The organism is Sphingobacteriales bacterium (assembly GCA_016706405.1).
Classification (GTDB): Bacteria; Bacteroidota; Bacteroidia; order Chitinophagales; family UBA2359; genus BJ6.
Genome location: JADJJT010000003.1, coordinates 1 through 230,686, shown reverse-complemented (window position 1 = coordinate 230,686; position 230,686 = coordinate 1). Strand labels below are relative to the sequence as shown.

Here is a 230,686-nt window from a genome sequence, read left to right as displayed (position 1 = left end):
CCATTTAAGGTGCGCAAAGATGTCATAAGATATTCGTTGAAGCGTTGGTTAGTGGTTAGTTCTTCAACTTCGGCTACGGGTAATTGCCCCAACTCAATAGTTTTAATGTATTGTGGGTTATGGGCTATATTCCACTGTCGGGTAAGGCCGTTAAACGAGTGCGCCGAGGGGCCTATGCCTAAATAGGGTTTGCCCTGCCAATAACTGCTGTTGTGTTTCGCTTCGAAGCCCGGAAGCGCTAAATTAGATATTTCGTAGTGTGTAAATCCGTTTTGTGTAAGCGTTTGGCTTAGCATCACAAATTGTTTGGCGGCTTGCTCGTCGTTTGGTGGATTTACTTTGCCTTTTTGGATAAAATGGTACAATGCAGTGCGTGGCTCAACGGTAAGGCAATAGGCCGAGACATGAGGCACTTGCAATGCTATGGTTTGATTTAAATTTTGCTGCCACAAGGTTTGGTTGAGGGTAGGAGTGCCATAAATAAGATCGATACTAAGATTGGTGATGTCGGCATCTTGCGCACGGCGTACGCCATCAAGGGCTTGTTGGGCGTTGTGGGCGCGGTTCATAAACAGCAAATCGGCTTCATGAAAAGATTGAATGCCAATACTTAGCCGATTGATGGGTAATTGCCGCAGCATCCGGATATAATTTTTATCCAAATCATCCGGATTAGCTTCAAGGGTAATTTCGGTGTTATTTGCAAAGTTAAAATGTGTTTCGAGGGTCTTAAAAATTTGAGTCAACTCAATTTCGCTTAATAAGGAAGGGGTGCCTCCGCCAAAGTAAATGCTTTGAATAGAATTGTTATTTTCCGGCAGATAGGTTTGGCGCAAGGCAATTTCGCGGCATAAGGCAGCTACCATTTGCGCTTTGTATTTTAACGAGGTGCTAAAATGAAAATCGCAGTAATGACATGCTTGTTTGCAAAACGGTATATGGATGTAAATGCCTGACACGAAATAAATTATATAATTTGCCTTTATTATACTTTAAACACGGGAGATGTTTACTTGGGTATTTATTTTTCCGGATACTTTAAATAAGTTGGTTTTTCCACCCTATTTCATCAAGTATGATTTTTCGTTGTTAAATTAAATTCTTGTCTTACTTTTCATTTTCTCAACTGCATTTAGGGCATTCGAAAGGTCTTCAATAAGGGGTTCGGGGTCTTCGAGGCCAATGTATAGGCGCACAAAATTATAAGGTAAATTAGTGCGGCCATAATTTTCGCTTTCGTAAAGGCAGCATATCGGAAAAGCCAGCGACTCGTAGCCTCCCCACGAACACGCCAGCAGAAAATATTGTAAATTATTGCAAAAAGTTTCCATTTGTGCCAGCGAATCGGCTTTTATGGTAAATGATAAAAGTCCACCTGCGCCCCGCATTTGCTGTTTTGCCAATTTATATTGTGCCGATTGCTGGTAAAACGGGTAATTTATACTTTCTACAAGCGGATGTTGTGCTAAAAAAGCGACTACTTGTTGTGTGGTATTTTCTACCCGCTCCATCCGGATGGGCAAGGTGCGCAAGCCCCGCAGCAGTAGCCATGCGTCATTGGGCGAAATGATACTCCCAAGCGTCATAAATTCGTTTTCAAAAATTTTGCGAATGGTTTGGGCTTTGCCGCAAATTACACCTGCCACCACGTCGCTGTGTCCGCCAATATATTTGCTGGCCGAATGTACTACCATGTCAATTCCGAAACTAATTGGATTTTGGAAAATTGGCGAGGCGTAGCTGTTGCCAATAATAGTGGTAAGCTGGTGTTTTTTGGCAAACGAAGCTACTTCACTCAAATCTTGCAATTCAAAAGTCATAGAGTTTGGACTTTCTAAAAAAACAAGTTTGGTATTGCTTTGCAGGGCGTTTTTGTAATTAGAAATTGTTTCTCCGTCAATAAATGTGGTTGTAACGCCAAAGCGTGGCAACAAATTGTTTAGCAAATTAAACGTCCAGCTATAAGGTTTGGCAACACAAATTACGTGGTCGTTTGCTTTGAGTTGCGAAATAACTGCCATAGCAATAGCAGCGCTGCCGCTGCCGGTTATCAGGGCATCTTCGGCTTGTTCTAAGGCAGCAATTTTTTTGCGCAAAATAGCCACGGTAGGGTTGCAGCCACGTGTGTAAAAGGGTGTGTTTAACTCATCTTTTAGTGCTAAGCGAAGTTGAGCTATATTGGGGTAGGCAAAATTGCTGCTTTGAAAAATTGGAGGCGATACTGCGTGTAAATACTGTTCACGTTCTTCGCCTAACTGATTAATAATGTGCGATAAATCCATTTTTAAGATACGTGTATTTTAACTACAAAGGTAATAAGTATATTGACATATCTTAGGGTAGTTTTTGCTTTTGATCACATAATGATTGTTTGAAGTATGATTTCTTTGAAGTGAAACTTTTTATTATCCGGAATATTATTGCTTGAATAAATACTTTAAGTGATTAACGAGCAAAAATCATACAAACAACTAATAATCAATTATTTACACAAATTAATCTTGCCTTTATTATTTTGCATTAGCTAATTATGCTTAACTGCATACTAAAAAGCACAACCAATGGCAATCTCGACCATTTCGGCATTGCCATAGTGAGTTTTTAAATAAATGCCGCCGTACAAATTATTTTTCTGACGCGGTTGGTGTGTTTTGGGCAGTCTGTTTTTTGCATGGTATTGTAAACCAAGTTTGTTGAATAAAGTTTCGCGTTTAAAAAATACATCGTAAACGTAAAAACCTGTTACGGCGACGATACCCATGTTGCCAAATATTAACTCGTAGGCGGCGTATGGGGCTACTTTAACAGCCGATTTCCATTGCGGGGCTGGCCATGCCGCTTGAAAAACCGCATAATGGTAAATTCCGGTATAGTAACTACTTTCAACACCCACCATAATTTGCCCTTTGGCTGTTAAACGTTTTTGCAGGTAGGGGGCAAACATCCAAACACTAAATTTGGGGCCACCCGGCACCGCCCCCGATGTAAAACCATGCCCAAATCGCACGCCTAACTGCCATCTTCGCAAGGGGCGTTTAAGGAACGGTATCTTGTAGGCCTGTTTAATCGAGTCTGTAACATCAATTGGAGTGCTTGTGCTTTGCGTGGGTTGCCATAGGTAAAAACGCAAGCCCAAACCTGCTGAGGGTAAATTAATACCCAAGTTAGGAGACGAAGTGCGCCCATTTGAACTGTGGGAAAAACTAAAATGCCCCAAAACTGACCATTTTTGCCCTAAACGCCACTCAAGCGAAGTACCAATTAAAGTATAATTATTAATATGGCTGCCAATAACATTATTTGTTGGATTATTAGCTATGTCAAATTTTTTAGTTATATAGTTAAGACCTGCCCCAAACCTGAATTGCCAATTCAAATGTTTATTTTTTATAATTGAAAAATGTAAGGCAGGAAGCAAACCTACCGCAGTCCCAAATATATTGCCATTGCCGTACTTTGTATATGCTGCCGTAACGCTCCACTCCGGATACCCCCAAAGGGCATGCCAAAGGCGGCCTTTTGCCGGCGATGTGCGATGGGCAAAACTTAGCGCGTAAACGGTCGAATTTTCGGTAATATTAGGCTTAAATTTCCAAGTATGTTTTATAATGCGGCCTATATGTAAATTAGGTTCAATACTGTTATTGAAATCCGGCATTGCCCATGATGACTGTTGTGCCTTGCCAATATTAAATAGTAAGCACAAGAGGCTAATACAAAAGATGTACTTCCAATTTTTTCCGGAAATATTAAAGGGCAAAATAAGCCTCTTAAAGTAACGTTTTTTAGTTAAAGGGCAGGTAAGTTTAATTAAAATTGCCGTTATAAAACCTATCATACAGGGGCAAATATATAACTTATTTGCTGGTAAACACGCCAAATTTAGGGTGTATGTAGTACTTTTGCCAGCGTTATGAATAATTTGCCAATTTTGTTAGACGCACAGTATATGGGTAGTATTGGTTATTATGCACGTTTAATAACACACCCAAGCATTTTTATTGAAAAGTACGAGCATTTTGTAAAATCGTCTTTCCGAAACCGGGCCTACATTGCCACACCTAACGGAGTTTTAACTTTAAGCATTCCGATTGAAGGAGGCAAAAATATCCGGATGGCTATGCACGAAGTAAAAATATCAAATGCGTACAACTGGCAGCGATTGCATTGGCAAAGTTTAATTGCTGCTTATCGTTCTTCTCCTTTTTTTGAGTATTACGAAGATGCACTCTATCCGTTTTATCATAAACCTTATCAATATTTATTTGATTTTAATTTGGCTTTAACACGGCAAATCGTTCAATTATTAAAGGTTGATAAAATTTTACAAGTTACCGATAGTTACCAAAAAAATTACCCCGCCCACCTTATGGCCGATTTTAGGGCAGTTTACCACCCCTCTGAAAGCAAAAGCCATCCCGATGCAAATTATACGCCACCTGTTTATTCGCAGGTGTTTGAGCCTCAAACTGGCTTTTTACCCAATGTAAGTATTCTAGATTTGTTGTTTGCCGAGGGTAGGCATAGTTTGCAAATATTACAACAGGCAATTGTTTAACGTAGCTGTTGCTACCGCTATTTAACTTCGATGGTGGTGGGGGGTGCGTCTTGGCCTACTTCTAATTTGCGGCGTGGGGTAGCGGGCTGCGGAGTTGCGACAGGCTTTTTAGGGCTAATTTTTATGGAGTTCATGTTTTTCTTTTGACCTTTCGGCGTTTTGGTCGTCTCTTGCTGCAAATCGGTGGGCTTTACATCGGCAATAATGAGGTCGTATATTAATATAGAATTGGCCGGAATTGCACCTTTGGGTGTATTGCCATAAGCCAAATGCGAGGGTACAATTAGCCGGGCTTTAGCACCTTTATTTAATAGTTGTAACCCTTCTTGTAGCCCTTTAATTTGTTTTATCACTACATAATCTTCCGGAGCTAAAAGCGAGCTAACTTTTTTGCCAGTTAACAGGGTTATATTATAGGTCATGCTAACTTTGTCGGCTAACTTTATGCGTTCACCTTTGCCGTCTTGGTATATTTTGTAAAACAAACCCGAACTGGTTTGTTTCATTTCACTTTTGTTGTCTTTTAAAAATTTTGTAATTCGTTCTTCATCCTTTATCCGTTGTTCACTTACAAGTTTGTTTTTTTGTTCGTTCAAATCGGCCTTCGAAAAGGCATCAATCAAAGTAATATGGTAGGTAAATTTTTCGCCTTTTTGAACATAGGCGGGCAATTTTTCGCCAAAAAGGGTATCAACGGGAATAGTGAAGCTGGCACTATCGCCAATACTCATTTGGCTTAACCCCTCGTTGAGTGTTCCTTGAAACAAATTGTGGTTAAAATTAAAGCGCATCGGGCTGTCCGTGTACGAGTTGCTGATAATTGAGTCTCGAGCATTTACGCCTTGCATGTGTAATACAATATAGTCGCCATAAACGGCTTTACGGCCACCTTTTTGGGTATGTATTTTGTACGATACGCCGAGGCTGCTGGCTTTAACCATTTCTTTTAAAAAAGGTTTCTTGATTTTACCTTCTTTGTCGCTTGTATTTTGGCATCCGGATAAAGAAAATAACAAAATAAGTGTCAATATAGTAAAACTTACAGCTAATATGCTAAAATAGCGTTTCATACTTCGATAAAAATAAAAATAATTTTCCCTCTATCAACAAGTGTAATCTTGCTTTTTAGAAAAGTTAATGTTGATGTTTGCATGTTTGCTGCCACAAAGGTACAATTTTGTAATAGACTAACCAAGCCCCACCTGCGCAGTCCCATCTACACAGCACGTTATTGTACTTAGGTGGCGAAGTTGAACCTAAATTTGGCAAACAAAGTAATTTGTTGTAATTTTGTACTTGCATTTTTATATTTAATTCCTTTATGTCTAACAAACAATATATATCTAATAAAGATGAAAGTGTAACGATGTTTGCCAATCCTTTGTTAAACAAGCTGTCGAGGGTGCATTTTACCGTGCCACTTATTTTGTTTTTGCCTGTAATTGGTTGGCTGCTTTATCAATCTGTAATCGTTGCGCAGCACAGTTTAACACAAATACTATTGCTTTTTCCAGCCGGTATTTTCGTTTGGTCGTTTGTTGAATATACTATCCATAGGTTTGTGTTTCATTACCATCCTACCAGTAATTGGGGAAAACGCTTGCATTTTATTTGCCATGGTGTTCACCACGACTATCCAAACGACTCGTGGCGGTTAGTAATGCCGCCCGTATTAAGCATTCCGCTGGCAAGTTTTTTTTATCTTTTATTCAGGTATTTATTTACTGCAATTTATCCCGATGCAACCTATTATCACCCTTTTATGGCTGGTTTTTTATTGGGTTATTTGGCCTACGATATGGGGCATTATGCCATGCACCATTTAAATTTACCGTATGCCTGGTTTAAAGCTTTGCGCAAACACCATCTGGTACATCATTTTCACGACCCCGACCGCGGTTATGGCGTTAGCTCGCCGTTTTGGGATGTGCTTTTTGGCACCAACACACTCGATAAGAGAAGGTAATTAAAATTTACTTTTTTACCCTTAACTTAACCGATAACTGTTATACAAGTTTATGAAAATTTTAATTGTAGAAGACGACACCGCGCTGCAAAATGCCATGGTAACATATCTGTCGCGCGAGTCGTTTGTTTGTGATTCGGCTTTTGACTTTACCGGAGGTCTCGAAAAAATTACTGCCAATAACTATGAGTGCATTTTAGTGGACATAGGTTTGCCCTTTGGCAGCGGCATGAGTTTGGTGCAAGAAGCCCAAAAAATGCAACTCCGCTCGGGTGTAATAATTATATCGGCAAAAGACTCGGTGGACGATAAGGTTGCCGGCCTAAATTACGGTGCAGACGATTATTTGGTGAAACCTTTTAGCCTGTCTGAGTTGAATGCCCGCATTAAAGCCGTTTTGCGCCGAAAACAATTTGAAGGACAAAAAAATGTGGTTGAGGGTGAAATAAGCATAAACACAGATAGACACGAAGTTACGGTTTTTAACGAAATACTAACTTTAACTCCTACCGAATACAAACTATTGTTGTACCTAATTGCCAATAAAAACCGGGTTATTAGCAAAAACGCTTTGGCCGAACATGTTTGGGACGGAATTTTAAACGATGAACTTTTTGACTCGTTATACACGCATATTAAAAATTTGCGCCGAAAATTAATTCAAAAGGGTTCTGCCGATTATATTAAAACAGTATATGGCATTGGTTACAAATTTAAAACTGACTAAATAATTAATTGGATACTGAAGCTGTGTTTCCGGATTTTTTCCGGAAATTATTCGGTTTTTAATCTAAAATCAAATTTAAAAATTAAACATTGATATAACAAGGAAAGCCTTATATTTGCCCTTAAGTTCGTTTAAAATAGTTAATAAATATGACTTATACCGTTCAGGCAGGCGATACCTTGTATAAAATTGCCATAAAATTTAGCTGCACCATTGACGCACTTAAAAAAGCTAATAATTTACTAACCGATGCCCTTGCGTTGGGGCAAATACTTAAAATACCCGGAAGCAACTCTAACGGCGGAAACCCGTCTAACTACACCATTTATATTGTAAAACCTGGCGACACCTTGTATAAAATCGCCACCGAACATAAAACTAGTGTAGAAACTATAAAATCGTTAAATAATTTATTAACCAACACCCTTTCGGTTGGCCAGCAATTAAAACTGCCCGGAGGTGGGAACAATTCCTCAGGAAACCAAGGCGGCAACAACAACACTGGCGGCGGTGCCGATGCACCCAAAACTACTATTTATACGGTAAAACAAGGCGACACCCTATTCAAAATTGCCCAACTTTTTAATATTACTGTCGATGTTTTGCGGAGTTTAAATAATTTAACAAGTAATGCCTTGACAATTGGCCAACAACTTAAGGTGCCAATATCCGGAACCGGCAGCAGCAGTGGTTCGTCATCTTCCGGAACCTCCGGAAATAATACAAACAACAACAGTGGCGGCAATTCAAATTCTAACAATACTGGCAATAATACAAACTCACCCCCCGATACCACAACCACTCCAATAGGCAATTTTTCCTTCAAATTTGCCTACCAGCTTAAAGGCTCGGTGGGCTTAGATGGCGATAACTATGCCGATGACGTGCGCCGCGTACAACAAAGTTTAAACGCCGCCGCCTTTTTAAGCACTGCCCATCTTGACCTTGAAACCCCCACCGAAACAGGGCAAGCCATAATCTCAGCGCAGCGATTACAGCACACTATTGCCGCCATAAAACAATTTTGCAAACTCAGCGAACACCTGCCCGACCCCCTTGTTGAGCCCCAAAGTCAATTATTAATGCTTTTGCAAACGGCCATTCTCTTCCCGGCTGCCAACGATAGGGCTGCCATTTTAACAGCCCGCAACACCATAGGACTTACAACAACCAATGCTGCCCAATTTTTAGAGGCAGGAATTACCGCCCCTGTCGGCAACTCGGCAACTGGCAACCGTTCAGCCGATGTGGTTAAAATTCAAAAAGCCCTCGTACATTGGCAGTTTTTAAGCGAATGGCATGGCGAAACACCCATAGAAACTGTAGTTTCTGCTGCCCAGCTACCTAAAACTATTAATGCCATCAACGAGTTTCAGGCAAAATATGTAAAAAAATGGTTGGCATTTACAAATATTGTTAAAAATAATGTTTATAGTAACGGTATTATTGCGCCAAACGACCTAAGTTTTCAGGTATTGCGCGATTTTGCCAAGTATGCACTCAGTTTTGTAACACCTAACGGCACGTCAAAAAAAATTGCCTTTAATAACTATGTTCGAAGTTCGGCAACTCAATATTTATCCGGAATTTCGTATGAAGGCGAAGCAACAGTTAGCATGTCGAGCGCGTCTTCAGAGGCTGCTCAGTTTGGTATAACTCCCTTTGAAATAAAAGTGCTCAAAGCTATTTCGGCAAACGAAGGTAATTTTGATGCAATTAATTCTTATGATAAAGCAGTTTTTTCGTACGGATTTATTCAATTTGCCGGAGGCGGGCGCGGCTTGCCCCTTTTAATGGCGGCGTTTAAATATTTTTATCCGGATGCTTTTCAGCAGTGCTTCCAACAATATGGTATAGATTGCGAATACAATATAAACGAATTCGGTATTGACGAATCGCGCATTTGCGTTTACGATGCCGAAAGCCACCGCTTACTGCGCGACCCCGAATCGGAGGTTTTACTGCGCGATAATAAACAATTAACAGGCGTTTTTATTAAAGCGGCCTACGACCCTAAAATGCAATTGACCCAATTAAAAGTTGCAAAAAATAATTATATAATACCGGCACTAAGCATAAAATTAAAATTTGATGTTCCGGTAGTAAAAGCTTTGGCAGCCGACAAAAAGACGGTAACGGCAGTACATGTTGGTGCTAACTCGTTTTCTTTTAAAAATACTTCCGAGTTTAATAGTCTTTTAAGCGCCGGACGAATACATGAGTATTTAGTTAGCTTTGCTAATGTACCCATTACACAAATTATACGGTCGGAGTTGGGCTTAACAGTGCTTTGTGATATTACCGTCAACAGATGGATTGTTTCGGCTGCAAAAATATTTATAGATGCCATAAAAAAAGTTGCCGCCGCCGATAAATTAGACAGTGTTGAAAAAATAAAACAAATAAACGAGGCGAAAATTGTTGAGGCAATTATTAGTTTTGGTATAAGCCCCGCCAGCGACCGCGCCCAGGCAATTAGGGCAGTTGGCAATTTAAGTACGGCAAAATAGCGAAAATGATGGCCGAAAATACTATTTTTGTGGACAACTTATAATTTAGGTTCAAATTGTACTAAAATGCCAAAATAGGCAAACTTTTTGTGCCTTATTACAAGCATACATAATTTTGCCCCAAAGTAGTTAAAAGCACTAATAAATGTTTAATAATCTTTGTTTTGTTATAGTTAGTGTTGGCTTTTTGCTTCGTTTTGCAGCTTGTTCTGCTTCGGTACAACAAACCATTATTAAAAAGCCCGAAGTACAAACCGCCATTATAAACCGCTCAAATACAGATCCAAAAATTGAAGCACGAGCCGAATATCCGCGTCTGCGCGTAACAACAAATACAAATTTATACAATATTGCAATACAAGAAATTGCCGATAGTATTGTAAATCAGTTTTTTGACGATGTAAATACAGCCGCTAAAGTATCGCCAAATATTTATAAAAATAAAGTTAGCAAAATTACACTTCGCTACGATGTTGAAGTTTTAGCTGATAAATATTTTGGGTTTCGGTTAATTGCCGAATATGAAGACCCAGCATTACCCAAAGTCCGGATGGAACAAAAAGGATTCGTTTTTGATTGGATCTCCGGAAAAAAATTAGCACTAAGCGATTTGATATATGTCAATGATTCTTCTTTGCAAAAATTAAGCTATTATTGTCAACAACAAATTGCCGAAAATACTGCCTTAGACGAAACAAAAATAAATGAAAGAAAAATAGCGGCAAGTACTACCCCTAATTCCTATAATTTTAGTAATTTTACTCTTGCGCAGTCATCTTTGCGCATTCATTACGAAGCCGTGGACATAGGACAGTCGGTGGCTAATGATGGCGTTTGGCTGACAATACCTTTAGACAGCATCAAAACAATTGTGCTGCCCGAATTGCTAACCATACTTGCAAAGCCCATCGAATAACAATAAACACACCAAATTAATTATGAAAACCTATCTTTTTATTTTAGCCCTGTTCGGATTCATACCTACTCCAATATTATATGCCCAAACTAACGCTGCCAACGAAACCTCAAAAGCAGTTATTACTGAAGAGGAAAAAGAACATGTCCGTTTTTTAATTCGAAAATATGAACATAATGTTCGCTTGCAACTGTTTACCGCCGCCGATGCTACAAAAATTGAAGCCTATTTGCGCTCGTTGGTTGGAGTTCTTGACTGTAAAATAGATGTGTTAGACAAACTTGTTCGGGTAACAGCTGAGCCCAATATGCTTAATTACGACGAAATTTTTCACGACCTAACACGTATGGGGTATAAAATTGTAGCGGTACATGCCAATAAAGTCGTTTTTTCGAAAACTCGCGATGCCTATACCAACGTAAAAATTAACTCGCCTCAACCAGACGGCTCGAATACGGCAACTACCGCACCCCAAATTGACCCCAATTGCGAGGACTGCGCAAAAGTAAAAGTCAGCGAGGCAGTAAAAAATAAATACAGCGATCCGGCAAAATACGGTGGCTCGGCAATAAATTTTGGTTTTCCGCCCAAAAACGCTGAAACCAATAACAGTCTAAATGAAGGAGATGATAATGATGGACACGAAGCCAACCCTTATAGTAAGGCGCAACAACTCGAAATGCTTAAAAACAAAAAAATAAAAGCCGATAGTCTAAAAATTATTAATCCTAACTAATGATTTGCTGCCTAAATAAGGTGCATCTAATTTAAAAAAACTCTGTTCGTTGCAAAAAATACTAACAACTACCCAACTACAACAGGCCGATGCCTATACCATTGCCAACGAACCCATTGCAAGTTACTTGTTGATGGAGAGGGCTGCAACGGCTTTTTTTAACCTATTCTTACAACTCCCATGCGTCAATAACACCAACGACAAACCTGTTCATATATTAGCCACTACCGGAAATAACGGAGGAGATGGTTTGTGTGTGGCCTATTTATTAAAACTTACCGGATTTAAAGTCCGCGTCAGTATTTTTTTTGGCAAACAGCCACCCGAACGATTTTTCCTTTTATTACGACAAAATTACAAGTCAAAATACGGACAACCACAATCCCATTTTTTTTGAAAAATTTAATTCAGATGCCAATGATGCAACAGCCTCTTTTCCGGAATTTAATCCGGATGAAATTATTATTGATGCCTTATTTGGCACGGGCTTAAACCGCCCTATTTTATCCGGATTTTATGCCAATCTAATAACGCATATCAATAACAGCAATGCCATTACCGTAGCCATTGACCTGCCTTCGGGCTTGTTTGCCAATCAACACACCCCCGACAACGCTTTTATAGTAAAAGCCACCTATACCATCAGTTTTCAAACGGTAAAATTAGCTTTTTTGTTGCCTCAAAACCACAGGTTTGTTGGCCAATGGCAGGTTGTAGATATTGGTTTGCACCCCTTATTTTTACAAAATGTAACTGCAAATTATTTCTACCTTACCCAAAATTATATCGCCAAAACGCTGCAACCTCGCAATAAATTTGCCCACAAAGGCAATAACGGGCGCGTACTAATTATTGCCGGCTCAAACGGTTTAATGGGAGCAGCAATATTGGCATCAAAAGCTTGTTTAAAAACAGGCGCAGGTTTGGTAACAGCCTATATTCCGGCAATAGGCTACACGGCCTTACAAACAGCCATCCCTGAATGTATGGTAAAAACCGACGATTGCCATACGCACCTTGCCAATCTTCCCAATGCCGAATTTTTACAAAATTTTAATGTAATTGCCATAGGTCCCGGATTAGGCCAAAACCCACAAACGGCAAATTTACTACAACAATTACTGCAATGGGCTACAGAAAATAACAAACCCCTGTTAATTGATGCCGATGCCATTAACCTAATAGCCAAACATAACCTTATTAATTTGGTGCCGCCCAACAGTTTGCTTACACCTCACTGGGGCGAGTTTCACCGCTTGCTGCCGCATACCCCCGACAACGACTTTGACCGATTGGCTGAACTACAAAAAATCGCCTCGAAACATAAAATATATATCGCCTTGAAGGGGGCGCATACTTGCATCGCTTTTCCGGATGAAAAACTTGTTTTTAACAGTACCGGAAACCCCTACATGGCAACCGCCGGAAGCGGGGATGTATTAACCGGTATGATTGCTTCGTTTTTAGCGCAAGGCTATTTGCCCAACGAGGCAATATGTTTGGGCGTTTTTTTTCATGGCAAAGCCGGCGATGCAGCCCATTTAAAATTGCACAATATCATTGCCCGCGAACTTATTGACCACATTTGTATTAAATAAAATATGCGTAAATTATCTTTTTTCTTCCTGTCTTCCATTTTGTTTTCGCTTGCTACGGCTAAGGCGCAAGTTAATTTAGTTGTCGATAAAATACCCGCAAACACACCTGCAACCGATATAATTTATATTGCCGGCAGCTTTAATGGCTGGGACCCTGCCAGCACACCATTAACACAAAATCCGGATAAAACTTATACCATCACCCTAAATTTGCCCGAAAATGGCGACTACCAGTATAAATTTACACGCGGCGACTGGAAAAAAGTAGAAGGCAACGAATTAGGCGAGTTTTTGCCTAACCGCAGTTTTTCGTACAATGGCTCGCCTCAAATAATTACAAACACCATTGCCTCGTGGACTGATTTGGCGGGCAGCCAAAATTCACATTCGGCAAACGCCCAAGTTCAAATTTTAGACAGTTTATTTTATATGCCCGAACTTAAAAGGTATAGGCGAATATGGCTGTACTTGCCGCAAGATTATGCTACAAGCACTAAATATTATCCGGTTATTTATATGCAAGATGGCCAAAACCTGTTCGATAAATTTTATAGTTATGCCGGAGAATGGAAAGTGGATGAAACACTTACCAACCTCGAAAACAAAGGCTATTATGGTTGCATTGTAGTGGGTATTGACAATGGAGAGGCAAAACGCATTGACGAATATTCGCCTTGGATTAATACGCAATATGGTGGTGGCGAGGGCGATGAGTATATAAATTTTATTGTAAACACCTTAAAACCCCATGTTGACGCCCAATTCCGAACACGCACCGAAGCTAATTTTACGGCCATAATGGGCAGTTCAATGGGAGGGTTAATTAGTTTGTATGGCGCGTTAACCTATCCGGATGTGTTTGGGCGCGCCGGTGTGTTCTCGCCATCGTTGTGGTTTAGCAATAAAGTTTATACTTATGCAGCCGAAAAAGGAGGCAATACCGGCCAACAAAAAACCTATTTTTTGGCAGGTGGTAAAGAAGACAATGGCTCGGTAGTAAAAGCGGTTACCAAAATGATTGATACCTTAAAAAAGGCGGGCGTTGCCGAGGCCAATTTGCAAAACACCACCGACCCAGAAGGCAATCATAACGAACAATTTTGGGCTAAATACGTTGCCAGCGCCGTAGAGTGGCTGCTGCCAAACGCCGAAATAAACAGCACCGCAACTGCTGCTGCCCAGTTGTTTATTAGTGTCAAAAACCTGCCTCAAAATATTGTAATTAATACCGAGCGCGAACCAAGTATTTTAGAAGGTATTTTATTTAATATTAACGGCGATGCTGTTTGGAAGCAACAGTTTTACAAACATGCCAATATCCCTAAAAACAATTTGCCGACGGGCGTGTATCTGCTAAAAGTGTATAAAAAAGGAATTTGTACTTTTAGTGATAAAATTGGCGTGGTTCGATAAAGGTTAATGGAGACCACATTGTGATATTGTTTGTAGTTAATACTTTATTCCGGATTTTACCTTTAAGAACCCAAAGGGTTCAAAGGTTGAGAAAACGGTTTTTATTGGGCTTTCTACAAACATAAAATCCCTTCTGCATTGGTTAGACGGATTCATTCCTTCACTCCTTCCAAGCCAATTCTAAATACAAGCTGTAATAGTACTACCCCACCAACAAATTTACAATTCGCCCCGGAACATATATGAACTTTTTAATGCTAACATTACTTAGTAAACTTTGTAAATCGGGGTGGGTGGTTACGGCGGTTTTCATGGCAGCCTCGTCTAAACCAAGTGGCAACTCAAGGGTAGCGCGTATTTTGCCGTTTATTTGTATTGGAAACTGCTTGGTATCATCGCGGGTGAAGGCGGGGTCAAAATTGGGGAAGTTTTGCAAATGCACACTGTTGCCTGCTTGCTCATGGCCTAATTTCGACCAAAGCTCTTCGGCAAGGTGGGGGGCAAACGGAGCTATTGACAAAGTAAGCAAACGCAATACTTCCGGATGGCTGCATTTTTCGTCTGCTAATTTATTTACACAAATCATATAATGGCTTACACAGGTATTTAAGTTAAACCGCTCTATATCATTGTGCACCCTTTCGAGGCAGCGATGTATAGCCTTTAGCGACTCGGTACTGGGCGGAGCGGTGCTTAACTGAGGATTTCCAGCTTCGTCACAATTAAACAAACTCCATAATTTGCGCAAAAACCTCGATACCCCAACAATGTTTTTGGTGTTCCATGGTTTGCTGTCTTCAATTGGTCCTAAAAACATTTCGTACATTCTAAAACAATCGGCGCCGTATAGTCGCACCATATCGTCGGGGTTTACCACATTATGGTAGCGTTTGCTCATTTTTTCGTTGGCAGTTCCGCAAATATATTCGTTGTTTTCAAGTATAAATTCGGCCTCGGCAAATTCGCTGCGCCATGCGCGTAGTTGTGCGATATTTAATTCGTTATTGTCGTTTACAAATTGTACCGGAACGCGCAGCGCGGTGGTTTGGTATTGCGAAGCTAATCCGGAAGAAACGTACTGGTTGGTATTGTTAATCCGGAAAACTAATGCCGAAACGCCTTGTATCATACCTTGGTTCACTAATTTCTGAAAGGGTTCAATGGTGGGCACAATACCCAAATCATACAAAAATTTATGCCACATACGCGCATATATTAAATGGCCGGTGCCATGTTCGGCGCCACCCACATAAAAATCAACATTTTGCCAATAGTTTATAGCTTCGGGCGATGCTAAGGCATGTTGGTTGTGCACGTCCATATAGCGCAAAAAGTACCAGCTCGAGCCTGCGCTGCCCGGCATGGTATCGGTTTCGCGGCGACCTTGTGGCGTATTAACCCAGTTTGTTAGCTTGGCCAATGGCGATTCGCCAGTGCCCGAAGGCTCAAAATCGTTAGTATTTGGCAATAACAAAGGCAAATCCTCATAGGGTAGTGGTTGTGGGTTTCCTTCCTCGTCGTAAACTATTGGTATGGGTTCGCCCCAGTAACGCTGGCGGCCAAATCCCCAGTCGCGCAGTTTAAAATTTACCATTCGCGAGCCAATTTTTTGTGTTTCAAGACGATGAATAACAGCTTCAATTGCATCTTTAACTTCTAATCCGGTAATAAAACCTGAGTTGATAAGTGTGCCAACTTTATCGGATTTTGTTGCGTAGGGGTAGGCTGTTTTGTCGATAATTGGCAAAATGGGCAAATTAAATTGAAGGGCAAAAGCCTCGTCCCGGTCGTCGTCGCTTGGCACTGCCATAATGGCGCCGGTGCCGTAACCCATTAGCACATATTCGCTAATCCAAATGGGTATTTTTTGTCCGGTAAATGGGTGCAAAGCATACGCGCCCGTAAACACCCCCGACACTTGCTTTTCGCTTTGGCGTTCAATATCATTTCGGTTATCCGTCCAGGCTTGGTAGGCTTTAATTTTGCTGGTTTGTTCGGGGGTGGTAATGGTTGCTACAAGCGGATGTTCGGGCGCTAAAACCATAAAACTAAGTCCAAAAATAGTATCGGGGCGGGTGGTAAAAATTTCAAAACCGCCCTGTAATGGCTCGGCCAGTTCAAACCAAATACTTGCCCCTTCTGAGCGGCCAATCCAGTTGCGTTGGATGGTTTTCATGGAGACAGGCCAGTCGAGGTCTTCTAAATCGTCTAACAAACGTTGGGCATAAGCCTCTATCCGGATATTCCATTGCTGCATTAGCTTTTTTGTTACCGGATGTCCGCCCCGCTCTGAAACACCATTAATCACTTCGTCGTTAGCCAGTACACAGCCCAATGCCTCGCACCAGTTTACCGTGGTAAACGAGCGGTAAGCTAACCGGTACTGCATAAGTATATTTTGTTGTTGTGTTTTGTTGTAATTTTGCCAATCGCTGGCAGTAAACGCCTCGTGCTTGTCGTGTAATGCTTGCACCGCTGTTGAGCCAGTAGTATTAAATATTTCGATTAAATTGTCTATTGATTCGGCTTTATTTGTGCTGCTGTTATACCAACTGTTGAATAACTGAATAAATATCCACTGCGTCCATTTATAAAAGTTTGAGTCGCAAGTGCTGAGCTTCCGGTCCCAATCGTAACTTAGTCCTAAGTTTTGTAATTGACTTTTAAAAATAGCTATACTTTTTTGTTGGGTTATTTGGGGGTGTTGCCCGCTTTCTAAGGCGTATTGCTCGGCGGGCAAGCCAAAAGCATCAAACCCCATTGGATGAAGCACATTGAACCCTTTCATGCGTTTAAAACGAGCTACAATATCACTGGCAATATACCCCAAGGGGTGGCCTACATGCAAACCAGCCCCCGAAGGGTACGGAAACATGTCAAGGATATAATATTTGGGTTTGTTAGATTCGTTTTTAGTTTGGTAAATATCGTTTTTTTCCCAATATTGCCGCCAATGTACTTCAATAGTCTGCGGATTGTAATCTTTCATAATAGTAGTTTTAAATGATGGCTAAGGTGCTAACTTTAAACGAAATAAAACCCTGCCAGAGGATAAAACTGGCAGGGTTGTTGCGCAAAGATACGACAAAAAACGGTTCAAAAATGCAAGTTTTGCTTGTTTTGGTCAAACAGGTAAAACAAAATTGTATCGGGTGGGCAGTGTTTCGTTGCTTTATTTTACCTTTGTTGTGTAGCCCGGATTACTATAAATCTAGGGTTTAAAATTTGTTTTCTATTAGTTTACTTACTTTGAGTTTTAGATAAACCTATGCCCCTGGTTTTACGCCATGTAAATTTACAACCTTATAATACTTTTGGATTAAAGGCAAATGCTTCGCATTTTGCAATTGTTGATACTATAACAACTTTACAAGAACTTATTAGTCCTACAAAATGGCAAAATTTACCCCGCTTTGTTTTAGGCGGCGGCAGCAATATTTTGTTGCAAGGCAATTTGAAGGCTTTGGTATTATACCAGCAAATGCCCCAAATTTACATCGAAGCCGAAACAATTGATGAGGTGATTTTAGTAGCCGAGGCCGGTGTAGTTTGGCATAACTTGGTTTTATTTGCTATTGAGCGGGGCTGGGGCGGAATCGAAAACCTTTCATTAATACCCGGATCTGTTGGCGCAGCACCCATTCAAAATATTGGCGCTTATGGGGCAGAGTTGAAAGACGTATTGGTTTGGCTCGAAGCCATGCACTTAAATACTGCCGAAATAAGGCGTTTTACTAACAAAGACTGCCTTTTTGGCTACCGCGACAGCATATTTAAACGCGAGTTAAAAGGGCAGTATTGTATTACAAAAATAGCTTTGCGCCTACAAAAATATCCGGAATTTAAAGTAGAATACGGCGCAATTCGGGCGGCAATAGGTAATCAACCCCTAAGTTTAAAAACCATCAGCGAAGCGGTGTGCCAAATTAGGCGCAGCAAACTGCCTAACCCCGCCGAAATTGGCAATGCTGGCAGTTTTTTTAAAAATCCTGAAATTCAAACAGCAAAAGCCCAACAATTAAAAAACACTTTTCCGGAAATGCCTGTTTATGAGAGTCAATTGCCGGGCTATAGCAAAATACCCGCCGTGGTTAATTGAACAATGCGGTTTTAAAGGTTTCCGGAAAGGAAATGTAGGAGTGCACCAGCATCATGCCCTTGTTTTGGTAAATTACGGTGGTGCCCGAGGGCGTTCTATTGTTGCGCTGGCCAAAAAAATACAGGCGGCAGTTGAACAAAAGTTTGGTCTTGTTTTGCATCCGGAGGTAAATTATGTGCCGTAGCGCTCTGAATTGGCAAAACTTCGGCTATTTGCCTTTAAAATTCATTACCTTTGCAGCCTATTAAATAAATCCACAAAAGTATATCATGGAAAATCAGTTGTATGTACATTTTTGCAAAAAAATGCAGGAAATGGGCTATTTAAGCTCGGCCATGTCTGTATTATCATGGGATCAAGAAACTTATATGCCCGAAAAAGGTGCAGCAATGCGGTCGCAGCAATTGGCAACTTTGTCGGGTATTGCCCACGACCAATTTACAAGTGACGAAACTCAGGATTTGGTTGACTCGCTGCAAACTATTATTCCGGATTTAACTTTTGCACAGCAGCGCAATGTAAGCGAGGTTGCCAAAGCTCTTGACCGGGCCAAAAAATTTTCGCGCGAGTTTGTTATGCGCAGTTCCCGAATAACATCGCAATGCTTTCAGGCGTGGCAATATGCCAAACAACACAACGATTTTGAAAAATACCAACAACCGTTGGCCGAAATGGTAGCCTTAAAACGCGAGGCTTGCGAAATTTTGGGTTATAAAAATCATCCCTACGATGCTTTAATTGACCAATATGAGCCAGAAACTACCACCGCTGACGTTATCACTTTGTTTGATGATGTAAGGCAGCAATTAGTAGATTTTGTTGCCGAAATTGCCAATAAACCACCTGTTGACGACCGTTTTTTGCGCCAAAATTACCCTCAAAAACAACAATGGGATTTTGGTATTGACCTGCTTAAACAAATGGGTTACGACTTTTCGGCAGGTCGGCAAGATGTGTCTTCGCACCCTTTTACCACCAGTTTTGGCAGTAACGATGTGCGCGTTACTACCCGCATTGACGAAAATAGTTTAGACGACATGATTTGGAGTTGTATTCACGAGGGAGGGCATGCCCTGTACGAACAAGGTTTGCCCGGAGCTGAGTTTGGTTTAACCTCGGGAAGTGCTGCTTCATTGGGTATCCACGAGTCGCAATCAAGGCTTTGGGAGAATATGGTAGGCCGTTCATTACCCTACTGGAAAGCTAATTATGGCAGTTTGCAACAAATTTTTAAAACTCAATTAGCAAAAACAAGTTTAATTGATTTTTATAAAGGTATTAATAAGGTTGAACCCAGTTTTATTCGCACAAGCGCCGATGAGCTAACTTATCATTTTCATATTATGATACGTTTTGAATTGGAATTGGCACTGCTTACCGGCAATTTAAAAGTAGCCGACCTGCCCGCCGCATGGAACGACAAGTACAAAGCCTATTTAAATATTGAAGTTCCGAACAATCAAAAGGGCTGCTTGCAAGATGTGCATTGGTCGCATGGCAGTTTTGGCTATTTTCCAACCTATTCGATAGGTAGTTTTTACGCTGCCCAGTTTTACGCCCATGCTCAAAAAGCCATTCCAAATTTAACCGCCAATATTGAAGCGGGTAATTTGCAAGCGCTGTTACAATGGCTGCGTACCAATATACACCAACATGGCGGCACCTACCCCGCGCCATCTCTTTGCCAAAGGGTTACCGGCGAAAAACTAAATTTTAAATATTTTATGGATTACGCACGCGATAAGTATTCTTTTATTTACGACTTATAAGAAGCACCATTATATTGCTTAATCCGGAATTATTTTTTTGCGAAGCTAAAAGTTTGATGCCCTAATTTGCAGTTAGGTTGGGCAAAATGTATTATATATGAAAATCTTCCCAATTACTGCGCTTTAAAAAGGCCCATGCCAAAATTGCCAGCAGCGTCCAGTAAATAAACTCGGCCATCCAAACATACCAAAGTTGCACCTCGGTTACCCACTTTACCAAAGCGACCGCATAGCCCAAATAAACAATTATGCTAAACATTTCTATTAACAACGAGTAAATGACTGCACCCGTACCCATTAATCCGTTAAATATTACAGCCGATACTGCCGAGGCTAATAAAATAAAAATTAAGGGATAAAAAAGCGGAATGGCGGCCTGCGCAATAGCGGTATCTTGGGTAAAAATGTGGGCAATATATGCCGGAAACAAAACTAAGCTTAGGCATAAAACAATGGTAATAACAACGCTTACAATGATGGTTCGGTAAATAGCTATAAATACGCGGCTGTGTTTTTGTTGTCCAATTATATTGCTTACTAATGCGTTAGCCGCCGAAGCCATACCCCATGCGGGAATACTGTAAAAAGTATAAACCATTTTTACCACTGTTGAAACAGAAAGTGCACGCTTGCCCAAACTTTCGATGATGCTAAACAGCAAAAACCAGCCCCCCAAACCCATAATATATTGCACTATAATAGGGAAGGATAAGTTAAATAACCGTTTTAACGACACGAAATTAACTGCCTCAAAATTAAATAATTGTAGTGGTTTGAGGTATCTGTCGTAGCAAATCCATATAAAAGCCAATCCAGTACAAACCACCTCGGCAATGGTTGAAGCGAGACCCGACCCGGCAATGCCCATTTCCGGAAATGGTCCAACACCAAAAACAAGCAAATAATTTAACCCTGCATTAATAATAAACAAAGCAATAGTTATAACCGCTATAATTCCGGTTCGGCCTATACTGGTATATAAAGCCATGTACACAAAACTAAGACAGCTAAAAAACAAACCAAAAATGCGATAATCTAAATACAATAAACTAGCTTCGTAAATATCTTTATTGGTTATAAATAGCGCCAATATTTGCCTCGAAAAGAAAAAAATTGTAAGAAACAGCACAAGCGCCATTCCAAGCTCGAGGTACATTAAATGCCGCACCCAAAATCCGGCTTGGTGGTAATTGCCCGCGCCAATACGCCTCGAAATTAATATTTGCCCACCCCTTGAGATGGCAAAACCAATCATAACCAAAATAAGGTAAAAAGTTGAAATTAAGCCCGATGCGGCAAATTCAGTTTCGCCCACCCAGCCTAAAATAATCATATCAGTAGCTCCAATTAAGTTTTGAGCCAAACTGCCCACCATAATGGGGTAGCCAAGTTTCCAAATATCTTTATATACTGCTTTTAATTCCACCTTACAAAGGTACACCTTTATACTTTTAATTTTGACGGTTCTTATTCCATTTTCTGGGTGAGGCAAATAAAATCAATAAAATAGCTTAACTTTGTGCTTGGTTTTAAACCATCATCAATAAATAAACTTAAAGTCAAATACAAATAAAAATGAAAAAAATTGTAATATTGGCCAGCTTTTTAACCACTATCGGATGGATAATGTTAGTTTCAAGCTGTAATAGCGGATCTGGATCTGCATCGTTAGCAAGTGCCATTAAATCGGCTGAGGACTCACTTAAAATGAGTGGCTCGTCTGGAATTTCGGCTACTAAAGCACAAGCGGCTATAAAAGCCTATACAAACTATGCCGATGCAAACCCCAAAGATGCCGCAACCCCTAATTATCTTTTTAAAGCAGGCGAATTGTACGGCATGTTGCAAGACAACGAAAAAAGTATCGAAACATTTAAACGCATATACGAGCAATATCCGGACTATGAAAAAGCGCCACAAAGTTTATTTATGATGGCATTTACCACCGATGAAAAACTAAAAAATGCCGATGCTGCAAAAGTACTGTATCAAGAGTTTATCAACAAATATCCCAAACACGAAATGGCAGACGATGCGCAATTTGCCATTGACAATATGGGCAAATCTCCAGAAGATATTGTAAAAATGTTCGAAGAAAAAAATAAAGAGCAACAACCAACTGAGGCAAATGTAAACCAAGGCAACTCAACCGGAAACAATACCACCCCAACACCGCCCCAGAAGTAAAAATACATAGCTAAATCGTTTAAAAGGTCAAAAAACACAACTTTTTTGACCTTTTTTGCATTATATAGTGCGTTATGACTTTTTTTATCAGGAGTTTTATATTTATTGCCATATTAGCCGCTATTGATACCTATGTTTGGCAAGCCTTTAAAACGCTTCAGGCGGCAAAATGGGTTGGTTGGCTCTATTGGGTGGTAACTGCCCTTGTTTACATAGGTATTTTGGCAGCTGCCTTAACCGATGCCCGCACTTGGCCAACTATTTTCCGCACTTATTTGTTTTCGGCAATTGTTATTTTATTAGTTAGCAAATTGATAGTTGTTGTATTTTTGTTGCTTGATGATATTTCGCGCTTCATGCAATTTTTATGGCACAAAATAAATCCAACCGCCGCAATACCTGACAGTGCCACCGAAATATCCGGAAAAAGCAATACGATTACCCGTTCAAAATTTTTAAGTTTATTAGGCTTAGGCTTAGGCAGTATTCCGCTTCTTACTTTAATGTGGGGTATTATCCGCAATGCGCACAACTACCAAATAAAACGGGTATTACTGCCTATTGCCAATTTGCCTGCCGCCTTGCAAGGCTTAACTATTGCCCAAATCTCCGATATTCACTCGGGGTCGTTTGTAGATGCCAAACCTGTTCAAAAAGGTATAAATTTACTGAACAGTTTAAATCCGGATTTGGTATTTTTTACCGGCGATTTAGTAAACATGACCGCCAACGAAATTGAACCCTATTTGTCAATTTTTGGGCAAATTCAATCAAAATATGGCGTTTTTTCAATCACTGGCAACCACGATTATGCCGACTACATGCCCTTTACCCGCGAAGAGCGCGCCCAAAACTTTGAGCAACTTAAAAAAATGCAGCAACGTATGGGCTGGCAATTATTGTTAAACGAGCATAAGATAATACAAATTGAGGATGAAAATTTAGCGGTAATTGGAGTTGAAAACTGGAGCAATAAAGCGCGTTTTTCTAAATACGGCGATTTGGCAAAAGCCTATTCCGGATGTGAAGATGCTGCGATTAAACTACTCCTGTCGCACGACCCTTCGCATTGGCGGGCACAGGTATTGCCGCAATTCCCAGATATTCAGGCTACATTTTCGGGGCATACGCATGGCTTTCAGTTTGGCGTTGATAAACCATGGTTAAAATGGAGCCCCGCCAAATGGATGTATTCCGAATGGTTAGGGCTTTACAACGAAGGCAAACAATATCTGTATGTAAATCCCGGATTTGGATATTTAGGCTACCCCGGCCGCGTTGGTATTTTGCCTGAAATTACCTTGTTTGAACTGACAACAGCTTAATATCCGGAATTTTAATTGCAGTCATCGAAGTCCACAACGGGCAATACTATTTTTTTAGTTATTTTTGCCCCAATAATTAATAATATGCACCATTTTCGCATCAAATTTTTTACCCCTTCTTTGTTTTTGAGCCTTATTGCAGGGGCAATTTTAGCCATTTTGGGCTGCCAGCCAAACGAAGGAAAAAAATCCGGCACTGCAAACCAAGCTAACAATAACAGCCACGCCCCAGCTAAATCTGCCGTACAGGTTCCATCTTTTAATGCCGACTCGACCTTTGAATATATTAACAAACAAGTGAGTTTTGGCCCGCGCGTGCCCGGCAGCAAAGGCCATAAAGCATGTGGAGATTGGCTAACCCAACAATTTGCAATTTTTACCGATACCGTCCTTACCCAAAAAGCTACCGTAAAATCGGCTACTAACGAGTCGTTTCCAATGCGCAATATTATTGCTAGTACAAACCCAAACCTAAGCCAACGCATTTTGCTTTGCGCCCACTGGGATACCCGCCGCGAAGCCGACCAAGATACCAAACGCCAAAACGAGCCTATACTGGGCGCAAATGACGGCGGTAGCGGAGTTGGCGTTTTGCTCGAAATTGCCCGACAGCTTAAGGCAAAGCCCCTTAAAACAATAGGCGTTGATTTTGTTTTATTTGACGTGGAAGACCAAGGCAAAAGCGATATTGAAAATTCGTACTGCTTAGGCGCGACATATTGGAGCTCCAACCCACATATTCCCGGATACAAAGCACAATATGGCATTTTATTTGACATGGTTGGCGCAGGCGATGCCGTATTTTTGCGCGAAGGTAACTCCATGCAATATGCAGCACATATTGTTAACAAAGTTTGGAACACGGCAGCCGAAATAGGCTACAACCATTATTTTGAAAACAGAAATACCTATCCAATTACAGACGACCATGTGGCGGTAAATAAAATATTGCAAATACCAACCATAGATATAATACAATACGACCCCGAAGGTTTTAAACACGGTTTTGGCGACTTTTGGCATACCCACAACGACGACATGGGTATTATAAGCAAGCCAACCTTAAAAGCAGTAGGACAAACGGTTTTAACCGTTTTGTACCGGCAAGATGAACCTGTTTAATAGGGTTGATAGAAAAGGCAACTTTTTTGTTTGGCTAATTTTTTAAATTGGCCGATGCACATTGCCTAACCACCTCTTGATAAGCCGGATGCTGCACAATTTCTACTAATTTTGACCCAATATCGAGCGCCGGAAACATAGTTTCAATTTTGGAGGCAAGGCAGGGGCAAAATTCCGGAATTTTTAATGCGTCTGCTCCCGGTTCTGTTTGCGTGCTTTTTAGGCACCACTTAATAAAACCTTGCTTAGTGCCTTCGGGCCAGGGATCCTTGTTTATTGGCTGCTCAATAGTATAATTTAATCTATTCGTATCGGGCAAAGCTTGGCTAATGGTCTCGTAAATACAATTATTTAAAATATTTTTATATGCAACGTACTTTGTATAATCGCAACTTACGTATTCACTATAAGTTAAGTTTTCTTTAATCTTGTCTAAGGCACAAATACAATAGGCATTTGGCGAAAGCGTTCGGTTTGAATCTGCTATAGCGACACAATTAAAAGAATTTGCGCACGACAAAAATACCTTATAACTATTTATTGGTCTCCAATTTCCACTGCTTTTAGTTACAAGTATTTCATCTGCCTCCTCACTTGTTAATCCGTGTAATTTGGTTAGGCATGATAAAAGCATTAGCTCGACATCTTTTCGCATAGCTTTTCTCTTTTGGCTCCAAGTCAAAAATTCCTCTACATCGTATTTTTCGGCTAAATTGGCTACCATGCAATCGCAAATTTCGTTGGCGGTAAAATTTACAGTCCGCAATTTATCTTCAACCTCAGCGTAGCATTGCTGTTTTGCAATTTCTAATACCTCCATAGTCCAGTTATTTTTAATTGCCTCCTGCGATAGAAAATTTGTTTGTGCTTGCGATACATAAGAAAAGGCCAAGCAACAGAAGATAAAAACAATGAGGTTTGTTAATTTTGTTTTCATATTAAAATGATAATTTGTTGTATGTTTACGGATACTTACTTACCTTTCATATTTTTTGAAGCACACTCTTCCATAACTGCCTGTACCGCCGGATGCTCCGTAATTTTATCGCCTTGTAGTGCCATATCGGTAACTGAAAACATTATTTCAAATTTTTCGACTACACATTGGCAAAATCCGGGGGCATTTAAAAATTCACTGCCCGGTTCGCCCTCTGCTCCTTCAATGCACGATTTTACAAACATCTCGCGCGAGCCTTCAGGCCAAGGCTCTTTGTTGATAGGAATTTCAATGATGCGCTCGTGGATATTTGCTTTTTCATCCGGAAGTGTTTGAGTATTATTTTTAGGATCAATTCCCGATATTTGTTTGGGGGTATCATTTTTGTGCATTAGATCGGTAACGCAGCCCAAAATAATTTGTTGTAAATTAGGGTCGGTCGTCATTACCTGGTCGGCTTGCTCGGGCGTATATTTTTGTTTTATTTTATGTAGCGTACACAAACAATATTCATCAATATTTACTATGTTTTTTAATGCATTTACAGAGGTATCGGCGTTTGATGCAGTGATACAGGTTTGAACCATATTTTGCATAGCAATAAAGTTCCAGCCATTTTCTTCGGGGCCGTATTTTGCTTTTAACTCCATTTGTTGTTGCTGTGTTAGTCCTTGTAGGTCGGTGTAACAAGCATAATAATAAGTTAAGGCTTGGGGGGAAGTATAAAAATCCACGCCCTTTTGCATAACTTCAGTAATGGCATAGTCTTGGGCAATTTTGGTCATCACGCAGCTACAATATTCGTCAATTTTTACCGGCAACAGTGCAATTACCGATTCGCCCATTTTCTCTTTTGCCCCGGCCTCGCAAAATTTGGCAGCCATTTTAATACTTTCGGCAGACCAGCCATTTTCGGCGGGGGTTTTTGTTTTGTTTTGTGCTGCGTTGCCGCTGGCTTGTGCGTTTGCTGCCAAAGAGAAAAAAAGAGGACAAATTACTAATGCCCAAACTGGGAGAAAAGAAATGTATTTCATTTTATTTAATTGATAATCAATATATTTATTATAAAATTTGTTACTGCACTACAATGCAAAGGTAACACTTGCTTTGCATTCTTAAATTAAACCTAAACCGAAAAAAATATACACCCACCTACCGAAAATGCAATTTAATAGCTGTAATAGAACAAATATAAAGGTAAATTTATTATTCTAACAGCGAATAAATAACAAAACATTATTTTTTTGAGGCAAATTAAATACTTTTGCAAAGTTTATTGCGTTTAAGAACTAACAACTTCAAATAAATTACTTCCGGATAAAATTTTATTTATTTACAGCTTAAATACCAAAGGATAAATGTACAATTACATAATAAACGGTTTTAACATCATTTTATTATTTTTACTTGTTTTTTTTCAGTTAAACAAAGTGCAGGCACAAATTACCCCTGCCGGTGCCACCAATAACGAACTTGCCACTATTAAACTAACAGCTATTGCCGATACTTTTGTAGTGCGTTCTGAACGCGAAACAGTTTTTAATTTGTTAACAAACGACAAAATGGGTTACTCGCCCGAAGTACACCGCATAAAAATTGTTGCCGAACCAAAAAACGGAAAAGCAAAAGTAATTCAAGAAAAAGGTGTTGATAAAATTGCCTATACCTACGCCGCCCAAGACGAACGCGGCGACGAATTTGTTTACGAAATTTGCGACCCTAAAAAAGATTGCTCGCAAGCAACAATTTTGGTAGTAAAATGCCCACCCGTTGCCGGAGGGTTTCCGCAAGCCGAAGAGGTTTTCATCCGGAAAGGGCAAAGCCACACGGCCAGTTTTGAAAAGCATATCATCCGCGCCACACCCAACAGAAAATTTCCAATGCAGGGCAAAATTACTATGAGTGCCGACAGCAGTGTCATTACTTACCAACCTGCTGACGGATTTATGGGGGCCGACCGCTTAGATTTTTCAGTTTATGAAAATAAAGGGCCTGTTTGCGGGTATCATCATGTTGTAAGTAAAAACCTGTATATTTACGTGCTGCCCGAAGATGGCGAAAACAAAGCTCCCGTAGCCGTTACCGACGAAATTACTATTATTGGGATGCGCAAAACCGAAGTTAAAGTTTTAGAAAACGATTATGACCCCGAAAAATGCCTGAAACCGCGTATTATGAGCGTTACCACACCTAAAAATGGCAAAGCAAAATATTCGAACACCGAAATTACCTACACCCCAAATAAAGGCTTTACGGGAAAAGACGAAATGACCTACGAGATTTGCGATTATAACGGCGCATGTACCAAAGGAAAAGTTATTTTTACCGTAAAAAAATCCGGAAGTAAATAGTAAGATTTCCGGGCATTTTCATTCTTTCTTCAAGTCTATTCTTCCTTCTTAATATCACTTTTTTACAAAAAATATTATGAACCGTCGTAACTTTTTAAAAAACACAGCATCGGCATCGGCAGGCGTTGTATTAGCCAATGTATTTAACGGATTTGGCCTAAAAGCATTAACTACCTCGCCGTTTGGCAATGCCCTGCTACAGGGCACCGATACCGACAAAGTATTGGTTATGATTCAATTGGGTGGTGGTAACGATGGATTAAATACCGTTGTACCGCTTGACCAGCTTAGCATACTAAACAAAGCAAGGCCGCAGGTTATTTTACCCGACAGTAAATTATTAAGTTTGAGCGGTGAAGACAAACTGGCGCTTCATCCGGCTTTATCCGGCGTACAAAAACTATACAACGACGGCAAAGTGCGCATTATACAATCTGTTGGCTACCCCGACCAGTCTTATTCACATTTCAGGTCAACAGATATTTGGATGACAGGTGCTAATGCCGACCAAACTCTGCCAACCGGATGGTTAGGCCGCTATTTAAGCAACGAATATCCCGATTTTCCGACTTATTACCCGAACGAAGAAATGCCCGACCCTTTATCCATTGAAATTGGCTATGCCACTTCGCTTGCTTTCCAAGGGCCAATTACCAGCATGAGTTATGCTATTTCGGACCCCGAATATTTTTACGAATTAGCTGACGGCCTAAGCCAACCAACCCCCGATACGCCCGCAGGCCATCAGCTGCAATATGTTCGCGACATATCGAGGCAATCGAAATTGTATAATGCGGTGGTAACTAAGGCATACAACGCCAACACCAATACGCAAACCTACCCTCAAACCAATTTGGCTGCCCAATTAGCCATTGTTGCACGACTAATTGCCGGCGGCCTTAAAACCCGGCTTTATTTGGTGCATCTTGACGGCTTTGACACCCACGACAGTCAAGTTGAATTTGACGACCACACACTTGGCGAACACGCCCAACTATTGCAAATTTTAAGCAGTGCTGCCAATGCCTTTATTAAAGATTTATCGGGCTTGGGTGTAGCTGAACGTGTTTTAACTATGACCTTCTCGGAATTTGGTAGGCGCATAATTGGCAACGATAGCCTTGGAACTGACCACGGCGCAGCCGCTCCCATGTTTATTTTTGGCCAAAATGTGCTGCCCGGCATTATGGGCACCAACCCTCAGTTGCCGCTTAATCCAAACGAAGACGACAATTTGCCGTTGCAATACGATTTTAGACAGGTGTATGCTACCATTTTGCGCCATTGGTTTTGTATTCCCGAAGCCGAAGCAACCAATATTATGCTTGACAATTATACGCTATTGCCCTTTATTGCCCAAAGCGATTGTGTTAGCACCAATATTGAGGAGCAGTTACCTCAAACAACATCCGGAGGGGCAGTAGCCTTGATTTCGGCCTCTCCCAATCCATTTTCACGCCAAACTACCATCGAGTACATATCGGGAGGGGGGCAAATGTTGTTGCAGGTAATTAATACAACAGGGCAGGTAGTTGCCACCTTAATTAAAAAATCGATAGCGAGCGGTAAACACCAAGTAATTTTTGATTCGCACAACTTGCCGGCTGGCCAATATTATATTCGGCTTCAACAAGGGTTGGTTAATTCTGTCATTGGCATTTCAAAACTGTAACCTAAGTAGTTTTGAAGATTAAAAGGGTAGTAATTCACTATTTTAATCAAAAGCACAAATTTAAACTTCAGTTTAAGTTGCGCTTTTATACTTGTCTTGGCTCTCAAAAAAATCAAGCAAATGAGGTGTTAAAACATGTTATTTTTTAACCCAAAATTAAACGCTTAATGGATTTAAGCATCTATCATAACTGTAAGCAGGTTAAACCTTAGTAAAACGAACGCTTACTTTTTAGCGTTAAAAATAAAAACAGCGAAGAAAAATAAATTAAACCAATCGAGCTTATTAACGTCTTACCATAAACAACGCTAAAGCACATTAATTTATCACAACCATACTACTACACACTGCACATAAGAGATAGCGTTTATAAATGGGGTTTGAGGGCGGTTTAAAAACTGCCCTCTTTTTAAAATACAATCTAAATCCATCATCATACAACCAAAGCAAAAGATATAGCGTTCATAAATGGGGTTTGAGGGCAGTCCGCACAAGGGCTGCCCTTTTTTGTGTAATTTTGCAACTTAATTAAATTTGACAATTTTTGGCCCTAATTTAGGTGAGTTTACTTTTTTAGGGTACATCTTTACACTTGGGTTTTCCGTCCTTTGGATATAAAGCAAAGTAAGGAGTAAAATTGGGTGGCATCATCAACTTATCCAATGCGAATAATTTTTTTTCTTTTAAAAATATGGTACGGGCACGTAGAGGCAATAGTTGCAAGCAGTTTGCTTATTTTTTTCGGGGGTTTTGTTTGGGTAGAGGCGCAAACACTTCAAACAATAAATTATCCGGATACTATTGATACGTTTGCCAATTCGCCCCAATATCCGGAAAAAAAAATTGCCACTAATACCATTTCAGCCACTGAAAACGATACGTTAACTTATTTTATTATTACTCAAATAGATGTTTCGGGCAACAAACGGACCCGGTACCCCATAATTGTACGGGAACTCGATTTTAAAACCGGCGATACCTTAAAACGAAGCAATTTTGAAGAAAGAATCAAGGAAAACCGCAATCAAATATTTAATACCGGATTATTTAACGACGTAAGCATTAAAATTTCGGGCTGGCAAGGCTATAATATTCAGCTAATAATTGATGTTGAAGAGCGATGGTACATTTACCCCATGCCTATTTTTCAGCTAACCGACCGCAATTTTAATGTGTGGTGGAAGGGCGAAACCGGCAAACCCCGCGATTTGCGCCGCACCGAATATGGCATTAAATTTATAGATTATAATTTTAGGGGAAGACGCGAAAGATTAGCCGCTACTGCCCAATTTGGGTTTACTAAAATTTTTGAGTTGGGTTACCGGATTGCCGCTATTGACAAAGCACAAACCTTAACTATTGTACCCTCGGTTGCCTACCACGCCCGCACCGAAACGGCTGTTAACGCTGCCAATAATGCCCTGATTTTTTACCGGCACGACAATTATTATATATGGAACAGGTTTAGAGGTAGTATTGAATTGCGGCAACGAAAATCAATACACGAGTCAAACACCTTTAATATTAGCTACTATCATCATACGGTTGAAGATTCGTTGAAAGCAATTAACAGCAATTTTTTGGGCAATGCACTAAACAAACAACAATATATATCGTTGTTTTACGCTTTTACAAGCGACCACCGCGATATTTGGGCATACCCTTTAGATGGTTATTATTTTAGGCTGCATATTGGCAAAGATGGAATTGGCCTGCTGCCCAACGAACTAAATTTAATTGCACTTAATATCAACGGCAGTTATTACAAACCTTTTGGCAAAAAATGGTATGGCGCTGTAAATTTGCGTGCTAAATTATCTTTTCCAGAGGTTCAGCCATTTATTTTGCAGAATGGATTAGGCTATGGTGCCGACTATGTGCGCGGGCATGAGCAATATGTAATTAACGGGCAGCATTTTTTATTAGGGCGAACTTCGTTGCGATTAAAACTGTTTGACCTTAAAATAAAAAACAACCTTATTAAGTTGAGGCAATTGCGCACAATTCCGGTGTCGCTGCTACTTAAAATTTACACCGAAACTGCTTATGTACGCGACCCCTTTGCCCAATTAAACAATAATTCGCTTGCCAATAAATGGCTACACGGAAGCGGCTTGGGTTTAGATGTTTTTTCGTTTTACGACAATGTGCTTAGCCTCGAATACACCTATAACACCGTAAAAGACTGGCGGTTTGCTGTTACATTTTCATTAAATTATTAATTAACAAAGCACATGTATGAAACAATAATCGTATTTTATCCGGATATTAAATTTTTTATTGTGTTTAGCTCAAACTGCACAAAACATTTTATACTTCGTATAAACGCAAGGCAAAATGAAAAAATTTTTTTTAAAATGAAACTTTACAACAACATTTTGCATTTACCATTTAATTTTGCGAAAGATTATCGCCAATATTTCTTAACAACCTATAAATATTACCCAAAGTAACACAATGAACGAAAAGCAAATGGAACCCGTTGTTCTGATTGACTTGTACGCCAAACAAGAAGCACATATAATTACGCACTCGTTTGCCGAGTTTGAAGACTTGCTTAATTCGGCTAAAAAAATTAATACTAAGCTGTTCATGGGCAACTGGGCTTTAACCTTTATAGACCCCGATACCAAACAACACCAACCCGTAGCTCCAACCGACACGCTTGAAAACTTTTTTGCACGTGGAATTTTTACTTTCTATTGGAATTACCGCAAACCATCTTTTAAACACACCTTCGATAACACCGTAAATGAAGCCCCATCTAAAGAAAGTGCCTATACTAAAAAGCAGCATACTGGCAGCAAATCTGGTCCAGTAATGACGCAAATACAGTATGCAAATATGGGAAAACGCATTTTAGCTTGTATAATTGACTGGGTGATTGTATCTATTTTAACCGGTGTATTTTATACCAAAGCAGGTAGCTTTTCGTGGCTAATTATGGTGTTATACTTTGCTGTTATGGAAAGTTCATCTTACCAGGCTACATTCGGAAAAATGGTGATGAATTTAAAAGTTGTCGATACAAAGGGGCGTAAACTTGGCTTTATGCACTCAGTTGGCCGCAATGCCGGCAAATGGGTTTCGACTATAACGTTGTTTATAGGTTATTTTATGGCCTTTTTTACCGAGCGCAACCAAGCCCTGCACGATATTATGGCCTCGACAATAGTAGTCGAAAGTGTAAAAGAATCTGAAATTGCGATTGCTCACAACGCGCAGAACCAATTTAACACAAAAAAATCTTATTCCGGAAGCACAGATAAAGACGACCCACGGTCAGTAAGATAATTACCTATTGACAGAACAAAATATTTTACCAATACAGACTATTTTTGTCCGGAAAATAATTTGTTACCCTCTAAAAATGAGCAATTTGGCAGCAGGTTGCTCATTTTTTTTACCTTAATTTTTTTAGTTGTGATTTGAAAACAGTCCTCGTCCGGAAAAAATAAAATTCATCCGGATAAGGCAATAAATATTGACTTACATGTTTTCGTAAATCAAACTAATTTTAGCTTTTCCTCAATTTTCTTATTTTTTGAACCACGATTTAAATTTGCCAAAAAGACCATCTGTATTATCATCGGTTTTGGGTAAATGCAAATCGTCGCTTGGTCGGGTGGTATGCCCAAGTACTTTTTTTTGGGCTACAGCAATACTGTCGGTAATGGTATCAACTAACAGGTCGTCGTTGGCGGTTTGAGCCAATGGCAAGGCTTTTTCGTAATAATCGAGCGCGGTAGGCCATCGGCGCATTAGTGCATACACATAACCAATTTGGTACAAACTATCGGCCATTTCAAAAGAAAGGTCGTTAATTTGGGCAATTTCATACGCTTGTTCAAAGGCGGTTATGGCTTTTTCGTTTTGGCTTTTTTGTTCGTACAAGCGGCCAATAGTTCTAAATTGCTGCGCGGCCAATTCGGGCATATCAGCTCCGATGAAAGCCTCTCCGGCATGTTGCGCGCATTGCAAGGCTTGGTCTAATTTGCCATTTCTATTCATTAGTTCGGTCAGGTTTTTATAAACCAAACCTAATCGCATGGGTTCGTTGTGTTCTTCAAAAACGGGAATTGCCTTTTTTAAATGGGTAAGTGCATCGCTATCCTGGCGCATAGTTAGCAAAACTTCGCCCAAAGATGCCTGCGCACTGCCGTACAACAAGGGTGCTGGGGCTTGCAAATCGGTATATAAATGGGTTTCTATTACATTTATTGCTTGCTTTAAAAAGTCAACCGCTTGTGGGGCCTGCTCGGCTTCATAACATAAAATTCCTATCCGGCGCAATGTAGCGGCTTTAAGATGGTAGTCATCGCCATCTTTTATTTCTTCTAAGACTGAAATAGCCAAATCGTAGCCTTGCTGCGGCTGACCCACCCTGCCCAAAGCCACAGCCAACTCGCTTTTAAGCGCCGGCACTTGTGGCGGGTTATGTGTTTTGGCCAATTCAATTGCGGTTATCAGGGCTTCAATGCTTGCTTCATAATTAAAAATTTCGGATTGAATTTGTGCCACCTGTTGCCATAAATTAATTTTTTCGGCTTCGGTAGGTGCTTGTGCTATTTGTGCTTCAAGGTTAGCTATTTGTGTAGATGACATTTTGAAAACAGAAATTTGGCAATTAAGGTTGTAATTATATGATTAATCAATGTGACGAGGGGTTGGTTTCATTGGCAATATTTAATTTGTGCGAGTTTACGATAAAACAATCAATATTGGTGTTTTTTTCAATGGCACGCCTAACAACCAAAGCATCGGCTTCGGTTGAATAAGGACCTACTAAAACTTTTCGGGTGGGGACATTATTAATTTTGGTGTCGTATAAGGCAATGTTGATATAACCTAAATCAGCCATTAAATCGGCTGCACGTTGTGGGGTGTGGCTGGCATTAAAGTTTCCAATTTGTATGTAATAATCGCCTCGTAAATTAATTGCCGTCAATATTTTTGCTCTGGTAAAGCCGTCAACTCCGGGAGATAAGGCTGCCGGCGGCACTAAATTAGCTTTTGGATTTTTAGTTAAAAATTTTGATTTTTCTGTTTCTGTAGCTTTTTCAACTTTTACGGGTACAGAGCCATCTATTAAAATGCCCAATTCGGTAGCCAAACGCCTCGACAAATCAATAACGGTGTTATTTGTTCCTGCACACCGGTCGTTAATGCGTGCTAATACCGATTTGCCGTTATCTTTTCGGGTAACGCGCACAACGGTGCCATACGGAAAAGTTTTATGGGCGGCGGTTGCCGCGTATTGGTCGTAATACTCGCCCGATGCGGTTTTTTTTCCATGAAACTCAGGGCCATGGTAATAGGTTGCATTTCCTTCTTGGGCTGTTAACGCAAAAACATTGGCTGTTAATAATATAATTGCAAAAACAAAAATAAGATATAATTTCATAAAAAATGGGCGGGGTTTGCTAAGGTTTAGAAGAAAAATATTACGCAAGGCAAAGATACAATTTAGTTTCCAATTTTATCCATTTCTTTCCGGATAGCATCGCCGGCATTATTTAAAGCATTTCGCAATGAATCGAGGGCGGGGTCTATATTTTTAATATTCGACAAACTATCTAAAAATGATTGCCACGTTTTTTTATTAAACAGCGTATCTATCATCGGATTCATTTTCCTTAAGCTGTCTAAAGTGGCTTTGCCTTCTGTTTTTATCTTTTCGAGAATTTCTTTAGCTACCGTATTTATCAAAAATCCGGAGGAATTAAGTGCATAAATAGTATCGTTGTTTGCCAAAAACTCATTGCTGTTGGGGTTGGTTTCTAAACTCAGGTATGGTCTCGAGCCCAACAAGTCGGCGGTTATAACTTGCGCAGTAGTTCCTTTTGTAAGTTGCGCCTCGTTTTTAATATTAGCTTCGACTACAACTCCTTTAGGATGCAACTTGATACCTGCCACTCTGCCTACCAGCAAATCGTTTGCTTTTACTTCGCTGTTTTCTTCAAGGCCATTGGCGCGGTCAAGTACAATATGAACGGTGTAATGGCTGCTTAATAAACCATCGCAGTTAGTTAAGGCGGCGAGGGCAACAGTCACAATTAAAATTAAACCAAAATTTAAAAATATTTTTCCCATGAACAATGTTATTGTAAAAATATTTAAGATGTATGGTGTGCGATTTATTTAACTACTAACTGAAACGTTTTCATTAAATCTTTTTGCGAGTAAATATCAATTTTATATGCGCCTTTTTTTGTTGCCGGAATTTTTACCGTAACCTCCTTTTCTTTAATCATTTGAATACATTGTATGTCGCCTTTAGGTTTGCTGCCATGTACGTAGAGGGCAAAATGTTTGTCGCTTATTTTTTTTACTTCGGTATGGGTATATTTGGTGCAGCCATCGGGTTCAATAATTTTCAAGGATGCTTTACATCCGGCCCCCGCCTTTATATCATCGGGCATGTCGGCTGTTTCAACTTGCAGCAATACATCTTTATTTCTTTTTTTGATTTCTTCTTCCATGCCCGTCAATACTTGTGGATTGGCTCTAATTTTATCCGCATTGTTTGCGCTGCCTTGTGCCGATGCCGTTTTTTTGTTTCCCGATTGTTGCGTGTTTTCGCTTTTCGTTGGTTGGTTTTTAGTAGTTGCAGTGTCGGTACTGCTTGGTTTTTGTTGCAGGGAGGAGGTGTCGGTTGTTGGGGTGATTTTTGCCGTTGAATCGGCAGCTAGCAAACTTTGTTGTTTGGCTGTATCAACGTTTGTCTTGAGGGTATCGCCTGCAGGCTTATTTTTATCCGGATTGTTTTTTGTGTTACAAGCATTAAGCAATATCACGGCACAACTAAGGGTCAAAAAGGCATACAAGGTAAATAAGAATTGACTTTTCATGGGCTTTCCTTTTGGTTATTAATAATGTGTTAGTTTGTTTATATAATTGCAATTCTAATTCATAGAATATCTTTTCAAGATTCGGCAAAGTTACACGCTAATTGTTTATTTTTTAGTAAAAAAATACAAAAACAAAAGCCGCTTGCTAAAAACTTTCGGCAAGCGGCTTGGCATTACTTGTAAATTATTTATTTTTTATACCCGAATTGATAGGTTAGACCCATGCCTATAAAATTCATAAACTGAATATTAGTGTCTTTAATTTCGCGGGCGTGCTTGTCGCTGTTGTACGAGTAAACTTCAATATCGTTGTCGTGTACCAGCCCCATTTCATAAGTAGCATTAAAATTAAAAGTTTTACCTGCCAAGGTTACCGGAACATTTAAATCAACTTTGTTACCCCATTTTACATCAATATCTTCAAATGATTGTTTGCGTTTAATATCTTTAAATTTGTTCGATAAAATATTGTAAAATGCTTCTAAATTGGAAGTAATTACTAAATTTTTAACGCCTTTGTAGGTAAAACCTGCACGGGCAAGCGCACCAGCTTCGGGGCGCAATTTTTGAAACTCATTGCCCGATATTAAATTGCCATAAATATTTACGTTGGGGTCGCTGGCCGATTTTAGTAAACCAATAGCATCGTCGTTCACTAAAATGCCTTTAAAAGTAACCGGCGAAAAAAACAAATTAAAATCAAGTGCGTTGCGTTTTGCGGCTTCAATTGGCCGCCAAGTAACACCCGTAGATAGGGTAATGGTTGCCGGGGCTGCAAATTTAGCCACAACAACCGAATCGACAGGGCTGCCCTGTGCATCCGGAAATTTGCTGAACATTATAGTTTTGGCAAATTGGCTTTCAAAAATCAAAGGAGTTGTCCAATCTAATTTGGGGGTAATTTTGTAGTTAAAAGTCGAAGCGAGTTTTAGCAGGTCGGCGGCTTTAACAAATTTATTATAGTTCTCGGTATTGACAAAACCCAATTTAAATTCGCCTGCATTATTCCACGAGGTTTTGCCTTTGACCATGTCGGCAAATAAGCCTAAATTTGCTTCAATATTGCTGGCATTGCCCAAGCCAGCCGCCCATTGCGTATAATTGTAATGGCTAAAACTTAACCTGCCGGTGCCGCCTTTTTTCCAGTCGCTGCTGTTTGCTTTGGTTTCGGTTTTGGTTTCGGTGGTTTTGGTAATAGTTTTGCCTTTGCTTTGGGCATAAATTTGGGTAGTAGCAAAACTGCAAACAAGCAGTATTATTGCCATTTTTAAAATAGGTAATCTGTTCATAGTTACTGGTGGATGTTAAAAAAATATCAAATTGTAAAATAAAGACGGTTATCTATATTTTGGTAACAAAATATATTAAAAAATTATTCCCAATTTTTCTATTTCTGCCTAATAGCTTCATACAAGACCATGCCAGTAGCCACCGAAACATTAAACGAATCAAAATTGCCCGGCATGGGTATTTTAAACACCTTGTCGCATAAAGCCAAATGCGCCGGGCTAACGCCCTCATCTTCGGCGCCCATAATAATAGCGGTTGGCTGTTTAAAATCAATTTGTTGTAATAGAGTTTTAGCTTTGCCATCGGCGGCAATTACCTGCAAGCCCATTTCTTGCAAAAAAGGTATGGTTTTGTCAATAAAACGAACCCTGCAAACGGGCAATTTATTTAAGGCACCTGCCGAGGCTTTTATGGCATCGGCATTTACCGGTGCCGACCCTTTTCGTGTAATAACCAAACCATGTACCCCGGCGCCGGCGGCTGTGCGCGCTATGGCACCAAAATTGCCTACATCGGTAATGCCATCGCAAATTACCAACAAAGGCGTTTGCCCTAATTCGTAAGCCTGTTGTACAATATTACCTACTTCATGGTAGGTAATCAAGGCCGTAAATCCGGCAACCCCCTGGTGATTTTGCCGCGTGAGTCTGTTTAATTTTTCTACCGGAACTGTTTGCACATCTACATCGGCAACCTCGGCTAAACCGCGCAATTGTTTAATAAATGCCGGATGTATGCCTTGCTGCACATAGATACGGTCAAACGTTTGCCCATTTTGAAGTGCTTCAATAATTGGATGACGGCCAAATATTAATTGTGCTTGTAGTGCTGCCATAATGCTTTGTTGCTATTTAAACGAAATAAAAAAAGCCTTTGCCAGATTAAACCGACAAAGGCACCTATGAAACCAGTAGACCTGCCTGGACTCGAACCAAGAATAACAGAACCAAAATCTGCTGTGTTACCATTACACCACAGGTCTCTGTAAAATCGGATGCAAAGATACAGGCTTTTGTTGAAACTGCAAAATATTACCTCTAAATTTTTTTTCAACTTGGACGAGCAAACATGTATAAAATAAAAATTAAATGTGCGGGCTTAAATTTCTTAATTTTTAAACTCAATTATAGTTGTTGATAGCGGCGGCAATACTAAAGGCGCGGTTTTCAGAACTGTTTCATTGGTAATTATGTTTCTTCCGGATTTTAAATTGCCTAAACATTCTTCGTAGCGGCTAAAAGCAGTAGGGTAGGGCTTGTCGTTGCTATTTACAAAGGTTAAAAATGCGTATTCGCTGTTGTAACGACCATACACATAAACGCCTTCAACGGGAATGAATTGGGTCATTTTTAAGTTTCCGGATTTTAAATATTCGTTTTGGCTATGCCAACGCGCCAAACTCCGGATATAATTAAAAGCTTCATTTTCTTTAGAAGTTCTGCCTTCGGCTGTAAATTTGTTTACAGGGTCGTCTTGCCATCCTCCAGGAAAATCGCTGCGCACCAATCCATCCGGATTAGCGAGGTTCTTCATTAAAATTTCGGTTCCATAATATAAGCAAGGTACGCCGCGCATGGTAAACAATAGGCCCATCCCCATTTTAAACTTGTCAAAATCTTCGTTCACAACCGATAAAAAGCGACTTACATCGTGGTTGTCGGCAAAAATTACATGCAAACTGGGGTCAAGGTACAGATAATCCTTTGCCATGGTATGGTACAAGCGGCAAACGCCATCGTCCCAATTAAATGGGGTAGTAAGTGCATGGTTTAGGGCTTGGTAAAACTGAAAATCGGTGAGGTATTTAATGCGCGATTTAAACGAAGTTTGCAATATATTTTGGGCAAAATAAGCCTGAACCCCCTCGCCTTGAACCCATGTTTCGCCAAAAACGTGTAAATCCGGATAATGCTTGAAAACAGCATCTCCCCATTTTTGCAAAAATGTTGGCGATGAATAGGCGTAGGTGTCTAACCTAAGTCCATCGGCATGTAAAAACTCTATCCACCAAATTGTATTTTGGATTAAGTAATTGGCTAAAATGGGGTTGTCTTGGTTGAGGTCGGGCATGTGGTGGTCGAACCAGCCGTTTAAAAACAAGGCAGCATCTTGTTTTGCAGCATAAGGGTCAAAAAGGGTATGCGCCCTGTAATTAGTGCGAGCAAAATTAGGATGCCAATGAAAAAAATCGCGCTGGGGTGGACTTTTATATAAAAAATGGTTGCTACCAATATGGTTAAATATGAGGTCGAGCACCAATTTAATGTCTTTTTTTTGAGCTTCGTTCGCTAAATCCAACGCTAATTGGTTGTTGCCCAAGCGCGGGTCGGTGGCGTAATGATTGGTAATTGCATAGCCATGATAAGATTGAAAAGGCTGGTCGTTTTCTAAAAATGGGTTCATCCAAAGTGCCGAAACGCCTAAATCTTGCAAGTATTCGAGCTTGTTTAGCACGCCTTGTAAATCGCCGCCATGTCGCGCAAAAATCGAGTCGCGAAAAATGGCAGATTGGCTCGTGCCTTTTACAATGTCGTTAGCTGGGTTGCCATTGGCAAAGCGGTCGGGCATTAGTAAATACATTACATCGGCGGGCGTAATTGCTTGGGGTTGCTCGCCGCGCGCTTCAATGGGGAAGCTAATATTTCGTATTGATTTATCGGGAAACTGTAGGGAAATAAGGAGATTTCCGGGTTTGGCATTCGGTTTAATCCGGAGATTAAGCACCAAATAATCCGGATTTTCGAGTTGCATGGTACTTGTCAAATCGGCATCCGGATAGTTTTTTAAATTAGGTCTTGCCTTGGATATTTCTTTCCCGTAAATTAATACCTGTAATTCCAGATTAGCCATACCTACCCACCACGAGGGCGGGCAAACTTGCCAAATTTCATTGTTGGCTGTTGCATGTAATGGCTTTAAAACCAAACAGAACAAGCAGCAAATAAAAAAATGTATAAATAAATATCGCATCAGGGAGTTAAAAGCAAATTAACAATTTCATCAATTTTTTGTTTGCTTGTGCTTACAACTGCACTACCCGCAGCTATTAAAGCCTGAATATTTTTATCTGATGCATCATCTAAATCAGCAGAAGCGTTGCCCCGTGGCGGGTCAATTCTAATATAATTTTCTTTTAAGCCATGTGCTTCAAAAAGTTTGCGGCATTGGTAATCGACCGTATCGGCACTGCCAACCATCATAGAATTAAGCACAGGTTTAATCCATTTAATTTTACCCCAATCTTTAACTTTCGAGTAATCGTGGCCAACGGGGCTGCTGCTTGTACCTAAAGATATTAACACTAATTGGTTGGGTTTTGGAGCTTGTGCATTGTCGTTGGCGGCAAAAGGGGTCTTCATGGCTTCAATAACAGCACACATGGCCGGATTATTGGCAAAAACGCCGCCATCAATTAGGCTATATTTATACGACGGATTTTCGATAGGAGAAATGCAGGCAGGCGGTAAATAAGTAGGTGCGGCAGCTGTTGAGCGAACAATATCGCGCATATAAAATTTCCAAAAGGGTTCAATGGCGCGTTCGCGCTGTACTGTGGTTGCCTTTTGTTTCATCCTGTTCGAAAAAAATACTGATTCTGCCCGAGCGGTTTCAAAAGCTGTAACAATGAAAGGGCGAAGCATATCGGCATTAGTTTTGTCGCCCAAAAAATCTTTTAAGATGGTTTCAAAAGCTTTAGCCGAATAATTTGGCCCAAATAACCCGTTTAAAGTGTACAATTTGCGCCAAAACGAGTCGGCGAAAATTTGCCTGCCGTACTGTTTATAAAACTGGGTAATTTCGGTGGCTGCATATTTTGGCCTTCCTTGCTCATTTGGAGTGAGTAACAGCGTGGTAATAATGCCCCCAGTACTTGTACCGGCTACCAAATTAACATAGTCGGCTATGCGAGCTTGGCTGTTTCCAGATTTTTGTTGAAGTTTAGCTTCGATGGCAGCCAATAACTGAGCAGGCAAAATACCTCTGATTCCGCCACCATCAATACTTAAAATTTTAAATAATGACATAATAAAATATTATTTGAGTGTAGAAAAAATAACGCTTTGAAATGCTTCATCTCAAGCACACAAAATTATAGTTTACAAGGCAAACAAAGTGCAATAATAAGTAATTTTTATAAAAATTGCGTACCTTTGAGCCTTCAAACAAATCAAATTTTAAAAATTATTAATCTATTTATGAAAAACATTTTGTTTTTATCTTTTATGGTAACCGTTTTGCTTTTAACTGCCTGTAATCAAGCCAAAAAAGAAAACAATACTGCCAGCACCAATACAAACACCCAACAACCAACAACAACGCCTGTTGCTGTCAATCAAACCGATGTCGACAATGGCTTAATTGCCGAATATCTTAAAAAAAACAACCTTAATGCTAAAACTACACCATCGGGGGTATATTATATAGTTGAAAAAGAAGGAACTGGCCCCAACCCAACCTTAAAAGACAAAGTTGAGGTAAATTACCGCGGCACTTTATTAGATGGCACCGAGTTTGACTCTTCGTATGGCCGTGGCCAGTCTATTACCTTTCCTTTGGGTAGTGTGGTGAAAGGTTGGCAAGATGGTATTCCGATGTTTAAAGCCGGTGGAAAAGGTAAATTAGTAATTCCTTCTGAATTAGCTTACGGCAAACGTTCTATGGGCGATAAAATACCTGCCAATTCTGTTTTAGTTTTTGATATTGAGTTGATTAAGGTTGCCCCAATGGATGGCGCACAACAATAAGCTAAATATATAAATATATTAGTTGCTTGAGACAGGCTAAAAAAATCCGGATAAATTTTAACTTATCCGGATTTTTTGTTTTTAGCACATAAGGCAACTATGCCATCCTAACAATGCGCGGTATAAATTTTCCTATCACATCCACCAAGGCTTTTTGTGCCGCCATTACCATATTAATATCTTTGTAGGCCATGGGCGCTTCGTCTATATTGCCGCCAATTAGGGTAACGCCATGTTGTTTTAGGTGAGTATCAAAATCGGCAGGCAATATGCTTTTTTTGGCCACATTGCGCGACATTTGCCGCCCCGCCCCATGCGATGCCGAATTGATACTGTTTGCCAAACCTTTGCCGCGCACTATATAGCCGGGTGCTGTCATACTGCCCGGAATTATGCCCAACACACCTTTTCCGGCGGGTGTAGCACCTTTGCGATGCACTATAACGGGCGTACCATCGGGCAATTGTTCTTTCCAAGCAAAATTGTGGTGATTTTCAATTAGTAAGGCTGGGTTTTCGCCCAATGCTTTTTGAATCCGGAAATGGATTTGGTGGTGGCAAGCCGAGGCATAATCGCCTGCTAAATTCATGGCCGCCCAATATTCGTGCCCATCGCCCGAAGCTAAATCGAGCCAAGCTAAATGCTGCGCTTCTTTTGGCAAACGGCAGTGTTGCATGGCCAATTTGGTAAAATGGTTGGCAATTTTTGCACCCAAACCCCGTGACCCCGAATGCGACAAAACCGCCAAATAACTACCTACTTCAAGTTGCCATTCGTTGTTAGGGTCGGTTAATTCTAAAATACCAAATTCAACAAAATGATTGCCGCTTCCCGAGGTGCCAATTTGTGCTACTGCAGTATCTTTCATGGTGCGGGCAATATCAATATATTTAAACTCTTCGCGTTCAAAAACAGCATTGTCCATAGGTTTTTTAAAATGCCCACCTGCGCCAAAAATGGTATTGTCGAGCAATATTTTAGCAAAATCGTCTGTTTTTTGTTTTAATACTTCGGGCGGTATTTGGTAAGCCGTTAAGCACATGCGGCAACCAATATCAACACCTACGCCATACGGAATAACTGCATTTTTGGTAGCCAATACGCCTCCAATGGGTAGGCCGTAACCTTGGTGTCCATCGGGCATTAAAGCGCCGGCAACGGTTATGGGCAGTTTCATGGCAGTAAACATTTGCTGCATGGCACCCTCTTCAATAAAATTTTGGCCAAAAACATCAAAAGGCAAGGCATTAGGTAAGAGTTCATTTTGTTTGCCTTCGGCTGCTTGGTCGCTGCTTTGTGTTAAAGGCGCTAATAAAGCATGGGCAATTGGGCTAAACAAGTTGTGGTTAATGTATTCGTTTGGGTTGTCAAAGACAGCCTTCAACAAAGCCAATTTCTCTGTTTTTGCACGATGCCTAAAATTAGTTTGAACAATATTTAGCGCAATGCCTACCACGCTGCCTATTCGGTAGCCGATGGCGTGCAGGTCTTTAATTTGTAATTTATTTTTTCCCATTGTGAGTTGAGTGAAATTGTGACAGATTTAGCTTTTATCCGGATTAACAGATTTAGCTTTTATCCGGATTAACAGATTTAGCTTTTATCCGGATTAACAGATTTAGCTTTTATCCGGATTAACAGATTTAGCTTTTATCCGGATTAAAGGTAGCAATAACAGCGCAAAAAATCTTTATCCGGACAAATAAAATTTTCAAATTTTGGTCTATCCGTTAGTAGGGTAGGATAGTGGGCAGGTAGTATTTGCTAAATTTGAAATAAGTAACCATAATTGGTAAATTTCAGTTCCAAATTTGAATTTTATCTCCTAAAAGCACACAATTTTGTTCGGAAAACTATTTACCAAAGGGAGGTAGAACTAACAAAATGACGCATAAGTATTGTTAATTAATATTTGTAAAATAAATATTTAACATAATTCTGCAAATTACTTGTTTTTTTCAGAGCCTGTCTAAATTTTATTTTCTAATTCTATTAAGCATCAATTTTATCATGGCAAGTTGGATCATTGTCTGGCTCGTTTCGGTTTGGAACTCAAAGTCTTTACTCAATCTTCGATAGCTTTCGAGCCATGCAAAAGTTCTTTCAACAATCCACTTTTTTGGCAATACTTCGAATTTCGAGGCTGTATTCGATCTACTTACAACCTCAACCACCCACCCAAACGTTTTGCGGGTATTTTCAATTAACTCGCCTCTATACCCGCCATCAGCTACTATCTTTACCAATCTGCAAAACCTGCCTCTGAGGTCAGCTATAACCATTGGGGCTGATTTACTGTCATGCTCATTTGCCGCATGAACCACAACCGCTAAAAGTAGTCCCATTGTATCTACAATAATATGCCGCTTTCTGCCTTTAACTTTTTTCCCCCCGTCAATCCCTCTGCACAAGCCTCCGACGCTTGTTGTCTTTACGCTCTGGCTATCAATTATACCAACACTTGGCGATGAAGCCCTGCCTGCTTGCTTTCGAGTCTTATCCCTGAGTATTTCATGGATGAGTTCTATCGTCCCATCCTTCTTCCACTTGGTAAAATAGTAGTAAACAAGCTTCCATGACGGAAAATGGAACGGCAGCATGCGCCATTGACAGCCAGTTTTAAGCAAATAGAACAGCGCATTAAAAATTTCTCTTAAACTGTGTTTTCGTTTCCGTTTGTCGTCTAAAATGCCTAATATTGCACTCCATTGACTATCGGTGAGACTGCTTGGGTAGGTTTTCATTTTACTTTATGTGTTTGATTTTCATAAAGCTATGAATTATTATTTAAACGTCAAACTGATAGTCTTTTATTCACATCTCTTTTAATAACTTTTTTCCTATCAATTTTTAGGACTGGCATGCCAATTTTTAATTTTTAGACAGTCTCTCAATATGACACTATAATATTGCCGCTAATTAATATAATTGTAAACTTGGCGACGTGAGCATCCAAATATATCCACTTTTTTATAAAAACGAAGGCAAAAAGATAGGCATAAACGTCTATCCGGATGTTATATAAAATTATCAGAAAAATTTATAGGAAAACACAGTAAAAATTTGCAATTTTGTAGGTCGCTTGAAAACTTAGTAGTTTTCCGGAACTATTAACTCGGCCAGCGGAAGTAGTGTGCCGACTGTCGTGCTAAAGTATCTGGAAAGTATAAACTTGCAGGCAGATAAAATAACATTTATATAACAATGGCTTTACGGTTAGGCGGGCGGAAGTGTTATTTCAAGGGAAGAATTTTCTAATAAAACTTAAAAATGTATTGTAAATTTGTGCTTCGTAAACCGCCCAACGCAAAGCCCGGGCGTTAGTGGCAACCTTCCCAAAGCTCAACGACAGAATAAAAAAATGACAGAAATAAAAATTGACAGAATAACACTTGACGACATTGACCAATTACAAAAAATTGGTAGACAAACTTTTTATGAAACTTTTTCGACAGGAAATACTGAAGAAAATATGACGAAATATTTAAGCGAAGGATTTTCTATTGATAAATTGACTAATGAACTTAACGACAATAACGCAGAGTTTTATTTTGCGACTCTTGACGAAAATGTAATTGGTTATCTGAAACTTAACTTTGGGCAATCTCAAACTGAACTTCAAGACGACAAAGGACTTGAAATTGAACGAATTTATGTTTTGAAAGACTTTCACGGAAAAAGTGTTGGACAACTTCTGTATGACAAAGCAATTGAAGTCGCCAAGCAGAGAAATTCTGACTTTGTATGGTTAGGCGTTTGGGAAGAAAATCCGAGAGCGATTAACTTTTACAAGAAAAACGGTTTTGTAGAGTTTGACAAACATATTTTCAAACTTGGCAATGACGAACAGACGGACATAATGATGAAACTTAAATTAAAAAGCTAATCGTATGACAAAAAAGGCTGCCACTAACATCGGTAACCGTTGCACAACCCTCCCTTTACAAAGCGGGTTTTTGGGCTAAAATGCCCGCCGTAGCTACATTTGCCGCGTTTTAGGCAAGTCTTAATTTCGGGACAAATAAATGGAAGTTCCTTTTTTTGAATGCCTTAAAATGAACCTAATTAAGCCCAATAAAGTGAATTTTGAAGAAACCAATACCTGCTGCCCAATTTGGCAGGTACTGGGGCATTTGAGCGTACATTTTGGGCATTTTCCGGATAAATTTTAACAGTTTCTTCAAATTATAGCTCAAAGCCGCCATTAAAACGTGTTTATTGGCTTGGGCTATTCCTCGTGCATTCACTCGTTTCATGTTGTGATGATTGATAAGCGTTCCCAGCACCGCTCAACGGTTGAGCTTCGGCGTTTGGTTAAAAATCGGGTGTAGTTTTTGTCTTTGTTGAGTTTGCGGTGCATCTTGTCGTACAGGGGTTTGTGAATGCTGTCGTCTAATTTTTTGAATTTGCTTACCGCACCGCAACACAAGGCTCTGAGGGGGCATTTGCCACAATCGCTTTCGCTGCTGCGATAAACGTTTTTGGTGTAGCCTTTGCTGTCGGTTTTGTGCCTTTGAAGGTCAAAATAGCCTTGTTGCCGCCCTTTTTCACATCGGTAGCGGTTGAGTTTTTTGTTGAAAACAAAGCCCTCGCGTTGGGGTTTGTACTGCCCAAAATTTGGAATGTATGCGTTGATATGATGCGCCTCGCAATACTGCAAACTCTCGCCACTGCTGTAACCCGCATCGGCCAAAACCTCTTCCATTTCCAAGCCGTTTTCTTTGAAATTTGCGATGGTTTGGTTCATGATTTCGCCAAAAATGGCACTGTCTTTGCTGCCCGATGTGCTGGCGCAAGCTCCCGTTATGACATGGTGCGCATCGTCAACGGCCAACTGCCCCGAATAGTTTAGCTGGCGGGCTTTTCCGGGCTTTACGCTTATTTTAGCATCCGGATCGGTAGGCGAATAATGCGTGTGATTGCTTAAAAATTTAGGCCGAATTTCATGGCCATCTTCATCTAAACGTCCGGATTTATTGTTGCCGGCGGGCATATCTTTGTAGGCCTCTTCTTTCCATTTGTGGTGCCGCTCTACCAATTTTTGCGCTCGGTAGTTACTTTAAATTCGCTGTTTTCTTCTAATTCCGACACAAAGGCCGAGGCATCTTCTAAAACCTCTTTTTCGACCAAACTATCCATGCTGGCATTGGCTTTGATGAAGGCGCTATCGACCGCCTGGCGTTTGCCGCGCACCATTCCGGATTTTACGCAAAGCGACAGAATTTTTCTGAATAAACCCAAAAATACTTCCTCGTAAACAGTTGCCGTGTGCGGCTAATGGTCGAGTGCTGGCGGCGATTCGTTGAGGTCGTAGCCCAAAAACAGGCGAACATCAAGGCAGTTGTTGCAGTAGGCAAGCAAAGCGCGGTCGCTGTTGATATTGTTGAGGTAGCCCACCAACAAAATTTTGAAAAACACCACCGGGTCTATACTTTGCTGCCCTTCGGAGCCGTAATACTGCTTGGTAGCTGGGTACAGAAAATCGAGATTGAGGTGGTTGTTTATTCGGCGGTAAAAATTATCTTCCGGAACTAATTGGTTCAAACTTAGTTGGTAAAATAGTTGCAGGGTCAGTTGTTTTCGTCCTTGCATAATGCAGGCAAATATACTACAAATTATTGAATTTTCCTATTCTTTTTAAAAATATTTCACCAAATTTTTTTTGTATATTAATTTTTCACTACCTTTGAGTTGTGCAACAGGCACACAGTATTTGAATTTATATGTTGCGAACCTTGACGGAACAACATTGGGCTTTGCTACATTTCCTGACGAGTTATCTACCGAGCCAAACTTAGACAAAATAATTATTCGTTATGAAGCGTTTGGCACTGAAGGAACTGCGGGAGCCGGGATATTTACAGCAAATGCCGGTGGTAGAACAGGCACACACGAAGTAGGGCACTGGCTAAATTTACGACACATTTGGGCAGACACATTATGCGGTGATGATTTTGTTGCGGACACCGAACCCGCAGAAGATGCAAATTATGGTTGCCCTCCATTTCCACACAGAGCGAATAATCAATGCGGTTCTGGTTCAGATGGTGAAATGTATATGAACTACATGGATTACGTTGATGATAATTGTATGCACATGTTTACCGCTGGACAAGCAGACAGAATGGACGCGGTTTTAAATGGACCGCGTTCGGGATTGCTAACCTCTTTAGGATGTGAAGTACCAAGCGCCATACAAGATATTAGTTTCTCAAACGCAATTTCGGTATTCCCAAATCCTAACAATGCTAGTTTCTCTTTAAGCATTGACCTCAAAGGATCATCTTTCGCAACTGCCTACATCGTTGATATGTTAGGGGTGACTGTAAAGGAACTTGGTAGTTATGGTAGGGGTAATTCAACGATAGACATTAGCGACTTATCAAGCGGCGCATACTTTTTGAAAGTGAATAGCGGAAATAAAAGCGCAACTAAAAAAATATTTGTAACCAAATAACAACCTAAACCAACGGGGCGAAACCCCGTTGGTTTTCTTAAAAATAATAACATGAACAATTTCTTATTTGCACTATCTCTTACTGTTTTGATGTCATGCCATTGCACAAAAAAAGCAACGGAGAACAATACCACTAACAGCGAACAAACTACCGAATCTATTTATCGCTTCAATGTTTCATTCTTTAGCATTGGTTCTGGAATAAACGGTAGGGCGAAACAACAGTATTTGGATTTCATAAAAGAGTATGAAGTCAAGAACAAAGTAAAAGTAGAGTATGAAGTTGCTAATTGGGGAAAAGAAGGTGAAACAGATTTTTGCTTCAAACTTTCAGGACTAAATACAGAGGAACAATCTAAATTCATTTCGGACAGTAAAGAGCTTTTGAAGAACTCGAAAAATGTTCGCTACTCTGAGAATGTGACATGCAAAAACAAGCGCAACTAACGGACAGCTTATCGCTTAACTGACAAGATAAAGCAGCCGCTTTTTGAAACACAGGAAAAACAATTTTCGGTTAGGCAACTATCGAGAGGTTGTTATATTTTAACTATTAACATTGGTGGGGAAATTAATACAAAAAATAGTGCTCGTTTAACATCAGGAGCGCGTAAAACATCCACACCGCTGCCAACAACGGCTTTACGGTTAGGCGTTACACTGAGCTTGTCGAAGTGCGGGCGGAAGTATTATTTCAAGGGAAGAATTTTCTAATAAAACTAAAAAATATAATGTAAATTTGCTCTTTGTAAACCGCCCAACGCAAAGCCTTTTCCGTTAGCGGTCATTCCCCATTTTTCGACCGAAAATAAATTCTCGAGCTAACGGGAGAGCCATCGGGCAGACAATACACACTACATTTGAAGCGGCTCATTGCAAGACCCTTCTAAGCATTGGTGCGTTATAGCTCGTGCGTCATTCTGGTTGGAATGTAAAAAGTCCCGATTCCCAGTCGGGACTTAGTGATAAATTCAGTGGTGGAGCTTTCGCTACCCCGTTCAGAATAATTTACAGTGCAAAGATACATTCTCTTTGAGCCATTTTTATTAACCTATAAAAAATAGAAAAAATGGAAAAACAAAAATTAGCAATGGACATTATCAACCCGCATTGTGCAGGCATTGATATTGGCAGTCGCAGCCACTTTGTTGCGGTGGGACAAGACTTAGAAGATGTTAAAGAGTTTGGGGTGTACGCTGATGACCTGACCGACATTTGTGTGCATCTAAAAGAGCATGATGTTACTTCTGTGGCTATGGAAAGCACAGGAAATTATTGGCAAAACCTCTATGTAGAACTCATTAAACACGGTTTTGATGTAACCCTTGCCAATGGCAAATTCACTAAAAACATCAAGGGCAAAAAAACGGATGTGAAAGATGCCCGGTGGATACAAAAACTACCCAGTATAGGTTTATTGACAAGCAGTTTTTTACCCGATGAAACCACCGAAAAGTTACGCACCTATTGCCGGCAAAGACAAAATATGCTCACGCTTGCTGCAGAAGCATCGCACAAAATGCAGAAATATCTTAAAATACTCAACTTTCGCTTGGATGTAGTAGTCAATGATATTTGCGGATTGACGGGAATGGCAATCATCACCGATATCTGCAAAGGAAATCTCGACCCTGAAAAACTTTCCGGACACCGACACGGTAACTGCAGAAAATCCAAAGAAGAGATATCCAAAGCCTTGAAAGGAAACAATCGTGAAGATTACCTGTTCGGGTTGAAGCAAGAATTAGAATCATACCAATTCTATCAAAAGAAAATTGCTGAATGCGATAAACAAATTGGAGCCTTTCTCAAACAGCAAATCAATACATATCCTGAAAAAAGAAACTCAAAACAACCGACAAAACGCATAAGAGAATAAACAAAAAATGCAATCAAAGGAATTGACCTCAATCAGGCTTCTTTTCAATACTTTGGTGGGGTTGATTTAATGAACATTGAGGAATGAGTCACGCCACAGTGTTAAGCATTATCAGCGAAATTGGACCTGACGGCTTTCATAAGTTTGAAACTGCAAAACATTTTACAAGCTGGCTGCGACTTGCTCCAAACAACAAAGTAAGCGGAGGGTAAATTACTCAGTTCAAAAACAAAAAAAGAAAACTAAAATTAGTAGCAAGAGTCAAAAAACAAATCGCTAAATTTGCCCTGACTAATGAGGACTTAGGATGCGTAATAACTTGATTCTGAACAGTAATATAAAACGTTAGTCAGAATTGTAAAACCACCCACAGCCAACAAACACTAATATGACAAAGGAACAAGAATTATATATTGCAATCGGACAAAAATTAAAAGGCACCGAACAAAGTCAAATGTTTGGGAAGCCTTGTTTTAAAATAAACGGAAAAGCATTTATCTGTTTTTTTCAAAACGAAATGGTGTTTAAGCTGGCAGGTGAAAAGCATTCAGAAGCTTTAAGTCTAGACGGTTCCCATTTATTTGACCCATCTGAAAAAAAACGACCAATGAAAGAATGGGTTCAAATCCCGTTTGATTATAAGGATGATTGGGGAAAATACGCTAAAGCAGCTTTAAAATATGTAGGTAATTAATATAAAAATGAAGACTTCTTTAAAAGTAGATAACATTCTGCGGCAAATCAACGAATCGACCAAACTGGGCGACTTACGTAAAATGGCAAAAGAAATTAAAAAAGACCACGCTTTAGCTATGGAACTTTGGTCTTCGGATGATTTTTTACCTCGACAATTGGCAATATTGATAATGGACAAAAATCAACTTTCACAACAAACAATTGATGTATTATGCAACGACATCTGCCAACACAACGAATATGAAAGACTACAGCTCATCGATTGGCTTATGGCAAACCAACTTGCCAAAGTCAAAGCAACTATAACTTTAATGGAATCTTGGGAAAATAGTCCACTACCACTACAAAGACGCATTTTTTGGTACTACCAAGGAAGATTGCGTTGGGTCGGCCAAACCCCACCTGAGAACACCGAATACCTACTTTCTAAAATAGAAAAAGGGATTGAAAAAGAAAATCCTGAAGTACAATAGGCAATGAATTTCACCGCAGGATGGATTGGGGTTTATGATAAGCAATATCGAAAACGTTGTATCTCTATTGGTGAAAAAACAGGATTGTATAAAGGCAAAATGGTATCCAAAGGCTGTACGCCGGAATATTTACCAGAGTTTATCGCAATGGAAGCCGGTAAACGAAATTTATAAATAAATTAATCCAGAAAAACAATGAACAAAGAAGTAACAGAATACATACACAATGCTCCAAATGAACAAAAGGAAATTATGGAAATAGTACGGAACTTAATTCATCAAACCGTGTCGAATGTAACGGAAGAGTTCAAATGGAGCAGACCAATTTTTAAAACGGCTAAAGACTTTGCTTATCTGCAATCAAATAAAAACCACGTCAATCTTGGGTTCTATAGTGGTTTTGAAAAACTGAACGACCCTAATAATTTGTTAGAGGGAACAGGAAAAACAATGCGACACATAAAACTGAAAAAGACTGCTGACATTAACACCAAACTTTTAGAAGAATGGTTCACTATTTTGGTTAAAGAATAAAGTTCAGAACTAACAATGATAACAACGAACCGCTAACAATGGCAGCCGTTGCACAACTCAAATTTTATTTAGGTGGTTTTTGGGCTAAACTGCCCGCCGTAGCTACATTTACCGCGTTTTAGGCAAGTATCAACTTTGAATTTTGAAGGCCTAAGTTTTAGCCTGTTACTTCCGGATAAAATTGCATTTTAGATATTTTTCGGATAAATTTACGCCCTGTTTTTTATCCGGATTAAATTTAGACAACCCACTTCAAAACATACTTCCTCCGGATTTGTTAAAGACAAAAAAGGCCCCAAATTACCTCTATTTATAACTTAAACGTAAATTTGATGAAAAATTATGGCTTTTAAACAGACTGTTGTTAGCAATAACTGTTTGACAAAGTATTCGGCCAAAAAAATAATATAGTTATGAACAGAAAAGAATTTTTTCAAAAAACAATTTTAGGATTAACAGCCATGAGCACATTAAGTAGTTTAAAAACATTTACCGATACCCTTCCTTTACAAAGTAAAAGAATGCCGGTATTGTTTACCTCGCATGGAAACCCAATGGATATTCCAATGACAAAAGAGCAGCGACCGTTTTGGAACGAGTTGTTTAAACTTGGAACTACCTTACAAAAAGACTTCGAGGTAAAAGCAGCATTGGTAGTATCGGCACATTGGTGTACCAAAGGAACCTTTGTAAATATTTCATCAGAACAAAAACAGATATATGACTATTACGGTTTTCCGGAGGAGTATTACAAAGTATATTATAAGGCCAAAGGAGCGCCGGATATAGCGCATGAAGTTAAAAAAATTGTTCCCTCGATTACAGAAACCTCTGATTGGGGTTTAGACCACGGAGCCTGGCCAATGCTTATGCACTTGTTTCCGAATGGTAATATTCCGGTTTTTCAGATGAGCATTGATTATTATGCAAAGCCCGAATACCATTACGAGTTAGGAAAGCAGCTAAAATCATTACGAAACAAAGGCGTGTTAATTATAGGCAGTGGTTCTCTTATTCATAATCTTAGGCTTGCCGGACAAAAAATGAGGCAGAATGATAGGACACCCTATGGTTGGGAAATGGAATATGATGCCTGGCTAAAAAAACAAATTGATGAAAGAAATTTTGCCAATATTATAAACTACGAAAACAGCCATAAGCTTGGCATGTTGGCAGCACCAACACCAGACCATTATGTGCCTGTTCTGTATAGCTTAGGAATGACTGACAGCACTGATGATATTCGTTACTTTTACGAAGCGCCCCCCTCGTTACCTGCTTTTAGCGAGCGGAGTTTTATTATTCAGTAAGGCTAAGCATTCAACAAAAAAAATACTTGACGTACAAAACAAAAGAAACTACTATTTGATGCGAAAGTGGGGGTAAATCCGAAAACTAATGCGACTATTTTGCCAACTTCTCCGGATAGTATTTAAGGTCGCTGCACTATAACACAACGGGCAAGATTAACATCTTTGATGTATCGCAGGCCTAAAAAAATCCGGATACTATAAATTTGCAAACAAATAAAATAAAAATTTATGTAATAACTATTTGCCGGTTTAGCGACAAATTAAGTCGGGTTTTCCTACTTTTACCTCTAAAATAAGTAGCGCTGTAAATTTTGGCCATTAGCCAAAAAAATAAATCCAATGGAAAAAGGAAGCAATAACAACAAAACAACAGTGATTGTAGCAGCCATAGGCGCTTTTGCAACCATAATAGCCGCAGTAATTGGCAAATATGATATGAATGCAGACAAGTCACCCCCTAAAGTATCTGTTGATACAACTGTTGTGGAGGGCGAAAAATGCAAGTTACAAAAAATCAGGAATTTACCAACCTTCCCCCTGCATCAAACGCCAACACCAATAAAACCGTCCAAGCTTCACCAATAGATAAGGAGGAAAAAGCTGCTGCAAATTCCGCAGAAACTAAGGAGGCAACTAACCCCCAAAAAGTATGGGAAGAAAATGAAGTGCTGCAAAAGCCCGAATTTTTAAATGGCGGTAGGCTTGCCATGCTTAGGTGGATAACGAAAAACATGCGTTACCCCGCCATAGCCAAAGAAAATGGCGTTGAAGGAACAGTAATATTAAAATTTACAGTAGAGGAAGATGGTTCAATAGCTAATGTTCAAACCATAAAAGGGGTTGACTACCCTAAAATAGAAATTAACTCAGGCGATAAAACCCAATACAACGAGAATCCGGCAAAGGGCTCTTTAGAAGAGGAGGCAATAAGATTGGTTCAAACCATGCCTTAATGGAAACCAGGCGGGCAAAAAGGCCAAAATCTGCGGGTTTCTTATACTTTGCCCATCCGATTCAGGCTTTTATAAAAGCACGGAGAATTGATTTTTTGAAATTGAGAGGGAGCAGGGGGGACTTGTAAATCAAGTCAGGGACGATTGCGGTATTACGGTGACTCGCCCTCATTGAAAAAAAATTTCAAGTATCTAACCTGAATACAAAAATATGTCTTTAGAGGAATACAATTCATTAAATGCTACCCAACATGAATTATCTTCAAAAATTAATGAAAAAAGATTGGATTCTGCCATAGAAAAATTAAAAAGTGAAAACTCCTATCAGAAAGAGCTCGTCGAACTGTGAAATATATTTTTGTGGACGAGTATTGAGAAGACTATTTGTATTGCCAGAAAAATGATCCTAAAATGGTAGCCAAAATAAATAATTTGTTGAAAGAGATTGCCGGACAACCCTTATGAACCAAAATTTGCCTAAGCCATCAACTTATTGTATCTTTGTGGCATAATTTTGTTTTATTATATCCGGATATTTTTTCCGCTGTTTTCCCCATTTTACTTGCCTTCTTTATTTACCTTATATGCTCGAAATTGCCCTGTTGCGTGCAAACCCCAACTTTGTGCGCCAACGCCTTACCGTAAAAAACTTTGCCGACCTGCATTTTGTCGATCAAATTATAGAAATTGATGCCCAACGCCGCAACCTGCAAAAACAAGTAGATGAAATTTTATATCAAAATAAAACCTTAGCCGACCAAATTGGTGCGCTATACAAAACAGGCAAACGCAGCGAGGCCGACGAACTAAAAAAACAAGTTGCCGAACTAAAAATCCAAGCTGCCCTTTTAGAAGAACAAATGCAAGTAGCCGAAACCAAACAAAATGAGTTAATGGTTTTGCTGCCAAACCTTCCTCATGCTTCGGTACCACAAGGCAAAACCCCAGATGACAACAAAATTGTCAAACAATGGGGTAATGTGCCCGATTTTAACAACAATGAAGCTACGCCCCACTGGGAACTTTGCGAAAAATACAATTTAATGAGCCTTGAATTGGGCGTTAAACTTACCGGAGCTGGTTTTCCGGTGTATTTGGGTAAAGGTGCTAAACTACAGCGCGCCCTTATCGCCTTTTTTTTAGACCAAGCTATCGCCGCAGGCTTTAACGAGGTAATTCCGCCCCTGATGGTAAACCAAAACAGCGCCTACGGCACGGGGCAACTACCCGACAAAGAAGGGCAAATGTACCACGCCACCTTAGACGACCTCTACCTGATACCAACCGCCGAAGTACCAATTACCAATATTTATCGCAACGAAGTTGTAAAACAAGCCGATTTGCCTATTAAAATGGTCGGTTATACGCCCTGTTTCAGGCGGGAGGCCGGCTCGTATGGCGCGCACGTGCGAGGCTTAAACCGCGTACACCAATTCGATAAAATTGAAATAGTACAAATAGCACATCCCGAAAAATCCTACGAAATATTAAACGAAATGGTGCAACACGTAGAGGGTTTACTGCAAAAACTGCAATTACCCTACCGGATACTGCAATTATGCAGCGGCGATATGTCGTTTGCTTCGGCACTCACTTACGATTTTGAAACTTACTCGGCAGCCCAGCAACGTTGGCTCGAGGTTAGTTCGGTGTCAAACTTCGAAACTTTTCAGAGCAACCGGATGCAAACCCGCTTTAAAGATGCCAAATCCGGAAAAAATATATTGGTGCACACTTTAAACGGCAGCGCCCTTGCCCTGGCACGTATAGTAGCTACCTTGCTCGAAAATAATCAAACGCCAAACGGAATAATTATACCCGAAGTTTTGCGCTCCTATACAGGCTTCGATATAATAAATTAAAGAAGGCCAAAACAACAGTTATTTGTATTGAAATATTTTCTTGTTAGCTCAATTATAAATATAGATAGTTTGTTATGATTGAAGTATTTAAAGGATTGGTAGCCACCGTAGTTGTTGGTGTTATTGCTTTTATTTTGGTGTTACTGCTTAACCGCAATCCGGATTTTTTAACTGGAATATTAAAAAAACAGCCTAAACCGCCCACAGAAACGCCTGCTAATCCACCCGTAGAGGCTCCACCTGCTACAGACCCTACCACCCAAACAAATACACAGCCTACGCAGCATTTGCCAACTGAAAATACTAATCCAACCGATAGCCATACGCCACCACCCACCACCGAGAATACGCCTTCCAATACTAATACTACCGATACGCAACCTTATACCCCTGCCACCGATGATACACCACCGCGCAAAGGCGATGGCGATTTTTTAATACAGTTAAGCGTTTTAGACGGTGCAGTGCAGGGAAAAGCCAATTTGCAGCAAAAATTAGCCAAATTTGGCGAACTACAAGAAGATTTTACCGATGCTGGCCAGCGCCGGCTGCTTATTGGCGACTATCAAACAAAGGAGGAGGCAGAGGCAGCAGCTAAAAAAATCCGGAAATTGGGCTTTCCCAAGGCGTTTGCCATTGAAAAGTCCGGATTATCGCCAGCAACAATGTCGCAAAAAAATACTGTTTCGAGGGCAGGTAATTATTATATAAAATTAGGGTCATTTACCAATCCACCCTTAGAGAAGTTTACTGCTTTTGCTGATATTGGAAAAATTACTACCCAAAAAAATACCGATGGCAGTACTTTGGTATTTTTGGGTAAGTTTACTGACCGGCAAAAAGCAAATGAAGCACTTTACAAAGTAAAAAAACAAGGCTTGAAAGATGCGTTTATTATGCCCGAAAGCGAAAAACAGCGCGCCGCTAACTGGTTGGTGGTAAAAAACGACTGTGCGCCGGTTATTGCCGGATTAACCTATATGGTGCAGGTTGAGGCAAAAAAACAATTAGCATTAAATAATTATGTTGGCTTAAAAAATATTGGCTCGGTTTACGCTACCTGGTGCGAAAACGATCAATTAAATAAAATATTATTAGGCCCTTTTGCCAATAAAACCGAGGCCGATAAAGCCGCAAAGCAAGTAAAAAACAAAGGATTTAAGCAGGCATTTGTACGCCAGATTTCGGCGGGTAACGGCACCAAAAGCCTTGATGCTTGTTATTAATAATAATTGATAATTAAAATTTGTAACTGCAAACTAAAATGATATCTGTTGTAGAAGCCGCCTCGCTAATAACCCAGTATTGCCTGCCCTTACCCAAAATTACCACAACTCTTGCAAATGCCTTTGGCTGTTATTTGGCCGAGCCGGTGCTGTCGCCCACCAACTCGCCCCCTTTTGACCAGTCGGCAATGGATGGCTTTGCTTTGGCCTACAGCCATACCGCCATTGACCAACCTGTACCACTGCAAGACGAAGCACCCGCCGGCCTTACCCAGCCACAAACCCTCGAAAAAGGCAAAACCATCCGGATATTTACCGGCGCACCTGTGCCTCAAAATGCCGATACAGTTATTATACGAGAAGATGTATTGGAAAATGATAATTCCATAACAATAAAACCCGAAAAATACCAGCATGGAATAAATATCCGGAAAAAAGGCTCTCAAATTGAAGCGGGTGCCATTGCCGCTCCTGTTCATACAGCTTTAAATGCCGGCACTATTGGCTTTTTGGCTTCCTTGGGGGTTAATGAGGTGGTTGTTCATGCTAAACCCGTTATAGGTATAGTTGTAACAGGGCAAGAATTAGTACAGGCCAACAAACAAGCGACATTGCAATACGGGCAAGTTTTTGAAAGCAATAGTATTACCTTGCAAGCTGCACTTAAACAGCATCATTTTGAGGCCGCCGAAGCAAACACCGCTCCCGATGATTTGGATGCATTAAAACAATTATTTGCCCAAACTTTGGCTAAAACTGACGTAATGCTTGTTACAGGGGGGGTGTCGGCGGGTAATTACGACTATGTTCCTCAAGCACTGCAAGCTATTGGTGTAACCATTGTTTTTCATAAGATTGCGCAAAAACCCGGAAAACCTATATTGTTCGGTGTTTTTGGCAATAAATTAGTGTTTGGATTGCCCGGAAATCCGGCCTCGGTGCTAACCTGTTTTTACCAATATGTTTTGCCCGCTTTGCAAACATTAATGGGCAGCAAACAAGCATTTGGTCAAACAATAAGTGTTCCCTTGTTACACAATTTTTACAAAAAAGGCTCACTCACCTGTTTTTTTAAAGGTCAGCTAAAAGAAAATGGCGTAACATTGCTCGACGACCAGGAGTCGTATAAACTAAAGCCGTTTGTAACAGCAAATTGTTTGGTTATACTGCCCGCCGCAAAAAATCAATTTGATGCCGGAGACTTGGTGAACATTACCCTAATTAACTAAAGACGGCGATTTAACGGCTACTTGAACCCAATTTTGCAAGCCTATCAAACGCTGATAAACTTTGTTGGAGGTAGTGTGCTTAGAACTGCCACTAACGGCAACGCGCACCTTGTTTTCGGAATTGGGGTTGTCGTTGTCGAATAAAATTTCGAGCGCTATTCGTTGGGTTTGTTTGTTGTTTTTTGGCAAGGGGTAGTTTAACTCGTAAGGGCCGTATAAATTATTGCCCGATAAATACCGATGCAAATCTAATAATTGGTCTTGGTTAAGCGTAACGGTTACTGAATCGACTTGGTTGTTTTGGCCATTTCTTCCGGAAATTAGTTTTAGCTTGTTTTGAGTATCTAACTCGGCAAGGCTAAATAATACGCCTGCTTCACTGCTATCAAGGAAAAAAAGCGCTAAATTGTTTATTGCTAAAACTGGATTGCCGGCGTTAATTTGGTTGGTGTCTTTTGCTGACTTGTTTGAACTTTGCCCACATCCGGCATCAATAAATACTATTAACACTCCGGAAAGTATAACGCACGCGGGCAAATACTTCCGGAAAAGGAATTTATTAATAATGACCATTCTTTTTTAGCAAATATACCCTAATTTTAATGAATGCCTGCTAATTTTGGGCGATATTGCCGGATAAGTGCATACGAGCCAAAAAATAATCCGGAATAAACAAGGTCGCCTAAAATGCTCATCCGGAAAAAAGGAACAGCATCGGTATAAGATTTAATTAGGCCTTGCCAACCGTAGTTGCCATAAACCAACCAATGCGCAAAATTTGTTATAATAAAAAAGGCTAATGCGCAACACAAGGCGCCACCTAATACATTTTGCCAGCGAATATTGGGTAAATAACTGCCAATGAACACCGAAACAGCTATGGCGGCATAAACCGTAAACATAAGTGGGTGGTAGCCAGGCCAGTTGCTAAAATGTGTTAAATATTGTAGGTGTAAAATGCTGTCGGTGGCAAACATACAAAGAACGGGTGCAAGGTAGGCCAATATCCGGTTTTGAAACATAGCACCCGCAAACAAGGCCAAAGCGCCAACCGGTGCAAAATTGTACGGATGAGGATACAGTCGGGCTATAATAGTTATTACTAAAACGCCAACTAATAACAACCAGGTATATGTTGTTTGAGTTTGTAAACTGTGTTTCATATAATAGTTAGAATGAGATAAAATTGCTAATTTTGCACAAAATTAACAAACTACAGTCAATTTGAGCTATATTTTTTTTAAAAATTACCTTTTTGGCTGCTTAATTAGCTCCAACCTTTTTTCAGATTGCTTGCTTTTTGCAAAAAAAACACTTTTTATAAATTTAAAATAATTAATAGACATTATACTGTAAAAATGAAAAATTTCATTCTTCTTTTTGCCCTAATAATTGGGCTGTTTTTTGTGGCCTGTAATAGCGGCTCTCCAAATGCTTCTAAAACTGATGGGCCTGCTGAAATGTTAAACCCCAAAAAAGATACAAGCAGCAATGCACCAGCTAACGCAACTATTCCGGATGCTAAAATGGGCGAGTCGCAAAGGCGCACAGATAAGAATCCGCTCGACACTGCTAATCGTGCCCAAGTCATGGAGCAGCGGCGCAAAATGATGCAATCGCTTAGCGATGATCAAATTGAACGCCAGGCAAGGAAAGTAGGCGAAAGCTATTGCAGGTGCAATACCAAACAAGGCGACGAAAAAACAAAATGCCAAGAGGCAGCCAACCGCTCTTTGCAAAACTTAGACAAACTTTTTTCAGAAAAACAGATAATACTTTTCACAAAAACTTTTGAGCTAACAAAAGAAAGGTGCAAATAGGCTGGCCCTATTTTGCTATTTATTTTGCCTAAGAAAAAAATAAATTGCCTTGTATTTTAACTGGGTGCAAATAAACGATAAGTTGTTTTGTATCCAGTTTTTTATTTTTTGCCACAATTACTTGTATGGAAAAAGCTATTAGCTTGAAATATTGGGCTATGTTAATTTTGCTGGCTCTTATTTGGGGTAGCTCGTTTATTTTTATTAAACGCGGCTTGGTTGCCTTTTCGTTTTACGAGGTGGCTTGCCTTCGCATGTTTTTTACTTTTTTATTTGTTTGCCCTATATTTTTACAAGGCCGCTGGGTGCGCAAAATTACCGCCCGCGATTGGGCTTTAGCTCTTGTTGTGGCCTTGACGGGCAGTGGTATTCCGGCGTTTTTGTACCCGTTGGCTCAAACACATATAAGTAGTGCTGCGGCAGGTATTTTTAATGCGCTAACGCCTTTGTTTACCTACGTAGTAGGTTTGTTGGCTTTTGGTGTTCTGTTTTATTCAAATAAATTAATAGGGGTTTTATTGGGTTTTGCCGGTGCTGCCGGATTAATGGCGTTTGGGCAGGGGCTAACACCTGCCACCGATAACCGGTACGGAATTTTTGCCATTTTAGCCACTGTTTGTTATGCAATTAGTGCCAACACTATTAATCGTTATTGTAGCCATATACCTGCCCCAAGGCTAACTGCAATGGCTTTTGCTAGTTTAGTGCCTGTTTCGGGGGGGTATTTATTGGGATTTTCTAATGTAGCACATCGCATTATGTACGAGCCTGCCGCAAGTACTTCGGCGTTTTATCTTTTGCTATTAGCTTTGTTTGGCACTGCCTTGGGCAGTATATTTTATTTTAAACTAAACCAAGAAACAACACCCTTGTTTGCCTCAACTACAACTTATATTATGCCCATTACTTCAACTTTGTGGGGCTGGAGCGATGGTGAGCCTATTGACTGGGCGTATCTTCCTTGTTGTTTGCTTATATTGTTAGGAGTTTATTTGGCTGCAAAAAAATAATAGACAAAAAAAACCTGTCAATCTATAAGAAATGGCAGGTATTTAAGTTGCCAATTAAATAAACAACAACAATAACTTAACCGCGTTTAACCCTTATTTATAGTTAAGTTGCATCAATAAAAAGGTGTAAATTTTGGCAATCTCAGCTAACGGTTTGTAGCGCCCCGATGCGCCGCCGTGTCCGGCCTCCATGTCGGTGTACAACAAAATTAAATTTTGGTCGGTTTTTGCAGCCCTGAGTTTGGCTACCCATTTTGCTGGCTCCCAATATTGTACTTGCGAGTCGTGGTAGCCTGTTAAAACAAATATTGCCGGATAGTTTTTAGCTTCAACATTGTCGTAAGGTGAATAGCTGAGAATATAGTCAAAATCATCCGGAATATTTGGGTTGCCCCATTCATCGTATTCGCCGGTTGTTAAAGGCAATGTATCGTCAAACATGGTTGTTACCACATCTAAAAAAGGAACTTGTGCAATAATACCTTTGTATAAATTAGGAGCCATGTTTGCGATTGCGCCCATTAGCAAACCACCTGCGCTGCCGCCCATGGCAAAAAGTTTTTCCGGATGTGCGTAGCCATGCGTTATTAAATGTTTTGAGCAGGCAATAAAATCGGTAAAAGTATTGCGTTTGTGTTTTTGCCGCCCCGCTTCGTACCAAGCCCTACCCAATTCTTGCCCGCCTCTAATGTGGGCAATGGCAAACACAAAGCCCCTGTCGAGCAAACTTAGCCGGCTTGGCGAAAAATAAGCATCCATAGAAATTCCATACGAGCCGTAACCATATTGCAGCAAGGGTGCAGTGCCATTATTTACCGGTGTATCTTTGTGATAAACTAAGGAAACCGGAATTGCCGCACCATCGTTAGCACTTACCCAAATACGCTCTGATTTATAATTGCTTGGATTATGCCCCCCCGGAATTTCTGTTTGTTTGATCATCTTTAGCTCCTTAGCAGCCGGGTAATAGTCGTAATAAGTTATTTGCGTTGTTAATGAAGTATAAATAATTCGTATATTATCGGTGTGGTACATGGCGTGCCCTGCATTTTGAACCATGTAAACACTATCGTTAAAAGTAATAGCATGGTTGTAACTGCCCTTTTTGTCAATAATTTCAATTTGGGTAGAGGCGTTTGCCCTTGTTTGAAGCACTATAAAATCGCTAAAAACGTCAAAGCTTTCTAAATAGGTGCTGGTTGGGGGGTAATAAAAATCTTCCCATGCATCAAAATTGCCCATCGCTTGGTCGGGGCAAATCATCAAATGAAAATTTTCTACTTTTTTATTGGTATGAATGTAAAAAAGTCCTTCTTCGGTGTGGTCGGCTACATATTCGTGGTTGGCCTGGCGCGGCAGCAAGCTTTGCACTTGGGCATTAGGCTCGTCTAAGGCATAAAATAAATTTTCGCTCGATGTGGTTGAGACACAATAAATAACCAAGAATTTTTTTGAGGAAGTTTTGTGCAAGTGAAGACTAAATGTTTCATCTTTTTCTTCGTAAATAAGTGCATCTTCGGTTTGAGGCGTGCCCAATATATGTTTCCAAACCTGATATTCCCTTAGTGTTTCCGGATTTCTTTTACAATAGAAAATGCTCTTCGAGTCGTTGCCCCAAACAGATCCGGGCGATGCCATTTCTAAAGCATCCGGAAGTAAATCGCCTGTTTTTAAATCCTTTATCCGGATAGTAAAATTGTTTCGGCCAACACTATCCAAGGCAAATTTCAGTAAACTTTTATCAGGACTGTCGCTTGCACCAATTACAGCACAATATTTAGTATAAATTTTGCTTAGCGCATTTACATCTAAAGTTACCTCTTCGGGCATTTCGAGATTTTGTTTTTTGCGGCAATAAATTGGGTATTCGCCCCCTTCAACGTATTTGCTATAATACCAATATCCTTCTTTAAAAAAGGGTGGGTTTTCTTCATTTGGGGGGATGCGCCCCTTAATTTCTTCAAAAATGGTATTTTGTAGCGCTACGTACGGCTCAAAAACTGCCTTTGTATAGTCGTTTTCGGCCTGTAAATACGCCAAAACGTCGGGCGAGTCGCGTTCGCGCAACCAAAAATAGTTGTCAATGCGTTGTTTATTGTGTTGCGAATGAGTATAAGGTTGTATTTTTGCCTTTGGTGGGGTGGGGTGCATGTTTAATATGTTTGAGGGCAAAGGTAAATCTTTGTCGTAAAATAAATTCTAAAACTAATTTATTATTAACACATAATTAGTAATATTGTTCCCAAAAAGAGCTATTTCTAAGCCTTAAAATTCTAATTACTACAATGTATCTGAACCGAAAAAATAACAATTTTAAAAAAATAGGCTTTTCTTGTTTTTGGTTGTGTTATTGTTCCTTATTTTTGCAGGCACAAAACAATAATTTTAGCTTTACTGCGCAATATGGCTTGCCTAATACAACAGATGCGGTATGTACTTTGTTGCCAATAAATGCAAACAATTTGCTGGCTGTTGGCTTTACAAATGCCTTGCAAACGGAGGAAGATTTTTACTGGTGGCTAATAGAAAAATCATCCGGAAATATAATAAGCCAATACCAGTTGCCATTGCCGGGCAATCAAACGGCTGTTGATGCTGCCACTGACTCCGAAGGCAATATTTTTATTGCGGGGTTTGTCGGTGAATTAAATGATAGCAAGGCCTTAATTACAAAACTCAAACCCGATGGCAATTTGTTATGGAAATATGAATGTGATTTGCCGAAAGCAAACACCGCAGCCGTAAAAATGGTAATCACTGCAAAAGATGAGGTTTTTGCGCTTGTAAATGCCGATTTTCCGGATAAAGGTTACAAACCCTACTTGCTTCATTTAACTACAAACGGCGAGGCAAATTTAACTCCAATTGATGTTCAACACCAAGCGCAGTTGTATTCAATTTGGCTTTCCGATAAAAGCGAGCTGCATGTGGCAGGTGCGTACCAAAATACAACAAACCTTGTTAATTACACCTACTATGCGGTGCTAAATTTTAGCGGCAATTTGTTGGCCGAACATTTCTACGAAATGGGTGGCTATTCGCATGCAACACAAATAATTGCCCAGCCCGATGATGGATTTGTTTTATCCGGATTTACGACTGCCAAACAGGGCAATATCAACCACAACCCGTATTTACTGTGGCTAAATGACAACGCCGACTCAACGCAGGCAATCATTTACACGTCTTCAACGGTGGCTTTGTATAATAGCAATTACCTTCAAAAAACAACCGGGTTTATAACACAAGCAAATTACGGTAACAACCAAAATTATTATTGGTATATCAACGCACATGTTAACAACCAGAATTACCCGCCGCAGTCGCACCCCCTTGTTTTGCAAATTTTACCCGATGGTTCATTACTCAGCACCAAACAATTGTTTGATAGCGGTGCAACGATTATTTCATCCGGATTTGCAACTGCTGACGGAGAAATATTTTATTCCGGAACTACCAATTTAAATCCGGATGCTGGTTTTGATGCCCTTGTTTCTGCCCAAAGCATAGCCAACGGCGACAGTGTGCTGTGGTCGAAATTGTACGGCGAAGCCGGCGGCATTAACAGCGAAGCGGCTTTTTATTTACTTCACACAGCAGACGACGGCTTTTTGATGGTAGGAAATTACAGAACAACAAGTCCGCTGCAAACCGATGGTATGCTGGTAATCAAAACCGATGCCGAAGGAAAAGTAGAATGGCAAAAAAACTTTGAACAAGAGGGGGGTAGTCTTACAGGCAGAGGTGTAGCAGAAACAGCCACCGGATATGCGTTTATGGCCTATAAATATCATGATAAAGAAAATAATTACAAGGTTATTACCACCGATTTTGAAGGCAATATACTTTGGGAGAAAGAATATTACAGGGGTGTTCTTAGTTTGGTTGGGGGCGAACTGCACACCACCGCAGACGGCGGCTTGCTTATTGCTGGCTCTTATGCGTTAAAGCCAACTAATACGGATATGTATTTGCTTAAATTAAATGCTTTGGGCGATTCGCTATGGGCTAAAACTTATGGCGGCATCTATACCGACTACTTGTTTGGGCTGGGCTTGTGCGCCGATGGAGGCTATGTGCTGGCAGGTCGAAACCGCAGCCTTAAACCTGCCTGGGGCTTTAACGCCTATTTAGGCCGTACCGATGCTGATGGTAATTTGTTGTGGGAAAAAAGTTTTGGCAGTGATTTGGATGACCGTTTTTACGATGCTATTGAAACAAAAGATGGTGGAATTGTAGGTGTTGGATACGCTGCAAATCCCAAATATCAAAACGCACTTGATGCCCTGTTGCTAAAAACCAATGATACCGGCGATAGTTTGTGGGCTAAACAGATAGGACCAAAGCAAGAAGGGGCGTATTGGCTGACCTACAGGATAGTCGAAAACTTAGACAAAACACTAACCATACTGACCAATACCGACTCGGCAAATTTATCGTTTAAGCGCAATACCTTATTATACACTACTACATCTAAAGGCTTTGAAGTTAAAAACAAACCCTATGTACAAGGGCAAAATTCGGTGGGTACCGGACTTTGTTTGTTACCTAATGGCGGTTATGCTATTGCCGGCTATCTTACAAACGATAATAGTCAAAATATTTTTTTAATACGCACCGATTCGCTGGGTTTTGTTACTAATACAACGATTTTGCCGCAGCGACTAACCGAATTTAATTTCACCATAACTCCTAATCCGGTAAAAAATGGGCAGGTACATATTGCTGCCAGCTATAACGCATCTTTACAAAATTTACTGAAGGAAAAAATCTTCTTTCAGTTATGGTATCCGGATGGAAAATTGGCTTATGCAAAAACACTCCAAACTACGGCAGCCAATTTTAGTAATGAAAGGGTAGAATGGATGCTCGAGTTGCCCGCCCAATTACCGGATGGTATTTATGCTGCAAAAATTTTACATGCTCAAGGTCAATACAATACACAAATAGTAATTTTAAAATAACAAAGCGCTGGTATTCTTTATTTGCGGTAAAGATGCTGGTTTGTTTTAGAAGAAAAACAGCACCCAAAATGCAAAGACTGCGTTTTTGGGTGCTATTGGTTTATTTATTAATCTCCTCCGTATGAGTAGATTATGGCTTCTTAATTCAATGAATTATTCAAAGTTTAATCCGGCTTTTGTGCCTTGATCTCTTATGGTTTTTAACATCACCTCGTCTAAGGTGTTTTTTCCGGTTTTGGCCATTTCAGCTTGTTTTTCGGCAACATATTTACGGCGTTCGGTATCTAAGTCATTAATTTTTACTTGTATTTCTTTGCGCTTAACACTTTGGGTTTCAATATATTGTTTAATTTCATCTTTTGATTTGCCTTTTAACTCGCTTGGCAGGTCATCTTCAGCTAATTTTTCAATGCTTGCCGGGGCTGATTCGTAGGCATCAACGGCATCCCAGTCGTCATTTTTATAGGCAGCTTTCGATTTGCTGATGGCGCGTTGGGTGGCATTGGCTTTGCCATAAGATCCGGCATTATTGTCTTGCATAGCTTGGCGTTCTTTTTTGCTTATGCCATCGCGGCCAATGGCAATATAGGTGGAGTTAAGCTCTTGATTTAGGCGCAAAATTTCATCGTCTTGGGGGGCATCTACGTGTAAAATTTGGTTGTTTTGTTCAATATTAAAATACTTTCCGTTACCGCAGTCGGCGCCATCTTTCCAGCCTGTACGCACGCCTTCTTCGTAACTACCACAAAAGATGGTATTAATAATAATGCCCTTTTGAGTTGTTTTTTTACATTGTTCTTTAGGGTTGACGGGCCCTTGGTCAAATGGTTCGTTACCACAAATAAACATCATTTTAAGGTCGCGTTGGTCAGTACTCCACTCTAACTCGTCTGTCGAGGTGCGCATTACCCAACCGCAGTACTCTTCGCCGCCGTTTGTATTAAGGCCAAACAATTTTTCAGAAATTAAATCTAAATCGGCAGTTAGCGGCGCAATTTGTTTGATATATCCATATTTAGACGACAGGCGGTCATTTCCGTAATCGTACAAAGCAATTTTTATGTGTGGCGTTACGCCGCGTTCATTTTTGGCAAGGGTCAGCTCGTTTACCATTTTCCACAACTGCGATTTTGCTTGGTCAATTAAGCCGTCCATGCTATTGCTGGTATCTAATAAAATGGCAACCTCTATATTGTCGGCTTCATTGGGCTCATTGGGTGTTTTAACGGCGGCAATTTTTACAGTATCTTCGGCATTAACAACGTCTGTTTCGTTGTTGGAAAAGCCAGGATAAACTGCATTTTGTTTGCCTGGGTATGGATATTGATTTTGATTTTGCGTTTGCGTTTGCGTTTGTTGTTGTTGCTGATTAATTTGATTGCTATTGTTTTTACTGTTTGCAGGTGAAATTTGAGCTGTACAGCCTAAGCCCGAAAATGCAATTGCTAAAAGCAATAAAAAAGTGTTTTTCATAAAAAAAATGTTTTGTTTAAAATGCTGGTGTATGATTTTGTTAATTGAATTAAAAAAATTAAGTATTGTGCTCGCTTATAATGAGGCAAACAATTTGTTGAGCAATTGAAACTACCTCCGGAATAATTTTTCCGGATAGCTAATATCAATCAAACTCATTCTAATCTTTAGTATTTTGTTAGGTTGATGCTATGCTTTTCGCCGTTAGAACCTTCAAAAATCACAGTTAAATTATTTGGCTGCGATGGGTCAAACTGGTAAACAATACGCGAAGGATAGCTGCCTTTATCATTTTCGAAAACCAACGAATTGTTATTTGTAGTTTTGCCTTGCAAGCTTACTTTTTTTCCGGAGCCTGAATCGTTGAGTTCGTATATTAAGTCGCCATTTTTGGCTGAAACTAACTTAAAACTTTCGATATAAAGTGGTTTCCCATTTTTATCGGTGGTTTTTCCCGTTCCATTCAACAAATTTTCATTTTTTGTTAATTGCCATGTTTCAGTGTAGGCATTTCCCTGTAGGTCTGTCATTTTCCATTTGCCAGCCAACCATTCGGGGGTGGCACTTTCTATGTTCTTTTTCGATTTCGCTTGTTTTGTGTCTTTTTTTGTCTCCTCTTGGCTTGCTAAATTTTTATCGCCTGCATAATCATTCGTATCATCCTGAGAATTTGACAGCGCATACCGCGAGTTTGACGAAGCATAGTAGTTGTTTGTTGTAAGACCAGCGGCAGCCGGATATTCATTTATTATTTGCTGTTGTTGTTGTTGTTGAGGCTGTGGTGGTGCATTTCGGGCAGTTTCTGTTTCGGGTGCCATATCTTTTGCAGCTGCACTCCGTCCTTTTGGTACAGTATTACTACTTGAGGCTGCATCTCGGCTTACATTGCTTTCATCAAATTCTGCATCAGGTACAATAATTGGTACTGTTTTTAATTCGCTTTCAAATGATGGGCGTTTTGCATTACTTTGTGGTGTAGTAGTTTTGGGAGCGTTTAAATTGGGTAAAACAGGTTTTGGAGTTTCGCTTGATGCCTGGGTTTCGGTTGCGCTTGTGGTATTGGCGGCGCTGGCAGGGTTAGCTTCTTGCGAATTTGATTCAAGGTTTGCATTAGTACTAATTTCGTGGGGTAGGGCGGGGTTGTTTTCGCTGTTGATTGTTTTTTGTTCGGCAACAGCCTGACTTGGATTGCTTTGATTTATTACCCACCACGACAAGGGCAGCAAAACCAGAAGCACTATAGCTGCCGAAGCGGCAATTTTAAACCAGTTTTGGCTAAAACTTCCGGACTTGGGTGTGCTTGCCGTTGCAGCAGTTGCTGTGTCAGTTTGCTGCACTGCTGGATTAACGGCGGCGGCTACTGGCTCTTGCCCTTCTTGCTGGTTTACAGGTTGTACCCCGTCAAGCAGTTCCTCAAGCCTTTGCCATACCGCTTCTCGGGGCATTTGGTCAAAGCCATGCTGGTTCTCTTTAAATAAATCGTCTATATGTGAAGGATGTTTTGACACGGCAGGTTTGAATTGACATTTGCGATGAATGTAAATAAATTAGGCTTATTGCTGCAAATAGTAAATTATAGATTTTGGTTTTATAAGCGAAATAATGCTTTGTATAGAGTTGTTTGGGTTAGGCAATTTTTGATTGTCGTTGTTCAATTAAGCGTTGCAATACTTGCCGTGCTTTAAACAACTGCGATTTTACGGTATTAACACTAATTTGAAGTTCTTCGGCAATATCGGGCAAACTATATCCTTCTATTGCATATAAATTAAATACTGTTCGATATCCGGGCGGCAGGTAGTCTAAAAGTTTAATAATATCATTGGCTTGCAAAATACTTTGTGCTTCGGCTGCGGTGGCAATTTCGTGTGTGTTATTGTCTAATTCAATATATAAATGAGCTGTTTTTTTTTGTTTCCGCAAAAACATAAGCGATTCGTTCACCATTATTCGCCTAATCCAACCTTCAAAACTTCCTGAAAACTGAAACGTGTCAATTTTGGTAAAAACCTTTAAAAAGCCGGCCATCAACACTTCTTCTACGTCTGCCTCGTTATCAACATAGCGGCGGCATACCCCAAACATTCGCTTAGCATAAATTTGGTACAACTCGTGCTGAGCGTTGCGGTTGTTTGCTTTGCAGCCTGCTATAAGTTGGTCTTCGTTCACAAACGGTTAAATATTAGGCTTGTTTAAATTTATGAACCTTAGCTATTAATTTGTTTTGGCGGTAAAATTACAATTTTTGCCTTGTAAATAGCATCGCTGCCTTTTACAAAATTTATAGATGCACATTTACAATCTTGTGGGTGTCTCGTGCCTAATAATTTTTTCAAATTTTGTATTTTTTTCAGAAACTTAGCTGAAAGATTGCTAATCCGGATATTAATGGGGCATACATATCTCTCTTTGCCTGCCATTTTTTCCGGATTTTGAAATTGTCAATTTTTCGGTTTTATTTCTTGAAATTTTACCAAAATAACAAACATTATTCTTATCTTACGCCGTTTTTTCGGGTAAGTATAAAAACCCATTTTTAGAAAAGCAATTTAATTTAATTTAATAACCGTCAAATACATTTTTTTTATGAGTACTTTTGATAGTAACAAAATAAAGAACGTGGTTTTGCTTGGCCATGCTGGTTCGGGCAAAACCACATTAGCGGAATCCATGCTTTTTGAGGCGGGCGCAATTACAAGGCGCGGTAGCATTGAAGGGCAAAATACCGTTTCTGACTACCACACCTTAGAGCAAGAACGAAGAAATTCTATTTTTAGCTCTATTATGAATATGCAGTGGAAGGATAATAAAATTAATTTAATTGACACGCCCGGATTTGATGATTTTGTTGGCGAGGTTATTGCCGCCTTACGTGTTGCCGATACCGGCGTTATGGTGCTTAACGCCCAAAACGGCGTTGAGGTTGGCACCGAAATTATTTGGGATTATACCGAACAGTTTAAAACCCCAATGCTGTTTGTGGTAAACCAACTCGACAGCGACAAAGCCAATTTTGACGAAACGCTAAACCAGGCCCGCGACCGTTTTGGTAGTAAAGTAACCATAGTACAGTATCCGTTAAATTCAGGTCCAGCCTTTAATTCAATAGTAGATGTGCTTAAAATGGTTGTGTATAAGTTCCCAGCCAATGGCGGCAAACCCGAAAAACTGCCAATCCCCGATGCCGAAAAAGAAAAAGCCAACGAACTACACAACAACCTTGTTGAAACCATTGCCGCAAACGACGAAGGCTTAATGGAAATATTTTTTGACAAAGGCAATTTAGACGAAGAAGAAATGGTGAAAGGACTGAAATTGTCTATGATTCACCACGATATATTTCCGGTTTTTTGCTGTTCCGGAAAACAAAACATGGGCACAGGCCGAGTAATGGGCTTTATTCACGATATTGCGCCGGCAGCAGTAGATATGCCACCAATTCAGCGCGTTAGTGGTCAAACACTGTCTTGCGACCCCAAAGGATTTAAAACTTTATTTGTGTTTAAAACTTCAAACGAGGCTAATTTGGGCTTAATGACCTATTTTAAAGTTTGCTCGGGCACATTAAAAGCAGGGGACGAATTGACTAATTCTAAAACTGAAAATAGCGAGCGTCTTTCACAATTATACGTAGTAAACGGCAAAAACCGCAATCAAGTAAACGAGTTAGTAGCCGGCGATATTGGTGCTACCGTTAAACTTAAAAATACTGCCACCAACACAACCCTGTTCGAAAAAACACATCCATTCCATATTTCTCCTATCGAATTTCCCGAACCGCGAATGCAGGCCGCTATCCACGCCGAAAACTCTGCCGATATTGAAAAAATAGCCCAAGCCCTGCACGCCATCCATGTTGAAGACCCTACTTTGCTCATCGAAAACTCGCAAGAGCTTAAACAAATGATTATAAGTGGGCAAGGCGAACTTCACTTAAATATGGTTAAGTGGAAAGTTGAAAATACTACCAAAGCCAAATTCGAATACATTCAGCCCCGGATACCTTACCGCGAAACTATCCGCAAATCGGCGCAAACCCAATACCGCCACAAAAAACAATCGGGAGGAGCAGGGCAATTTGCCGAAGTTCACATGATGGTCGAGCATTATTACGATGGTATGCCCGAACCCGCCAATATGAACGTGCGCAGCACCGAAGAAATACAATTGGATTGGGGCGGAAAACTTGTATTTAAAAACTGTGTTGTAGGCGGCGCCATTGATACCCGGTTTATGAGTTCCATAATGAAAGGTATAATGGAGCGAATGGTCGAGGGGCCACTTACCGGATCGTATGTACGCGATGTGCGCGTGTGCGTTTACGATGGAAAAATGCACCCCGTTGACTCAAACGATAACGCCTTCCGGATCGCCGCCCGGTCTGCATTCCGCGATGCATTCAAACAAGCCGACCCACAAATTTTAGAACCTATTTACGATGTCGAAATTATGGTAACGAGCCATGCCATGGGCGATGTTATTGGCGACCTTCAAACTCGCCGTGCCTTAATAATGGGTATGGATACGGCAGGTCATTACCAAGTTATTAAAGCCCAGGCACCGTTAATGGAATTGTATAAATACTCGTCATCGTTGCGGTCGTTATCGCAAGGTGCGGCTAAACATACACAACGCTTTGCCGAGTATCGCCCTGTACCCGCCGATGTTCAGGCAAAACTAATTGCCGCCCACAAAGCCGAAGAGGAAGAGCATTAGGTTTTTGAAAATATTAAAATTATATTTCCAATTAATCATCAAGCGCATAACTGAAAATAAAAACACAGTTATGCGCTTTTTTATATAAAGTTTGTTGTTAAGTCAAAGTACTAATAGGTGCTATTTTGCTGTACAAAACTCGAATCGCTTAACGATAATAAGAATTGTAGCAAATCCATTTTTTGCTCGGCATTTATAGTAAAACCCTTAATGCGTGGGTCTTTGAGAGGGTTTTTTTGCCCGTTGCCCGTGTTGGGGCCTTTTAAAATATGTCGCCCACCATTGGCATAAATATCAATTACTTCGTTAAGTGTTTGGGTGCTGCCATCGTGCCAGTACGGCGCAGTAAAAGCTAAATTGCGCAAAGAAGGCACCCTGAATTTACCCATATCGTTAGGATTTTTTGTTAATTCATACAAACCTTGGTCGCTACTGGGGTAGCTGCCTTTTCCGTCAATATTATACAGCCCTGTGTTAAAATAATCGGCAGTAGTTAGGGCGGCAAAATTAAACCCCTTGTGGCAACTGCTACAATGCAAACTGTCCGAAAAAAACATAGCCATGCCCCGTTTTGCAGCTTCGTCGAGGGCATTTTTTTTGCCTTCGTACCAATATCGGTCATAGGGGGCATTGCTCGATGTTAAACTGTAAACATACTGCTCAAGTGCTAATTTTAAAAGCGTTGTGTCTAAAGCTAAACTGTTTTGCATTAAGTTTGCCTTTTTTAGTACGCTTTGGTAGGCGGTGTCGGCGTTTAGTGTTGCAAGTAAGGTTTGTTCTCGGCCATTTAAGCCTAATTCAATAGGATTAGTATGGTACAAAGGGTTGTTTACTTGCTGGTAAGGGCGTATTAAATTTGGGTTGGCATAGGTAAGTGCAGGCATTAACAATAAATTGGCTAAGCTGGGGCTGTTTCGTTGAACGGGTTGCCCAAGCGCCCCTGTTGAGCGCCTATAGCTATCAGAAAATGCAAATTTAGGGTCGTGGCAGGTGGCGCACGATTTGGTGTTGTTTAACGACAAACGCCTGTCGAAAAATAACAATTTGCCTAAAAGAATTTTTCCGGAATCGCCTTCCCAATTTTTTCTTTCCGGAAGATTTTCTAACAAACTGTCAAAAGGGTGGGGTAGGGGCCAATAATTTTTATCCGGAAATATTTTTGATGCGTTTGTTTCAGATGTAATATTGGTGCATCCGGAAAAAATTAGGCAGGCAAAAATTGCGAAGTAAAATTTCAAAAAAACAAAACTTGAGGGCTGCATATTTTTTCTTCTAATAGAATCATATAATAACAAAACAATCCGGATGCTTACTCATGATTGTGAGGCAAATATCCGGATTTTTTCTATGCAAACCGACACTAAACTTGTCTTTTAGGCTTCAATTCCCAATGTTTTAAGTCCATTGGTAGTAGCAATCTCTACCAATGCATCTATGTCGTAAAAGCGGCAAGCCTCTAACAAAACGCGCAGTTCAATCCACATGTCGCCGTCGTTAAAGGGTTTGTATAGGTCGTAAATATTGTCGGTTCCCAAGCCAACAATTATGCCTTCGGGGTGCATTTCATCAACGGGTGTTATGGCATTGTGGCTGGGTGCAAGGCGTTCGCTGCGGCGGTGGTCAATCCATGCGGTAGGGCAGGTAATCATCATCAACTGGGCTTGACGCATAAGCTCGTATAACTCTTGGCGGTATGCGGCGGGGTGTGCCCCTACCGATATGCCGTGAATGCCCACTACACGGCCTTGCATATTGTGTTCAATGGTTTTGCGGGCTAATAATTCGGTTTCTTTTTCTTCGTCTGTATTAAATTGGTCAACGTGGATATGTGCCATTTTGCCCATTTGATGCGCGGTTGATAATATAATGTCGTAGTGTTCTTCTTCGTGTCCGGCATCTTTAGCGGGCAACCCACCCAAAATATCTACAAACTGAACCGATAAGTCGAACCATTGTCTTGCTTTTGGGTCAATTACACCTTTTAATACTTGGTTGGCAAAGCGCAATTTTATTTGTTTGCCGTAGTTGTCTTTTAGTCGTTGCGCGGCAATTATAGCTTTGTCTTCAATTATGTCATCAACATCAATAAAAGTGCCTATGGCTTGTGCACCTTGCGCTATAAAATTTTCGGTGGCGCGTGCCATCCGGTCGTAAATTTGGTCAGCAGTTGATTCGCGTTTGATTTTGTCAACCAACCCCCATTTTTCTTTTAAATGAGCGTTTACAAACGGAAAACTCTCGGCTGTTAGCGAGTAGGCTCTGTCTAAATGGCTGTGGGTATTAACCCAGCCACCTTTGCTGTTGATTTTTTGAAGTAAAACTTGTTTTAAGTCCATAATTTGTGATGGAGATTGAGATGCTTTGGGTGTTGTGGCATTTGCCATTGAAGTGGGTGGTAACATGGTTATAAATTTTTTGCTTTTGTTTATTTCTTATGATTATGATGTAGTAAATAATATATTTTTATCCGGATGTTTTGTTTGCATTGGTCAAAAATTTTTTCAAAAAAAAAGCGTTTATCAAAAAAAGATAAACGCTTTAAAATCAATCAATAGACAGTGAAACTATTACTTAATGATTTATCGTCTTGTAATAATCGCTCAAATGCCTCTTGTGCCTGTTTAAATCGAAATTCGCTTAAAACGGTATGCATTAATGTTTTAATTTCTTGGTTACACAAATTGCCAATACTGCCTTGGTGAGTGTGGTTAACGTTATAATCCGGGGTATAGGTGCCGTTGGCAATAGCATCGCCTACCTGTTTATAGGCATCTCTGAAAGACACGCCTTGCATTACTAAATTGTTAACTACTTCAACGCTAAACATGTATTTATACTTTTCGTCATGAACGGCGTTTTCGTTGATAATAATATGTTCGAGTGCGTAGGTTGTAATGGCTATGCAGTTTTTAAGTTCGGTAAAAACGGGCAATAAACTTTCTTTGATTACCTGTAAATCGCGGTGATAGCCCGAGGCTAAATTGCCGATAATTAGAGATATTTCGTTGGGCAGGGCTTGTATTTTATTGCATTTTGCTCGTACCAATTCAAAAACATCCGGATTTTTTTTGTGGGGCATAATGCTCGAACCCGTTGTCAATTCATCCGGAAAAGCAATAAAACCAAAATTCTGATTAATATAAAGACAAACATCCTGCGATAATTTTGCCAAAGTTGCCCCTACCGAAGCCAAGGCATCTGCCGTCAATTTTTCGGTTTTGCCGCGCCCCATTTGAGCATATATTACATTGTAATTTAAGTTGTCGAAGCCTAATAGTTGGGTGGTAAGCGCGCGATTTAACGGAAAAGAAGAACCGTAGCCAGCCGCCGACCCAAGTGGATTTTTATTGGTTATACGGTAAGCAGCCTGAAGCATAATTACATCGTCAACTAAACTTTCGGCGTAAGCACCAAACCATAAACCAAAAGAGGAGGGCATGGCAACCTGGTAATGGGTGTATCCCGGAATTAGAACGTGTTTGTATCTTTCACTAAGGGTTAGCAGCAATTCAAAAAGTGGCTGTATGGCCTCAACAATAGCTTGAACTTCGTTGCGCAAAAATAATTTAAGATCAAGTAAAACTTGGTCGTTGCGCGACCGCCCGCTGTGAATTTTTTTGCCCACATCGCCTAAGCGGCGGGTTAATAATAATTCAATTTGCGAATGTACGTCTTCAACTCCGTCTTCAATTATAAATTGACCATCGGCAATTTCGGCGTAAATTTTTCGCAGTCCGGCAGTAAGTATGGGTAATTCAGCAGCAGTTAAAAGATTGATAGAGGCCAACATGGTAATGTGTGCAATGCTGCCAAGCACATCATAAGGAGCAAGAAATAAATCCATCTCACGGTCTCGGCCAACCGTAAACTTCTCAATTTCCTTGCTAACTTCAAATCCCTTTTGCCAAAGTTTCATGGAGTTGTTTGGTTTTGGCAAAGGTACGGCATATTTTCTTAAGTTTGCTAAAACCAGAATTATTTTTTTGTGTTTGACCAATTCAAAGTGAAACTTGTGTTAAATTTTATGTCTTTCGAAGATATTTGTATCCGGAAAATAGGTGATAATTTAAACTTCAAATTAAAAATTACTCTGTATCACAAAGTAAATAAATCGCCTCTCAATCCTGTAATTAAAAATTTGTTTGTCGTTTTTTGCAAAACTTGACTAAAAAACAAAACTATTGTAAAATATTACACGCACAGCCCACGACTGCGACTAATTTTACGTTTTGTAAAAAAAATCTTACCTTGCCGCACAGCAAGATTATTTCAAACCAAAACCTATCCTATGCTAAAACTGCTACTCAATTTTATTATTCGTTTTATTGCTATTTTTTTCATTTTTTTTTGCCTGCATTCCAAAACATTGTGCGCCCAATACAATTTAGGCGCAAACAACGGCCAAACTATTATTGACTGCGAGGGAACACTTGAAGATAGTGGAAAAGGGGGCAATAATCCCGGTGATTACGGCCTTAACAACGACCAAACTATGACCGTTTGCATGCCCGATGCTGAGGAGATTTGTATTTTTATAGATGAATTTAACACCGAAGAACCGCACGACTCGCTTACAATTTATACCGGAACCGACCTAACGGGCGATGTGTTGCTTACTTTAACAGGCATACAAAACGCCAGCACAATTTGTTTTCCGGGTGAGGCAAATGGCGGGATTGAATGTTTTACTTTCCATTTTTACAGCGACTCGGCAGTAACACGTCCCGGATTTAATTTACATTGGGAGGCTACTATTAAACAACCGCCACCAATTCCACCTTTCAATATTACGGGCGTAGATTGCGAAGAGGCAAGTATTGTAATTACCTTGCCCGCGCCAATTTTATGCCAATACGTTAATGCGGCCTCTTTTAACCTTATTGGCCCCGCTGCGCCCTGCATTGCCGATGCCATTGCCGATAACTGTGTTGATGGTTTAACCACGCAAATTACATTAGTACTTTGTGGACCTATAACAAAAAGTGGTAGCTATGGACTGACTTTTGCCTATACTTATTTAGATATTTGTGGCAAGGAATGGCCGTTTAATGCCGCTGCAAATTTTACCGTTAATAATTGTCCTATTGAGGCGAGTTTACCACCTTATATTTATACATGTGGCACTTGTGTTTTTTTAGATCCCGATGTTACCGGCGGCGATGGAAATTACACCTACCAATGGGCACCGGCTTTAGAAGAAGGGGCTACTGTGGCGCAAGGAATGGCTTGTCCGCCAAAATCGGCTACTTACACCGTTACAGTTACCGATGGATTAGGGCAATGGGATACCGCCAGCGTGTTTGTTGAAGTTTGTCCCTTTGAGGTTACACTCCCCGATGCCTCGTTTTGTGCCGGAAACTGCTTAGATATTACCGCTTTGGTAACTGGCGGTTATGCACCATTTACTTACAGTTGGCAGGCTGCCGACCCAAATGCTGTTTCAAATGTATTTATTAATGCTGCAACTAACACAATTTGTGTGCTTTCGCCTACAACAATTACCGTTACGGTTACCGATGCCGCCGGCAATATAACAACGGCAACTGCCACTATGACGGTCGAAAAATTGACGGCAAGTTTAACGGGTGGTGGAGGTACTTATTGTGGGACACCTTTACCCATAGGCGTAGTGGCTAATTGTGGCTCGGGAAATTATACCTACAATTGGTCGCCGGCTTTAATAGAAGGTAGTACTGTAGCATCCGGAAATATTGGCAATTTATCAACGCCTCAAACCTATAGCGTAACCGTTACCGATGCCGAAACCAACGAGCAAGTTGTAATATCCGGAATTTTTGTAGATTTGTGTAAACTTCAAATAGACATAGCTTGCCCCAGTCAACTTTGTAACGACACGCAAAGTATCGGTGTAAACGTATCCGGATTAAGTGGGAATTATTCGTACAACTGGTCTCCGGCTTTAAACGAAGGGGCAAATGTGCAATGGGGCACCACCAGCGTAACTACAGCTACCTTATATAGCGTAACCGTTACCGATAATATTACCGGCGAAATTGCCACTGATACCTGCACCGTTGATGTGTGTAAACTTACTGCCAACTTGCTTATTCCGACTTATTTATGCGATGAATTAGATGTTGCTACGCATTGTTTGTCTATAAATTTAGATATTACCGGTGGCTCGCCTCCGTATAATGTTGTTTGGTCGGCCCCGTTAGATACTTTAGTAGGGCAGGGGCCTCATATTGTTTGCCTTACCGATACAACTATTTTGGTAAATGTAACTATTACCGACAGCAAAGGCGTTACCACTACCGATATTGGCAAACTCGACCCCTGTGCTTTTGTGGCCTTTTTTGATGGCGAAACAAACCTTTGCCAAAACCTGTGTACCGACCTGACTATTGAAACATTTGGCGGCACTTGGGCGTATGAATTTACATGGCTACCCCCTTACGATAATTTGGTAGGTCCAGGCCCGCATCAAATATGTGTTACCGGCCCCACCAATGTGCAATGTTTGGTAAAAAGTGGCAACGAAATAAAATTGGTAACAGCAAATATTGAAATTTGCCCGTTTATTGCCGATGTAGAAATTGATACGGTAATGTGCCCTGGTCAAAGCGATACCTTGCGCCTTTATATTACCGGAGGTACAGGTCCGTACAAAATTGATTGGGATGTTAACGGATTAGGCAATTTATACAATATTGATGAAGCCAACGGCATTGACCCCAACGATGGCTACGACCCTAAATACCTTGTTATTGCCCCCAATGTTGCCAGCCTTCAAACCGACCGCTTTGTAGTTTTTGTAACCGACGCTTTGGGTTTGGTGCGCACCGATACCGTTTGGGTCAATTATCATCCGGAGCCGGGTTTTGCCCTTACAGCTTTTTGAAATTTGCGAAGGCGAGCCACCTCAAAACCTGCTGCCTAATGCCGGCTCTTGGTCGGGGCAAGGAGTTGATGATGATGCTAAACTATTTTATCCCGATTGGAACGGGCCGGGAACTTTTACGTTAACCTATTTTATTGATAGCTGCGAAGCATCGACCCAAGTAATAGTGCATCCTAAACCACAATTGGCTGGAGATGTGTCGGCGTGCATTGGTGGCGCACCATTTCAACTGCAAAATCCACCTCAGGCGGGTGCTTGGGAGGTATTGCCCGGAACCCTAACGGCATCCGGAATGTTTACACCTAAAACTGCCGGCTCATACACCTGCACTTACACAACTGTAAATGGTTGCCAAAGCAGTATTACGGTCTTGGTGCAAGATATTACGTTAAGTGCATCGGCAAGTTTGGTTTGCGCTTCGCCGGTTTCAATAAATGCCATACCAGCCAACGGATGGTGGGATGCCTACACAGGACTTGACACCAATACCGGTATTTTTGACCCCTTGCAGGCCGGAAAAGGCACGCATACCCTAACTTATAATTTGGCTGGCAACTGCAAAGAATCTATTACAATAACCGTAGCCGATTTTTCTGTTACAGATTACATAGAAGTTTGCCCTGATGACCAACCAACTTTTTATTTATCCGGAACCAATTTACCACCCGGTGGCCTGTGGACATCAAACGCTGTACCTTCGGGCATTATGAACCCCAATACCGGATTGTTCAATAGCAACGCACAAGGCGGAAATAATTTCACGGAAGTAGTGTCATTCCAATTTGACGGTTGCAGCGATGAAACAACGGTAAATATAACAAAGGCCGCAGTAACGCAAAGCGAAGTTTTTATCTGTCAAAACGAGCTGCCTTTACTAATAACCTCACTTGGGCAGCCTGCGGGCGGCGTATGGTCGGGAAGCGGCATCATAACCGACGCTAACGGCGATGTGTTCTTTGACCCTGCTGCCGTGCCAGCGGCTACGCACACGCTTACCTACAGCTATAACAATTGCGCAGCACAGGTGTTAATTACAGTATATCCAATTGAAGCCAATACAAGTATTATTAAATGTGGAGATGATGCGCAATTTTTGCTTCCGGAAATAGTACAGCCAAATCCGCCCGGAGGAACTTGGAACGGTTCAGGCGTTGTTCCGGGTGCCGAGGGAATTGGTATTTTTAATCCGGCAATAGCTAATAATATCAATCAAATAATATACACTTCGCCCAACGGTTGTAAAGACACTTTAACGGTAACGGTAAATCAAAAAGTTGATGCGCAAATTAATAGTTTCGGTACTTATTTATGTTATTATGACACCACGTTATTGCTGACTGCCGAGCCACCAGGTGGCAATTTTACCGTAAACGGCCAGCCAGCTACAAGTTTTAACCCAGTTGATTACGGCGAAGGCCCGGTATTAATTATATATCAATACGACAATGGCTGCAAAAACTACGATTATTACAATTTGAATGTTGGTACACCCATTGCCCTCGATATTAGTCCCGATACGTTAATATGCAAAGGGAGTAGTGTGGCCATCAAGGCGTTTGCCTCGGGCGGCACTGGCAACCAATACATCTATGTTTGGGATAACGGCCTAAATTATGGTCAAATAAAAAAAGTAAGTCCAGAAACAACCACAACCTATACCGTAACGGCAAACGATGGCTGCTCGAACCCCGAATCTAAAAACGTTACAATTACAGTAGCCGATACCGTACTTTTCAACCTCGTTACCAACGAACCTGTTTGTTTTGGCAAGGATGGTTTTGCCAATATTATACCACCCACAGGGGCAAATTATAGTATTGAGTGGAATGATAATGTTTTTTCCGGATTTGATGTCGCCGGCACAGCGGGTACGTATTATGCTACCATTACCGACCTAAACTCAGGCTGTAAAGAACAAGTTGCCATTGTTATACCGCAATATGACCCGCTTTTGGCAAGTTTTTCGTCTAACGAAAATCAATTGGACTGCGTTAAGGGCTTAGACCTGTTTTTCACTGATTTTAGCACCGGTGGTGTTTCCGGATGGTGGGATTTTGGAGATGGAACACCGCAACAACCCTATGTTTCAGACGAAGTGGCACAACATAGCTATGCAAGTCCGGGCATCTATAAAGTTACTTTGTACATTGAAAACGAAGGCAATTGCATTGACCAAATCGTTAAAGAAATTTGTATTGACCTTAATAACGAAATTTTAGCACCTACAGCTTTTAGTCCTAACAACGACGGCACAAACGATACTTATAATATTATGGCTTATGGTACCGAATACGTACGCTTGATGATTTTTAGCCGTTGGGGCGAGAAGGTTTTTGAAACAACCGATCCTGTAAATATAGGTTGGGATGGGAATTATAACGGCCAACCATGCGAGGTGGGTGCTTTTACCTACGTTATTGATTACAAACTAAATTTTGGCCCACCGTACAAACGTTTGGGGCAATTAAGAGGGCAAATTTTATTAGTCAGATAAACAAATATATAAATTAAGTATTAGCCGTGATTTTGACGTTTTATAAATATCATGGTGCTGGCAACGATTTTATTTTATTTGATAACCGGAATGCAGTTTTGCCGCGCCAGCATCCTTTATTTTACGCCTCCTTATGTCACCGGAGGTTTGGTATTGGTGCAGACGGTGTAATGCTGCTGCAAAACCATGCCCAAGGCGATTTTGAGATGGTGTATTATAATGCCGATGGCCACGAGGGGAGTTTGTGCGGCAACGGCGGCAGGTGTATGGTCGCATTTGCCCATTTATTAAAGGTGCAAACTAAAAAAGCAAACAATAATTATTATTTTTTAGCAGCCGATGGCTGGCACTATGCGCAGGTCTTAGACAATAAATCAACTGGTGATATTAACGAAATACAAGTTGCCCTTCAAATGGCCAATGTTACCGATATTAAAAAACATAGCAATACAGATTGGGAATTAAATACCGGGTCGCCGCATTATGTAAAATTTGTGGAGGAGGTGCAAAATTATCCGGTAATTGCTTCCGGAAAAGCCATCCGAAACAGCCCAGCTTATATAGCGGCGGGTATCAATGTTAATTTTGTCGAACCTCATTCAACGCAGCCTAATTATTTGAAAATTCGCACCTACGAGCGCGGCGTTGAAGACGAAACATGGGCTTGCGGTACAGGCGTTACCGCCGCCGCTTTAGCCGCCGATTTAGGCAATTTTTTACAACAAAACAACCTTAACTCACAAACTACTGGCCAACAAACTGTGTTGGTACAAGCAAACGGGGGACTACTGCAAGTGCAATTTGAAAAACAAATTTTAGCAAACGGTCAAATTGTTTATGCCAATATTTGGTTAATTGGCCCGGCGGCTTTCGTTTTTAAAGGTCAGTTTGATGCCAAGTTTTAAACATGTTAGGCAGAGCAGGGTGGGGTAGGAGCTGATTTAAGTGCTTTGCTCTAATTCAATAATTGTTGTTATTTTTGCCCTATGATAAACAACAATAACAATACCGCCACCTTAGAAATTATCCCGCAAGGCGTGGGTATTATTTGGCTCGACCAGCCCAACAGCAAAGTAAATGTGCTGGGTCCGCATATTTTAAACGAGTTTGAACAGGTTTTTGAGGACGTAGCAAAAAATGATACCATTAAAGCCATCGTACTTATTAGCCGGAAGAAAGATTTTATTGCCGGAGCTGATGTTGAAAATGTATTGGCAGCACAAAACCCCGAAGAATGGGAGATGGTAATTAGGCGCGGTCAGGCTATTTTAAACCTGATTGAAAATTACGACAAACCCGTAGTTGCCGCTATAAACGGCACTGCTTTGGGCGGTGGCTTAGAGGTTGCGCTGGCCTGCCACTACCGTATTGCCACCAATGCAAAACATACGGTTTTAGCTTTGCCCGAAGTGTTGTTAGGATTAATTCCTGCCGGTGGCGGCACGCAACGGCTGCCCGCATTAGTAGGGTGGGGAAGGGGTTTAAATTTGGCTTTAACAGGTCGCAAATTATATGCTAAACAAGCTTTAAAATATGGGGTGGTTGATGATATTGTTCAGCCCGAAGCCTTGCTGAATACCGCTACTCAAGTGGCACTAAAATTGGCAATTGAAGGTAAAAAAATAATCCGAAAACCCAAACTCAGTTTTCTTGAAAGTTTAGTAGAGGGCAATTTTATCAGCAAATCCATCTTGTTTAAAAAAGCACGAAAAACGGTGCAAGCAACTACATTTGGAAATTACCCAGCCCCGCTAAAAATTATTGAATGTATGGAATTGGGGGCCAAATATGGCGCACTTGCCGGATACGAGGCCGAAGCCCGCAATTTTGCCGCCCTAACAGTTCATCCGGTTGCCAAAGCGCTAATGGGTTTATTTGTAGGAATTACCAAACGCAAAACTCACCTCCAAGCACATTTAATACGGCCTGTAAAAAAGATAGCCGTTTTCGGTGCTGGATTAATGGGAACTGGCATTGCTAAAGCAAGTATTGAAGCCGGCTTTGAGGTTTTATTAACCGACAAACATCCGGATAAGCTGACGCACGCACAACAAACGCTATACAAGGCATGGCTAAAAAAGCAAAATCGCAATATCATCACACCTTTACAATTAGATCAGCACTTAGGCCGCCTTAGCACTGCTGTTAGCAATTTGGCAAATTTTAAACATACTGATTTAATAATTGAGGCCGTTTTTGAAGATTTAGACCTTAAACAACAAATTTTAGCCCATTGCGAAGCCAATAGTCCGGATAATTGTATTTTTGCAACCAATACATCGGCTTTACCCTTATCGCAAATTGTCGCCCACGCAACACGTCCTCAACAAGTGGTGGGCATGCACTATTTTTCGCCGGTCGATAAAATGCAACTCCTCGAAATAGTAGTACAACCAAATACCGCCGACTGGGTGCGCGAAACGGCAAGGCAAATTGGTATTTTGCAAGGTAAAACTTGTATTGTTGTTAAAGACTCGCCGGGTTTTTATACCACACGTATTTTAAGTCCCCTGCTAAACGAAGCTATGTTAATGGTAGCCGAAGGCATATTGCCAACCCGCATAGACAAGTGTGCCTGCGAAGCTGGTTTTCCGGTTGGGCCACTAACCTTAATTGACGAAATTGGGCTTGATGTGGCAATACATGTATTAAGCGGCGCCTTGGGCGATTTATTCATACAAAGGGCTGGTGGTAAAAATTATGCCTCTAACTTACCCGCTCAACTAACTCAAACAGGTTGTTTGGGGCGCAAAAAAGGTATGGGTTTTTATGTTTATAAAAGTGAAAAAGGAGAAATGGTAAAAACCGGCAAAATAAACCCCCATTTACAACAATACCTACCTACTGCAAGCAAAAACACAGCAACCATTACCGACCGCGATATTAGACGCCGATTGCTTTATGCTATAACTAACGAAGCTGTTCACTGCTTAAACGAAGGTATAATAGCTAATACAGATGATGGGAATATTGGCGCAATTTTAGGTTTAGGTTACCCCCCATTTACCGGAGGGCCGTTTGCTTTTATTGCCAAAATAGGTATTAAAACCTTTTCAAAACGGTTGCTTTTGCTTGCACAAACCTACGGAGAGCGGTTTACTCCGGCATTATTAAACGAGAAAATTTTTAGATAGCCGTAGTTTGGAAATTGCCCTATCCAAACAACTGGTTATACACATCGCCAACAGTGCGCACAGGCAAAATCCGGATTTTTAATTTTTTGCCAATTTCGTAGCCTTTATTAGCTGCCGGCACATAAATAGTTTTAAAACCAAGTTTATCAGCTTCGGCAATACGCAGTTCAATGCGGGCAACACTGCGCACTTCGCCGCTTAGACCCACCTCGCCTGCAAAACACGTATTTGGTGGCAGTGGCCTGTCTTCGTGCGATGAAATAAGAGCGCAGGCTATGGCTAAATCAATTGCCGGATCTTCAACTTTTAAACCGCCGGCAATATTTACAAATACATCTTTGCCGCCAAATCTAAAACCGCAGCGTTTTTCTAAAACAGCCAGCAGCATATTTACGCGTCGCCCGTCAAAGCCAATAGCCGAGCGTTGTGGGGTGCCATACGCCGAGCTGCTAACCAAAGCCTGTGTTTCAATTAGTAGAGGTCGCATACCTTCAACCATAGCGGCAATACCTATTCCGCTTAGTTCATAAGGGTGTTCGTTTAGTAATAGTTCGCTGGGGTTGCTAACTTGCCTAAGGCCACCCTGTTGCATTTCGTAAATACCCAACTCGGCAGTTGAGCCGAAGCGATTTTTTTTGGTGCGCAACAAACGGTAGGCGTGGTGGTGGTCGCCCTCAAATTGCAGCACAGTATCAACCATGTGTTCTAAAACTTTTGGGCCTGCAATAGTGCCATCTTTTGTAATATGGCCAATTAAAAAAATGGGCGTGTGGGTTTCTTTGGCATAGCGTTGCAACTCGGCAGTACATTCGCGTATTTGCGTTACGCTGCCCGCCGCCGACTCAACAATGGGCGTTTCGAGGGTTTGTATCGAGTCAATAACACATAAAATAGGTTTAATTTCGCGAGCTTGTTTAATAATGCTAAACACGTTGGTTTCGGTAAATAAGTAACAGTCCTGGTTTTCAATGCCTATACGGTCGGCACGCATTTTAATTTGTTGCATACTTTCTTCGCCCGATACATATAAGACTTTTAACTGCTTAGTGGTAGCAGCTAATTGCAGCAAAAGAGTTGATTTGCCGATACCCGGCTCGCCACCTAATAAAATTAAAGCACCCGGCACTATACCCCCGCCTAAAACCCTGTTTAGTTCGTTGTCGTTGGTTACGTAGCGGCGTTCTTGAACACTTTCAACTTGTTGCAATACAATGGGTGTGCTGTTACTATTGCCTGAATTGCCCAAAAGCAAATTGCGGTCGGTGTTTTTTTTGCTTTCGGGAGCAGCTACAATTTCTTCAACGTAGGTGTTCCAAGCGTTACAATTAGGGCAACGACCCAACCATTTTGGCGACTCGGAGCCACAATTTTGGCAGAGGTAACGAGTTTTAACTTTGCTCACAAGTTTATTTAAAAGGTTTAGAGTAAAATTCTATTTTAAAATCGAGTGAATTTTCTTTAGTCCGGATATTTAAATAATTTGAAGCGGAATTTTTGCAATCAACAAGCCCAACAGCAGTAATCCCAAAATTATTCTGTACCAGCCAAACCATTTAAAACCACTTTGTTTAAGTACTTTAATTAAAAATTGAATGGCAATTACTCCAACAATAAAAGAAGCCACATTGCCTATGGCTAACAAATATAAATCATTACTGGTTATTAAATCATAATCTTTTAGTAATTTATATCCCGATGCTGCCGAAAGGGTAGGCACAGCTAAAAAAAACGAAAATTCGGCAGCTTGTTCTCGACTTAGCCGCTGGGCAAGGCCGCCAACTATTGTTGCCGCCGACCTTGAAATGCCCGGTATTAAGGCAATACATTGAAACAAACCAATAAATAAAGCCTGCTTGTAACTAATTTGGGGGTACAGGTTTGCGTCTTGTTGGGCAATATTATTTTGTGCTAGCTCATTATTAGATATTTCCTTGTTTTGTGGGGCAAACCATTTATCGCATAAAATAAGTACAATTCCGCCTACAACTAATGCAGTAGCAATTACCCAAACATGCTCAAGGGCTGCATCAATTAAATTGCCCGCCAACAAGCCAACAACAGCCGCCGGAATAAAAGCAATTAATAGTTTGCCGTAAAAATGCCAACTTTGCAAAAAACGCCGCCAATACAACACCAAAACCGATAAAATTGCACCAAACTGAATATTTATGGTAAAAAGTTTGGTAAAAGTGGTGGCATCTATACCCAACAAGGCATTTGTTATAATTAAATGTCCGGTTGATGAAACGGGCAAATATTCGGTTATACCTTCTACGATTGCCAATAAAATTGCCTGCCAAATTTCCATGCCTAACTATGGTTTGCCGGCAAAGGTAAGTTATTTCAGTTTATTTTTTTAATCCGGATAAAATGCAGGATGATTATACCTTAAATTGAAACCCATCAACACAAGATACAAGGAGTTATGAAAGCTAAAAAAGCGTATCTTTGCGGCTTATTTTGAAAACCAGCGTAAACCTCCGGAAAAAATGGAAAATTTAGCTGCTTACAAAAGATAGTTAGCCCTTGTTCAAACTTATGTCGTATCGCCAAATAAACCAATTAAACCTGCCCGAAATTGACCGCGAAATATTAGATTTTTGGGAAAAGAACGATATTTTTAAACGCGCATTAAATCATCGGCAAAATAAGCCACAATTTGTATTTTACGAAGGGCCACCTTCGGTAAATGGTATGCCCGGCATTCACCACGTTGTTAGCCGGACCTTAAAAGATTTGTTTTGCCGTTATCAATCGCTAAAAGGGCATTATGTACCACGCAAAGCGGGTTGGGATACGCATGGCCTGCCCATTGAATTAAACACCGAAAAACGACTTGGCATAACCAAAGATGATATTGGCACTAAAATTAGTGTTGATGAATACAATTTGCGCTGCCGCGAAGATGCAATGCGCTATATTGACGTATGGCATAAAGTAACTACCCGAATGGGCTATTGGGTGGATATGCACAACCCTTACACAACCTTTGACAACAACTATTTAGAAACTTGCTGGTTTTTGCTGCAAAAACTTTATAATAAAGGTTTAGTGTATAAAGGCTATACTATACAACCTTACTCGCCTGCCGCAGGCACTGGGTTAAGTAGCCACGAGTTAAGTTATGCTGGCACTTATCGCGAGGTAAAAGACGTAACTGCGGTAGCACAATTTAAAATAATAAAAAATTCAAAATCCGAAGCACTGTTTAACGCTGCTGCTGGCCGCGATGTGTTTATTTTGTCTTGGACAACTACCCCTTGGACACTTCCTTCAAATACGGCTTTGGCCGTTGGTGCTGGCATTTCGTACACCCAAATAAATACGTTTAACCCTTATACTTTTGCCCCGGTATCGCTAATTTTGGCTACCGATTTAGTAAACCAATGGTTTAAGGCCGAGGCTGAGAATGCCGATTTTGCAGCCTATACACCCGGAGCCAAAATTATTCCCTGGCAGCGCGTAGGCAATATCAAAGGCAGTGAATTAGCCGGCATGCGCTACGAACAATTAATGCCCTATGTGCAGCCTACCGATGGAGACGCTTTTTTAGTGGTTACCGCCGATTTTGTAAGTACTACCGATGGAACAGGCGTGGTACATATTGCCCCGTGTTTTGGTGCTGACGATATGCAAACAGCTAAAAAGAAAGGCTTGGGCAGCCTAAAATTAGTAAATTTACAAGGACGCTTTCTTACCGAGGTTACCGATTTTGCCAATCGCCCGGTTAAAAATTACGACAACGAGCCCGAAGACCAGTACCGCTCGGTTGATATTGATATAACCATCAAACTAAAACAAGAAAACAAAGCTTTTGATGTGCGCAAACATGCCCACAATTACCCGCATTGCTGGCGCACCGATAAGCCAATTATATACTATCCCTTAGACTCGTGGTTTATTAAAACAACGGCTTTTAGAGAGCGTTTAGTTGAACTTAATAAAACCATAAATTGGAAACCCGAAAGCACCGGAACTGGCCGTTTTGGTAACTGGTTAGAAACTTTGGTAGATTGGAATTTAAGCCGGAGCCGCTTTTGGGGTACCCCTATTCCAATATGGCGCACTGCCGATGGCAACGAGCAAATTTGTATTGGTTCTGTGGCCGAATTGAAATCCGGAATTGAAACAGCTTTAGCATCCGGGAAATTAACTGCCGAACAAATACAACACAACCAAAATTATTTGGCCGCGGTTGCTAATGGCACCTACGACCTCCATCGCCCTCATATTGACCGAGTAAGTTTGGTTACTAAACAAGGGCAAATTATGCACCGCGAACCCGATTTAATGGATGTTTGGTTTGATAGCGGTGCTATGCCTTACGCACAACAGCATTGGCCGTTTAATACCGTAAACAATCCGGATGGAGACGGTGGCGGTATGGTTGCCAATTTTCCGGCCGATTTTATTGCCGAAGGTGTGGACCAAACAAGGGGCTGGTTTTATACGCTACATGCCTTGTCGGTAATGCTTTTCGATTCGGTAGCCTATAAAAACGTAATTTCGACGGGTTTGGTATTAGACAAAAACGGCGAAAAAATGTCGAAATCGAAAGGAAATGTGATTGACCCTTTTGCCGCAATGGACGAATACGGCGCCGATGCCGTGCGCTGGTACATTATTACGAATGCCCAACCTTGGGATAACTTAAAATTTGATTTTTCAGGATTGGCCGAAAGCCGGAAGTTTTTTGCCACCTTATACAATACTTACTCGTTTTTTGCCCTGTATGCCAACGTAGATGATTTTGCCTGGCGCGAGTCGGAAATTCCTCTAAGCCAGCGCCCCGAAATTGACCGTTGGATAATATCGCAGTTAAATACCTTAACACTTGAGGTTGATACCTTGTTAGCCGATTATGAGCCATCAAAAGCTTTTAGGCTAATTGAAACTTTTGTAGATGACCACCTAAGTAATTGGTATGTGCGTTTGTGCCGTCGCCGCTTTTGGAAGGGCGATTACCAAGCCGACAAAATAGCCGCCTACCAAACACTTTATACTTGCTTAGAAAGAGTAGCTGTTATGATGAGTCCGGTTGCGCCATTTTTTGCCGAGTGGCTGTTTAAAAATCTAAACAATAAAACCCAACGTATTGCTGTTGAATCGGTTCACATGGCCGATTTTCCGGAAATTAACAGTTCGGCTGTTGATAAAGACTTAGAAGAACGGATGCAAATGGCGCAAACTATTTGCTCTATGGTATTGGCGTTGCGCAAAAAACAACAGATTAAAGTACGTCAGCCTTTGCAAAAAATGTTGGTTCCGGTAATAAACACGCAACAAATTGAGCAACTACAAAAAGTAAGTTCGTTAATTTTGGCCGAGGTAAATGTAAAACAAATTGAATTAGTGAATGATACCTCCGAGATGGTTAAAAAAACGGTGCGCCCCGATTTTAAAATATTGGGTCGTAAAATGGGTAAACACATCAATGCTCTTAAAATGGCGCTCGAAAACCTTTCGCAACCACAAATTGCACAGTTTGAAAAAGAGGGCAATTTTGATTTTACTTTTGACGGCGATAAGTTTACAATTACCTTTGATGAGGTGCAAATAACAGCCGAAGATATTGAGGGTTGGTTGGTAAACACACAAAATGGTTTGACCGTTGCATTAGATGTAACAATAACACCTGAATTGGAAAACGAAGGTGTGGCCCGCGAATTAGTTAAACATCTACAAAGTATCCGGAAAGATAAAAACCTGCAAATTACCGACCGTATTATGGTTCAAATACAAGCACATCCGGAGATTAATTCAGCCGTTGAAGGTTATAATCAATATATAAAAACCGAAATTTTAGCCGACTCATTAGTTTTGGTCTCTAATTTATTTTCCGGAAATGCCACTATTCAAATAGATGACTTCGAGATACCCGTAAATCTAACTGCGAGTTAAAATTTTTGCTATTTGTTAAAAAAAAAAGAACGGTGCAACCAAACAATAATTTAAGACGTTTTACCGTTTTATATTTTACCTAATTTTTTATTTTATAAACGTATCTTATTTAAAATGATAGATAAAGACCTTAATAATATTACATTAACAGACAACAACTCACAAGGCCCTGAGCTTGAAAAAAAAGAAAGAACACGTTATACCGACGAAGAATTGCAAGACTTTAAACAGCTAATTGAAGGCAAACTTGAAGAGGCAAAGCGCGAATTAATACACTTGCAACATCAAGTAAAACTACAGCAAGAAGAAGAGGGCAACCACGCTTCGGCTATTGATGATGGCGTTGGCACTTACCAATTAGAATATTTAAATCAGTTGGCTTCACGGCAGGCTACGTTTATACAACACTTGGAAAATGCTTTGTTGCGTATTGAAAATAAAGTATATGGTATTTGCAGGGTAACCGGCAAACTTATACCCAAAGAGCGTTTGCGGGCGGTACCCCATGCTACATTAAGCATAGAGGCCAAGCAAAAAGGGTAAAAAGCCTTACGGATTAGTTACTCGCCGGTATTAACTATTGCCGGCGTTTTTTTCTTTGTTTTAACAGGCTTAATATCGGGCAAAGGTTTTTGCTGGGGAATAAGCGTGTCGTTAAGTTTTAGGATGCGTTTATAATAGTTTTGCGGGAAATTGATTAGTCGGCGTTTAGGAGTTTCGATTCCGGCTATTTGAAGCATGTTTACAGCGAAATCAATACAGTTACTACTGAATGCACTGTACCAGCCGGGCTGCGTTTTTTTGTGCTCGGCATAGGAAAAAAGTGCTTCGTACTGTGCTGCCGAAATTGGCACAGCCATAACTCGTGGTATATTGGTTGGCTTTTGATTGGTAGAGTCGCATAAAACATTTTCATTTTCGATGCAATCGTTGCAAATTTTACCGGGGGTGGCTAATAATCCCTCTATTGCCGAATAGGGGTGATAGCCATATAAATTTATAATGGTATCGGTGGGAGTAAATTTTTCTAAACGCATAAAAACATGGCCAAAAAATGAAGAAGCCTCAGTTTTTGGTACTTTTTTGCCCTTCAACAAGGCACCAACTCTGCTTGGATATGCGTACAAATATAAGGTTTGCGTTGAAACTTCGCAAGCAGGCGGAGTAGGTGGGCAGTTTGGATTGACGATTTGTCCTTTTGTGGGCAAGGCAGCAATACAGCAAAAAAAACAAACACGCAATACAAAAAAATTAATTTCTCTTTTAATCATATTAATAAACAATAATCTTTTTTTGATGACTAAAGAGGCTAAAATGAAAGCCAATAACTAATTAGACGTTTACCTACCAGACGTTTGGCAACTTTATGCATTTTTTTTACTTAAATAAAATATATTATGTTTTGAAAAATGAAATTTTGAATAGGGTAGGGGGGGGCATAATCTATTTCAGAAAGTTAGGCGCGTATCAATTAGTTCGAGCATAAACATAGATTAGATGGTTTGTTATTTATTGTAAAAATATAAAATATATATTGAGAAAGAAAAGATAGTTTCTGTAAAATATATTTGTTAAATTTATGCTTGTATTTGTTTTATTAAGCTTAACAGCACAGCATTATATTTTAGCAAATGTACGCAGTTTTTTTATTAAAATAGGTGCTAAATTTATTTTTAAGAAAATGACCTATAATTTACATTATGTTAAGTAATTGCAATTTCTACCTAATTATAAACATGAGCCCAGTTTTGTTAAACAATATAATATCTTGGTAAGAAACTGCAAATTTTGCCCGGCAGCAGTTGATTATTTATTTTTTTCCGGAAAATACACCTCATCTTCGTCATCATAATAATCATCATCAACCGTAAAAACCTTAGTTCGTTTGGTGGCCGAGGCGAAATAATTTTCTATGATGGTAAACAAACTTATTAATGCCTCTTTAAGCTTTAGCGCTGTTTTGTGTTTGGGTTGGGTTGTGCTATCGGCTTGAGCGGCGTTTGAGTCAAAGTTTTGCGCCTTGTCGTCCTCTTCCATTATATCCAAAGCTAACGTGCTTATATAACGCAATGGGTGGTATTGATTTTTTAAACGCAGATAATCCTGAAGCAATACATATTTTTGCCGCTCTATTTTAAGTTTGAGCTTTTGTTTCTGCAAACTTAATTGCTGTTTTGCTGGTATTGACATTTATGAGTTAGATTTTTGTTTGAGTCAAATTGTTCTAATATTAGGTTTCTTCGTCGTTTTCATCATTGTTGCTAATCAATGCTTTAAGGGCTAATGAAAATAGTTTCTTTTCAATTTCTTTTCTAAAAACAACAATCGAAATAAATAAAATCAAGTGCATCAAAGCAAATAATCCAAAGCCGAGCGTTAAAGAGTCGAACACATCAGCCAATATAGCCGCTATAGACAAATTTACAAATATAAACGTGAACAAAAGAACCAATATAATTAAAAATACACTTACTAATACAGCCGTTACAGAAGCGATTTTTTCGCTACTTTCTAATTTGTAATAGGTTAATTGCAGTTCGACATAGGTTTTTAAGTCGGCAACTGTTTTTTCGATTAAATTATTTGATGGCGGCGATGACGAGGAATTTGGCAAGACTTAAGAACTACAATAAAGTTAAAAAATAAATAAAAAAACCGTGCCTACTTAACTTGCCGTTTATTTGTTGGTGAATATTCGCAAACAAGGGCAAACTAAATAAATACGGCTTAAAAGTACAAAATTGCATCCGGAAAAATGCAATTTTTAAAAAAGCTTAAAAATCAACCGTTGTTTCACTCGAAACGCCGTTGCCATTTACACGTTTGGCTGCGTTTTCAACCATTTCTTCAGCATTAACTTTCCAATCTTTCAGGCGTTCAATGCCTTGTTCGGCTTGTGCTTCTAACTCTAATTGCAGGCGTTTAGCTTGCTTGGTTAGTTTTTTGCGCATCTTGCGCCCGCTATGTGGGGTATAAAGCATGGCTACAATGCCCCCCAACAAAATTCCAACAAGTAGCCAAACAAGATTTTTCATAAATAATTATTTTTGTGATTAGTTATTTTGAGTTATGATATTTAATTTTCGGCAAAATTACAATAAAAACAAGTATTGTGCCAATAAAACAATAAACCTGCCTTATATTTGACGCAAAAATATTAAAAACGTAACATTTTAAAACATTTTTTAAATAGTAATAATAAAATGAGCCTGCTAATAGTTAGCGATTTAGTTAAAGAGTTTGGCAAACAACGCGCCTTAAACAACGTAAATTTAACCCTCCCACAAGGCTGCTTGTTTGGATTGTTAGGGCCTAACGGCGCCGGAAAAAGCACCCTCATACGCATAATTACCAATATTATTTTGCCCGACTCGGGAGCGGTTGAATTGGCCGGAATAAGCAATAACGAACGCTATAAATATATAGGTTACATGCCCGAAGAGCGTGGATTGTATAAAAAAATGAAGGTGGGCGAGCAGCTATTATACTTAGCCCGGTTAAAAGGTTTAAGCCGAAAAGATGCATTTAACGAGGTAAAATATTGGATGGAAAAATTTGAAATTGCCTCATGGTGGAATAAAAAAATTGAGGAACTCTCAAAAGGAATGCAGCAAAAAATACAATTTATTGCCACCATTGTTCACAAACCAAAATTAATTATTTTAGACGAGCCTTTTTCAGGATTAGACCCCATTAATACCAACCTGATTAAAGATGAAATTGCCGACCTTAGAAAAAACGGAGCTACTATCCTTTTTTCAACCCACCGGATGGAACAGGTCGAAGAGATTTGCGAAGAAATTGCCCTTATAAACAAAGGTAATATTATTTTATCGGGCAGTGTTTTGGAGGCACAAAACCGTTACAAAGAAAATTTATACGAAGTGCGCTGGCAAACTGCCGCCCCCAATACAGATAGTTTTAATCCGGATGCTACTCCGTTTACCATCGTCAAACAAACACCTCAAAATTGGGTCATTAATTTAAACGAGCACACAAACCCAAATCAAGCCCTACAATGGTTGGTAACACAAAATGTACAAATACAAAGTTTCAACGAAGTATTACCCTCGCTAAACGAGGTTTTTATTAAAGCAGTTGGCCAAAATAACCAAATCAACTAATAAATTTCTTACAATATATATGTCGTCAACATTAAGTCGTATTGCCTTAGTTATAAACCGCGAGTACATTACCCGCGTGCGCAAAAAGTCGTTTATTTTAGTAACAATTATAGTTCCCTTGAGCCTGTTTTTGTTAATTGGTTTACAATTTTTAATAACCAAAGCCAGTGAAGAAACAACCCGAATAGCTGTTAAAAACGAAACCTCGTGGCTTAAATTAGCCAATAAAAGCAAAATCGAATTTGAAGAATTTTCCGATTCGTTAGCCGTTTTAAAAACAAAATATGCTGCCAAAGGCTTTGATGGTGTACTTTATATTCCGGAATTAGCTACCGATAACCCATCCGGAATTATTTATATCTCAGACAATTTATTGGGTTTTCAAAAAAAAGTGCTCATCGAAAACCAAATCGAATCGGCAGTAAGGCAACAACGCTTCGTTGAAACCGGTATCAATAAAAATGTTGTTGATGCGCTTCAAAAAGTAAATATCAGCATAACTGAACAAGGCGATACCAAAACAAGTGTTGGCAATACGGGCATTGCCACCGGCGTAGGTATGGCGGTGGGCATTTTAATGTATATGACTTTATTAATTTATGGCGCCATGGTGATGCGGGGCGTAATGGAAGAAAAAAACAGCCGGATTGTAGAGCTAATACTGTCGTCGGTAAAGCCATTTGAGCTAATGATGGGAAAAATTGTGGGCATTGGCTTAGTAGGCATCACGCAGTTTGGTATATGGCTTTTATTAGTTGTGGTAGCCCAATTAGGTTTTAGCTTATACATGGGAGGTGATTTATTGCCATCTGGCCCACCTACGGGTAGCGATTTGAGCAATTTACAACAACAAATACCCGGACAACAAAACCAAATCTCGGGCGAAGGTTTGATGATAATACAGGGAATAACCGATAATTTGTCGGAGTTGCCCCTATTCAGCATTATTTTTGCGTTTATCTTCTTTTTTGTCACCGGATACCTTATATATGCCGCTTTGTATGCCGGATTAAGCTCGGCCATTAACGACGAAGGCGACATTCAACAACTTACTTTTCCGGTAACGGTTCCGGTAATTTTATCCTTTTTTATTTTAATGGCTTCAGTCGAGAACCCCAATAATGGTTTGGCAACATGGGCATCTATGTTTCCGCTTACAGCCCCTATAATTATGCCCGCACGTATAGCTTTTGGCGTACCCGTCTGGCAAATTATTGTTTCTATGAGTATGATGCTGCTTGGTGTTTGGTTTTTTGTGTGGCTGGCTGGTAAAATTTACCGTACAGGTATTTTAATGTATGGCAAAAAAATTACCCTACGCGAAATTATCCGTTGGATTTAAAATAGTTTACATATTTGCCCCTCCTCTCCTACCCTACCCTTCTTTTGTTCTTATGAAATTTGATGCACCGATTGCTTTGCCACAGTTAGCAAAATTATTAGAGGCCGAAATTTTGGCAGCTCATCATCCTTTTTTATCCGGAATCAATGAAATTCACAAAGTTATCCCTGGCGATATTACTTTTTGTGACCATCCTAAATATTTTGCCAAAGCGCTATCTTCGGCTGCAAGTGCCATTATTGTAAACAACCGGCAATTAAATAACCCACATCAAAAAACCCTTTTATACCACCCCGACCCCTTTACGGCATACAATAACTTTGTTTTATCATTAGCATCAACTCGCTGCTGGCAACAGCAACAGCCCATTAGCCCACAAGCTAAAATTGGCCAAAACACCAAAATAATGCCCGGCGCAGCCATTGGCGATAACGTGCAAATAGGCGATAACTGCCTCATTTACCCGAATGTTGTTATTTATGAGCGTACAATTATTGGCAATAATGTTACCATCCACGCTAATACAACCATAGGTAGCGATGCTTTTTACTACAAATCGCGCCCATTAAGCCATGAAAACGACCTGCAATACGAAAAAATGTACTCGTGCGGACGTGTTATTATTGGCAATAACGTTGAAATTGGGGCAGGCTGTACCATTGATTGCGGCGTATCGGGCGATACGGTTATTGGCGAAGGCAGCAAATTAGATAATTTGGTGCATATTGGGCATGGTGTTGTACTTGGTAAAAATACCTTAATTGCTGCCCAAGTTGGTATTGCCGGAAAAACTACCCTTGGCGATGGCGTAATTTTATGGGGACAGGTAGGAGTATCTAAAGACCTGACAATTGGCAATAACGCCGTAGTTTATGCCCAATCAGGAGTAGCTAACAATTTAGCCGGAGGTAAAGCCTATTTTGGCTCGCCCGCCAACGAAGCCATACCCACCATGCGCGAAATGGCTAATATAAAACGCATAGCCGAAATTTTAGAACGCCTAAAACGTTTGGAAGATGGGCAATAGATTCCCAGCATTTTAAGTTAACATCTCCGGAAAACAATCAATCATCGACCTCAATAAAAAAAATTGCCCAGTTTAGTATAGCTACCAAATCCGGGCAATGCAAATAATTAGCTGTCTCAACAAATAAAGACAGAAAAAACGATTAGAAACTATTGTACCACCACTTTTCGCAAATACATGGTTTTGTCAATATACTGTAGTTTTACAAAATAGGTGCCTTGCGGTAAATCGCTCGTATTGAGGGTAAACTTTTGGCTGTTTGGTTTAATGGCTGTGGTTTCAAGGCCAGCCAAGGTTAAAATTTGTACTTGTGAAACTAATTTTGGCGCTTCGAAATACAAATTGCCGGTCGTGGGGTTTGGATACATGGTAAAATTGTTTGCGAGCGGGTTGTGGTTGTTAATGCCAGCCAACATGCCGCAATCGCATTGATGAAAACCCAATTGGTTAAAGGTGTTGCGAGGCAGCGAGTCCCACTCGGCAGTAGGGTTCCAAGCACCTGTATAGGGTGTTCCAGGGTTGGTTGTAACGCCTTGGGTAATTCCGGGCTTGCGTATAAGGGTTTGGTCGCGGGTCCAATATGCCCCTCCTGCAGCTTGTGTGTAGGGGTATGTATCCGTCCACGACTGGCCGGGGTCTTCGCCAATCAGGCCAAAAATATCAACAAAAGCACCAAACGGCATTTGCCCATTGTCGCTAATTTTATTTAAAGACATAGCATCATTGCCATTAAAATACATGGTGCTGCTAACATTATAATCAGGACAAATATAATAGTCGGTTTGGGCTTTTAAGTCGGCAAAAACGCAAGTATCCTGCCCTGTTTTGGTGCAATCTTGTTTGTCTATAACCAATACTACTACATCTTTTGCTTTAACGGTAATACCGGTAAGGTCAATGCTAAAAGCGGCATCGTAAACAGCACTGCCATTTTGCCATCTTATTAAGCGGTAATCGCTAAGGTCAAGGTCTTTGTCGCTGGGGTTGGCTATTTCAATGGCTTTGTTATTGTTGCTGCCCTCTACATATTCGGATATAAAAGGCGTGGTACATTGCCCCCAAACAAGGGCTAAGGGCGCAATGGAAAGTAAAAAAAAGGTAAAAAGTTTTTGTGTCATCGGTAAAGTTTATTTTTTATTTTTGAATAATAATTTTTTGCGTTTGTCCGTTTATTGTCAACAAATACAACCCAGCAGCATAATTGGCAGTGTTAATTTTAAAGGTAGATGGTGCTGTGCCAATAGTCCAATTTTTTTGCAACAGCACTTTTCCGGAGGAATCAGTGAATTGAAGGTTAATTTTTTCCGGATTTTTTCCGAAAATAGCAATTGTCAATTCGTTTGAAACTGGATTAGGCCATGCCATTAATTGCCAATTTTTATTTATATCATCGGTGGCTAAAATACCGCCCAAATCGTTAAACCGCTGTACAAACTCTTGGTAATAAATGTTAGCTACGTTTTTATCGTGTACTACTACCACGTTTTCGTCGTTGCGCACTTGGGCGCTGTTTGTCCAGTTGTACGAGCCTGTCCAAACTGTTGGGTCGCTATCCCAATAATTGGGGTCGGCAATAAAATATTTATGATGAAAAATATAGCTTTTGCCATCAACTTTTAAGTTTTCTTTCATTTTTGGTGCTAAAATATCAAAACAAGCCTGATTTTCGGGGGTGCTGGTGTCGTCTAAAATTCCGGCTAAAAATACTTTGTCGTAAATGCGGTCTTCAATGGCATTTGCCATATCGGTGCGGGTAAGTTGCATGATAGCAAAAAACAGTTCGTAATTAGCCTGTGCTACCGATTTTTTAAAATTAGTTCTAATGTCGTCTCCGGGACTAAAATAGGCTTCAACTCGTTTACCACCTACTACAAACTCTTTGGGGGTGTTATCTAATTTATCGGAGCCAAATTTTTCGCCAAACATTTCGTCAAATTCCATCGTAAAAGCGCGGGCTAAGCTTTGGTCTTGGATGATTATGACGTTGTTAGGATCTTTGTTTAGTTGATCATCGCTAAAATTTGTCGAGCCAGTCCAAACAATGGGGTCGTTGGGGTCGGGCGATTCGGCATCAATTATTACAAATTTATTATGCATAATACCCTGTACTTCGGAGTCGCGGGTAATTTTGCTTCCGGGAAAAAGGTTGTATATAGCCTTGTCAATATCTGAGTCGGCTACAAAGCGGCATTTTATCCCTTTATTGGCGGCAGCTTTAAGGGCATCTAAAATTCCGGTAGCATTGTCAAACGTATAAAGGCTCATGTCTATGGTATATTTTGCCCGGCTAAAATAGTTTGCCAACGTGTCGGCTATAGCATTTTTTACGTAAATGGCAGTTGGCCCGTTCGATACACTATTGTTTACCGGGCTGTTAAAATAAACTTTTATGTCGCCCGATGAAAGCGAGGCAGTCATCATGGGCATAATAGCCGATTTTGACTCGTCGCCCGAAGCACTTTCAGAGATTGCCTGAACGTAGTAAACCGTTGCCGGACTTAATCCGGATAAATTAGTTATATGGTTGGTGGTATAGTTGCCGTCGTTAAGTGCGCCCATCTCTAACGATTTGGTTTTTCCGTATTTAATTGTGGTGTTGCCATCAAACAAGGTAGTAAACGACACATCGAAACTGGTGGTTGTAATATTGCTTTGCGTTAACGAGGACGAAATAACGGGCGGGTTGCCTAAATATTCAAAATCGGAAAGGCTGCGGGGCAACAGTTGGTAGGTTGTTTTAAACTGCGACATTATGCCCACTAAATTAATATACTCGGTTGGTATGGGTGTGTTTACAATATTTGTGGCATCAACAACACGGACTTCGTAGGTAAGGCTTCCGTCAAAAATTTTATAATTGGTACTGGCGGTTTTAAAATTGCCAACATCGGTAAATTTGATGTTTGAAAAACGCACTAGTTCGCCCTCATAATCTTCGGTAAATCCAATTGCCGTTGTTACCTCTTTTGGGGCTGGCAGCGGGTTGTTCGAGCTTATAATTTTGTACTGCATAGTTGCCCCCGATTTTTTAATTTCCATCAGTTCGTTGTAAAGGTCAAGTGCGCCGGTAACTTGTACCAGGTCTCCGGGCTTAACGGCATCGGCAAAATCGTAATCAAAAACGGCAATGCCGGCACTACCGTCTTGCATGTAACGTATAGCGCCCAATTCGGGGCCGTTGGTAACAATACCTTCTACGGTAACAATATCGCCAACTGCTTTTATTTTTGCTTCGTCAATGGGTATGGGCGTTTGAGCTGCTGCAACAAAACAAATAAAGCAAAACGATAAAAATGTAAAAACAAATTTCATAAAATATTTTTTCTAAATGGTAAAATACAAGTTAATTAAATAGAAGAGTTTAAAAAATTACAAGCCAAATAAAAGGAGGACAGTAATTAAACATACATTTTTATATTAATAACATCCAAGAAAACACACAATATTAACCTTATTTATCCGGAATTATGGTTTTGGAGGCAAAAAAATCACATTAGGGCTAAAATGCCATCTCAAATCAAACACGGGTATTTATATTTTTGTTTTCATTTTAGGTCTTAGAATTGGCGATTAGGCCCATTTCGAGGGCGTGTTTAACTGCCTGGTCGTAATCGGTAAACAAAATTATAGGTACTTTTTCTTCGAGAGCGGCTTTTTTTAGGACGGCTACTTTACGTTTAGTACTTCTTACCATCCGGATAAAAATAGCTGCAACCCTTCCCGGATAATTGGTAGCTATTTCGGTATAAATATCCAAATCTTTTTCTGCACTGTCGCCCATCAAAATAAATTGCAAATTGGGGTAAGTTTTTATAATACGAGCCACCGAATCGCGTTTATGCAGTCGGTAGGTAACGGCATCTTCATTTTTATGTCGGCCAAAATCGCGCAAAGACAGGGGACCTTTAACAAAATTGTTAACCTGCATAAACTCGGTTAACATGTCGTACAAATTCCACGGACCATTTGAAACGTAAAATACCGGATGCTGCTCTGCTTGGTCGCGCCCTACACGCAAAGCTTGTATAAAGGCGGCTGCACCAGGCACCTGCTCGCGCGAGTGGGCGTTTTTAAACAAAGTTAAATACAACATACGGGTCATTGACAAAACGGCTGTATGCAAAATTGTATCGTCAATATCGCTTATAATGCCATATTTGGCTGTACTATTGGGCAGCATAACCTCGCCCCTAACGCTATAAGGTGGCTTAAAAGCAACCGGGGCACTAACAAGGCTAATTTTTACCTGAAACCAAACTTCACGCGGTTTTAGCACCTGCGTTAAATTAGGCATGTTTAGTGCATAATACCCCTCGTGGTTGGTATTACAGGTTTGCGTTTGGCCGGCAATTTCAATTTGTATGCTTGCATCTTTAATTTCGTTGCTGCCAAACCGTTTATAGGTATTTTTTAAATTTTGCCATCGGCCATCGGTGTGCATAGGGTTTAACAGCCGGCTGGTTAAAACACGACCTGTTAAAAATAAGGTTTGTAAATTGCCAAAACCCCTGTAAGGCACAATTAACACGTGCCGTTTCGAGGTAAACCTCAATCGAAGTCGTTGTTTAAACGTGTCTAAACGGTCTGTTAGCCAATAAAATACCGATTTAAACTGCTTATACATTTATCGTTAAAAAATTAAAATAAGTTGTACTTGTCGAAACAAAAATGCAAATTTACAGTTAAAACAGTTTGTCTTATGACTTGCAAACTGAAAATTAACAAAATCCTAAATAAATTTAAGGCAAACATCCTTCATCCACAAAGGTGTTGATAAAAACTTAGTTGTAAAACCCAAATTGGCCTTAATTTTGTTTAATTAACTTAGATTAACTTATCCCCTACACTAATTTCCGGATGAATGTAGTTTATCTTTGCAGCTAATTACGTGTTATAGGCAAACTCACAATAAATTTCCACACTTTCTTCATTTACTTTTTTCAAATGAACTTAATGACCGCAAAAAAAACAGGTGCTAACCAATTTAAAACTAAATTGCTAATTGCTTTTAGTTTGTTTACTTTAATAACCGTTTTTGCCCCCTTTAGCACTGTTTACGCACAACAACGCCAACAGCAAAACACCCCCCACGAAACAACTAAACCCGCCGAAAAACCACCTTTTACTGCCGATGATGCCAAAGTTAAAACAGGGCAAATTTTAGAGCTAATAAACCAAGTTTACATGGATAGTGTGGATTTTGAGAAAATAACCGAAGCTTCTATCCGCTCGCTACTCGAAAACTTAGACCCACATTCATCCTACATTCCAGCAGACGAGGTAAAGGCCGTAAACGAACCCTTGGTAGGAAATTTTGAAGGCATCGGCGTTAGTTTTAACATTATAAAAGATACTATCACCATTGTAAGCGTAGTTCCGGATGGCCCCTCCGAAAAAGCAGGCCTCCGCGATGGCGACCGCATTATTTTAGTTGATAAAGAACCTGTTGCCAATATCAAAATCACCAATGAGCAAGTAATGAAAAAACTGCGCGGCACCAAAGGCACCAAAGTTGAGGTTGGTATTGCCCGCAAAAATGTGGATAAAACCTTGTATGTAACCATAACCCGCGATAAAATTCCAATTAACAGTATTGATGCAATTTATATGGCCACCCCCGAAATAGGCTATATAAAATTAAACCGCTTCTCGGCTACCACTACCGAAGAAATGACCAAAGCCATCGAAAAATTAAACAAACAAGGCATGAAAAGTTTAATTTTAGACCTTAAAGGCAACGGCGGTGGGTTTTTAAGTGCTGCCGTTGAGGTATCGGATATATTTTTACCTAAAAACCGCCTAATTACCTATACCGAAGGACGTGCCTACCAACGAAAAGATTACAAAGCCACCAATGGCGGCAGTTTTGAAAAAGGCAAATTAGTAGTATTAATTGACGAAGGCTCGGCATCGGCAAGCGAAATTGTATCGGGGGCTATGCAAGATTGGGACAGAGGACTAATAATTGGTCGCCGCTCGTTTGGCAAAGGCTTGGTACAAAAACCTTACTCCCTATCTGACGGGTCGGCGGTGCGACTAACCGTAGCACATTATTACACCCCGTCTGGGCGCTGCATTCAAAAACCATACAGCAACGATGCCGAAGCATACCGCAAGGAAGTGCGCGACCGCTACAAAAATGGCTAACTGTCTGACCCTACAAAAATTGAAATGCCCGACTCGCTTAAATTTGAAACCCTAAAGATTAAACGAACAGTTTACGGCGGCGGCGGTATATCGCCCGATATTTTTGTTAGTATTGACACCTCCGATATATCAACCTACTACCGCGAACTAAGCAATCAAAATATTTTTAATACCTACGTATTAGAACAGATGGACGCAAAACGAGACGAATGGCATACAAGTTTTGCCGATTTTAACACTTACAAAGCCAATTTTAACATAGGGTTAAAAATGATGGACGACTTTGTAAATTTTGCCGAAAAAGAAGGTGTTAAAAAAGATGAGGCCGGACTTGCCCAATCGCAAAAACTCATCGAAATGCGTTTAAAATCGTTAATTGCTCGGTATTTGTTTAATTTCGAAGCCTATTATCAAATAGTTAACGAGTATAACGAGCCTTATTTAAAAGCTTTAGAAGTTTTAAAAGACGATAAAATTTTCTCAGAAATGAAGTTAGAATAAAAATAGGTTGTATTTTTGCCCTATATTTATTTTCTTGAAGTTTTGCCAAACTAATTGATTATTTTAATCTTCAAATTTGGCAAAACTTATTTTTTTAGTTCCTCCACAATTACTAAATTTTCAATAAACAATTTTACCGGATGCCTCTTATTTGTTCAATTTCCGGAATACGCGGCACCATAGGCGGCGACTCTACCAATGCCCTAACGCCTATAAATATTGTAAATTTTGCTACTGCTTTTGGGGCATTATTATTGCAAAAACATGCCAACACCAAGCCCAAAAAAATTGTAATTGGCCGCGATGCCCGCACAACAGGCGCAATGGTTGCCGGCTTAGTTGCCAACACCCTGCAAGCCTTGGGCTTTACGGTAATTGATTGCCGGCTTAGCTACAACCCCAACCGTAGAAATGGCCGTTACGCTCGAAAAAGCTGTTGGCGGCATTATTATTTCGGCAAGCCACAACCCTGCCAACTGGAATGCCTTAAAATTGTTAAACAACTTGGGCGAGTTCATTTCGGCTGAAGATGGCGAAACACTATTAAAAATTGCCGCTAATCATCCGGAAAAAAATATTGCCTTTACCCCTTACACCGAAATTGGCAGTTATCAGTTGGTTTTTCAGCGTTATTTAGTGCATCATATCGAGCAAATAATGGCACAAAAAGCCATTGCAACTAATAAAATAAAAGAAAAAAAATTCAAAGTATTGGTAGATGGTGTAAACTCGGTAGGCAGCATTGCCTTGCCCGCCCTGTTAAAAACCTTGGGCTGCGAAGTGATAGTTTTAAACGAGCAACCCTCCGGATTATTTCCGCGAAACCCCGAACCGCTCCCCGAACATTTAGCAGAAACTATGTTGGCAGTACAAAAAAATGGCTGTCATGTTGGCTTTGTTGTTGATCCCGATGCCGACCGTTTGGCTATAATTGACGAAAATGGCCAGTGGTTTGGCGAAGAATATACTTTAGTAGCCTGCGCCGACTATTATTTGCAATACGTTCAAAAAGGGCCGGTAGTTTCAAACTTATCGTCAACCAAAGCCCTGCGCGAATTGGCCGCAAAACACGGCTGCCACTATTACATGTCGGCAGTGGGCGAGGTAAACGTGGTTGCCCAAATGAAAGCCGTGCAAGCTGTTTTGGGTGGCGAGGGTAACGGCGGCATTATTTGGCCCGATTTGCATTATGGCCGAGATGCTTTGGCCGGAGTAGCCTTGTTTTTATCGCTGATGGCAGAATCCGGGAAAACATGTAGCCAACTGCGGCACCAATATCCCAACTATTATATGGCGAAACAAAAGGCCGAGTTGCCCTCAAACATATCAGTCGATACACTTTTAGAAAGGATTAACGCAAGATATGCAGCCACGCATAATATTACTACAATTGATGGTGTATTTATTGATTTTGGCCACGAGTGGGTACATTTGCGCAAATCGAACACCGAACCTATTGTGCGGGTTTATGCCGAAAGCCGCACAAGCGAAGCCGCTGCCTTAGAACTTGCCAATTATTGGCGCAAAATATTAGTGGATTTGGTTGAATAACAAATTACTCACTGAAAATGTAAGCAAGTAAGTTCATTAATTTGTAAATGCATACATAACCAAATTAGCACCCATTTGTAAGGCTTGCAAGTGTTTTTCGGGCGGGTCGCGGTGCACAGGGAAATCTTCCCAACCATCGCCTAAATCAGTTTCATACGAGTAAAAACAAACTACGCGCCCGTCAATAATAATGCCAAAGCCTTGTGGATTTTTGCCATCGTGTTCGTGAATTTTGGGCAAGCCTGAAGCAAAAGGAAACCGCTGTTTGTAAATATCATGATTGAAAGGCAATTCTACCAAATCTTTATCCGGAAATATCTTTTTTAATGCCGGACGCACATACGGGTTCATTCCATAGTTATCGTCAATATGCAAAAATCCTCCCGACTTTAAATAGGTGCGCAAATTTTCGGCCTCTTGCTCGCTAAACTGCACATTTCCGTGCCCCGTCATGTGGATAAATGGGTAGTTAAAAATTTCAGGACTTCCCGCCTCAACAATAGCTTGTTCGGGGTTCAAATTCATTTTAAGCTCGCGGTTACAAAACTCAATTAAATTTGGGATGGAGGTTTCTTTGTTGGCATACCAATCGCCGCCACCCCTGTATTGCAGCAAAGCCAACTGAACATTGCCTTTGCCCACATTATTATTGGTAAAAGCAAGACTAATTGTTAAAAAAACAAATGACAAAATTAAAAAACATAATGCATTGATTCTCATATACTTATATGCAGTTGATTAAAGTTTTACCTATTATAATTAGGCCGTTAAAATTGGATGAAGCCAGCAACAAACAGCTATTCCGGCAGTTTCGGTGCGCAGGCGCGTTTGTCCTAAGCTAACAAAAATAAACTCATTTTGTTCTGCCAAATTAAGTTCGGCGGGTGTAAAATCGCCTTCGGGGCCTATGCACACAACAGCACGGCATGGGGGCGCAGCTACTTGCCGAATAGGTTTGCTTTGTGGACTTAAAGCAGCAATAAGTGGCAATATTTTACTGTTTGATTGTATTGTTTGGCGTATAAAATCCGGAAATTTTATAGGGGCCTGAATAATTGGCAGCCATTTGCCTCCCGACTGTTTCAAAGCACTAATAGCCGTTTTTTGTATTCTCTCCATCCGGATATTTGTTTTTTCAGTTCTTGCGGTTTCTAAAAAACTAATGGTATTTACACCCAGTTCTACTGCTTTTTCAACAAACCATTCCATGCGTTCGGTCTGTTTTGTAGGGGCAATGGCTACGTGTAAATACTGATTTTCGGGCTGTGGCTGGTGAGTTATTTGTTGTACGTTTACGCTACAATTTTGCTCGGAGATGGCAGTTAGTTTTCCGGCATAGGTATTACCTAAGCCGTCTAAAACATGTATTTCTTCGCCCAATTTACTGCGCAGTACACGGGCGCAATGCCAGGCCTCCTGCCCTAACAAAACGTATTGTTGGTTGGCAAATTGCGGCGCATAAAAAAAGTGCATAAAATTATTTTTGAAAGTTCTTCCACATCATACTCGGAACGGGTTTATTGGTTCGTTGGGTGTATTTGGCATTAGTTTTCCGGTTATAATAATTATTTACATCACCGTCAATGCTAAAATAAATTAGTTGCCCAACTGGCATTCCGGCATAAACTCTAACAGGTTGTAGGCAAGAGATTTCAAGTGTCCAATGGTTGCAAAACCCAACATCGCCTTTGCCGGCAGTTGCATGAATATGTATGCCCAAACGGCCAATACTCGATTTCCCTTCTAAAAACGGCACATGCCGGTGTGTTTCGGTGTATTCAAGTGTTACACCTAAATATAAAGTATTAGGCTGCAGTTCATAGCCATCTTCCGGAATTTCGAACTCTACTATTTCGTTTTCGGTGCGAGCATCTAAAATACGGTTTTTATAAACGGCTAAATATTTACCTAAATGCACATCGTACGAATTTGTACCTAAGCTCTCGTGTTTGAAGGGGTTTATTACTATGTTTCCGTTTGCTATTTCTTGTAAAATGCGCTGGTCGGTTAATATCATGGGCTTGCTTTAACAAGTTATTATTTATAAAAAAACTAAGGGGTTTTGCTTAAAAAAATTACCATTCAATGCTTTCTTTATTTAAAAAAGCTGCTATTCCTCGTTTACAATCTGTACCCAACCGCGCATGGGCATTTGTTGAAGCTGCCAATTCAAGTGCCTCAAAAAAATCCATAGTTTGTATGCGGGCAATAAGATCTTTGGTTATGCGCAACGATTCTCCGGAAGTATTTTTACACAAATTCAAAGCAAATTGTTGTATGCTTTCGGCAATTTGGTCTTTTTCATAAATGTAGTGAATCAGTCCAATTTTTTGTGCATACTCGGCACTAATTAATTTTCCTGGGAGTAGTAATTCTTTGGCATTGGTTTCGCCAATTTTCGGGATTAGAAAAATGGAAACAATTGCCGGAACAAAGCCTATCTTAACTTCGGTATAGCCAAATTTAGCTTCGGGCGTAGAAAAAACAAAGTCGCAAACACCAGCCAAGCCACACCCGCCTGCAATGGCATGGCCTTCGACCTGCGCAATGATTACTTTATTTAAAAAGTACATTTGCGTAAATAACTCCTTCAAATTATTCGAGTCTGCCAGGTTTTCTTCGTAAGTATTATTTTGTAAGCTTTGTAAATAGGCTAAATCAGCACCGGCGCTAAATACCGTACCATTAGCTTTAAGCACAATAATTTTTGCCAAAGGGCTTGAACTTGCCTTCGAAAATGCCTCTTTTAGCTCCGAAACGATTTGGGGGCTAAGTGCATTACTCTTTTCGGGGCGATTTAGCGTTATGTATGCTATTCTGTCTTTAATTTCGAATAATAAGGTTTCAAAACTTGGCATAGGTTAATTTTATAAAAAAACGTGCGAAGATACAGTTTTTCAAGTTTTTGAACAATTTATAGTCTATAAGATTGTTTTATTATGCCACATTATTGCCAGATAGTAGTATTTTTGCACTACAATTTGTAAAATCAAAAACGCAAAACTGTTATTTATGTCAAGATTAGTTTCAACAACAATATTTATAAAAAATATGGTTTGCCCGCGTTGTATTAAAGCCGTTACTGATACCATTACGCAAATGGGTTATAATTTACAAAGTGTGGCACTTGGCGAAGCTATTATTGGGCAGGCGATTAGTCCCAACGAGTTTGCCTCTATAAATATAGCTTTGCAACAAATTGGCTTTGAATTAGTGCTTGACGGCGAACTGCAAATGGTGGCACGCATTAAAGCGGCAGTTATTGATATGATTCATTACGACCAAAACGACCAACATATAAAAAACTCTTCATTTTTAGCGCAAAAATTGGCAACCAGCTATTCGCATTTAAGCAAACTGTTTTCGAGGTACGAAAAAATAACCCTCGAGCGGTATATAATTTTGCAAAAAATAGAACGGGCTAAAGAGTTGATTTCGTATGGCGATAAAACTTTGAGTGAAATTGCCAATCGCTTAGAGTATAGCAGCGTTCAGCATTTATCTAATCAGTTTAAATCGGTGGTGGGCATGTCAGTTACCGATTATAAAAAAATAGACTTGAAAGACCGGTTACCACTTACCGAAGTTGGTCAATCTGAATAAATAACGAATTTAGGAATACACTTGCTTATCCGGATATAAAAAAATGCCTTTGCCTGCTTCCCCTTTGCACTTTGCTATTGTAAATGGCCCCAACCTTAATTTGTTAGGCAAACGCCAACCCGAATGGTACGGGCATATTAATTTTGAGTTATATTTTACTACTTTACAGCATAATTTCCCGGAATTAAACCTAAGTTATGCTCAATTTAACAACGAAGGCGACTTGATATCGTATTTACAAAAACAAGGGTTCTCTGCCGACGGCATTATACTTAACCCAGCCGGTTACACCCACACCAGTATTGCCCTTGCCGATACTGTTGCCGCTATTGAAACGCCGGTAATTGAAGTACATTTGTCGAACACATTTGCCCGCGAAACGTTTAGGCACCGTTCGTTTACCGCCCCCCATTGCAAAGGCGTTATTATTGGTTGCGGGCTAAATGGATATTGGTTAGCCATACAACAGCTATTGCACTTAACAGCCAAAAGCTAAAATCCAACAGAAATTTTCCAGCTTAATATTTGGCGGTCATCTCCGGCAGATAGCAATATATTTTCTTCCGGAAAAAAACACAAAGCATTTACCGACTTAAGATGCCCCTTGTAATTGGGTTTAAATGGATCGATTACTTGTAATAGTTGCTTGCTTGGCAAATGCCACCATTTTAAACTTTTATCGCGGCTGGCCGAAACAACCCAGTTTTGCGCTTCGTTGATATACAAGGCATTTACGGTATATAAATGTGCCGGTATCTGTTGATTTGCCTTGTTAGGCAAAAATAAATTTGGAGCAGAGGGCAAACAATCCCAAATATTAATTTGTGCATCGCGTCCGCCCGTCCAAAGTTGATTAGCTTTTTGAGCGAATGCTAAACAAAACACAGAGCTATTGTGCGCTGCCGTTACAGTTTGGACAATTTCGAGATTTTGAGCATTTACAATATAGATACAGCCATTACTTGCCCCAACAGCTAAACAAGGCATAGTTTTGTTGTTATCCGGATTGGGCAAGCCTATACAGCAACGCAAATTTTCAGTAGAAAGTTTTACGTTGCCAACTGTTTGCCCTGTTTCTATATCCATTTTCCATAGGCTTCCATCGCCACAGGTAAAAAACAAATGATTGGTAGGGGCAAAATAATAAGTGTCAAACACTGCCCCACCCAACTGGATGGGCGGCCATGCAAGTTTACTTTTGTCGGCATGGTACATGTAAACAATACCTGCCATTGTGCCGGCTACAAGCAGCGAGGCTTGGGGTATATAAAACAACGAAAATATATTGCTTGGTATTTGAGCTATAACTTTGCCTTTATTGGGCTGCCTAACAGACCATTCGACCAGCCAGCCATTGCCATCGGCACTATAAAAGCTATGGCCATCTTGTTTATTAGCCATGGCATAAATAGCCGCCTTGTGTCCGGTATAAATTGGCAATTGCTCAATTGCAAGCTTCATGCGGCAATTTGGTTTGGTTAGCTATAATTGCTATTTTACTTTGGCAATCAAATCTTTGACCGCATCTTTATGTAAGGTAACGGTCATCATTTTGAGTTTCACGTAATCTTCGCGCATAAAATAATAGCCAAACTGTTTACAGGCTTCGCCTTCGGCGCACCCGCGCGAGCCCGAACTGCTATCTTTTAGCAAATACCATGTTTCGCCGTTTTTTTCGGTAACGCCAACCAGGTGCATCGCATGGTCATCGGTGGTGCTACCATTTAAAAATCGCATTTGCCTTGCGTTTTCGTCTATATATTCGGCGGGGCAATCGAAGGTTGGTACAACTGCAACGTTAGCTGTGTTTACAAACCCAGCTTCGCTAACGTCTCCTCCAATGCTAATAGTGTAGCCTTTTTTAATGGCAGTTTTTATTAAACTTGTAAAATCATTAAGCGGCACATTGTAATAATCGGTACTGCGCCACCAGTTGTCGGGCACATCGTAAATAGTTTTGGTAAAATAAGGCTCTTGCATTAGCGACATAAAATCAACATAATCGTCCATATTAAGTTTACATTCGCTTTTTAAATATTCAAGTGGTGTTATTTTTTTGCCGCAGAGCATAAACTCAGTTGGCGGCTCGCCCATGTAATAATTTAGTATAGATTTTACCGTTTCAACTACCCTATCTTCGTCCCATGCGTTAGTACTTTTTACGTTTTTAAGATAACCATCAAATTCGGCAAACATTTTTTCGTGGTTATGAAATTTAAGCCTGTCGGGTTTTCCTTTGTAAGCCTCTAAGGGCACAACACCATATTTTTTATACAACTTGGCTACAGCATTAGTTTCTGAGCCTTCGCCGATATTAACATGCCCGCGTTTTTGAACAAAAAGCCTTGCCCGCTCAACATATTCAAAGTAAACCGGATATAGTTCTGATAATTTTATTGCTTTTCCGGAAATGCGTTTAATTTCGCTTTCAAAAAATGAAGTAGTCGAAAAACACCAGCAAGTACCTGTATTGCCCTGCGAAATGGGTTTTTGATGCCATTGTTGTTGGTAATCATCCGGATTAGTTGGGTAATTTTTATCGGCTACCTGTAATTTAAAACCTTTTTTTGGAGGTTCGGGTTCGGTTGCCTGTTCATCGTAAGCCCTTATATCTTTTAAAATAGTATTGATATAGTAACTGCCTTTCCCCTCTACAAAAACAGCTTTATCGGGGGTGTTTGTGTGTTGGGCATTTATGTTTTGAAATATTGCGCCCAATAAGGCAAGTAGGCAAATACTAAAAATATGCTTTTTCATGTTTAGTAGTCTAAATATAGTTTGATTAGCTTGTTAAGCCGCAAATATACGCATTAAGTTAGTTTTTTTTGAGGGTAAAACTCCTATTTTCTATTGTTCTTTTCATTAAAACCGACACAATGCTTGAGGGTAAAGAATTTAGTTAAAATTATTTTACTTTGTGCTACAAAGTTATTTTTAAATAAAAGATAATATAATTTTCTAAATACTAAGAAATAATAAAAACTTACTTGTATTTTTAGGCCAAACTATAAACAATGGACAAACAAACGATAATTGCCGCCATTAATAACCAACAAATAAAGGATGTTTTTGCAATTTTAGATACTTTAGACTTGAAAGATGCTGCCTATGACAATATCCGGAAAGAATTTTTTGATGGTTCTAAAAGTATAGATTTTACCGACCGCTTGTTATCTTTTGTTTATGGCTTACCGCTTTCGGTTTTTAACCCATCGCAATTGCAAACGCCACAGCCAACCACTGCCGAAGCCAAGCAAATTATTACCCAGTTAATAAGCGAAGGTAATTTGGGCGAAGCTATTGCCATTTTACCCGATGAAAACGATTTTATACTGCAAAAAGCTCAGTACAATCAGTTGCAACGCGACTATAATGCCGGATTATTAGATAACGCCGACTTGCGCCAACAACGAGCGCGTATTATTGCTGCCATACAGTATTTTGTGGCTAAAGCGCAAAATTTGACGCTTAAACGTTTGCCTTCAAATTTTCAGACAGGCACCGGCGATGGCAATATTATTTCCGGCACAGGCACAGGCAATGGCACTTTAATTAACAAAAATACTGCAACTACCACTAAAATATTGTTTTTGGCAGCCAATCCAAAAGAGGAGGCCAATTTACAAAGTGGTTTTGAATTAAAGACAATTAAAAAAGAAATGAAATTGGGCGACAAAAGTGAAGCATTTGAATTTTTGCATCCGGAAATGGCTGTAACTGCCACCGAAATAACTCGTGCGTTTACCCAAAATCCTGATTTCATCCACTTTTCGGGGCATGGCCAGCAAAAAGGTATCATTATTGCAAAAGACGACAATACAGCCCAGCTTTTGCCCAATATGGCACTTAAATTATTATTTTCAAAGCTTAAGCACAAGCCCAAATTAGTGTTTTTAAATGCGTGTTACAGTGCCGAGCAAGCAAAAACAATTTCGGAGTTTGGTATTTACGTTGTTGGCAATAGTTTACCCGTTGATGATAATGCCGCCATTAGTTTTGCCAAAGGTTTTTATGTTGGCATTAGCGAAGGAAAAACTATTGAAGAGGCATTCAACGACGGATTGTTTATACTTTACACCGAGTTCGAAACCCATGCCAACCTGCGCGCAAGCCGCTTGCGTACCGATGCACAAACCGAAAACGACGTACAACTATGGCTAAACGGGCAAATTATTAACGTGTAATTATTTGAACTTATTTTTGTTTTGGTTTCGGTTTTGGTTTATACTTACATTCGTAAGCCAATTTTTCGTTATTATAAACTAAGTTGGGGCAAAAATCAACAATATTGCGAATATATGCTTGTTTAAATTTTTTGTTCACCTCGTTTAACACCCAAGCAGCAGCAGCCCTTGAATTACAACTTGGCAAAAACACATGGTAGCGCTTTTTTGCCGTATGCGGATTTGAATCGGGAGCAATAAAAACTAAATTGCTAAAATGAGCATTTAAGTAACTATATTGTTCTTGCACCTGCTTAAACGTTCCGATAGTTTTAACCATTACCCCCCAATTTACAATTTCGGCTAAATTGTTGCCGCTCGGCTGCTTAAAATCCCATACCATTGCTAAGCGCGAACCCGCATAAATTACCACCATATCATTAGGCAAATGATGAATCCGGATAATATTTTGTTCGGCCATTTGCGAGCCTTCATCTAAAACCGGATTAAAAAAAACTAAATTCCAGGCACCCTCTTCGGCATCAACATTATAAGTTTGTGCATATATTGCCAAACCCGTAGCGCCACCTGAACAATAATTGGGCATACCCTTTATAGTTACAAAATAAAAATTTTGGCCATCGCTGCGCTGGTAATTACTTACACTATCAATTTGAAAATTGTAGCCAATATTTGTTTGCCCGGCCATATCGGCAAGTGGCACTAAAATACGCGCCCCGCCAATACTGTCGTTGCTGTCGTCTATGGATAAATCTGAGCCAAATAAAAGAGGCAGCCAATTTTGAGGCTGGGTGGGCGGCGAAACAATTTGTAAAGCTGGTTGCCTAAACAATAGCCAAGAGGTATCTATGGTGTTGTTATAAGTAAAAAGAGCAGGCTGGGCAATAGATTTCGCCGAAAAAGTGATATCCGCTACAACAAAAAAGGATAAGAGCAAAACAAATAGCCGGATGTATGGGTACAGTTTACAAAACATAATTGGCAATAGTAATTTATGTTGGTAATGGGCAAAATTAAAAATTTAATTTCTAATTTTGTTAGCTTTTTTTCTAAAACCTCAAAACTTGACCATTTACTTGTTGCGTTTCACCATAATAGTTTTGCTTTTCGTAAACCACCTTTTGATAGGGCAAACAACTACCGTAAATTATACGGGCAGCAATGCCATTTTTGCCAACCCCGAGCGCGGTTTTTATCGCTGGGCAGGCACCTATTCGAACAACCACACGCCGTTAGTTCAAAGCGATTTAGAAGATTTATATACCAACAACAAAATATCGGTTATTTTCCGGATTTTTTATTTGCCCAATTTTAAAAATTCTGCTCTTAGCAATACTTATCTGCAAAAAATAGAAGCCGATTTTAATACAATCCGGAATGCCGGATTAAAATGCGTTGTTCGTTTTGCCTATACTGACGATCATAATAATGGCAACCCACCTTTTGGCGATGCCTCAAAATATTGGGTTTTATACCATATAAATCAGCTAAAACCTATTTTACAAAACCATGCCGATATAATTTTAACCCTTCATGCCGGTTTTATAGGCGTTTGGGGCGAGTGGTATTACAGCGATTTTTTTGGATGCGAAGCATTAGCACCTTTAACCACCCAAAACATTAACGACCGGCGCGAGGTGATGGATAGTTTGCTGGCAGCAGTTCCGGATAAAAGAATGGTTTCGCTGCGCACTCCCGAAATGAAAAAACTTATGTACGATTTAACAATTCCGGAAGACAGTATTACCCTCGCCGATGCGTATAATAAAACGGCATTAGCCCGTATTGCCGCCCATAACGATTGCTTTTTAGCAGATTGGAACGACTATACTTTTGCCGATACTACCGCCGAAAAACCTTACTGGGCTGCCGAAACCCGCTATTTGGCAATGGGCGGCGAAACCTGCGAAGACAATGCCACCTACACCAATTGTGTTAATGCGATTAAGGAAATGAAACGTTTTCATTGGACTTATTGCAACGACTCCTATCATCCGGATGTATTAAGCCGATGGCAAACCGAAGGTTGTTACGACGATATGGAGCGAAATTTGGGCTATCGGTTTAAACTATTATCGGGCACGTTTACCAATACCGCCGCAATGGGCGATGCAGTAATTATAGAATTAAATTTAAAAAACGAAGGATTTGCCGCGTGTTTTAATACCAGGCAAGTACAGTTAATTTTGCGCAATACCACAACCAATACCGATTATGTTGCCCCCCTGCAACACACCGACCCTCGCTATTGGTTTAGCGGCCCATCTTTAACCATAACCGACACTGTTGGCATTGGCTGCAATATGCCAAACGGCACCTACGCCTTGTACCTAAACATTGACGATACCGAAACCAACCTGCAAACAAACCCTAAATACGCCATTCAATTGGCCAATACCGGACTTTATGAAGTGAGCACAGGCTACAACAAACTTAATCACAACTTAACCATTGACAATAATTATACCGGCGGGCAAAACTATACCGGCAACGCATGGGCGGGCACTACCCCACCCCAGCCCGAAATTACAGGCCTAAATACTGCATGTAATTATAACACCGTTACTTATAGCGTAAACTACATGCCTGGCCATACCTATACATGGTCAGTTACGGGCGGCATAATACTTAGCGGGCAAGGGAGTAATACGGTAACAATTATGTGGCAAAATGCCGGCAATGCAAGCATTAGTGTAAGCGAAAGCTATTAACGGAGTAGGTATTTTGGTTGGGCTGAATTTTTGGGCATCTCTGCGTTAGCTTAGAGCCACGTTTTGGTTTGTGGGTTGGCTTGGGCGGCATGCCAATGTGTATGCCTGCTTTACGTTAGCTGTAGGTAGGCTGTTTCCTGTCATTACGCTGCTTTCTGTTTGTAAAGATGTTCTTGAAATTCTATAAACAGTCTGCTGATGTTTGCCACGTCTCCCAAAATTTCTTTTGCGTCTTCCAATGATTGATACTTGTTTGTCAGCAAGATTGGTAATTTCTCCTGGTCGAGTTCGTCCACACCAGTTTCAATGTATTTGCTCAAAACGAAAGTGATAAACTCTTTTTGCTTGTCGTTGAGTAAGGCAAAAATTGTCGCTTCAGCTGCTTTGGCTCTGGCTTCTCTTGTCATGGCAATGTAGTCGCCATTGAAAACGTATTCCAACACATCATACAAGTCACTTTTTTCCATATCTACCAACTTTTGTAAAGTCAGTAAATCGTCTTTGGGGAAACCTGCCGATTCTAAATTCTCCAACAAAACTTTTCGGGTAAGTGGGCTGCCCCACAGTTTTCTCAATTCTTCTTCGTCTTTGAAAAGTTTGGGCAACTCGCCAAACAGTTTATTCAAAAACTCTTCTGCCGAAATGGGCTTGCCGTCTGCACTCCAAAACGAAGTGGAAACCATGTGTTGTATTTCTCTTTCCTTACCGTTTCGCAGTCTAATTTTGACTTTCTTCTTGCAAACACAAGGTCGCTGCCCACATTTTTCACAAGGTGGTGGTTGTTTTTCGCAAACGCAAGGTCTTTGCTCGCAAATGGGACAGGGTTGCGGCGGCACATATTCACATTCGCACGGATTTTGTCCGCACTTTTTACAAAGTTCTGGTTCTAATGGTGGCCCGTCCCATTCAGGGTCGTTAAACTTTTGATAAGCATCTACAAAGTCATAAATGGTAAAAAACTCTTTGCCGTCAAACAAACGTGTGCCACGGCCAACAATTTGTTTAAACTCAATTACTGAATTTACTGGGCGAAGCAAAACGATACCTCGAATATTTCTGGCATCCACTCCGGTAGAAAGTTTTTGCGAAGTGGTCAGAATGGTTGGAATCGTTTTTTCGTTGTCCTGAAATTTTCTTAATAGTCTTTCACCTTCTTCTCCGTCATTGGCGGTAACTCTTACGCAGTAGAAAGCATCTTTGGTTTTAGCGTTTTGGTTTACCAAATCCCGTATCAATGCTGCGTGTCCTTGATTAGCACAAAAAATAATAGCCTTCTCTTTTTGATTGGCTTCATCTAAAAAGATGTTTACCCGCTTGGCTTCTCGTTCTACAATTTCTATGGTGCGGTTAAAGTCTTTTTCTTCATATAGTTTGCCTTCTTCAATTTCGCCTTCCACAATAGTATCGTCCGAAGTGTAGCGGTAATCGTCCAAGGTGGTTTTGATGCGTTTAACTTTGAAAGGCGTTAAGAAACCGTCATTGATACCTTCTTTCAGCGAATAGATGTAAACAGGCTCGCCAAAATATTTGTAGGTATCCACATTGTTTTCTCGCTTGGGTGTAGCGGTTAAACCTAATTGCACTGCCGGACTGAAATACTCTAAAATGCTTCGCCAATTGCTTTCGTCATTGGCTCCACCACGGTGGCACTCGTCAATGATGATGAAATCAAAATAATCGGTTGGATATTCTCCAAAGTAGGGTGCAGGTTTTCCTTCTGCATCCGTGCCACTCATAAAGGTTTGAAAAATGGTAAAGAAAATGCTGCCGTTGGTTGGTACTTTACCGCTTTTCTTTATCTCATTGGGTTTTATCCGGACTAAAGCATCTTCCGGAAATGCCGAAAATGAGTTGTAAGCTTGGTCGGCTAATATGTTTCTATCTGCTAAAAATAAAATTCTTGGTCTTCGTGGGACGTAGTCAGAGCCTGTCGAAGACAAGTTCCAACGGGTTTGAAACAGTTTCCAGGCTATTTGAAAAGCAATGGCCGTTTTTCCTGTTCCTGTGGCAAGCGTCAGCAAAATTCTATCTTTACCTTGTGCTATGGCTTCAACGGTTCGCTGAACGGCTATTTCCTGATAGTATCTTAACTGCCAACTTCCACTTTTATTTTCAAAAGGTATCGATGCAAATTTCTCCCTCCACTCATTTTCAATTTTCAATTGTTCATTTTCAAGTGAAAACGTTTTATTCCAAAGTTCGTCAGGGCTTAGAAAATCTGTTACCAAACCTTCTGCACCTGTTTTCATACAGATTTGGTAAATGGATTTTCCGTTGGTGCTATAAGTGGTTTCTAATTCCAGCTTTTGGGCATATTTCTTGGCTTGCATTACGCCTTCACCCACTTCTTCTGTTTCTACCTTAGCTTCAATCACAGCTAATTTTATTCCTTTATAGGCAAGCACATAATCAGCTCTAAGAATTATTGAACGACTGCCGCCCGATTGTATTTTGCCTGCTGTTATTGGATGGTTTCTGTAAATTTTAGAACCCTCAACAACACCCCAGCCGCAAGCTTTTAATTTGGGATCTATAAGGTTCGCTCTTGTATCGTCTTCGGTCATTTTTTCACGATGGACGCTACCCATCTTTAGCGTATTATGCCCTTTCAGGGCTTGTGATTAATTGTTTGTTGCGAGGGGCGATACCGCCTCGTTGTTTTTCGCGAGGGGAGATACCGCCTCATTGTTTTTCGCGAGGGGAGATACCGCCTCGCTATTATATAACGCCCTTTCAGGGCTATGATATGAAAGCCCCAAAGGGGCATAATATGTTAAGTTAGGGCGTAGTCCTATCGAGTGGCAAAGCCACGACACCAAAGCCCTGAAAGGGCGTAATACATCAACATCGGGTTTATAGCTAATCCCAAACATACTTCTCGTCATATTCTACATTATATTTTTTCAGAAAGGCACGATATTCATCCTGAAAAGTTTTTTTGCTGTGATGCTCGTGCTGATTGGCAATGTAAGCGATAACAGTATCAACTTCTGAAGGTTTAACAGAAAAAGCTCCGTATCCATCCTGCCAATAAAAGTTTTCATATCCGGTTCCCTTTGTTTTGATCCATTTGGATGAATGTGATTTTAGTTCTTCCATCAGCTTCATCAAGGCTATCTTTTTGGATAGCATACAAAGTATGTGGATATGGTCAGTGAAGCCACCTACTTTGATGACGGTGCAGTCGAGTTTGTTGCAGATGCCACCGAGATAGGCGTGCAGTTCTGATTCTACTGGTGGATGTATCAGCGGCTCACGGTACTTGGTGCTGAATACGATGTGAATATAATTTTTTACGAGTGACTGTCCCATAGCATTTGTATTACACCCCTTCGGGGCTTGTGATGGTGTTTGGTTTCTTATCCGCGAGGGGCGTTGCCACCTCGCTTTTGTATTCCGCCCCTTCGGGGCTTCGCAACTCCCCCGCAAAAGCCTTTTGCAAGATTGATTTTTTCAGTTCCTCCAAATCATCTATTTTCTTCTGATACACCGCTTCCAGCTTTTGTGTTTCGGCTCGCAGGGCATCTAATTGGCGGACGATGGTTTGTTGGGCTTGGTTTGATTGGGAATGGAATTGGAAGATTATTCAAATAATTTGTGTTGATATTGGAACGCTGCACCTGCACTTTTTTGAATTGTTATTTTGAGATAGATTTCATCATATAATAAAGAAAATTGGTCAATTGAATATTTTAATTGACTTGACTAACAAGCTTTAACCGTCTTGATAATAACCTTCAATTCCTGTAATACAACAATCCCTTGTTGAGCACCTTGTTCCAATAAAATTCATTTTCGGTACACAAACCTAATTTGCTTTTAACTTTCTTCTGTTATTTTGTGTTCTAGTAAATCAGTTGTCTTCGCATTTCGATAAATCTCTTACTGTAACAATTGAATTCTTTCTCTTCAATTTCTTGGTTTTGGGTTGGGTGATCAACCCCTTTGAATTTTGTTACAATTCATCCAACTTTTTCTCTTCCCAACCATCACCCTTTTTCTCAAACACCCCCTGCAAATAGCTTTCAAAAAGTTCTTTGGCGTTTTTGAGGTTTTGTTCGGCATTGGCTTTTGCCTTGGCTATGGCGGCAAAGGCTTCATCTAAGATGGAAACGATGCGTTGTTGTTCGGGGAGAGGGGGAAGGGGAACAATAATTGTTTAATTAGTCAGATAAATTTGTTAGCCTGATAATCAATTTCTTTTCTTCAATTTCATCTTTTACAATATTTGAATTGAAATATTTGGCAAGAATTTAAAAGTGAATACTCTTTCTTATCAATCGGATTATTGCCAATGCTTGATTTAAGTAAATATCAAAATGTCTTCCTTCAACAATCGATTCTTCCTCAACCTGCAATTGAAAATATAAATGTCATTCTAAAACAATTTTTTCTTTTTAATTTTTCATCAACTCTTTACAACTTTATTGGGAATGATTTCTCCTGATTCTGTAAGTGATTCAACTTTAATAAATTTTATCCCACTATCTGTATTTTGAAATACTCGTTGGGTTGTTCCGCTAGCCATGACTTCAATTCCAACCCTTCACCATTTTTTTATTTCCCAATCGTGCTTCATATCAGTTCCAAAATTGAGTTAAGGATTTCGGCACTTTCTTCGTCCAATGCTTTCATTTCTTCCAAAATGGCTTGTGGTTGGCGTAGGGCAGCTTCTTCTTTTTTATTCGGGTTCTTTACGCTTAAATCAAAGGTGCTTTGGTCAATGTCTTTAACATTTACCGTCCAAGAGTTTTCGCTATCGGCAAAGGTTTTTTGCAGTTCCACAAATTCTGCCAAGTCGTTTTCGTTGAGTGGGTTGGTTTTGCCCAAATTGCGGTCAAGGTTCAACTGGTAAAACCAAACCTTTTGCGTGGCTTTGCCTTTTTCAAAAAACAACACTACAGTTTTTACACCTGCACCGGTAAAGGTGCCGCCCGGCAAATCCAACACAGTATGCAGGTTGCAGTTTTCCAATAAGGTTTTGCGTATGGCAACGGTGGCATTGTCGGTATTGCTCAAAAACGTGTTTTTAATTACCACACCTGCCTTGCCACCTGCTTTCAATATTTTAATAAAGTGCTGCAAAAAGAGCGAAGCGGTTTCGCCTGTTTTAATGGGGAAGTTTTGTTGCACTTCGGCACGTTCCTTTCCACCAAAAGGCGGATTGGCAAGCACCACATCATAGCGGTCTTTTTCTTGTATGTCGGCAAGGTTTTCGGCAAGTGTGTTGGTGTGTATGATGTTGGGAGCTTCCACACCGTGCAAAATCATATTCATAATGCCCAAGATGTAAGCCAATGATTTTTTCTCCTTGCCGTAAAAAGTTTTCTTTTGGAGTATCTCGGTTTCTTTAGTAGAAAGCGATTTGTGCGATTTCAGATAATTGAACGCTTCGCATAAGAAGCCAGCAGAACCACAAGCACCGTCATAAATTTTGTCGCCAATTTTTGGGGCAACCACTTTTACAATGGTCGTAATCAAAGGACGAGGCGTGTAGTATTCGCCACCGTTTCGCCCAGCGTTGCCCATATTTTTGATTTTGTCTTCATACAGGTGGCTCATTTCGTGCTTCTCTGCATGGGTGCGGAAACGCAACTGGTCAATAAGGTTGATGACTTCACGCAAATTATAACCGCTTTGTATGCGGTTTTTCAGTTCGCTGAAAATTTCGCCAATCTTGTATTCAATGGTGTCGGCACTTTCGGCACTTTGCTTAAATTTTTTGAGGTAGTTAAACAGTTTACCATTTACAAAGTCAGTAAGGTCATCACCAGTCAAAGCCTTGTGGTGGTCAAGTTTTTCGTTCTTGCCTTTGGGCGCAGCCCAAATTGTCCAACTGTAATCTGTTTCAATAATAGGCGTGTAAGTCTTTGCTGTAAGTTCGGCTGCTGTGGCTCGGTCTTTCTCTAAGTCGTCCAAGTATTTCAGGAACAAAATCCAAGAGGTTTGCTCCACATAGTCCAATTCACTGCCGCAACCTGCGTCTTTGTGAAGTATATCGTCAATATTTTTAAAAGTCTGTTCAAACATTATTTATCGCTGTTTTTATCAATTTGTAAAGTTAAGTAGTTTTCATTGAATGGGTTGGTTTTACTCAAATTCAGGTTGGCAAAAAATAGCACTTTTTTGATTTTACCCAAGTGAAGGCTTTTATGTTCATTTCTAAGGCTACTAAATGTTTTTAGTGGCACAATAGAGGGCGGTACAACGTAGGTTCATCTAAACAATCGTTAATATTAATAATCGGCAAATTTAAGTGATAAAATTTAAATAGGGGGCGATTTATGGCCTTGTTTTTTTGTTCCTTTAAAAAATCCGGAGGAATGAATTTATTAAAAGGTAAAATCTAGGAAAAAATTATCCGGATAATGTCTGAAATGATTGTCCATTATAGCACCATCCGGAAATTATTCGCTTCATCAAGCCCAAAGTACCACCTAACCGCTAAAGCCGTTGTTGGCGGCGGTTTACTATTTTTGTTTAGTTCTTTTAATACAAATAAGCGAATGTTCATATCTATTTTCACTACAAGTTTTGAGTATTTTTTTTAAGCACACAATATTCTTTTGCTTTTTGCATTTAACATATTTTATGTTGTGTTACAAAATTTCTTTTTTTGCTTATCTTTGCGGGTTCATTTAGTTCAAGGCAAAAAAGGCGATATTTTTTACTAAAATCCAAGCAGCCCAATAACTTGTTTTTTCGTTTGATGTGGCAGCACCCATACCAGCACAGCAATATTTGCTCAATATTTTAATATAAACATCTAAATTGGTTTTTATTGACTAAATTTTTTACACAAATTAATTAAAGTATCGCTTAAAAATTAGGCAAAATGCAAAAAATTGGTTTTAAACTCGTTTCTTTGCACAAGTGTTTGTAGTTGGCACGACAATTATCTACTATTTAACAGATTAAATGCTGTTAATCTTAGCTTTTTTGACTTCTAATTGCAGCCTTAAATTCTTAATTTTTAAGTCTTAGTTGTAGTATAATAAATTCCGTTGCAGCTTTTGAATACGAGCAAATATTTGGCCACAACGGCCTTTTTAGCATGTGTAGTGGTAGCAATTTTTGGCGGCGCTACCACCCTTGGCTTTATTAACGAGTCAATACCCACAATTACCAAACCCACAGCGGCAAATACAAATAATTTCCAAAAAAAGCCTGAAAATTTGGAGATTATAACCGCCAAGCCAAATTGGTTAAAAACTTCGCCCGATTCGGGCAACCAAAAAAAGATAGGCGATACCTTGCCATTTCCTATTTATGACGATAAAGGATGGGATTATTACGACCCAACTAACGAAAACTACAACCCGTTTGACCTTAACGACCCAAAATCGGTAAAACAAACCGTTACTTACGACCCCGCAACGGGCATGTATATTGTTACCGAAACTGTTGGCGGCGATTTAGTTCGCCCCCCCGTTTATTTAACTTTTGATGAGTATTGGAACTTACGGCAAGAGCAAATTGAAACACAAAACTGGCAAACGGCAGGGCAAGGCGGAACAAATACATCCGGAACCGGCGGAGCAGCCGGATTTGCTAATGGATTATTAGAAAAAAGTCCGGTTAAAAACCTACTAAAACTCGACAACAACGCCTTAAAAGGCTTATTTTGTGGCGACAATATCTCTATTAGCCCCACCGGAACAATTGACCTCGAATTTGCTTTCCGTTCGCAGCGCATTGACAACCCCGCCTTGCCCATACGCGCACAAAGGCAGCCCGCCACTTTTGAGTTTAACGAAAATATAAACATGGGGCTAAACGCCAATATTGGCGACTGCTTTAAAGCAAACCTCAATTTTAATACAAAAGCCGTTTTTGACTTAGACAACCAAATAAAATTAGAATATATTGGCGACGAAGACAAAATTGTGCAAGAAATAAGGGCCGGATATGTTAATTTCCCGCTTCCTACTTCGTTAATTCCGGGTGCACAAAGCTTGTGGGGTATCCAAGCCAAACTAAAATTTGGCCGATTAACGGTAAACAGCGTAATTTCTGAACAAAAATCGCAAAAAAAATCGTTGGTATTAGAAAATGGCGCTCAAACCCAAAAATATGAAGTGAACGTCGATGAATACGACGAAAATAGGCACTTTTTTTTAGGGCACTATTTTAGAGACAATTACGAGAACGCCGTAAAAAGTTTGCCTTATATAAACAGCAATATTACCATCACCAAATTGGAAGTATGGGTCAGCGACTCGCGCTCGACCGAAAACAGTATTCAGCGCGATATAGTAGGGTTTGCCGACCTTGGCGAACCCGAACTGATAGTGGCTCCGGGAATAGACAAAATTGCCAAAAATAATCTTCCGGATAATAACGCAAACACATTATACCAAAAAATAAACAGCAACGGCCAACTGCGCAAACTCGATGCGGTAAGCAGCCTCTTAACTTCTGGTCAATATGGCCTAACCGATTTGCGCGATTTCAGAAAAACTATAGCCCGCAAATTAAACGAAGATGAATTTACCTACGACCCGCAATTAGGCTTCGTATCGTTAAACTTTACCCTTCAAACCAACGAGGTTTTAGCCGTAGCCTACGAATATACAACCAGCAATGGCGGCTTGTTTAGGGTAGGCGAATTTGCCCAAGACGTTTTTACCGTTGACCAAAAAAGCGACTCAAGGGTTTTATTCTTGAAAATGCTAAAAAGTTCAACGCAATTGCCAACCCACCCAATATGGGATTTAATGATGAAAAACATCTATAATTTAGGTGCATATCAAATTAATCCTACCGATTTTAAACTCGATATCTATTACCAAAATCCCGGAGGTGGCGATATTAGGTATCTACCCGAAGGCGAAGGCGTTAAAGGCCAGCAACTCATTAAATTATTAGGTTTTGACCGCCTGAATATTAACCGCGAACCCTACCCCGATGGTATTTTTGACTTTGTTGACGCAACACGCGATTTTCCGGACGTAACCAATTTAACCAGTAATACCGTTCGGTTTGGAACTATTGTTACCCGCAATGGTCGCCTTATGTTTACTGTCCTCGAGCCATTTGGCCAAAACCTAAGGCAAGTGTTTTTAACCAATGGCAACGCCCCTGAAATGGCCAATAAATATGCTTACGATGAACTGTACGACTCGACCAAAACCATAGCTGCCAATTATCCGGAATTTAGCCGCTTTGTTATAAAAGGAACTTACAAATCAAATATATCCTCCGAAATTTCACTGGGCGCGTTCAATATCCCGCCAAACTCATTCAGAGTAGTTGCCGGCGGCGTTGTTTTAAAAGAAAACTCAGATTATACGGTAGATTATAATTTAGGCCGGATAACTATTTTAAACGAAGCCTACATAAATTCGGGCTCATCTATTCAAATTCAATACGAAGACAGTTCGTTTGGTGGTTTCCAGCGCAAATCGTACATGGGAACGCGCTTAGACTATTATATCAACAAAGATTTTTCGCTGGGGGCTACCGCCGTGCGCCTTAGCGAGCGGCCCTTCTCGCGAAAAGTAAATTTTGACGACAACCCCATCAAAAACAGCATGGTTGGCATGGATGGCAAATACTATAAAGACTTGCCCAGCCTAACCCGATTATTAGATAAATTGCCCGGCCTTTCGACCAAAGAGCCTTCGGCGCTTACCCTAAATGCCGAAGGGGCTGTGTTTATGCCTGGACACCCCAAAGCTATTGGCAACAACGATGGCACAGTTTATATAGACGACTTTGAAGGCTCGAACCCATCAAGCCCGCTAAATATTTACACCGCTTGGAGTTTGGCCAGCACACCCCGGTTTATGGTTAACGAATTTGGCGAAACATTATTTCCGGAGTCAGTTTTAAACAATAATTTAGATTATGGCAAAAACCGGGCGCGTTTGGCTTGGTATCGCTTAGATGGCTACTCGAAAATTCAAAGTTTAGGCAAAAAAAATGTTTACACCCGCATTATAAACGAGCGCGAGCTTTTCCCAAATCGCAACAGCAACCAACTAAGCAATTTAGGCCAGCAATATCTTTATACCCTCGACCTTGCATACTACCCCGAAGAGCGCGGCCCTTATAATTTTGATGCCAACTCGACTATTTATTCGGATGGTGTTACAGCCAGCGGCAAACTTAAAAATCCACGCTCGCGTTGGGCAGGCATTACCCACAACATGCTAAACAAAGACTTTGAGCAAGCAAATTTTGAGTTTATTGAGTTTTGGTTAATGGACCCCTTTGCCTACGATTATCAGCAAAATAATTCCGGAGAATTTTACTTGCAATTAGGTAGTGTATCCGAAGATGTTTTAAAAGATGGGAAACAGTTTTTTGAAAACAGCCTTCCGACAAACAAAATTGTAGCAAAATTAGACACCACTAACTGGGGGTTAATTTCGAAAATTAGGCCTGTAACCGACCAACCTGCCTTTGATAACGATGTGGAAGGCCGCAAAAAACAAGACGTTGGTTACGATGGAATGTCTGACACCTTAGAACGGCAACATTTTGCTGCCTATCTTAACGAGTTAAAAGGTGTTTTAACCCCCGAAGCCTATACAACCGCCGAAACAGACCCATCGTCTGACAATTTCAGGCATTTTAACAACGAGTATTACGACCAAATTAATGCCGGTGTTACACAACGGTATAAATATTTTAGCGGTCCGGATGGAAATTCGCCCTCTGAAACAGGCAACGACAATACCATAACAACCGATTCGGGAACTACCATCCCCGAAACAGAGGACTTAAATAAAGACAAATCGCTTGGCGATGCCGAGAACTATTTTCAATACCGGATAAAACTAAAACCAGCCGACCAAATGCAAATTGGCAACGACTATTTGGCCGATTACCTTGACGCAAAACTTCCCGATACATTAGATGGTATAAAACAAGTTCGTTGGTATCATTTTAAAATACCCATTAATGCGCCCAGCGAACGAATTGGCGAAACAAGCCTGCGCAATATAGAATTTATGCGGATGGTAATGACCGGTTTCGAAGACTCGGTAATTTTGCGGATGGCCGAATTTAATTTGGTGCGCAATACCTGGCGCCGCTTTAACCAAGCGCTGCGCGAAGAAGGCGAATACCAGCCTGCCAACCCCGATACCGACAGTGAAGCCTTTTTTAGCCTCTCGACTGTTAGCTTAGAAGAAAATGCCGACCGCACCCCTATTGCTTATGTACTGCCCCCCGGCATTGAACAAGATTTATTGGCAAGCTCGTCGGCACAAATATTGCTCGATGAGCGGGCAATTCAAATGCAGGCCTGCAATTTGCCCGATGGCGAAGGACGCGGTATATTTAAACGTTTAGCCATAGACATGCGCCGATTTAAAAAATTGCAAATGTTTATTCATGCCGAGCAATTGCTAAACGATAAATGTTGCCTAAGCAACGATATTAACGACGGCGATGTAAGTGCTTTTATCCGGATTGGCGATGATTTCCAAGAAAATTATTACGAGGACGAAATTCCTTTGCGCTTAACGCAAAACGAACCTCCAATAGTAGGCAATACAAATGCTAACCGCGAGTTAGTATGGCCCAAAGATAACCGGATTGAATTGGTGTTGCAAGATTTAATTGACCTGAAATTACAACGAAACTTTGACCCAAAGGCGCAAATAAACAAACCCTACTCGAAATATATCCCTGTTTCATGGGACTCGCTGGCGAGGTTTATACGAATAACCGTAGTTGGAAGTCCCGATTTTGGTGATGCCAAACAAATTATGCTGGGCGTGCGCAACCCCAAGATAAACGCCAAAACACAAAACAAAGTTGATAATTTTGGCAATTTAATAGACGATGAGCAAACAAAATGTATTGAGGTTTGGTTTAACGAACTGCGCTTAACCGACTTTGACGAATCGCCCGGATATGCTGCACTTGCCAACGCCAACCTTAAATTAGCCGACTGGGGTAATGTAACCGTAGCCGCCAACGCCCACACCGAAGGTTTTGGAACTTTAGAGCAAAAACTACAAGACCGGTACAAGGATAATTTTACTCAATATGATGCCTCCGGAACCTTTGAAATGGGTAAGTTTTTACCTGCAAAATCCGGATTGCGCCTTCCCTTGTACTTAGGCTACTCCGAATCAGTTAGCACCCCTCAATACGACCCCTATGATACTGATATTGAACTAAATACAGTTTTAGACTCAATACGCGCAAAAGCCGACCTGCCAAACGCAGCCGACAGCGCCAAAGCCTATAAAAATATTACCCAAACACAACAAACTATTAAAAGCGTAAACCTTACCAATATTCGCAAAGAACGCACCAATACCGAGCGCAAACCTCAATTTTACGATGTCGAAAACTGGAATGCTACTTACGCTTATACCGACCAACATTTAAGTGACCCAATAATTGAAAGCGACCGTATTAAACGCCACAAGGCAAGTTTAGCCTATTCGTACAGCGCGCGGCCAATTTACTGGTCGCCCATGAAACGGTTTATACCTCAAAAAAGTAAATATTTACAACTGATACGCGATTTTAACTTAAATTTAGTTCCAAGCAATTTATCGTACCGAAATGATATAAACCGCGAAATTGGTGTTTTAAAACTGCGCGCTTTTGAGCCGGGCTTAATATTAAACCCATCGTACAGTAAAATTTTTACCTGGGACAGAAACTATGGCCTAAAATATAATCCGGCACGTTCAATAACTGCCGATTTTACCGCAACCCACCGCGCCGTTATTGACGAACCGCAAGACGTTTCCGGAAAAGATGCCCGCGATACCATCATCCAAAACCTAAAACGATTTGGCCGCCCTAAGGGCTACAACCAATCTTTAAATCTGTCTTACACTGTTCCGTTAGATAAATTTCCGTTGCTTAGCTGGGCACAGCTACGCGCCACCTACGGCGCCACCTATAACTGGCAAGGCAACCCCATAGAAATGGCCGATACCTTGGGCAATACAATTGGCAACGCCCGAAACATGCAATTGAACGCCGAGTTTAACTTAACCAAAATTTACAATAGCATTCCCTATTTTAAACGGGTTAGCGAAGCAAAAATTAACGCAAAAAAACCGACTAAAAAAACCAAATCAAGTAAAGAGAAGGCAAAAGAACCCGAACAGGCAAAAAAAGAAGAAGACAAGAAAAAAACTAAAACTAAAGGGCAAATAAGCATTCCCGAAATGTTGTTTGTAAGGCCATTATTCTCTTTGCGCCGCGTATCGGCAACGATTGGACAGCGCCACGAAACCACTATCCCCGGATTTATGGAGCGCCCTAAATATTTTGGCATGTATTGGGGCGATGGCAAACCCGAACCCGGATGGGATTTTATATTTGGTAATCAGCCCGATTTGCGTGACTGGTTAGAATGGGCAGCCTCGAAAGATATTTACATGCTTACAACTAACCGCTCGTTAAATACACAGGTTAGGCAAACAATGGCCAACACCATTAGTTTAAAAGCCAATTTAGAACCCTACCCCGACCTAAAAATTGATTTAACAGCCACCTTAAACCACAACCGAAACCACAGCGAATTTTTTAAAGTTGATACCGCAGCCAATAACCAAAAAGCTTTCCAGCACTTATCAAAAATGGATGTGGGTAGCTACACAATTAGCTATTATGCTTTAAATACCATGTTCGACTCGGTTGACGATAGCACAAAAGTTTCGGAAACGTTCAAAATATTTGAAAAAAACAGACCTATCATATCAAAAAGATGGGCTGAGTTAAATCCAAATCCGGATATAATACATTACAGCAAATTAGATTCTCAAGATGTAAATGGCTTTTTTGAAGGCTATGGCCCTTACTCGCAAGATGTACTTACCCCAGCCTTTATTGCCGCCTACACCAAAAAAAGTGCCGAAAAAGTAAACCTAAATCCGTTTAATGGAATGCCCAAACCAAACTGGCGGGTAACTTACTCGGGCTTGGGCAAATTGCCACTGTTTAACCGCGCGTTTAACAGTATAAACCTAACGCACAGCTACACCTCGACCCTTACCATTAGCAATTACCGCAATAATTTAATTTTTGACGACCGATACTACGACCAAAACTTGGTAATAATTAACGAAAACGGCTTAATTGATTATATCGTAAACGAAAATATACGCTTAGCCGAAATTAGCGACTTAGATACCCTTACCGGAAACTATTTTAGCTATTACCAAATACCTCAGATTTTAATTAACGAACAAATGGCCCCTTTGGCCGGAATTGATGCTACTTGGGTATTTGGGCTAACCACCAGAGTTGAATACAAAAAAGGCCGGACGCTGGGTATGAGTTTCCAAGACTATCAGCTTAGCGAAGCTAAAACCGAAGAGTTTACTATAGGTGTTGGCTATAAATTTCCGAAGATGACCATGCCATTTAAATTTGGCAAAAAGAAATTAGAGCTAAATAACGATTTAACGTTTAATTTTGATTTTTCGGTGCGCGACAATTTAACTGTAAATTACCGCTTAGACCAAGGCGTTTCAGAAGTTACTGCCGGCATGAAAACCATCCGGATAGCCCCTTCTTTAGACTATGTTATAAACAACAGACTGCGTATTTCGTTGTTTTACGAGCGTTCAAAAAATATACCCGCCTTAACTACCTCCTACCCAATTACCTCGTCAAAAGGGGGTATCAGGTTAAACTATACCCTTGGTGGCTAAAAAGCTTTTGGCTTGGCTTAGATTGAATTGGATTTATTAGGTTAGCTGCGCAACATTTCAATGTGTGGAATATTGCAATCTAAAAATACTTCGCTTACAGGCGCAAAACCCAAACTTTGGTAAAAAGGCAACAAATAAGTTTCGGCGGCAATATGTATGGGCTGCCTACCTAATTGGGTGTCAATAAATTTGATAACCTCCTCGACCAAAATACGCCCCCACCCGCGCCCTCTATACTGCGGATGCACACATACACGCCCAAACGAACAAGCAGCAAAAGTGCATCCGGGCGGTAAAATACGGCTGTAACCAACTAATTTTTCGTCAAAATAGGCCAATAAATGCCATGCCTTTTTGTCGTGGCCATCGGCATCAAGATAAGTCGAGTTTTGCTCTACTACAAATACAATTTGGCGCAATTGCAGGGCATCGTACAGCTCATTTAAATCAAGTGCCGAAAAATGTTTAAGTTTTGTTTCTAACACGAAGCAAATAAAATTAATTAAAAAATCTATTCTTAAAATGTGGCAGTTACTACAAAAGGAAAACGCTGAGAGAATTTATTAATTCCGGAGGATAAAACAGCATAATAGTATCCGAGAGGCAAACTCTTCTTAAAATGTAGGCTATTGTTTTTTTGGAGGTAAATTTTCGATTGCGCCATCAAACATCCGGATGTATTAAATACCTGTACCACAACAGGATCGTTTAAATAATCCGGATTAAGGTTGGTGCATTGCCAATTCAAAACGTCTGCATAAAAATTAGCTTGAATTTTAACGCTTTTGGTAGTTGAAAAATTAGGTTTAAGTCCGGTATTTAATTGGTTTAGTTGGCAAATTACCGTTTTGGCATCGGTCAAATCGTAAAAATCGAGGGCAACAAAATTAGGAAATTTACCCGTTTGCAACCAACATTCATTGATACGGTTAGCTAAAAAAACAGTTTCGTTGGCAAGCAATGCCGAGTCGGGCATTCCAATCCCCGAAATTGCATCGGTAACAAAATGGTTAATCAAAAACAAATCGTTTTGCGGTTCACCTCGGTTAAAACTGCAATCAAACTCGTTTAATTGATGAATACTAAAAGGCGTTTCAACAACAAAATTCCATTCGTGCAGCAAAACGGGCACCTTAGGGTCGGCTTCGCCTTCAATAAAAACAACAAGTCGGGTATTTGCCGCCACCATATCGGCAATAAAAGGCCATTTTTGCCCATCCGGAGGAATATATATATATTTAAGCAGGTCGGCCTCAAATAAAGCCGCTTCAATTTGTTTTGGCGAGGCGTAGTTTTCAAGATGCAAAGTTAAAATTGCCACCGGATTTTCTATTAAAAAACCGCGCAAAGTTGTTAAGATGGGTACAAACTTCTCGGCCCCAAAAAAAGATATGCCATGGTACAAAACCAAACCAGTATCAGTCGGGTACACATCGAGCATAAACGAGCGCACGCCGTTAGCCAATTGCGTAGCAATGTCGTTGTTTTGGTTGGGCAGTTTAAAAGCTGGGGCATAATTGTAGGCATTGTGCGTGGTGAGCCAACACACATCGGTAAAGCGCTTGTTTAAAACTGTCGAGTCGGAATTGTCGGGGCAATTTGCTGAGATTTTAAGTACAGTAAATGCAAGAAAAAATCCGGAAAACAAGATATATTGGAGTAAATATCTAGCAAAAGGGTGCATGATAAAAAAATAATATTTAAAATTTGCAGGCACTAAGGTAGTTATTTTTAAACAAAACCCATTCGCTATAAAGCAAATCAAGGCCAAAATAAATTTTGCAGATGCTTAATTTTATTGTATTTTTACGGCCATAATCCGGATGTTTTTTAAGGCAAATTCCAATTTTGCAACTAAAAACATATTACCATCAATAAATAATGTATTACACGATGAAAACACTTAGTTTCGACCAGCAATTTCAGGCAAAGATTGATGCGGAGACAAAAATAGAACCCAAAGATTGGATGCCGGATGCTTACCGCAAAACATTAATCCGGCAAATTGCCCAACACGCCCACAGCGAGGTCGTTGGAATGCTGCCCGAAGGTAACTGGATTACCCGCGCCCCATCGTTGCGCCGAAAAGTTGCCCTTTTAGCCAAAATACAAGATGAAGCAGGGCATGGACTATATTTGTACAGTGCTGCCGAAACCTTAGGTATTGACCGCGACACATTAATAGATGAACTGCACGAAGGAAAAGCCAAATATTCGAGTATTTTTAACTACCCCACCCTAACATGGGCCGATATTGGCGCTATCGGCTGGTTGGTTGACGGTGCCGCCATTATGAACCAGGTAATGTTGTGCCGCACCTCGTATGGGCCATATGCCCGCGGTATGGTTCGGATTTGCAAAGAAGAAAGTTTTCATCAACGGCAAGGCTACGAAATTTTATTAACACTTTGCCAAGGAACACCACAACAAAAAGCTATGGCGCAAGATGCCTTAAACCGTTGGTGGTGGCCATCGTTAATGATGTTTGGCCCCCGCGATGCCGACTCGCCCCACAGCCAACAATCTATGGCCTGGCGCATTAAACGCCTAAGCAACGACGAACTTCGGCAGCGATTTGTAAACAATACCGTTCCGCAAGCCGAGTATTTGGGTATAACCGTCCCCGACCCTGACCTTAAATGGGATGAAACCACCCAAAACTACCATTTCGGAGAAATAAACTGGGACGAGTTTTATGCCGTAGTAGCCGGCAATGGCCCTTGTAACAAACAGCGTATAGCCGCCCGCTTAGCCGCCCACCAAAACGGTGCCTGGGTACGCGAAGCCGCTTTAGCCTACGCGCAAAAACAAGCCGCCAAAAAACAAGAAGCGGCAGCCTAAAATTAATACACCAGTAAATTATGGATGCCGAGCAACCACAAGGACTACCCCCCTACCCTACCCTTGCCAACAACTTAACACCCAACACCGACAATAATTTCGACAGCATCAATAATAATAACGACGTAGAAGAAGAAAATCTTAAAGATGCCGGCGGACTTGGCTGCTTGGGCTGCTTTTTGGGTGCTGTAATTTTTGCGGCGGTAGCGGCAGTTTTTTTTATTTTAATTTACTATTTTAGCCTTTTTGCCGGCATATTTATGATGGGTTTTGGCGAATAGGCCAACTTAAAAACAAGAAATCTTACCGTTTAAAATCCTATTTTTTTTATAATATCCGGAAAAATGTTTACAAAAACAAAGTTTTACCTACCAAACGTTTGGTAAAATAAAAAACTTGCCTTAACTTTGTTCCATCTTTATTACATCATCTTTTAGCTTCAATTTTGAATCAAACAACCACCATGATAACAACAGAAACAACCCAAAATGTGTCGCCCGGAGGTGCGTTTTTAATTAGCGAAACCACCACCGACAGGATTTTTACACCGGAAGAACTGACTGACGAGCAACATTTATTTGCCGAATCAACCCGTGAGTTTGCCGAACAGTATATTTATCCAAATTTAGACCGGATTGACGAGCACGAGGCCGGACTTGTCGAATCGTTGTTAGATAAAACTGCCGAAATTGGTTTATTAGGTGCTGCGGTTCCCGAAGCCTACGGCGGTTTAGGCGTTGATATTAAAACCGAAACGGCTTACACTGAAATTATTGGCTCGACCCATGCCTTTAGCGTTTCGTTTTTGGCACATACAGGCATTGGCACTTTGCCTATTTTATACTTTGGCACCGAAACGCAAAAACAAAAATACTTGCCTAAATTAGCATCGGGCGAGTTGAAAGCCGCCTACTGCCTGACCGAACCCGGCTCGGGAAGCGATGCTTTAGCCGCTCGCACTAAAGCCACTTTAAGCGCAGACGGCACCTACTACCTGCTTGAAGGCCAAAAAATGTGGATAACCAACGCCGGCTTTGCCGATATTTTAACCGTATTTGCGCAAATTGATGGCGACAAATTTACCGGATTTATTGTAGATGCCCACTCCCCAAATATACGACTTGGCAATGAAGAGCATAAAATGGGCATCAAAGGTTCGTCAACAAGGCAAGTGTTTTTTGAAGGTGTAAAAGTTCCGGTTGAAAATGTATTAGGAGAAATTGGTCAGGGCCATAAAATAGCATTTAACGTGCTAAACATAGGCCGGTATAAATTAGCCATAGCCGTTACCGGAGGCGCAAAAGCCAGCATAACCAAGGCAGTACAATACGCCAACGAGCGCGAACAATTTGACAAACCCATTGCTAAGTTTGGCGCCATTAGACATAAAATAGCCGAAATGGCAGTGCGTACCTTTGCCCTCGAATCGGCTAATTACCGCACCGCTGGCTTACTCTACGATTTTATTGAGCATGAAGCAAAAAAAGGCACTAATCCCACCGAAGCTAAACTACATGCCGCCGAAGAATATGCCATTGAATGCGCTTTGTTAAAAGTTTTTGGCTCGGAGGTTTTAGACTATTGCGTGGACGAGTTGGTACAGGTGCTTGGCGGCAACGGTTTTTCGGAAGAATACCCCGCCGCGCGCGCCTACCGCGACTCGCGTATTAACCGCATTTTTGAAGGCACCAACGAAATAAACAGACTGCTAACAATAGATATGTACCTAAAACGAGCGATGCGCGGCAGTATTGATTTGTTTACGCCCGGAATGGCAATACAAAAAGAATTAATGTCGGTTCCGGAATTTGGAGATGATGGCGATGCCTCGTTTATCTTAGCTGCCGAAAAAAAAGCTATCAAACAAGCTAAGAAGGCAGCCCTAATGGTGGCAGGCTCGGCAGCTCAAAAATATTTGCAACGCCTTGCAACTGAACAAGAAATTATGATGTCGGCAACCGATATGTTAATTGATATTTTTGCCGCCGAATCGGCACTGTTGCGCGTTGAGAAAATGATAGGCATTAAAGGCGAAACAGCTTGCGCCACCTATATTGATGTAGTAAAAGTGTTTGTATCGGACGCAATGGAACGAATACATTTAAACGGCAAACACGCTCTATTGCGATTTGCCGAAGGAGACGAGCAGCGTGTAATGCTTATGGGCTTAAAACGGTTTACTAAACTACCCGCCTTCGATACTATTTCGGCGCGGAGGCGTATTGCCGATGTGCTGATTGAAGCCAACAGGTATTGTTTATAGCAATTTAGCAAGACAAATAGCTAACTAAATCCGGAAATTTGTAGTTTTAACCCTGCAAGTTTCCGGATTTTTATTTGGTTTAATCGTATTTCCCGACTATTTTTTAACAATAATTTACTATCTGAGGAACTTAATATGTATATTTGTGCGTTAAGAAATTTATGAAAATATAAGGCTCGTAAAATATTTGTTTTAATTTCAGCCTTGAAAAGTCATTAGCGATTATATTAAAGATCGAAAAGCAAACCAAAATGTCAGAAATAAGAATAAACTCTATCCAGGTTAAAAACTACCGTTCTTTTGGCGAAGAACAAGAGTTTACTTTTCCAAACAAGGGCTATGAAAAACCGATTGCGATAGTTGGTTACAATAACTCTGGAAAGACAAATCTGATGAGTTGTATTTTATTTGGAGTCGGTAATAGGTTCATTCAAACAAACACATTTGAAAGGAATGACCTACATAATTTAAACCACGCCAATCATATCAGTATACGAATTGAATTACAAGGTTCTGATTTTAATTGCCCTCAATATTGGGACAGAGCCAGTAGGACAAATAGAACAACAAAGAGTATAACAGGAACTTATGACATTTCCACTGAAACAGATGATAGCGAACTAAAATCGGTAATGCAACCTTCAATGTTTGGAATGAACAAACATTACAATATCTTCTACATCAATTTTCACAACATAAAAGATGAAATCAAAACTCAAAGAACAAGTTGGGGCAGTTTGACTTCATTTTTAGCCAAACACATCAAAAGCATTGTAGATACTGATACTTCAATGACAGACAAAAAAGAAGATTATGAAAATGAAGTAGAATTAGCGACAGAAAAAGTTCTTGAAAATTCTCAACTAAGTGCTTTTATAGACAAGATTAGAGAAAACTACTCTACCAATTTGCGAAATAATAGTTGTGAAGTGAAATTTGGTTTACCCGACTATGAAGATATTTTTCTACAAATGATTTTTAAGGTTGGCTTGAATGGCGACAACGCAAATTTAATCCCTATTGACCACTTTGGAGATGGCTATATCTCAATGTTTGTAATGGCTGTTATTCAGGCTATTGCAGAAAGCAATACAGATGATAGGTGTTTATTTCTATTTGAAGAACCTGAAAGTTTCTTGCACGAAAACCACCAAGAATATTTTTACAAGACAGTTTTATGCAATTTAGCAGAAAAGGGACATCAAGTAATTTATGCCACTCATTCGGATAGAATGGTTGATATTTTTGATACTAAAAGCATTATTCGGATAGAGTTTGACGAACAAAAAAAGCAAACTGTTATTAAGTATAATAATGTTGGCGAATTTTCACCTACAATGCCAACAAATATTAGGGGACAAGAAATTATATCATTTGCCAACTTCAATAGTTACATTAAGTCAGTAGAGCCAAATTTGAATAAGATTTTATTTAGTCGCAAAGTTGTATTAGTAGAAGGTCCGAATGATATTTTAGCCTATAAAATTGCTATAGAAAAGGAAGTTAAGAAAGTAAAAGGCGATAATAAGTATGCAGAAACCTACCTTAGTTTTCTAAATATTGCTTTTGTTGTGCATCACGGAAAAGCAACAGCGTATTTATTGATTGAGTTATGTAAGCACTTTGGATTAGACTATTTCGTAATTAACGATTGGGATTTTGACACTAATTTTATAGCCGATCTTTCTGTTTTTATAGATGAAAACACTTTAAAACAAAGTGATTTGTACCTGAAAGACGGTGAAAATGATAGAAGTTCAAATTCCAAAGGAATGATTACAACAAATTGGAAACTTCTGAAAAGTGCAGGAATTGACAAAATCCACTTCAATATTCCTAAACTTGAAGCAGTATTAGGCTATCAATTAGACGACAAAGACAGTTTAGGCATACTTAACACTGTTCAAAGATTGACGAGTTATCCTGAAACTTTTTTACCTACAAAGTTGAAGGAGTTTTTAGAATTGGACAAATTGACTAATCAAACAGAAAACATGGCTGAAACAGCGAATAGCGAAGTTGAAACAGATAAACTACCATTCTAAAAAAGGCAAATCATCCCACAATATTTCATGTAACAAAAATAAAGAAAAAGCTATACGACAAAAATCAAACAACGATCAGGAGAAAAAGTCCACCGCACAAAAGTAATATCTACCTTTGCCTCTAAACTATAAACCAACGCCCACAAGCAAAACCAAAAGAGTCACTTTTCCCCTCGCTTTGAAGAAAAAGTGTATCTTAAAAATCTAATTTTACGAACTGAATATTGAGCAATAAATGACAGCAGAACAACTAAAAGAACTGGAAGATAATTTGTGGAAAGCGGCTGATAAACTCCGTGCAGACAGCGGACTGAAAGCCAGTGAATATTCAACACCTATTTTGGGACTAATTTTTCTTCGCTTTGCTTCTATCCGCTACAACAAAGTGAAGGCGGAAATTAAAGCCGAACTGGAAGCACAGAAGAAAAGCCGTAACCAACTGAAAGAAGAAGAAATTGCCATTTTGAAATGTGGTTTTTATCTGCCACTCGAAGCGGAATATGACTATTTATTGAACCTTCCCGAGAAAACCGACATTGCCAAAGCCATTAAAAAGGCAATGGAACTGATTGAATATTACAAACCCGAACTAAAGGACAGTTTACCTAAAGACGAATACTTTAAACTCTACACCAAAGACGACCGCAGCTTGCCCAAAAGCTTGCTGAAAACATTTAAAGACATTCCCGAAGATGCCACAGGCGATGTGTTCGGTAAAGTGTATGAATACTTTTTAGGTGAATTTGCCCTTGCCGAAGGACAAGGCGGTGGCGCTTTTTACACGCCTACCAGTGTGGTAAAACTTATGGTGGAAGTGATTGAACCTTACAAAGGAACCATATACGACCCTGCCTGCGGCAGTGGTGGTATGTTTGTGCAGAGCAGCGAGTTTGTGGACAAACGCAGAAAAGAACTACACGATGACGATACCAAAGACCTGATGGTGTATGGCAGTGAGAAAGACAGTGAAACGGTAAAGCTTGCCCGAATGAACTTAGCCGTAAACGGACTGCGTGGACAAGTGGTGCAAGCCAATGCCTATTACGAAAATCCGTTTGACAGCTACAACAAGTTTGACTACGTGATGGCTAATCCGCCATTTAACGTGGATGATGTGAACTATGACCGTGTGAAAGACGACAAGCGGTTTAACGAATACGGCATACCGAAAAACAAAACCAAAGCCAACGCCAAAAAGCAGGCAGCCGTAAACAGTGTGCCCAATGCCAACTATTTATGGATAAACCTTTTTGCCACTTCGCTGAAAGATACAGGCAGAGCCGCTTTGGTAATGGCAAACAGTGCCAGCGATGCCCGAAACAGCGAAGCCGACATACGCCAAACCCTGATTAAAAGCGGGGTAATTGATTGCATGCTCACCCTACCCAAGAATATGTTTTACACGGTTACGCTGCCTGCGACCTTATGGTTTTTTGACAAAAACAAAAAGCAAAACAAAGGCAAAATCCTCTTTATAGATGCCCGAAATATTTTCAGGCAAGTAACCAGGGCATTGCGTGAGTTTACCGATGAACACATACAAAACATTGCCACCATTGTGCGGCTTTACCGTGGCGAAACCAAACGCCTGAAACAATTATTGGCTAAATACCAGCAGCAAGCCAACGATTTTGAAAAGCAAGCAAAAGAACAACAGCAGGAAGTAGAAAAAATAAAAAAGGCAAAACCCAAAGAAGAAAAGGAAATAAAGCGTTGGGAAAAGCAACTGGAAGAAGCCGAAAAAAAATGGAAAGCACTAACAGAAAAGCAAAACTATTACTTAGGACACATTAACTGGCTAAACGAACGCTTTCCCAATGGTGTGTATGAAGATGTAACGGGCTTGTGCAAAGCCGCTACGCTGAAAGAAATTGAAGAACAAGACTACTCCCTGAACCCGGGCAGATATGTAGGCGTGGTGATAGAAGAAGATGGACTAACCGAAGAAGAATTTTTAGCCGAAATGAAAGAAAGGCATATTTCCCTGAACGCATTAAACAGCAAGGCGAAAGAGCTGGAAGAATTGATAACCGATAATTTAAAATCCATAGCATAGCAATGGCAAATACATATACCCAAATTCATATTCAGTCAGTGTTTGCAGTGCAAAACCGGAATTGCGTTATTGGCAAAGCATGGAAGGAAGAATTGTATAAATACATAACGGGAATTATCCAGAACCACAATCACAAAGTGTTAGCAATAAACGGGATGCCCGACCATGTTCATATCTTATTTGGTTTCAGACCCACACAGTCGTTATCCGATTTAATGCAGGATATCAAGGGCGATTCTTCTAAATGGATAAACACAAAAGGTTTTTTAAGAAGCAAATTTTCATGGCAGGAAGGATATGGAGCTTTTTCATACAGCAAATCACATGTAAACAATGTGATTCGTTACATACAAAATCAGGAAGAACATCACCGGAAGAAAACATTTAATGAAGAATATCTCGATATGTTGCGAAAGTTTGAAATTGATTTTAATGAAGCCTATATTTTTAAACCAATTGATTATGCAGATTAAAATAGGTGCCGTTAGGCACAACATATCGGCAAAAAAAATCAATAGCGGTCTCGCATCATGTGCCGTTAGGCACAACATATCGGCAGATAAAAACGACACGAGTTTCGTTTTGTCCCGTACGGGACAAGATTATATTTCGTTTTGTTTTTTTACCCCTATCAAAGCCCTAACGGGCTTGGGCTACAAAGCAAAAGAGTTAGAAAAATTGATTAACCAAAATTTATTGGCTATAGAATGAAAGACTGGAAGCCATATAAATTAAACGAATTGGGAAAAGTTGGTCGTGGTAAATCCAAGCATAGACCAAGAAATGAGCCGTCATTGTTTGGCGGCAAATATCCGTTTATTCAAACAGGTGACGTAAAAAATGCAGAGTTTTATATTTCAAATTATAGTCAAACTTATAGTGAAAAAGGATTAGCTCAAAGTAAGCTATGGAAGAAAGGAACTCTTTGCATTACCATTGCAGCTAACATCGCAGAAACAGCAATTTTAAATATCGATGCTTGTTTTCCTGATAGTATAATTGGGTTTGTTGCTGATGATAAGAAATCCGATGTAAAATTCATCAAGTATCATTTTGATTTGTTGAAAATTCACCTTCAATCAATTTCACAAGGAACAACACAAGATAATCTTAGTCAAGAGAAGTTATTGAAGTTTGATTTTACAGTTCCTATTGATGTTAAACACCAACAACGCATAGCGTCCATTCTTTCGGCTTATGATGATTTGATAGAAGTAAACAACCAACGCATTAAACTATTGGAGCAAACCGCCCGTGAGCTTTACAAAGAATGGTTTGTAAGAATGCGTTTCCCCGGCTATAAACAGGCGAAGTTTAAGAAGGGAGTGCCGATATCAGAAGGTGAAGTAATTTACTTTAAGGATTTCATAAAACTTAATCGTGGATTTGACTTGCCTGAAGATAAAGTAGTAGAAGGTATTTATCCTGTTGTTGCATCGACTAGCATTAAAACGTATCACAATCAATTTAAAGTAAAAGCCCCAATTATTGTAACGGGACGTTCGGGTAGTTTAGGTAAGGTTCAATATGTAAATCAAGATGGTTGGCCACATAATACGGCATTATATGTTAAGGATTTTAAAGGTAATGAACCGCTTTATGTTTTTTATACGATGTTAGGAATGGACTTTGAGTCATTTAATTCAGGCGCAGGAGTTCCTACATTAAACCAAAACCACCTACATAAACTAAAACTTTGGGTGGCAGGAAAGTTATTACAAGAGAAGTTCAAGAAAATTGCTGAGCCGATGAACTTACAAATCGAAACCCTCCAACAACAAAACACCCAACTCCGCCAAATACGTGACCGATTATTACCACGCTTGATAAGCGGCAAACTTCAAGCAAAAGAAACAACCTACAAAAAAGCAGTAATAGCATAGCACAATGGCAATCATCACCGAAGACCAAATAGAAAAAGCAATTATCAGTGTGTTTGTAAACAACCTCGGTTACAGGCATCTGAATTGCTTTGATGTGGACACAACGGAACGGGATTGCGAAACTGATGTGATGATAAAGCCCTTGCTAAAACGCAAACTCAAAGAACTCAATCCGCAACTGAGCGAAGAAGTTATTGAAGAAGCGTTTAAAGAAATCTGCAATACCCGTTTTGATAAAAGCGATATACACGCCAACCGGGAGATTTACAGCTTGCTGAAAGATGGTGTGCAACTTACCATCAACAATGCCGATGGCAGAAAAGAACCTGTAAGTGTAAAAGTGATTGACTTTAAAGACGAGAGCAAAAACGATTACTTAGTTACTTCACAACTTTGGATAAAAGGCGATTTGCGGTTGCGCCCCGATTTAATTGTGTTTATCAACGGCTTGCCTTTGTTGTTCATTGAATTGAAAAACAGCAATGTGCCTGTCCGCAATGCCTATGACGACAACCTGACCCGATACAAGCAACAAATACCCTTGTTGTTTCGTTACAATGCCTTGTGTATGTTGAGCAACGGCATTGAAACCAAAATAGGCAGTTTCAATTCGGGCTATGAGTTTTTTTTCAACTGGCTGCGACACGAAAGTGAAAAACAGGCTCTCGACAAAAAGCGGATAAAAGATTACGGGGTGAGTTTAGATTATGCCGTATTGGGTTTGTGCGAAAAGAAACGCCTGTTGGATTACATAGAGAATTTCATTTTCTATTACAACGATACGGTAAAGATTGCTGCTAAGAACCATCAGTTTTTGGGCGTAAACAATGCCATTGAAAATTTTGGTTTGCGTTTGCAACACGATGCAGCAGGAACCGACAAAGAGAATAAAGGCAAGCTCGGTGTTTTCTGGCATACACAAGGCAGCGGTAAGAGTTTCAGTATGATTTTCTTTACCCGTAAAATCTTTCGTCAATTCACAGGTAATTACACGTTTTTAATTGTTACCGACCGTGAAGATTTAGACGGGCAGATTTACCGCAACTTTTTAGGGGCTGGGGCTTTCAGCAAAGACACCAAGTGTCAGCCAAGCAACAGCGAAGATTTGCGGAATATGCTGCAAACCAACACCCGATACATTTTTACCCTCATTCAAAAATTCCGCTACGACAAAGGCAAACAATATCCTTTGTTATCCGACCGCAACGACATTATTGTAATTGTTGACGAAGCACACCGCACCCAATACAAAGATTTGGCGGAGAATATGCGGACAGGTTTGCCCAATGCCCAATACATCGCATTTACAGGCACACCGCTTTTGGGTAGCCGTGAATTGACAAAAAACTGGTTTGGCGATATCGTTTCGGAATACAACTTCAAACAAAGTATTGAAGACGAAGCTACTGTTCCGCTTTTCTATCACAAGCGAGTGCCGCAGGTGCTTTTGCAAAATGATGATATTGATGATGATTTGGCTGAAATCGTTTCAGACGAAAACCTTTCAGCCGAAAATCAAGACAAGCTGGAAAGAGAGTTTGCACAGGAAATGAGTGTGCTGAAACGGGACAGCCGTTTGGAAATAATAGCCAAAGACATTGCGTATCATTTTCCGCGCAGGGGCTATTTGGGTAAAGGAATGGTAATTACCATTGACAAGTTCACAGCCGTGAAAATGTATGACAAAGTAAAACGCCTGTGGGAAGAAGAAAAGAGGGAACTGCAAAAGCAAATCAACGAAGCTAAAGACAAAGACGAAAAAGCCGAACTGAAACGCATTTTGGAATGGATGCGAAAAACCGATATGGCAGTGATTGTAAGTGAAGAAGCAGGCGAAGAAGAAAAGTTTGAAAAAGAAGGTTTAGACATACGACCGCACCGCAAGCGACTGAAATCGGTTGACGAGAACGGTCGGGAAATGGAAGACAAATTCAAAAATCCGAAAGACCCGCTTGCTTTGGTTTTTGTGTGCAGTATGTGGCTTACAGGATTTGATGCTCCTACGGTTTCTACTTTGTATTTGGACAAACCAATGAAAGACCATACCCTGATGCAAACTATTGCAAGGGCAAACCGTGTAACCGACTTTGCTATCAATGAGAAGGCAAAGAAAAACGGTTTGGTAGTGGATTATTACAACGTATTCCGTAATCTGAAAAAGGCGTTTGCTTCGTATGGTGGTGGTAGCATTGGCACAGGAGAAGACCAAGACGAAAATTCACCGGCAAGAGATATTGAACAACTTTTTGTTTTGCTGAAAGATGCCATCGCAGAATGTGATGAGTATTGTAAAACCATCAAAGTTGATTTACACCAAATAAGACAATCCAAAGAGACATTCAGCAAACTGAGTTTGTTTGAAGAATATGCCGACATCATTCTGGCAAACGATGAGCAGAAAAAACAATTCATTGTTTACGACAACACCATTGATGCACTTTATGAAGCCTGCAAACCTGAAATTGTAGGACGAAGAAATGAATTTTCATTGGCTGCAATCATTCACTATTTACGTCAGGTAATTGACGGTAAAGTTGACAGAGGAAATTTAGACAATGCCAAGCGCAGAATAAGCCAACTGCTTGACGAAAGCATCATTGCTCAGGAAGAAAAGGAAATAACAGAAGACGCCAAAGATTTAGCCGAAAAACGGGAATACTTCATCAAAGCGTGGAAACAAATTGACCTGAGCAAATTAGACCTTGACAAACTGAAAGAAGAATATAAACAAGCTCCTTATAAAAATATTGAAATTGCTGACTTGCGGGCTTTTATACAAGACAAATTGCAAATGATGATGGACAGAAACGTAACTCGCGGAAGCTTTGCCGAAAAATTGGAAGAAATCATTGACCGATATAATTCGGGCAACTCCACCAACGAGAATTACTTTGACGACCTGATAGCTTTTGTGGAGAAAATGAAAGAAGAAGAAATGCGAGCCACCCGTGAAGGACTGACCGAAGAAGAATTGGAACTGTTTGACTTGCTGAAAAAAGAAAAGCTCACCAAAGACGAAGAACAGAAAGTAAAACTTGCTGCCAAAAACCTACTGAAACGACTGAAAGACGAAAGACCCAAAGTTTTAATTAACGACTGGCACAAAGACACACAAACGAAACTACAGGTTCAAGCCGTAATCAATGAACTTTTAGACAAAGAACTACCTGTTTCCTACGACCGAGCTATCTACGCCACCAAATGCGATGCAGTGTTTGACCACTTTTACATTATGGCAACCAGTGGTAACCAAAGAGCATTTGCAGCATAATTATACTATTGAAAAAAACAAAATTAAAACAAAATACAATATGAAACAAATACAAAAATTAGTTTTGATGATTGTCGGAATGGCAATCTTTTTCGCTTGTAATACGAACCATTCAAAAGGTGAACTTAAACTAAATAATGGCGAAAAATGGAAAGTTAACGAGGAAATGAAACCCCATATTGAAAAGGGAAATGAAATTTTAAAAGAATTTATTTCAAAACAAGACCAAGACTACCGCAAATTAGCCGAAAGTCTTAAGGAACAAAATAATGCCTTAATTAAAAGTTGCACCATGAAAGGCGAAAGCCACGACGAACTGCATAAATGGCTCCACCCTCACATGGAACTGATTAAAAAATTATCAAACGTACGTGATAGTAAGGAAGCGGGAGGAATAATTTCTGAACTTGAAAAATCTTTTGAAACATACTATATATACTTCCAATAAAAGCGAGAAACAGTTATTTCCCTAAAGAGCTAATTACAAAATGCTTTCCGGAAATGCCGTCATTGAAGGCCTAAGCAAATTATCAAAAAAAAGCAAATGAAGTTTAAATTCGTATTGTTTACTTTATTTATTTATTCTGTTGCAAACGGGCAAAGCCTGACCAAAAAAGCATTATTTCTGGGCAATAGTTACACGTATGTAAATAATTTGCCCCAACTGATTGCAAATGCGGCAGCCTCGGCCGGCGATAGCTTAATATTTGACAACAACACACCCGGAGGTTATACCTTGCAAGGGCACACAACAAATGTAAGCTCGTTGGAAAAAATAAGCCTTGGCAATTGGGATTACGTTGTTTTGCAAGAACAAAGTCAGTTGCCTTCGTTTTCCGATCCGGAAGTTGAAGCCGCAGTATTCCCGTATGCCAAAAAATTAGACAGTATTATAAATGCCGAAAACCCATGTGCCGAAACAGTATTTTATATGACCTGGGGCAGAAAAAACGGCGATGCTGCTAATTGCGTAAATTGGCCTCCGGTATGTACTTACAATGGAATGGACAGTTTACTAAACAAAAGATACCGCATAATGGCCGATGATAATAACGGTATTTTATCTCCCGTAGGCGCTGTTTGGAAATATATCAGGCAAAACTATCCGCTAATTGAATTGTACCAAAGCGATGAAAGCCATCCGTCAATTGCCGGATCTTACGCTGCAGCTTGCTGTTTCTATACCGCCTTATTCAGGAAAGACCCTACGCTTATTACCTTCAATTCTACCCTGTCGGCAGCAGACGCGGCAAATATAAAAGATGCGGCCAAATTAGTAGTATTTGACAACTTAATGGAGTGGCATATTGGCGAATACGACCCCATGGCCAATTTTAGCTACGCTAATGCCGGAGGCAGCCAAATAGATTTTACTAACAATTCGGAGAATGCCAGCCAATATTTATGGGATTTTGACGATGGAACGACCTCAACAGCTACCAACCCAACACACAAGTTTTTAGCAGATGGCACCTACAACGTAAAACTTTTGGCAAGTAAATGCGGCGCGCAGGATTCTGTTATACAGCCTATAAACATTGCAACGCTTGGCACCCAAACTCAAAACAGCAATGCCAATTATTTTACCATTTATCCAAATCCGGCCACTAACGAGATTAATTTAAAAATAGAAAATCCGGCATTAATAGGTGCTGTTTATGTGGTTTATAATGTTTCCGGAAAGCCAGAAATGACGGGCACCATAAATGCTTTAAATCAAGTTATTAAAATGGATAATTTTTCGAATGGGCTGTATTTTTTACAAGTAGGAGAACATTTGAAAAAAACTTTTAAACTATTGAAACAATAGCGCCAGCAATCCGGAAACTAAAAAAGGTGGTTTGAACTATGGCAACTCTAAAAAATATCCGGAACTTAAAAATTTGCAGACAGACAAAAATATATCATACAACAAGAAATATATTTCAATTAATTATAAATATCAAAACATGACTCAACAGACCTACAAAAACTGCCAAAGCTGCGGAATGCCTTTAAAAAAGGACGCTCAAGGCGGCGGCACAGAAAAAGACGGCAGTAAAAGTGCAAAATTTTGTAGCTTTTGCTACGCAAACGGCGAATTTATTAGTGGAGACGTAACACTGAAAGAATTTTCCGAAATATCGAGAAAAGGCATGATTGACGGAGGACATAACAAATTTTTTGCCTGGCTTTTTTCGCGGCCTTTTATGATTGGCCACTTAGAGCGTTGGAAAAATAAAAACTAACTACTGCCCGAACTCTTGCCTTTTCAAAAAAATATAGAGGCGTTGCTATTATTCCAATTTATATTGTTTAAACCAGTTATACTGGGTTACCGCACCTTTTAAAAAATGATTTTCACCATTGGGGTACACCATTTATAAACGAGACGTTAAATTCGTACTCTCGGAACATTGATATATTTTATGGGCAAGGAAAACTTAAAATCAGAAATGGCATGAAAAGAAATAACGAAGTTTTGAACATTAAAACGCTTGAGATGTTTGAGCGGCTGATAAACCATGATACAACGCCGTATGATACGGAAATGATGGTAATGCCAGGTACGCTTGAAGACAAGCACAAAAATTGCGAAACAATTCCAGCACTAAGAAGGCAGTTTAACCTAATCTACTTGCTAATAGAAGGCGAACACGATGTAAAACTCGGCGCTGATCATTTGCAGTTGAACCCAAATGACCTCGTTATTATTCCTGAAAATACACTTTATGCAAGCGACCATATAAAAAACTGCAAGGGCTTTTGCATTCATTTTAAATCTGAATTTCTCAAACCGCAGCTTTCAATACCGCTTGCGGAAGAGTTTCCATATTTTCATTTTGATGCCCCACATATCCTCAACCTAAACAACCATGAAAGTGAGATGATACAAATTGCATTTAAAAACATCATAACTGAATACAATTATGCTTCGGTAGAAAAAAATTCGTTGCTTCGCAATCTTATCCTCATTTTACTATTAAAAGTCCGTGAAATATATCGAACGCGCGTAAAGGAATTAAAGAAAACTACAAGCCGACACGAACAAATAGCCAATGGTTTCAAATTACTGGTAGAGAAGTATTTTATTGAAATCCGGAGCGTGAATGATTATGCAAAAAAGTTAAACGTCTCAACTAAACATCTTTCAGAAGTCGTAAGTAAAACCTTCGGGCGTTCGCCCTTGCAAATTATTCACGACATTTTATTACTCGAAGCGAAAGGTCAATTATATTCAACTGAAAAGTCTGTTTCGGAAATTGCCTATGACCTCAAATTTGATGACCCCTCACATTTTGCCCATTTTATTAAAAGGCGGACTGGTTTATCGCCGCAAAAACTCAGAAAAAAACTCTGAATACTACATGTTTTGCCGAAAAATTTACAATTACGGCTAACAAATGACGTGCTATCTTTGCAAAACAAAAAAACAACAAAATATTAAAATGGAAAAAATCACAAACATCTCAAAACTATCCGAATTTAAAAACTTCGGACAACCCGATGAAATCCGCGAATTTCCGAAAGGGCGGCTTGAGTTAATAAAAATTGGCGGGGCTGTAATTGGTCGTGGCATATTTGAACCCGGATGGCGGTGGGCGACCTCCGTCCAACCAATTGCTAAGACTCACAGTTGCGAAGCCCCTCATTTTCAGTATCATGTATCGGGTATTTTGCACGTTGTAATGGACGACGGAACCGAGTTTGACTGTATGCCGGGTGATGTATCGCTATTGCCATCTGGACATGACGCTTGGACGGTGGGCAATGAGCCGGCCGTTGTTATTGATTTTCAAGGTATGATTGATTTTGCAAAACATCTATAACCAGTCTTTAGCGATATAAGCAAGAGTTGATGACCTACGACAACCAAAAATCTAAAATGGAAATAGGTCAACTTCTATGTAGCACCTCCCCTTAATTACTTGTAGGCCGAGGCCGAAGCCAATGCAAGTAGGCAAAATCCCAATTTCAAAAAATAAACTCTTCTTAAATTGTTTTGTTGGCAATTTTTGAGGAGTTTGTTTTTTAAGACTATTTTTTTTGGATTTTGCCCACCCAAAAAACAGGGCCTAAGTATTGATGATGCTGCTTGAGTGCCACTTGTCTATTCCGGAGAATACGGGCCTTAAACTGTTTTTTTTACTATCGTATTCCGGATAAATTATTGTAATTTCTTCGAGCCTTATCCGGCGTTAAAGAAATATATCTACCACAAAAATGGGAATATAGCTTTTCTGTATGGTGGGTAATTGGCAAATTGTTTGTGATACCATTGATGGTGCGCCACAGCCCTTGGAACTAAATTGGCAAATGTCCAAACAAAAAAGGCCAAACCCGGCAAACTCCAGGTCAGGAGGGCAAACCCCATCCATTCAATTACTTCGCCAAACAAATTAGGGCAACTGATATAACGAAACCAGCCGCCTTGAGGTATTTTATAGCCTAATTCTCCGGGTTTTCTTAGGTGAATCAGTACATTATCAGACTTCCAGTTGATTACAGTTCCGGCAATAAAAATAATCGCACCAATAATAAATTGTGGCGACATCATCCAATTTGTTGGGTAAACCTTAAAATAGGCCAAATAATAGCCAAACAGAAAACCATTAATGATATTAAAAAAAACGCCCATAAACATTATGAGTACCGGCATTTTTTTATACCCTGTTCGGATGCGCAGCGGAAATAAAAGGCTTCGGTTGAGGTAATGAAAAGTAATTAGCCCAACGATAATCCAGTTCACCAAAGATTGTTTGTTATGGCCTATACAAACAAAAAAGGCAAGCACCCCAATTAAGGTAATTTCCATTATAAACCACCCAAGTTTATTGTTGATAAGTGGCCCCCAGGTAGTTTTAGTATGGCGGCCATACGGGGCGGTAATAAACAACAGTAAAATGAAAATGGAAACCCCTAAGCCCATCCATAGCCACGTAAATAAATTATATTGTTCTAATGTGATGTGCATTATTTAGCGTTAATTTATTATCCGGAAACCGGCAAGGCAATTTTATAAACTGCATTTTGAGGGCAAACTTAGCAATTAATATCCGGATAAATAAATAATTGAATTATAATGGAACTATTTGTACAAGAACATCAGTTTTAAAAGATATATACTGTAATTTTGCTGGTGGTGATGCAAATGGGTTGAGTGTAGGAAATTAGCGCCAAATAGAGTAATTTTTTTTAAGCAGAAATTCCTAAAAGTGCGAAATGCTAAAACTATCTTAATAAATTTAAAAGCACATTATGAAAAAAATTACTACAATTGTATTTATCTTAGCAATTTTAGGCTGTAATCGAAATCCGCCTGAACCGACCGAACTTTATAATAAGTATCGCAATAGCGTTGTGCTAATTAAAATTTCTTACTACTTTAAATCCTTCTTTAACGGAAAAGAATTTTACTTTATCCTTGGTGGGGACAAAGGACAAATGTTTTTCAAAAATGAAAAAGAGGCAATTAAAAATGCCGATACTGCATATGGAACTGGTTTTATAATTTCAGACAGAGGCGAGATTGCAACAAATAGACATGTTGCTTACCCCTCTATTGATGACTTCTTACCTGGGGTAAGTCGAAGTGAGGCAAAGAATTTTGAATTAAAACGGATTTTTTTAGGCGTTGCTTATGACGACACCTATGTAACAGATTGGAGTGATTTTAAAGAATGTGTTGTAATCAAAAAAGCAAATGACAAAAATATAGATTTGGCAATTATACAATTAAAAGGTAAAAAAACACCTAAAGACATAGAAAACATTTTTTCCTTAAAAGAAATTGAATATTCAAAAAAAATAAACATTAATGACAATGTATATATGATTGGATTTAATCACGGAATTGCATTAGCAAATACAAATTACGGCATTCAATCTCAATTTACACATGGAACAGTTACTCAAGCTCCAGATAACGTAAAAATTTTATATTCAATTCCAACATTACCAGGCTCGAGTGGCAGCCCAGTCATGGATAAGTGGGGCCACTTGGTGGCTATTAATTTTGCGGGGATAGGGGAAGGCTTCAATTTTGGAATTCCTTCTTTAGCCCTTGCTAAACTGTACAATGATGATTCACAAAATGTTACTCCGGACGAAGTTACTCCGGACGAAGTTACTCCGGATGAGATTGCTCCGGACGAGGTTGCTCCGGACGAGGAAACTACAGACGAGGAAACTGCCTTTAAAGAAATCATCACAGGTTTTATTCAAGCGGAAGACGAGAGAGATTTTAATCAAATTTACTCCTACTTTTCGCCCAAAATTAGCAGATATTATGATATTAAAAATCCAGATCGTTCAAAATTAGAAAAGGCATACACTCGTTCATGGGAAAAATCTTTTGATTCATTTCATTTGATCAACTCAATTGAAAAAGTAAACAAACAAGCTTACGATTTAAAGACAACCTATAAATTTACTAAGAAAATAGACAAAACTGAACATGCCGTAGAAAGTTCTATCAGATTTATTTTTGACGCAAACGGAAAAATAATTGAAATATACAGAATTGATTAATAAAACTCAGTCATCCAGAGCCTAGCCTAAAAGCAAGCTAAAACTAATAAAATATCCGGAAAATATAAAGTCAAAAATCAATGAGTAAGAAAGAAAAAATTAACTTTGTGCCTATTATCAGAGATTTTTTAGAGGCTGAAGCAAGCAAAGATTTTGACCGAATTTTTTCCTTTTTCTCTGTCAAATTGAGTAGGTTCTACGAATCCTACAACCCCAATTATTCAGAATTAAGAAACACCTATAACCATTCGTGGGCGCATGTTTCAACTTCAATAAATCAAATCAAATCTATTGCTAAAATTACCGAATATACATACGATTTAAAAACAAACTCTAAACTTATTTACCATAAAAAAGGAACAGAGTTTACCGTAAACAGTACTACAAGATTTGTATTTGACGCAAACGGAAAAATAATTGAAATATACGGTATAGATTAAAAACCGCGCCACCACCTACCCCAAAAGCAACTTAAACTTACCTAAATATCCGGAAGAAAATATGATACCCAACCCACCCGATTATCCTTTCTTCGAAGAAATGAATTCAAGCAAGTCTTATCCTCAATACAGAGATGGGGCCGGCAATTTGCTGCCCAATGAGGACCTTGAACTTAGAGAAAAATTAATGCAAGATTTAGTAAAAAAGTTCTCCCGGAAATTGCTGTTCGAAGGTACTGTAAGATCCGGAACAGTAAGTTTTGTGCAGGAAGATAAAACGGCAAGTTTTCAATCTGAAATTGGCGGCGGCAAATGTATATTCTACATCATCATTCCAAACGAAAAAACATGGCTTGCTACAACAGGATTTGAAACCGAAGAAAGAGCCGAAATTTTACTGTTTATCGCCGAAAATACCTTGCGACAGCAAATATCAACGGCAGAGGCTTATTACAAAATAAGTGATGAGGAAATAGCTTTTTTTTATAAATAAAAATTAGCAAATATTAAAGAACCATATTAAAAATGCCAAAATATATTATTGGGCCTGAACTGTTGTGGTTGGTCCTTTATTTTGTTGCCCACTTTATGGCTAAAATGAACACGCCGCCCAAATATTCTTTCGACAACCTCATTGAAAAATCATGGCTTTGGGTGCCGGCATTGCTATTTTTGACTTTCGGCCTGTTTTGGGTCTCCAGAGCAGAAAAAAATTGGCTCTTACTGCGCATCTGGATAGTTGGCCTCGTAATGGGGCATTTTGTGTTAGAAACGCTTATGAAAGCATTTAGCAAGCAGGGGCCTGGGATTGGCATGGGTTATATTGCCGGAATAATATTTATAGGTATCGTTTTAATTGCCGGAAGCATTATCGTAAAAATTGCACGCTAATTTTTTATTGCTTAGAAATTATTAGAACCCAAGTAAAAATGAAAACAAGTATCATCATCGGAATCGTACTCATAATTGTCTTAATCATTTCATCATGCGGCACAGGCTACACCAAAAAAAACGGGCAATGGGTTTGGGTAACCAACGACGAAAATTTTGGCAGCCGAAACCATTGGATAGAGGGCATAGATAACAACAGTTTTAAAGTTTTAAAGCAGAATAAAAATTTTGGAGCCGACAACCACGCTGTTTACTTTAAAGGCAAAAAAATTAATTACGCCACTCCCGACGGCTTTACCCCCCTTACCAACAACGAATACGGATATGCTAAAGATAATTACCGCGTATTTTTAGACAATGAAGTTATTTTAAAAGCCGACCCAAAAACTTTTATCGTCTTAGAATTTCCCTACGCGCGCGATGGGGAACATATCTTTAACGGCAATTTGCCCATGAACTTAAACAAAAACGAACTTGACGAATTTAAGGTAACGAATAAAGATAAATATATGAAAGGCACTAAATCAATTAGCTTACTATCTGAGTTTCTGAAATTTAATCCAGATTACCAATGGATTGAAAACTTAGAAGATATTGAAGTTAAATGGGTAATTACAGGGCCCGGAGGTACAGCCGAAACGAATACAAAAAAATTCATCGGCTTACAAGAAGCCAAATAAAATAGCTAAACTGATAAAAGAATAAACATGAATAATGTTTTAATAGCAATATATTTTATGTTCGGATGCAGTTTTTTGTCGTGCAGCAAGCCGCAAATATTTCAAATATCGCCCCAGTTTGAAGCAGTATTGCCCTTCAAAAATGGTATTGCCGCAGTAAGTCAAAACGGGCTTTGGGGCATCATAAACACCGAGGGCAAATGGGTCATTACGCCTCAATACAAACAGGCAACCTTGCCAAACGATGCCGTTTACCTACTTACCAACCAAGCAAACGAAACTTTTCAGGTTGTAAAATCAGCACTCTCCGGCGAATGGCAAACTCTTCCTTTTGAAGAGAAAAATATAATAACCAATACTTCGTTAGGTTCGCGTACCTTATTTAAAGAAGGCAATAAGTACGGCTTAATAGACGAAAAAAACAAACTAATTCTTGAAGCAGTTTACGACACCATCACTTATATTGGCGAAGACCTATTTATTGCGCATAATAACAACGGAGACCAACTCATCCACGCAAGCGGAAAAAAATTAACCCCTATCTATGCCGAAATTAGTCCGGAAATTAAATTTGACCGGATTCGATTTCGCCAAAACGAGCAGTATGGAATTTTATCGAAAGATGGCACCGTAATTTTAAAACCCAGTTGGTGGTTATTAGAAATTGTAGGCCGCAATATAATAGCTTGCACCGAAGGTGGCGACTACACCCTACACACCGACCAACTGAAACAACTGTCTGATTTCAAGTTCAGCTATATTACATTTTTAGAAAACGGGAATTGGCTGGCAAGGGCGCGCGAGGAAGGCATTTGCAAAATATTTGATGCAGATGGTAAACTTATAGCCGAAGACATTACAGCAAGCGATGGCAAAATGATGTTTGGCATGTTGCCCGCAAAAATAAATAAAACCGGATGGACCTATATTGACAGTTGGGGCAAACAGACATTACCCAAAAATTTTGGATTTTGTAGAAACTTTTTGGCCCAACGGAAAAGCTATTTTTATAAAACCAAACGGAATAAGCCCAAACAACAAAGGCTTAATTGACACTTTAGGAAATGTGGTTTTAGAACCCATATACGAAGAAATTAGCTGGCATCCGGATAATGTTTACACCGTAATTAAAGATCGCACTATTCAATTTTTAAACGCCGAGTTTAAACCCATCACAAAACCAAGCAAAACCCTGATTGAATACATAGGGAATGGGGTTTATTCGCGCTATAAAACGACCAGTTCCGTAGCATTCCAAAAATCGAATTGGTACACCGGCGACAAAGCTAAAATTTATATAGACCGAGACCACAAACTCATAGGCGTATATGCTACAAACGGTGAATTGCTTATCTCAGCAAAAGATTATAAAGAAGAAGAGCCTTTGCCCGCCGTTAGCGAAGGGCTTGTTGCCGCCAAAAAAGGCAATTTGTGGGGCTTTGTAAAAAGTAATTAATAAACTTTTAATACCAAAGTGATTTATAAAATAATTCAAAGTTAATACTTTTCAATTTCCGGAAAAGGTGTCACATGAAAACAAAGTCATCAATCCCATTACCCGCGCCTTCGAGCTGTTGTAGGTTTACAAACGGAAAAACCGTTAAAAAAACAAGCGTATAAAATACTGTTTGAGCGCAGCGAGTTTATTTTATAGCTTGTTTTTAGGTTTTGAAGTGCAGTAAACCGTTAAGCAACAGGTCGCAGCGCTTGATTTTTTTGTTACTTTTTGCATCAAGGCAAAAAGTATAATAAAATTAAATGATAGAATATGCTTTATAAATGGAAACAAAAACAAGAGGAGACCACCTAAACTAATTGAACTAATACTTTTTTCACTTTGATATAACTATGAAATTTAGTAACATACTCTGGTCTGCTTTAAAAGCTATTTTTGCTCCAAATGAAGAGGCAAAAACCTATAGAGAAAGACGGGTAAAATTTGAAAATAATGGCCGCTCCGGATATGTAATTTTTACCGAAGGCTATAAATCCATCAGATTATATACCGAAATTGGCGGCGGAAACTGCATTTTTTACGTGGTCATTCCATCGCGCGATGAATGGGAAAAACAAACCGAATATAGCCTCGACGAAAGAGATGAAATACTAAAATTCATTGCCGATGAATGCCTCAAACAACAAACCAGTAAAGCTAAAGCCTTTTACGAAGTAGAAGAAAAACATATCGTTTTTTATAAAAAATGACAATGAAGATAAAAATTACAACTAAGGCGAAGAAAAACGCAAGGTAAAATTAGCATTCAATTAAATGGCCAAGATCAGCATTTATCTAGTTTCAAATCATTTTTTATTAGCCCAGAAACACTTAACTTTACCTGATTAAAATCCATATTTCATTCCATAAAAACTATAATAATGAATCAAACACATATTCATTTACTAATTACCCACCTGCCAATATTTGGCTCATTTTTGGGCGCGTTTGTTTTATTGCAAGCACTTTTGACTAAAAGCAATCAAACAAAAATTGCGGCTTACAATATTTTTATTATTTCGGCAATTGGCGCCGGCATAGCCTACCTTACAGGCGAGGCCGCCGAAGAAGTAGTCGAAAATATACAAGGCATAACCAAAAATGTAGTCGAAGAACACGAAGATTTCGCTAAATTTACCTTAGCATCGTTAATTGTACTTGGCGTTGCCTCGGTAGCCGGGCTATTTCTAACTTTAAAAAAATCAGTTCTAACACGAACAACTGCCTTAGTGGTTTTATTTATTGCCTTAGTCAGTTTCGGTTTAGTTGCAAGGACAGGCTATTTGGGCGGGCAAATTCGCCACACCGAAATAAACAACCCGACAGCAACAACAGCGCAAGGGCATAGCGAAGAGAGCGAACATAGTGAAGACAAGGACTAAATAAATTAAACCAAGTTTTATTCTGTTATCTTTGCCGTTTATTTTATCAACAGTAAGCCACCATGAAAATTAGCAGTATCAGCAATAAAGAAATTCCAAAAGGCGAAGAAGTTAAAGGACAAGACGTAAGAGAAGGAGTTTTTGACTTTATACAGTTAAATTTTCCGGAATTCGACAAAGATTCCTACATAACATTGCCAGAGCCAAACCATTACCGGAGACAATATTTGACCTCCTTAATTCTGCAAGAAAAAGGCGAATTGGCAGCCATTGACAAAGATGTGATGGAGGCTATAAAAAACAATTCTATCCTTTCTGAAAATATCCAGGATGAAATTGAAGGCGACCTAAGCTTTGAGCAAAAAATTGCCGACCAAGTGGCCGCTTTTGGCGGTAGTTGGACGTTTATCATCATGTTTTTTGCTTTTATTGTAATTTGGATGCTAATTAATATTTGGTTTTTGGCAACAAAACCATTCGACCCGTACCCGTTTATTTTGCTTAACCTGCTCCTCTCTTGTTTGGCAGCCATTCAAGCGCCAATCATCATGATGAGCCAAAATAGGCAAGAACAAAAAGACAGGCAAAGAGGCGAACACGATTATAAAATTAATCTTAAAGCCGAATTAGAAATAAAATTACTAAGTGAAAAAATTGACCATTTGCTTGTTCATCAAAGCAAAAAACTTTTAGAAATTCAAGAAGTACAAATTGACTATTTAGAAGACTTGATGAAAGAAATTAGAAAGAAATAAAATTCGCCCTTCAACTCGTCAATTATATCCGGAGAAAGGTAAAACCGTCCTTAGCTTCTTGGCTCGTTCAACAATAAAACGCCTTGTACTTTCCACACATAAAAAAACAAATAAATTTTGAATACTGTGTTGTCTAAAATTTTAATCGTTTCAATAGCAGTTCTAATAGCAATTATCATCGCCTTATTTTTTATAACCTGTGCCAAACCTATTCCCGTCGCGTCAGAAAGATATGCAAACAAAGCTCCGGTTGAAGAATTTGAAGTGCCTACAGAAAAGCTAACCCTTCCGGTAGACAGTCGGCAAGAAGTCAAAGAATTTGTGCGAAAAGAAAATATACTGCCATTCACTTTTTTTGACCAACATCATTTTTTCTTCTTGGCAAAAGACGAGGAAAACGTATATGTAACCTTAGATGCGCAAGAAGATTTAGAACAATCACATCCGGAAGAAGCAAAAATAAGAAAACCCTACCGAGGCATTTCGGCATTTGATATTAAAACCAAAAAACTCAAATGGAATATTCCTTTTGACGACCCAAATACCTGCACTTTTAAGGCCGACCCCAAGCTAACAAGAATTAGCGAACCCTTTTTATTGGGCAATAAATTGATTGTTTTTAAAAGAAATTACACCACCGACTTAGCCAATTGCTACAATATAATAGACAAAGAAACCGGAAAAGTTTTGCACTGGGATGGGATGCAGGGCGGCAGATATAAGGTTGAATACCTTAAATATTTGGTTAAATATGAGTACAAAAAGAGCATATCGCTATTAAATCCGGATAAGGGAGAAAAGCTATGGACTTATACGCTCGGACAAGATTTTTTAGGAGATGGAACGGCTCGTATTCAATTACTTAATGATGGTGTCTGTTATTATTTTTATCAAAAAGCGGCGCAATTTGGATTTGATTTTATTGAAATCGCATCCGGAAAAATTATAAAACATCTTGAGTTTGAAAAGAAAGATTTTAATCAAACCTCTTTAAAACCTCTTAGTTTGCAAGGCGATATTGTATTTTTTGAGGTAAATTACTGTGCTACAACCGGTTTTGAGGTGCGGCCCGCCAATTGCGAATATTGTTATATTATGTTTGACACCCGAAACGGTCAAATTCTTAAACGAACAAACTACAAGAAATAAAATCTCTCTGCCGTTAGTTATATTGTATGGCAGTTAGGGCTATTGGCCTCCGGATAAATACATAACAGCGCAATATTTTCGACTGTAAATTTAGTTTTTTTTGAAAATTTAGGTTAGTTTTGCAGTTATTGTGCTTTAGTGCTAACTATATAATAAAACTCAATAAAGCATGGAAATATATAGCAATATTATAGAAGCGTTAGACGGCTTAAAAAAACAAGGCTACGTAGAAGATTTTAATCTTAGGGAAAACTGCCTTGCATGTAAAAACAATCAAATCGAGGTGTTCCATCATGAATTTGTAATTGATAAATGGTTTCGCTTTGAAGGAAACGATTCCAGCGCCAATGATTCCTCCATTGTCTATGCCATTTCATCAGAAAAATACGGATTAAAAGGCACCCTAATAAATGCCTACGGCATGTATGCCGACCGAACGACAAACGAAATATTATCTAAACTACAATTAGCATAAATAAAATGCAATCGAATGTAGGACTTGTTTTGGCCGAAAAAGCAGCTAATATTGGCAATTTTATGGTGGGCAGGCTTTTGCCATTTCATCAAAAAAGAGCTGTTGGCCCTTTTGTTTTTATTGACCACATGGGGCCAGCCTGTTTAAAGGAGCACCAAAACCTCGATGTACCCTCGCATCCGCATATTGGCATTTCTACCCTTACCTACCTATTCGATGGGGCAATTTTCCACCGCGATAGCTTAGGAAATGCCACCGAAATTAAACCGGAAGAAGTGAATTGGATGACCGCCGGAAAAGGAGTGGTTCATTCTGAAAGAACGCCCGAATATTTAAGAAAGGTAGATAAATTTTTACACGGTTTTCAAATTTGGATTGCCCTTCCAAAAGAATTAGAACAAACTGAACCTTCATTTTTTCATTTCAACAAAGAAGACATTCCTACATGGCAAGAAAACGACATTTTTTATAAACTGATAGCCGGAGAAATTGCGGGCAAAAAATCTCCGGTTCCGGTGCATAGCCCCTTATATTTTATCGAGGTAAAAACGAAAACCGCTCAAAAAATAAATATAGGCAACAAACTTTTTGGCGAGGTCGGTATGTATGTTTTAGCAGGAACGGTAAAAATTGAAGGCAACGACTATGGAAGCAAACAATTACTTGTGGCAAAAAATGCTTCGTTGTGCGAGTTTCAAACAAACGGCGAAACCACACTCTATCTTTTTGGAGGTAAACCTTTCGAAGAAAAACGCTTTATGTTTTGGAATTTTGTACACTCAGACAAAGATATTTTAGAACAAGCTAAATTAAATTGGAAAAACCAAAATTTAGAAGCCTTTCCAAAAATACCAAACGACGAAAAAGAATTTGTACCACTTCCCGAAAAAGAATAAATAGATCAAATAAGCAATACAAAAACATGAAAACCTGCACGAAATTCCATTAAAATAAAGTCACCAAAATACAAGGTAAAAATGAAAAAAACAGCAATTTTACTTCTTGTTTCAATTGTTTTGGCCTCTTGTTCAGGCCCAAAACAAATAAGCAGCCCAAACGATTATACTTATGTTAATGAGCCTCCGCCAATTACACAATCCTTGTTTGACGATAAAAGTGCTACCATTTCAGAAGAGAATATTCAAAAAATATTGGACGGCAAATATACCCTGCCAAATAATTTGAGAGTCGCTTTTGTGCAACTCGAAAGCTCGCTAAATCAAATGGAATATTATTATTGGTCAGATGAAGAATATATGAAAGCCCAGCAGCAATATTTAGATTTATTTACCGATAAATTTAAAAACTCGAAGCGGGTAACAAGAATTTCAACCATTCCGGATATTTTAATTTCTAAAAATCCAAGTTTTACCAGCATAAGAGAGTCGGCTGTACGAACCCAATCCGATATTGTTGTAATTTACTCCATCACCAGCGCAATTTATTCGCAATACCGGTTATTCGCCAAAACAAATATTAAAGCCTTTGCCACAACGCAGCTTATTGTTTTAGATGTCCGAACTGGGTTGGTGCCTTTCACAACCATTGTAACCAAAGATTTTCAGGACAAAAAACAAAATCCGGATTTAAACGAAAACGAGGCAATGAACCGGATAAAAAACCAGGCAGTTCTATTGACAATTGAAGAAATAGGCAAACAAATTTCCAATTTTTTAACGGAGTAAATCAATCACATAAAATTGCAAAAAACAAAACTAAAACCTCCGGACTTACTGGCAATACCCCCTGAGAATAAGCATGATTTTGAATTCTAATTAATCGAACCTATTGTGAAAAAAGTTTTAATCATAGACGACGAAGAAAGACTAAGAACGCTGCTGGCAAGAATAATTGGCCTTGAAGGGTTTGAAGTGCTTCAAGCGGGCGATTGTGAAACAGCTTTGCGAAAATTAGAGCAAAATGATATTGACGTAGTCTTTTGCGATGTAAAATTACCCGATTGCAATGGCGTTGAACTGTCAAAAAAAATAAAAGACAAATTTCAAATACCCGAAATCATTCTGCTAACTGCTTACGGCAATATCCCCGATGGCGTTCAGGCCATTAAAAATGGGGCTTTTGACTATATTACCAAAGGCGATGACAACAATAAAATTATTCCCTTGCTTTACCGCGCCATAGAAAAAGTGGCCTTAACAAAACGGGTGCAACAACTTGAAAAGCAATTAGAAGACAAACATTCTTTTGACAATATCATTGGCAAATCAAAGGCCATTCAACAAGCCATTGATTTGGCAAAAAAAGTTGCTGCTACCGATACAACCGTTTTATTGACCGGCGAAACCGGAACCGGAAAAGAAGTTTTCGCTCAAGCTATTCATCAGACAAGCCAAAGAGCTAAACAAAACTTTATTGCTATAAATTGCGCTGCCTTTTCAAAAGAACTGTTAGAAAGTGAAATGTTTGGGCACAAAGCCGGAGCATTTACAGGCGCTGCCAAAGATAAAAAAGGGCTATTTGAAGAAGCAAATAATGGCACCATCTTCTTAGACGAAATTGGCGAAATGTCCTTAGAGCTACAAGCCAAACTGTTAAGAGTTTTGGAAACTGGCGAATTCATTCGTGTGGGCGAAACAAAATCAGCAAAGGTAAATGTTCGCATTGTTGCAGCGACACACCGAAATTTGCAAAATGAAATTGAGTTAGGGCGTTTCCGCGAAGATTTATTTTACCGCATTTCTACATTTCAAATACATTTGCCCCCACTTCGCGAAAGAGTAATAGATATTGAAGCCCTTGCTAACTATTTTGTAAATCTTTTAGCCGTCAAAATGAACAAACGGATTAAGTCTGTTTCTCCGGATTTTTACTCGGCCTTAAAATTACATCAATGGAAAGGAAATATCCGCGAATTGAAGAACGTAATCGAAAGAAGTGTTATTCTTTGTGAAGACACGCTCACAACAGATTATCTACCGTTTGAATTACAAAAGCTCGATGACGTAAAAATAAAAAACAAAACGCTTTCGGCCTTTGAATTGGCAAGTGTCGAAAAATTGCACATTCAAAAAGTGCTAAACTATACCAACGGCAACAAAACCGAAGCAGCCCGGCTGCTTAATATTGCCACCACCACCCTTTACCGCAAGTTAGAAGACTATAAAATAATCTAAATCATAGCGAAACGCTATACCCCACCCTTGCGTTTTGCAACGGTTTTTTCAATTAAAAATTTTGCTGCCTCCACTAAAACCCTTGCCAGTAAAGGGTTTCAAGCATTTTTATGTCAATTGGAACGGTTTTGGTTTATCATAGTGCAAAACATATCCTATGATAATGATACCAAAAAACACAAGTTCATTCTTACCTGATCCTTCAAAATCAGAAACAGGGGGATTTTTACAAGTTCGCAATAATGTTTATGCAAGCAACGTAAAAGCCGATGAAATAAGCATTCCAGCTTTGACGAATAAGCCAAAACAGAAAATCAGCTTTTACAAACAAGCTCAACGACTTGCCGACTCAACCAAAGTTTTGATTAGCTCCGGAAATTTAAAACAGGCTAAGTACTTGATGCAGGTAGTAGAATACATATTTATTAATGGCAATAAGGAAACCCAAAATGCCATATCCAATGTGTATGTGTACTCTTTGTCGGTATTTATGGAGCAAAAAAATTGCATCATAAACGAGCTATTACCTAAAAATTTAAAATCAGAATATTATAAACAAATAAACACATTAGGACTATGATGACAATAATTCTTATCGTCGTGGGGCTTTTATGCTTCGCACTATTTTTTAAACTAATCAATTTCTTCGAAAAAATTTAATCAACAACATGATTGCATTATTCATTATCGCTATCGCAGTTTTCGGCTACATAGTTTACGTACTGCTAAATCCGGAAAAATTTTAATTAGTGAAAAGTGAAGGGCGAAATACGTGATGGCATCTCACATTTTACTTCTTAGATCTCACTAATAAACAGCTAACAAACAATATCTTATATCATACAAGAAACAAAATAATGAACACAGAAATACTTGGTATAATAGCAATGTTTGGACTTACCTTTTTATTGGCAATTCCGCTCGGAAAATACATTGCAAAAGTTTACGGTGGCGAAAAAACAATACTCGACCCCCTCTTCAATCCATTAGAACGTTTGTTCTACAAATTTTCCGGAATAAACCCAAAAACCGAAATGAACTGGAAGGAGCATCTTGTTGCGCTGCTAAGCATCAACTTACTGTGGTTTTTAATGAGCATGGCAATACTGATGAATATGAGTTGGTTACCATTAAATCCGGATGGAAACCCAAGCCAGTCAGCAGATTTAGCTTTTAACACCACTATTTCATTTTTGGTAAACTGTAATTTACAACACTATTCCGGAGAAACCGGTATCAGCTATTTGGGGCAAATTTGGCTCATGTTTTTACAATTTGTAACTGCCGGAATTGGTATGGCTGCTGCTGCTATAGTTTTTAAGGCATTCCGTGAAAAAACAACAACAGAATTGGGCAATTTCTACGACTTCTTTTTAAAATCATGTACTAGAATTTTATTGCCTATTTCATTAATTGTGGCTGCCATATTGGTATTTGAAGGAACACCCATGACCTTTGAAGGCAAAGACACCATCACCAATTTACAAGGCGATACCGTACAGGTTTCTCGTGGCCCTGTTGCTGCATTTGTTCCTATTAAACACGTAGGCACAAATGGCGGTGGTTTCTTTGGTGCAAACAGTGCACACCCGTTAGAAAACCCGACCTACCTAACTAATATGACAGAAATGTTTGCCCAATTTATAATACCAATGGCAATGATTTTTGCTTTCGGATTTTTTATCCGCAGGAAAAAATTTGCATGGATGATTTTTGGAGTAATGACCATAGGCTTTTGGTTGCTTGCCGCTCCAAACATTGCTATGGAAATGAACGGTAACCCGGCAATTGCCAAAATGGGAATAGATAATTCGCTTGGCGCAATGGAGGGCAAAGAAGTGAGAATTGGCGCAGCAGCATCCGGATTTTGGAGCATTGTAACAACTGTAATTTCTACCGGAAGCGTCAACTCTATGCACGACAGTTCTATGCCTTTATCGGGCATGAATGAATTGCTTGCCATGATGATTAATGCCTTTTATGGCGGCGTGGGTGTGGGTATTCTAAATATTTTCATTTTTATCATTTTGGCTGTATTTATAAGCGGATTGATGGTGGGCAGAACCCCCGAATTTTTAGGAAAAAAGATAGAAGCACGCGAGGTAAAAATTGTCATGATCATTGCCTTAGCACATCCATTCATTATTTTGGTTGGAACCGCCTTGGGAGCAGCATTTCCAAGCGTGGGCTCCGTTGCCATCAGCAATCCGGGCTTTCACGGATTTAGCCAAATGTTGTATGAATATACTTCTTCGGCTGCCAATAACGGAAGCGGGTTCGAAGGTTTAGGCGACAATACCCCGTTTTGGAATATTTCTACCGGGATAGTGCTAATATTAGGCAGGTTTGTGCCAATAATAGGCCCAGTGGCTATTGCAGGGCTTTTGGCACAGAAAAAATATATTCCGGAAAGCGCAGGCACACTCAAAACCGATACCGCCACATTTGGTATCATGGTTTTTGCTGTCATTGCCATAATTGCCGCTTTATCATTCTTCCCTGCTTTGGCATTAGGCCCAATTGCTGAATATTTTTCTTTGAAGTAAGAAGTGAAAGGTGAGATGTGAGAAGGATGGCTTATAATTCTTGTCCGAGTTTTTTGATTAAACCATAAATTAATTTACCAATGATGTCAAGTTCATCAATATATTTTGAAGCATCAGTTTTAGAAATAAAATCTAATTCAACACTTAATAAAATTAGTGTATCTAATTCTGTTAGTGAGCCCAAAGAGATGTGTAAAAAATGGATAAATTCTTTTTTGCTTTTTCGTGCTGCACCTTCTGCAATGTTTACTGGAACTGACACAGCGGCTCTTCTAATTTGTGAAACCAATCCAAATTTTTCATCTGTTGGAAAAGTAGCGGTAAGTGAGTACATCTCTTTCACAAAATCAAAACTCTTCACCCAGCAATGCAATTTTTTATGTGGCTTCATAAGTCAATCCATTTCATTCAAAAACAAAAGTACATCTAACTTTTCACATTTCACATCTCACAAAAAATAAAATCATGTCGAAAAATAAAAATACATCCTTGTTTCAAGCCGAGTTAATGAACGAATCTTTCAAACAATCTTTCGTAAAGCTCAACCCTAAAATTATGTTCCGCAAACCAATCATGTTTACAGTTTGGATTGGAACAATTATTATGCTTTTTGTTTCGCTTTGGACTTTATCCGGTGCAACAGGGCAAGGCAGTTTTGCCTACAACTTTACTGTTTTTGTGGTACTGTTCCTCACTTTATTGTTCGCAAATTTTGCCGAAGCCATTGCCGAAGCAAGAGGTAAAGCACAAGCTGATAGTTTAAGAAAAACCCGCGAAGAAACGCCTGCAAAAGTTGTGAAAAGTGAAATGTCGGAAGTGATAAGTTTAAGTTCTCTTGATTCATCTCACATTTTACATCTCACATCTAACAATCTTAAAAAAGGTGATATTTTCCTTTGCGAAGCCGGTGATATTATTCCTACAGATGGCGAAATTATTGAAGGACTTGCAACCATTGATGAAAGTGCCATCACCGGAGAAAGTGCTCCTGTAATTCGGGAGGCCGGCGGCGATAAATCTTCTGTAACCGGCGGAACAAAAGTGTTGAGCGACAAAATAAAAGTAGTTGTTACCACACAACCCGGAGAAAGTTTTTTAGATAAAATGATTGCCTTGGTTGAAGGGGCAAGTCGCCAAAAAACACCCAACGAAATTGCCTTGACAATTTTATTGGCCGGCTTCACCTTATTATTTATCATCGTAACGGTAACGTTAAAACCATTTGCCGATTATGCAAACACACCTATAACTATTGCGGCATTTATTTCACTTTTCGTTTGTTTAATCCCTACAACCATTGGTGGACTACTTTCTGCTATCGGTATTGCCGGAATGGACAGAGCTTTGCGTGCCAATGTAATTACCAAAAGCGGAAAAGCCGTTGAAACAGCCGGTGATATTGATGTGCTACTTTTAGACAAAACCGGAACCATTACAATTGGTAACAGAAAGGCAACAAATTTTTATGCTGCAAACGGAATTGAAAAAGAACAATTGGTGAAAGCCGCAGTTTTAAGTTCATTGGCCGATGAAACTCCGGAAGGAAAATCAATTATTGAGTTGAGTAAAATGTTAGATGTGAAAAGTGAAATGGATAGCAACCACTTTCATTTTACATCTCACTTTTCACATCTAACAAAAGACATTTCACACCAAATAAAGTTTACAGCCGAAACCAGGTCTAGTGGTGTTGATATGAAAGATGGCACCCGTATTCGCAAAGGTGCCAGCGATGCCATTAAAAATCTTGTAGAAAAAGCAGGAAATATTTTTCCGGATGAAATTGTAGAGAAAGTGAACATCATTTCAAGCAATGGAGGCACTCCGCTTGTAGTTTCTGAAAACGAAAAAGTAATTGGAGTAATTGAATTGCAAGACATTATTAAGCCTGGTATCCGGGAACGTTTTGAGCGCTTACGCAAAATGGGTATCAAAACCGTAATGGTTACAGGCGATAACCCTTTGACTGCAAAATTCATTGCCGAAAAAGCAGGGGTGGATGATTTTATTGCCGAAGCAAAACCGGAAGACAAAATGAATTACATCCGGAAAGAACAAGGCGAAGGCAGATTAGTAGCGATGATGGGAGATGGCACAAACGATGCACCAGCCCTTGCACAAGCCGATGTTGGCGTAGCCATGAATAGCGGAACACAAGCCGCTAAAGAAGCTGGCAATATGGTGGACTTAGATAACGACCCCACCAAACTGATTGAAGTAGTAGAAATCGGTAAACAATTATTGATGACCAGAGGAACGCTTACAACTTTTAGCATAGCCAACGATGTAGCAAAATATTTTGCCATCATCCCTGCACTATTTATTACATCTATTCCAGCATTGCAAGGCTTAAACATTATGAATTTGCACTCGCCCGAAAGTGCTATACTCGCTGCTGTAATTTTCAATGCCATCATCATTCCATTACTCATTCCATTGGCATTAAAAGGCGTGGCGTACAAACCCATCGGCGCTAGTGCATTACTGAGAAGAAACCTTTTCATTTATGGCTTAGGTGGCATCATCGTTCCATTTATCGGAATAAAATTAATTGACATGGCAGTCAGCGTGTTTATGTAAAAAGTGTTTTTAGTGAAAAGTAAAAAGTAAAAAATGAAAAGTGAAAAGTGAAAAGTGAAAAGTGAAAAGTAAAAAATGAAAAGTGAAAAGTAAAAAGTTATCAGTGAAAAGTGATCAATGAAATTTACATCTCACCTCACACCTCTTACATTTAACCTCTTACATCTCACATTTCACATCTAACATCTAACATCTATCAAAAAATAAAAAAATGAAATCGAACATATTTCCCGCAATAAAACTTACAGCGCTTTGCATTTTATTGCTTTGTGTTGCATACACACTAACGGTTTATGGAATAGCGCAATTTGCACCCAACAACGGCAAAGGCGAAATCATAACACACAACGGAAAAACATACTACAGCAATATTGGACAAGCATTTACAGCCGACAACTATTTCTGGTCTCGTCCATCAGCAGTAGATTATAATGCAGCCGGCTCTGGCGGAAGTAATAAAGCCCCTTCTAACGAAGAATATCTTGCCACAGTTCAAGCCAGAATAGATACTTTTTTGGTGCATCATCCGGAAGTAAAAAAATCGGAAATTCCAGTAGATATGATTACAGCAAGTGGCAGCGGTCTTGACCCGCATATTTCTGTTCAAGCGGCAAAAATGCAGGTAAAACGCATTGCCAAAACACGTGGAATTGAAGAAACCAAACTCCAACAACTTATTATTGCCAATACAGAGCGGCCATTTATAGGTTTGTTTGGTCCGGAAAGAATTAAGGTCTTAAAATTAAATATCGAACTCGATAATTTAAAATAAATTTACCCCGCCAAAACGAAAAATGTCAATGAGTTTCTAAGCAAAAATTTAATCATTAAAAAAATGAAAAAAATCATTATCGCATCGCTAATACTATTATCTGCTACTGCTTTTGCACAATCAAACAGTACAAATCCACCGTTTAGCTTTGGTGGTTATATTGAAACCTATTACAGTTGTGATTTCGGAAAACCCAGCAACCACAACCGTCCGGGTTTTATATATTCGCACAACAGGCACAACGAGGTTTCACTCAATTTAGGGCTTGTCAAAGCAGCCTATCAGACTGAAAAGTTAAGAGCCAATTTTACTCTTATGGCCGGAACCTATCCTAATGCCAATCTATCTGCCGAACCCGGCGTTTTAAAAAACATTTATGAAGCAAGTGCAGGATTCAAAATTTCAAAAAATAAAAATATATGGCTTGATGCCGGAGTTCTCTCCTCTCACATTGGTTTTGAAAGTGCAATAGGCAAAGACAATTGGACCCTTACCCGAAGTCTGAACGCAGAAAACACACCCTATTTTGAAACCGGAGCTAAAATTACCTACACCTCTGATGACGGAAAATGGCTCATCAGTGGTTTAGTATTAAACGGCTGGCAACGTATGCAGCGAATTGACGGGAACAACACACCAGCCTTTGGCCATCAGTTGGTTTACAAACCAAATGCTAAAATAACCTTAAACAGCAGCTCGTTTATTGGCAGCGATAAACCCGATAGCATCCGGCAAATGCGTTATTTTCATAACTTGTACGGTATTTTTCAACTAACTGATAAAATAGGCATTACTGCCGGCTTCGATATAGGCGCAGAGCAAACAAGTAAAAAAAGCAGTGAAAACAATATTTGGTACAATCCGGTAATTATTTTAAAAGTTTCTCCGCACAGCCAACACAGTATTTCGCTTAGAGGCGAATATTATAATGACGAAAACGGAGTAATTATTGCCACCGGAACACCAAATGGATTTAAAACTTTTGGATTATCGGCCAACTACGATTACTTAATTCGCGAAAATTTGATGTGGCGAGTAGAGGCAAGAAGTTTTTCAAGTAAAGATGAAATTTTTATGCTCGACGAAAAGGCAAATAAGAACAACTATTTTTTAACTACCGCAATTGCAATTTCATTTTGAACGGGAACGAAGAAAATGCACTACACTTCCTTGACCTGATAAAAAGATCGAGGCGCGGGAAGTTTAAAATCTACATTGGCATGAGCGCCGGCGTAGGTAAAACTTACCGCATGTTGCAAGAAGCACATTCGCTGCTAAAAAATGGTATTGATATAAAAATTGGCTACATCGAAACGCACAACCGCAAAGAAACACACGACCTCTTGGAAGGGCTTCCCATTGTCCCTCGAAGAAAGCTTTTTTATAAAGGCAAAGAATTGGAAGAGTTAGATGTGCAGGCAATCATAAGTTTGCGCCCCGAAGTGGTGATTGTTGATGAATTAGCGCACACAAATATTGCCGGAAGTAAAAATGAAAAACGCTGGCAGGATGTGATGGAAATTTTGGATTCCGGAATAAATGTAATTAGTGCAGTAAACATTCAGCATATTGAAAGCCTGAATGAAGACGTAAAAGCCATTACCGGCGTAGAAGTGGCCGAACGTATTCCGGATAAAGTGTTAGCCCTGGCAGATGAAGTTGTAAATATTGACCTAACCGCCGATGAACTAATTGGGCGTTTGAAGGAAGGCAAAATCTATCAGGCAGAGAAAATTCAGACAGCACTCAGCAATTTCTTTAAGCCCGAACACATCTTACAGTTGCGCGAGCTGGCTTTGAAAGAAGTGGCTTCGCAGGTAGAGCGCAAAGTAAATGTAGAAGTGCCCAAAAATCTTGGACTTCGCCATGAAAAATTTTTGGCCTGTATTAGCAGCAACGAAAAAACAGCAAAAAATGTTATCCGGGAAACAGCGCGATTGGCAAGTTATTACAATGCAAAATGGTTTGTGCTTTATGTGCAAACTCCGCAAGAAACCACAGAAAAAATTGCTTTAGACAAACAAAGGCATCTTATAAATAATTTCAAATTGGCAACAGAATTGGGCGCAGAGGTTATTCAGGTACAAGAAAAAGATATACTTGCTGCTATGATTGCGCAAGCGCAAAAACACAATATAACCACTATTTGTATTGGCAAACCACATGTAAATTTATTCAAAATTTTGTTTGCCGCCAATATTTTAAACGAGTTATTTAAAAACCTATCCGCATCAAATATTGACCTTATAATTCTATCTTAACATGAAAATCAGAACAAAACTTACGCTTTCGGTTGGCTTTCTTTTTCTGCTAATCTTAATTTTGGTAGTAGTAGGCGTAAAATATACCAATAAAACCGCTGACGAAACGCAGGCAATATTGGCCGATAACTACAACAGTGTTGAATACTCGCGCAATATGTTTATGGTCTTAGACAGCATCTCAATTTCCGAGGCAGCCCTCGTTACCTTTCAAAATAACCTTGCAACACAACAAAATAATATTACCGAAGTGGGCGAACAACAACTTACAGCCAAACTTGCCTTCGATTTTGAAAAACTTAAAGCCAACCGCAAAGACAATTCACTTTATATTGGTATTAGAAAAGACCTTGCCGACATCATGCTTTTAAACATGCAGGCCATTGAACGCAAAAGCGAAATTGCAAAGGAAACAGCCAAAACAACAACAATTACGCTTTCAATTATTGGCACAGTTTGTTTTTTGCTTGCCTTCACTTTGCTTGTTAATTTGCCTTCAAATATTGCCAATCCTATTAAGGAACTCACCGAGAGCGTAAAAGAAATTGCCGAAGGGAATTACGCAGAACGAATATATTTTGAAGGGCATACCGAATTTAATGACCTCGCCCATTCTTTTAACGTAATGGCAGAAAAACTGCAAGAATATAACAACAGCAACCTCGCAAAATTGATGGTAGAGAAAAAGCGTGTTGAAACACTCATAAACAGTATGCATGCGCCTGTAATTGGTTTGGATGAAAACCATACAATTATATTTATTAATAATGAAGCATTAAAAATTTCCGGATTGAAACAAGATAATATAATTGGCAAAAAAGCGCAGGATGTTGCCGTCCACAACGACTTAATTCGCTCACTTATCCAAGATGTATTGCAACCAAACAACAAAGAAAACAAACAGCAGCAAGAGCCACTCAAAATTTTTGCCGACAACAAAGAAAGCTTTTTCGAAAAAGAGATTATTCCAATTTCTATCATTCCTACCGCCGAAACACAACCCAAACGTATTGGCGATGTAATCATTCTGCAAAATATAACGCCATTCAAAGAATTAGACTTTGCCAAAACTAATTTTATTGCTAATGTTTCGCACGAGCTAAAAACACCTATATCGTCTATTCTCATGAGTTTAGACCTTTTAGAAAACGAAAAAATTGGGGTGGTAAACCCAGAACAAAAACAACTTATATTGCGCGTTAAAGAAGACAGCCAACGACTTTTAAAAATTACCGGAGAATTGCTGAACATGACCCAAGTAGAATCCGGAAAAATTCAGTTAAGTTTGCAACCATCTGCCCCGCTTGAAATCATTCATTATGCAGCCGAAGCGGTAAAAGCTCAGGCAGCGCAAAAAAATATCACCATTGAAATCAATAGCCCCGAAAATATTCCGAATGTAAATGCCGACCGCGAAAAAACCGCTTGGGTACTTACCAATCTTTTGTCGAACTCTATTCGCTACTCTTACGAAAATTCAAAAGTATTGCTCACGGTTAAAGAAGTATCAGACAAAATTCAAATTTCTGTTCAAGATTTTGGCAAAGGTATTGACCCTAAATATATACATAAAATTTTTGACCGCTATTTCCAAATCCCCGAGAATAGCAAAACGGGAACAGGGCTTGGGCTTGCCATCAGCAAAGAGTTTATTGAAGCACAAGGTGGCCATATTTCTGTTGACAGTATGTTTGGAGTGGGCAGCATTTTCACACTCGCACTAAACAAAGCTAATTAGTTAAAAATCCTAAAACAAATATACGATAGTTTTTATAGTAAATGTGAATATAATATAAATTAAGTAAATATTAATTGGTAGTTATACGTACGGCCGGCAAATGTTAAAAAGAGTAAAATCTCTTAAATTCAATATCCGGAAGGCAAAAAATTCTTAGCTTTGCCGAAAGTTCTCTCAGCTTGCAGGTTTTTTTTTCGTCACTAAGGTGCTTGCTTAGGGCAAGATCTTAAATTTTAACTGCTTTACTATTATGGTCCGTTTTTTACTAATCGTAGTATTTTTTATCAACGCAACATGTTTGTTTGGTCAAAATTCTAAAGACACAATTAAAACCTATCAACTCTCGCCCGTAACAATTGGAGCCAGTCGTATTCAACAAGATATACAACGGCTTAGTCCAATTCAGGAAACCTATATTTATGCCGGAAAAAAAGTGAGGTAATTGACCTGACGCAAAAAGATGCGGCAATATCTGAGAAATACGGGCGGCAAATTTTTGCCAAAATACCCGGCGTATTTGTTTACGATATGGACGGCACAGGCAACCAAATGAATATTTCGACCCGAGGGCTTGACCCACACCGGAGTTGGGAATTTAACAACCGAAAAGACGGCGTAATTACCAACTCCGACATGTACGGCTATCCTGCCAGCCACTACAATATTCCAATGGAGGCTGTTGAACGCATTGAACTTGTGCGGGGTACAGGTTCGCTTCAATATGGGGCACAGTTCGGCGGCATGCTTAACTATATAAGCAAACAACCCGATACTACTAAAAAAGTCGCGCTTGAAAGCATTAACACCCTCGGTTCTTATGGTTTGGTTAGCACTTACAACGCTGTGTCGGGCAAAACAAACAAGTTCAGATACAGTGCCTGGGCAAATGGCAAATGGATAACGGGCTATAGAAAAAACAGCGATGCCTCGTTTGATGCAGAAGGGGTTTCTCTTTTTTATGATGCAACAAAAAATCTTCACTTCAAATTAGACTGGACACATTCCAACTACATCACCCATCTTCCGGGCCCGCTTACAGATAGCATGTTTCATGCCAACCCCAAGATGGCAACCCGCTCAAGAAATTATTATCAGCCCACTATACATGTGCCCTCCTTAACGATTGGCTGGAACATTACACCCTCTACCAAACTACAATTTATAAGTTCGGCTATTCGGGGGGCAAGAAACAGTGTTATGTTTGACAAACCCGCTACCGTTACCGACACCATTATACCGGCCACACTTCAATACAACAAACGGCAAGTAGATATTGACCACTTCAATAGCTATACAAGCGAACTGCGCGTGCTTCAAACCTACAAACTGTTAAAACATACAAGCGCGCTTGCCGCAGGTATTCAATACATGAACAACGACTTGCACCGCCGGCAACAAGGCAAAGGAACAACCGGCAGTGATTACGATTTGACGCTGTCAACTACTGGCTGGGGCAGAGACCTCCACTATAAAACAAAAAATATCGCCTTATTTGCCGAAAATCATTGGCTATTAACAAAACGATTTTCTGTAAACACAGGGGCAAGAATGGAAATTGGCGAAACAAATATGACAGGGACAACCGTTTATTACGATGCTGCCGAATTACCCAACAAAATCAAACACAAATTCCCATTGTTTGGCGTAAGTTCACAATTTGATTTAACAAACGATATAAATATTTATGCCGGATGGTCGCAATCTTACCGGCCAGTTATGTTTAAAGATATTGTTCCGCAATCCATATATGAAGTAAGCGACAAAAACCTGAAAGATGCATACGGCTACACCGCCGAATTAGGCTTCAGGGGCAATTGGGAGTTTTTGAAATGGGATGTAACAGGTTTTTATTTGCAATATAACAACCGCATGGGAACATTAGCACAAACCGATACAGCAGGTAATCTTATTGTTTACCGAACCAATATTGGCAACTCGCAAACATCGGGGCTTGAATTCTTTTTGCAAGGCGATTTCTTGTTGGGTAACAATGCAAATTTATCCCTCTTTACTTCTTCCTCGTATATGGATGCCCGATATCAGGATGCAACCATCAAATCGGGCGATAAAAACGTAAACATAGACGGCAACAAAGTGGAAACTGTCCCTAATTTTATAACAAGAAATGGGTTAACCCTAAAATTCTCGTCAATAAGTTTCTCAGCCCTATACAGTTATATTGCCGAGAGCTTTGCCGACCCACTTAACACCGAAACACCAAACGCAAGCGGCTCGGTGGGTTTGGTTCCCTCCTACCAACTACTCGATTTAAACCTTGCAGTTCATTTAACCGGAAAAATAAAATTGCAGGCCAACCTAAATAATGCTTTGGATGCGCACTATTTTACTAAACGACCGCAGTTTTACCCAGGCCCCGGAATTTGGCCTTCAGACGGACGAACATTTTCGGGCACAGTAGCTATTAAAATATAACTGATAGGTAAGAAAATAAAAATTGACGGTCAATAGACTTTAAAATCCGGATGGTTAAACACAAGCATCCGGATTTTTTTATGATTTGTAAGCACAGTTGCATCGTTTTTGGTTTTTTGGTTTTCAAGCCAATCTAAAATCATATCAAGCAGGCTACAAATTTTGCCCTCTAAGATTTGGAGTTATAGCTACAGCCTGTTAATTTTGCCGGGCTAAAATGAAGGAAAAAATTAAAATATTTGCCTCCCCCTACAAAACTACAAACCTAATAATCAACAACAATGACCTACCTCCTTATAAAACTAATACATATTATTAGCGCAACCATAATGTTCGGAACTGGCATAGGTAGCGCGTTTTATTTGTTTTCAGCATATAAACGCTCGAACGCAAATACAGTAAAAGACGTTTTGAAACTTGTTATTTTAGCCGATAATATTTTTACCACTCCGGCTGTATTGCTGCAACTTATAACCGGAATCTGGCTCTCCTCGCTATTAGGGCTTTTAAGTTCAAAATGGTTTATAGTGGTCATAATTTGCAGTGTTTTAGTATTTGCACTGTGGGTTAGGGCGGTGTACCTTCAAATAAAAATGAAAAGGTTATTAGACCAATACAACTGCCTTACTGAAGCGTTTCATAAAAACATGAAGGAATGGTTTTACCTCGGAATCCCCGCCTTTGCCGGCACCTTGTTCTTGTTTTATCTGATGGTTTTTAAACCTGTGTTTTGATATGCGGATTTTAATTTTAGGCGGTACCGGCTTTATAGGAAAAGCTATTTTTTATACCTTGATTAGCAAAAAAGAGCACGAAATTTTTATTGGCAGCCGCTCGCAGATTGAAGGGTACAAGAACTGGAAAAAAATTGATTTTGCCGCCACCAACAATTTTGAAGAAATACTGCAAAATATAGATTTGGTTATAAATGCCATTGGTATTATAGAAGGTGATTTTGAAAATGTCCAGGCAAATTCTCCGCTTAAATTATATACAATTTGTAAACAAAAAAGTATAAAAATTATTAATATATCTGCCGTTGGGGCCGAAAAAGAAGAACCGCCAACCGATTTTCTTCGGTCAAAAAAAACAGCAGATGAGTTTATTCTAACACAAACCAATGGAAAAGTAATTTATCCGGGAATAGTATTGGGCGAAGGCGGGCAAAGCTCAAAGTTTTTTAAGGAGATTTCAACGCTTCCACTTATCCCGCTTCCGGATGATAAACCCCTACCCTTTGTTCATATAACACAACTTACGGGCTTAATTGAGCAGGTCATAAACAATTACGATGATTTTCCTGCGCAAATATTTGCCGTAAGTGAGCCGCAAAAAATGAGCGAAGTTTTATCTTTTCTGCGTAAAGGCAAAAGCCGGTTTTTACCCATGCCAACAAGTTTAATGCAACTGGCGTTTACGGTTTTTCCTAACCTTAGTTTGGGTATTTTCAACAAAAATATGTTCACGTTGTTCACCGAAATAAATGCAAAAGATTACAAACCTATTTTCGACAAAGCTACTAATCATTTAGTTGGCGAAAATATAAAAGCGAGCCATAGTTTGCTTAACCTCCTTGTTGTTTTTTCAATTGTATTTAATTGGATTGGAACGGGGCTTGTTTCACTTTATTCTTGGGATAAAAGCCTCGAACTTATGTCTGAAATTGGAGTTACAAATCAATATGCCGGATGGTTTGTAATTGCCGGCAGTTTGGCCGATATTCTTTTAGGTGTGGGCATGTTTTTTAAAAGTATCCGGAAAAATGTTTTGCTTTTACAACTATTATTTATTGTAGTTTACACCATTATTATAAGTATTTTGGCTCCACAGCACTGGCTGCACCCTTTTGGCCCTATAAGTAAAAATATTCCGCTTTTAGCCTTAACTTTTCTAACCTACAAAGAACAAAAAAGCTTATAATTGCAAATTGTTTGGTTAAACCAAAATACATTGTATTTTTAACATGTATTGATGAAATATAGCTGCCAAAACATATCCGGATATTTACAACCTTGCAGGCAATTGCACATCTTCAAACTTATTTAATACTAAAATATTTTATATAAAAACAAGGAAAAAATGAAAAAAATAATTTTAACTCTATCCCTCTTAATGTTAATTAGTTTAACGAGTTTTGGGCAAAAAAAACGAACAAGCAGCATAATTTTAACCCAACAAGAAACAGCAAACCTTTTTACCGACAGTTTAAAGAAACAACTTGGCATTAATTACCCCATCCGGAGCGTTTACAAATGCAAAGACAAGTCGGGAATTTTTTACATGGTACTTACCGAAACGAACGACAACATAACTACCAGCTCAGACACGCTGCACCACAATATAAAAGCTTTTAATTTTAGGCAAAATAAAAATGAATTAGTAAAAGACTGGGAGATGAATGATTTTATTGCCAAGCAAGTGGCCAACAAAGACGAAATGGAAGCCTCAATTTGGTTTTGGACTAACTATTCGGGGTTTGCCGACCTCGATAAAGATGGCTTAATTGACCCAATTTTAATTTACGGTACAAGCGGAATGAATAATACCGATGATGGACGGGTTAAAATTTTGACCTACTACAAGGGGAAAAAAATCGCTATCCGGCACCAAAACGGAGTGCTTGACTTTGAACGAAACACCAAAGTGGACAAAACGTTTTACGCCCTGCCTCAGGCAATTCAAGACCATATAAAACAAATAATGGAAAAAATGACGACAAACAACCATGCAATTTTTCCTTCCGGATGGCAAAAGGCAATGAAAGAACAGAAGGCATATTTTGACGAAAATAAAAAGTAAAAAAAATATATGTATCAAATGCCAAAACAAATATTAAAGTTCTATCTTTAACCTCCTTAGCTATGTCTATCCCCACAGCGGGCAAAACACCTCTCAAATTACCATTAACTGGGGCAACAGCGCTGGCGGAACGGTAAACATCGTACAAGAAATATATTAATTTTTTATACTAATTTTAAATGAAAGTATTTACCCTCCCCTTTTTTACAGTTAGCAATTTAATAATAGCTATACTACTGCCCTTAGCGGTTCTTTGTTTTTTTAGTATGGATACCTGTTTTGCCCAAAAAGCATTTCCAGATGCAATCGGCTTTGGCGCTAATGCTTCGGGGGGCAGGGGCGGACAAGTAATTTATGTAACCAATTTAGAAATTAGCGGCCCTGGCTCTTTACAAGCAGCACTCAACCAGTCGGGGCCTCGATATATTTTATTTAAAGTAGCCGGCGTTATAGATGGCACTATTGAAGTACCTATAGGCAACGGCGATTTTACCATTGCCGGGCAAACATCGCCCGGAGGAATTACCGTTCGTGGATTTCAAATGTATAACGGCGAAGCGCCTTCGGTAAGCAATGTCATCATCCGGCATTTAAGGTCGCGAATTGGCGATGTTAACTTGCATCCTACTAATAACTGGTTGGGCGCCGATGGCATTACCATAGGCGGCGTTCAAAATGCTATTATTGACCATTGCTCGTTTCAACATGCCACAGACGAGGCTGTTGACATTTCGCGCTCGTCGTTATTGACGATACAAAACTGCGTGCTGGCCGAAACCTTAGGCGAACATAGTTATTTGGGGGGCATGTTAATCAATTACTCGAATGCAACAAGCCCTTTAGACAATATTAGTATCCACCACAATGTGTGGAACAGAATTGGCGGGCGTATGCCCGAAATATCTTGCGAAACAGCGTATTGCAATGGCAAAACTATTAATATTGAACTTTCGAATAATTTGTATTGGGACCCCCAAATAGAACTTTGGTACGAAGGAGTTACCGGCGGTGCCAACGGCAATTTTTACCTCAATATGAATGCAATCAATAACCTTTATCATGCCCGCGAAGCATACTCGAACGCCATGTACCATTTTGATTTGCTGAATTATGATGAGAACGAGTTATTTTATTCCGGAAATAAAATAAACCTGTACCCAAATTACAGTGACTATCAACTGTTTTATTGCTGCAACGACTTTGATTTATATAATCCTAATACCGACATGGGAACTGCCGACCTGTTGGCTGCTAAACATAATTTTTATGAGGTAATATCCTATACCAACACAGACTCTTTACAAAACTACATAGCAAAAAATGCAGGTGCTTTTCCACGTGACCCTATGGACGAGCGGCTGGCAAACTCAATTGCCAATGGCATAATAGTTGACCTTCCGGTTGATGAAGCTGCCGCAGACGATGCCTTTTTAACAACGCAAACCGGCTTGCCCGTAATAGACAGCGACGAAGATGGGATGCCCGATTATTGGGAAGTACTTCAAGGATTAGATAAAACAAAGCAAGACCACAATGGCACTGAATTATCGGAAAAAATAACCAACGAAAGCGGCTATACCAATTTAGAATGTTATTTAAACTGCTTGTCAGATGCTTTGGTGAATGGAAACACCACCCCCGAATGCCAAATATGTGCTTTTTCGCCCCAAATTTCCGGAAATCCTACTGTATGCAATTACTCGACATCTCAGTACAGTGTGCCCGAAGTTGAAGGCAGTACTTATACCTGGACAGTAACAGGTGGCATAATTATTAGCGGGCAAAACACGCCCCAAATTACTGTTCACTGGAGCAACGGTACTGCTGGAACAGTAAGTATTGTTCAAGAAATAGATTGATGCTTTTTACTACCTAAAAAAATGCGGCAAAACTTTCAGTAGGTATTTATTTGGTGAAAGTTTTTGCTGCCAAAACCGGCACCGTAATACGTCTATAGATTCAAGCAGAAGCAGCTTAGGGGGGATACTGGTACCACTCATTAAAACCCTGCGTTTATCCTAACTCCCCCAAAAGGATAAAATATTTATTTTTTAGCAATTAATTTGCTTCGCAATTGCTTATTTAGAAATTATAATATAGCTTTGAGGGTAAATTGTTCAAGTTTTTCTTAAATTCGGCAGAAAATAGTTACCCCATCTTTTATTCTTTTATCCGGATAATTTTAGACTTAAAAACTTAGTTAATATGAGAATTGATTTACTTAAAATAGCACTTTACTTAAACCTCCTCGTTTCTTATTTTGCCGTGTATGGTCAAAAATCAAGCGAAGATTTAGTCATTAAACACAATTTTTATCTTCAGTACGACCTTCCCGAGGCTTTTTCTATAAATTATGAACGGCGAGTTTTAAATACCGAAATAGTAATGCTCCATTTTAACGTGGGTTTTTCGCACACCCAAGCAAACTATAATTCACTTGGTTACCGTGGGTTTGGATTTCCGGTTGGATTGACATCGGTTTTTGGCAAAAAAACAAGCCATTTTGAAACAGGTATAGGCTTTTGGGGGCAAAAATCGTACAATCACAAGCAAAAATCGAGTAATAACTCGGAGTATCGGTTGCAATTTAAAATTGGGTATCGCTTCCAGAAATTACACCGCAATAGGATAAATTTTAGAATTGGGTACGCTCCAGCTTATATGTTCGAATGGGATGACGACTATTTATCTACCGATACAGGCGGCACCTTGTATATTAATTTGGGGTATAGTTTTAAGTAGGATAGAAGCTAAACACATATCCGGATATATTTGAAATATTATTTACCCAAATTACAAATTAGTTAACAAATATAATATATTATTTTTCATAAAATCATAATAAATCTAAACAACATTCGACTTATGAAAAATGCAAAGAACAAACTGCTTAACTGGCTAATTCAAACTTTAACTGCCGAAGTTAAACAACACAACAAAACAAAACTAATTACAGCATCAGGCCTTAGCACCTGTACTCGACGAAAATTTATTGCCAACACAACAAAAGGCGCTATTAGTCTTGGTCTGGCCGCAAGTCTTCCCGCATTAATAACATCGTGCGGCGACGGCACCACTACAAGCAGTAACAATAGCAAAAGCCCTACAACCAACAATAACAGCATTAAAAAAGAAGATATTTTAGACGTTGCTATCCTTGGCGGGGGCATTGCCGGATTAAATTGTGCCAATCATTTACTTGGGTCAAAATTAAATTTCAAGCTATTTGAAGCGAGCAAACGCTTTGGAGGCCGAATTTTAACCCATAAAAACGACTCGCTTGGTTTAGGTATTTTTCCGGAGTTTGGAGGCGATTTTATAGACTCTAACCACGAAGACATGCTAAACTTGGCTAAAGAATTTAACCTTGAGCTGATTGACTTAGAGAAGGAACAAAAAGAAAAAAAATTAATAAAAGACATCTATTTTTTTGAGAATAAAAAAATTCCGGAAGATAAAATAATAGTAGAATTCAAAAAAATAGCAAAAAAAATAGCCGGCGACATTAATTCGCTCGGCGAAAATTACGATACACCTCAAGCTATCAAATTGGACAATACCGCGCTAAGCGACTATTTTCAATCGTTAAAATGTAAACAATGGCTTAAAGATATTTTTATTGCCGCCTATATTGCCGAGTACGGCCTCGATTGCACCGAACAGTCAACGCTAAATTTTTTAGCCATGATAGACACCCAAACAAATGCTGGCTTTAAAGTTTTTGGCGAAAGCGACGAAAGATACAGAATTAAAGGAGGCAATTCAAAAATAATTGAAGGATTAGTTAATAAAATTGGAAACGACCACATTGAAAAAGAATACGAAGTAACTACAATAAATGAAACCTCTGAAGGCTTATACGAAATACTTTTTACTAATGGCAAACTTGTAAAAACGCAAAAAATTGTATGCACTATACCGTTTACTATTTTGCGTAAAATTGAGCTAAATATTAAAAATATTTCGGTCGAAAAACGGAAATGTATAGACGAACTGGGCTACGGCACAAACACCAAACTTGTACTTGGCTATACCGGAACGCCTTGGTCAGAAAAACCAAACAACGCCATGGGCTATCTTTTTCATAAAACCATTGTCAATGGTTGGGATAGCAGCTACAATAAAACACCCAACAACAACAACGGCGCTTATGTGTGCTATTTTGGAGGTGCATTTTCAGAAAAACTCAATCAGGAGTCCTTCAAAAACAAAATGGCCCCGCCTACACACGTTTGGAAAACAGAACTACCGCAAAACACCGTTAATAATTTCGTGAGCGAACTCGACAAAGTATTTAAAAATTCTAAATCAAAATATTTGAATAAACATGTTTTTGTAAATTGGATTGACTACCCCTACGCCAAAGGTAGTTACAGTTGTTACAAAAAAGGGCAATGGACTACTATTGCGGGCTTAGAATTTGAACCGATTGGCAATTTTTATTTTGCCGGAGAGCATTGTAGTGCAGATTTTCAAGGGTTTATGAATGGTGCGGCTGAAACCGGCAGAAAAGCTGCCCTAACAATTAGTCAGTTGGCAAATAAACCGCAAACAAACTAAAAATTGAGCGGTAAAAAACTAAATCATCCGGATATTTTAAATTATATACTATTATGTTGTTATTTAATAAAATTCGGTTTTTCCGGAGATAGTAGCCTTCCCTTAATTAAATTATACTCAAATTGTTTTTCTATTATGAAAAGATTTCTACCTCTGCTTATCCTATTTTTTGGGGCTAATTTACTTACTGCCCAAACAAATTATTTTGTTTCTCCGTTGGGCAACGACAACAACAACGGCACCTCGGCAATAAACGCATGGCAAACCCTAAGCAGGGCAAGTCAACAAATATTTTCGGCAGGCGATAGTATTTTTTTTGAGTGCGGTGGCATTTATCGCGGCACCTTTTTTTTGAAAGGCGTTGGAAATTCTTTCTCAAAAATATATGTTGGTGCTTATGGAGTCGGTAATGCGCCTATTATTAGCGGTGCTGAAATTCTTCAAAATCCAAGCTGGCAAAACGAAAATATTAACGGTATAAACACTATTAAAACTTTGTTTGCCGATACTGCCTGTTTTGTTTATGCCGATGGGGCTTTCAATCAGTTGGCACGGTTTCCCGATGACCATTTTCTGTTTGTTGATAATGTCATCAATAATGGAAGTTTTGCTTTGTGTGGAAAAACCTACCCACGCGATTCGGTAATTGTTTCCGATTCGCTTAAAAACATTACAATGGACGACCTTACAGATGCGTATGTAAATCTCCGCACCTCCGGATGGAATATTGCAACATTTAAAGCCATTTCATTTGACAAACCTACGGGAACACTCGCAATGCATTCATCAAGCTATGGTTGGTCTATAAACCTAACTGTGCATAATAATGCTTCTGAGAAGTATGGCTTCTTTCTTTCTAACCGCAAAGAATTTCTTTCTCAACCATCTGAGTTTTGGGTAGATAATATAAATCAGCAACTCTACCTTGCAACAAACACCATACCTGCATCGGTAGAATATTCAAAACACAAGTACGGAATAAAAATAATTGACGCAGCTGCCCACGATATTATTATCAACGGAATAACATTTCAATATCAATCGCTGTCGGCGATAGAATTGAAAGAATACGACAACAAGATAGAAATCCGGAATTGCGATTTCCGGAATATGCCATTTGGTATTCATAATAAAGGAGAGTCCAGCAGTTCTGATTGCCTGATTCGCAGAGCATTAAGCAATAAAATAGAAATCAGCACTAATAATTTTACAGATATTTACCGTTCTCCAATTGCTTGCTATCCTGCTAACTCAAAAATAGTTGACAACAAAATTTCGCGGGTTGCCGTGTTGCCCAACGTTGCCGAATGGCTGAACTTGCCTCGATCGTATGATGTAATTGATTTTGGCAATGGTGCAGCCATTCAAACAGGCTTCAATTGTTTGATAGAGCGCAACACCTTAGATAGTTTGGGGCATTATGGCATTATACCTCAATCCAATTCAGTGATAGAAAAAAATATAATCAATCACGGCTGCTTGAATTATTACGATTGTGGCGCACTCTATTCAGTTTATTCTGACAGTATTGTAACGCGAAATAATTTTGTAACCGATTGCGCCGGAAGTATTGACAAAGGCATTTTATTAACCCCTTCTATGGCAAATCCGAAGATTGCTGGCAATGGAATTTATCTCGACTATAATGGCGATTTACGCTTTACCTACGTTGAAGCAACGGGTAATACCATTAGCGATTGTGGGCGGGGAATTGGATTTATTACAACCGAAGATTTTCTCGGACAACCCGATAAATACGGCAACGGATTTTGCTCGCCTTATGCCGTTATTCAAAACAATGTGCTTTATAATAATCATACCGAGGAGTTTGGTGTTGGCGCTATGGCAATACCCGATATCAATCACATTCCTTCAAATTTCCAGTACGAACCTTTGCAGTTTACCGGAAATTCGGTAGTGCATTTCGATGAAGAAACCTTTGCCCTGCGCACCAGTAATAGTATAACCGCAGGCGTAAATTGGGGGAACTACAATAATAACCATTTCGCTTCGCTCAATACACGATACATTGCCGGAAAACATTACCGCGCCAGCCTTTTACTTGAAAAAGAAGAATGGCTCGAACCTTACGAATGGCAAGAATGGGGAAAAGATTCAGCCTCAACCTTCGCATTGCCCCTGCAATCGAATATTTTTGTGAACGATACTTTACAGCAGGGAAATTTAATCCGGAATGCACAATTCAAAACCAATCTAAATAACTGGGATTTCAAAGCCACAAATGCACTTTGCCTTAATAACACCGGAATTGACTCCACCGACTACTTTCCATCCAAACATCTAATATATTACAATCCATCCGGTTTGTGCGGAATAAATAATAGCATCAGCATAAAAACAAATCTTGCCGACAGCAGCAATATTTTTTCGCCCCTTGTAAATATTGACAGCAGTAAACATTATTTGCTTAGTTTTGATGTTTACTCCTCGTTGCCGGTTAATGCACAAACACTGGGAAACACCATCTGGACTGTGAGTTTAACCAATACACAAAATAACGCCGTTTTATTCAAACGCAGCATTGAGCCACGCGACACCTTACAGCATTTTAAATATATTTTCAAACCAAAAAACAGTGCCGAGCAAGCATACCTTGAGTTTTTCTCTTATAAAATTCAAGGAAATTATGCCCTGCGCCTTGATAATATTTGCCTTTTCCCGATTGATGCAACAGAGTGGGCTGCCAGTTACAAATTTCCGCTTATTACTAATGCAAGCGACGATGCCGTTGTTTATGATATTGAAACAGATTGTTTTTTGCATCTTGATGGCACAACGGCAGTCTCTCCACTCATAGTCCAGCCTTGGTCGTCTGTAGTGTTGATAAGATTAGATACCTGTAAGATAGTAATTGACCCAAACACGCCAATCAAAGAAATTGATATGTTTACAGCAAATGATAGGGACATGCAATTTGCGCTGTTTCCTAATCCGGCAAACGACGAGGTTATGCTTTTAGCCGAAGATGATATGCTGGGCGAAAGAGTTATTATTTATGATTTGTTTGGAAGAGAAGTTTTTAGCCACCTTATTACTTCCGGAAAGTTTAACCTAAAACTCAGCAATCTTTCAAGCGGAATATATTTTGCAAGAATCGGAAACTGCACCAAAAAAATAGTAAAGAAATAGTTTTAAACTTAAAAAAAACTAAACTTTCGGAGTAATGGACATTTTTAATGCTATTTTTTAGACGCTTGGTTCAAGTGGACATTTTAATGCTGTTTTTTTATTCACTTTTTTTACATTATTCTTGAATATTTTATTTCTTTGCATGTCTGTAAAAACGGAAACAAGCTCTGCTGGGGAGCAACTTGTCAGGGATAAAACAGATGCTTGACGAAGTGTCTTATCAAAGGCTTACTGTATATTGTAAGCCTTTGATATTTTCAGAAAGCCCTTATAACTTTAAAAACCCATCTATAAATTTCATTTTCCGTTCATTGATAGGCCATTATGGTTTCTTAATTTGTTTTTTTAAATCTGCGAAATGTCCATCAATAGCATTGGTTGTGTTAGGTATTTGAAGTTCCCGTTATCGTGTCAAGTAAACAACCAAGGTAAATTATTCTTCAAACTACGATAAGCACTTCTAAGCCTTTTATGCGTATAAAACGATTTGTTTGTAGTCGGATTTACAGTTCTCTCGTTTAGAAACACTTTCCATTTTTCAAGCCATAGCCCTAATGTCCGACAAAGCTTTCTTTGTCTGTTTGCTTCATCAAATCTACAACATCCATCAGCTCTTGTGCAGCTTTTTAGCTTTGGCTTACGGGTCAAATATCTTCGAATTATTGCTGCTTGATGAAACTGGCACATTTGAACAGGAATACCCTTAAACGACGCAATTAAGCCTTTTCTTCCGTCACAAACAATAGCCGAAATAGTAAAACCTCGCTTTTTAACTCCTTAATTCCTTCTATATACAGCCCATTTGTCTCTGTCTTCACATAATATTTCAAAAGGTTTTCTTTGGTGTAGGCATCTTTAAAAAGCATTACGCCAAAACCCCGCTCCCAATAGGTGGTGTCCATTAATACAACGACTACTCTACCTGTTTTTTCCGTAGCCACTATTTTAATCTTGTCTAACCGCCTTTGAATCGTTTTAACAGAACAATTATACTTGTGAGCTAACTGCAAATAGGTCTGTTTACCACTTTTGTATTCTTCCCATATTTGCTCGTTATTGATGCGTTGCCCACCTAAAAATTGTTTATTACAGCAGGCACATTTATATCGCTGTTTACCTTTTACTAACCCATTTTTCTTGGTAACAGAACTACCGCAGTAAAAGCACTTTTTTTATTCATAACCTTTGATTGTCCTCAAAGCTAATAATATTAAGCTTTCCAGACGATTTTAGCATCATTTTTGTCCATTAAGCCAAACTTTCAGTGAAAATAGATATTAGTTTATCACTATTTTTTGCTGATAAGACTGACCATCAACAAAAATTACACTTGCTAAATAAATTCCAGCTTGTATCTTAGTGGGCAAGTGTAAATATTTTGAAACTGGTTGATTTTGTGTTGAAAAATCTTGTCTTAAAACGATTCTTCCGGAAAAATCAGATAATAAAATTTTTGTAATAGGTGATTTAGTTTCAATATTTATTGTTTCTAAATTAGCTTTGGCAAGTATATTTGGCCAAATTTTACACGCACCAGATTTGTTTAGCCCAATTTCAAAATTTAAAGTATTAGGCAGTCCGGTAATTTCCTCCTCAAAACAACCCAAAGTGGCATAATAATCACAATTTTTAGCTGTTCCGGGCATATTCTCATCCATCCATTTAAGGCGTTTTCCAAGCCAAGCTTTAAGGGCATCAATCTCCTCTTGATAATTATTAGCTAACGGTTGCGGGTTAGGCCACACATATTTACCCCAAGTTTGCCAAAGCTGGTAATTTCGCTGCTGTGCCTCGTCAATATTAGCTGCAGTTTGGTCTATAAAAGCAAACAAAGTATCTGTATGTAATTTGTTGGTTCGCAGGTCTTCCCAACGACAACGCAACGCATTTAAAAACAAAGTATCATCTAACATTTTGTAAAAAAACATAGGCGGTGCAAAATAGGAATAATCGCAATATTGTTCGTAAAGCCAGCCATTGGGGTTCCAACCATCACAATAATCGGCATTTCTAAATGAAAGGTCAAAATCCCACAAGGGCCCAGCCGACAATTTCCCACAGCTTGTAATTTTATGTTTATGAAAAAAAGTGCTAAGCCGGTAAGCATCAACATTTTTGGTAATTTCGTTGATAATAAAATTATCTGTAAACGAGGTCATGTCTATGTACTCATTATATCTTACTCCTGAAAAATTGTAAAAATTTTTTGCAAACAACCCCTCTTCAATGCTGTCTATAAACGCCTGAATATACTCGGCTTGTTTTGGCTGTAGCTCATCCTTTTTGGGGTAAACAAATTGGTAATAGCAATACGTATCATCAACAATTGATTCGTGTTTGCTAATCCACCCGCCATCATCTCCTTTATCTACTTTAATAATATAGCCACCGGTTATATCGGCACCGGCAGTATCAATCGGTGTTAGTTTGGCTATATCAACCCGTTTTTTGTCGCGTTTAATTTTCTCCATCAGCACATACAATCCTTGGTAAGTGCCGTTAACAAACAATTCAACGTATTGGGTTCGGGGCGAGTAATGCCCCATTTCGTTAAACAAATGATGCGCTAATACGTTGCGCATAATACTTTTATCGGCATACGATGCATGTAAAACCCAGTCGCTTTCTTCCGGAAAATTAAGAATGGCAACCGTACTGTCTTGCCCTTCGGCATTGCAGGTTTCAACGCCATAACTTTTTTTAGGAAAACCTAATGAAGATTGCCCGCGCAACTCGACGTTGGCAAAGCCACTGTAAATATTGGCTGGGTCAGAGGGAAAATTAAGTTGGCCATTGCCTTTGTCAATAATGGTCATGGTAATTTTCACGTCAGGTTCATCCGGAATTGCTTGCCCGTTGGTAAAAAACTGTACTATTGGCAAAGTTGTCCCTGAAAAAACGAAAGGTTCGCCGGCATCTTCAGCAAAATTGATAGACCAATCGGTTATAGTGCCATCATCAGCCCAGGGGTAAACATCGTAGGCAACTAATTTCCAAATACCGTTTGGATTTTGGCCATTGTTAAAATTTCCCATAAAACCAATAGGCCTGAAAGTTCCGGTAAAAGGGTACCACGACTCAAAAATACTGTACTCGGCATTACTTTCAAAACAAGTTTCAACAAACCCGTCTTGGTCGCCGCCAATATTATCGACCAATAAGGTTTCGGTACCATCAGGTGCTACAAGTTTGATGTTAAAATCGGCCATCCAAGTATGAGTAGCGTTTATACAAATGGTTTTAAGGCCATAAGCGGGGGTAATCTTATCCGGAAAAACGTTCGCTACTTCCAACGGAATTTCTACTATACTGCCGTTGCCCGGTACAACCGCCCCGTTTCCGGTAAATGTTTGTGCCTTAGTTGGCAAGTTGAAGGCAATAAGATAGAGTAAAATTGCAAAAAAAGTGATTTTTTTATTCAAAATAAACATTATTTAATAAATTTAGTAAGTATGAACAATTTAGAAGTAGCTTGTAAAATTAGAAATTTTCATTTGTAAAACTGTTTTTTTTTCGGGTGCTTAAAAATTTGCTCAGGTAAAAACTGGCAACACCTAATACCAATATACTTAAACCCATTAAACTCTGTTTGGGCTTGTCAATAAGTACAAAAAGCAAAATACAAATATTTAACAAGATATAAAAAATTTGAAGCCATGGGCGAAGCGGACTTTTAAAACTATCCGGAATTGGTTTGGTAAAAAAGAACGATATAATTGCCACCACGCTCATTAATTGCATAACAAACGAGCTGTACAACATTATCTCCTCTAATTTGCCTGAGAATAGCATAATTAAGGCAATAAATCCGTGTAACCAAATGGCTACTACCGGAATTTGTTGTGCATTGGCGCGATTAATAGGTTTCCACAGCGTATAATCTTTGGACATGCTATAGGTTACCCGCGAGCCTACCCATATACACGAACTCATGGTGGCTATTAGCTGTACGGCAATGCCCAAACTTATCCATTTGACAAAGCCTGCCCCTTTTGCAGCCTCAAAAGCAATAATGGCTACCTCGGCGTTACCTTTTAAGGTTTGCGGGGGTGCTAATTTAAGCAATACCAATTGAATGGCAATATAGGTAATGGTTACAAACAGGGTTCCGGCAATTAAGGCTTTGGGCAAATTTAGGCGTGGATTTTCAATTTCTTCAACGATATAGGTGGCGGCGTTCCATCCGGTATAGGCGTAGGTAACATATAAAAGCGAAACGGCAAATCCGGATGAAAAAACTTCTTTAAATACGTTGCCGCCCCAAAACAACGAGTTGTTATTTGGAGTGGGCAACCATATTCCTAAGGCAATAACGGCTAAAACAAAGAATATTTTAAAAGCGGTTGCAATATTTTGTATTTTACTGCTTTGTTTTACAGTAAACGAGTGAGCTGCGCAAATACCAATAATTAAAGCTACGCTTAAAGCCCTAAACCAAATGGCTGCATCATTATTATTGGCAGCAAAAGGCTTTAAATAGGCCTCCATTGCAATAGCCGCTATAGCCACCGGCGCTGAAAAACCTATAATTAATGACGACCACGCCGACAAATAGCCCAACAAAGGGTGTATTGCTTTGGAAATATAAACATACTCGCCGCCTGATTTTTTGTAATGAGTGGCTAACTCGGCAAAAGTAAATGCACCCGTTAAAGCCAACATGCCGCCCGCCAGCCATAATGCAATAATGCTAAAACTGTTGTTGACGGTTAAAAGCTGGTAGCCTAAACTGGTAAACACACCCGTTCCAATCATGTTAGATATAACCAACGACGCAGCAGTAAGCCAGCCAATTTTATAGGTATTTTTCATGTAAAATCAACAAATATTTTACGCTAACTATTTGCCATCCATTCCTAATTCGCGCATAATAAAAGCTAATCTGTCGCGCCAGTCAGTTACTACCTGTTGCCGTGTTTTGCCTGCCGAGTGGCCGGCGTTTCGCTCAACGCGCAGCAAGGCGGGTCGGTTTTGCGCGGGTGCCTGGGGGTTAGCGTACTGCATTTGAGCCATGTATTTGTACGAGTGTGCCGGTACAACACGGTCATCGTGGTCGGCGGTAAGGCAATAAATAGAGGGGTATTTGGTATTGGGTTTAATATTGTGCAAGGGCGAGTAAGGGTAAATAAAATTAAAATGTTCGGCATTTTCGCTGCTGCCGTACTCGCTAACCCAAGCCCAGCCAATGGTAAATCGTTGAAACCGCAGCATATCCATTACACCAACTACCGGAAGCGCCGCCCTAAACAAATCGTGGCGTTGATTAATAACCGCTCCTACTAATAAACCTCCGTTCGAGCGGCCTGTAAGCGCCAATTTTTCCGGATTGGTGTATTTTTGTGCCATTAAATACTCGGCTGCAGCAATACAATCGTCAAATACATTTTGTTTTTTCTCTAACATGCCAGCCTTATGCCAGTCTTCGCCAAATTCGCTACCCCCGCGCAGGTTTACAACGGCATAAACACCGCCATTTTCTAAAAACGGAATCATTTCGGCCCTAAATTCGGGTGTGCGGGCAATATTAAAACCGCCGTAACCATATAATAAGGTAGGGTTTTGGCCGTCAAGGGCTGTTCCTTTGAGTGCGGTAATAAACATAGGTATTTTTGTGCCATCTTTTGATGAAAAAAACACCTGTTTAGTTTCGTATTTACTTATTTCAAAATCAATTTGAGGTCTGAAATATTCGGTAAGTTTGCCTTGATTTAAATTGTAATAAAAAATGGTGGGAGATATAGCAAACGACTCAAATGAAAAATAAATATCCGGATGTTTTTTATGCGTACTTAAACCTCCAACAATTCCGGCAGCGGGCAAAGGAATATCGGTTAAAATTTCGCCTTTCAAATTACAAACCCGAATTTTTGCACTTATATTGTGTAAATACTGTAATATCAACCGGTTACCGTCGGCCATTGAAGCGCCATCTAAAACTGCTTCGGGATGCTCTTTTACAACTTCTTGCCAATATTTTTCCTCTGGATTTTTTGGGTCAATCCAAACAATTCGGTTTCGGGGTGCATTTTTATTGGTAAACACTAAAAATTTACCGTCAATATGGTCAATAACCCAATTTGAGTTTTCATTTTTTGGCAATAAGGGCTTAAACTTATCGCCCTTGTGCCATCCGGAAACAGGTAAATAAGAGACTGACTGCGCATTGCTGGCACCTTCCCAAACCGAAAGCAATAAAAATTGTTCGTCATCAGTTACCGATATATTAAAACTGCGTTGGGCTGTGCTGGCGTCTTCGTAAACTAATTTATCGGCGGTTTGCGGTGTGCCTATCGTATGGTAGTAAATTTTTGGAGAAGTGTTGGCAGCCGACAATTCTTTGCCATCACTTGGGGCATCGTAGCGGGTATAAAAAAAGCCATTGCCCAACCAGCTTGCCCCCGAAAATTTAATATTGGTAAGCTCTTCTGGAAATGGTTGTTTTGTAGCAACGTCTATTATCTTAAAATTTTGCCAATCTGACCCTCCTTTTGAAGTGCTGTAAACAGCATATTTTAAATGATGCGAAAAATTGACAAACCCAAGTGCTACCGTTGGCGGAAAAGTGTTGGGGTCTAAAAAAACTTCGCTGGTGGTATCATTTGAATTTAATCCGGATTTTAGTGGCTGCCGGTATAATATCGAAAAAGGCTGCACGCCGTCGTTGCGATACTGGTATAAATAATCGCCCTTAATAAAAGGCACCCCTTTTGAAGGATAAAAGAGTAGTTTTTCCAAGCGCATTTCCAAGGATTTGTAAAACGGAACTTGTGCGAAATACTGGTCGGTGTTTTTGTTTTGAGCCGCAATCCAATCATTGGTTTCGGGGCTATTTTCATCTTCAAGCCAGCGATAGGGGTCGGCAACAAAAGTGCCGTGATAATTGTCGGTAACCGAGTCGCGTTTGGTGGATGGATAAGTTAAAATGGGATTCATTTTTTGCGCTGTAATAATCAGTCCGGAAGTATTAGCCGGCAGGGTTTGCACTTGTGTATTTAGCTTGTTTTTTGTGGCAGTAAGTTTTTTGCCCGATTTGCAGGCAATAAAAAAAATTAGCATAAAAAAACCAAAGCTCATTAAAGCCAAGGTTTTTGAGATGCGCAAATTTATCATTTGGCTTGGTTGATAGTTAATATTAAGGCTTAAATTGCTGGGCAAAGGTAGAAAAATAATAAAGATGATAGACAGTTATGGCAGTACCATTTATATTATACAAGCGTTTTACTAATATAATTATATTACAAAAAGTATTCAATAAAATTTTAACAGCACCTAAAAAACTTGCGATTTAGCTAAAATACATCTAATTACGACATTAAAATGAAATTGATTTTGCAGTTCGCATACAAATACACAGATTTTTGCCAAATTTGCATTTTGTTTGAGGAAAAAGTTTTAATTTGTATGAGTAATCGTATTTTATTAGTTGACGACGAAGAAAAGTTGTTAAACCACTTATTTGAAGCTTTAAGCGCTAAAGGCTACGAAGTAGTAACAGCTAAAAACGGATTGGCTGCCTTGAAATTATATGAAGAGCAGCGATTTGACTTGGTGATTCTTGATATTATGATGCCCGAAATAGATGGGCACCAAGTTTGCGAAAAAATACGCCTCGAAAATCCCGAGCAAAAAATACTGTTTTTAACCGCCAAAGACTCAACGCGCGACAAAATAGAAGGGCTGCGGTTAGGTGCAAAAGATTATGTAACCAAACCCTACAACTCCGAAGAGTTATTATTGCGGATTGGCAATTTGGCAACACCAAGCCCAACCGACCAAGGGGCGGCGGCTACAGCCATCTTAAATACTTATTCGTTTGGAGGTAATACCATTAATTTTAAAACCTACCAGGCCAGCTGCAATATGGGAACCATTGACTTAACCCAAAAAGAAGTAATGCTGTTGAAATTATTTATCGAGCGAAAAAATCAAGTTATATCGAGAACCCAAATTTTGCAAACGGTATGGGGGTACGATGTTTATCCGGTTACCCGCACAATTGACAATTTTATTTTAAATTTTCGCAAATATTTTGAACCAAATCCCGCCGAACCTATCTATTTTTACTCAATTCGGGGCGTAGGCTATAAATTTACCGAAAACGAGTAATAACTTGGGATGAAGCGGCTTAATAAAAACTTTAATAATCTTCAAATAATAGCTTGTATATCAATTATTTAAGTTGTTCTACCATAAGCGAATCAGGACATAATTCCAATAAATTTAGAACTGTTTGATTTAACTGCGGATGCATTAAATTCGGTCGAATTTCTGCTACCGGTTCTAAGGCAAAACGCCGGTTTGGCAATTCTGGGTGCGGTATCATTAAGTCCGGATGCGAAAAGATTAAATCGCCATATAATAAAATATCAATATCAATGATGCGCTGCCCCCATTTTTGTGTGCGCTTCCGGCCTAATAACTGCTCTATATTTTTGCAAACGGTTAGCAATTCAAGCGGCGGTAAATTGGTTGCCAAAACAATTGCCTGATTTAGAAAGTCGGGCTGTTTTACCCCACCCCACGGCGCTGTTTTGTAATAAGCCGACTCGGCCTTTACTATTCCGGCATTGATAGATAAATTCAATTTAGCTTGCTTCAAATACAGTATCCGGTTACCCATATTACTTCCCAAAAGCAATATCGTTTCGACTAAAACTGGTATATCCTCAAATTTACGCATCTGCAAAAAAAGGGTAAAATTACAAACTCGGTTTTAAGTTTATACTGTTCTTTTGTAAAAAAACAGTACTTTTGCAGTACCTATAACCAATATGATATAAAATAATTACACCTAATAAAATATAAACAATATACGAATTTATTTATATGAATCAAATCCTATTTTTATGGCAAGGCATACCAAGTGAATATGGCACTATTTTACTTATGTTGGGCATGTTTGCCATTATGTATTTTTTAATAATACGCCCCCAAGTTAAACGAGCAAAAGAACAACAAAACTATATTGGTCAGTTGCAAAAAGGCGATAAAATTGTTACAACCGGAGGCATTTACGGCAAAATTTTAAAAGTTAATAACCGGACATTTTTAATAGAAGTTGATACCGGCACAAAATTAAAAATTGAAAAAAGCAGCGTTTCCTCCGAATGGTCAAAATCGGCTTCAACCGAGGCCGACGAAACCCAGGCATAACGCTTTTTTGCAAGCAATATGCGATTAGCGCGTTTAAAAAGCATATTTTGGCAACAAAATACTTTTATTTTGTTGTTTTTTATTTTGTTAGCCAGTTTTGCATGGTTTGCCCAAGCCATGTCAAAAATGTATAACACCGAAATTGCCATTCCCATTGAATACAGCAATATACCAAACAACAAAGTACCAGCAAACCCATTTCCTTCTTCAATTTTACTATACATACGTGGCAAAGGAAGCGATATTTTGGCTTTCCGAAACCTACCTAAAACTCCATTTGTTATAGACTGTAGTCAATATGAATTTAATACGACTTTAAATTTTGAAGCATACAAAGGTAAATTAGCCCGGCAATACCCAAATTTTCAAATAGAAAGTTTATACCCCGTTTTGGTTAAATTAAGTTTTGAAAACAAAAGCGTCCGGAAATTGCCTGTTTCCCTGCGAAATCAAATAAGTACCGCAAGAAGTTTTAAACTGGCACAAATCAAAATAAATCCGGATAGTGTTTTGGTTTCAGGCCCAGCCAGCTATGTTGACACCCTAAGTTCGTGGCCAAGCGAAAACATCATTCTATCGCAGTTAAATAGCAGTTTTAGCGAAACAGTTCCTTTGATTAGCCCCCCCTTTGATGTTATAGAAATTTTGCCGAAAAGTATAAATTACGAATTAATAATCAAAGAATACGTTGAAAAAGAAATTAAACTAAAAATAAGGCTGCTCTCGCCCCCAAAAAAAGGACAGGTTTTTTTGTATCCCGAAACGGTAGCCGTCCGTTTTCAGGCACCAACCGATATGCTAAAAAGTATTGATACCTCATTTTTTGCCGCCACAGTCGATTATAAAAAAATTAATACGGGCAGCGCAACCCAAACCGCTGCAATTGAAGTAAACTCGCTGAACCCTAATATAACTATATCGCAGGCTTCGCCAAATTACGCCGAAATGATTGTGTTAGAATGAACGCTTTGATGCCTATTTTTGTTGAATTGTTTTAATTTGGACTTACCCAAACCACATTATGAATTTTTTAAGCCTTACACAATGGGGCATGGGGTTTAGCGAACCATTTTTAATTGCCGGCCCTTGCAGTATTGAAAACGAAATACAAGTATTTGATACCATTTTAAACCTACCACCAAGCGGCGTTCAATTAGTGCGAGGGGGCATTTGGAAACCTCGTACCCGACCAAACTCATTCGAAGGTGTAGGAAATATTGGCTTAGCCTGGCTTAAACAAGCCGGACTTGCCATTAACCGCCCCGTTACCACCGAAGTTGCCAACGCAAAACATGTTTACGAAGCACTGATGGCCAATATTGATGTACTTTGGATTGGCGCACGAACAACAGTAAACCCCTTTGCTGTGCAAGATATTGCCGATGCATTGCAAGGGGTTGATATTCCAATATTAGTAAAAAACCCTGTAAATCCGGATTTAGCACTTTGGATGGGCGCTATCGAACGTCTTCACCAAGCGGGCATCTTCCGGATAGCTGCTATTCACAGGGGCTTCTCGTACTACGGTGAAAGCAAATACCGAAATAAACCACTTTGGGAATTGCCCATAGCCCTGCGCCAGGCATGGCCAAGCTTGCCCTTAATATGCGACCCCAGCCATATTTGTGGTAATCGTCAAAATTTGGCCGAAGTTGCCCAAAAAGCATTGGATTTGGGCTATAACGGGCTAATGTTAGAAGCACATACAAATCCGGCAAAAGCACTTAGCGATGCACAGCAACAACTTACTCCGGATGCTTTAACTCAACTGATTGCCGGATTAGTACAACGCAGTCCTGCCTCGAGCGCAAATCCCAACCACCAAACCCAGTTAACTGATTTTAGACAAGAAATTGACCAATTAGACAAAAACTTAGTTGAAACATTAGCCAGACGGATGGAAATTGTTCGCGAAATTGGCAAGTTAAAAAAAATACACAAACTTCAAATTTTAGATGCCGAACGATGGCAATATATACTTAATTCAAGAACAAAATTAGCAGCCGAAAACCATTTAAGCGATGCGTTTATGATTTCAATATGCAACGCAATTCACAACGAATCAATAAGGCAACAAACAAAAATTATGAACGACTAAGCCTCGTTTCACCCAAAATCATCCGGAAAAAATGTGTATTTAAAAAAAAATCACTTAGTCAAGGTTTTTTTGGATATATAATTCAAATTTTATTGCTAATATTGCCCCAACAAAAAACATACAATTATGAGTATCGAATCAAAAATCCCTATTTATATCGCTAAACTTTTGCAAGAGTATAATTCGGTAACCGTTCCCGGATTAGGGACATTTTCTACAAGCATTACCCCTTCGAAAATTGAAAACGGACAGGTAGCCCCGCCGCTCCGAATTATCGAATTTAACGATGCCCTTAAATTAGACGACGGCATGATGGCCGATTATATAGCGCGTAGCGAAAACTTACCCAATTTTACTGTTACCGAAGCGATTGAAGCGTATGTACAGGAAACACAACGCAAATTAAGCCGAGGTGAAAGCTTACAAATAGCCGATTTGGGCGAGTTGTATTTAGATACCACCGGCATTGAATTTGCACCCTTAGCAGCCAATTCTGTTTCCTTAACCGATTTTGGCCTAACCCCCGTAGATTTGCCACTTGAAACTGCCCAAGTTATACCACCCGCCACCACAGACAGCCCTCCTCCCCTACCCCAGCCCCGTAGTACTACATCTGAACTTGACAGCGATGCAACTACCGTTTTAACACCCCTTGTAACAACTACAGAAACCGAAGAGCCTGTTGTTAAACGGCAACTAAGCGACGTATTGGCCGAAAAAGCCCAACAGCAACAAAATTCTACTCCGGAACAACAAAAGGACGAAACGGCCTCGCCAACTAACAGCGATAAAAGCGACTATACTTTGCTTAAAATTGTTGCTAGCATCTTGGGGTTAGCTTTGGTTGCATTAATTTTTGTTCAATTAGGGAAAGGTTTTTTTGGCGGCGGCAGCAAAAAATTAGAAGACCCTAATATCGCTGCCAACCAAAGTTCGGGCGTAAATTTAAATGACACCAACAGCACAACACGTGCTACCACATCGCCCGAAAATACTGCCGGCTCCGGTTCAGCCGAGGATGCTCAACCCATTGCCCAAGGAACACCTAATAATGCCACCGAGGTTAAAACAAATGATGGCACTACACCTCGGTCAAACACCTCGCCCGAAACAGCTTCGGGCAATAGCAATAATACTGCCACTACAACAACACCAGCTAATAATGCACCCATAACCGGACGTACTGGTTCTACTACTGCCAATACCGATGGCAGCAGTAATGCCACTACTTCGGGTAAAACCAATACGTCACCCGCTACCACCTCAAACCCAAAAACTAATACGGGAACAACAACCAAAAGCCGCACTGGCACAACGGCCAATTTGCGCGGCATAACAGTAAAAACCGCTTCGGCTGCCGATTTCGCTCAGCCTTCTTCTGTGGCCAAAGGTTATTATGTGGTATTAGGTGGCTTTACCCAAAAATCGGGCGCCGACCTTGTTGCTAACAAAGCCAAATCGCTTGGTTTAGATGGCAAAGTAATAGCCCTAAAGAATGGAAACTACAGAGTTGCTGCTTATGGCGCTAACGAAACCGATGCTCGCAATGCCTACGATATTGCAAGGGCTAAAATTGAGCCAAAAGCTTGGGTTAGCAAATATTAATTATAATTTTATTGCTATTTAAGGCAGTAAATAGTAAACTGAGACCAAAGCAAGGAAAAGAAAAAGCCAACAAATTTTATAAATCACCTAATTGTGGCCTTAGCACAATGGTTTCGGGGCACGCCATTGCCGACATATTTAAACAGCCCATTACCGCCAAAGCTATATCGTTAGGGTGCATAAACCTGTTGGGGTTTACATCGGTACCTGCCCACGAGTCGGTGTAGGTAGCGCCGGGCAATATGGCGGTTACTTTAATTTGATGCGCTGCTAATTGTGAACGCAAACCCTTGGTGTAGGCATGTAAGGCATGTTTGCTAATGCAATACGCTACCGAATTGGGCAATACGTTGGTTGATGCTATAGACTCGATGTTTATAATATGTCCGGATTGCTGCGCTATAAACTGCGGCAATAAAGTTTCTGTTAGCGCTACTACGCTCCAGTTGTTAATTTCCATTAGTCGCTTCGCCAAATCTAAAAAATTATTAGGCTGCGAAGAATCGGCTTCAAAAATGCCGGCATTATTAACCAGCACATCTATTTTAGGGAAAAGTGCCAAAGATGCCTTGCTAAAATTTGTTATTTCATCCGGAATTAAAAAATTTCCTACACAGCCATGTACTTTTCTATCCGGATAAATTTTTGATAACGCCAACATTGCTTTGTCTAAACGCAATTGATTTTGCCCACCCAACAATACATCATATCCATTCTTCAAAAGTAAATTGGCAATGGCATAGCCTATACCTCGCGTTCCTCCGGTAACAACAGCATATTTTGGCATATTGGTCATTAAAAAAAGTTATTAGTTTGGTGTTTTTAATGGTTAAAATTACAAACATCTTTTAATCAGAATGAGGCAACCGTTTTTTGTAAGCCTTCGTAAAAATGCACTTCGGGATTAAAATCAAGCAATAATTTTGCTTTTTCAATATTGGCCATCGAATGGGGCACATCACCGGGGCGGTTTTTAGCAAATTCGGGTGGTTTAGGATTTTTTGTTAGCTGCTGCAAAGCTCTGTGCAACTCAATAAGGCTAAACCTGCCCCCCGCCGCAACATTAAATATTTGGTTGTACGCATTTTCATTATTTGTAAACAAAGCCCTAATATTTCCTTGCACTGCGTTTTCGACATAGGTAAAATCGCGGCTATACGAGCCGTCGCCGTAAATGGTTACTGTTTCGCCACGCAACATAGCTGCAATAAATTTTGGAATTACAGCTGCATAGTCGCCGTTAGGACTTTGCCGTGGGCCAAAGACGTTAAAATAGCGCAGACCAATGGTTTGTAAGCCGGGGTGGATTTTAGCGAAAACGGCGGCAAACTCCTCCGCTCCGGCCTTTGAAGCTGCATAAGGCGACAAAGGTTTGCCAATAATATTTTCAATTTTGGGTAAATGGTCATCATCACCATAAACCGATGAGGAAGAGGCAAACACTACCCGCCGGATATTATTTAGAACGGCGGCCTGCAAAATATTAACCGTACCGGTAACATTTGTTGAAACGGAGTCGGTGGGATTGGCAATGGAACGAGGTACAGAGCCAAGGGCGGCCTGGTGCGTTATATGGGTAATTCCGGATGCTACTAACTGGCAAGTTTCCATGTTGCGTACATCGCCTTCAATAAACTCAAAATTAGGATACTGCTTTAAAATAGCAATGTTTTCAAGGCGGCCATTGCTCATATTATCTAATACGCGCACCATGGCAGCCCCGTGGTTAAGCAAATATTGGGCAATATGCGAGCCAATAAAACCCGCCCCTCCCGTAACGAGCACCTTAGCTTTCGCTAAAATTTTATTAGATACCCACGGTTGTTGATGCACGCAATAATTTCTTTTAAATTTAAAATAAACGTTTAAACAATCTGGTAAATGTCATCATAAACGCCATATTGCTTACACGAACTTTACCCATCATAACAGACATCATGGGGTTGTCGCGACCTAACTCTAAGTTTTCATAGTTTAAATCGCTTGCCGTAACGGTGCAGTCGGCATTTCCTTTGTGGCCAGTTGTTACCGCACATTGGCCATTAGCAATTTCGGCGGTATATTGCCCGCCATTGGGGCCACTAATATCAAAATGAACCGTAGCAATATAATCGGCAGATGGCGCTTTTTCGGGGCGATATCTTTCGGGTAGCGATAAAATTATGGCACGGGCAGTTTGTATTTGATCAGTCATAACTCGTCGGGTATTTAAAATTATGCCGTAAAAATACGGATAAACGGGCAAAATATAAACACAGTATTTAAGAATTTAGTGAATTATTTTACTTTTAGTTACAAAGAATATTGTATTAAGAATTAAAATTGCAAAATCTTGAAGAGAAAGTATTAGTTTTGCCCGAATTATTTAATTCACAAAGGTTGACGAGATTAAAACTTAAACGATGTTTACAAATTTTGCGTAAATTTGCCACATTGTAAGCTGCTAATTTCATTTATTGAGCGGCAGATAGACTTTATAATTACGCCAAACACAATATAACCAAATCATTATGAGAGATTGTATTTTAGTTATTGGGGCAATGGGGCAAATTGGTTTAGAACTAACGCAAGCTTTGCAAAACCAATACGGCCTTAACCAAGTAATAGCCAGCGATATAGCCCCAGGTCCCAAGAATCCGGAGTTTGAAGGTATCTACGAGCAGTTAGATGTTCTTGACCATCATAATTTAGTCAGGATAATTGACAAATACAATGTAAATCAAATATATTTATTAGCTGCTATTTTATCGGCTAAAGGCGAATCCAACCCTTTATTTGCATGGAAACTAAACATGGATGGGTTGCTTAATGTATTGGAATTGGCAGTAAGCAAAAAAATAGCTAAAATATTTTGGCCAAGTTCAATTGCTATTTTTGGCCCCTCGACACCAAAAAAATTAACCCCACAAAATACATACGCCGACCCAAACACAGCCTACGGCATCAGCAAATTAGCCGGCGAAAAATGGGCTGAATATTATTATTTAAAAAAAGGAGTTGACATTAGGAGTATTCGATATCCCGGATTAATTAGCTGGAAAACTTTGCCCGGCGGCGGTACAACTGATTATGCCGTTGATATTTACTATAAAGCTATTACAGAGCAAAAATATACTTGCTTTTTAAGTGCCGAAACCTATTTGCCCATGCTTTACATGCCCGATGCCATACGTGCTACTTTAGAATTAATGAACGCACCGGCATCAAATATTAAAATACGGTCGAGTTATAATTTAGCCGGACTGAGTTTTTGCCCGCGCGAAATAGCTACTTCAATACAAGAACATATCCATAGTTTTAAAATTGACTATCAACCCGATTTTAGGCAGCAAATTGCCGACAGTTGGCCGCAAAGCATTGATGATATGGCCGCACAACAAGATTGGGGCTGGAAACACCACTACGATTTACCATCTATGACCGCAGATATGCTAACCAATTTAAGTCCGCTATTAACACAAAAAAACAACCAACAAACCTAAGGCAACGCATCAATAGCAATTCCGGATGAAAGTTTACACAAAGCGGCAATCAATGGTGCTGCCTCGCCACTGCGAACCTGAAAAATAATTTGGCACGTATTGTCGAAGTTTTGCTCTACTATTTTTGCCGAACTGTTTTTAAGTACCCGCATGACCTCGTCTAATTGCAAATACCCAAAAATTATTTTATATCGGTTTTGAACCAACTCGGTTATAATATCGGCATCTTGTAATGCCATTTTGGATGCTTCTTTGTAGGCAGTAATTAATCCGGATGTGCCAAGTTTTATCCCGCCAAAATAGCGCACTACAACAATTAAAACATTGGTAATATTAAAACTGTCTATTTGGCCTAAAATAGGGCGGCCAGCAGTTCCCGAAGGTTCTCCATCATCGTTAGCCCTATAATTTTTTGTTTTATCGAGACCTAAGCGCCAGGCGTAACACCAATGCCGCGCTTTAAAGTGTTCACTTTTTAATTGTTCAATAATGGGTTTTACGGCCTCAGGGGTAGTTATTGGGTAAGCTATTGCCAAAAACCGGCTACCTTTTTGCCGATATTCAGCCGTCGCAACCGTAGCAATAGTTTGGTAAGCATCGTTATTATTCATTCCTGTTCATATTGCCATAGGTGTTTGGGCTACAAATTTAAGCTCTGAACCTGTTGATAAAAGATTGTTCTTTTTCAAAATTCGTACCAGTTTTTGGCAAAAGCCAACCGTGGTTTTCGCGCCATTGCATAGCCTCACTAATTGAATTTACAAACGGTGTAAAATTTGGATTAAAATCGCGCCTCAATTTATTGTTTGTAATCATTAAATACGACTGGTCAGCGCATAAAGGGCAATCGCTATCATCGTATCCGTTTTGCCGTAACCATTCGTAGGGAATATCAACAAAATTTGGTTGGGTTTGGCAGGCATGGGCAACTCCGTTCAGCATATCTTTAAAGCTCATAACATCGTGGGTTGAAAGGTTATAAATTTGCCGGTGTTTTGGAGTGGCAATTGCTTGCGCAACCACTTTGCCAATATCGGCCACGTAAGTAAAGGCATCATAAAAATGTCCGCCACCGGGCAGTAAAATTGGTTCGGTTTTGCGGTGTTTTATCCGGTATTTCCAGTAATAAAATCTGTCAAACGGGTCGTAGCGGCCATACACTAAAGACAGCCGAAAGATAAGGACATCATTTATACCCGATGCCAACAAAACACGCTCGCATTCGGCTTTTAGCTCTCCGTAAGCTTGCATTATATTAAGGTGTTTCTGTTCTTCGGTGCAAGGCAAAACAGGTGATTCTTCGGTTACAAGCTGGTTCACCGTTTTTTCCATATCGTAAACCGATACGGTAGAAATATATATATAACGGCCAATTTGCTTTTTTAAAGCATGTGTTAATTTTTCGAGAGATAGTGGGTAATACCCCGAAACATCGATAACAACATCAAAAGTTTTTCCGGATAATTTTTGGATATCGTCTGTTTCGCGGTCGCCGATTATACGCGGTAATTCCGGAAAAATATCCGGATTACTAACGCCTCTTACAAAAAGGGTAATATCGGTAAATCCTTGTTCAATAAGCGTTTCAACAATTACTCGACCTACAAAACGTGTGCCGCCAAGTATTAGTATGCGGGGTTGACTCATAATTTTTGTGTTTTAAGCCGTAAAGCTACTGCAATCCAGTCAAGGCTAAAAATAATTAGCAGTATTTAACCAAACATCAAAATTTATCAAACAGTCAATCAGTCATTGCCCACCTCTTTTTTAAACGGATGCCTTTGTACCCATTCGTTCTGCCGGATGCATCTGACCAATAGTGGCACTATTTTATTTAATAACAAATTGGTATGTTTAACATACGCGCCTATGCTTTGTGGAACCGCTCCGGCAGCACTTTTTATTTCGGAGGCCGTGCGCCCAAACGACAAAAAGGTTGCACCATATTTAAATGCCTCCCGAATTAAATCGGTTAAAATAAAAGGGTATAAGTGTTCTTCTTTATTATGTGAAATGTCGTAGCCTATCATGTGTGCTTCTAATAGGCCATTATGAATGAAAAATGAAATGAAACCCACCAATTCCTTGTTATTTTTCCAATAGCCTATAACGCGCAGTTGTTGTTCGAGTGCTTTTTTAGTTTCGGACAAGTAATTTGGGGTAGCCACAGCTAAATTAAGCTCGGCTTTATCGGCAACATTGCGGTATAATTGGTAAAGTGGGGTTTTAAAGGTTTCTAAGTCGGTTAGAGAAAGTTCGGCAATATGCAGTTCTTGGCCATCTTTTAAATAACGTTTTGCCCGTACCCTATATTTCGAAGACATGGCGGCTAAATAATCATCAAAAGATTTCCAATTTTGCCTAAACTGTAGCACCATATTTGGGTGGGTTTTGACGTAGTTTAATCCGGATGCTTTAAAAATTGCTGCTTCCTGTGGTTGTTTTTGGAGTGCATCTTTCAACAAAATCAAATTAATAGGCTTACGGGTACGTTTTTGTTCTGCCTGTATCCAGTTCACCATTTTAGTTTGAATAGAGGCAATTTCGGATGGCTGTAAGCACGATGCAGCATAGAAACCATTATCTCCGGTAATATACAAATTGCCACCAACTAATATCCGGAAAGATAATTTATTCACAAATGAAATTAATCGGTTGCGAATTGGGGCATTTTTAGCTTTTTGCAGTTCATCATTTGAATAGTGCAAAATTTGGGTTATTTCATGAACTTTAAAGCACGCAATGGCCAATGGTTTATTATCCTTGTGGCAAATGGCATAATGGGTTTGCACGTTTGGGTGGGCGTTTTCGTAAGCTTGTAAATAGGCCAACGAGAGGTAAACGCTTGCGGCATGGTGTTGTAAATGTTTATTAATAAAGCCATTCCATAATTGGGGCGGAATGGAGGATACTTTATTGAAGAAATCAACCGGTACGGGCATATTGTTGGCCAAAACCGGTGCAACAACTTGCTTTTCGGCGATAGTAGTAGTGGTGGTGGTGGTAGTGGTTTTGTCGAGTGTGCAAAAAAACATAGGCAATTTTTAAATAGAACACGTGAAGTGTAACATTTATTACATAGCAAGGTTCAATATAAACGAAAAAAATAATAGTCTGTTGCGTAGAACATTTAAACTATATCAATATCCGGAAAAAATGGAACGCACAAATAAGGTTCGCCGTTTAAAAGTAAAGAAAGTAAAATTCCGTCTCTTTACATAATCATAGCAGCAATTACCGCCGTAAAAAAACAGGCAATAGTGCCGCCTATAAGGGCTTTAATGCCTAACTGTGCCAAAACAGGTCGTTGTTCGGGGGCTAAGGCACCAATACCGCCTATTTGAATGCCAATACTTGCAAAATTAGAAAATCCGCAGAGTGCATACAAGGCAATTATTAGCGATTTATCTTCTAAAATAACGCCGGTAGCTTTCATGGTGCCCATTGAGCCATAAGCCACAAACTCATTAATAACGGTTTTTTCGCCCAATAGTTGGCCTACGGCAACTAAATCGCAGTTAGGTGTGCCTAAAAGCCATGCAACAGGTGCGCCAATTAAACCAAAAATGTATTGCAAAGTAAGCCCTGCATAACGGCCTGCTGTGCTTATATTAATCCATTTGTTTAAGCCGGTTGGCTGGCCAATTAAATCTAAAATACCATTGCACATAGCAATTAAAGCGGTAAACATTAAAAGCATTGCCCCAACGTTTACAGCCAATTTCAGCCCTTCGGTGGTACCATTGGCAATGGCATCTAAGAGGTTTGCACCAATTTTTTCTTTCGACACCTCTAATTTCATATCAATGTTTTCTGTTTGTGGAAACAGCATTTTACTGGCTACAATAGCTGCCGGTGCCGACATAATACTTGCCGAAAGCAAATGGGTAGCAAAAGCTAATTGTTGAACGGGGTCATCTCCACCCAAATAGCCAACGTAGGCGGCAAACACGCCTCCGGCAATGGTAGTCATACCGCCCACCATTAAACACAAAACTTCCGATTTGTTCATTTTGGCAATATACGGCTTCACCAAGAGAGGCGCTTCGGTTTGGCCTAAAAAAATATTTGCTGCGGCACTCAAACTTTCGGCACCCGACAAGCGCATGCTTTTACTCATAACCCAAGCAAAGGCATATACAATTTTTTGCAAAACACCTATATAGTATAATAAAGACGATAATCCGGAAAAGAATATTACAGTAGGCAATACTTTAAAGGCAAAAATAAAACCAAACTTATCGACCCTATTTACTAAATCGCCAAACAAAAAGCTTGCCCCTGCTGAAGTAAAATTAATTACGGCCACAAAAAAACTTGAAATAAACTCAAAAAAACCTTTGGGCGAAATATCTACCGTTGTTCCAGGAAAATAAAACGAAGGCACTTTTAGCACCAAAAGGGCAAACACAAGTTGAATTAAAATGCCCGAAGCCACTAATTTCCAGTCAATAGCACGCCGATTATTGCTCAACAAAAAACAAACACCTATTAAAAATGCCAATCCTATAAGGCCACGCAAAATATTGTTGTTTAAAAGGCCAGACAAGCCTTCGGATTCGTTGTATTGCAGGTCAAATTTTTGTTGGTTGTTTGTTGTATTAGTTAGCGTTAAGTTTTTTCCGGATGCCGTCATTAAAAGTTTAGTGGGCAAGGGCAACCGACTTTGGTAAACTGCAGCGGTATCAATAGCTAAGGGATCGCCCGGTGTGCGAACTATTGCCGAGTCTATTGTGGCTTTGTACTTTAGTGTAATTGTATCGCCATTTTTTTTCCATTCTCCGGCAACAACTTGTTTGTCTTTCTTATAAATAAATCGGTTGCCAAGTGCGTCGCTTTCGGTAAAACGCCAGCTTGCGTTGGGGTTAGTTTGCTGGTAAACACCCGCAATAGTGCTGTTATTTGCAGCCGCTACATGCCCAGCAAATAAGAAATGAAATAGGAGAAAAGAAAAAACAAACAGGTAGAAACGATGCATATTGTTCTTTTAAAATGGTTTGCAATTGGTTGGACTATTTTTTTTGCTTCATAAAAACGGCGAAATTACAGTTTTTTTAAGAACCAAATGATACCACCTAAAGAAATAAATTATCAAAGCAGATTTTGCAAATACAAAAGGCAGTCCGGAACTTTTTTCCTCCTCCCGATTGCCATGAGTTATGAATCATCAGCCATTAGCCCAAAGCCAAAAGCCATTAGCCAAAAGCCATTAGTCATCAGCCATCAGCCATCAGCCATCAGCCATCAGCCATTAGCCATTAGCCATTAGTCATCAGCCATTAGCCATCAGCCATCAGCCATTAGCCATCAGCCATTAGCCATTAGCCATCAGCCATTAGCCATCAGCCATCAGCCATTAGCCATTAGCCATTAGCCATCAGCCATTAGCCATTAGCCATTAGCCATTAGCCATCAGCCATTAGCCATTAGCCATCAGCCATCAGCCATTAGCCATCAGCCATTAGCCATTAGCCATTAGCCATCAGCCATTAGCCATTAGCCATCAGCCATCAGCCAAAAATACTCCGGCACCGAAAGGTAGCACTATTGTTTGGTTTCGGGCGTTATTTCTGTCATGGCTACTTTGTGCAAAGGTAAATTTACTATGGGAGTAGGTTTTAACTTTAGCTTGCCATTCACTTTAAATTGGTCTTCCAAAGGTCGGCGGGCTTCAAGGTCGGCAATAATTTGCTCGTTATTTGGCGACTCAAAAAACAAATTGTACTCTTCCCAAAAATTAGGGTCGTAAGTTCGGTAGCGGGGCTGATAAAATATGCTTGTTGGTTTCATGGCTTCGGCTGCGGTAACAGGGTCAACACCGCGCGTTTGAATATCGTTAACAAACAACTCCGAGTAAAAAGTTAGGTCAAATTTGTTGCCACTTTTTTCGTAATGTACATCGTGGCTTGCATGTATATAGCTAAGGCACATTTTTCCTTCGTGGGTTTTGTAGGTTATTATAGCCTGCGATTTATAAGGCGAGCCATTCACTACGCGGCCTTTCATCCGGTTATCGGCATTAATTTCTAAGCGCAAAACGGCAAAGTCGTATTTTCTGATAAAAATTTTGCCTTCATAGTTTCCACGCTTTTTACTTATCACTTTGTAGGCAATAATATACACCAAATCGTCTCCATCGTAGGTTATTCCGGCCATTCGCACATATTCGCTTTTAACATCAAATTTTTGGGCAAAAATCTTCCAATAATTTACATTTCGAATAATATTACTGCGCAAAGCATAATTTACATCTATATAAAGCGCATAGTCACTTTTATTATAAATATCGCTAACGCGCAATTCGTCTAAGGATACCAGCTCTTTTTCCTTTTGTATTTTTTTCGAAGCATATCCTTCACCATCGTATAAAGATATTGCGGCTTCGGCAAAAGCTACATATTTGCCATTTTCTTTAAAATACTCCCTATAAAAACCATCGGCAATAAAATTAGCCCCAATATAGTTTTTAGGAATGCTTTCAATGGCATATTGCACAATTTTTTCCGGAGATAAATTGGCATAAACAGTTACCTCATTCAATTCATAAGTTCGGGGTTTTAATTTAATCTCGCATACTCCGGATGTGTTTAAGCCGCTAATTGGAAATAAATCTTTAAAAAAGCCAATACAACTTATGGCCAAATTTGATTGTTTGTGTTTAAGCGGCAGGTGTAACTCAAATTCGCCATAAATATTAGTAACTGTGCCCAATGAACTTCCATCTATACCAACGCTGGCATAAGGCACTGGCTCGTTTGTATCGGCATTAAGCAGCACCCCCGAAATTACAAACTCTGGAAGCGAAGTTGAAGTTTGAGCTACTATTTTACCCAATACTACAAAACAAAGTATAGCTGCCCCTATAACCTTGATTAATAAAAAACGCATTGTAAAAAATCTTTTAAAACAGCAAAATTTTTGAAAAGCTTGCTGCAATAATCGGGCCAACAAAATAGTGAGCTTTTCCAATAAAAAAGGGTGCACCAGTTTTAATGTGGTACACCCTAAAAATAGTAATTATTTATTTTACAAAAGTTTATTCAAGTACTAATTTTTTATTCAACAAACTAAAGCCTTGAATGATTTTTAAAAAATAGGTGCCTTTTGAATTTGAAGGCAAATTGATTTTAGATTCATAAGTTCCGGTAAAATCGGCTATATTTTCATTGTGAATTTCGGAGCCTTTAACGTCTAAGATAACAATTCTTGTGTCTTGGTCGTCTTCAACATTAAACGATAAGAAAAAGCAATTTTGGTCAAAATCGGGGGTAAAATTAAGTTCGTTTACCACCAAATTCTCTGACCCTTTAAAAGCATTAAAAATACTTGAACCTGCCATACTCAATTTATCGGTTACATTGAGGTCGGCAATAGTTACAGAAACTCGCTTGGTCGAATTTTTGTTTACATACACGTTTTGTTGGCTGTCGCCATTCAGGTATGTATTAACACGATCTAAAACGGAACTGTTTTCTTGGGTTTGAGCAAATACAGTGCCCGAAAAAACAATTAATGATAATAAAAACGTGTAAATAGTGGTTTTAAATAAATTCATAATAATTGTTGAATAGGATTTGAAGGTGAAAGTGGAAAAGGTGAAAAAGGAAATATAAAAGCTGTGTTTATTTTTTTATAGTATAATACTATTTGCGTTATTTAGACGTATTTTATTGCAAAAGTAACGCAACACTCCCAAATACGTTCTATTAGAATAGTAAAAACTTGCAAAAATAGTTCCAAATTTACAAAAAACATATCAATAAAGCCATTTTTCCATTAAAAAGTGCTCAATTGAAACTTCTTCGAAAGGTTGCCCTATAATACGCCAACCCATTTTTTGGTAAAAAGGAACAGCGGTTGCGCGCGCGTGGCAGTACAAACGTTTAAAATTGTGATTTATTGCCCAAACTTCGGCAAAATCACACATTTTTTTTCCAATACTTTGTTTTTGATGGTTTGGGTGAACTGCCACTTGTCGCATTTTTAAATCCGTTGGCGTTGTGGGTTGTAATATTAAACAGCCTGCCATATAAGCAGTTTCAGGCAACCAAGCCGCAATATGGGTATGGTTTGCCTCCTGCTCCAACTGCTCGGGCGTAAAAACCAAGCCCAAAGGTTTGCGCAATACTGCATAACGCAATGCAACCATCTCGTACCATTGCGGGCTTCGAAAAGAAATAGTGATTATTTCCAATATTATCAATTAAAAAATTAGAGACCTTAATTTATTTGACTTTAACCTCAAACTCAGTTGTTTTTTCAGTAGTATTGCCATTAATGCGCAACAGATATTTTCCGGGTTTAAGGTAATATAGGCCATTTCCGGTTGCCGCTTCAATAATTACTGGCTCTTCGTCTGGTTTTAGTTTGCGGTTCAAAAATTCTTTGTATTGGGGCAGCGCAGGTTCGTCTATGGTTAAATCATACGGTACATAATTAAGGCCTTTGAGTAATTTGGCATTAAACTTTTTGATCTCAATAGGTTTTTCAATAATAACTGTTTGCATTGAGTCTTGTTTATTGGTCTGCGTTTCATCCGGAGTTGGTACTATCGTTTCGACTGTAATCGTAATTTCATCGGCTTTCTCTATATATACCGGAAATTCCATTTCTGGAGTATATGCTTCTAACCACATACTCCAACTGTTTCCCCAACGGCTGCTGTGTTTAATCGCTTCGGGTTCAAAAACATGCAAGGTCTGGGCAGTTATTTCGGGGGTAAGTTGCTGCAGGTGAGCAATGGGGGCAATAAAAATGCTGCGTCCGTGTGTTGCAATAACCAAATCCTTTTCGCGGGCTTGCACTACCAAGTCGTGTACGGCTACATGTGGCAAGTTTGCATCAAAGCGCATAAAGTTTTTACCTTCGTTTAACGAAACATACAAGCCATGGTCGGTACCTACATATAAAATTTTGGGGTTAAAAGGGTCTTCTTTTATAACATTTACAGGCTCGTTTGGCAAATCGGTGCCAAGGCGCTCCCAAGTTTTGCCAAAATCTTTCGAGGCATAAATATAGGCAGTAAAATCATCCCACCGATAGCCATTTAACGAGGCATAAACGGTTGCCTCGTTGTGCGCCGATGCCTGCACACGGCTAACCCACAAATTTTGAGGCAATTTGGCACTTAATTTTTTCCAGGTTACACCTCCATCACGGGTACCATAAATTAAGCCATCGTCACTTCCGGTATAAATTAATCCAAATTTAAGTGGACTTTCGCTAATGGTTGTTAAAGTACCATAAGGCACATTTCCTTTTTTCCCTCCTTGCGTTAAATCATCCGAAATGGGGGTAAAAGTTTCGCCTTTATCCATAGAGCGATATAGTTTATGCCCACCCATATAAAAAATATCTTGATTGTGTTTTGACAGTAAAATTGGCGTTTGCCAGTTGTAACGCGGCGGCCGTTCGCCTAATTCGTGCGGCGGAATAAGCTTTGTAGCCTCCGAGGTTGCCGTATTCATCCGGTAATAATTGCCAAACTGAAATCCGGCATAAACAGTTTTATTATCGCGCGAGTCAATTTGCACCTGCATACCATCGCCACCAAAAAGTTCTTTGAAAGGATATTGGCCATCGGAATGCCAATTTTTTGAAGCTTTGTAGGTCGAGGGGCCAAACCAAGCGCCGTTATCTTGCAAACCACCATAAATATTGTACGGCTTCTCATCATCAACATTAACGGTGTAAAATTGCCCAACGGCGGGCGCATTGCATTTAAACCAATTTTCACCATCGTCATAACTAATATTGATGCCGCCGTCATTACCATTTATTAAATGTCCGGGGCGGTTTGGATTTATCCAAAGTGCATGATGGTCAGCATGAACATTGTCGCCATTTATGCTTTTAAAAGTTTTGCCGCCGTCGTTACTTTTTAATACCGGAACCCCTAATAAATAAACTTTATCCGGATTTTGTTCGGCAACGCGCACTTTCCCAAAATAATAGCCATAAGTAAAAAACAAATCATCTAAAAAGTCTTCGTGCGTTTTAGCCCAAGTGCGGCCACCATCGTTCGAGGCGTACAACTCGGCGCCAATAATTTTGGTTTCAAATAAATTGTCGTTTGCATTTTCTAAATACTCCACTACCGCCGAGGGCAAAATTTTATCGGTACGAACCATATTTAAAACGGTTTTGGCATCATATTTTTCCGGAAAGCCGTTATTTTTTAAAAATCGGCCCAATTTTTTTTCATCCAAAGCTAAAAACTCCGTTTTGTTCAAGTTGCGCAAATCGTTTTTGCTGTATTCATCTTCATTTTTTTTGCTTGATTTATCTGGTGTTTCAGGACGAAGATTTTGATTGTCTATTACGGCATAAATTTTTCCGGATTTGTGAATGGCCAAACCAATACGGCCTGTATTTTTTCCGGATGGAAATCCGGATTCTTTGCCCGAACATAGCACCCAGTTTTCGCCGCCGTCTGTACTTTTATAAATACCCGAGCCCTCACCCGCACCTTCAAAATTCCAGGCGCGGCGCTCGCGTTGCCACATTGAGGCAAACAATATATCAGAATTTGCGGGGTCAACAACTATATCTATTGCCCCTGTATTGTCATTTACAAACAAGGTCTGAACCCATGTATTACCGCCATCGGTAGTTTTAAACACGCCTCGCTCGGCGTTGTCGGAGTATAAATGGCCAACAACAGCCACCCAAACAATATTTGTGTTTTGCGGGTGAATTACCACTTTGCCAATATGGTGGCTTTCGGGCAGCCCCATTTCTTGCCATGTTTTTCCGACATCGGTGGTTTTATACATGCCCGTACCTGCATAAGACGAACGGCTCGAATTACTTTCGCCCGTACCAACCCAAATAAGGGTAGGCAGCGTATCAGTCCATACAGCGGCTATATTTCCAATGGTCATGGCAGCTTGTTGGTCAAAAATTGGCTCAAACGATGCGCCATTGTTGCGCGTAAGCCACAATCCGCCCGATGCGTATGCTACTAAAAAATAGCTGGGGTCGTTGGGGCAAACATCAACAGCCGTTACTCGACCGCTCATAATTGTTGGGCCAACCGACCTAAAATGAAGTCCACCCAACAACGAGTTTTCAGTAAGTTTCAGGCGTTGGTCGTAACCCAATAAACGGGAGGCAGCCTTAGTAAAAGGAGGCGTATTTTGTGCCATAGCAAACAAACAAGGGTAAACAAAACAAAATAATAAAAAATAGAAACGCAGTAACATAGGCAAAGTAAAATTTTGGCACTAAGGTAAGAAAAAGAGTTAAGAGTAAAGTAGGAAAATTGGTTGGTTTGGCTTAATTTTATGCGATTATTGCGTTGTTTTTTAAACTCAATTTACATTTTCAACGGTTTTTTGATGAAGTTAAAGACAAATTAAAGCAGGCAAATAAGAAGAAACAAAAAAGGCAATTATATATCCGGAAAAGCACTAAATCCGGAGATAATTAAGAAGTTGTAAAATTCACACCTAAAATACAAATACACAAATAAAATTAAATTTATGTTTTCATCTAAAATTTATAATTGCAATTTGTACTTATGGCTGCCATGTATTTTATTATATAGTTGTTTTGTTAGTGGCTGTACGCACGAAACTTTAATTGAAAACACAGGGGTTTATCCCAAGGCCGAGCCCGGCGTTGTCCCGGCATGGTTTCCGGAAATAAACTACCCCGAAGACAACCAACCCAATAGCATCCGGATTGCCTTGGGGAAAAAGTTTTTCTACGAGAAACGCTTCTCTGCCGATACTAGTATTGCTTGTGCCTCGTGCCATTTGCCCGAGCTGGCTTTTAGCGATTCGGTAGCTATTAGCAAAGGCAGCTATGGCCGCCTTGGCACAAGAAACGCACCAAGCTTGGGCAATGTGGCCTGGCAACCATACCTAATGCGCGAAGGAGGCGTGTCAACCATCGAAAAACAAGCCTTAGCCCCATTTGGCGAACATAACGAGTTTGATTTAAATATTGTTGATGCCTTGCCTCGAATAATAGCCGATACAACCTACCAAAACCTAAGCCAGCAAGCCTACCAACGCCCCTTGGAATATTATGTTATTACTCGTGCTTTAGCCGCTTTTGAGCGCAGTTTTATAACAGCCGGTTCGCCTTTTGACGATTACTTTTACCGAAAAATTCCTAACGCACTAAGCTCCGATGCTATTGCCGGGTTAAATCTGTTTTTTTCAGATTCATTAGCTTGTAGTAAATGCCATTCGGGGTTCGATTTTACCAATTATAGCTTTCAAAACAACGGACTTTATATCACCTACGCCGACTCGGGGCGGGCACGTTTGACGTATTTGCCACAAGACCGCGCCCTGTTTAAAGTGCCATCGCTGCGCAATATTGCCCTAACTGCGCCCTATATGCACAACGGCAGTATAAAAACGCTAAACGAGGTTATTGACCACTACGCAAGCGGTGGACTTCCCCACGAAAACAAAAGCAGTTTGCTAAAGGGTTTTGTCATTACCGACCAGCAAAAAGCCCAGTTGATAGCTTTTTTGCAAACGCTTACCGATACTCAGTTTATTAATTATGCAGCCTACCGCGAATGAGAACCAAGCATTGAGGCACAACATAACATAACATCGTGTATAGGATTTGAGAGAAAACAGGGCTATATTTGTCTTTATTCCGGATATTTTTTAAGTTCTTAAAACAAACTATTATTTTTAATTTAATATTTATTTGTGCCTTTACAAATTTATAAATCGTCGGCAGGCTCGGGCAAAACCTACACTTTAACCCGCGAGTTTATTCGGTTGGTTGTTCGCGCGCCTTATCAATACCGGCAAATTTTGGCCATCACCTTTACCAATAAGGCCACCGCCGAAATGAAAAACCGCATTGTAAGCAAACTTGGTCAATTAGCCGCAAACACCGACCCAAAGTACGCCGAAGCACTTTTATCCTTATTGCCGGCATCGTTTACCCTGCAAACCGTACAGCAAAACGCAGCCAAAGCCTTAAGCTTAATTTTACACAATTACGGCGAGTTTAGCGTTTGCACTATCGATAGCTTTTTTCAACAACTATTGCGCAGTTTTACCCGCGAACTAAAATTGCCCTATGGATACGACCTTTTACTTGATAGCAATTTGGCTATTGAACAGGCTGCCGCTTTGTTGTTGCTCGAAATTGGCAATAACGACAAACCCAATTTAACAAAGTGGATTGTTTCGTTTGCACTTGAAAAATGGAAAGAGGACAAAGGTTTTAGAATAACCTCTGATATTGAAAGTTTGGGCAAAAATTTACTTGATGATATTGTTTGGGATTACATAACGAATAATTCAAATTTTGAAGAAGGATTAGAGACCGAAAACGAAATGCAGGCTCATCATTTTGATAAATTAAAACAATTTTTAAATAGTTTGCAAAAAATACGCCGCAATTTTGAAAATGAATTAATTGAAAAGGGCAAACAAGTTTTAAAAGAAATTGAAGAGAATGGCTTTACCCAAAAAGATTTTAAGAACAGTTCAGCTAATATTTTTAAATATTTTAGCGAAGGTGATTTTGATAAAATTGCAAATCCAACAAATACGCTAAGTGCTATTTTTAGAGATAATAATATTGAAGGGTGGCTGTCAAAAGAAAAAAGTAAGGATTACAAGTTGGCAAAATTTGTGCGAGATTTTTTGCATCCGGAGTTTATGGCGATGATGAATTTTATAGAGGTTCACAAGAAAAATTATTTTACTGCCAAAGCCATTTTGGGCAATTTTTATAGCTATGGACTGTTAAATGCACTAAAAGAAAAAATAACGCAATTCAGAACCGAACAAAATATTATGCTGTTGGCCGACAACAGCAAACTAATGCGCAGTGTTTTACAGGGCGAGCTTGCCTTTATTTTTGAAAAAGCCGGCCTGCAATACAAACATGTTTTTATTGACGAGTTTCAAGACACCTCAACCTCGCAATGGGATAGTTTGGCGTATTTAGTGCAAAACGCCTTGTCGCAAAACGACGAGGCGTTGCTGGTAGGCGATGTAAAACAAAGTATTTACCGTTGGCGAGGGGGTAATTTTAACTTGCTTTTAGCCCCCGCTAAACATTTAGGCGAAAAAGTATCGCCATTTGTTGAGGAAAAAAACATTAAAAACCTAACTACCAACTATCGCAGTGGGCAAAATATTATTGCATTTAATAACGCATTTTTTACCACTGCAACAAAACTAATTTGCAGCCACAGCGATTGGCAAGAGAACTTATTTATAAAAGAAATAAAAACTGCCTACGAAGACGTAAAGCAAGAAGCTACCGACAACAAAGGCGGTTATATAACATTTGAAACAGTTACTAAAAACGCCGACAGCAAACCAACAGAAGATACAGAAAGCAAAAATGAAATATCAAATGAAAATGCCGAAATCAACAAATATGATTCGGCTGAAAGCTGGGGCAGCGCCGAAAGCGAAGTAGCCATTCCGGAAATTGAAAAGGCGGTAATAAATCGGATTGAAAAATTAATAGAAAAACAAGGATATCAATACGCCGACATAGCTATTTTAGTCCGGAAAAATGCGCACGGTGCCCAAATAGCAAAATCGTTAACCAATGCAAAAATACCGGTAATTTCAAGCGAAGCATTGTTTTTAACAGGTTCGCCAACCGTTCGTTTAACAATATCGGTTTTAAAATATTTAAACGCACCTCTTGAGTCTATATATAGAACACAGCTATTATACCAATATTTACAATATATAAATGAATTACCCAGCCCGGAATTTTTACACCTTGTTTATACTGATTTTAACCTTCAGGCAAACGACCCAAAGAGCATATTTGCCACTAAACTGCCACCAAGTTTTATACAAAACCAACAATTTTTAGCACGCCAACCCCTTTACGAACTCGTTGAAAACATAACCGCCTATTTTGAACTCGACACCAGTAACGACCCCTATTTGCGCCGCTTTTTAGACTTTGTTTTAGAGTGTTTAACCAATAAAATATCCCGCCTTCCGGCCTTTTTGGCTTATTGGGAGCGTTTACATCCGGCAACGGGGAGCAATTTAACAAATGCGCCATCGGTAATACTGCCCGAAGGTTTAAATGCTGTGCAAATATTAACCATTCATAAATCGAAAGGGTTGGAATTTCCGGTTGTAATTTTGCCCTATGCCGACTGGGATACGATAGAATTAAAAAAAAATACGATCATTTGGGCCGATGCAAATATTGACCCCTACAACAAAATGGGAACACTGCCTTTAAAATTTGGCAAAGAGTTAGGAGATAGTCATTTTGAAACAAATTACCAAAACGAGATTTACCAACAAATTGTTGACAATTTAAATATTTTATATGTAGCCCTAACACGCGCAGAGCGCGAACTGCATATTATTAGCAAACCACTTAAAAAAAGCAAAACTTCGAAAGACACAGCCTCATTAAAAACGATACAAGATTTATTTGTGCAAGTTCTAAATCATCCGGATTTTGAATATTCCGATTCTAAAAAAATAACAGGCGATTATGCTGCCATTGAAAGCATCTTTTTTGCTTATGGCGAACCCACGCTGCCTCCAAATCTTAATCCGGATGAAAAAATAAGTGAACAAGCCGACAATACTGAGAATGATAATCATACCAACAAAATTTTGCCAACTCATCCGGCAAAATCATCGGCAACGCATAAAATAAAATTAGCTTCGAACGCCCAACAGTTTTTTATGCTTTTAGACCCCAACCGCGCACAGGCCGTTTCGATGGGGCAAAAAGTGCATCAAGTTTTAGAAAACCTGCAATCGCCCGAAAGGCTACAAAAAGTGCTGCGTCAGTTAAAAGCACAAGGGCATATTACCCAAGCCGATGAAGCTCCGCTAAATAAAAGAATTGAGCAAATTTTTAATTTTAAAGAAGTAATTAACTGGTTTAACCCACCGCAAGGTTGGGAAATTATAACCGAGCAAGCCTTAATAGACAAAGGCCAGCAATACCGCCCCGACAGGGTTTTAATTAATGAAAACCGGGCAGTGATTATTGATTTTAAAACCATTGCGCCCAATGCACCCGACGGCATAAGGAAAAACCATCACTGGCAAGTAAAAAACTACGCCCGTATTTTAACCAAAATGGGCTACACTGTTGTATTGGCTAAACTGCTATACATTGGCATTGACAACGCATGGATTGAAGAGGTAAATATTTAAAGAAGTTGCTTAAGAATTAACCCATATAATTAACCACATAGGCACATAGATTTTTTTTAAGTATTAAAAGGTGTGACAGTTTTAAACACTTGATACAGAAACTATTGAGGTAAAATAGGCTACAAAAATGTAAAACAGATTTATAGAGGACTTAGTTTTGCAATTGCTTCAATGGCACATAGTTCTAAATTAGTTCAATAACCTAATTTTTAAACAACTTCAAAGTCAAAAACTTTATATTACATATATGCTAACCTTTGCGGGCAAAATAGTTCGTAAAAATATACCTTAAAGCAAAGGTTTTTTGTATCTTTGCCCTCCAATTTAGCTTTGTTTGCCTCCATTATTTAAGTAGAAAGGCAATGGCTAAATTGAATTTTAGTATTTTTTTACCTGTCTGTGTGTTTATGCACCATAACGGAATTTCGCCTCTATCTTACATACATCCTAATGCAATTATTGGCAACGATGTTACCATCAGTCCATTTGCATTTATTGACGACAACGTTGTGGTGGGCGATAATTCTTGGATAGGACCGAATGCCAATTTAATGAATGGCACCCGAATTGGCAAAAACTGTAAAATTTTTCCGGGTGCGGTAATAGCTGGCACACCTCAGGACCTTAAATTTAACAACGAAATTACCACCGCCGAGATTGGCGATTTTACAACCGTAAGAGAATGTGCAACTGTAAACAGAGGGACTTCGGCTGCTGGCAAAACAAGCGTAGGCAGTCATTGTTTACTTATGGCCTACAGCCACGTTGCCCACGATTGCTCGTTGGGAAATCATGTTATTTTGGCCAATAACGTAGCCTTGGCAGGCCATATTCAAATTGATGACTGGGCAATTTTAGAGGGCTTGGTTGCCGTTCAGCAGTTTATACATATTGGCCCACACACCTTTATTGCGGGCGGGTCGTTGGTCCGAAAAAATATACCGCCCTATGTGCGGGTGGCAAACGAACCCCTACAATTTATTGGTGTTAACCAGATAGGCTTAAACAGACGAGGCTTTTCGGCAGAAACAATTGAAATGATTGACCGCATTTATACCGACTTTTATACCCACAAAGCCAATTTATTGACTGCCGAAAAATTAAACTACATTGAAAACGAGTACCCCAATTGTACCGAAAAACAACAAATATTGACCTTTATTAAAAGCGCAAGTAATGGTGTAGTGCGCGGCCCGGTTAATAGTAAAACCTCAGTCAATAACGCAAATTAAAGCATGTTTAAACTGTTGGCCCAAAAACTTTGTAAACGCTTTACCGCCAACGAATGGGTTGTTCGCAATTTTACGGCAAGTTTCGAGACTAACCAGCGTTACGCGCTTTTAGGTCCGAATGGCTCCGGAAAATCAACCCTCTTGCAATTATTAGCCGGAAACTTAGCGCCAAGCTCCGGAGATATCGCGTTTTACCTGAATGACCAACTTGTTCCGGCAAACTTATATTTTAAACAGATTGCTTGGGCAGCACCGTATGTTTATTTTCCGGATGAACTAAACTTGGCCGAATTATCAAATTTTCAAGCAGTATTCAAGCCATTTTATCCGGATATTAAACTTCCACTAACAACAGATTTATTAGAAATTAGCAGTTTAGCAAAAAATAAACCAATGAAATATTATTCTTCGGGCATGAAACAAAGGGTTAAACTGGCATTAGCCCTTTTTGCAAACACACCCATTTTACTTTTAGACGAACCAACCAATAATTTAGATGCTGCAGGAATAAACTGGTACAACCAAATGTTAAACCAATATACCCAAAACCGGATTACTATTTTGGCAAGCAATTTGCAGTACGAATATGCAAGCTTTGCCAACCAAATACAAGCCATCGCATGGCAGCGCTAAATTAAAAACAAAGCGCACATTAAACTTTATTATAGTACAACAGTCTAATTTCACACTATATTACAGCCTACAATTAATAAACTTATTAAAATTGTAAAAAAAAAGTTTTGATTTCTGAAGAAATTCTGTAGGAAATTAAAAAATAAGCTGTAAATTTGTGCCATTATCTACTCAACATGAAACACATTTTTATCATAGCGATATTAACAGCAATAAATTCTTGTATTTTATTGGGCGCAACCCAAATCAAAGGCTATAATGCTTCGGACTTAGGCGGAGACAAATACAAGGGTGTTGTTACTGATTTTAGCTATAACGTATCTGGCATTATTGCCTATTTTGGCAATAAATCGCAAAATAGCGAAATTTCTTTTGAATGGACAATGGGCGACGGTACGGTTATGTACGAGCAAAGTTTTGAATACAGATACCGCACCTTAGGCCATTTTGAAGTTTGTTTGTTTATCAAAGATAAGGCAAGCGGCGAGGTAATCAACAAAACTTGTAAAATGATAGAAATTGGCGACCCTAATGAATGTAATATTAACTGGGAACCTGTTTGTGGCTGCGATAACGAAACCTATATGAATGCTTGTTTTGCCGAAAAACATTTTGATATGCTTTGCTGGAAACCAGGCCCCTGCCCCTCTAAACAAAATGGTATTATAGCAGCTTTATTTACCTTCCAAACTAAAGGTTTAGAAGTGAATTTTCAAAATGCATCAACAGGCCGTTATGATACCTATCAATGGTCGTTTGGGAAAGAAGGCAAATCGAAAAAAACAAATCCCAAATTTACTTTCCCCGAAATTGGTTACTACAATGTGTGCCTAACTGTAACCAACTCGGCAACCAACGAGCAAAGCACCTACTGCGAAAATATAAAAGTAGTTAAAACGGTTAAAACAGCCAGCCGATAAAAAACCAAACCATTTATAAACGCTTTTTGTACCTAAAACTAATCAAGGTTAACAAATTGTCCAAAGCCCTGTCTCTACTTTCACAGATAGGGCTTTTTTATATGCGCAACCCTCATAATCCTAATTGAGTTATTAAAAGTTTGGCATTATTTATATCATCGAAATATGGCAATAAATGATTTTCGCGCTGCGCAATATGCGCTTGTTCGAAGTCTTGCAAAAACAGAAATTCAAGTTGAGATAAATAGTTTCCGGGTTGTGCTGCTACATGGCAAACCTCGTGCAAGGTTGTATTTGCCACCATTTGAGGCGTAACTAAACAAAATCTTCCGGCAAATAACGCATGTAGCAGTTTTAATTTTATACCCGTAGCCTGAAAACCAGGTAACACCTGTACATGGGCATCGGCTATCAACTGCGCTAACTGATGTTGTGTGGGATTTGCAATTAATTTTACATTCCTGTATTTGACTGCTGCTTTCGACAATAGTTCACTGGGGTTTTGCCCTGTTATGACAAGTGGAATTTCAGTTTTCGAAAAAATATTGTCAATAAGCCACAAAACCGATTTTTCATTTTCGGCAACTTGCAAATTGCCGTGGTATAAGGCATAATTACCTCGCCCCAATTTTGAAGTAATTTTACCATACCCATGAAATGGTGGTAAATATTTTGCCTCAAACCCTAACTTTTTATAATAATCTGTATCGGGTGCGGTAATACAATAAACAGCCACATTTTTATGTTGCAGCAGTAAATTTGATTCGTAATTTTTTAACAAAAAACTTTCGTGCCGATAGTATAATTTTCGTCCTAAACTTTTGGTTGATGCTGCCAAACCTGCATAATACTGCCACTCAATATTGTGCATCCGGATAAAAGATGGAAGCATACACAGTTCCTCCACGTCTAAAGCCCCTGTTGTATGTAAACCTTCGCAAAAAACTAAATTTTCTCCTGATGTTTTGTTGATGTTTTGGGCTAAGTCCTTACCATTCCTCGATGCAACAATATAGGGTTTGGTATAAAAATTGATTTGCCACCAAGCCAAACGCGGGTAATAATAAACCGCCTTACAATATTTATTTAATTCGGGGGCAGCCAACCGATTTCCGTAACAAAAGCTATGCAAATAAATACGAACCCCACACTGAGCCAATGCTTTAATTTTATAAAAAACATCTATTGCGCCGCCGTAATTTGGTGGGTAAGGCACATCAAAACTAATAATATGAAGATTTTTGGGCAAACAATTTAAATAATTTGTAAACGAAGACAAACCCTAAACAAGCGCAAATCATTTGTCGTACTTTAAACTGCAAATTTATTCCTATTTTGTGAACTTTTTAAACGATATTTTAAACCTTAAATATATTGAGAATTAACGAATGAAAATATACACAAAACGGAGATGATGGCAGCACCTTACTTTTTGGCGGAGGCAGGGTATCAAAAGCTCATATCCGGATAGAAGCCTACGGAACAGTTGATGAACTAAATTCTTTTGTTGGCTTGGTTCTTCACAGTTTGCCAAACGATTCTGTCCAAAAATCAACACTAAACACCATTCAAAATACCCTTTTTGTAGTAGGTGCTTTGTTGGCGACCAATCCAGATAAAGGACAAAAAGTAAGCACAAACCCGTTAAACCCCGTGGACATTACTTACCTCGAAAAACAAATTGACTCCATGGATGCTGAATTGCCCCCCTTACGCAATTTTATACTCCCTGCCGGAAGTTCGGCAATTGCCACCTGCCATATTGCCCGTTGCGTATGCCGTCGCGCCGAACGCAACACAGTTGCCCTTGCCGCCCACGAGCCCGTTGAGCCTTTGGTAATCGAATACCTAAACCGCCTTTCCGATTATTTGTTTACCCTTGCAAGGTATATTGCCCACACAACAAATACCCCCGAAACTCCTTGGATAACAAGGCAATAAATCAAAATAATTGAACTATTACTTATTTTTATTTGCTTGCAAATAAGATTGTACGTGCGCAATTACTTTTTCTAGTTCTTCCGGAGAAAACCAAGTGAGGCCTTCAACTTTATTAAACCAGGTAATTTGCCGTTTGGCATAATTACGGCTGTGCTGTTTAATTAGCTCAACAGCTGTTTGAAAATCGGTTTTATTGGCAAAATAGTCAAACAGTTCGGTGTAACCCACCGTTTGTAAGGCTGGCAACTGTGCATATTCCGGATATAATTTTTTTGCCTCCTCAAGCAGCCCATCTTGTAACATGGCATCTACCCGCAAATTTATTCGGTTATATAATGCTTCGCGCGGCATATTTAGGCCAATATAGCACACATCAAAAAAACGCTGTGATTTATTTTTAATATGCTTTTGTAAATTTAATGACTGTGAATATGGCTGCCCAGTTGCCAGGCCCACTTCTAAGGCGCGCAACAGCCGGCGGGGATTTTGCTTGTCAACCACCTTGTAATAAAGCGGGTCGAGTTGGGCAATTTGGTTTTGAAGCCAAACAAGGCCGTTTGTTTCATACTGATGCCTGATTTGCTGCCGTAATTCATCCGGAATATTGGTGAACTCGTCAAGACCTTCGCAAACAGCTTTAACAAAGAAACCCGAACCTCCAACCATCAAAACAATTTTGTGCCGGGCAAATAAATCTTTAAGCAAATTAATAGCATCGCGCTCATAATCGCCAACTGTATAAATATTGTTTACCGACAATGCGTTAATAAAATGGTGCTTTACTTCGCTTAATTCGGCTGGATTTGGTTTGGCTGTTCCAATAGACATTTCGCGGTAAAATTGGCGACTATCTGCCGATACAATTTCGGTTTTCCACAATTTAGCCAACGAAATAGCCATTGCTGTTTTTCCAACTGCGGTAGGGCCTACAATTACTACTAACAAAGGCTTAATTTTTTCACTTTCTTCGCTCACAATTACAACTTAATTTTATTATAATACAAATATCTTTCATTTTTGCTTAATTGTGTATATTTGTAGTATAAACACCAAAGTTAAAACTTATTTGATTTTTTTAGTCTGTGGGAGTAAAAAATACCAACGATAAATTAGAGCCTGTCTAAATTTTATTTTCTAATTCTATTAAGCATCAATTTTATCATGGCAAGTTGGATCATTGTCTGGCTCGTTTCGGTTTGGAACTCAAAGTCTTTACTCAATCTTCGATAGCTTTCGAGCCATGCAAAAGTTCTTTCAACAATCCATCTTTTTGGCAATACTTCGAATTTCGAGGCTGTATTCGATCTACTTACAACCTCAACCACCCACCCAAACGTTTTGCGGGTATTTTCAATTAACTCGCCTCTATACCCGCCATCAGCTACTATCTTTACCAATCTGCAAAACCTGCCTCTGAGGTCAGCTATAACCATTGGGGCTGATTTACTGTCATGCTCATTTGCCGCATGAACCACAACCGCTAAAAGTAGTCCCATTGTATCTACAATAATATGCCGCTTTCTGCCTTTAACTTTTTTACCCCCGTCAATCCCTCTGCACAAGCCTCCGACGCTTGTTGTCTTTACGCTCTGGCTATCAATTATACCAACACTTGGCGATGAAGCCCTGCCTGCTTGCTTTCGAGTCTTATCCCTGAGTATTTCATGGATGAGTTCTATCGTCCCATCCTTCTTCCACTTGGTAAAATAGTAGTAAACAAGCTTCCATGACGGAAAATGGAACGGCAGCATGCGCCATTGACAGCCAGTTTTAAGCAAATAGAACAGCGCATTAAAAATTTCTCTTAAACTGTGTTTTCGTTTCCGTTTGTCGTCTAAAATGCCTAATATTGCACTCCATTGACTATCGGTGAGACTGCTTGGGTAGGTTTTCATTTTACTTTATGTGTTTGATTTTCATAAAGCTATGAATTATTATTTAAACGTCAAACTGATAGTCTTTTATTCACATCTCTTTTAATAACTTTTTTCCTATCAATTTTTAGGACTGGCATGCCAATTTTTAATTTTTAGACAGTCTCTTAATGTTCATTAATAATAAAATACATTAAAATAGGAGGCAAACCTTAGCAATGGCCTTGAGACATACTACCTATGTTTGTTGTAAATTATGGATTTGTAAACAGATTGCATATTATAGGGCTTGGAACTTAGTTTGTACTGTCTTGAAGTAAACTTTCTGTTTAATTCTTAAAAAAAACTGTTGACCCAAGTCCTGCATACAAATAATCAGTTTTATAAATATCATTTAATATTTTAAAAGCAAGATGCCCCGTGCAGTGTGCTGGCGCAACTCGACGAACCTTTAACTCATTTTTTAACATGTCAACTAATTGCACAGTTTGTTTTCGGTCAAAAGGAATCATGTGGAAGCCCCCATAAATCAATTCTATTTTATCTGCTGTAACGATTTGAGTTTGCTTTGCAATGTTTTCAACGCCTGAATGAGAACAACCTACAATTAGAATTTGCCCTTGATTTGTTTTCATTGAAAGAGAAAGTTCGGGAAGGTTAGTGTTTTTGCAAGCGTCTTGATTGTGCTCAAATTGCCCTTCAACAAAGCTTTTGCCCGGATAACACGAAAAGTACCCCATAAACTGTGAACTTGTTGCAATAATATAAAGTCCGGGTAAAATTTCTTTGGATGTCTTTACAAATTCAATGTTAGCGTTCCAAAATCGTCCGGATTGATTGATGGAAAATTTAGTGTTGCCCCCATCAAAGTATTGCATATAAGTCGGTAAAGAGTCCTTTATTGCTGTTTCTTGCCCTGTTGCGTCGAACGGAACGGGAGCTCCCCAAAAGATGTCATAGGGAAAATAGATTTTAACTTTCGGATTTATTTTTAAAACATAGTCAAGCCCGTTTAAGTGGTCAAAGTGGCCGTGAGACACTATTACGATGTCAACCTTTGAAAGATCAATTCCAAGATTAGTTGTATTTTCTTTAAAAATGTCAGCGTTGCTGCCAGCATCGAATAAAATTGTCTTCCCTTTATATTTTGTAATACAAGAAAAGCCAAAATCTTTTGTAAGTATAGTGTCCTTTCCAAAAGCGTCATAAAGGTTGGTTATTGTTGCCTCTTTAACTTCGGAATTTTTTTTATCCGCGGTTTTGTTGCATAGGTTTAAGAAGGCAAATAAAAGGAAACTCAAAATAATACTCGACTTCATAATTGTAAGTTATTAATATAAATTTAAACTCTCGTTTAAGCTTGGCTGCTAAGTGCAGTTTGCCTAATAATGCTTAACTTATTACAAATTTAGGTCTTAAGTTTCATATACAGATGCTTTAGGAGATTTTTTTTGGGGTTTAATAATTCCAGATGACATTCATAAGGCGAAAGTCCGGAAATTGGAATCTTGTATTATGCTCAGGACTCGCATTGCCCGAAAAACTGATAAAAAAACAGCCCGAGAAAATTATCAAATCTACAGATAATAAAAGAGACAAAAGTTCGTTTAAAACCTCAATATTTAGAAACCCATCAGCCTCATAATGAAACAATGCTGAGCGATATTGCTTCTTATTGGTAGATTAGAGTTAAATTTACGTCTAATTTTCAGCCTTAAAATATTTTTTTATACGCTGCTTTGCGCCATAAATATTCAAGTGGACCCAAAGAATATCGCTTAACATACCAATTACTTAATAGCATTTGGATTAACCATATTAAAATACAAAATACTAAGCCTTCTGAAGGTGATATTTTTCCATAAAGTCCAAAACCGAAACCAAACAGCAGAATGTTACAAAATAGTGATTGCATTACATAATTGGTCAAGGCAATTTTTCCCATAGGAGCAAGAAGTTCGACGATTACTTCCCCTACCCTAACTTTAGAGAGTAAATAGATGCCGGTAATGTAAAAAATTGTCATTGTTGGTACAGCTATAAAATGAAATATCGAATTAATAACATTATAAATATTAGGAACAAATAAATTTTGATGAAAATAAGCCCAAACAAACACAATATTACCGGTAATGCCCAAAATGCCCGACAAGTAAAATATATATTTTATTTTTGATTTTAACTCTTCAATTCGTTGGAAGTATTGTTTTTTGCCTGCATATAGTCCTAACAAAAACATTGCAAAACTGTTCCACCACCAAAAGGGCAATGACTGGTAAAAGCGAAGAGTATCATCCATCCTCATTACAAAAACATCGATAAAATTTCCGGATGGGTAAATTGAGTAGCTTTTTTCGTTGTGCTGAATTAAATCGGGAGTGATAATATTCTTAAAATCATTTTGCAATTGAGACATCAAACTAGCATCGTTTGCAACAGCAAGATAAAAGGTTAGTGTAAGTAAAATAGGAATTAAAAAAAATATTATTGAGAATATGAGAATTGTTTTAGGTTGTGCCTTTCTAAAAAGTAAAAGCAATAGTCCCTGAATTGCATATAAAACAAGAAAATCTCCTGGCCACAAAAGCAAAGCATGAAAAATGCCAATCACCAGTAAAGTGAGTTGTCGCTTTAAATAATAAACAGTAAAATTACTGCCTGTTGTTTTTGCCTTTAAATATTGAACCGAGAAGCCGATTCCAAATAAAAATGAAAATAACGAGAAAAACTTAGAGCCTGTCTAAATTTTATTTTCTAATTCTATTAAGCATCAATTTTATCATGGCAAGTTGGATCATTGTCTGGCTCGTTTCGGTTTGGAACTCAAAGTCTTTACTCAATCTTCGATAGCTTTCGAGCAATGCAAAAGTTCTTTCAACAATCCATCTTTTTGGCAATACTTCGAATTTCGAGGCTGTATTCGATCTACTTACAACCTCAACCACCCACCCAAACGTTTTGCGGGTATTTTCAATTAACTCGCCTCTATACCCGCCATCAGCTACTATCTTTACCAATCTGCAAAACCTGCCTCTGAGGTCAGCTATAACCATTGGGGCTGATTTACTGTCATGCTCATTTGCCGCATGAACCACAACCGCTAAAAGTAGTCCCATTGTATCTACAATAATATGCCGCTTTCTGCCTTTAACTTTTTACCCCCGTCAATCCCTCTGCACAAGCCTCCGACGCTTGTTGTCTTTACGCTCTGGCTATCAATTATACCAACACTTGGCGATGAAGCCCTGCCTGCTTGCTTTCGAGTCTTATCCCTGAGTATTTCATGGATGAGTTCTATCGTCCCATCCTTCTTCCACTTGGTAAAATAGTAGTAAACAAGCTTCCATGACGGAAAATGGAACGGCAGCATGCGCCATTGACAGCCAGTTTTAAGCAAATAGAACAGCGCATTAAAAATTTCTCTTAAACTGTGTTTTCGTTTCCGTTTGTCGTCTAAAATGCCTAATATTGCACTCCATTGACTATCGGTGAGACTGCTTGGGTAGGTTTTCATTTTACTTTATGTGTTTGATTTTCATAAAGCTATGAATTATTATTTAAACGTCAAACTGATAGTCTTTTATTCACATCTCTTTTAATAACTTTTTTCCTATCAATTTTTAGGACTGGCATGCCAATTTTTAATTTTTAGACAGTCTCTTAAACTCAAATAAAAAATGTATGACCCAAAGAACTCCTTTGTCTAAAGTAGAAGACCATATTTCCACTTTAAGCATATCGGCCCATATTTGTGGCCATGATATAATCATCCAGTTTACTATTAAAATACCTAATAAGGCAAATCCTCTTAAGGCATCAATAAGTATGATGCGTTCTGATTTTGTGATTGGTTGCATTTGATTTAATTTAATTTAATTTAATTTAGTCAAGTAACTTGACCACAAAAGTAAGGCAAGTTTACTATATTTGCAAAAAATTATGAACACAAATACATTAGCATTACTCCAAATTGCTTTCTCTCTTGGGCAAGATAAGTTGATTGAGGGACTACATAATTCTGGATATAAAGATATAAGACCCGTTCACGGTAAAGTTTTTGCCTTTATTGATAGAGAAAAAGGAAGTTTGTTGGTTGAACTTGCAAAAAGAGCAAAGGTAAGCAAGCAGTTTATGAGCCAATTGATAAAAGAAGTTGAAGAGTTGGGCTACGTTAAAAAAATTAACCACCACACAGACAAACGCGCTTATTTGGTAACATTAACCACAAAAGGAAAACAAGCGGTAATGGCAGCAGATATAGCAGTTGTAGAGTTAGAAGCCTTGTACAAAAAACAACTCACCAACGATGATTATCAAAAATTGAGGCAATTACTTTCTAAGTTATGCTTTTTAAAATAAGCTATAATTACAACTAAAGACCATATATCAGAATTGCCACAAACAAATTATTAATTGTCCTTTGTTAATAGTCCATTTTGCAACAAGGCTTTGGCGTTTTCTTTTGCGCTTTCGGGGGGTGGGTCGCCGCTTAACATTTTGGCAATTTCAATAATGCGATCCTCACCTTTTATAGGTCGCATACGGGTGTAAGTGCGGTTGTTTATAACTTCTTTGTGCACTAATAAATGTGCCTGCCCCATACTGGCAATTTGGGGCAAATGGGTAATACATAAAACTTGGTGCTGCATGCCTAACTCGTGCATAACCCGCCCAACTTTTAATGCTACCTCGCCCGAAATACCCGTGTCTATTTCATCAAATATTAAAGTTGGCAACGCTGTATGCTTGGCAATAAGCGTTTGAAGGCAAAGCATTAACCGTGAAAGCTCGCCGCCCGATGCCACTTTGCGCAACTCGTTGGGTGCGCTGCCTTTATTGGCGGCAAAAAGCAAATCAACCTCGTCAATACCATTAGCCGTAGGATGGTTTTCGTTGGCGGTAAGCTGTGCAAGCAATTGCGCATCGGGCATACCAACACGGGCTAACATTTGGCTAATATGATTTTGTAAAATGGGAATTTGGGCTTGCCGTTGTTTCGATATTAGCTGTGCTGTTTCTAAAACTTTTTTATGGTTGGCAGCAATAGTTTGCTCTAATTGGGCAATATTTTGCTCGACATTGCTGGCAGTAAGTTTTTGTGCAGCCAAGCCAACTTCGATAGCCATTAAATCGGCCAATGTGTTTACGCCGTGTTTTTTTTGTAGTCGGTAAATAGTATTTAAACGCTGGGTAAGCTCTTCGGCACGTTGAGGGTCGTGTAAAACTGCGTTTTCTAAGTTACTGATTTCGCTGTTTAAGTCGCGCAATTCATAAATAGTATTTTCAAGGCGTTGTTGAATTTCGGCGTAAGACTTTCCGAATTTTGTTAGGCCTGAAAAGCTACTGCGCAGTTGGCTTAAAATCCGGATGATGGCTAATTCTTCGTTATTTTCTAATAAATTTATTGCCTCTAACAATACCCTTTGAATATTTTCGGCGTTATTTAGCTGCGCCAATTCTTGCTCTGCAAGCGTTTGTTCCTCCGGATTGGTAAAATTAGCTTTTTCAAATTCTTCGAGTTGAAAATTAAGATAGTCCAGCTCTTTTTGCAAGCGGCTACTTTCGTTTTTTAATCCGGATAAATTGCGCTTATTTGCTTGCCATTCGTTAAAAAGCGTTTTATAAGTTTGCAGTAAAGGCTGATGGTTTGCCATAATATCAATCAAAAATAGTTGATAATTGGCATCGTACAAGTGTAAGGTTTGGTGTTGTGCGTGTAAATTGACTAATTTATCGCATAATTTTTTGAGTGAAACCAAATTGGCAGGTGTATCGTTAATAAAAACCCTCGATTTTCCGGATGGGGTAATTTCTCTCCGGATAATGGTTTGGTCGTTGTAGTCTAACTCTTCTTCTTCAAAAAAGCTATGAAGCTTATAAGCGGCTATATTAAA

178 protein-coding genes, 1 tRNA gene and 10 pseudogenes (1 of these 189 cut by a window edge) are annotated in these 230,686 nt (G+C 39.5%); 112 read left to right on the top strand and 77 right to left on the bottom strand.

Annotated elements, in window-relative coordinates; all coding sequences use genetic code 11:
- The 3 genes from hemW to IPI59_12835 form a co-directional block, all read right to left on the bottom strand.
- Positions 1-959: the 5' portion of a radical SAM family heme chaperone HemW gene (gene hemW / locus IPI59_12845; GenBank protein MBK7528410.1), read on the bottom strand. The gene continues 199 nt to the left of window position 1, outside the view; 959 of the gene's 1,158 nt are visible here — the first part of the coding sequence; it begins with the start codon at positions 957-959; the stop codon falls past the left edge of the window.
- Positions 960-1,094: 135 nt separating this feature from the next.
- On the bottom strand, positions 1,095-2,282 hold the full coding sequence (locus IPI59_12840; GenBank protein MBK7528409.1) for an aminotransferase class I/II-fold pyridoxal phosphate-dependent enzyme: 1,188 nt from the start codon (positions 2,280-2,282) through the stop codon (positions 1,095-1,097).
- A 263-nt stretch (positions 2,283-2,545) separates the two neighbouring features.
- Positions 2,546-3,658 (bottom strand): acyloxyacyl hydrolase, encoded by a 1,113-nt coding sequence (locus IPI59_12835; GenBank protein MBK7528408.1) that lies wholly within the window; start codon positions 3,656-3,658, stop codon positions 2,546-2,548.
- Positions 3,659-3,913: 255 nt separating this feature from the next.
- On the opposite strand from IPI59_12835, the gene IPI59_12830 reads away from it, so the two are divergent.
- Entirely contained in the window at positions 3,914-4,558 is a 645-nt protein-coding gene (locus IPI59_12830) for a WbqC family protein (GenBank protein MBK7528407.1), read from the top strand.
- Positions 4,559-4,575: 17 nt separating this feature from the next.
- On the opposite strand, the gene IPI59_12825 is transcribed toward IPI59_12830, so the two are convergent.
- A complete protein-coding gene (locus IPI59_12825) occupies positions 4,576-5,628 on the bottom strand; it encodes an FKBP-type peptidyl-prolyl cis-trans isomerase (GenBank protein ID MBK7528406.1) in 1,053 nt (350 codons plus the stop codon).
- A gap of 251 nt (positions 5,629-5,879) precedes the next feature.
- Here IPI59_12825 and IPI59_12820 point away from each other — a divergent pair, with 251 nt between their 5' ends.
- The 8 genes from IPI59_12820 (at position 5,880) to IPI59_12785 (ending at position 14,424) form a co-directional block, all read left to right on the top strand.
- Positions 5,880-6,524 carry a sterol desaturase family protein gene (locus IPI59_12820; protein MBK7528405.1) on the top strand — a complete coding sequence of 215 codons (645 nt, stop codon included), beginning with the start codon at positions 5,880-5,882 and terminating at the stop codon, positions 6,522-6,524.
- 52 nt (positions 6,525-6,576) lie between these two features.
- Positions 6,577-7,251, top strand: coding sequence for a response regulator transcription factor (locus IPI59_12815; protein MBK7528404.1), 675 nt, complete (start codon positions 6,577-6,579; stop codon positions 7,249-7,251).
- 149 nt (positions 7,252-7,400) lie between these two features.
- Positions 7,401-9,761: a LysM peptidoglycan-binding domain-containing protein gene (locus tag IPI59_12810; protein MBK7528403.1), complete on the top strand. Its 2,361-nt coding sequence runs from the start codon at positions 7,401-7,403 to the stop codon at positions 9,759-9,761.
- 145 nt (positions 9,762-9,906) lie between these two features.
- Positions 9,907-10,677, top strand: a complete 771-nt coding sequence (locus IPI59_12805) for a hypothetical protein (protein ID MBK7528402.1) — start codon at positions 9,907-9,909, stop codon at positions 10,675-10,677.
- 22 nt (positions 10,678-10,699) lie between these two features.
- On the top strand, positions 10,700-11,413 hold the full coding sequence (locus tag IPI59_12800; protein ID MBK7528401.1) for a heavy-metal-associated domain-containing protein: 714 nt from the start codon (positions 10,700-10,702) through the stop codon (positions 11,411-11,413).
- Between the two features lie 49 nt (positions 11,414-11,462).
- Positions 11,463-11,810: a hypothetical protein gene (locus IPI59_12795; GenBank protein MBK7528400.1), complete on the top strand. Its 348-nt coding sequence runs from the start codon at positions 11,463-11,465 to the stop codon at positions 11,808-11,810.
- On the top strand, positions 11,722-13,011 hold the full coding sequence (locus IPI59_12790; protein MBK7528399.1) for an NAD(P)H-hydrate dehydratase: 1,290 nt from the start codon (positions 11,722-11,724) through the stop codon (positions 13,009-13,011). The genes IPI59_12795 and IPI59_12790 overlap by 89 nt, the downstream gene beginning before the upstream one ends.
- Positions 13,012-13,014: 3 nt before the next feature.
- Positions 13,015-14,424, top strand: a complete 1,410-nt coding sequence (locus IPI59_12785; protein ID MBK7528398.1) for an alpha/beta hydrolase — start codon at positions 13,015-13,017, stop codon at positions 14,422-14,424.
- A gap of 202 nt (positions 14,425-14,626) precedes the next feature.
- On the opposite strand, the gene IPI59_12780 is transcribed toward IPI59_12785, so the two are convergent.
- Complete coding sequence (locus IPI59_12780; protein ID MBK7528397.1) at positions 14,627-17,413, bottom strand: leucine--tRNA ligase; 2,787 nt, start codon at positions 17,411-17,413, stop codon at positions 14,627-14,629.
- 279 nt (positions 17,414-17,692) lie between these two features.
- Here IPI59_12780 and murB point away from each other — a divergent pair.
- Positions 17,693-18,707, top strand: a pseudogene (murB, locus tag IPI59_12775) (UDP-N-acetylmuramate dehydrogenase).
- A gap of 85 nt (positions 18,708-18,792) precedes the next feature.
- Positions 18,793-20,292: a carboxypeptidase M32 gene (locus tag IPI59_12770; GenBank protein ID MBK7528396.1), complete on the top strand. Its 1,500-nt coding sequence runs from the start codon at positions 18,793-18,795 to the stop codon at positions 20,290-20,292.
- A gap of 91 nt (positions 20,293-20,383) precedes the next feature.
- Here the strand turns inward: IPI59_12770 and IPI59_12765 are convergent, their stop codons facing one another.
- A complete protein-coding gene (locus IPI59_12765; GenBank protein ID MBK7528395.1) occupies positions 20,384-21,718 on the bottom strand; it encodes an MATE family efflux transporter in 1,335 nt (444 codons plus the stop codon).
- 149 nt (positions 21,719-21,867) lie between these two features.
- On the opposite strand from IPI59_12765, the gene IPI59_12760 reads away from it, so the two are divergent.
- From IPI59_12760 to IPI59_12750, 3 genes are all read left to right on the top strand, one after another.
- Positions 21,868-22,479 (top strand): tetratricopeptide repeat protein, encoded by a 612-nt coding sequence (locus IPI59_12760; protein ID MBK7528394.1) that lies wholly within the window; start codon positions 21,868-21,870, stop codon positions 22,477-22,479.
- 74 nt (positions 22,480-22,553) lie between these two features.
- Positions 22,554-23,804 carry a metallophosphoesterase gene (locus IPI59_12755; protein ID MBK7528393.1) on the top strand — a complete coding sequence of 417 codons (1,251 nt, stop codon included), beginning with the start codon at positions 22,554-22,556 and terminating at the stop codon, positions 23,802-23,804.
- A gap of 84 nt (positions 23,805-23,888) precedes the next feature.
- The gene (locus tag IPI59_12750) at positions 23,889-24,926 is read left to right on the top strand and encodes a M28 family peptidase (protein MBK7528392.1); all 1,038 of its coding nucleotides are present in this window, start codon (positions 23,889-23,891) and stop codon (positions 24,924-24,926) included.
- Between the two features lie 34 nt (positions 24,927-24,960).
- Here the strand turns inward: IPI59_12750 and IPI59_12745 are convergent, their stop codons facing one another.
- Positions 24,961-25,863 (bottom strand): hypothetical protein, encoded by a 903-nt coding sequence (locus tag IPI59_12745; GenBank protein MBK7528391.1) that lies wholly within the window; start codon positions 25,861-25,863, stop codon positions 24,961-24,963.
- A gap of 35 nt (positions 25,864-25,898) precedes the next feature.
- Positions 25,899-26,897 (bottom strand): hypothetical protein, encoded by a 999-nt coding sequence (locus IPI59_12740; protein MBK7528390.1) that lies wholly within the window; start codon positions 26,895-26,897, stop codon positions 25,899-25,901.
- A 324-nt stretch (positions 26,898-27,221) separates the two neighbouring features.
- Between IPI59_12740 and IPI59_12735 the strand changes: the two genes are divergently transcribed.
- From IPI59_12735 to IPI59_12720, 4 genes are all read left to right on the top strand, one after another.
- Positions 27,222-28,214 (top strand): cadherin-like domain-containing protein, encoded by a 993-nt coding sequence (locus IPI59_12735; GenBank protein MBK7528389.1) that lies wholly within the window; start codon positions 27,222-27,224, stop codon positions 28,212-28,214.
- A gap of 76 nt (positions 28,215-28,290) precedes the next feature.
- Positions 28,291-29,886: a DUF1501 domain-containing protein gene (locus tag IPI59_12730; GenBank protein MBK7528388.1), complete on the top strand. Its 1,596-nt coding sequence runs from the start codon at positions 28,291-28,293 to the stop codon at positions 29,884-29,886.
- 662 nt (positions 29,887-30,548) lie between these two features.
- A complete protein-coding gene (locus IPI59_12725) occupies positions 30,549-32,108 on the top strand; it encodes a hypothetical protein (protein MBK7528387.1) in 1,560 nt (519 codons plus the stop codon).
- A gap of 598 nt (positions 32,109-32,706) precedes the next feature.
- Entirely contained in the window at positions 32,707-33,180 is a 474-nt protein-coding gene (locus IPI59_12720) for an RDD family protein (GenBank protein ID MBK7528386.1), read from the top strand.
- Positions 33,181-33,423: 243 nt separating this feature from the next.
- Here the strand turns inward: IPI59_12720 and IPI59_12715 are convergent, their stop codons facing one another.
- From IPI59_12715 to IPI59_12675, 9 genes are all read right to left on the bottom strand, one after another.
- Positions 33,424-34,491, bottom strand: a complete 1,068-nt coding sequence (locus tag IPI59_12715) for a tetratricopeptide repeat protein (GenBank protein ID MBK7528385.1) — start codon at positions 34,489-34,491, stop codon at positions 33,424-33,426.
- A 46-nt stretch (positions 34,492-34,537) separates the two neighbouring features.
- On the bottom strand, positions 34,538-35,290 hold the full coding sequence (locus IPI59_12710; GenBank protein MBK7528384.1) for a septal ring lytic transglycosylase RlpA family protein: 753 nt from the start codon (positions 35,288-35,290) through the stop codon (positions 34,538-34,540).
- A 62-nt stretch (positions 35,291-35,352) separates the two neighbouring features.
- On the bottom strand, positions 35,353-35,979 hold the full coding sequence (locus tag IPI59_12705) for an MCE family protein (protein MBK7528383.1): 627 nt from the start codon (positions 35,977-35,979) through the stop codon (positions 35,353-35,355).
- A 44-nt stretch (positions 35,980-36,023) separates the two neighbouring features.
- Positions 36,024-36,737 (bottom strand): hypothetical protein, encoded by a 714-nt coding sequence (locus IPI59_12700; GenBank protein MBK7528382.1) that lies wholly within the window; start codon positions 36,735-36,737, stop codon positions 36,024-36,026.
- A 188-nt stretch (positions 36,738-36,925) separates the two neighbouring features.
- The gene (locus IPI59_12695; GenBank protein MBK7528381.1) at positions 36,926-38,026 is read right to left on the bottom strand and encodes a DUF3078 domain-containing protein; all 1,101 of its coding nucleotides are present in this window, start codon (positions 38,024-38,026) and stop codon (positions 36,926-36,928) included.
- A 98-nt stretch (positions 38,027-38,124) separates the two neighbouring features.
- Positions 38,125-38,862: a 23S rRNA (guanosine(2251)-2'-O)-methyltransferase RlmB gene (rlmB, locus tag IPI59_12690; protein ID MBK7528380.1), complete on the bottom strand. Its 738-nt coding sequence runs from the start codon at positions 38,860-38,862 to the stop codon at positions 38,125-38,127.
- A gap of 76 nt (positions 38,863-38,938) precedes the next feature.
- Positions 38,939-39,009, bottom strand: a tRNA-Gln gene (locus IPI59_12685).
- A 125-nt stretch (positions 39,010-39,134) separates the two neighbouring features.
- Positions 39,135-40,952, bottom strand: a complete 1,818-nt coding sequence (locus IPI59_12680; protein MBK7528379.1) for a cyclomaltodextrinase N-terminal domain-containing protein — start codon at positions 40,950-40,952, stop codon at positions 39,135-39,137.
- Positions 40,953-40,996: 44 nt separating this feature from the next.
- A complete protein-coding gene (locus IPI59_12675) occupies positions 40,997-42,052 on the bottom strand; it encodes a patatin-like phospholipase family protein (protein ID MBK7528378.1) in 1,056 nt (351 codons plus the stop codon).
- A 198-nt stretch (positions 42,053-42,250) separates the two neighbouring features.
- On the opposite strand from IPI59_12675, the gene IPI59_12670 reads away from it, so the two are divergent.
- Positions 42,251-42,772: an FKBP-type peptidyl-prolyl cis-trans isomerase gene (locus tag IPI59_12670; GenBank protein ID MBK7528377.1), complete on the top strand. Its 522-nt coding sequence runs from the start codon at positions 42,251-42,253 to the stop codon at positions 42,770-42,772.
- Positions 42,773-42,869: 97 nt separating this feature from the next.
- Here IPI59_12670 and IPI59_12665 read toward each other — a convergent pair whose 3' ends face one another.
- On the bottom strand, positions 42,870-44,288 hold the full coding sequence (locus IPI59_12665; protein MBK7528376.1) for an RtcB family protein: 1,419 nt from the start codon (positions 44,286-44,288) through the stop codon (positions 42,870-42,872).
- Positions 44,289-44,748: 460 nt separating this feature from the next.
- Positions 44,749-45,516, bottom strand: a complete 768-nt coding sequence (locus IPI59_12660; GenBank protein ID MBK7528375.1) for an IS5 family transposase — start codon at positions 45,514-45,516, stop codon at positions 44,749-44,751.
- Between the two features lie 617 nt (positions 45,517-46,133).
- Between IPI59_12660 and IPI59_12655 the strand changes: the two genes are divergently transcribed.
- Positions 46,134-46,658, top strand: a complete 525-nt coding sequence (locus IPI59_12655; protein MBK7528374.1) for a GNAT family N-acetyltransferase — start codon at positions 46,134-46,136, stop codon at positions 46,656-46,658.
- A gap of 244 nt (positions 46,659-46,902) precedes the next feature.
- Here the strand turns inward: IPI59_12655 and IPI59_12650 are convergent.
- Positions 46,903-48,364 (bottom strand): annotated as a pseudogene (locus IPI59_12650) (IS1182 family transposase).
- A gap of 70 nt (positions 48,365-48,434) precedes the next feature.
- Here IPI59_12650 and IPI59_12645 point away from each other — a divergent pair.
- The 12 genes and pseudogenes from IPI59_12645 (at position 48,435) to IPI59_12590 (ending at position 59,394) form a co-directional block, all read left to right on the top strand.
- Positions 48,435-49,229, top strand: a complete 795-nt coding sequence (locus IPI59_12645) for a T9SS type A sorting domain-containing protein (GenBank protein MBK7528373.1) — start codon at positions 48,435-48,437, stop codon at positions 49,227-49,229.
- A gap of 51 nt (positions 49,230-49,280) precedes the next feature.
- Entirely contained in the window at positions 49,281-49,676 is a 396-nt protein-coding gene (locus IPI59_12640) for a hypothetical protein (GenBank protein MBK7528372.1), read from the top strand.
- 622 nt (positions 49,677-50,298) lie between these two features.
- Positions 50,299-51,431: pseudogene (locus IPI59_12635) on the top strand (IS110 family transposase).
- A 65-nt stretch (positions 51,432-51,496) separates the two neighbouring features.
- On the top strand, positions 51,497-51,802 hold the full coding sequence (locus tag IPI59_12630; protein MBK7528371.1) for a hypothetical protein: 306 nt from the start codon (positions 51,497-51,499) through the stop codon (positions 51,800-51,802).
- Between the two features lie 7 nt (positions 51,803-51,809).
- Positions 51,810-52,451 (top strand): annotated as a pseudogene (locus tag IPI59_12625) (DNA alkylation repair protein).
- 21 nt (positions 52,452-52,472) lie between these two features.
- A complete protein-coding gene (locus tag IPI59_12620) occupies positions 52,473-52,811 on the top strand; it encodes a DUF1801 domain-containing protein (protein MBK7528370.1) in 339 nt (112 codons plus the stop codon).
- A gap of 413 nt (positions 52,812-53,224) precedes the next feature.
- Positions 53,225-54,121 (top strand): dioxygenase, encoded by an 897-nt coding sequence (locus IPI59_12615; GenBank protein MBK7528369.1) that lies wholly within the window; start codon positions 53,225-53,227, stop codon positions 54,119-54,121.
- A gap of 500 nt (positions 54,122-54,621) precedes the next feature.
- Entirely contained in the window at positions 54,622-55,077 is a 456-nt protein-coding gene (locus IPI59_12610; protein MBK7528368.1) for a TonB family protein, read from the top strand.
- A 345-nt stretch (positions 55,078-55,422) separates the two neighbouring features.
- Positions 55,423-55,542, top strand: a pseudogene (locus IPI59_12605) (type II toxin-antitoxin system YoeB family toxin).
- A gap of 119 nt (positions 55,543-55,661) precedes the next feature.
- Positions 55,662-56,939 (top strand): serine--tRNA ligase, encoded by a 1,278-nt coding sequence (gene serS / locus IPI59_12600; GenBank protein MBK7528367.1) that lies wholly within the window; start codon positions 55,662-55,664, stop codon positions 56,937-56,939.
- A gap of 74 nt (positions 56,940-57,013) precedes the next feature.
- Positions 57,014-58,165, top strand: coding sequence for an SPOR domain-containing protein (locus IPI59_12595; protein MBK7528366.1), 1,152 nt, complete (start codon positions 57,014-57,016; stop codon positions 58,163-58,165).
- Positions 58,166-58,203: 38 nt separating this feature from the next.
- On the top strand, positions 58,204-59,394 hold the full coding sequence (locus tag IPI59_12590) for a molybdopterin molybdotransferase MoeA (GenBank protein MBK7528365.1): 1,191 nt from the start codon (positions 58,204-58,206) through the stop codon (positions 59,392-59,394).
- Here IPI59_12590 and IPI59_12585 read toward each other — a convergent pair.
- Both IPI59_12585 and IPI59_12580 read right to left on the bottom strand, forming a co-directional pair.
- Positions 59,383-59,967 (bottom strand): hypothetical protein, encoded by a 585-nt coding sequence (locus IPI59_12585; GenBank protein MBK7528364.1) that lies wholly within the window; start codon positions 59,965-59,967, stop codon positions 59,383-59,385. The genes IPI59_12590 and IPI59_12585 overlap by 12 nt on opposite strands.
- 26 nt (positions 59,968-59,993) lie before the next feature.
- The gene (locus IPI59_12580) at positions 59,994-60,557 is read right to left on the bottom strand and encodes a hypothetical protein (protein MBK7528363.1); all 564 of its coding nucleotides are present in this window, start codon (positions 60,555-60,557) and stop codon (positions 59,994-59,996) included.
- Positions 60,558-60,752: 195 nt separating this feature from the next.
- On the opposite strand from IPI59_12580, the gene IPI59_12575 reads away from it, so the two are divergent.
- Together IPI59_12575 and IPI59_12570 are read left to right on the top strand one after the other, a co-directional pair.
- On the top strand, positions 60,753-61,214 hold the full coding sequence (locus tag IPI59_12575; GenBank protein ID MBK7528362.1) for a hypothetical protein: 462 nt from the start codon (positions 60,753-60,755) through the stop codon (positions 61,212-61,214).
- A 125-nt stretch (positions 61,215-61,339) separates the two neighbouring features.
- Positions 61,340-62,224, top strand: a complete 885-nt coding sequence (locus IPI59_12570; protein MBK7528361.1) for a DMT family transporter — start codon at positions 61,340-61,342, stop codon at positions 62,222-62,224.
- A gap of 93 nt (positions 62,225-62,317) precedes the next feature.
- Here the strand turns inward: IPI59_12570 and IPI59_12565 are convergent, their stop codons facing one another.
- The gene (locus tag IPI59_12565; protein MBK7528360.1) at positions 62,318-64,375 is read right to left on the bottom strand and encodes a S9 family peptidase; all 2,058 of its coding nucleotides are present in this window, start codon (positions 64,373-64,375) and stop codon (positions 62,318-62,320) included.
- A gap of 212 nt (positions 64,376-64,587) precedes the next feature.
- On the opposite strand from IPI59_12565, the gene IPI59_12560 reads away from it, so the two are divergent.
- Positions 64,588-67,188: a hypothetical protein gene (locus IPI59_12560; protein ID MBK7528359.1), complete on the top strand. Its 2,601-nt coding sequence runs from the start codon at positions 64,588-64,590 to the stop codon at positions 67,186-67,188.
- Positions 67,189-67,341: 153 nt separating this feature from the next.
- Here the strand turns inward: IPI59_12560 and IPI59_12555 are convergent, their stop codons facing one another.
- From IPI59_12555 to IPI59_12545, 3 genes are all read right to left on the bottom strand, one after another.
- Positions 67,342-68,661 carry a VWA domain-containing protein gene (locus IPI59_12555; GenBank protein ID MBK7528358.1) on the bottom strand — a complete coding sequence of 440 codons (1,320 nt, stop codon included), beginning with the start codon at positions 68,659-68,661 and terminating at the stop codon, positions 67,342-67,344.
- A gap of 167 nt (positions 68,662-68,828) precedes the next feature.
- Positions 68,829-70,169 carry a hypothetical protein gene (locus IPI59_12550; protein MBK7528357.1) on the bottom strand — a complete coding sequence of 447 codons (1,341 nt, stop codon included), beginning with the start codon at positions 70,167-70,169 and terminating at the stop codon, positions 68,829-68,831.
- Between the two features lie 118 nt (positions 70,170-70,287).
- Positions 70,288-70,830: a sigma-70 family RNA polymerase sigma factor gene (locus tag IPI59_12545; protein MBK7528356.1), complete on the bottom strand. Its 543-nt coding sequence runs from the start codon at positions 70,828-70,830 to the stop codon at positions 70,288-70,290.
- A gap of 417 nt (positions 70,831-71,247) precedes the next feature.
- Here IPI59_12545 and IPI59_12540 point away from each other — a divergent pair, with 417 nt between their 5' ends.
- Positions 71,248-73,377 (top strand): elongation factor G, encoded by a 2,130-nt coding sequence (locus IPI59_12540; GenBank protein ID MBK7528355.1) that lies wholly within the window; start codon positions 71,248-71,250, stop codon positions 73,375-73,377.
- A 110-nt stretch (positions 73,378-73,487) separates the two neighbouring features.
- On the opposite strand, the gene IPI59_12535 is transcribed toward IPI59_12540, so the two are convergent.
- The 3 genes from IPI59_12535 to argH form a co-directional block, all read right to left on the bottom strand.
- Complete coding sequence (locus IPI59_12535; protein MBK7528354.1) at positions 73,488-74,615, bottom strand: di-heme enzyme; 1,128 nt, start codon at positions 74,613-74,615, stop codon at positions 73,488-73,490.
- Positions 74,616-74,750: 135 nt separating this feature from the next.
- Positions 74,751-75,713, bottom strand: a complete 963-nt coding sequence (locus IPI59_12530) for an amidohydrolase family protein (GenBank protein ID MBK7528353.1) — start codon at positions 75,711-75,713, stop codon at positions 74,751-74,753.
- Between the two features lie 212 nt (positions 75,714-75,925).
- Positions 75,926-77,293, bottom strand: coding sequence for an argininosuccinate lyase (argH, locus tag IPI59_12525; GenBank protein MBK7528352.1), 1,368 nt, complete (start codon positions 77,291-77,293; stop codon positions 75,926-75,928).
- A 450-nt stretch (positions 77,294-77,743) separates the two neighbouring features.
- On the opposite strand from argH, the gene IPI59_12520 reads away from it, so the two are divergent.
- The 4 genes from IPI59_12520 to IPI59_12505 all read left to right on the top strand — a co-directional run bounded on the left by IPI59_12520 (position 77,744) and on the right by IPI59_12505 (position 85,867).
- A complete protein-coding gene (locus IPI59_12520; GenBank protein ID MBK7528351.1) occupies positions 77,744-80,239 on the top strand; it encodes a CUB domain-containing protein in 2,496 nt (831 codons plus the stop codon).
- Positions 80,220-82,733, top strand: coding sequence for a gliding motility-associated C-terminal domain-containing protein (locus IPI59_12515; GenBank protein ID MBK7528350.1), 2,514 nt, complete (start codon positions 80,220-80,222; stop codon positions 82,731-82,733). The genes IPI59_12520 and IPI59_12515 overlap by 20 nt, the downstream gene beginning before the upstream one ends.
- Before the next feature lie 26 nt (positions 82,734-82,759).
- Positions 82,760-83,638 carry a diaminopimelate epimerase gene (locus IPI59_12510; GenBank protein ID MBK7528349.1) on the top strand — a complete coding sequence of 293 codons (879 nt, stop codon included), beginning with the start codon at positions 82,760-82,762 and terminating at the stop codon, positions 83,636-83,638.
- 81 nt (positions 83,639-83,719) lie between these two features.
- Entirely contained in the window at positions 83,720-85,867 is a 2,148-nt protein-coding gene (locus tag IPI59_12505) for an enoyl-CoA hydratase/isomerase family protein (GenBank protein MBK7528348.1), read from the top strand.
- Between the two features lie 19 nt (positions 85,868-85,886).
- On the opposite strand, the gene radA is transcribed toward IPI59_12505, so the two are convergent.
- Both radA and IPI59_12495 read right to left on the bottom strand, forming a co-directional pair.
- Positions 85,887-87,269, bottom strand: a complete 1,383-nt coding sequence (gene radA, locus IPI59_12500; GenBank protein ID MBK7528347.1) for a DNA repair protein RadA — start codon at positions 87,267-87,269, stop codon at positions 85,887-85,889.
- Between the two features lie 69 nt (positions 87,270-87,338).
- The gene (locus tag IPI59_12495) at positions 87,339-88,175 is read right to left on the bottom strand and encodes an undecaprenyl-diphosphate phosphatase (protein ID MBK7528346.1); all 837 of its coding nucleotides are present in this window, start codon (positions 88,173-88,175) and stop codon (positions 87,339-87,341) included.
- A gap of 230 nt (positions 88,176-88,405) precedes the next feature.
- Between IPI59_12495 and IPI59_12490 the strand changes: the two genes are divergently transcribed.
- The gene (locus IPI59_12490) at positions 88,406-91,768 is read left to right on the top strand and encodes an isoleucine--tRNA ligase (GenBank protein MBK7528345.1); all 3,363 of its coding nucleotides are present in this window, start codon (positions 88,406-88,408) and stop codon (positions 91,766-91,768) included.
- 114 nt (positions 91,769-91,882) lie between these two features.
- A complete protein-coding gene (locus tag IPI59_12485; protein ID MBK7528344.1) occupies positions 91,883-92,311 on the top strand; it encodes a TraR/DksA family transcriptional regulator in 429 nt (142 codons plus the stop codon).
- Between the two features lie 17 nt (positions 92,312-92,328).
- On the opposite strand, the gene IPI59_12480 is transcribed toward IPI59_12485, so the two are convergent.
- The 4 genes from IPI59_12480 to IPI59_12465 all read right to left on the bottom strand — a co-directional run bounded on the left by IPI59_12480 (position 92,329) and on the right by IPI59_12465 (position 94,803).
- Positions 92,329-93,039, bottom strand: coding sequence for a hypothetical protein (locus tag IPI59_12480; GenBank protein MBK7528343.1), 711 nt, complete (start codon positions 93,037-93,039; stop codon positions 92,329-92,331).
- Positions 93,040-93,574: 535 nt separating this feature from the next.
- The gene (locus IPI59_12475; protein ID MBK7528342.1) at positions 93,575-93,958 is read right to left on the bottom strand and encodes a hypothetical protein; all 384 of its coding nucleotides are present in this window, start codon (positions 93,956-93,958) and stop codon (positions 93,575-93,577) included.
- 40 nt (positions 93,959-93,998) lie between these two features.
- Positions 93,999-94,382: a hypothetical protein gene (locus IPI59_12470; GenBank protein ID MBK7528341.1), complete on the bottom strand. Its 384-nt coding sequence runs from the start codon at positions 94,380-94,382 to the stop codon at positions 93,999-94,001.
- A gap of 160 nt (positions 94,383-94,542) precedes the next feature.
- Positions 94,543-94,803 carry a YtxH domain-containing protein gene (locus tag IPI59_12465; GenBank protein MBK7528340.1) on the bottom strand — a complete coding sequence of 87 codons (261 nt, stop codon included), beginning with the start codon at positions 94,801-94,803 and terminating at the stop codon, positions 94,543-94,545.
- A 168-nt stretch (positions 94,804-94,971) separates the two neighbouring features.
- On the opposite strand from IPI59_12465, the gene IPI59_12460 reads away from it, so the two are divergent.
- From IPI59_12460 to IPI59_12450, 3 genes are read left to right on the top strand one after another with little or no spacing between them, the layout of a single operon-like run.
- On the top strand, positions 94,972-95,892 hold the full coding sequence (locus IPI59_12460; protein MBK7528339.1) for an ATP-binding cassette domain-containing protein: 921 nt from the start codon (positions 94,972-94,974) through the stop codon (positions 95,890-95,892).
- A gap of 19 nt (positions 95,893-95,911) precedes the next feature.
- Entirely contained in the window at positions 95,912-97,234 is a 1,323-nt protein-coding gene (locus IPI59_12455; protein ID MBK7528338.1) for an ABC transporter permease, read from the top strand.
- A 52-nt stretch (positions 97,235-97,286) separates the two neighbouring features.
- A complete protein-coding gene (locus IPI59_12450) occupies positions 97,287-98,261 on the top strand; it encodes a UDP-3-O-(3-hydroxymyristoyl)glucosamine N-acyltransferase (GenBank protein ID MBK7528337.1) in 975 nt (324 codons plus the stop codon).
- A 149-nt stretch (positions 98,262-98,410) separates the two neighbouring features.
- On the opposite strand, the gene IPI59_12445 is transcribed toward IPI59_12450, so the two are convergent.
- The 3 genes from IPI59_12445 to IPI59_12435 form a co-directional block, all read right to left on the bottom strand.
- Positions 98,411-99,379 (bottom strand): T9SS type A sorting domain-containing protein, encoded by a 969-nt coding sequence (locus IPI59_12445; protein MBK7528336.1) that lies wholly within the window; start codon positions 99,377-99,379, stop codon positions 98,411-98,413.
- Positions 99,380-99,395: 16 nt separating this feature from the next.
- Positions 99,396-101,573, bottom strand: a complete 2,178-nt coding sequence (locus IPI59_12440; GenBank protein ID MBK7528335.1) for a T9SS type A sorting domain-containing protein — start codon at positions 101,571-101,573, stop codon at positions 99,396-99,398.
- Between the two features lie 238 nt (positions 101,574-101,811).
- Positions 101,812-102,885 carry a DUF2183 domain-containing protein gene (locus IPI59_12435; GenBank protein ID MBK7528334.1) on the bottom strand — a complete coding sequence of 358 codons (1,074 nt, stop codon included), beginning with the start codon at positions 102,883-102,885 and terminating at the stop codon, positions 101,812-101,814.
- A gap of 320 nt (positions 102,886-103,205) precedes the next feature.
- On the opposite strand from IPI59_12435, the gene IPI59_12430 reads away from it, so the two are divergent.
- The 3 genes and pseudogenes from IPI59_12430 to glmM all read left to right on the top strand — a co-directional run bounded on the left by IPI59_12430 (position 103,206) and on the right by glmM (position 106,460).
- Entirely contained in the window at positions 103,206-104,408 is a 1,203-nt protein-coding gene (locus IPI59_12430; GenBank protein MBK7528333.1) for a S41 family peptidase, read from the top strand.
- Positions 104,409-104,432: 24 nt separating this feature from the next.
- Positions 104,433-104,909 (top strand): hypothetical protein, encoded by a 477-nt coding sequence (locus IPI59_12425; protein ID MBK7528332.1) that lies wholly within the window; start codon positions 104,433-104,435, stop codon positions 104,907-104,909.
- A gap of 140 nt (positions 104,910-105,049) precedes the next feature.
- A pseudogene (gene glmM / locus IPI59_12420) lies at positions 105,050-106,460 on the top strand (phosphoglucosamine mutase).
- 36 nt (positions 106,461-106,496) lie between these two features.
- Here glmM and IPI59_12415 read toward each other — a convergent pair.
- The 4 genes from IPI59_12415 to IPI59_12400 are packed head-to-tail and all read right to left on the bottom strand — an operon-like array spanning position 106,497 to position 109,318.
- Positions 106,497-107,180 carry a DUF4159 domain-containing protein gene (locus tag IPI59_12415; protein ID MBK7528331.1) on the bottom strand — a complete coding sequence of 228 codons (684 nt, stop codon included), beginning with the start codon at positions 107,178-107,180 and terminating at the stop codon, positions 106,497-106,499.
- A gap of 39 nt (positions 107,181-107,219) precedes the next feature.
- Entirely contained in the window at positions 107,220-107,933 is a 714-nt protein-coding gene (locus IPI59_12410; GenBank protein MBK7528330.1) for a 16S rRNA (uracil(1498)-N(3))-methyltransferase, read from the bottom strand.
- 4 nt (positions 107,934-107,937) lie between these two features.
- Positions 107,938-108,477, bottom strand: coding sequence for a dCTP deaminase (locus IPI59_12405; GenBank protein MBK7528329.1), 540 nt, complete (start codon positions 108,475-108,477; stop codon positions 107,938-107,940).
- Between the two features lie 58 nt (positions 108,478-108,535).
- Positions 108,536-109,318 carry an enoyl-CoA hydratase/isomerase family protein gene (locus tag IPI59_12400; protein MBK7528328.1) on the bottom strand — a complete coding sequence of 261 codons (783 nt, stop codon included), beginning with the start codon at positions 109,316-109,318 and terminating at the stop codon, positions 108,536-108,538.
- A gap of 154 nt (positions 109,319-109,472) precedes the next feature.
- Here IPI59_12400 and IPI59_12395 point away from each other — a divergent pair, with 154 nt between their 5' ends.
- Both IPI59_12395 and IPI59_12390 read left to right on the top strand, forming a co-directional pair.
- Positions 109,473-110,063: a helix-turn-helix transcriptional regulator gene (locus IPI59_12395; protein MBK7528327.1), complete on the top strand. Its 591-nt coding sequence runs from the start codon at positions 109,473-109,475 to the stop codon at positions 110,061-110,063.
- A gap of 64 nt (positions 110,064-110,127) precedes the next feature.
- Positions 110,128-110,559, top strand: a complete 432-nt coding sequence (locus tag IPI59_12390) for a 3-dehydroquinate dehydratase (GenBank protein MBK7528326.1) — start codon at positions 110,128-110,130, stop codon at positions 110,557-110,559.
- Here IPI59_12390 and IPI59_12385 read toward each other — a convergent pair.
- Entirely contained in the window at positions 110,556-111,524 is a 969-nt protein-coding gene (locus tag IPI59_12385) for a hypothetical protein (protein MBK7528325.1), read from the bottom strand. The genes IPI59_12390 and IPI59_12385 overlap by 4 nt on opposite strands.
- A 30-nt stretch (positions 111,525-111,554) precedes the next feature.
- The gene (locus IPI59_12380) at positions 111,555-112,820 is read right to left on the bottom strand and encodes a peptidase C1 (GenBank protein MBK7528324.1); all 1,266 of its coding nucleotides are present in this window, start codon (positions 112,818-112,820) and stop codon (positions 111,555-111,557) included.
- Between the two features lie 257 nt (positions 112,821-113,077).
- On the opposite strand from IPI59_12380, the gene IPI59_12375 reads away from it, so the two are divergent.
- On the top strand, positions 113,078-114,247 hold the full coding sequence (locus IPI59_12375) for a CHAT domain-containing protein (GenBank protein MBK7528323.1): 1,170 nt from the start codon (positions 113,078-113,080) through the stop codon (positions 114,245-114,247).
- Between the two features lie 10 nt (positions 114,248-114,257).
- Here IPI59_12375 and IPI59_12370 read toward each other — a convergent pair whose 3' ends face one another.
- Entirely contained in the window at positions 114,258-115,184 is a 927-nt protein-coding gene (locus IPI59_12370) for a hypothetical protein (protein MBK7528322.1), read from the bottom strand.
- Positions 115,185-115,311: 127 nt separating this feature from the next.
- On the opposite strand from IPI59_12370, the gene IPI59_12365 reads away from it, so the two are divergent.
- Positions 115,312-116,958 carry a DUF4832 domain-containing protein gene (locus IPI59_12365; protein ID MBK7528321.1) on the top strand — a complete coding sequence of 549 codons (1,647 nt, stop codon included), beginning with the start codon at positions 115,312-115,314 and terminating at the stop codon, positions 116,956-116,958.
- A 143-nt stretch (positions 116,959-117,101) separates the two neighbouring features.
- Here the strand turns inward: IPI59_12365 and IPI59_12360 are convergent, their stop codons facing one another.
- The 5 genes and pseudogenes from IPI59_12360 to IPI59_12340 form a co-directional block, all read right to left on the bottom strand.
- On the bottom strand, positions 117,102-119,522 hold the full coding sequence (locus IPI59_12360; protein ID MBK7528320.1) for a DEAD/DEAH box helicase family protein: 2,421 nt from the start codon (positions 119,520-119,522) through the stop codon (positions 117,102-117,104).
- 57 nt (positions 119,523-119,579) lie between these two features.
- Positions 119,580-119,831, bottom strand: a complete 252-nt coding sequence (locus tag IPI59_12355) for a hypothetical protein (protein MBK7528319.1) — start codon at positions 119,829-119,831, stop codon at positions 119,580-119,582.
- Positions 119,818-120,270, bottom strand: a complete 453-nt coding sequence (gene tnpA, locus IPI59_12350) for an IS200/IS605 family transposase (protein ID MBK7528318.1) — start codon at positions 120,268-120,270, stop codon at positions 119,818-119,820. Before tnpA (IPI59_12350) ends, IPI59_12355 begins: the two co-directional genes overlap by 14 nt.
- Before the next feature lie 646 nt (positions 120,271-120,916).
- Positions 120,917-121,117 (bottom strand): annotated as a pseudogene (locus IPI59_12345) (restriction endonuclease subunit S).
- 416 nt (positions 121,118-121,533) lie between these two features.
- Positions 121,534-122,988 carry an N-6 DNA methylase gene (locus IPI59_12340; protein MBK7528317.1) on the bottom strand — a complete coding sequence of 485 codons (1,455 nt, stop codon included), beginning with the start codon at positions 122,986-122,988 and terminating at the stop codon, positions 121,534-121,536.
- Positions 122,989-123,971: 983 nt separating this feature from the next.
- On the opposite strand from IPI59_12340, the gene sprA reads away from it, so the two are divergent.
- Positions 123,972-131,597, top strand: a complete 7,626-nt coding sequence (gene sprA, locus IPI59_12335; GenBank protein MBK7528316.1) for a cell surface protein SprA — start codon at positions 123,972-123,974, stop codon at positions 131,595-131,597.
- 41 nt (positions 131,598-131,638) lie between these two features.
- On the opposite strand, the gene IPI59_12330 is transcribed toward sprA, so the two are convergent.
- Positions 131,639-132,082 (bottom strand): GNAT family N-acetyltransferase, encoded by a 444-nt coding sequence (locus IPI59_12330; protein ID MBK7528315.1) that lies wholly within the window; start codon positions 132,080-132,082, stop codon positions 131,639-131,641.
- 32 nt (positions 132,083-132,114) lie between these two features.
- Entirely contained in the window at positions 132,115-133,281 is a 1,167-nt protein-coding gene (locus tag IPI59_12325) for a hypothetical protein (GenBank protein ID MBK7528314.1), read from the bottom strand.
- A gap of 197 nt (positions 133,282-133,478) precedes the next feature.
- Between IPI59_12325 and paaA the strand changes: the two genes are divergently transcribed.
- The 14 genes from paaA to IPI59_12255 all read left to right on the top strand — a co-directional run bounded on the left by paaA (position 133,479) and on the right by IPI59_12255 (position 149,765).
- A complete protein-coding gene (gene paaA, locus IPI59_12320; GenBank protein MBK7528313.1) occupies positions 133,479-134,438 on the top strand; it encodes a 1,2-phenylacetyl-CoA epoxidase subunit A in 960 nt (319 codons plus the stop codon).
- Between the two features lie 20 nt (positions 134,439-134,458).
- Entirely contained in the window at positions 134,459-134,719 is a 261-nt protein-coding gene (locus IPI59_12315) for a hypothetical protein (GenBank protein ID MBK7528312.1), read from the top strand.
- A 182-nt stretch (positions 134,720-134,901) separates the two neighbouring features.
- Complete coding sequence (locus IPI59_12310; GenBank protein MBK7528311.1) at positions 134,902-136,701, top strand: acyl-CoA dehydrogenase family protein; 1,800 nt, start codon at positions 134,902-134,904, stop codon at positions 136,699-136,701.
- Positions 136,702-136,952: 251 nt separating this feature from the next.
- On the top strand, positions 136,953-138,746 hold the full coding sequence (locus tag IPI59_12305; GenBank protein ID MBK7528310.1) for an AAA family ATPase: 1,794 nt from the start codon (positions 136,953-136,955) through the stop codon (positions 138,744-138,746).
- 235 nt (positions 138,747-138,981) lie between these two features.
- Positions 138,982-140,802, top strand: coding sequence for an N-6 DNA methylase (locus tag IPI59_12300; GenBank protein MBK7528309.1), 1,821 nt, complete (start codon positions 138,982-138,984; stop codon positions 140,800-140,802).
- Positions 140,803-140,804: 2 nt separating this feature from the next.
- Positions 140,805-141,275: an IS200/IS605 family transposase gene (tnpA, locus tag IPI59_12295; GenBank protein MBK7528308.1), complete on the top strand. Its 471-nt coding sequence runs from the start codon at positions 140,805-140,807 to the stop codon at positions 141,273-141,275.
- The gene (locus IPI59_12290) at positions 141,265-141,513 is read left to right on the top strand and encodes a hypothetical protein (GenBank protein MBK7528307.1); all 249 of its coding nucleotides are present in this window, start codon (positions 141,265-141,267) and stop codon (positions 141,511-141,513) included. Before tnpA (IPI59_12295) ends, IPI59_12290 begins: the two co-directional genes overlap by 11 nt.
- Positions 141,510-142,685 carry a restriction endonuclease subunit S gene (locus IPI59_12285; protein ID MBK7528306.1) on the top strand — a complete coding sequence of 392 codons (1,176 nt, stop codon included), beginning with the start codon at positions 141,510-141,512 and terminating at the stop codon, positions 142,683-142,685. Before IPI59_12290 ends, IPI59_12285 begins: the two co-directional genes overlap by 4 nt.
- Before the next feature lie 4 nt (positions 142,686-142,689).
- On the top strand, positions 142,690-145,956 hold the full coding sequence (locus IPI59_12280) for a type I restriction endonuclease subunit R (protein MBK7528305.1): 3,267 nt from the start codon (positions 142,690-142,692) through the stop codon (positions 145,954-145,956).
- A 40-nt stretch (positions 145,957-145,996) separates the two neighbouring features.
- Positions 145,997-146,404: a hypothetical protein gene (locus tag IPI59_12275; GenBank protein ID MBK7528304.1), complete on the top strand. Its 408-nt coding sequence runs from the start codon at positions 145,997-145,999 to the stop codon at positions 146,402-146,404.
- A gap of 96 nt (positions 146,405-146,500) precedes the next feature.
- On the top strand, positions 146,501-147,766 hold the full coding sequence (locus IPI59_12270) for a T9SS type A sorting domain-containing protein (GenBank protein MBK7528303.1): 1,266 nt from the start codon (positions 146,501-146,503) through the stop codon (positions 147,764-147,766).
- Positions 147,767-147,905: 139 nt separating this feature from the next.
- On the top strand, positions 147,906-148,184 hold the full coding sequence (locus IPI59_12265) for a zinc ribbon domain-containing protein (GenBank protein ID MBK7528302.1): 279 nt from the start codon (positions 147,906-147,908) through the stop codon (positions 148,182-148,184).
- Positions 148,185-148,396: 212 nt separating this feature from the next.
- Positions 148,397-149,296, top strand: a complete 900-nt coding sequence (locus tag IPI59_12260) for an AraC family transcriptional regulator (protein ID MBK7528301.1) — start codon at positions 148,397-148,399, stop codon at positions 149,294-149,296.
- An 88-nt stretch (positions 149,297-149,384) separates the two neighbouring features.
- Positions 149,385-149,765 (top strand): cupin domain-containing protein, encoded by a 381-nt coding sequence (locus IPI59_12255; GenBank protein ID MBK7528300.1) that lies wholly within the window; start codon positions 149,385-149,387, stop codon positions 149,763-149,765.
- 383 nt (positions 149,766-150,148) lie between these two features.
- On the opposite strand, the gene IPI59_12250 is transcribed toward IPI59_12255, so the two are convergent.
- Positions 150,149-150,910 (bottom strand): DUF1295 domain-containing protein, encoded by a 762-nt coding sequence (locus tag IPI59_12250; GenBank protein MBK7528299.1) that lies wholly within the window; start codon positions 150,908-150,910, stop codon positions 150,149-150,151.
- Between the two features lie 284 nt (positions 150,911-151,194).
- On the opposite strand from IPI59_12250, the gene IPI59_12245 reads away from it, so the two are divergent.
- From IPI59_12245 to kdpA, 18 genes are all read left to right on the top strand, one after another.
- Positions 151,195-152,466, top strand: a complete 1,272-nt coding sequence (locus tag IPI59_12245; GenBank protein ID MBK7528298.1) for a trypsin-like peptidase domain-containing protein — start codon at positions 151,195-151,197, stop codon at positions 152,464-152,466.
- A gap of 80 nt (positions 152,467-152,546) precedes the next feature.
- The gene (locus IPI59_12240) at positions 152,547-152,906 is read left to right on the top strand and encodes a hypothetical protein (protein ID MBK7528297.1); all 360 of its coding nucleotides are present in this window, start codon (positions 152,547-152,549) and stop codon (positions 152,904-152,906) included.
- Between the two features lie 61 nt (positions 152,907-152,967).
- Positions 152,968-153,399: a hypothetical protein gene (locus tag IPI59_12235; GenBank protein MBK7528296.1), complete on the top strand. Its 432-nt coding sequence runs from the start codon at positions 152,968-152,970 to the stop codon at positions 153,397-153,399.
- Between the two features lie 32 nt (positions 153,400-153,431).
- The gene (locus IPI59_12230) at positions 153,432-153,797 is read left to right on the top strand and encodes a hypothetical protein (protein MBK7528295.1); all 366 of its coding nucleotides are present in this window, start codon (positions 153,432-153,434) and stop codon (positions 153,795-153,797) included.
- Complete coding sequence (locus IPI59_12225) at positions 153,743-154,477, top strand: DKNYY domain-containing protein (GenBank protein MBK7528294.1); 735 nt, start codon at positions 153,743-153,745, stop codon at positions 154,475-154,477. Before IPI59_12230 ends, IPI59_12225 begins: the two co-directional genes overlap by 55 nt.
- A 27-nt stretch (positions 154,478-154,504) precedes the next feature.
- The gene (locus tag IPI59_12220; GenBank protein ID MBK7528293.1) at positions 154,505-155,530 is read left to right on the top strand and encodes a WG repeat-containing protein; all 1,026 of its coding nucleotides are present in this window, start codon (positions 154,505-154,507) and stop codon (positions 155,528-155,530) included.
- Between the two features lie 13 nt (positions 155,531-155,543).
- Positions 155,544-155,933, top strand: a complete 390-nt coding sequence (locus IPI59_12215) for a hypothetical protein (protein MBK7528292.1) — start codon at positions 155,544-155,546, stop codon at positions 155,931-155,933.
- 392 nt (positions 155,934-156,325) lie between these two features.
- Complete coding sequence (locus tag IPI59_12210; protein MBK7528291.1) at positions 156,326-156,682, top strand: hypothetical protein; 357 nt, start codon at positions 156,326-156,328, stop codon at positions 156,680-156,682.
- Positions 156,683-156,853: 171 nt separating this feature from the next.
- A complete protein-coding gene (locus tag IPI59_12205) occupies positions 156,854-157,354 on the top strand; it encodes a hypothetical protein (protein MBK7528290.1) in 501 nt (166 codons plus the stop codon).
- Between the two features lie 62 nt (positions 157,355-157,416).
- Entirely contained in the window at positions 157,417-158,109 is a 693-nt protein-coding gene (locus IPI59_12200) for a DUF1003 domain-containing protein (GenBank protein MBK7528289.1), read from the top strand.
- A gap of 126 nt (positions 158,110-158,235) precedes the next feature.
- The gene (locus IPI59_12195) at positions 158,236-159,258 is read left to right on the top strand and encodes a hypothetical protein (protein ID MBK7528288.1); all 1,023 of its coding nucleotides are present in this window, start codon (positions 158,236-158,238) and stop codon (positions 159,256-159,258) included.
- A 169-nt stretch (positions 159,259-159,427) separates the two neighbouring features.
- A complete protein-coding gene (locus IPI59_12190; protein ID MBK7528287.1) occupies positions 159,428-159,733 on the top strand; it encodes a phosphoribosylpyrophosphate synthetase in 306 nt (101 codons plus the stop codon).
- Between the two features lie 5 nt (positions 159,734-159,738).
- A complete protein-coding gene (locus tag IPI59_12185) occupies positions 159,739-160,629 on the top strand; it encodes a pirin family protein (GenBank protein MBK7528286.1) in 891 nt (296 codons plus the stop codon).
- 81 nt (positions 160,630-160,710) lie between these two features.
- On the top strand, positions 160,711-161,418 hold the full coding sequence (locus IPI59_12180) for a hypothetical protein (GenBank protein MBK7528285.1): 708 nt from the start codon (positions 160,711-160,713) through the stop codon (positions 161,416-161,418).
- Positions 161,419-161,523: 105 nt separating this feature from the next.
- Entirely contained in the window at positions 161,524-162,867 is a 1,344-nt protein-coding gene (locus tag IPI59_12175) for a sigma-54-dependent Fis family transcriptional regulator (protein MBK7528284.1), read from the top strand.
- A 313-nt stretch (positions 162,868-163,180) separates the two neighbouring features.
- Positions 163,181-163,447 carry a hypothetical protein gene (locus IPI59_12170; GenBank protein ID MBK7528283.1) on the top strand — a complete coding sequence of 89 codons (267 nt, stop codon included), beginning with the start codon at positions 163,181-163,183 and terminating at the stop codon, positions 163,445-163,447.
- Positions 163,448-163,535: 88 nt separating this feature from the next.
- Entirely contained in the window at positions 163,536-163,613 is a 78-nt protein-coding gene (gene kdpF / locus IPI59_12165; protein MBK7528282.1) for a K(+)-transporting ATPase subunit F, read from the top strand.
- A gap of 111 nt (positions 163,614-163,724) precedes the next feature.
- On the top strand, positions 163,725-165,413 hold the full coding sequence (gene kdpA / locus IPI59_12160) for a potassium-transporting ATPase subunit KdpA (GenBank protein MBK7528281.1): 1,689 nt from the start codon (positions 163,725-163,727) through the stop codon (positions 165,411-165,413).
- 31 nt (positions 165,414-165,444) lie between these two features.
- Here the strand turns inward: kdpA and IPI59_12155 are convergent, their stop codons facing one another.
- The gene (locus IPI59_12155; GenBank protein ID MBK7528280.1) at positions 165,445-165,804 is read right to left on the bottom strand and encodes a four helix bundle protein; all 360 of its coding nucleotides are present in this window, start codon (positions 165,802-165,804) and stop codon (positions 165,445-165,447) included.
- Between the two features lie 74 nt (positions 165,805-165,878).
- Between IPI59_12155 and kdpB the strand changes: the two genes are divergently transcribed.
- The 14 genes from kdpB to IPI59_12085 all read left to right on the top strand — a co-directional run bounded on the left by kdpB (position 165,879) and on the right by IPI59_12085 (position 185,706).
- Positions 165,879-167,993, top strand: a complete 2,115-nt coding sequence (gene kdpB, locus IPI59_12150; GenBank protein MBK7528279.1) for a potassium-transporting ATPase subunit KdpB — start codon at positions 165,879-165,881, stop codon at positions 167,991-167,993.
- Positions 167,994-168,204: 211 nt separating this feature from the next.
- Positions 168,205-168,765: a K(+)-transporting ATPase subunit C gene (locus IPI59_12145; protein MBK7528278.1), complete on the top strand. Its 561-nt coding sequence runs from the start codon at positions 168,205-168,207 to the stop codon at positions 168,763-168,765.
- Between the two features lie 63 nt (positions 168,766-168,828).
- Positions 168,829-169,905 carry a porin gene (locus IPI59_12140; protein ID MBK7528277.1) on the top strand — a complete coding sequence of 359 codons (1,077 nt, stop codon included), beginning with the start codon at positions 168,829-168,831 and terminating at the stop codon, positions 169,903-169,905.
- A gap of 80 nt (positions 169,906-169,985) precedes the next feature.
- The gene (locus IPI59_12135; GenBank protein ID MBK7528276.1) at positions 169,986-171,026 is read left to right on the top strand and encodes a sensor protein KdpD; all 1,041 of its coding nucleotides are present in this window, start codon (positions 169,986-169,988) and stop codon (positions 171,024-171,026) included.
- A gap of 1 nt (position 171,027) precedes the next feature.
- A complete protein-coding gene (locus tag IPI59_12130; GenBank protein ID MBK7528275.1) occupies positions 171,028-172,764 on the top strand; it encodes a HAMP domain-containing protein in 1,737 nt (578 codons plus the stop codon).
- Positions 172,765-173,014: 250 nt separating this feature from the next.
- Positions 173,015-173,206 carry a hypothetical protein gene (locus tag IPI59_12125; GenBank protein MBK7528274.1) on the top strand — a complete coding sequence of 64 codons (192 nt, stop codon included), beginning with the start codon at positions 173,015-173,017 and terminating at the stop codon, positions 173,204-173,206.
- An 86-nt stretch (positions 173,207-173,292) separates the two neighbouring features.
- Positions 173,293-175,197, top strand: coding sequence for a TonB-dependent receptor (locus IPI59_12120; protein ID MBK7528273.1), 1,905 nt, complete (start codon positions 173,293-173,295; stop codon positions 175,195-175,197).
- Positions 175,198-175,478: 281 nt separating this feature from the next.
- Entirely contained in the window at positions 175,479-175,931 is a 453-nt protein-coding gene (locus IPI59_12115) for a DUF2269 domain-containing protein (GenBank protein ID MBK7528272.1), read from the top strand.
- A 1-nt stretch (position 175,932) separates the two neighbouring features.
- On the top strand, positions 175,933-177,117 hold the full coding sequence (locus IPI59_12110; GenBank protein MBK7528271.1) for an SDR family oxidoreductase: 1,185 nt from the start codon (positions 175,933-175,935) through the stop codon (positions 177,115-177,117).
- Positions 177,118-177,276: 159 nt separating this feature from the next.
- On the top strand, positions 177,277-177,996 hold the full coding sequence (locus IPI59_12105; protein ID MBK7528270.1) for a hypothetical protein: 720 nt from the start codon (positions 177,277-177,279) through the stop codon (positions 177,994-177,996).
- A gap of 179 nt (positions 177,997-178,175) precedes the next feature.
- On the top strand, positions 178,176-179,855 hold the full coding sequence (locus tag IPI59_12100; protein ID MBK7528269.1) for a hypothetical protein: 1,680 nt from the start codon (positions 178,176-178,178) through the stop codon (positions 179,853-179,855).
- A gap of 346 nt (positions 179,856-180,201) precedes the next feature.
- Positions 180,202-180,738 (top strand): hypothetical protein, encoded by a 537-nt coding sequence (locus IPI59_12095; protein MBK7528268.1) that lies wholly within the window; start codon positions 180,202-180,204, stop codon positions 180,736-180,738.
- 123 nt (positions 180,739-180,861) lie between these two features.
- Positions 180,862-182,556: an NAD(P)/FAD-dependent oxidoreductase gene (locus IPI59_12090; protein ID MBK7528267.1), complete on the top strand. Its 1,695-nt coding sequence runs from the start codon at positions 180,862-180,864 to the stop codon at positions 182,554-182,556.
- 135 nt (positions 182,557-182,691) lie between these two features.
- Positions 182,692-185,706 carry a T9SS type A sorting domain-containing protein gene (locus tag IPI59_12085; protein ID MBK7528266.1) on the top strand — a complete coding sequence of 1,005 codons (3,015 nt, stop codon included), beginning with the start codon at positions 182,692-182,694 and terminating at the stop codon, positions 185,704-185,706.
- Between the two features lie 268 nt (positions 185,707-185,974).
- On the opposite strand, the pseudogene IPI59_12080 reads toward IPI59_12085, so the two are convergent.
- The 4 genes and pseudogenes from IPI59_12080 to IPI59_12065 all read right to left on the bottom strand — a co-directional run bounded on the left by IPI59_12080 (position 185,975) and on the right by IPI59_12065 (position 192,861).
- Positions 185,975-186,767: pseudogene (locus IPI59_12080) on the bottom strand (hypothetical protein).
- 216 nt (positions 186,768-186,983) lie between these two features.
- Positions 186,984-189,128, bottom strand: a complete 2,145-nt coding sequence (locus tag IPI59_12075) for a CotH kinase family protein (GenBank protein ID MBK7528265.1) — start codon at positions 189,126-189,128, stop codon at positions 186,984-186,986.
- Between the two features lie 58 nt (positions 189,129-189,186).
- Entirely contained in the window at positions 189,187-190,518 is a 1,332-nt protein-coding gene (locus IPI59_12070; protein MBK7528264.1) for an amino acid permease, read from the bottom strand.
- Between the two features lie 27 nt (positions 190,519-190,545).
- Positions 190,546-192,861 carry a S9 family peptidase gene (locus IPI59_12065; GenBank protein MBK7528263.1) on the bottom strand — a complete coding sequence of 772 codons (2,316 nt, stop codon included), beginning with the start codon at positions 192,859-192,861 and terminating at the stop codon, positions 190,546-190,548.
- 246 nt (positions 192,862-193,107) lie between these two features.
- Between IPI59_12065 and IPI59_12060 the strand changes: the two genes are divergently transcribed.
- Positions 193,108-193,812, top strand: coding sequence for a response regulator transcription factor (locus IPI59_12060; GenBank protein ID MBK7528262.1), 705 nt, complete (start codon positions 193,108-193,110; stop codon positions 193,810-193,812).
- Positions 193,813-193,876: 64 nt separating this feature from the next.
- Here IPI59_12060 and folK read toward each other — a convergent pair whose 3' ends face one another.
- Entirely contained in the window at positions 193,877-194,386 is a 510-nt protein-coding gene (gene folK, locus IPI59_12055; protein ID MBK7528261.1) for a 2-amino-4-hydroxy-6-hydroxymethyldihydropteridine diphosphokinase, read from the bottom strand.
- 146 nt (positions 194,387-194,532) lie between these two features.
- On the opposite strand from folK, the gene yajC reads away from it, so the two are divergent.
- The 4 genes from yajC (at position 194,533) to IPI59_12035 (ending at position 198,562) form a co-directional block, all read left to right on the top strand.
- Positions 194,533-194,859, top strand: coding sequence for a preprotein translocase subunit YajC (gene yajC, locus IPI59_12050; GenBank protein MBK7528260.1), 327 nt, complete (start codon positions 194,533-194,535; stop codon positions 194,857-194,859).
- A 69-nt stretch (positions 194,860-194,928) separates the two neighbouring features.
- Positions 194,929-195,822 (top strand): YbbR-like domain-containing protein, encoded by an 894-nt coding sequence (locus tag IPI59_12045; GenBank protein ID MBK7528259.1) that lies wholly within the window; start codon positions 194,929-194,931, stop codon positions 195,820-195,822.
- A 58-nt stretch (positions 195,823-195,880) separates the two neighbouring features.
- On the top strand, positions 195,881-196,957 hold the full coding sequence (locus IPI59_12040) for a bifunctional 3-deoxy-7-phosphoheptulonate synthase/chorismate mutase type II (GenBank protein MBK7528258.1): 1,077 nt from the start codon (positions 195,881-195,883) through the stop codon (positions 196,955-196,957).
- Between the two features lie 126 nt (positions 196,958-197,083).
- Complete coding sequence (locus tag IPI59_12035; GenBank protein ID MBK7528257.1) at positions 197,084-198,562, top strand: hypothetical protein; 1,479 nt, start codon at positions 197,084-197,086, stop codon at positions 198,560-198,562.
- Positions 198,563-198,638: 76 nt separating this feature from the next.
- Here IPI59_12035 and IPI59_12030 read toward each other — a convergent pair whose 3' ends face one another.
- From IPI59_12030 to IPI59_12020, 3 genes are read right to left on the bottom strand one after another with little or no spacing between them, the layout of a single operon-like run.
- Complete coding sequence (locus tag IPI59_12030; protein MBK7528256.1) at positions 198,639-199,358, bottom strand: SDR family oxidoreductase; 720 nt, start codon at positions 199,356-199,358, stop codon at positions 198,639-198,641.
- A gap of 56 nt (positions 199,359-199,414) precedes the next feature.
- Positions 199,415-200,395, bottom strand: coding sequence for an NAD-dependent epimerase/dehydratase family protein (locus tag IPI59_12025; protein MBK7528255.1), 981 nt, complete (start codon positions 200,393-200,395; stop codon positions 199,415-199,417).
- A 19-nt stretch (positions 200,396-200,414) separates the two neighbouring features.
- Positions 200,415-200,756 (bottom strand): SCP2 sterol-binding domain-containing protein, encoded by a 342-nt coding sequence (locus IPI59_12020; protein ID MBK7528254.1) that lies wholly within the window; start codon positions 200,754-200,756, stop codon positions 200,415-200,417.
- A 316-nt stretch (positions 200,757-201,072) separates the two neighbouring features.
- On the opposite strand from IPI59_12020, the gene IPI59_12015 reads away from it, so the two are divergent.
- Complete coding sequence (locus tag IPI59_12015; protein ID MBK7528253.1) at positions 201,073-202,044, top strand: NAD-dependent epimerase/dehydratase family protein; 972 nt, start codon at positions 201,073-201,075, stop codon at positions 202,042-202,044.
- Here IPI59_12015 and IPI59_12010 read toward each other — a convergent pair.
- The 8 genes from IPI59_12010 to IPI59_11975 form a co-directional block, all read right to left on the bottom strand.
- Complete coding sequence (locus IPI59_12010; GenBank protein ID MBK7528252.1) at positions 202,041-202,655, bottom strand: YigZ family protein; 615 nt, start codon at positions 202,653-202,655, stop codon at positions 202,041-202,043. The genes IPI59_12015 and IPI59_12010 overlap by 4 nt on opposite strands.
- Before the next feature lie 37 nt (positions 202,656-202,692).
- Entirely contained in the window at positions 202,693-203,691 is a 999-nt protein-coding gene (locus tag IPI59_12005) for an NAD-dependent epimerase/dehydratase family protein (protein MBK7528251.1), read from the bottom strand.
- A gap of 98 nt (positions 203,692-203,789) precedes the next feature.
- Positions 203,790-205,079 carry a GNAT family N-acetyltransferase gene (locus IPI59_12000; GenBank protein ID MBK7528250.1) on the bottom strand — a complete coding sequence of 430 codons (1,290 nt, stop codon included), beginning with the start codon at positions 205,077-205,079 and terminating at the stop codon, positions 203,790-203,792.
- A 179-nt stretch (positions 205,080-205,258) separates the two neighbouring features.
- Complete coding sequence (locus tag IPI59_11995) at positions 205,259-206,680, bottom strand: Na+ dependent nucleoside transporter (GenBank protein MBK7528249.1); 1,422 nt, start codon at positions 206,678-206,680, stop codon at positions 205,259-205,261.
- Positions 206,681-207,588: 908 nt separating this feature from the next.
- Positions 207,589-208,932: a carboxypeptidase-like regulatory domain-containing protein gene (locus IPI59_11990; GenBank protein ID MBK7528248.1), complete on the bottom strand. Its 1,344-nt coding sequence runs from the start codon at positions 208,930-208,932 to the stop codon at positions 207,589-207,591.
- A 148-nt stretch (positions 208,933-209,080) separates the two neighbouring features.
- Positions 209,081-209,599 carry a hypothetical protein gene (locus IPI59_11985; GenBank protein ID MBK7528247.1) on the bottom strand — a complete coding sequence of 173 codons (519 nt, stop codon included), beginning with the start codon at positions 209,597-209,599 and terminating at the stop codon, positions 209,081-209,083.
- 201 nt (positions 209,600-209,800) lie between these two features.
- The gene (locus tag IPI59_11980) at positions 209,801-210,238 is read right to left on the bottom strand and encodes a GNAT family N-acetyltransferase (GenBank protein MBK7528246.1); all 438 of its coding nucleotides are present in this window, start codon (positions 210,236-210,238) and stop codon (positions 209,801-209,803) included.
- Positions 210,239-210,269: 31 nt separating this feature from the next.
- Positions 210,270-213,191 (bottom strand): glycosyl hydrolase, encoded by a 2,922-nt coding sequence (locus tag IPI59_11975; protein MBK7528245.1) that lies wholly within the window; start codon positions 213,189-213,191, stop codon positions 210,270-210,272.
- Positions 213,192-213,527: 336 nt separating this feature from the next.
- Between IPI59_11975 and IPI59_11970 the strand changes: the two genes are divergently transcribed.
- From IPI59_11970 to IPI59_11950, 5 genes are all read left to right on the top strand, one after another.
- Positions 213,528-214,586 (top strand): cytochrome-c peroxidase, encoded by a 1,059-nt coding sequence (locus IPI59_11970; protein ID MBK7528244.1) that lies wholly within the window; start codon positions 213,528-213,530, stop codon positions 214,584-214,586.
- Positions 214,587-214,721: 135 nt separating this feature from the next.
- Positions 214,722-218,192, top strand: coding sequence for a UvrD-helicase domain-containing protein (locus tag IPI59_11965; GenBank protein MBK7528243.1), 3,471 nt, complete (start codon positions 214,722-214,724; stop codon positions 218,190-218,192).
- 407 nt (positions 218,193-218,599) lie between these two features.
- Positions 218,600-219,424: an acyl-ACP--UDP-N-acetylglucosamine O-acyltransferase gene (gene lpxA / locus IPI59_11960; GenBank protein MBK7528242.1), complete on the top strand. Its 825-nt coding sequence runs from the start codon at positions 218,600-218,602 to the stop codon at positions 219,422-219,424.
- A gap of 3 nt (positions 219,425-219,427) precedes the next feature.
- Complete coding sequence (locus IPI59_11955; protein MBK7528241.1) at positions 219,428-220,057, top strand: ABC transporter ATP-binding protein; 630 nt, start codon at positions 219,428-219,430, stop codon at positions 220,055-220,057.
- 176 nt (positions 220,058-220,233) lie between these two features.
- The gene (locus IPI59_11950; GenBank protein MBK7528240.1) at positions 220,234-220,977 is read left to right on the top strand and encodes a PKD domain-containing protein; all 744 of its coding nucleotides are present in this window, start codon (positions 220,234-220,236) and stop codon (positions 220,975-220,977) included.
- Positions 220,978-221,089: 112 nt separating this feature from the next.
- Here IPI59_11950 and IPI59_11945 read toward each other — a convergent pair whose 3' ends face one another.
- Positions 221,090-222,226, bottom strand: a complete 1,137-nt coding sequence (locus IPI59_11945) for a glycosyltransferase (protein MBK7528239.1) — start codon at positions 222,224-222,226, stop codon at positions 221,090-221,092.
- Positions 222,227-222,372: 146 nt separating this feature from the next.
- Here IPI59_11945 and IPI59_11940 point away from each other — a divergent pair.
- Positions 222,373-222,918 (top strand): annotated as a pseudogene (locus IPI59_11940) (cob(I)yrinic acid a,c-diamide adenosyltransferase).
- An 18-nt stretch (positions 222,919-222,936) separates the two neighbouring features.
- Here IPI59_11940 and miaA read toward each other — a convergent pair.
- From miaA to IPI59_11915, 5 genes and pseudogenes are all read right to left on the bottom strand, one after another.
- Positions 222,937-223,872 (bottom strand): tRNA (adenosine(37)-N6)-dimethylallyltransferase MiaA, encoded by a 936-nt coding sequence (gene miaA / locus IPI59_11935; protein MBK7528238.1) that lies wholly within the window; start codon positions 223,870-223,872, stop codon positions 222,937-222,939.
- 173 nt (positions 223,873-224,045) lie between these two features.
- Positions 224,046-224,813, bottom strand: coding sequence for an IS5 family transposase (locus tag IPI59_11930; protein ID MBK7528237.1), 768 nt, complete (start codon positions 224,811-224,813; stop codon positions 224,046-224,048).
- 308 nt (positions 224,814-225,121) lie between these two features.
- Entirely contained in the window at positions 225,122-226,111 is a 990-nt protein-coding gene (locus IPI59_11925; GenBank protein ID MBK7528236.1) for an MBL fold metallo-hydrolase, read from the bottom strand.
- A 395-nt stretch (positions 226,112-226,506) separates the two neighbouring features.
- Entirely contained in the window at positions 226,507-227,403 is an 897-nt protein-coding gene (locus tag IPI59_11920; GenBank protein ID MBK7528235.1) for a DUF418 domain-containing protein, read from the bottom strand.
- Between the two features lie 136 nt (positions 227,404-227,539).
- Positions 227,540-228,306: pseudogene (locus IPI59_11915) on the bottom strand (IS5 family transposase).
- A 425-nt stretch (positions 228,307-228,731) separates the two neighbouring features.
- Between IPI59_11915 and IPI59_11910 the strand changes: the two are divergent.
- A complete protein-coding gene (locus IPI59_11910; protein ID MBK7528234.1) occupies positions 228,732-229,151 on the top strand; it encodes a winged helix-turn-helix transcriptional regulator in 420 nt (139 codons plus the stop codon).
- A 50-nt stretch (positions 229,152-229,201) separates the two neighbouring features.
- Here IPI59_11910 and IPI59_11905 read toward each other — a convergent pair.
- The coding region (locus IPI59_11905) for a DNA repair protein RecN (GenBank protein ID MBK7528233.1) at positions 229,202-230,686 on the bottom strand (1,485 nt) is incomplete at its 5' end.

What these genes read in the sequence shown, in the direction of transcription:
- IPI59_12305 (MBK7528310.1), top strand. Translation starts at nt 136,953, where the DNA reads ATGTCAGAAATAAGAATAAACTCTATCCAGGTTAAAAACTACCGTTCT.
- yajC (MBK7528260.1), top strand. Translation starts at nt 194,533, where the DNA reads ATGAATCAAATCCTATTTTTATGGCAAGGCATACCAAGTGAATATGGC.
- IPI59_12040 (MBK7528258.1), top strand. Translation starts at nt 195,881, where the DNA reads ATGAATTTTTTAAGCCTTACACAATGGGGCATGGGGTTTAGCGAACCA.
- IPI59_12270 (MBK7528303.1), top strand. Translation starts at nt 146,501, where the DNA reads ATGAAGTTTAAATTCGTATTGTTTACTTTATTTATTTATTCTGTTGCA.
- argH (MBK7528352.1), bottom strand. Translation starts at nt 77,293, where the DNA reads ATGAAACTTTGGCAAAAGGGATTTGAAGTTAGCAAGGAAATTGAGAAG.
- IPI59_12695 (MBK7528381.1), bottom strand. Translation starts at nt 38,026, where the DNA reads ATGAACAGATTACCTATTTTAAAAATGGCAATAATACTGCTTGTTTGC.
- IPI59_12230 (MBK7528295.1), top strand. Translation starts at nt 153,432, where the DNA reads ATGCCAAAATATATTATTGGGCCTGAACTGTTGTGGTTGGTCCTTTAT.
- IPI59_12590 (MBK7528365.1), top strand. Translation starts at nt 58,204, where the DNA reads ATGATATCTGTTGTAGAAGCCGCCTCGCTAATAACCCAGTATTGCCTG.
- IPI59_12245 (MBK7528298.1), top strand. Translation starts at nt 151,195, where the DNA reads ATGAAAAAAATTACTACAATTGTATTTATCTTAGCAATTTTAGGCTGT.
- IPI59_12840 (MBK7528409.1), bottom strand. Translation starts at nt 2,282, where the DNA reads ATGGATTTATCGCACATTATTAATCAGTTAGGCGAAGAACGTGAACAG.
- IPI59_12475 (MBK7528342.1), bottom strand. Translation starts at nt 93,958, where the DNA reads ATGTCAATACCAGCAAAACAGCAATTAAGTTTGCAGAAACAAAAGCTC.
- IPI59_12530 (MBK7528353.1), bottom strand. Translation starts at nt 75,713, where the DNA reads ATGGACTTAAAACAAGTTTTACTTCAAAAAATCAACAGCAAAGGTGGC.
- tnpA (MBK7528308.1), top strand. Translation starts at nt 140,805, where the DNA reads ATGGCAAATACATATACCCAAATTCATATTCAGTCAGTGTTTGCAGTG.
- IPI59_11995 (MBK7528249.1), bottom strand. Translation starts at nt 206,680, where the DNA reads ATGACGGCATCCGGAAAAAACTTAACGCTAACTAATACAACAAACAAC.
- IPI59_12555 (MBK7528358.1), bottom strand. Translation starts at nt 68,661, where the DNA reads ATGAAAAACACTTTTTTATTGCTTTTAGCAATTGCATTTTCGGGCTTA.
- kdpB (MBK7528279.1), top strand. Translation starts at nt 165,879, where the DNA reads ATGTCGAAAAATAAAAATACATCCTTGTTTCAAGCCGAGTTAATGAAC.
- IPI59_12425 (MBK7528332.1), top strand. Translation starts at nt 104,433, where the DNA reads ATGCCCGACTCGCTTAAATTTGAAACCCTAAAGATTAAACGAACAGTT.
- IPI59_12090 (MBK7528267.1), top strand. Translation starts at nt 180,862, where the DNA reads ATGAAAAATGCAAAGAACAAACTGCTTAACTGGCTAATTCAAACTTTA.
- IPI59_12355 (MBK7528319.1), bottom strand. Translation starts at nt 119,831, where the DNA reads ATGTTTGGGATTAGCTATAAACCCGATGTTGATGTATTACGCCCTTTC.
- IPI59_12200 (MBK7528289.1), top strand. Translation starts at nt 157,417, where the DNA reads ATGAAAATTAGCAGTATCAGCAATAAAGAAATTCCAAAAGGCGAAGAA.
- IPI59_12125 (MBK7528274.1), top strand. Translation starts at nt 173,015, where the DNA reads ATGGTCCGTTTTTTACTAATCGTAGTATTTTTTATCAACGCAACATGT.
- IPI59_12485 (MBK7528344.1), top strand. Translation starts at nt 91,883, where the DNA reads ATGATAGATAAAGACCTTAATAATATTACATTAACAGACAACAACTCA.
- IPI59_12735 (MBK7528389.1), top strand. Translation starts at nt 27,222, where the DNA reads ATGTACAATTACATAATAAACGGTTTTAACATCATTTTATTATTTTTA.
- IPI59_12825 (MBK7528406.1), bottom strand. Translation starts at nt 5,628, where the DNA reads ATGAAACGCTATTTTAGCATATTAGCTGTAAGTTTTACTATATTGACA.
- IPI59_12760 (MBK7528394.1), top strand. Translation starts at nt 21,868, where the DNA reads ATGAAAAAAATTGTAATATTGGCCAGCTTTTTAACCACTATCGGATGG.
- IPI59_12405 (MBK7528329.1), bottom strand. Translation starts at nt 108,477, where the DNA reads ATGATATTAACCGACCAGCGCATTTTACAAGAAATAGCAAACGGAAAC.
- IPI59_12730 (MBK7528388.1), top strand. Translation starts at nt 28,291, where the DNA reads ATGAACCGTCGTAACTTTTTAAAAAACACAGCATCGGCATCGGCAGGC.
- IPI59_12480 (MBK7528343.1), bottom strand. Translation starts at nt 93,039, where the DNA reads ATGATTAAAAGAGAAATTAATTTTTTTGTATTGCGTGTTTGTTTTTTT.
- IPI59_11955 (MBK7528241.1), top strand. Translation starts at nt 219,428, where the DNA reads ATGTTTAAACTGTTGGCCCAAAAACTTTGTAAACGCTTTACCGCCAAC.
- IPI59_12410 (MBK7528330.1), bottom strand. Translation starts at nt 107,933, where the DNA reads ATGCACTTTTTTTATGCGCCGCAATTTGCCAACCAACAATACGTTTTG.
- IPI59_12655 (MBK7528374.1), top strand. Translation starts at nt 46,134, where the DNA reads ATGACAGAAATAAAAATTGACAGAATAACACTTGACGACATTGACCAA.
- IPI59_12580 (MBK7528363.1), bottom strand. Translation starts at nt 60,557, where the DNA reads ATGAAACACAGTTTACAAACTCAAACAACATATACCTGGTTGTTATTA.
- IPI59_12675 (MBK7528378.1), bottom strand. Translation starts at nt 42,052, where the DNA reads ATGTCATTATTTAAAATTTTAAGTATTGATGGTGGCGGAATCAGAGGT.
- IPI59_12595 (MBK7528366.1), top strand. Translation starts at nt 57,014, where the DNA reads ATGATTGAAGTATTTAAAGGATTGGTAGCCACCGTAGTTGTTGGTGTT.
- IPI59_12585 (MBK7528364.1), bottom strand. Translation starts at nt 59,967, where the DNA reads ATGGTCATTATTAATAAATTCCTTTTCCGGAAGTATTTGCCCGCGTGC.
- IPI59_12785 (MBK7528398.1), top strand. Translation starts at nt 13,015, where the DNA reads ATGCGTAAATTATCTTTTTTCTTCCTGTCTTCCATTTTGTTTTCGCTT.
- IPI59_12100 (MBK7528269.1), top strand. Translation starts at nt 178,176, where the DNA reads ATGAAAGTATTTACCCTCCCCTTTTTTACAGTTAGCAATTTAATAATA.
- IPI59_12665 (MBK7528376.1), bottom strand. Translation starts at nt 44,288, where the DNA reads ATGGGAAAAAATAAATTACAAATTAAAGACCTGCACGCCATCGGCTAC.
- IPI59_12380 (MBK7528324.1), bottom strand. Translation starts at nt 112,820, where the DNA reads ATGAAAAAGCATATTTTTAGTATTTGCCTACTTGCCTTATTGGGCGCA.
- IPI59_12205 (MBK7528290.1), top strand. Translation starts at nt 156,854, where the DNA reads ATGAATCAAACACATATTCATTTACTAATTACCCACCTGCCAATATTT.
- IPI59_11925 (MBK7528236.1), bottom strand. Translation starts at nt 226,111, where the DNA reads ATGAAGTCGAGTATTATTTTGAGTTTCCTTTTATTTGCCTTCTTAAAC.
- IPI59_12750 (MBK7528392.1), top strand. Translation starts at nt 23,889, where the DNA reads ATGCACCATTTTCGCATCAAATTTTTTACCCCTTCTTTGTTTTTGAGC.
- IPI59_12235 (MBK7528296.1), top strand. Translation starts at nt 152,968, where the DNA reads ATGATACCCAACCCACCCGATTATCCTTTCTTCGAAGAAATGAATTCA.
- IPI59_12780 (MBK7528397.1), bottom strand. Translation starts at nt 17,413, where the DNA reads ATGAAAGATTACAATCCGCAGACTATTGAAGTACATTGGCGGCAATAT.
- IPI59_12810 (MBK7528403.1), top strand. Translation starts at nt 7,401, where the DNA reads ATGACTTATACCGTTCAGGCAGGCGATACCTTGTATAAAATTGCCATA.
- kdpA (MBK7528281.1), top strand. Translation starts at nt 163,725, where the DNA reads ATGAACACAGAAATACTTGGTATAATAGCAATGTTTGGACTTACCTTT.
- paaA (MBK7528313.1), top strand. Translation starts at nt 133,479, where the DNA reads ATGTATTACACGATGAAAACACTTAGTTTCGACCAGCAATTTCAGGCA.
- IPI59_12460 (MBK7528339.1), top strand. Translation starts at nt 94,972, where the DNA reads ATGAGCCTGCTAATAGTTAGCGATTTAGTTAAAGAGTTTGGCAAACAA.
- IPI59_12280 (MBK7528305.1), top strand. Translation starts at nt 142,690, where the DNA reads ATGGCAATCATCACCGAAGACCAAATAGAAAAAGCAATTATCAGTGTG.
- IPI59_12835 (MBK7528408.1), bottom strand. Translation starts at nt 3,658, where the DNA reads ATGCCGGATTTCAATAACAGTATTGAACCTAATTTACATATAGGCCGC.
- IPI59_12715 (MBK7528385.1), bottom strand. Translation starts at nt 34,491, where the DNA reads ATGTCATCTACACAAATAGCTAACCTTGAAGCACAAATAGCACAAGCA.
- IPI59_12325 (MBK7528314.1), bottom strand. Translation starts at nt 133,281, where the DNA reads ATGCACCCTTTTGCTAGATATTTACTCCAATATATCTTGTTTTCCGGA.
- IPI59_12830 (MBK7528407.1), top strand. Translation starts at nt 3,914, where the DNA reads ATGAATAATTTGCCAATTTTGTTAGACGCACAGTATATGGGTAGTATT.
- IPI59_12255 (MBK7528300.1), top strand. Translation starts at nt 149,385, where the DNA reads ATGGAAAAAATCACAAACATCTCAAAACTATCCGAATTTAAAAACTTC.
- IPI59_12400 (MBK7528328.1), bottom strand. Translation starts at nt 109,318, where the DNA reads ATGCCAAGTTTTGAAACCTTATTATTCGAAATTAAAGACAGAATAGCA.
- IPI59_12620 (MBK7528370.1), top strand. Translation starts at nt 52,473, where the DNA reads ATGAACAAAGAAGTAACAGAATACATACACAATGCTCCAAATGAACAA.
- IPI59_12095 (MBK7528268.1), top strand. Translation starts at nt 180,202, where the DNA reads ATGAGAATTGATTTACTTAAAATAGCACTTTACTTAAACCTCCTCGTT.
- IPI59_12035 (MBK7528257.1), top strand. Translation starts at nt 197,084, where the DNA reads ATGAGTATCGAATCAAAAATCCCTATTTATATCGCTAAACTTTTGCAA.
- IPI59_12445 (MBK7528336.1), bottom strand. Translation starts at nt 99,379, where the DNA reads ATGACACAAAAACTTTTTACCTTTTTTTTACTTTCCATTGCGCCCTTA.
- IPI59_12260 (MBK7528301.1), top strand. Translation starts at nt 148,397, where the DNA reads ATGAAAAGAAATAACGAAGTTTTGAACATTAAAACGCTTGAGATGTTT.
- IPI59_12310 (MBK7528311.1), top strand. Translation starts at nt 134,902, where the DNA reads ATGATAACAACAGAAACAACCCAAAATGTGTCGCCCGGAGGTGCGTTT.
- IPI59_12745 (MBK7528391.1), bottom strand. Translation starts at nt 25,863, where the DNA reads ATGAAAACAAAATTAACAAACCTCATTGTTTTTATCTTCTGTTGCTTG.
- IPI59_12185 (MBK7528286.1), top strand. Translation starts at nt 159,739, where the DNA reads ATGCAATCGAATGTAGGACTTGTTTTGGCCGAAAAAGCAGCTAATATT.
- IPI59_12115 (MBK7528272.1), top strand. Translation starts at nt 175,479, where the DNA reads ATGACCTACCTCCTTATAAAACTAATACATATTATTAGCGCAACCATA.
- IPI59_12565 (MBK7528360.1), bottom strand. Translation starts at nt 64,375, where the DNA reads ATGCACCCCACCCCACCAAAGGCAAAAATACAACCTTATACTCATTCG.
- IPI59_12120 (MBK7528273.1), top strand. Translation starts at nt 173,293, where the DNA reads ATGGACGGCACAGGCAACCAAATGAATATTTCGACCCGAGGGCTTGAC.
- IPI59_12430 (MBK7528333.1), top strand. Translation starts at nt 103,206, where the DNA reads ATGAACTTAATGACCGCAAAAAAAACAGGTGCTAACCAATTTAAAACT.
- IPI59_12455 (MBK7528338.1), top strand. Translation starts at nt 95,912, where the DNA reads ATGTCGTCAACATTAAGTCGTATTGCCTTAGTTATAAACCGCGAGTAC.
- IPI59_12820 (MBK7528405.1), top strand. Translation starts at nt 5,880, where the DNA reads ATGTCTAACAAACAATATATATCTAATAAAGATGAAAGTGTAACGATG.
- IPI59_12465 (MBK7528340.1), bottom strand. Translation starts at nt 94,803, where the DNA reads ATGAAAAATCTTGTTTGGCTACTTGTTGGAATTTTGTTGGGGGGCATT.
- IPI59_12070 (MBK7528264.1), bottom strand. Translation starts at nt 190,518, where the DNA reads ATGAAAAATACCTATAAAATTGGCTGGCTTACTGCTGCGTCGTTGGTT.
- IPI59_12770 (MBK7528396.1), top strand. Translation starts at nt 18,793, where the DNA reads ATGGAAAATCAGTTGTATGTACATTTTTGCAAAAAAATGCAGGAAATG.
- IPI59_12640 (MBK7528372.1), top strand. Translation starts at nt 49,281, where the DNA reads ATGAACAATTTCTTATTTGCACTATCTCTTACTGTTTTGATGTCATGC.
- kdpF (MBK7528282.1), top strand. Translation starts at nt 163,536, where the DNA reads ATGATTGCATTATTCATTATCGCTATCGCAGTTTTCGGCTACATAGTT.
- IPI59_12300 (MBK7528309.1), top strand. Translation starts at nt 138,982, where the DNA reads ATGACAGCAGAACAACTAAAAGAACTGGAAGATAATTTGTGGAAAGCG.
- IPI59_12000 (MBK7528250.1), bottom strand. Translation starts at nt 205,079, where the DNA reads ATGTTTTTTTGCACACTCGACAAAACCACTACCACCACCACCACTACT.
- IPI59_12290 (MBK7528307.1), top strand. Translation starts at nt 141,265, where the DNA reads ATGCAGATTAAAATAGGTGCCGTTAGGCACAACATATCGGCAAAAAAA.
- IPI59_12615 (MBK7528369.1), top strand. Translation starts at nt 53,225, where the DNA reads ATGAACAGAAAAGAATTTTTTCAAAAAACAATTTTAGGATTAACAGCC.
- IPI59_12610 (MBK7528368.1), top strand. Translation starts at nt 54,622, where the DNA reads ATGCAAGTTACAAAAAATCAGGAATTTACCAACCTTCCCCCTGCATCA.
- IPI59_12030 (MBK7528256.1), bottom strand. Translation starts at nt 199,358, where the DNA reads ATGACCAATATGCCAAAATATGCTGTTGTTACCGGAGGAACGCGAGGT.
- IPI59_12395 (MBK7528327.1), top strand. Translation starts at nt 109,473, where the DNA reads ATGTCAAGATTAGTTTCAACAACAATATTTATAAAAAATATGGTTTGC.
- IPI59_11990 (MBK7528248.1), bottom strand. Translation starts at nt 208,932, where the DNA reads ATGCGTTTTTTATTAATCAAGGTTATAGGGGCAGCTATACTTTGTTTT.
- IPI59_12135 (MBK7528276.1), top strand. Translation starts at nt 169,986, where the DNA reads ATGAGCGCCGGCGTAGGTAAAACTTACCGCATGTTGCAAGAAGCACAT.
- IPI59_12285 (MBK7528306.1), top strand. Translation starts at nt 141,510, where the DNA reads ATGAAAGACTGGAAGCCATATAAATTAAACGAATTGGGAAAAGTTGGT.
- IPI59_12145 (MBK7528278.1), top strand. Translation starts at nt 168,205, where the DNA reads ATGAAATCGAACATATTTCCCGCAATAAAACTTACAGCGCTTTGCATT.
- IPI59_12815 (MBK7528404.1), top strand. Translation starts at nt 6,577, where the DNA reads ATGAAAATTTTAATTGTAGAAGACGACACCGCGCTGCAAAATGCCATG.
- IPI59_12130 (MBK7528275.1), top strand. Translation starts at nt 171,028, where the DNA reads ATGAAAATCAGAACAAAACTTACGCTTTCGGTTGGCTTTCTTTTTCTG.
- folK (MBK7528261.1), bottom strand. Translation starts at nt 194,386, where the DNA reads ATGCGTAAATTTGAGGATATACCAGTTTTAGTCGAAACGATATTGCTT.
- IPI59_12415 (MBK7528331.1), bottom strand. Translation starts at nt 107,180, where the DNA reads ATGAGAATCAATGCATTATGTTTTTTAATTTTGTCATTTGTTTTTTTA.
- IPI59_11930 (MBK7528237.1), bottom strand. Translation starts at nt 224,813, where the DNA reads ATGAAAACCTACCCAAGCAGTCTCACCGATAGTCAATGGAGTGCAATA.
- IPI59_12755 (MBK7528393.1), top strand. Translation starts at nt 22,554, where the DNA reads ATGACTTTTTTTATCAGGAGTTTTATATTTATTGCCATATTAGCCGCT.
- IPI59_11985 (MBK7528247.1), bottom strand. Translation starts at nt 209,599, where the DNA reads ATGAATTTATTTAAAACCACTATTTACACGTTTTTATTATCATTAATT.
- IPI59_12250 (MBK7528299.1), bottom strand. Translation starts at nt 150,910, where the DNA reads ATGCACATCACATTAGAACAATATAATTTATTTACGTGGCTATGGATG.
- IPI59_11950 (MBK7528240.1), top strand. Translation starts at nt 220,234, where the DNA reads ATGAAACACATTTTTATCATAGCGATATTAACAGCAATAAATTCTTGT.
- IPI59_11910 (MBK7528234.1), top strand. Translation starts at nt 228,732, where the DNA reads ATGAACACAAATACATTAGCATTACTCCAAATTGCTTTCTCTCTTGGG.
- IPI59_12440 (MBK7528335.1), bottom strand. Translation starts at nt 101,573, where the DNA reads ATGAAATTTGTTTTTACATTTTTATCGTTTTGCTTTATTTGTTTTGTT.
- IPI59_12670 (MBK7528377.1), top strand. Translation starts at nt 42,251, where the DNA reads ATGGTAACCGTTTTGCTTTTAACTGCCTGTAATCAAGCCAAAAAAGAA.
- IPI59_12265 (MBK7528302.1), top strand. Translation starts at nt 147,906, where the DNA reads ATGACTCAACAGACCTACAAAAACTGCCAAAGCTGCGGAATGCCTTTA.
- IPI59_12020 (MBK7528254.1), bottom strand. Translation starts at nt 200,756, where the DNA reads ATGACTGATCAAATACAAACTGCCCGTGCCATAATTTTATCGCTACCC.
- IPI59_12575 (MBK7528362.1), top strand. Translation starts at nt 60,753, where the DNA reads ATGAAAAATTTCATTCTTCTTTTTGCCCTAATAATTGGGCTGTTTTTT.
- IPI59_12705 (MBK7528383.1), bottom strand. Translation starts at nt 35,979, where the DNA reads ATGGGAAAAATATTTTTAAATTTTGGTTTAATTTTAATTGTGACTGTT.
- IPI59_12060 (MBK7528262.1), top strand. Translation starts at nt 193,108, where the DNA reads ATGAGTAATCGTATTTTATTAGTTGACGACGAAGAAAAGTTGTTAAAC.
- IPI59_12630 (MBK7528371.1), top strand. Translation starts at nt 51,497, where the DNA reads ATGACAAAGGAACAAGAATTATATATTGCAATCGGACAAAAATTAAAA.
- tnpA (MBK7528318.1), bottom strand. Translation starts at nt 120,270, where the DNA reads ATGGGACAGTCACTCGTAAAAAATTATATTCACATCGTATTCAGCACC.
- IPI59_12710 (MBK7528384.1), bottom strand. Translation starts at nt 35,290, where the DNA reads ATGAAATTATATCTTATTTTTGTTTTTGCAATTATATTATTAACAGCC.
- IPI59_12360 (MBK7528320.1), bottom strand. Translation starts at nt 119,522, where the DNA reads ATGACCGAAGACGATACAAGAGCGAACCTTATAGATCCCAAATTAAAA.
- IPI59_12505 (MBK7528348.1), top strand. Translation starts at nt 83,720, where the DNA reads ATGATAAACAACAATAACAATACCGCCACCTTAGAAATTATCCCGCAA.
- IPI59_12085 (MBK7528266.1), top strand. Translation starts at nt 182,692, where the DNA reads ATGAAAAGATTTCTACCTCTGCTTATCCTATTTTTTGGGGCTAATTTA.
- IPI59_11970 (MBK7528244.1), top strand. Translation starts at nt 213,528, where the DNA reads ATGTTTTCATCTAAAATTTATAATTGCAATTTGTACTTATGGCTGCCA.
- IPI59_12240 (MBK7528297.1), top strand. Translation starts at nt 152,547, where the DNA reads ATGAGTAAGAAAGAAAAAATTAACTTTGTGCCTATTATCAGAGATTTT.
- IPI59_12340 (MBK7528317.1), bottom strand. Translation starts at nt 122,988, where the DNA reads ATGTTTGAACAGACTTTTAAAAATATTGACGATATACTTCACAAAGAC.
- IPI59_12385 (MBK7528325.1), bottom strand. Translation starts at nt 111,524, where the DNA reads ATGAAGCTTGCAATTGAGCAATTGCCAATTTATACCGGACACAAGGCG.
- IPI59_12700 (MBK7528382.1), bottom strand. Translation starts at nt 36,737, where the DNA reads ATGAAAAGTCAATTCTTATTTACCTTGTATGCCTTTTTGACCCTTAGT.
- IPI59_12570 (MBK7528361.1), top strand. Translation starts at nt 61,340, where the DNA reads ATGGAAAAAGCTATTAGCTTGAAATATTGGGCTATGTTAATTTTGCTG.
- IPI59_12275 (MBK7528304.1), top strand. Translation starts at nt 145,997, where the DNA reads ATGAAACAAATACAAAAATTAGTTTTGATGATTGTCGGAATGGCAATC.
- IPI59_12315 (MBK7528312.1), top strand. Translation starts at nt 134,459, where the DNA reads ATGGATGCCGAGCAACCACAAGGACTACCCCCCTACCCTACCCTTGCC.
- IPI59_12800 (MBK7528401.1), top strand. Translation starts at nt 10,700, where the DNA reads ATGAAAACCTATCTTTTTATTTTAGCCCTGTTCGGATTCATACCTACT.
- IPI59_12490 (MBK7528345.1), top strand. Translation starts at nt 88,406, where the DNA reads ATGTCGTATCGCCAAATAAACCAATTAAACCTGCCCGAAATTGACCGC.
- IPI59_12725 (MBK7528387.1), top strand. Translation starts at nt 30,549, where the DNA reads ATGCGAATAATTTTTTTTCTTTTAAAAATATGGTACGGGCACGTAGAG.
- IPI59_11975 (MBK7528245.1), bottom strand. Translation starts at nt 213,191, where the DNA reads ATGGCACAAAATACGCCTCCTTTTACTAAGGCTGCCTCCCGTTTATTG.
- IPI59_12005 (MBK7528251.1), bottom strand. Translation starts at nt 203,691, where the DNA reads ATGAGTCAACCCCGCATACTAATACTTGGCGGCACACGTTTTGTAGGT.
- IPI59_12105 (MBK7528270.1), top strand. Translation starts at nt 177,277, where the DNA reads ATGAAAAAAATAATTTTAACTCTATCCCTCTTAATGTTAATTAGTTTA.
- IPI59_12375 (MBK7528323.1), top strand. Translation starts at nt 113,078, where the DNA reads ATGGACAAACAAACGATAATTGCCGCCATTAATAACCAACAAATAAAG.
- IPI59_12010 (MBK7528252.1), bottom strand. Translation starts at nt 202,655, where the DNA reads ATGAATAATAACGATGCTTACCAAACTATTGCTACGGTTGCGACGGCT.
- lpxA (MBK7528242.1), top strand. Translation starts at nt 218,600, where the DNA reads ATGCACCATAACGGAATTTCGCCTCTATCTTACATACATCCTAATGCA.
- IPI59_12155 (MBK7528280.1), bottom strand. Translation starts at nt 165,804, where the DNA reads ATGAAGCCACATAAAAAATTGCATTGCTGGGTGAAGAGTTTTGATTTT.
- IPI59_12220 (MBK7528293.1), top strand. Translation starts at nt 154,505, where the DNA reads ATGAATAATGTTTTAATAGCAATATATTTTATGTTCGGATGCAGTTTT.
- IPI59_12495 (MBK7528346.1), bottom strand. Translation starts at nt 88,175, where the DNA reads ATGGAAATTTGGCAGGCAATTTTATTGGCAATCGTAGAAGGTATAACC.
- IPI59_12110 (MBK7528271.1), top strand. Translation starts at nt 175,933, where the DNA reads ATGCGGATTTTAATTTTAGGCGGTACCGGCTTTATAGGAAAAGCTATT.
- IPI59_12210 (MBK7528291.1), top strand. Translation starts at nt 156,326, where the DNA reads ATGAAATTTAGTAACATACTCTGGTCTGCTTTAAAAGCTATTTTTGCT.
- serS (MBK7528367.1), top strand. Translation starts at nt 55,662, where the DNA reads ATGCTCGAAATTGCCCTGTTGCGTGCAAACCCCAACTTTGTGCGCCAA.
- IPI59_12660 (MBK7528375.1), bottom strand. Translation starts at nt 45,516, where the DNA reads ATGAAAACCTACCCAAGCAGTCTCACCGATAGTCAATGGAGTGCAATA.
- IPI59_12740 (MBK7528390.1), bottom strand. Translation starts at nt 26,897, where the DNA reads ATGAAATACATTTCTTTTCTCCCAGTTTGGGCATTAGTAATTTGTCCT.
- IPI59_12180 (MBK7528285.1), top strand. Translation starts at nt 160,711, where the DNA reads ATGAAAAAAACAGCAATTTTACTTCTTGTTTCAATTGTTTTGGCCTCT.
- rlmB (MBK7528380.1), bottom strand. Translation starts at nt 38,862, where the DNA reads ATGGCAGCACTACAAGCACAATTAATATTTGGCCGTCATCCAATTATT.
- IPI59_12015 (MBK7528253.1), top strand. Translation starts at nt 201,073, where the DNA reads ATGAGAGATTGTATTTTAGTTATTGGGGCAATGGGGCAAATTGGTTTA.
- IPI59_12450 (MBK7528337.1), top strand. Translation starts at nt 97,287, where the DNA reads ATGAAATTTGATGCACCGATTGCTTTGCCACAGTTAGCAAAATTATTA.
- IPI59_12720 (MBK7528386.1), top strand. Translation starts at nt 32,707, where the DNA reads ATGACGCAAATACAGTATGCAAATATGGGAAAACGCATTTTAGCTTGT.
- IPI59_12190 (MBK7528287.1), top strand. Translation starts at nt 159,428, where the DNA reads ATGGAAATATATAGCAATATTATAGAAGCGTTAGACGGCTTAAAAAAA.
- IPI59_12805 (MBK7528402.1), top strand. Translation starts at nt 9,907, where the DNA reads ATGTTTAATAATCTTTGTTTTGTTATAGTTAGTGTTGGCTTTTTGCTT.
- IPI59_12435 (MBK7528334.1), bottom strand. Translation starts at nt 102,885, where the DNA reads ATGTATAAGCAGTTTAAATCGGTATTTTATTGGCTAACAGACCGTTTA.
- IPI59_12540 (MBK7528355.1), top strand. Translation starts at nt 71,248, where the DNA reads ATGAGTACTTTTGATAGTAACAAAATAAAGAACGTGGTTTTGCTTGGC.
- IPI59_12140 (MBK7528277.1), top strand. Translation starts at nt 168,829, where the DNA reads ATGAAAAAAATCATTATCGCATCGCTAATACTATTATCTGCTACTGCT.